At 69.4% G+C, this 230,686-nt stretch carries 195 protein-coding genes, 5 tRNA genes, 1 pseudogene and 1 riboswitch (1 of these 202 only partly in view); of the genes and pseudogenes, 81 read left to right on the top strand and 120 right to left on the bottom strand.

From position 1 onward, the window contains the following. Positions 1-435 carry the beginning of a rhomboid family intramembrane serine protease gene (locus ITJ61_RS16965; protein ID WP_104306347.1) on the bottom strand. 2,334 nt of this gene lie to the left of the window's left edge, so the window shows 435 of its 2,769 coding nt (coding positions 1-435); its start codon is at positions 433-435; the stop codon falls past the left edge of the window. 118 nt (positions 436-553) lie between these two features. Between ITJ61_RS16965 and ITJ61_RS16960 the strand changes: the two genes are divergently transcribed. The 7 genes from ITJ61_RS16960 to ITJ61_RS16930 all read left to right on the top strand — a co-directional run bounded on the left by ITJ61_RS16960 (position 554) and on the right by ITJ61_RS16930 (position 14,549). Next, positions 554-790 (top strand): hypothetical protein, encoded by a 237-nt coding sequence (locus tag ITJ61_RS16960; protein WP_104240838.1) that lies wholly within the window; start codon positions 554-556, stop codon positions 788-790. Positions 791-895: 105 nt separating this feature from the next. Beyond that, positions 896-11,329: a non-ribosomal peptide synthetase gene (locus ITJ61_RS16955; RefSeq protein WP_194686923.1), complete on the top strand. Its 10,434-nt coding sequence runs from the start codon at positions 896-898 to the stop codon at positions 11,327-11,329. 80 nt (positions 11,330-11,409) lie between these two features. Next, positions 11,410-11,619, top strand: coding sequence for an MbtH family protein (locus ITJ61_RS16950; protein WP_104298996.1), 210 nt, complete (start codon positions 11,410-11,412; stop codon positions 11,617-11,619). After that, complete coding sequence (locus ITJ61_RS16945; protein ID WP_194686922.1) at positions 11,616-12,599, top strand: ATP-binding cassette domain-containing protein; 984 nt, start codon at positions 11,616-11,618, stop codon at positions 12,597-12,599. The genes ITJ61_RS16950 and ITJ61_RS16945 overlap by 4 nt, the downstream gene beginning before the upstream one ends. Then, on the top strand, positions 12,596-13,396 hold the full coding sequence (locus tag ITJ61_RS16940; protein ID WP_194686921.1) for an ABC transporter permease: 801 nt from the start codon (positions 12,596-12,598) through the stop codon (positions 13,394-13,396). The genes ITJ61_RS16945 and ITJ61_RS16940 overlap by 4 nt, the downstream gene beginning before the upstream one ends. After that, positions 13,393-14,157, top strand: a complete 765-nt coding sequence (locus ITJ61_RS16935; RefSeq protein ID WP_194686920.1) for a 4'-phosphopantetheinyl transferase family protein — start codon at positions 13,393-13,395, stop codon at positions 14,155-14,157. The genes ITJ61_RS16940 and ITJ61_RS16935 overlap by 4 nt, the downstream gene beginning before the upstream one ends. A 122-nt stretch (positions 14,158-14,279) precedes the next feature. After that, positions 14,280-14,549, top strand: coding sequence for an acylphosphatase (locus ITJ61_RS16930; protein ID WP_160070539.1), 270 nt, complete (start codon positions 14,280-14,282; stop codon positions 14,547-14,549). 36 nt (positions 14,550-14,585) lie between these two features. Here the strand turns inward: ITJ61_RS16930 and ITJ61_RS16925 are convergent, their stop codons facing one another. The 16 genes from ITJ61_RS16925 to ileS all read right to left on the bottom strand — a co-directional run bounded on the left by ITJ61_RS16925 (position 14,586) and on the right by ileS (position 31,134). Beyond that, entirely contained in the window at positions 14,586-15,338 is a 753-nt protein-coding gene (locus ITJ61_RS16925; protein ID WP_181059687.1) for a DUF1345 domain-containing protein, read from the bottom strand. Positions 15,339-15,423: 85 nt separating this feature from the next. After that, positions 15,424-15,499, bottom strand: a tRNA-Ala gene (locus ITJ61_RS16920). Between the two features lie 76 nt (positions 15,500-15,575). Beyond that, complete coding sequence (locus ITJ61_RS16915) at positions 15,576-16,361, bottom strand: sulfite exporter TauE/SafE family protein (RefSeq protein ID WP_258067544.1); 786 nt, start codon at positions 16,359-16,361, stop codon at positions 15,576-15,578. A gap of 5 nt (positions 16,362-16,366) precedes the next feature. After that, positions 16,367-16,771, bottom strand: a complete 405-nt coding sequence (gene rsfS, locus ITJ61_RS16910; protein WP_104298995.1) for a ribosome silencing factor — start codon at positions 16,769-16,771, stop codon at positions 16,367-16,369. A gap of 70 nt (positions 16,772-16,841) precedes the next feature. Next, positions 16,842-17,672, bottom strand: a complete 831-nt coding sequence (locus ITJ61_RS16905) for a hypothetical protein (RefSeq protein ID WP_194686919.1) — start codon at positions 17,670-17,672, stop codon at positions 16,842-16,844. Next, entirely contained in the window at positions 17,669-18,298 is a 630-nt protein-coding gene (gene nadD / locus ITJ61_RS16900) for a nicotinate-nucleotide adenylyltransferase (RefSeq protein WP_104240830.1), read from the bottom strand. Before nadD ends, ITJ61_RS16905 begins: the two co-directional genes overlap by 4 nt. A gap of 20 nt (positions 18,299-18,318) precedes the next feature. After that, on the bottom strand, positions 18,319-18,588 hold the full coding sequence (locus ITJ61_RS16895) for a hypothetical protein (RefSeq protein ID WP_104240829.1): 270 nt from the start codon (positions 18,586-18,588) through the stop codon (positions 18,319-18,321). Positions 18,589-18,616: 28 nt separating this feature from the next. Then, positions 18,617-20,125 (bottom strand): GTPase ObgE, encoded by a 1,509-nt coding sequence (gene obgE / locus ITJ61_RS16890; protein ID WP_104240828.1) that lies wholly within the window; start codon positions 20,123-20,125, stop codon positions 18,617-18,619. Positions 20,126-20,230: 105 nt separating this feature from the next. Then, the gene (gene rpmA / locus ITJ61_RS16885; protein ID WP_068481308.1) at positions 20,231-20,485 is read right to left on the bottom strand and encodes a 50S ribosomal protein L27; all 255 of its coding nucleotides are present in this window, start codon (positions 20,483-20,485) and stop codon (positions 20,231-20,233) included. Positions 20,486-20,503: 18 nt separating this feature from the next. Next, the gene (rplU, locus tag ITJ61_RS16880; RefSeq protein ID WP_068481311.1) at positions 20,504-20,812 is read right to left on the bottom strand and encodes a 50S ribosomal protein L21; all 309 of its coding nucleotides are present in this window, start codon (positions 20,810-20,812) and stop codon (positions 20,504-20,506) included. A 222-nt stretch (positions 20,813-21,034) separates the two neighbouring features. Further along, positions 21,035-23,689, bottom strand: coding sequence for an Rne/Rng family ribonuclease (locus ITJ61_RS19980; RefSeq protein WP_323744400.1), 2,655 nt, complete (start codon positions 23,687-23,689; stop codon positions 21,035-21,037). A gap of 290 nt (positions 23,690-23,979) precedes the next feature. Then, the gene (locus ITJ61_RS16870) at positions 23,980-25,242 is read right to left on the bottom strand and encodes a M20 metallopeptidase family protein (protein WP_194686918.1); all 1,263 of its coding nucleotides are present in this window, start codon (positions 25,240-25,242) and stop codon (positions 23,980-23,982) included. A gap of 105 nt (positions 25,243-25,347) precedes the next feature. Continuing rightward, positions 25,348-25,770 carry a nucleoside-diphosphate kinase gene (ndk, locus tag ITJ61_RS16865; protein WP_104240826.1) on the bottom strand — a complete coding sequence of 141 codons (423 nt, stop codon included), beginning with the start codon at positions 25,768-25,770 and terminating at the stop codon, positions 25,348-25,350. Positions 25,771-25,844: 74 nt separating this feature from the next. Beyond that, positions 25,845-26,297, bottom strand: coding sequence for a DUF4233 domain-containing protein (locus tag ITJ61_RS16860; protein ID WP_258063084.1), 453 nt, complete (start codon positions 26,295-26,297; stop codon positions 25,845-25,847). Then, the gene (locus tag ITJ61_RS16855; protein WP_323744399.1) at positions 26,294-27,847 is read right to left on the bottom strand and encodes a folylpolyglutamate synthase/dihydrofolate synthase family protein; all 1,554 of its coding nucleotides are present in this window, start codon (positions 27,845-27,847) and stop codon (positions 26,294-26,296) included. Before ITJ61_RS16855 ends, ITJ61_RS16860 begins: the two co-directional genes overlap by 4 nt. Beyond that, positions 27,844-31,134: an isoleucine--tRNA ligase gene (gene ileS, locus ITJ61_RS16850; protein WP_194686917.1), complete on the bottom strand. Its 3,291-nt coding sequence runs from the start codon at positions 31,132-31,134 to the stop codon at positions 27,844-27,846. Before ileS ends, ITJ61_RS16855 begins: the two co-directional genes overlap by 4 nt. Positions 31,135-31,495: 361 nt before the next feature. Here ileS and ITJ61_RS16845 point away from each other — a divergent pair, with 361 nt between their 5' ends. Next, a complete protein-coding gene (locus ITJ61_RS16845; protein WP_104240823.1) occupies positions 31,496-31,981 on the top strand; it encodes a hypothetical protein in 486 nt (161 codons plus the stop codon). Positions 31,982-32,059: 78 nt separating this feature from the next. Here ITJ61_RS16845 and ITJ61_RS16840 read toward each other — a convergent pair whose 3' ends face one another. Both ITJ61_RS16840 and ITJ61_RS16835 read right to left on the bottom strand, forming a co-directional pair. Further along, positions 32,060-33,553, bottom strand: a complete 1,494-nt coding sequence (locus ITJ61_RS16840; protein WP_194686916.1) for an HNH endonuclease signature motif containing protein — start codon at positions 33,551-33,553, stop codon at positions 32,060-32,062. Positions 33,554-33,727: 174 nt separating this feature from the next. Continuing rightward, on the bottom strand, positions 33,728-34,363 hold the full coding sequence (locus ITJ61_RS16835) for a TetR/AcrR family transcriptional regulator (RefSeq protein ID WP_104342498.1): 636 nt from the start codon (positions 34,361-34,363) through the stop codon (positions 33,728-33,730). Between the two features lie 49 nt (positions 34,364-34,412). Between ITJ61_RS16835 and ITJ61_RS16830 the strand changes: the two genes are divergently transcribed. Genes ITJ61_RS16830 through nikE form a run of 4 tightly spaced genes read left to right on the top strand, consistent with a single transcriptional unit; the run spans position 34,413 to position 39,589 of the window. Beyond that, positions 34,413-36,062, top strand: coding sequence for an ABC transporter substrate-binding protein (locus tag ITJ61_RS16830; RefSeq protein WP_104342497.1), 1,650 nt, complete (start codon positions 34,413-34,415; stop codon positions 36,060-36,062). Positions 36,063-36,102: 40 nt separating this feature from the next. Next, the gene (locus ITJ61_RS16825) at positions 36,103-37,086 is read left to right on the top strand and encodes an ABC transporter permease (RefSeq protein ID WP_104342496.1); all 984 of its coding nucleotides are present in this window, start codon (positions 36,103-36,105) and stop codon (positions 37,084-37,086) included. Continuing rightward, positions 37,083-37,973, top strand: a complete 891-nt coding sequence (locus ITJ61_RS16820; RefSeq protein ID WP_194686915.1) for an ABC transporter permease — start codon at positions 37,083-37,085, stop codon at positions 37,971-37,973. The genes ITJ61_RS16825 and ITJ61_RS16820 overlap by 4 nt, the downstream gene beginning before the upstream one ends. Further along, positions 37,970-39,589 (top strand): nickel ABC transporter ATP-binding protein NikE, encoded by a 1,620-nt coding sequence (gene nikE, locus ITJ61_RS16815; RefSeq protein WP_194686914.1) that lies wholly within the window; start codon positions 37,970-37,972, stop codon positions 39,587-39,589. The genes ITJ61_RS16820 and nikE overlap by 4 nt, the downstream gene beginning before the upstream one ends. Positions 39,590-39,619: 30 nt before the next feature. On the opposite strand, the gene ITJ61_RS16810 is transcribed toward nikE, so the two are convergent. The 3 genes from ITJ61_RS16810 to ITJ61_RS16800 are packed head-to-tail and all read right to left on the bottom strand — an operon-like array spanning position 39,620 to position 42,404. Beyond that, a complete protein-coding gene (locus tag ITJ61_RS16810) occupies positions 39,620-40,462 on the bottom strand; it encodes a hypothetical protein (RefSeq protein ID WP_194686913.1) in 843 nt (280 codons plus the stop codon). After that, the gene (locus tag ITJ61_RS16805) at positions 40,459-41,187 is read right to left on the bottom strand and encodes a LuxR C-terminal-related transcriptional regulator (protein ID WP_194686912.1); all 729 of its coding nucleotides are present in this window, start codon (positions 41,185-41,187) and stop codon (positions 40,459-40,461) included. The genes ITJ61_RS16810 and ITJ61_RS16805 overlap by 4 nt, the downstream gene beginning before the upstream one ends. Next, a complete protein-coding gene (locus ITJ61_RS16800) occupies positions 41,175-42,404 on the bottom strand; it encodes a sensor histidine kinase (protein ID WP_194686911.1) in 1,230 nt (409 codons plus the stop codon). Before ITJ61_RS16800 ends, ITJ61_RS16805 begins: the two co-directional genes overlap by 13 nt. Positions 42,405-42,533: 129 nt before the next feature. On the opposite strand from ITJ61_RS16800, the gene ITJ61_RS16795 reads away from it, so the two are divergent. Next, complete coding sequence (locus ITJ61_RS16795) at positions 42,534-43,070, top strand: metallophosphoesterase family protein (RefSeq protein WP_194686910.1); 537 nt, start codon at positions 42,534-42,536, stop codon at positions 43,068-43,070. Positions 43,071-43,103: 33 nt separating this feature from the next. On the opposite strand, the gene ITJ61_RS16790 is transcribed toward ITJ61_RS16795, so the two are convergent. Beyond that, positions 43,104-44,555: a helix-turn-helix transcriptional regulator gene (locus ITJ61_RS16790; protein ID WP_258063083.1), complete on the bottom strand. Its 1,452-nt coding sequence runs from the start codon at positions 44,553-44,555 to the stop codon at positions 43,104-43,106. Between the two features lie 231 nt (positions 44,556-44,786). Here ITJ61_RS16790 and ITJ61_RS16785 point away from each other — a divergent pair, with 231 nt between their 5' ends. The 12 genes from ITJ61_RS16785 (at position 44,787) to ITJ61_RS16730 (ending at position 56,947) form a co-directional block, all read left to right on the top strand. After that, complete coding sequence (locus tag ITJ61_RS16785; protein WP_194686909.1) at positions 44,787-46,661, top strand: phosphoenolpyruvate carboxykinase (GTP); 1,875 nt, start codon at positions 44,787-44,789, stop codon at positions 46,659-46,661. 264 nt (positions 46,662-46,925) lie between these two features. Continuing rightward, positions 46,926-49,553 carry a valine--tRNA ligase gene (valS, locus tag ITJ61_RS16780; protein WP_194686908.1) on the top strand — a complete coding sequence of 876 codons (2,628 nt, stop codon included), beginning with the start codon at positions 46,926-46,928 and terminating at the stop codon, positions 49,551-49,553. 67 nt (positions 49,554-49,620) lie between these two features. Continuing rightward, complete coding sequence (locus ITJ61_RS16775) at positions 49,621-50,148, top strand: hypothetical protein (protein WP_146080224.1); 528 nt, start codon at positions 49,621-49,623, stop codon at positions 50,146-50,148. A 2-nt stretch (positions 50,149-50,150) separates the two neighbouring features. Continuing rightward, positions 50,151-50,495, top strand: a complete 345-nt coding sequence (locus ITJ61_RS16770; RefSeq protein WP_194686907.1) for a hypothetical protein — start codon at positions 50,151-50,153, stop codon at positions 50,493-50,495. Between the two features lie 277 nt (positions 50,496-50,772). Next, positions 50,773-52,863, top strand: coding sequence for a M3 family metallopeptidase (locus tag ITJ61_RS16765; RefSeq protein WP_194686906.1), 2,091 nt, complete (start codon positions 50,773-50,775; stop codon positions 52,861-52,863). A 178-nt stretch (positions 52,864-53,041) separates the two neighbouring features. Further along, positions 53,042-53,365, top strand: a complete 324-nt coding sequence (locus tag ITJ61_RS16760) for a hypothetical protein (RefSeq protein WP_194686905.1) — start codon at positions 53,042-53,044, stop codon at positions 53,363-53,365. A gap of 112 nt (positions 53,366-53,477) precedes the next feature. Then, the gene (locus ITJ61_RS16755; protein WP_194686904.1) at positions 53,478-53,804 is read left to right on the top strand and encodes a hypothetical protein; all 327 of its coding nucleotides are present in this window, start codon (positions 53,478-53,480) and stop codon (positions 53,802-53,804) included. Further along, positions 53,801-54,898, top strand: a complete 1,098-nt coding sequence (locus tag ITJ61_RS16750) for a hypothetical protein (RefSeq protein WP_194686903.1) — start codon at positions 53,801-53,803, stop codon at positions 54,896-54,898. Before ITJ61_RS16755 ends, ITJ61_RS16750 begins: the two co-directional genes overlap by 4 nt. A gap of 113 nt (positions 54,899-55,011) precedes the next feature. Further along, a complete protein-coding gene (locus ITJ61_RS16745; RefSeq protein ID WP_194686902.1) occupies positions 55,012-55,530 on the top strand; it encodes a GNAT family N-acetyltransferase in 519 nt (172 codons plus the stop codon). Between the two features lie 191 nt (positions 55,531-55,721). Beyond that, positions 55,722-56,069 carry a hypothetical protein gene (locus ITJ61_RS16740; protein WP_194686901.1) on the top strand — a complete coding sequence of 116 codons (348 nt, stop codon included), beginning with the start codon at positions 55,722-55,724 and terminating at the stop codon, positions 56,067-56,069. Between the two features lie 39 nt (positions 56,070-56,108). Further along, entirely contained in the window at positions 56,109-56,516 is a 408-nt protein-coding gene (locus ITJ61_RS16735) for a hypothetical protein (protein ID WP_194686900.1), read from the top strand. Next, on the top strand, positions 56,513-56,947 hold the full coding sequence (locus tag ITJ61_RS16730; protein WP_104240801.1) for a hypothetical protein: 435 nt from the start codon (positions 56,513-56,515) through the stop codon (positions 56,945-56,947). The genes ITJ61_RS16735 and ITJ61_RS16730 overlap by 4 nt, the downstream gene beginning before the upstream one ends. A gap of 6 nt (positions 56,948-56,953) precedes the next feature. Here ITJ61_RS16730 and ITJ61_RS16725 read toward each other — a convergent pair whose 3' ends face one another. Continuing rightward, positions 56,954-57,361, bottom strand: coding sequence for a VOC family protein (locus ITJ61_RS16725; protein ID WP_194686899.1), 408 nt, complete (start codon positions 57,359-57,361; stop codon positions 56,954-56,956). Further along, positions 57,362-57,868: a hypothetical protein gene (locus ITJ61_RS16720; protein WP_146081319.1), complete on the bottom strand. Its 507-nt coding sequence runs from the start codon at positions 57,866-57,868 to the stop codon at positions 57,362-57,364. Positions 57,869-57,984: 116 nt separating this feature from the next. Here ITJ61_RS16720 and ITJ61_RS16715 point away from each other — a divergent pair, with 116 nt between their 5' ends. From ITJ61_RS16715 to ITJ61_RS16705, 3 genes are all read left to right on the top strand, one after another. Next, the gene (locus tag ITJ61_RS16715) at positions 57,985-58,269 is read left to right on the top strand and encodes a hypothetical protein (RefSeq protein WP_194686898.1); all 285 of its coding nucleotides are present in this window, start codon (positions 57,985-57,987) and stop codon (positions 58,267-58,269) included. Positions 58,270-58,461: 192 nt separating this feature from the next. Continuing rightward, on the top strand, positions 58,462-59,397 hold the full coding sequence (locus ITJ61_RS16710) for a patatin-like phospholipase family protein (protein ID WP_194686897.1): 936 nt from the start codon (positions 58,462-58,464) through the stop codon (positions 59,395-59,397). Positions 59,398-59,514: 117 nt separating this feature from the next. After that, complete coding sequence (locus tag ITJ61_RS16705; RefSeq protein WP_194686896.1) at positions 59,515-60,162, top strand: heme oxygenase (biliverdin-producing); 648 nt, start codon at positions 59,515-59,517, stop codon at positions 60,160-60,162. 1,151 nt (positions 60,163-61,313) lie between these two features. Here the strand turns inward: ITJ61_RS16705 and ITJ61_RS16700 are convergent. The 7 genes from ITJ61_RS16700 to ITJ61_RS16670 all read right to left on the bottom strand — a co-directional run bounded on the left by ITJ61_RS16700 (position 61,314) and on the right by ITJ61_RS16670 (position 71,680). After that, positions 61,314-64,064, bottom strand: a complete 2,751-nt coding sequence (locus ITJ61_RS16700; RefSeq protein ID WP_194686895.1) for a fibronectin type III domain-containing protein — start codon at positions 64,062-64,064, stop codon at positions 61,314-61,316. Beyond that, positions 64,061-65,296, bottom strand: coding sequence for a hypothetical protein (locus tag ITJ61_RS16695; protein ID WP_194686894.1), 1,236 nt, complete (start codon positions 65,294-65,296; stop codon positions 64,061-64,063). Before ITJ61_RS16695 ends, ITJ61_RS16700 begins: the two co-directional genes overlap by 4 nt. Then, complete coding sequence (locus ITJ61_RS16690; protein WP_194686893.1) at positions 65,293-66,168, bottom strand: heme ABC transporter ATP-binding protein; 876 nt, start codon at positions 66,166-66,168, stop codon at positions 65,293-65,295. The genes ITJ61_RS16695 and ITJ61_RS16690 overlap by 4 nt, the downstream gene beginning before the upstream one ends. Further along, positions 66,165-67,181, bottom strand: coding sequence for a FecCD family ABC transporter permease (locus tag ITJ61_RS16685; RefSeq protein WP_228497166.1), 1,017 nt, complete (start codon positions 67,179-67,181; stop codon positions 66,165-66,167). Before ITJ61_RS16685 ends, ITJ61_RS16690 begins: the two co-directional genes overlap by 4 nt. Positions 67,182-67,357: 176 nt before the next feature. Continuing rightward, a complete protein-coding gene (locus tag ITJ61_RS16680) occupies positions 67,358-68,587 on the bottom strand; it encodes a heme/hemin ABC transporter substrate-binding protein (RefSeq protein WP_194686891.1) in 1,230 nt (409 codons plus the stop codon). Between the two features lie 58 nt (positions 68,588-68,645). Further along, positions 68,646-70,124, bottom strand: a complete 1,479-nt coding sequence (locus tag ITJ61_RS16675; RefSeq protein WP_194686890.1) for a hypothetical protein — start codon at positions 70,122-70,124, stop codon at positions 68,646-68,648. A 146-nt stretch (positions 70,125-70,270) separates the two neighbouring features. Then, positions 70,271-71,680: an HtaA domain-containing protein gene (locus ITJ61_RS16670; protein WP_194686889.1), complete on the bottom strand. Its 1,410-nt coding sequence runs from the start codon at positions 71,678-71,680 to the stop codon at positions 70,271-70,273. Between the two features lie 253 nt (positions 71,681-71,933). Between ITJ61_RS16670 and ITJ61_RS16665 the strand changes: the two genes are divergently transcribed. Further along, on the top strand, positions 71,934-75,872 hold the full coding sequence (locus tag ITJ61_RS16665) for a Pls/PosA family non-ribosomal peptide synthetase (RefSeq protein ID WP_194686888.1): 3,939 nt from the start codon (positions 71,934-71,936) through the stop codon (positions 75,870-75,872). Next, positions 75,869-77,221 (top strand): M1 family metallopeptidase, encoded by a 1,353-nt coding sequence (locus ITJ61_RS16660; protein WP_194686887.1) that lies wholly within the window; start codon positions 75,869-75,871, stop codon positions 77,219-77,221. The genes ITJ61_RS16665 and ITJ61_RS16660 overlap by 4 nt, the downstream gene beginning before the upstream one ends. On the opposite strand, the gene ITJ61_RS16655 is transcribed toward ITJ61_RS16660, so the two are convergent. The 8 genes and pseudogenes from ITJ61_RS16655 to ITJ61_RS16620 form a co-directional block, all read right to left on the bottom strand. After that, positions 77,208-77,813 carry a 4'-phosphopantetheinyl transferase family protein gene (locus tag ITJ61_RS16655; protein WP_194686886.1) on the bottom strand — a complete coding sequence of 202 codons (606 nt, stop codon included), beginning with the start codon at positions 77,811-77,813 and terminating at the stop codon, positions 77,208-77,210. The two genes, ITJ61_RS16660 and ITJ61_RS16655, sit on opposite strands and share 14 nt — an antisense overlap. 131 nt (positions 77,814-77,944) lie before the next feature. After that, complete coding sequence (gene clpX, locus ITJ61_RS16650; protein WP_104240772.1) at positions 77,945-79,222, bottom strand: ATP-dependent Clp protease ATP-binding subunit ClpX; 1,278 nt, start codon at positions 79,220-79,222, stop codon at positions 77,945-77,947. Positions 79,223-79,347: 125 nt separating this feature from the next. Continuing rightward, entirely contained in the window at positions 79,348-80,019 is a 672-nt protein-coding gene (locus tag ITJ61_RS16645; protein ID WP_104240771.1) for an ATP-dependent Clp protease proteolytic subunit, read from the bottom strand. Between the two features lie 15 nt (positions 80,020-80,034). Next, positions 80,035-80,649, bottom strand: coding sequence for an ATP-dependent Clp protease proteolytic subunit (locus tag ITJ61_RS16640; protein ID WP_104240770.1), 615 nt, complete (start codon positions 80,647-80,649; stop codon positions 80,035-80,037). A gap of 34 nt (positions 80,650-80,683) precedes the next feature. Further along, positions 80,684-82,191, bottom strand: a pseudogene (gene tig, locus ITJ61_RS16635) (trigger factor). 322 nt (positions 82,192-82,513) lie between these two features. Continuing rightward, entirely contained in the window at positions 82,514-84,082 is a 1,569-nt protein-coding gene (locus tag ITJ61_RS16630; protein ID WP_104240768.1) for a tripartite tricarboxylate transporter permease, read from the bottom strand. Next, entirely contained in the window at positions 84,070-84,750 is a 681-nt protein-coding gene (locus tag ITJ61_RS16625) for a tripartite tricarboxylate transporter TctB family protein (protein WP_104341487.1), read from the bottom strand. The genes ITJ61_RS16630 and ITJ61_RS16625 overlap by 13 nt, the downstream gene beginning before the upstream one ends. Further along, complete coding sequence (locus ITJ61_RS16620; RefSeq protein ID WP_181062680.1) at positions 84,747-85,742, bottom strand: Bug family tripartite tricarboxylate transporter substrate binding protein; 996 nt, start codon at positions 85,740-85,742, stop codon at positions 84,747-84,749. The genes ITJ61_RS16625 and ITJ61_RS16620 overlap by 4 nt, the downstream gene beginning before the upstream one ends. Positions 85,743-85,900: 158 nt before the next feature. Here ITJ61_RS16620 and ITJ61_RS16615 point away from each other — a divergent pair, with 158 nt between their 5' ends. Both ITJ61_RS16615 and ITJ61_RS16610 read left to right on the top strand, forming a co-directional pair. After that, positions 85,901-87,250: an ATP-binding protein gene (locus tag ITJ61_RS16615; protein ID WP_194686885.1), complete on the top strand. Its 1,350-nt coding sequence runs from the start codon at positions 85,901-85,903 to the stop codon at positions 87,248-87,250. Further along, a complete protein-coding gene (locus ITJ61_RS16610) occupies positions 87,247-87,990 on the top strand; it encodes a response regulator (protein WP_104298892.1) in 744 nt (247 codons plus the stop codon). The genes ITJ61_RS16615 and ITJ61_RS16610 overlap by 4 nt, the downstream gene beginning before the upstream one ends. A 10-nt stretch (positions 87,991-88,000) precedes the next feature. Here the strand turns inward: ITJ61_RS16610 and ITJ61_RS16605 are convergent, their stop codons facing one another. Then, positions 88,001-89,446, bottom strand: a complete 1,446-nt coding sequence (locus tag ITJ61_RS16605) for a hypothetical protein (RefSeq protein WP_194686884.1) — start codon at positions 89,444-89,446, stop codon at positions 88,001-88,003. Positions 89,447-89,561: 115 nt separating this feature from the next. Here ITJ61_RS16605 and ITJ61_RS16600 point away from each other — a divergent pair, with 115 nt between their 5' ends. From ITJ61_RS16600 to ITJ61_RS16590, 3 genes are all read left to right on the top strand, one after another. Next, a complete protein-coding gene (locus ITJ61_RS16600; protein WP_194686883.1) occupies positions 89,562-90,752 on the top strand; it encodes a M24 family metallopeptidase in 1,191 nt (396 codons plus the stop codon). Next, positions 90,749-91,993, top strand: coding sequence for a M20 family metallopeptidase (locus ITJ61_RS16595; protein WP_194686882.1), 1,245 nt, complete (start codon positions 90,749-90,751; stop codon positions 91,991-91,993). Before ITJ61_RS16600 ends, ITJ61_RS16595 begins: the two co-directional genes overlap by 4 nt. 64 nt (positions 91,994-92,057) lie before the next feature. Next, positions 92,058-93,497, top strand: a complete 1,440-nt coding sequence (locus ITJ61_RS16590; RefSeq protein WP_104306295.1) for an MFS transporter — start codon at positions 92,058-92,060, stop codon at positions 93,495-93,497. A gap of 82 nt (positions 93,498-93,579) precedes the next feature. On the opposite strand, the gene ITJ61_RS16585 is transcribed toward ITJ61_RS16590, so the two are convergent. Further along, entirely contained in the window at positions 93,580-94,065 is a 486-nt protein-coding gene (locus tag ITJ61_RS16585; RefSeq protein ID WP_104298988.1) for an SRPBCC family protein, read from the bottom strand. 17 nt (positions 94,066-94,082) lie between these two features. Next, a complete protein-coding gene (locus ITJ61_RS16580) occupies positions 94,083-94,460 on the bottom strand; it encodes an ArsR/SmtB family transcription factor (protein WP_194686881.1) in 378 nt (125 codons plus the stop codon). Between the two features lie 71 nt (positions 94,461-94,531). On the opposite strand from ITJ61_RS16580, the gene ITJ61_RS16575 reads away from it, so the two are divergent. Then, a complete protein-coding gene (locus ITJ61_RS16575; RefSeq protein ID WP_194686880.1) occupies positions 94,532-97,597 on the top strand; it encodes a DEAD/DEAH box helicase in 3,066 nt (1,021 codons plus the stop codon). Between the two features lie 61 nt (positions 97,598-97,658). Here ITJ61_RS16575 and ITJ61_RS16570 read toward each other — a convergent pair. Next, positions 97,659-97,732, bottom strand: a tRNA-Gly gene (locus ITJ61_RS16570). 142 nt (positions 97,733-97,874) lie between these two features. On the opposite strand from ITJ61_RS16570, the gene ITJ61_RS16565 reads away from it, so the two are divergent. Together ITJ61_RS16565 and ITJ61_RS16560 are read left to right on the top strand one after the other, a co-directional pair. Further along, a tRNA-Pro gene (locus ITJ61_RS16565) sits at positions 97,875-97,951 on the top strand. 235 nt (positions 97,952-98,186) lie between these two features. Continuing rightward, positions 98,187-99,815, top strand: a complete 1,629-nt coding sequence (locus ITJ61_RS16560) for a Mur ligase family protein (RefSeq protein WP_194686879.1) — start codon at positions 98,187-98,189, stop codon at positions 99,813-99,815. A 45-nt stretch (positions 99,816-99,860) separates the two neighbouring features. Here the strand turns inward: ITJ61_RS16560 and ITJ61_RS16555 are convergent, their stop codons facing one another. Both ITJ61_RS16555 and ITJ61_RS16550 read right to left on the bottom strand, forming a co-directional pair. Beyond that, a complete protein-coding gene (locus ITJ61_RS16555; RefSeq protein WP_194686878.1) occupies positions 99,861-101,285 on the bottom strand; it encodes a DUF2252 domain-containing protein in 1,425 nt (474 codons plus the stop codon). A gap of 104 nt (positions 101,286-101,389) precedes the next feature. Beyond that, on the bottom strand, positions 101,390-101,839 hold the full coding sequence (locus ITJ61_RS16550) for a GNAT family N-acetyltransferase (protein ID WP_194686877.1): 450 nt from the start codon (positions 101,837-101,839) through the stop codon (positions 101,390-101,392). Between the two features lie 111 nt (positions 101,840-101,950). Between ITJ61_RS16550 and ITJ61_RS16545 the strand changes: the two genes are divergently transcribed. Both ITJ61_RS16545 and ITJ61_RS16540 read left to right on the top strand, forming a co-directional pair. Beyond that, complete coding sequence (locus tag ITJ61_RS16545) at positions 101,951-102,613, top strand: DUF6891 domain-containing protein (protein WP_104240755.1); 663 nt, start codon at positions 101,951-101,953, stop codon at positions 102,611-102,613. Positions 102,614-102,761: 148 nt separating this feature from the next. After that, the gene (locus tag ITJ61_RS16540) at positions 102,762-108,269 is read left to right on the top strand and encodes an SCO7613 C-terminal domain-containing membrane protein (RefSeq protein ID WP_194686876.1); all 5,508 of its coding nucleotides are present in this window, start codon (positions 102,762-102,764) and stop codon (positions 108,267-108,269) included. Between the two features lie 29 nt (positions 108,270-108,298). Here the strand turns inward: ITJ61_RS16540 and ITJ61_RS16535 are convergent, their stop codons facing one another. Genes ITJ61_RS16535 through ITJ61_RS16525 form a run of 3 tightly spaced genes read right to left on the bottom strand, consistent with a single transcriptional unit; the run spans position 108,299 to position 110,407 of the window. Continuing rightward, complete coding sequence (locus tag ITJ61_RS16535; RefSeq protein ID WP_194686875.1) at positions 108,299-109,261, bottom strand: Fpg/Nei family DNA glycosylase; 963 nt, start codon at positions 109,259-109,261, stop codon at positions 108,299-108,301. Next, positions 109,254-109,799, bottom strand: coding sequence for a ribose-5-phosphate isomerase (locus ITJ61_RS16530; protein ID WP_104240752.1), 546 nt, complete (start codon positions 109,797-109,799; stop codon positions 109,254-109,256). Before ITJ61_RS16530 ends, ITJ61_RS16535 begins: the two co-directional genes overlap by 8 nt. Beyond that, complete coding sequence (locus tag ITJ61_RS16525) at positions 109,799-110,407, bottom strand: DsbA family protein (protein WP_104240751.1); 609 nt, start codon at positions 110,405-110,407, stop codon at positions 109,799-109,801. Before ITJ61_RS16525 ends, ITJ61_RS16530 begins: the two co-directional genes overlap by 1 nt. Before the next feature lie 83 nt (positions 110,408-110,490). Between ITJ61_RS16525 and pepN the strand changes: the two genes are divergently transcribed. Next, entirely contained in the window at positions 110,491-113,046 is a 2,556-nt protein-coding gene (pepN, locus tag ITJ61_RS16520) for an aminopeptidase N (protein WP_194686874.1), read from the top strand. Between the two features lie 81 nt (positions 113,047-113,127). Here pepN and ITJ61_RS16515 read toward each other — a convergent pair whose 3' ends face one another. Further along, positions 113,128-113,607, bottom strand: a complete 480-nt coding sequence (locus ITJ61_RS16515; protein ID WP_374953225.1) for a glutathione peroxidase — start codon at positions 113,605-113,607, stop codon at positions 113,128-113,130. 108 nt (positions 113,608-113,715) lie between these two features. On the opposite strand from ITJ61_RS16515, the gene ITJ61_RS16510 reads away from it, so the two are divergent. Both ITJ61_RS16510 and ITJ61_RS16505 read left to right on the top strand, forming a co-directional pair. Continuing rightward, complete coding sequence (locus ITJ61_RS16510) at positions 113,716-114,642, top strand: mechanosensitive ion channel family protein (protein WP_194686873.1); 927 nt, start codon at positions 113,716-113,718, stop codon at positions 114,640-114,642. Further along, positions 114,642-115,094 carry a globin gene (locus ITJ61_RS16505; RefSeq protein WP_323744398.1) on the top strand — a complete coding sequence of 151 codons (453 nt, stop codon included), beginning with the start codon at positions 114,642-114,644 and terminating at the stop codon, positions 115,092-115,094. The genes ITJ61_RS16510 and ITJ61_RS16505 overlap by 1 nt, the downstream gene beginning before the upstream one ends. Positions 115,095-115,134: 40 nt before the next feature. On the opposite strand, the gene gdhA is transcribed toward ITJ61_RS16505, so the two are convergent. Both gdhA and ITJ61_RS16495 read right to left on the bottom strand, forming a co-directional pair. Then, the gene (gene gdhA, locus ITJ61_RS16500; protein ID WP_104240746.1) at positions 115,135-116,481 is read right to left on the bottom strand and encodes an NADP-specific glutamate dehydrogenase; all 1,347 of its coding nucleotides are present in this window, start codon (positions 116,479-116,481) and stop codon (positions 115,135-115,137) included. A gap of 77 nt (positions 116,482-116,558) precedes the next feature. Next, entirely contained in the window at positions 116,559-117,275 is a 717-nt protein-coding gene (locus ITJ61_RS16495; protein WP_104306285.1) for a hypothetical protein, read from the bottom strand. Between the two features lie 53 nt (positions 117,276-117,328). Between ITJ61_RS16495 and ITJ61_RS16490 the strand changes: the two genes are divergently transcribed. After that, positions 117,329-118,303 (top strand): acyl-CoA thioesterase, encoded by a 975-nt coding sequence (locus tag ITJ61_RS16490; protein ID WP_104298875.1) that lies wholly within the window; start codon positions 117,329-117,331, stop codon positions 118,301-118,303. A 54-nt stretch (positions 118,304-118,357) separates the two neighbouring features. Here ITJ61_RS16490 and ITJ61_RS16485 read toward each other — a convergent pair whose 3' ends face one another. From ITJ61_RS16485 to msrA, 5 genes are all read right to left on the bottom strand, one after another. Continuing rightward, complete coding sequence (locus tag ITJ61_RS16485) at positions 118,358-118,855, bottom strand: acyl-CoA thioesterase (protein ID WP_104240743.1); 498 nt, start codon at positions 118,853-118,855, stop codon at positions 118,358-118,360. Positions 118,856-118,970: 115 nt separating this feature from the next. Next, positions 118,971-120,653, bottom strand: coding sequence for an energy-dependent translational throttle protein EttA (gene ettA, locus ITJ61_RS16480; RefSeq protein ID WP_104240742.1), 1,683 nt, complete (start codon positions 120,651-120,653; stop codon positions 118,971-118,973). A gap of 46 nt (positions 120,654-120,699) precedes the next feature. Further along, complete coding sequence (locus ITJ61_RS16475) at positions 120,700-121,155, bottom strand: DUF6993 domain-containing protein (RefSeq protein ID WP_104341500.1); 456 nt, start codon at positions 121,153-121,155, stop codon at positions 120,700-120,702. Positions 121,156-121,204: 49 nt separating this feature from the next. Beyond that, a complete protein-coding gene (locus tag ITJ61_RS16470; protein ID WP_104298872.1) occupies positions 121,205-121,756 on the bottom strand; it encodes a single-stranded DNA-binding protein in 552 nt (183 codons plus the stop codon). Positions 121,757-121,928: 172 nt separating this feature from the next. Beyond that, positions 121,929-122,450 (bottom strand): peptide-methionine (S)-S-oxide reductase MsrA, encoded by a 522-nt coding sequence (gene msrA, locus ITJ61_RS16465; RefSeq protein ID WP_104240739.1) that lies wholly within the window; start codon positions 122,448-122,450, stop codon positions 121,929-121,931. Positions 122,451-122,546: 96 nt separating this feature from the next. On the opposite strand from msrA, the gene ITJ61_RS16460 reads away from it, so the two are divergent. Next, entirely contained in the window at positions 122,547-122,831 is a 285-nt protein-coding gene (locus ITJ61_RS16460) for a hypothetical protein (protein WP_104298871.1), read from the top strand. Between the two features lie 44 nt (positions 122,832-122,875). On the opposite strand, the gene nadE is transcribed toward ITJ61_RS16460, so the two are convergent. The 7 genes from nadE to ITJ61_RS16425 form a co-directional block, all read right to left on the bottom strand. Further along, positions 122,876-123,697: an ammonia-dependent NAD(+) synthetase gene (gene nadE, locus ITJ61_RS16455; RefSeq protein WP_104298870.1), complete on the bottom strand. Its 822-nt coding sequence runs from the start codon at positions 123,695-123,697 to the stop codon at positions 122,876-122,878. Between the two features lie 96 nt (positions 123,698-123,793). Continuing rightward, the gene (locus ITJ61_RS16450) at positions 123,794-124,108 is read right to left on the bottom strand and encodes a metal-sensitive transcriptional regulator (RefSeq protein WP_104240736.1); all 315 of its coding nucleotides are present in this window, start codon (positions 124,106-124,108) and stop codon (positions 123,794-123,796) included. Beyond that, positions 124,105-126,384, bottom strand: a complete 2,280-nt coding sequence (locus ITJ61_RS16445) for a heavy metal translocating P-type ATPase (RefSeq protein ID WP_194686872.1) — start codon at positions 126,382-126,384, stop codon at positions 124,105-124,107. Before ITJ61_RS16445 ends, ITJ61_RS16450 begins: the two co-directional genes overlap by 4 nt. Beyond that, positions 126,381-126,560 carry a hypothetical protein gene (locus tag ITJ61_RS16440; RefSeq protein ID WP_104240734.1) on the bottom strand — a complete coding sequence of 60 codons (180 nt, stop codon included), beginning with the start codon at positions 126,558-126,560 and terminating at the stop codon, positions 126,381-126,383. The genes ITJ61_RS16445 and ITJ61_RS16440 overlap by 4 nt, the downstream gene beginning before the upstream one ends. Position 126,561: 1 nt before the next feature. After that, positions 126,562-126,771: a heavy-metal-associated domain-containing protein gene (locus ITJ61_RS16435; RefSeq protein WP_104240733.1), complete on the bottom strand. Its 210-nt coding sequence runs from the start codon at positions 126,769-126,771 to the stop codon at positions 126,562-126,564. Positions 126,772-126,907: 136 nt separating this feature from the next. Next, on the bottom strand, positions 126,908-129,568 hold the full coding sequence (locus ITJ61_RS16430) for an aminotransferase class I/II-fold pyridoxal phosphate-dependent enzyme (protein ID WP_228497161.1): 2,661 nt from the start codon (positions 129,566-129,568) through the stop codon (positions 126,908-126,910). A gap of 164 nt (positions 129,569-129,732) precedes the next feature. Further along, on the bottom strand, positions 129,733-130,317 hold the full coding sequence (locus ITJ61_RS16425; protein ID WP_194686871.1) for a TetR/AcrR family transcriptional regulator: 585 nt from the start codon (positions 130,315-130,317) through the stop codon (positions 129,733-129,735). A gap of 67 nt (positions 130,318-130,384) precedes the next feature. Here ITJ61_RS16425 and ITJ61_RS16420 point away from each other — a divergent pair, with 67 nt between their 5' ends. Continuing rightward, the gene (locus ITJ61_RS16420; protein WP_194686870.1) at positions 130,385-131,107 is read left to right on the top strand and encodes a CPBP family intramembrane glutamic endopeptidase; all 723 of its coding nucleotides are present in this window, start codon (positions 130,385-130,387) and stop codon (positions 131,105-131,107) included. 24 nt (positions 131,108-131,131) lie between these two features. On the opposite strand, the gene ITJ61_RS16415 is transcribed toward ITJ61_RS16420, so the two are convergent. Together ITJ61_RS16415 and ITJ61_RS16410 are read right to left on the bottom strand one after the other, a co-directional pair. After that, positions 131,132-132,298, bottom strand: a complete 1,167-nt coding sequence (locus tag ITJ61_RS16415; protein ID WP_194686869.1) for a hypothetical protein — start codon at positions 132,296-132,298, stop codon at positions 131,132-131,134. Between the two features lie 43 nt (positions 132,299-132,341). Continuing rightward, positions 132,342-133,499, bottom strand: a complete 1,158-nt coding sequence (locus ITJ61_RS16410; protein WP_194686868.1) for a GDSL-type esterase/lipase family protein — start codon at positions 133,497-133,499, stop codon at positions 132,342-132,344. Positions 133,500-133,951: 452 nt separating this feature from the next. Here ITJ61_RS16410 and ITJ61_RS16405 point away from each other — a divergent pair, with 452 nt between their 5' ends. Continuing rightward, positions 133,952-134,221, top strand: coding sequence for a hypothetical protein (locus ITJ61_RS16405; RefSeq protein ID WP_194686867.1), 270 nt, complete (start codon positions 133,952-133,954; stop codon positions 134,219-134,221). 180 nt (positions 134,222-134,401) lie between these two features. On the opposite strand, the gene ITJ61_RS16400 is transcribed toward ITJ61_RS16405, so the two are convergent. Next, positions 134,402-134,474 (bottom strand) — tRNA-Arg (locus tag ITJ61_RS16400). 79 nt (positions 134,475-134,553) lie between these two features. Between ITJ61_RS16400 and orn the strand changes: the two genes are divergently transcribed. Continuing rightward, the gene (orn, locus tag ITJ61_RS16395) at positions 134,554-135,174 is read left to right on the top strand and encodes an oligoribonuclease (RefSeq protein ID WP_194686866.1); all 621 of its coding nucleotides are present in this window, start codon (positions 134,554-134,556) and stop codon (positions 135,172-135,174) included. A gap of 49 nt (positions 135,175-135,223) precedes the next feature. After that, positions 135,224-135,299 (top strand) — tRNA-His (locus ITJ61_RS16390). A 149-nt stretch (positions 135,300-135,448) separates the two neighbouring features. Here the strand turns inward: ITJ61_RS16390 and ITJ61_RS16385 are convergent. Next, complete coding sequence (locus ITJ61_RS16385; RefSeq protein WP_194686865.1) at positions 135,449-136,444, bottom strand: EamA family transporter; 996 nt, start codon at positions 136,442-136,444, stop codon at positions 135,449-135,451. Between the two features lie 72 nt (positions 136,445-136,516). On the opposite strand from ITJ61_RS16385, the gene ITJ61_RS16380 reads away from it, so the two are divergent. Further along, positions 136,517-137,443, top strand: coding sequence for a LysR family transcriptional regulator (locus ITJ61_RS16380; protein ID WP_194686864.1), 927 nt, complete (start codon positions 136,517-136,519; stop codon positions 137,441-137,443). Between the two features lie 97 nt (positions 137,444-137,540). Here ITJ61_RS16380 and ITJ61_RS16375 read toward each other — a convergent pair whose 3' ends face one another. The 3 genes from ITJ61_RS16375 to ITJ61_RS16365 form a co-directional block, all read right to left on the bottom strand. Then, the gene (locus tag ITJ61_RS16375; protein ID WP_194686863.1) at positions 137,541-138,146 is read right to left on the bottom strand and encodes a phosphoribosylanthranilate isomerase; all 606 of its coding nucleotides are present in this window, start codon (positions 138,144-138,146) and stop codon (positions 137,541-137,543) included. A 55-nt stretch (positions 138,147-138,201) separates the two neighbouring features. Next, positions 138,202-138,564, bottom strand: a complete 363-nt coding sequence (locus tag ITJ61_RS16370) for a hypothetical protein (RefSeq protein ID WP_194686862.1) — start codon at positions 138,562-138,564, stop codon at positions 138,202-138,204. Between the two features lie 65 nt (positions 138,565-138,629). Further along, entirely contained in the window at positions 138,630-139,397 is a 768-nt protein-coding gene (locus ITJ61_RS16365) for a class I SAM-dependent methyltransferase (RefSeq protein WP_323744397.1), read from the bottom strand. Between the two features lie 72 nt (positions 139,398-139,469). On the opposite strand from ITJ61_RS16365, the gene ITJ61_RS16360 reads away from it, so the two are divergent. After that, positions 139,470-139,910, top strand: a complete 441-nt coding sequence (locus tag ITJ61_RS16360; protein WP_194686861.1) for a cytidine deaminase family protein — start codon at positions 139,470-139,472, stop codon at positions 139,908-139,910. Between the two features lie 45 nt (positions 139,911-139,955). Here ITJ61_RS16360 and ITJ61_RS16355 read toward each other — a convergent pair whose 3' ends face one another. Then, a complete protein-coding gene (locus tag ITJ61_RS16355; RefSeq protein ID WP_194686860.1) occupies positions 139,956-140,327 on the bottom strand; it encodes a GntR family transcriptional regulator in 372 nt (123 codons plus the stop codon). Continuing rightward, the gene (locus ITJ61_RS16350; RefSeq protein WP_194686859.1) at positions 140,324-141,364 is read right to left on the bottom strand and encodes a hypothetical protein; all 1,041 of its coding nucleotides are present in this window, start codon (positions 141,362-141,364) and stop codon (positions 140,324-140,326) included. The genes ITJ61_RS16355 and ITJ61_RS16350 overlap by 4 nt, the downstream gene beginning before the upstream one ends. Before the next feature lie 138 nt (positions 141,365-141,502). On the opposite strand from ITJ61_RS16350, the gene ITJ61_RS16345 reads away from it, so the two are divergent. Both ITJ61_RS16345 and ITJ61_RS16340 read left to right on the top strand, forming a co-directional pair. Next, on the top strand, positions 141,503-141,850 hold the full coding sequence (locus tag ITJ61_RS16345; RefSeq protein WP_104240722.1) for a metallopeptidase family protein: 348 nt from the start codon (positions 141,503-141,505) through the stop codon (positions 141,848-141,850). A gap of 37 nt (positions 141,851-141,887) precedes the next feature. Beyond that, positions 141,888-142,499 (top strand): hypothetical protein, encoded by a 612-nt coding sequence (locus ITJ61_RS16340; protein ID WP_194686858.1) that lies wholly within the window; start codon positions 141,888-141,890, stop codon positions 142,497-142,499. A 28-nt stretch (positions 142,500-142,527) separates the two neighbouring features. Here the strand turns inward: ITJ61_RS16340 and ITJ61_RS16335 are convergent, their stop codons facing one another. The 5 genes from ITJ61_RS16335 to ITJ61_RS16315 all read right to left on the bottom strand — a co-directional run bounded on the left by ITJ61_RS16335 (position 142,528) and on the right by ITJ61_RS16315 (position 146,669). After that, positions 142,528-143,100: a cobalt ABC transporter gene (locus ITJ61_RS16335; RefSeq protein ID WP_194686857.1), complete on the bottom strand. Its 573-nt coding sequence runs from the start codon at positions 143,098-143,100 to the stop codon at positions 142,528-142,530. Continuing rightward, positions 143,097-143,969, bottom strand: coding sequence for an energy-coupling factor transporter transmembrane component T family protein (locus ITJ61_RS16330; protein WP_194686856.1), 873 nt, complete (start codon positions 143,967-143,969; stop codon positions 143,097-143,099). The genes ITJ61_RS16335 and ITJ61_RS16330 overlap by 4 nt, the downstream gene beginning before the upstream one ends. Next, positions 143,966-145,492, bottom strand: a complete 1,527-nt coding sequence (locus tag ITJ61_RS16325; RefSeq protein WP_323744396.1) for an ABC transporter ATP-binding protein — start codon at positions 145,490-145,492, stop codon at positions 143,966-143,968. Before ITJ61_RS16325 ends, ITJ61_RS16330 begins: the two co-directional genes overlap by 4 nt. A gap of 5 nt (positions 145,493-145,497) precedes the next feature. Beyond that, a complete protein-coding gene (locus ITJ61_RS16320; RefSeq protein WP_104240718.1) occupies positions 145,498-146,151 on the bottom strand; it encodes an ECF transporter S component in 654 nt (217 codons plus the stop codon). Between the two features lie 51 nt (positions 146,152-146,202). Next, a riboswitch (TPP riboswitch) is annotated at positions 146,203-146,312 on the bottom strand. 24 nt (positions 146,313-146,336) lie between these two features. Continuing rightward, positions 146,337-146,669, bottom strand: coding sequence for a hypothetical protein (locus tag ITJ61_RS16315; protein ID WP_104298986.1), 333 nt, complete (start codon positions 146,667-146,669; stop codon positions 146,337-146,339). Between the two features lie 139 nt (positions 146,670-146,808). Between ITJ61_RS16315 and glgX (ITJ61_RS16310) the strand changes: the two genes are divergently transcribed. The 4 genes from glgX (ITJ61_RS16310) (at position 146,809) to ITJ61_RS16295 (ending at position 153,623) form a co-directional block, all read left to right on the top strand. Beyond that, positions 146,809-149,004, top strand: coding sequence for a glycogen debranching protein GlgX (gene glgX, locus ITJ61_RS16310; RefSeq protein ID WP_104240717.1), 2,196 nt, complete (start codon positions 146,809-146,811; stop codon positions 149,002-149,004). Positions 149,005-149,050: 46 nt separating this feature from the next. Continuing rightward, positions 149,051-151,375, top strand: a complete 2,325-nt coding sequence (gene treY, locus ITJ61_RS16305) for a malto-oligosyltrehalose synthase (RefSeq protein WP_194686855.1) — start codon at positions 149,051-149,053, stop codon at positions 151,373-151,375. Positions 151,376-151,424: 49 nt separating this feature from the next. Next, positions 151,425-153,215, top strand: a complete 1,791-nt coding sequence (gene treZ, locus ITJ61_RS16300; protein WP_194686854.1) for a malto-oligosyltrehalose trehalohydrolase — start codon at positions 151,425-151,427, stop codon at positions 153,213-153,215. 120 nt (positions 153,216-153,335) lie between these two features. Then, positions 153,336-153,623 (top strand): DUF2277 domain-containing protein, encoded by a 288-nt coding sequence (locus ITJ61_RS16295; RefSeq protein ID WP_194686853.1) that lies wholly within the window; start codon positions 153,336-153,338, stop codon positions 153,621-153,623. Between the two features lie 42 nt (positions 153,624-153,665). Here ITJ61_RS16295 and dinB read toward each other — a convergent pair whose 3' ends face one another. After that, positions 153,666-154,961 (bottom strand): DNA polymerase IV, encoded by a 1,296-nt coding sequence (dinB, locus tag ITJ61_RS16290; protein WP_194686852.1) that lies wholly within the window; start codon positions 154,959-154,961, stop codon positions 153,666-153,668. A 62-nt stretch (positions 154,962-155,023) separates the two neighbouring features. Here dinB and ITJ61_RS16285 point away from each other — a divergent pair, with 62 nt between their 5' ends. Further along, a complete protein-coding gene (locus ITJ61_RS16285; protein ID WP_194686851.1) occupies positions 155,024-156,802 on the top strand; it encodes a long-chain-fatty-acid--CoA ligase in 1,779 nt (592 codons plus the stop codon). Positions 156,803-156,853: 51 nt separating this feature from the next. On the opposite strand, the gene ITJ61_RS16280 is transcribed toward ITJ61_RS16285, so the two are convergent. The 10 genes from ITJ61_RS16280 to ITJ61_RS16235 all read right to left on the bottom strand — a co-directional run bounded on the left by ITJ61_RS16280 (position 156,854) and on the right by ITJ61_RS16235 (position 170,709). Beyond that, positions 156,854-158,386 (bottom strand): hypothetical protein, encoded by a 1,533-nt coding sequence (locus ITJ61_RS16280; RefSeq protein WP_194686850.1) that lies wholly within the window; start codon positions 158,384-158,386, stop codon positions 156,854-156,856. 86 nt (positions 158,387-158,472) lie between these two features. Beyond that, complete coding sequence (gene gatB, locus ITJ61_RS16275) at positions 158,473-159,987, bottom strand: Asp-tRNA(Asn)/Glu-tRNA(Gln) amidotransferase subunit GatB (protein ID WP_194686849.1); 1,515 nt, start codon at positions 159,985-159,987, stop codon at positions 158,473-158,475. After that, positions 159,987-161,513 carry an Asp-tRNA(Asn)/Glu-tRNA(Gln) amidotransferase subunit GatA gene (gatA, locus tag ITJ61_RS16270; RefSeq protein WP_104240710.1) on the bottom strand — a complete coding sequence of 509 codons (1,527 nt, stop codon included), beginning with the start codon at positions 161,511-161,513 and terminating at the stop codon, positions 159,987-159,989. The genes gatB and gatA overlap by 1 nt, the downstream gene beginning before the upstream one ends. Continuing rightward, a complete protein-coding gene (gatC, locus tag ITJ61_RS16265; RefSeq protein WP_104240709.1) occupies positions 161,510-161,809 on the bottom strand; it encodes an Asp-tRNA(Asn)/Glu-tRNA(Gln) amidotransferase subunit GatC in 300 nt (99 codons plus the stop codon). Before gatC ends, gatA begins: the two co-directional genes overlap by 4 nt. Positions 161,810-161,884: 75 nt before the next feature. Next, positions 161,885-164,251, bottom strand: coding sequence for a DUF6882 domain-containing protein (locus ITJ61_RS16260; protein WP_194686848.1), 2,367 nt, complete (start codon positions 164,249-164,251; stop codon positions 161,885-161,887). A 118-nt stretch (positions 164,252-164,369) separates the two neighbouring features. Then, entirely contained in the window at positions 164,370-166,748 is a 2,379-nt protein-coding gene (gene ligA / locus ITJ61_RS16255) for an NAD-dependent DNA ligase LigA (protein ID WP_194686847.1), read from the bottom strand. Further along, positions 166,745-167,221, bottom strand: coding sequence for a hypothetical protein (locus ITJ61_RS16250; protein ID WP_194686846.1), 477 nt, complete (start codon positions 167,219-167,221; stop codon positions 166,745-166,747). Before ITJ61_RS16250 ends, ligA begins: the two co-directional genes overlap by 4 nt. Beyond that, complete coding sequence (gene mnmA, locus ITJ61_RS16245) at positions 167,218-168,390, bottom strand: tRNA 2-thiouridine(34) synthase MnmA (RefSeq protein WP_104341528.1); 1,173 nt, start codon at positions 168,388-168,390, stop codon at positions 167,218-167,220. The genes ITJ61_RS16250 and mnmA overlap by 4 nt, the downstream gene beginning before the upstream one ends. A gap of 73 nt (positions 168,391-168,463) precedes the next feature. Further along, entirely contained in the window at positions 168,464-170,098 is a 1,635-nt protein-coding gene (locus ITJ61_RS16240; RefSeq protein ID WP_194686845.1) for an MDR family MFS transporter, read from the bottom strand. Then, entirely contained in the window at positions 170,095-170,709 is a 615-nt protein-coding gene (locus ITJ61_RS16235) for a TetR/AcrR family transcriptional regulator (protein ID WP_160072457.1), read from the bottom strand. The genes ITJ61_RS16240 and ITJ61_RS16235 overlap by 4 nt, the downstream gene beginning before the upstream one ends. Before the next feature lie 76 nt (positions 170,710-170,785). Here ITJ61_RS16235 and ITJ61_RS16230 point away from each other — a divergent pair, with 76 nt between their 5' ends. Continuing rightward, positions 170,786-172,054, top strand: coding sequence for a CynX/NimT family MFS transporter (locus tag ITJ61_RS16230; RefSeq protein WP_181064945.1), 1,269 nt, complete (start codon positions 170,786-170,788; stop codon positions 172,052-172,054). Between the two features lies 1 nt (position 172,055). On the opposite strand, the gene ITJ61_RS16225 is transcribed toward ITJ61_RS16230, so the two are convergent. Both ITJ61_RS16225 and ITJ61_RS16220 read right to left on the bottom strand, forming a co-directional pair. Further along, positions 172,056-173,933 (bottom strand): ABC transporter ATP-binding protein, encoded by a 1,878-nt coding sequence (locus ITJ61_RS16225; protein ID WP_194686844.1) that lies wholly within the window; start codon positions 173,931-173,933, stop codon positions 172,056-172,058. A gap of 71 nt (positions 173,934-174,004) precedes the next feature. Beyond that, complete coding sequence (locus ITJ61_RS16220; RefSeq protein WP_104240700.1) at positions 174,005-175,216, bottom strand: cysteine desulfurase family protein; 1,212 nt, start codon at positions 175,214-175,216, stop codon at positions 174,005-174,007. Positions 175,217-175,336: 120 nt separating this feature from the next. Here ITJ61_RS16220 and glgX (ITJ61_RS16215) point away from each other — a divergent pair, with 120 nt between their 5' ends. The 3 genes from glgX (ITJ61_RS16215) to glgB all read left to right on the top strand — a co-directional run bounded on the left by glgX (ITJ61_RS16215) (position 175,337) and on the right by glgB (position 182,064). Beyond that, on the top strand, positions 175,337-177,469 hold the full coding sequence (gene glgX, locus ITJ61_RS16215; RefSeq protein WP_194686843.1) for a glycogen debranching protein GlgX: 2,133 nt from the start codon (positions 175,337-175,339) through the stop codon (positions 177,467-177,469). Between the two features lie 266 nt (positions 177,470-177,735). Beyond that, a complete protein-coding gene (locus ITJ61_RS16210; RefSeq protein WP_104240784.1) occupies positions 177,736-179,802 on the top strand; it encodes an alpha-1,4-glucan--maltose-1-phosphate maltosyltransferase in 2,067 nt (688 codons plus the stop codon). Between the two features lie 57 nt (positions 179,803-179,859). Then, entirely contained in the window at positions 179,860-182,064 is a 2,205-nt protein-coding gene (glgB, locus tag ITJ61_RS16205) for a 1,4-alpha-glucan branching protein GlgB (RefSeq protein WP_104240698.1), read from the top strand. Positions 182,065-182,142: 78 nt separating this feature from the next. Here the strand turns inward: glgB and ITJ61_RS16200 are convergent, their stop codons facing one another. After that, positions 182,143-183,126 carry a tetratricopeptide repeat protein gene (locus ITJ61_RS16200; protein ID WP_104240697.1) on the bottom strand — a complete coding sequence of 328 codons (984 nt, stop codon included), beginning with the start codon at positions 183,124-183,126 and terminating at the stop codon, positions 182,143-182,145. After that, positions 183,119-185,470 carry a hypothetical protein gene (locus tag ITJ61_RS16195; RefSeq protein ID WP_194686842.1) on the bottom strand — a complete coding sequence of 784 codons (2,352 nt, stop codon included), beginning with the start codon at positions 185,468-185,470 and terminating at the stop codon, positions 183,119-183,121. The genes ITJ61_RS16200 and ITJ61_RS16195 overlap by 8 nt, the downstream gene beginning before the upstream one ends. Positions 185,471-185,803: 333 nt before the next feature. Here ITJ61_RS16195 and ITJ61_RS16190 point away from each other — a divergent pair, with 333 nt between their 5' ends. The 3 genes from ITJ61_RS16190 to ITJ61_RS16180 all read left to right on the top strand — a co-directional run bounded on the left by ITJ61_RS16190 (position 185,804) and on the right by ITJ61_RS16180 (position 189,515). Beyond that, positions 185,804-187,300, top strand: coding sequence for a DivIVA domain-containing protein (locus ITJ61_RS16190; RefSeq protein WP_181059445.1), 1,497 nt, complete (start codon positions 185,804-185,806; stop codon positions 187,298-187,300). Positions 187,301-187,384: 84 nt separating this feature from the next. Beyond that, complete coding sequence (locus ITJ61_RS16185; RefSeq protein WP_104240694.1) at positions 187,385-188,431, top strand: AI-2E family transporter; 1,047 nt, start codon at positions 187,385-187,387, stop codon at positions 188,429-188,431. A 58-nt stretch (positions 188,432-188,489) separates the two neighbouring features. After that, positions 188,490-189,515 (top strand): zinc-binding metallopeptidase family protein, encoded by a 1,026-nt coding sequence (locus tag ITJ61_RS16180; RefSeq protein WP_258063793.1) that lies wholly within the window; start codon positions 188,490-188,492, stop codon positions 189,513-189,515. Here ITJ61_RS16180 and ITJ61_RS16175 read toward each other — a convergent pair. The 11 genes from ITJ61_RS16175 to rpsB all read right to left on the bottom strand — a co-directional run bounded on the left by ITJ61_RS16175 (position 189,487) and on the right by rpsB (position 198,142). Continuing rightward, on the bottom strand, positions 189,487-190,245 hold the full coding sequence (locus tag ITJ61_RS16175; RefSeq protein ID WP_194686841.1) for an alpha/beta hydrolase: 759 nt from the start codon (positions 190,243-190,245) through the stop codon (positions 189,487-189,489). The two genes, ITJ61_RS16180 and ITJ61_RS16175, sit on opposite strands and share 29 nt — an antisense overlap. Beyond that, positions 190,242-190,598 carry a hypothetical protein gene (locus ITJ61_RS16170; protein WP_104240783.1) on the bottom strand — a complete coding sequence of 119 codons (357 nt, stop codon included), beginning with the start codon at positions 190,596-190,598 and terminating at the stop codon, positions 190,242-190,244. Before ITJ61_RS16170 ends, ITJ61_RS16175 begins: the two co-directional genes overlap by 4 nt. Before the next feature lie 110 nt (positions 190,599-190,708). Then, entirely contained in the window at positions 190,709-191,455 is a 747-nt protein-coding gene (locus ITJ61_RS19975; RefSeq protein WP_219820185.1) for a transglycosylase SLT domain-containing protein, read from the bottom strand. A gap of 130 nt (positions 191,456-191,585) precedes the next feature. Beyond that, positions 191,586-192,236, bottom strand: coding sequence for a transglycosylase family protein (locus tag ITJ61_RS20155; protein ID WP_267238108.1), 651 nt, complete (start codon positions 192,234-192,236; stop codon positions 191,586-191,588). A gap of 79 nt (positions 192,237-192,315) precedes the next feature. Continuing rightward, positions 192,316-192,924, bottom strand: coding sequence for a hypothetical protein (locus ITJ61_RS20400; protein ID WP_104240691.1), 609 nt, complete (start codon positions 192,922-192,924; stop codon positions 192,316-192,318). A 94-nt stretch (positions 192,925-193,018) separates the two neighbouring features. Next, complete coding sequence (locus ITJ61_RS16150) at positions 193,019-193,579, bottom strand: DivIVA domain-containing protein (protein WP_374953083.1); 561 nt, start codon at positions 193,577-193,579, stop codon at positions 193,019-193,021. Between the two features lie 56 nt (positions 193,580-193,635). After that, positions 193,636-194,817, bottom strand: coding sequence for a phosphatidate cytidylyltransferase (locus tag ITJ61_RS16145; protein WP_258067516.1), 1,182 nt, complete (start codon positions 194,815-194,817; stop codon positions 193,636-193,638). Positions 194,818-194,823: 6 nt separating this feature from the next. Further along, complete coding sequence (gene frr, locus ITJ61_RS16140) at positions 194,824-195,378, bottom strand: ribosome recycling factor (RefSeq protein WP_104240689.1); 555 nt, start codon at positions 195,376-195,378, stop codon at positions 194,824-194,826. 124 nt (positions 195,379-195,502) lie between these two features. Continuing rightward, positions 195,503-196,228, bottom strand: a complete 726-nt coding sequence (gene pyrH / locus ITJ61_RS16135; RefSeq protein WP_104240688.1) for a UMP kinase — start codon at positions 196,226-196,228, stop codon at positions 195,503-195,505. Positions 196,229-196,378: 150 nt separating this feature from the next. After that, positions 196,379-197,209, bottom strand: coding sequence for a translation elongation factor Ts (gene tsf, locus ITJ61_RS16130; RefSeq protein WP_104240687.1), 831 nt, complete (start codon positions 197,207-197,209; stop codon positions 196,379-196,381). A 27-nt stretch (positions 197,210-197,236) separates the two neighbouring features. Further along, the gene (gene rpsB / locus ITJ61_RS16125) at positions 197,237-198,142 is read right to left on the bottom strand and encodes a 30S ribosomal protein S2 (protein WP_104298832.1); all 906 of its coding nucleotides are present in this window, start codon (positions 198,140-198,142) and stop codon (positions 197,237-197,239) included. A gap of 305 nt (positions 198,143-198,447) precedes the next feature. Between rpsB and ITJ61_RS16120 the strand changes: the two genes are divergently transcribed. Both ITJ61_RS16120 and ITJ61_RS16115 read left to right on the top strand, forming a co-directional pair. Further along, the gene (locus tag ITJ61_RS16120; RefSeq protein ID WP_194686840.1) at positions 198,448-198,990 is read left to right on the top strand and encodes a murein hydrolase activator EnvC family protein; all 543 of its coding nucleotides are present in this window, start codon (positions 198,448-198,450) and stop codon (positions 198,988-198,990) included. A 41-nt stretch (positions 198,991-199,031) separates the two neighbouring features. Next, positions 199,032-200,609, top strand: coding sequence for a hypothetical protein (locus tag ITJ61_RS16115; protein WP_194686839.1), 1,578 nt, complete (start codon positions 199,032-199,034; stop codon positions 200,607-200,609). Between the two features lie 172 nt (positions 200,610-200,781). On the opposite strand, the gene ITJ61_RS16110 is transcribed toward ITJ61_RS16115, so the two are convergent. Together ITJ61_RS16110 and ITJ61_RS16105 are read right to left on the bottom strand one after the other, a co-directional pair. Beyond that, positions 200,782-201,687 carry a tyrosine recombinase XerC gene (locus ITJ61_RS16110; RefSeq protein WP_104240683.1) on the bottom strand — a complete coding sequence of 302 codons (906 nt, stop codon included), beginning with the start codon at positions 201,685-201,687 and terminating at the stop codon, positions 200,782-200,784. 55 nt (positions 201,688-201,742) lie between these two features. Next, a complete protein-coding gene (locus tag ITJ61_RS16105; RefSeq protein WP_194686838.1) occupies positions 201,743-203,869 on the bottom strand; it encodes an MMPL family transporter in 2,127 nt (708 codons plus the stop codon). A gap of 65 nt (positions 203,870-203,934) precedes the next feature. On the opposite strand from ITJ61_RS16105, the gene ITJ61_RS16100 reads away from it, so the two are divergent. Continuing rightward, positions 203,935-204,405: a MarR family winged helix-turn-helix transcriptional regulator gene (locus tag ITJ61_RS16100; RefSeq protein ID WP_104240681.1), complete on the top strand. Its 471-nt coding sequence runs from the start codon at positions 203,935-203,937 to the stop codon at positions 204,403-204,405. A 38-nt stretch (positions 204,406-204,443) separates the two neighbouring features. Here the strand turns inward: ITJ61_RS16100 and dprA are convergent, their stop codons facing one another. From dprA to ITJ61_RS16060, 9 genes are all read right to left on the bottom strand, one after another. Beyond that, positions 204,444-205,787 (bottom strand): DNA-processing protein DprA, encoded by a 1,344-nt coding sequence (gene dprA, locus ITJ61_RS16095; protein ID WP_194686837.1) that lies wholly within the window; start codon positions 205,785-205,787, stop codon positions 204,444-204,446. 6 nt (positions 205,788-205,793) lie between these two features. Next, positions 205,794-207,425 (bottom strand): YifB family Mg chelatase-like AAA ATPase, encoded by a 1,632-nt coding sequence (locus tag ITJ61_RS16090; protein WP_194686836.1) that lies wholly within the window; start codon positions 207,423-207,425, stop codon positions 205,794-205,796. After that, entirely contained in the window at positions 207,422-207,781 is a 360-nt protein-coding gene (locus tag ITJ61_RS16085) for a YraN family protein (protein WP_194686835.1), read from the bottom strand. Before ITJ61_RS16085 ends, ITJ61_RS16090 begins: the two co-directional genes overlap by 4 nt. Positions 207,782-207,952: 171 nt before the next feature. Continuing rightward, entirely contained in the window at positions 207,953-210,040 is a 2,088-nt protein-coding gene (locus ITJ61_RS16080; RefSeq protein WP_194686954.1) for a RecQ family ATP-dependent DNA helicase, read from the bottom strand. A gap of 73 nt (positions 210,041-210,113) precedes the next feature. Beyond that, the gene (locus tag ITJ61_RS16075; protein WP_068484088.1) at positions 210,114-210,437 is read right to left on the bottom strand and encodes a DUF2469 family protein; all 324 of its coding nucleotides are present in this window, start codon (positions 210,435-210,437) and stop codon (positions 210,114-210,116) included. A gap of 12 nt (positions 210,438-210,449) precedes the next feature. Then, the gene (locus ITJ61_RS19960) at positions 210,450-211,103 is read right to left on the bottom strand and encodes a ribonuclease HII (protein ID WP_323744395.1); all 654 of its coding nucleotides are present in this window, start codon (positions 211,101-211,103) and stop codon (positions 210,450-210,452) included. Next, a complete protein-coding gene (gene lepB, locus ITJ61_RS19955) occupies positions 211,100-211,978 on the bottom strand; it encodes a signal peptidase I (RefSeq protein ID WP_228497132.1) in 879 nt (292 codons plus the stop codon). Before lepB ends, ITJ61_RS19960 begins: the two co-directional genes overlap by 4 nt. A 101-nt stretch (positions 211,979-212,079) precedes the next feature. Beyond that, complete coding sequence (gene rplS, locus ITJ61_RS16065; RefSeq protein ID WP_068484112.1) at positions 212,080-212,430, bottom strand: 50S ribosomal protein L19; 351 nt, start codon at positions 212,428-212,430, stop codon at positions 212,080-212,082. Between the two features lie 169 nt (positions 212,431-212,599). Beyond that, positions 212,600-213,163, bottom strand: a complete 564-nt coding sequence (locus tag ITJ61_RS16060) for a hypothetical protein (protein WP_104298825.1) — start codon at positions 213,161-213,163, stop codon at positions 212,600-212,602. A gap of 75 nt (positions 213,164-213,238) precedes the next feature. Here ITJ61_RS16060 and map point away from each other — a divergent pair, with 75 nt between their 5' ends. Continuing rightward, a complete protein-coding gene (map, locus tag ITJ61_RS16055) occupies positions 213,239-214,006 on the top strand; it encodes a type I methionyl aminopeptidase (RefSeq protein WP_194686833.1) in 768 nt (255 codons plus the stop codon). 12 nt (positions 214,007-214,018) lie between these two features. Here the strand turns inward: map and trmD are convergent, their stop codons facing one another. From trmD to ITJ61_RS16030, 5 genes are all read right to left on the bottom strand, one after another. Continuing rightward, the gene (gene trmD, locus ITJ61_RS16050; RefSeq protein ID WP_194686832.1) at positions 214,019-214,792 is read right to left on the bottom strand and encodes a tRNA (guanosine(37)-N1)-methyltransferase TrmD; all 774 of its coding nucleotides are present in this window, start codon (positions 214,790-214,792) and stop codon (positions 214,019-214,021) included. A 73-nt stretch (positions 214,793-214,865) separates the two neighbouring features. Next, entirely contained in the window at positions 214,866-215,519 is a 654-nt protein-coding gene (gene rimM / locus ITJ61_RS16045) for a ribosome maturation factor RimM (protein ID WP_258063072.1), read from the bottom strand. Position 215,520: 1 nt separating this feature from the next. Beyond that, positions 215,521-215,751, bottom strand: a complete 231-nt coding sequence (locus tag ITJ61_RS16040; RefSeq protein ID WP_068484100.1) for an RNA-binding protein — start codon at positions 215,749-215,751, stop codon at positions 215,521-215,523. Positions 215,752-215,753: 2 nt separating this feature from the next. Further along, positions 215,754-216,167 carry a 30S ribosomal protein S16 gene (gene rpsP, locus ITJ61_RS16035; protein WP_104240673.1) on the bottom strand — a complete coding sequence of 138 codons (414 nt, stop codon included), beginning with the start codon at positions 216,165-216,167 and terminating at the stop codon, positions 215,754-215,756. A gap of 144 nt (positions 216,168-216,311) precedes the next feature. Further along, the gene (locus tag ITJ61_RS16030; RefSeq protein ID WP_104298822.1) at positions 216,312-216,521 is read right to left on the bottom strand and encodes an LPXTG cell wall anchor domain-containing protein; all 210 of its coding nucleotides are present in this window, start codon (positions 216,519-216,521) and stop codon (positions 216,312-216,314) included. Between the two features lie 120 nt (positions 216,522-216,641). Here ITJ61_RS16030 and ITJ61_RS16025 point away from each other — a divergent pair, with 120 nt between their 5' ends. From ITJ61_RS16025 to ITJ61_RS15970, 12 genes are all read left to right on the top strand, one after another. Next, a complete protein-coding gene (locus ITJ61_RS16025) occupies positions 216,642-217,745 on the top strand; it encodes a glutamate--cysteine ligase (RefSeq protein ID WP_267238107.1) in 1,104 nt (367 codons plus the stop codon). Between the two features lie 118 nt (positions 217,746-217,863). Further along, entirely contained in the window at positions 217,864-218,832 is a 969-nt protein-coding gene (iolC, locus tag ITJ61_RS16020) for a 5-dehydro-2-deoxygluconokinase (RefSeq protein WP_194686830.1), read from the top strand. Further along, the gene (locus ITJ61_RS16015) at positions 218,825-219,733 is read left to right on the top strand and encodes a deoxyribose-phosphate aldolase (protein WP_104240669.1); all 909 of its coding nucleotides are present in this window, start codon (positions 218,825-218,827) and stop codon (positions 219,731-219,733) included. The genes iolC and ITJ61_RS16015 overlap by 8 nt, the downstream gene beginning before the upstream one ends. Before the next feature lie 88 nt (positions 219,734-219,821). Continuing rightward, positions 219,822-221,345, top strand: a complete 1,524-nt coding sequence (locus ITJ61_RS16010; protein ID WP_194686829.1) for a CoA-acylating methylmalonate-semialdehyde dehydrogenase — start codon at positions 219,822-219,824, stop codon at positions 221,343-221,345. Between the two features lie 58 nt (positions 221,346-221,403). Further along, on the top strand, positions 221,404-222,333 hold the full coding sequence (iolB, locus tag ITJ61_RS16005) for a 5-deoxy-glucuronate isomerase (protein ID WP_194686828.1): 930 nt from the start codon (positions 221,404-221,406) through the stop codon (positions 222,331-222,333). A gap of 50 nt (positions 222,334-222,383) precedes the next feature. After that, on the top strand, positions 222,384-224,282 hold the full coding sequence (gene iolD, locus ITJ61_RS16000) for a 3D-(3,5/4)-trihydroxycyclohexane-1,2-dione acylhydrolase (decyclizing) (RefSeq protein WP_416366859.1): 1,899 nt from the start codon (positions 222,384-222,386) through the stop codon (positions 224,280-224,282). Positions 224,283-224,345: 63 nt separating this feature from the next. Then, entirely contained in the window at positions 224,346-225,257 is a 912-nt protein-coding gene (locus ITJ61_RS15995; protein ID WP_194686826.1) for a sugar phosphate isomerase/epimerase family protein, read from the top strand. A gap of 25 nt (positions 225,258-225,282) precedes the next feature. Then, positions 225,283-226,305: a Gfo/Idh/MocA family protein gene (locus tag ITJ61_RS15990; protein WP_194686825.1), complete on the top strand. Its 1,023-nt coding sequence runs from the start codon at positions 225,283-225,285 to the stop codon at positions 226,303-226,305. Between the two features lie 9 nt (positions 226,306-226,314). Continuing rightward, a complete protein-coding gene (locus ITJ61_RS15985; protein ID WP_194686824.1) occupies positions 226,315-227,187 on the top strand; it encodes a sugar phosphate isomerase/epimerase family protein in 873 nt (290 codons plus the stop codon). Between the two features lie 161 nt (positions 227,188-227,348). Beyond that, the gene (locus ITJ61_RS15980) at positions 227,349-228,821 is read left to right on the top strand and encodes a sugar porter family MFS transporter (protein ID WP_194686953.1); all 1,473 of its coding nucleotides are present in this window, start codon (positions 227,349-227,351) and stop codon (positions 228,819-228,821) included. 105 nt (positions 228,822-228,926) lie between these two features. Then, positions 228,927-229,922, top strand: coding sequence for a DMT family transporter (locus tag ITJ61_RS15975; protein WP_194686823.1), 996 nt, complete (start codon positions 228,927-228,929; stop codon positions 229,920-229,922). Then, positions 229,919-230,602, top strand: a complete 684-nt coding sequence (locus ITJ61_RS15970; protein WP_194686822.1) for a GntR family transcriptional regulator — start codon at positions 229,919-229,921, stop codon at positions 230,600-230,602. The genes ITJ61_RS15975 and ITJ61_RS15970 overlap by 4 nt, the downstream gene beginning before the upstream one ends. Positions 230,603-230,686 lie beyond the last annotated feature (84 nt).

The raw sequence follows: 230,686 nt of genomic DNA, 5'->3' as shown, positions 1-230,686 counted from the left end.
GAGCGCGTTCGCGAGCAGGAAGCGCCCGTACGGCATGGCCATGGCACCGGCGAGCGGGCCGGCGAAGACTCGGAGGAGCGCGATGAAGCGTCCGAAGAAGACCGCGTACGCACCCCACTTCTGCATGAGACCGACCGCCGCGTTGATGCGCGCGACGCCGAAGTACTTCGGGTACCGCTGCGAGAGGTAGCGCAGCAGGCGTGCGCCCCAGCGCTTGCCGATGTAGTAGCCGATCGAGTCGCCGACGATGGCGCCGACGGCCGCGGCGGCGGCGAGCAGCCAGGGGTCGACACCCGTGCCCGCGACGCTCATGAGCACGGCTGCGATGAGCACGCTCTCGCCCGGGAGGGGCAGGCCGAGGCTCTCGAGCGTGACGATGACCGCCACGAGGAGGACGACAAGAAGTGGGGGGAGCGCTATGAGCCAGTCGAACACGGGTTCAGGCTAGCTGTGAAATGCCCGAGAGACGCGGGATTGTTGCCAAACCGCCGCCAGATGCGCTCCGAACGACCCCCGTGACCAACCCCGGACACAGCGAATTGAGGAGCAACACATGAAGAAGACGACGACTCGGACCATCGCCAGCCTCTCCACGGCCGCAGCCCTCTCCCTCGGCGCCGTCGCCCTGACGGCCGCTCCCGCGAGCGCCGCCGAGCTCGCACCCGCGTCGGCTTCGAGCTCCGTGTCGACGCTGGCCGGCGGTGCCCTCATCAACGGCCCCCTGATCGACGGCCCGCTCATCGACCTCGGCGGTCTCCTCAACTCTCTCCAGATCGGCCAGTTCCAGTAGCGGGTCCGCCTCCGTCCGAAGGAGGCAGCCCAGCGGCCAGCGCCGCACGCCGAGCAGGACATCAGGTGCCGAGGGAGACCTCGGCACCTCTATGAGGAGCGCACAGTGACCGAGACCAGCCGCCGCATCGAGACGAACCAGCAGACCACCGCGGGTTCCCCAGATCGCCTTCCCCTCACGGCAGCGCAGCTGGGCATCTGGTATGCCCAGCAGCTCGACCCCGAGAACCCCAGCTACCAGATCGGGCAGTACCTCGATCTCCGTGGCCAGGTCGATGAGGGGCTGCTGCGGATCGCGTTCACGAAGACGGTTGCCGACCTCGACGCGATGAGCCTCGTCCTGGCCGAGGACGGCGACGGGCCGTACGCCGTGCTCGAGCGCCCCTCCCCGACGGCCGACCTCCTCACGGCGTCCGATCTCCGTCGCCTCGGCGAGGAGGAGGCGGTCCGGGTCGCCCGCGAGCGCATGGACCTCGAGCTGGAGACGCCCCGGTCGATGACCGGCGGCGACCTGCTCGGCACGACGCTGTACCGCGTCGCCGAGGAGCGCTGGCTCCTGTTCCAGCGCGTCCACCACGTGCTCCTCGACGGCTACTCGGCCGTCGTCGGCCTGCGCTACCTCGCCGGCGCGTACACCCGGCTCGAGAAGAGCGCCCCTCGCGGCGTGCTCGGCACGCTCCTGTCCGGGCCCATCGCGCACCTCGCCGCGAGGAGCGCGTCTCCCTTGCCCGGCCTGCACGAGCTCCACGAGCATCTCGACGAGTACGCGTCGTCGGAGAAGCACGAGGCGGATGCCGACTACTGGCGCGCCCAGCTCGCCGACGACAGCGTCGTCACGGGCCTCGAGGGCACGACCGGACGCGCCGCCAAGCGCGTCGTGCGCGTCTCGACGAGCATCCCGGAGGCCGACGCGGCTCGTCTGCGAGCGCTGGGCCGCGACCTGCCGAAGACGGCCGTGGGCCTCGTGGCCCTGTACCTGTCGAAGATGACCGGACAGGCGCGGGTCTCCCTCGGCCTCCCGGTCACAGCGCGGCGCGGCAAGGTCGCGAAGACGACCCCCTCGATGCTCTCGAGCATCCTCCCCCTGCGCGTCGACGTCTCCGCGGGGCTCAGCCTCTCCGAGGTCATCGCCAATGCCGGTGACGCGGTCCGCGGCGCCGTCGCCCACCAGCAGTTCCGAGTCGAGGAGGTGGCCCAGACGCACGCGCTCGCGGGCCCTTCCGTCAATCTCCTCCCGGTCATCGACGAGCTGGTCTTCGGCCGCGCTCGCGGCACCGTGAACATCCTGTCGACGGGACCGGTGCATGACCTGTCCGTCGTCATCTCGGGGCTCACGAGCGAGGCCGCCGCGCCGACGCTCCAGCTCGAGGGCGACGCGGAGCTGTACACGAGCGACGTCCTGCGCGAGCACGCCTGGCGGATGCTCGAGCTGCTCTCGCAGGTCCTCGACGAGCCGGCGACCACCACCGTCACCGACGCCAACGTCGTGCGCGCCGACGAGATCGCGGGGCTCCTCGAGCAGGGCTCAGGCGACGATGTCCCGATCGGCCAGGAGTCCGTGCTGCGTGCCTTCTCGAAGGTCGCAGCGGTCCGAGACGCGGAGACGGCGGTCGTCGCCGCAGACGGCACGCTCACCTTCGCTGAACTGGACGCACTCTCGACGAGGCTCGCCCACCACCTCGTTGGCGAGGGCGTCGGTGCGGGGCGCACGGTCGCCGTGCGCATCGAGCGCAGCCGACACCTCCCCGTACTGGTGCTCGCGGTGCTCAAGGCCGGCGGCGTGTACGTCCCCCTCGACCCCGAGTACCCCATCGACCGAGTCGGCAACATGATCGAAGACGCACAGCCAGCGCTCCTGCTCACGAGCAAGGCGCAGGAGCAGCGCGACCTGGCGGCGGGAGCGCAGTGGCGGGTCGCGACCCTCCCGATCGACGCCGACACGTCGGTCGCCTGGCGTCGGAAGACGGCGGACCTCAGCGGCCTTCCGACGGTGGCTCCCTCCGAGCTGGCCTACGTCGTGTTCACCTCGGGCAGCACCGGCCGCCCCAAGGGCGTCGGCGTCGACCGCCTCGCCCTCCGGAACCTCTTCGAGCACCACCGGGCAGAGATCTTCGACCCGGCAGCCGAGCGCCTCGGTAGGCCGGCGCGGGTCGCGCACACGGCTGGCCTCTCGTTCGACGCCGCCTGGGACCCGCTGCTCTGGCTCTTCGCCGGCCACGAGCTGCACATGATCGACGACGACGTCCGCCGTGACCCCCAGCGGCTCGCCGCGTACTTCGCCGAGCACGGGATCGACGCGATCGAGACGACCCCGTCGTTCGCCGAGGCGCTGATCGCCGGCGGGCTGTTCGACCAGGACCGCTACCCGACCGAGATCGCGCTCGGCGGGGAAGCCGTCGGACCCGCGCTCTGGGATGTCCTGGCGGCCCAGCCGGACGTCCGCGCCCTCAACCTCTACGGGCCGACGGAGACGACCGTCGACAGCCTCATCGCGCCGATCGAGAGCGGCTCCGAGCCGCACATCGGCACCTCCGTGCGCAACACGCGCCACTACCTCCTGGATGCATCGCTCACGCCCGTTCCCGACGGCGCGATCGGCGAGCTGTACCTTGCCGGCGCGAACGTCGCCTCCGGCTACGTCGGGCAGCCAGGCCTCAGCGCCGAGCGCTTCCTCGCCGACCCCTTCGCCGGCGACGGGACGCGCATGTACCGCACCGGAGACGTCGTGCGTCGCCGCCGCAGCGGCTCGCTCCGCTTCCTGGGCCGCATCGACGAGCAGATCAAGATCCGCGGCTACCGAGTCGAGCTCGCCGAGGTGGAGGCCGCGCTGCGTCGGCAGCCCGGCGTCTCGGCCGCCGCCGCGATCGTGGTCGGCGAAGGCGCATCCGCCCGCCTCGTCGGCTACGTGACCGGTGACAGCGAGATCACGGACCTGGCCGCCCGCACCAGGGCCTCCCTCGCGACCGAGCTGCCGGGCTACATGGTTCCGAGCAGCGTGCTCGCGCTCAGCGAGCTGCCGATGACGCCGAACGGGAAGCTCGACCGGCGCGCACTTCCCGCACCGGACCAGGCGCCGAGCGACCCCGTGCAGCAGCCCCGCACCCGCGCGGAGCGCGTCACGGCCGAGGCCTTCGCCGACGTGCTCGGCATCACCTCGATCGGCGTCGACGAGGACTTCTTCGCCGCGGGAGGGCACTCGCTGCTCGCCACGAAGCTCGCCTCGAAGCTCTCCGAGCGCCTCGAACGCCAGGTCACCGTGCGCGACGTGTTCGAGCGGCCCACGGTCGCAGGCCTCGCCTCGCTCGATGCCGAGGATGCCGACGCCGCTCGGACGCTCCCGCTCGTTCCGACACCCCACACGGACGAGCTCCCCGTCTCACTCGCCCAGCGTCGCCTGTGGTTCCTGAACAGCCTCGAGCCAGGCTCGAGCGCCTACAACATCCCCGTCGTTCTGCACCTGGACGGCGAGCTCGACGTTGCCGCCCTCCGCTGGGCGTTCCGGGACGTCGCGGAGCGCCACGAGCCGCTGCGCACCGTCTTCCCGTACATCGATGGGGAGCCGCGCCAGCGCATCCTCCCGATCGACGAGGGCGCCCCCTCCTTCACGGCCGTCGAGGTCCCCGCGGACCGCGTCGACGAGATCGTCAGGCAGGAATCGCTGCGCCCCTTCGACGTGACCGTCGAGGTTCCCCTGCGCGCTGTGCTCCTGCGCCGCTCCGCGACCTCGCACGTGCTCGTCGCGACCATGCACCACATCGCCTCGGATGGCTGGTCGCTCGCGCCCTTCGCCGCCGACCTCTCCGCCGCCTACACGGCGCGCACGGCTCCCGAGTCCGCCGGCTCGAGCGCCGCCCCGTCCCCCGCGCTGCCCGTCTCCTACGCCGACTACACCCTGTGGCAGCGGGAGTCGCTCGGCTCGGAGGAGGACTCCACGAGCGCCATGAGCACTCAGCTCGACTTCTGGCGCCGGGCGCTCGCGGGCGCACCGGACGAGATCGACCTGCCGCGAGACCGCGAGCGCGGGAGCCGGCCGAGCGACATCGGGCACCTCGCCTTCGAGCTCGACGCCGAACGCCACCTCGCGCTGCGCCGCGTCGCCTCGGAGCACCGCACGAGCCTCTTCATCGTCCTCCACGCCGCGGTCGCAGCCGCGCTCGGGCAGCACGGCGCTGGCACCGACATCGTCCTCGGCACACCTGTCGCGGGCCGCGTCGACCCCAAGCTCGAGCGGCTCGTGGGCTTCTTCGTCAACACGGTCGCACTGCGCACCTCGCTCGTCGGCAACCCGACCCTGGAGGAGCTCATCGAGCGGGTCCGGGCGGGGAACACCGACGCCTACGCGCACCAGGGCGTGCCCTTCGATGCTGTCGTCGACGCCGTCCGCCCCGCTCGCGTCGCCGATCGCCACCCCGTCTTCCAGGTGCTCCTGACGCTGCAGAACACAGAACCAGCGCGGCTCGACCTCGGCGACGTCGAGGTCACCGTCCCTGGCCAAGTGACGACGGCGGGCGTGAAGACCGACCTCATGCTCGACTTCTCGACGCCCGCTGGCGACGAGGGGCCGCTCGAGGCCGCGCTCGCCTACGACCTCGCCCTCTTCGACGAATCGACGATCGAGCGCATGCGCGACACGGTCGACCGGATGCTCGCCGCCATGGTCGAGTCGGTCGAGCGCCCCCTCTCGGAGATCCCCGCCGTCGACGCCGCGACGCGGCACCGCATCGACACGCAGGCCCGTGGCCGCTCGCTGACCGTCGAAGGGACCGTCCTCGACGTGCTCGCGGCCAGCATCCGCCGCGCACCCCAGGCCTCTGCGCTCGAGGACGAGCACGAACACCTCTCGTTCGCCGAGCTCGGAGCCCGCGTCGACGCCGCGGCCCTGGGGCTCGTCGCCTCCGGCGTGCGTCCCGGCGATCGCGTCGCCGTCGCGCTTCCGCGATCGGTCGACGCGGTGACGCTCGTGCTCGCCGCGCTCCGCAGCGGAGCGATCGCCGTTCCCATCGACATCGACTACCCGGACGCGCGCATCGCGCAGATCCTCGAGGCGAGCACGCCCGCGCTGCTCGTCGCGAGCGATGCGGACCGCCTCGCCGCCCTCGCCGCTGACTCCGGCACTCCGGCAGCCTCCCCCGCCGCGCTCGTCGCGCTCGGGGAGAGCGCCGAGGACACGAGCCTGCCAGAGCTCCCCCGCCCCGAGCAGCCCGCCTACCTCGTGTTCACCTCGGGCACGACCGGCACTCCCAAGGGCGTGCAGGTCCCGCACTCCGCGCTCGCCAACGTCCAGGCGCAGCACGAGGACGCCATGATCGCCCCGCTGCGCTCGCGCCTGGACGGGCGAGCCCCGCGTGTCCTCCACGTCGCCGGCCTCGGCTTCGACGCCGCCTGGGACCCGATCCTCTGGCTCGCCGCCGGGTCAACGCTCGTGATGGCCACGGACGGCACGCGACGAAGCGCCGACGAGCTCGTGCAGCGCGTCGACGACGCCGCGATCGACGTGCTCGAGACCACGCCCTCCTACGTCCGACAGCTCATCAGCACGGGACTCCTCGACCGGGCCGCGCACCGGGAGACGCCCCTGCTCATCGCGCTCGGCGGCGAGGCCGTCTCGCGAGAGCTCTGGGATTCCCTCCTCGCCGCGGTCGGCGTCGAGGCGTGGAACCTCTACGGCCCGAGCGAGTTCGCCGTCGACTCCGTCGTCACCCGCATCAGCGAACCAGGACACGTGCGGATCGGCCGCCCCGTCGCGAACGTGACCGCGCGAGTGCTCGACGCATTCCTCAGGGATGTGCCGGACGGAGTGCCGGGAGAGCTGCACCTCGCCGGCGCCTCGGAGGCGCACGGCTACCGCGGGCGAGCCGCCGAGACCGCGACCGCCTTCATCGCCGACCCTTCCGGCAACGGCACCCGCCTCTACCGCACCGGCGACATCGTCCGCCGCCACGGATCGGGCGAGCTCGAGTTCCTCCGCCGCGACGACGACCAGATCAAGCTGCGCGGCTACCGCATCGAGCTCGGGGATGTCGAACGCAGCCTCGAGCGCACGGCTGGCGTGGATGCCGCAGTCGCGACCATCCACGCGCCTGCCGGACAGGACAGCGCGCGGCTGGTCGCCTGGGTCGCCGGGACCGCCGATGCCCGGACCGTCACCGCCCACGCCCGTGCCGCACTGCCCGACTACATGGTGCCATCGAGCGTCACCGTGCTCGAGCGTCTGCCCCTGACTCCGAACGGGAAGGTCGACCTCGCAGCGCTGCCCGCGCCCGAGTCCGCCGCGGGTTCGCGGCGCCCGCAGACCGAGGACGAGCGCGCCATCTGCGCGGCGTTCGCCGCCGTCATCGGCCTCGACGAGGTCGGACTGGACGACGACTTCTTCCGCCTCGGCGGGCACTCCCTGCTCGCCGTCGCGCTTGCCGGGGAGCTGCGCACCCGCTTCGGCACCGCACCGGCGCTCCGCGCGATCTTCGACGCCCCCACGCCTGCTGGCCTGCTGGCGCTGCTCGGCCGCACCGGCGAGCGCACCGAGGACGCCCACATGGTGGTCTCCAGCACGCGCCCGCCGCTTCGAGAGTGGACGGCAGCGAACCCCCGCGTGGCCGGACAGCCGCTCCCGCTCTCCCCCGGTCAGGCCCGCCTCTGGTTCCTCAACCGACTCGCGCCGAGCTCCGGCGACTACAACGTCGTCCTCAGCGCTCGGCTCGACGGCGAACTGGACCGGGAGGCGCTCGTCGGCGCGCTCGACGACCTCGTCGCCCGCCACGAGGTGCTGCGCACGAGCTACCCGGAGGCCGACGGGGCACCCGTGCAGCGCATCCACGCCCCGGTCTCCGGCCTGCTCCAGAGCGAGCCGGTCGACGCCTCCGCCGGCTTCGACCTCACTCGCGACCTGCCCTTCCGCGCGGGACTCTCCGAGCAGGGCGACGGATCCTGGCTGCTCCAGCTCGTGATCCACCACATCGCGACCGACGGAGCCTCGCTGGCCCCCCTCGCCCACGATCTCGCAACCGCGTACACGGCGCGAAGGAGCGGCTCCGCAGCACTCCGGCGCCCGCTGCCTGCCCAGTTCGCCGACTTCGCGCGCCTGCTCACGGCGCACGAGGACGAGGCACGCGAAGCACGCGAGCTCACCGCCTGGACCGACTTCCTCGACGGTGCGCCGTCGGTGCTGGAGCTCAGCGCAGACGGCGCCCGCGAAGCCGGGAGCGCCCAGCCGGCGCGCCAGCTGGCCTTCACGGTCCCCGCGAACGTCGCCACCGGTCTCGGCTCCGTCGCCGCCGGCACGTCCGCGAGCGGCTTCCACGGCTGGGTCGGCGCGCTCGCCGGCTTCCTCATGCGCACGGGCTCGGGCACGGACCTCGTGATCGGGGCCCCGTCGGCGGGGCGCCAGGATGCTGACCTGAGTGACCTGATCGGGTTCTTCGTCAACACGCTGCCCCTCAGGATCCAGCTCGGAGACGACACCACCCTGGCAGGCGCCGTCGAGGCCGCACGAGCGTCAGCGCTCTTCGGCATCGACCACGAGCAGGTGCCGTTCGAGCGCATCGTCGAGGCCGTCGCGCCGGAACGCGTGCTCGGACGCCACCCCCTGTTCCAGACGATGCTGGCCGTGGAAGAGCAGAGCGATCTGCCGCTTGCGCTCCCCGGCGTCGACGTCTCGCCCGTGGCCCCGGAGAGCACGGGAGGCGCGAAGTTCGACCTGTCCTTCACGCTGCGCCCGGCCGAGGCCGGCTCCGACGTGCCAGGAGTGCTCGAGTACAACTCCGCGCTGTTCAGCGAGGCAGCGGCCAACGGCCTCGTCGAGCGACTCCTCGCCTTCCTCACGGTCGCGACCGAGACCCCGGATGCACCGCTCGCGTCGATCACCATCCCTGGCACCCCGGAACGGCTGCCTGCCTGGCGGCCCGACGGCGACGCGGCTGCGGACGCGGACCTCCGCTCCGTGCTCGAGGCCTTCGACGCCGCGGCAGAGCGCACCCCGGACGCACCGGCCGTCGTCGCCCCGGACGGTGCGGTCGATTTCCGGACCCTCGCCGAGCGGACCGAGCAGGTCTCCCTTGCGCTGCGTCGCAGCGGCGTGAAACGGGGCGGCGTCGTCGCCTACCGCCTGCCACGGTCGATCGACACCGTCGCCGCTCTCCTCGGAATCTGGCGGGCCGGTGCCGTCGCGATGCCCATCGACCCCGAGTACCCGAACGAGCGCGTCGACGCGATGCTCGATGCGGCCCGTCCCGCGCTGGTCATCGACGGAGGACTCGACGAGATCCTCGCCGAAGGCGCCGGCGCCGGCGGCGAGGCGGGCAAGACCGGCGGCTCCGAGGTGCGCACCGCGCAGCTCGACGCCCCCGCCTACCTCATCTTCACCTCGGGAACGACCGGGGTCCCCAAGGGAGTCCAGGTGCCCCACCGCGCTCTCGCGAGCCTCCTGCGCAGCCACCGCTCGACCCTGCTGCCGGACGCCGCCGAGCGCCGCATCCGCGTCGCGCACACCACCGGCGTCGGCTTCGACGCGGCCATGGACCCCATCCTGTGGCTCGCGAGCGGCCACGAGCTGCACGTCATCGCAGACGACGTGCGCCGCGACCCGGAGGCGCTCGTCCAGCTGTTCGCCGACCGGCAGATCAGGGCATGGGAGACGACGCCGAGCTACGTCGAGGCGCTCACCGCGCAGACGGGCCTCGAGCACTGGCTCGACTCCCTCTCAGCCGCGGACAGCTTCACGCTCCTCCTCGGCGGCGAAGCGATCAGCGGCGAGCTCTGGACCTGGCTGCGTCGCCGGACCAGCACCCGTGCCTGGAACCTGTACGGCCCGACCGAGGTCGGCGTCGACTCGATGCTCGCCAGCATCGAGGACACGAAGGAGCCCACGCTCGGATCCACGACTCGGGACGTCGTCGGCCACGTGCTCGATGCCCGCCTCCGACCGGCACCAGCTGGCAGCATCGGCGAGCTCTGGCTCTCCGGGCGCCAGCTCGCCGACGGCTACACGGGCCGCTCAGCAGCCACCGCCGAGCGCTTCGTCGCCGACCCCTTCGCCCGCGACGGCAGCCGCATGTACCGCACCGGCGACCTCGTGGTCGTGCGGGACGCGATGCCTGACGAGCCCAGCCGCGTCGTCTCGCTCGGCCGCACCGATGCGCAGCTCAAGATCCGCGGACACCGCGTGGAACCCGAGGAGCTGACCCGCGTCATCTCCGAGCAGCCCGGCGTCGCCAGTGCCGTGGTCCTTCCCGTCGAGTCGGCCGGACAGACCGTGCTCGGCGCCTGGATCGTGCCGAGCGAGCTGCCCGCCGAGTCGGACGACACGGCGCGGGAACAGCTGGCCGATCAGGTGCTCGCGGCCGTTCGCGGACGGGTGCCCGACTACATGCATCCGGTCGGCATCAGGGTCATCGCGCGCATCCCGCTCACCCCGAACGGCAAGCTCGACCGAGACGCCCTCCCGGAACAGCAGGCGAGCGGAGGCACCGGGCGCGCCCCGAGCACACGCGCTGAGCTGGCCGTGGCAGCGGCCTTCGCCGAGACGCTCGGCGTCGACGACGTCCGCGCCGACGACTCGTTCTTCGCGCTCGGAGGCCACTCGTTCGTCGCGCAGCCGACCATCCGGGCCATCAACGACGCGCTCGGCACCGAGCTGCCCGTGCAAGCCATCTTCCAGGCGCCGTCGGTCGAGGGCCTCGCCGCCCTCGCAAGCGACGGTGGCGGCGACATCGCGGAGAGCCTCCGGATGATCCTGCCGCTGCGCCAAGCGCGCGACGCGGACGGCTCCACCGCCGGCCAGGAGCCGCTCTTCGCGGTCCACCCAGCGAGCGGAATCTCCTGGAAGTTCGCGGGGCTTCTCGCGCACCTCGAGGGCAGCCGGCCGCTCTACGGACTGCAGCTGCCCGGCATCGCGCCCGATGTCGATCACGAATTCGAGCACAGCTCGCTCGAGGAGCTGCTCGACGCGTACGTGAAGGCCATGAGGAGCGTGCAGCCCGAGGGCCCGTATCGGATCGTCGGGTGGTCCTTCGGCGGACGCCTGGCGCACCACCTCGCCGCCCACCTCCAGCGAGGCGGCGACGAGGTCGAGCTCCTCGCCATCATCGACGCCTACCCGACGGAGCATTCTTCCGTCGCCGGAGTCGACGGCGGCGACCGCATGTGGCGCGCGTTCCTCGACGCCAACGAGGTGGCGGCCCCGGCAGGCGAGCTCGACGCCGAAGCGGTGCGCGCAGTCCTGGCAGAGGCGGGCAACCCCCTCGCGGACATCCCTGCACGGAGCATCGACCGCATGGTGCGCGGCTTCCTCCGCGTCGGGGCGCTCCTCGACACGACCCCGATCCCCACCTTCGAGGGCGGGCTGCACGTGTTCGAGGCGCGCGTCGACGTGCCGGCAGACCGGCCAGCCCCACAGGCCTGGGCGGCGCACGCCACGGGTCGGGTCACCTCGAGCGGAGTCCAGGCTCGCCACTCGGCGCTGCTCGACGACGCCTCCCTCCGCGTGATCGCCCCAGTGCTCGACACGCTCATGTCCGATTCACATGCACAGCTTGCCAACCGATAGCGAGCCTGCTCCGAAGCACCTGGAGAACCATTCGCGCCACCTCACTCACGAACCCCCGCGTGAACAGAGAAGGGAACATCATGACCAATCCGTTCGATGACATCTCCGCAGAGTTCCGAGTCCTCGTCAACGAGCTGCAGCAGCACTCCCTCTGGCCCGACTTCGCCGACGTGCCCGCAGGCTGGGTCGTCGTCTACGGCCCAGCCCCCAAGCAGGCCTGCCTCGACTACGTGACCGAGAACTGGCGAGACATCACGCCCGTCCGCGAGCGCGACCTGGCGGTCTCGTGATCTCGATCCGCGGGCTCAGGAAGCGCTTCGGCGACTTCACCGCGCTCGACGGCGTCGACCTCGAGATCCCAGCAGGCTCCGTCCACGCACTCCTCGGCCCGAACGGGGCGGGCAAGACCACCACCGTCCGAGTCGTCACGACCCTCCTCGACCCGGATGCCGGCGACGTGCAGGTCGCCGGCCACTCCGTCCGGCGCGAGGCTCAGGACGTGCGCCGCAGCATCGGCGTCTCCGGCCAGTACGCGGCCGTCGACGAGAAGCTCACCGGAGTCGAGAACCTGACGATGGTCGGCCAGCTCTACGGCATGCGGCGCCGAGACGCGAAGGCACGCGCGAACGAGCTGCTCCGCGACTTCCGCCTCGACGACCTGCACCCCAAGAAGCGCGCGGGCGACTACTCGGGCGGCATGCGCCGCCGCCTCGACCTTGCCGGCGCCATCGTCGCCAGGCCGCCCGTCGTGATCCTCGACGAGCCGACGACGGGACTCGACCCGCGCGGGCGTCGCGATACCTGGGATGCGATCCAGACGCTCGCGACGGCAGGCACGACGGTGCTCCTGACAACCCAGTACCTGGAGGAGGCCGACCAGCTGGCCGATGCCATCTCGGTCATCGACTCGGGCCGGATCGTGGCAGAGGGCACCGCGTCGGCCCTCAAGGCGCGGGCAGGAGGAGCCGCGATCGATCTTGTGCTCGAGCGGGCGGAGGACGGCCACAGGGCCCTCCAGATCGTCGCCGCGATCGGACGCGAGGCGTCCCTCGACGACCGCGCCGTGCGCATCACCGCCAAGGCACCGAACGGCAGCCGTGATATCGCGGCCGTGCTCGCCGGCCTCTCGGAGGCCGGGATCGGCACGATCGAGGCGGCGCTGCGGCAGCCGACCCTCGACGAGGTCTTCCTCCAGATCACGGGGCAGCGACCCGACGACGCGTCCGCCGAGCTGCACACCAACGACGAGCGAGAGGCGGTCACCGCATGAGCGCAATCACCGCGGCCTTCCGCGACGGCAGCATCGTCGCCCGCAGGAACGTGCTCAACGTGCAGCGCACGCCTGGCGCCCTCGTGACCGGCATCGCGCAGCCCATCATCTTCGTCCTCATCCTCGCCTTCGTCTTCGGCGGCGCGTTGGGCGGCGCCGACTACCGGCAGTTCCTGATCGGCGGCATTCTCGCCCAGACCCTGACCTTCAACTCATCGTTCACCGCCGTCTACCTCGCGAAGGACCTGCAGTCCGGCCTCATCGATCGGCTCCGCACGCTCCCCATGTCGCGCGTCGGCGTCATCCTCGGACGGACGAGCTCCGATCTCGTCACGAGCATCATCTCCATCGCCGTGATCCTGACGTGCGGACTCGCGATCGGCTGGCGCGTCGAATCCGGCCCGCTCGAAGTGCTCGCCGCCTTCGCGCTGCTGCTGCTCTTCGCCTTCTCGACCTCCTGGATCGGCGCGACCATCGCGCTCACCGCGAAGAGCGTCGAGGTCGCGCAGAGCCTCGGCCTCCTGTGGCTGTTCCCCGTCTGCTTCATCTCCGGTGCCTTCGTCTCAGCGGACATGCTCCCCGGCCCCCTTCGCGCGTTCGCGGAGTGGAACCCGGTCACGGCGGTCGCAAGCGCCGTCAGGGAGCTCTTCGGCAACGCGGCCCCGAGCGGCTTCACGGCTGCCGGAGGATGGCCCGCCGAGAACGCCGTCCTGTACGCGTTCCTGTGCAGCGTCGCGATCATCGCGATCTTCGCGCCGATCGCCGTGTGGCAGTACCGCCGCATCAGCCGCCGATGATCGCCGTGCTCGCCGCTGGCATCGACGAGGTCCTCGACGCCGCGTCGCAGTGCGCGAGCACCGACGACCTCGCCGCCGCCGGCGCTCGGAGCACCGAGGAGCTGCGCCGCCGCACGCTGGCGGGGCGCGCCGCCCTCCGGCTGCTGGCGGCCTGGGGCCGCGGGGTCCCGCTCGAGCTGGCCGGCGAGCTCGACATCGCCCGCCGCTGCGCAGACTGCGGCGGGCGCCACGGGCAGCCGACGAGCAGCGACCTCTCGCTCAGCTCCTCGACGACGAACGGCCGGGTGCTCGTCGCGATCGCCGACCCGGCGGACGCGATCGGCGTGGACATCGAGACCGTGCCGACACAGCTGTGGTCCGAGTTCGACGCGTACGCCCTGCACCCAGCAGAGCGGCTCCGGATGCCCGCGTCGACGCAGCGGGTGGGCGTCGCCGCTCGCATCGCCCTCTGGACGGCGAAGGAGGCCGCGCTGAAGGTCTCCGGCCGTGGCCTCCGAGACGAGCCGTCCTCGCTGCGCGTCGAGGAGCATCCGCTCGATGGGCACCCCTCCTGGCGCATCGTCCACGGTGCGCCGAGTCCCGCATCTGGTCCGTCTTCCGTGAGTGTGCGCCAACTCGCGATCGGCGGCAGCGCGGAGGCATCGATCGCCACCACCCGCCCCCAGGAGGTACGGCTCTGGAGCATGCCCGAGCTGCTGACCGAGCTCGGCTGCCTCCCGGACACCGGCTACGACGTGGGCGAGCTCTCGCACCTGACCTGACCGCGGAAGCTCCCCGAGCCCACCAGATGGGCCGAGCCCACCAGATGGGAAAAGGCTGTGCTTCTCACCCCACACGGGCCGGCATCTTCCCGGATTCCAGGCGTGGAAAGCACAATGTGGCTATGCGGAGAGTCAACGTCATCGTGGCCGGTACTGTCCAGGGTGTCGGCTACCGCTTCACCACGGCGCAGGAGGCGCAGCGGCTGGGTGTGAGCGGCTGGGTCCGCAACCTCCACGACGGCCGGGTCGAAGCCGAGCTCGAAGGAGAGGAGCACCAGGTGGATGCGCTCCTCGCGTGGATGAGCAAAGGGCCCCCGTATGCCGAAGTCACCGCATCTCGCGTCTCCGAGCGGACCCCAAAGGGAACCGAGGGCTTCCGCGTCGTGCGCTGAGCCTCCCGCGTTGGCCTCCCCACGTTGACCTCCCCGCTAGGTCGTGAGCCCGCCGAAGAGCACCGAGACCATCATGGCGACGATGACCGAGTTGAACGCGAACGCCAGCACCACGTTGGTCCGAGCGATGCGCCAGCCGCGGCGCGACGTGATCTCAGCCGACGCCGTCGCCGCCATCGTCGACATCAGGACCGCGAGCGTCAGGTAGTCGCCGAAGCGAGGCTCCTCCTCGAACGGGAACACGATCTGCGACCGGCGCGCGGCATCCCGCTCGCGCTCGTCCGCTCCCCCATGTCCCGCCTCAGCATCAGGGACCGCGTCGAGGCGGAGGTACTCCAACGCGAACGCGTAGACCATGAGCGCCCACGAGGCCGCGACCGTGGCGAGCCCGAGCACCACGAAGATGGTCTGGTCGCGGAAGGCGGGTTCCTGCGCGATAGCGACCGTGAGGGCGACCGCGACCATGGCGCCCGCCATCGTCCAGTCCGTCGCTCCCCCGTAACCGACGAGCCGATGCCACCAGCGGCGCTTCGTGATGCGCTCTCGCCTCGAGGCGACCCGCAGCTGCACCGCGTCCGCGTTGCGATAGGCGAGGTGCGTCCAGACCAGGTACACCGTTCCGAACAGCGGCCAGAACACGATGAAGATGCTCACGAGGTAGCGAACCGTGTCGCCGATCTCGACGCCGAGGCGTCTCGCCACGAACAGGTAGAAGGCCGCTGCGAACGGCACCGCGATGAGCGCGCTCCAGTTGGCCCGTGCAGTGTCGCCCATGATGCGTCTCGCCATGCGGACATCCTCCCGCATCGCGCGGGGAACCGAGCGGCAGCTCAGACGAAAAAGCCCCGGTCAGCTTCAGCTGACCGGGGCTTCGTGGTGGATCTGAGGGGATTCGAACCCCTGACCCCCTGCATGCCATGCAGGTGCGCTACCAGCTGCGCCACAGACCCGCACCCGTTTCCGGGAACTCGAAAATAATAGCTCAGAAGCTGGGACGCACCAAATCGAGGCGGCCAGCGCGTGTCGCTACCGAGCGGTGCGACGGGGCCAGGCATCCACACCCATGCGCACGGCGATCACGACGAGGAAGGCCGCGAAGAGCAGATTCGCGAGCGACGGCGAGATGGCGGCGGCGCTCAAGCCCCCGAGGCTCGTCGTGAGGCAGGCGGCGCCACCGACCGCGAGGCCGGCACCCACATCCACGTTCTTGCGTCGCAGGTTGCTGATCGTGCCGGACAGCGCCGTCGGAATCATCATGAGCAGGGAGCTGCCCTTCGCGAGCAGGTCGCTCGAGCCGAAGAGCACGACCAGCATCGGCACGACCACGACTCCCCCGCCGATGCCGAGCAGGCCGGACAGCACGCCCGTGCAGAGGCCCAGGAACACCAGCAGCGCGCCGCCGAGCAGATCGATGTGCACTGCGGCGTCCCTCGACGGCACGACGAGGAAGAGCGAGACGATGACGACGCCGATGAACGCGATGAACGCCCACTGCAGCGTGCGCTTCGAGATCTTCTCCAGCAGCCATGACCCGAGCGGGGCACCCGCGATCGCGCCGATGGCCAGGAGCCCCGCCAGGAGCAGGTCGACGTTGCCGCCGACCGCGTACGTCACCACCCCGACGATCGCCGACGGCAGGATGGCGAGCAGCGAGGTGCCAGCGGCCAAGCGGGTGTCGAGCCGCACCAGATAGACGAGTGCGGGCACGATGAGGATGCCCCCGCCGACCCCGAAGAGCCCAGAGAGGAAGCCCGCGAGCAAGCCGGTGAGGATGAGCCAGACCCATCCGCCCTTCGACCTGCGGGGCGTCACGCCGCTCAGCTCTGCTCGGCCTGGTTCGGCTGCTCGGCGGCTGCGTCGCCCTCGCCGAGATCGAGCTTCACGACGGGTGCGTCGTTCCACAGGCGCTCGAGCCCGTAGAACGTGCGCTCCTCCTCGTGGAAGACATGCACGACGATGTCGTTGAAGTCGAGGAGCACCCAGCGACCCTCGCGACGGCCCTCTCGGCGCAGCGTGCGCTGCCCGATGTCGCGCATCGCGTCTTCGATCTCATCGGCGATGGAGAGCACCATGCGCTCGTTGCGACCGGAGACGAGAAGGAAGATGTCCGTGAGCGGCATGTTGTTCGAGACATCCAGGGCGACGATGTCGAAGCCGAGTCTCTTGTCGGCAGCCTTCGCTGCGATGTCTGCCAGTTCGATTGCTCGCGTACTCGCGGTCATTCGGTCCCTTTCATTGAGAGCCCAGATGAGCTCAACGTGGTGTCCGAGAGGCGATGCGCTCGCCAGCTGATCAGAACCAACCCTGAACAATACCCAGGATCACTGCGACAACGCCAGCCACAGCGACGGCGAGGCCACTCACGACCGCCCAGATCGACAGCCGCACGCCGTGCCCACGGCGGGGTGCGAGCGGCATTCCAGGCTCGCGCACCGCGCGGCTGGCCGCGACCGGACTGTGCTCCTCGACGGCCCTCGAGTGCAGCTGCTCGTCGCCCTCGTCAGCGTGGTCGATCTCCGGCGAGTCGAGCCCCGTCGTCAGCGTGCCGAAGTTGGAGAGCTCGCGGGAGACCTGCATCTTGCCCGTGATCATGAGATCACCCGCGCCGCTGAGGGCGCCGGTGATATCGGGCGAGCTCATCTCCGGCATGACGATCATGCCCGTCGGCGTCTCGTCCGTGGAGTGGCTGGCCATGACGAGGCGTCGGAAGTAGTCGCCGCTCGTGCCGTCCTCCTGAGCCTCCTGCTCGACGGCCGCCGGGCTCCGATTGAACGAGTCGCCGGGCAACTCGGGGGCCTCAGCGACCTCCTCGACCTCAGCGACGTCCGGGGTCTCAGAAGCCTCAGTGGACTCGAGCGTCGCCGGCACGTCGATCGGCGTCGGTGAGAGGCCGTCGATCTGGAGCGGAGCCTCGAGCGCGACGCCGGATGCGAGCTGCGCCGGCTGCGCCGTTTCAGCACGAGGGGCCGGAGCGGCTGGAACGACAGGAGCGGCTTCTTCGGATCCCGCCTCAGCCTCCACGGAGACCGTCGGCGCCATCGTCGGGAGCTCGGGCTGCTCGCCCTTCTCGCGGCGACGTTCGAGCTCGCGAAGCTCGCGGCGAGTCAGTGGGGCGTCACTCATATGGCATCAATCTCTTCTGCCGTGTACAGCCTGTGCTTGGCCATGTACTGCACGACACCGTCTGGCACCAGGTACCAGACCGGCTTCTCCTCGTAGGCCCTCGCCCTGATGTCCGTCGAGGAGATCGCCAGGGCTGGGATCTTGAGCGCCGTCACCTTGTCGGCGGGGATGCCGTCGGTGCGCATCTCGTGCCCCGGTCGCGAGACCGCGACGAACTGGGCGAGTTCGAACAGCTCGAGCGAGTTCTTCCACCCAAGGATCTGCGCGATGGCATCCGCACCCGTGATGAAGTACAGGTCTGCATCCGGGCGGAGTCGCTGGACGTCGCGCAGGGTGTCGATCGTGTACGTGGGGCCGTCGCGGTCGACGTCGACACGACTCACCTTGAACCGGGGGTTCGAGGCCGTCGCGATGACCGTCATCAGGTAGCGGTGCTCGACCGGGGTGACGTGCGACTTGTGCGACGGCTTTCCTGTCGGCACGAAGAGCACCTCATCGAGATCGAAGTGCGCCGCCGCCTCGCTCGCCGCCACGAGGTGCCCGTGGTGGATCGGGTCGAAGGTTCCACCCATGACGCCGACTCTGCGGCGCTCGGGAACGGGGGAAGGCTCGACGGTGTGAGGCATAAGGCGGGCGCGTCTCCGCGCTAGTGCTTCGAGTGCTCCGAGCCGGCCTCGATGACGCCAGCGTGGTTGAACGGCTCGTAGGGAACGACCTTGGAGTCGACCGGGTTGCTGTGCCACGTGTTGCGGAACGCGTACGTGACGACGATGAGGGCAACGAAGGCGACGAGCGTGACGACACCGAACATGATCGGGGGCATCACCAGCTCGTTGACGATGTGGTGCCCTTCTTCGGCCAGCACGGATTGGGCCAGCACGGCATCAGCAAGCGCAGCGGGAATCAGCTCGATCATGCGTCCCACCCTACCAATGTTCGCGGGGTCACTCGTCGACCTTCCACACGCCGCCCTCGCGCTCGCGCTCGAGTTCGGCACGCGCCGCGGCCTTGCCGTCCATGCGCTCGTAGTAGCCCTCGCGCCGCTCACGCGTGGTGGTGCGGCTGTTCTCCTCGAGGCGACTGTCCGTGCCACGCGGCGAGACCGTGAGCTCTGCCGCGCTCGTGAGCGTCGGCTCCCAGTCGAAGACGATGCCCTGCGCGCCAGGCCCGATGATGACGGCGGAACCGGCGACTGCACCGGCCTTGAAGAGGGCTTCCTCGACACCGATCTTGTTGAGGCGGTCCGCGAGGTAGCCGATGGCCTCGTCGTTCGCGAAGTCCGTCTGCGCAACCCAACGCTGCGGCTTCTCACCGAGGATCCGGTAGGTGTTTCCGTGCGTTCCGCCTTCGACGCGGATCTCGAACGGCTTCTCGTCGACGGGGCGCGGACGCAGCACGATGCGCGGCTTGATGGCCAGCTCGGCGAGCTTGGCCTCCCTGTCACGGTCGATGAGCTCGCCGAGCGCGAAGGAGAGCTCCTTGAGGCCCTCGTGGCTCACCGTCGAGATCTCGAAGACACGGTAGCCGCGCTCCTCCAGCTCGGGGCGCACGAATTCGGCGAGCTCACGCCCATCGTGCAGGTCGATCTTGTTGAGCGCGACGAACTGCGGACGCTCCAGGAGCGGCGTCTGCCCCTCCGGCACCGGGTAGTTGCCGAGCTCCTCGAGGATGACATCGAGGTCGCTGATCGGGTCGCGGCCCGGGTCGAGCGTTCCGCAGTCGAGCACGTGCAGCAGCGCGGAGCACCGCTCGACGTGCCGCAGGAAGTCGAGGCCGAGGCCCTTGCCCTCGCTCGCGCCCTCGATGAGGCCGGGAACGTCGGCGACCGTGTAGCGGTACTGGGCCGCCTGCACGACGCCGAGGTTCGGGTGGAGCGTGGTGAAGGGGTAGTCGGCGATCTTCGGCTTGGCCGCGGACATCGCCGCGATGAGGCTCGACTTGCCAGCAGACGGGTAGCCGACGAAGGCCACATCCGCGACGATCTTGAGCTCGAGCTGCACCTGCAGCTCCTCGCCTGGCGTGCCGAGCAGAGCGAAGCCAGGCGCCTTGCGCTTCGTGTTGGCGAGCGACGCGTTGCCGAGACCGCCCTGTCCGCCTTCGGCAGCGACGTAGCGCATGCCGGGCTCGGAGAGGTCAGCGAGTTCGACGCCGTCCGCGTCGCGGACGACCGTTCCGATGGGAACCGGCAGATCGAGCGGCTGACCGGTGTACCCGTTGCGCCAATCGCCCATCCCGAAGCCGCCCTTGTCGCTCGAGCGATGCGGCTTGTGGTGGTACGACAGCAGCGTCGTCTCCTGCGGGTCGGCGTAGAACGTGATGCTGCCGCCGTTGCCGCCATCACCGCCGTCGGGGCCGGCGAGTGGCTTGAACTTCTCGCGCTTGACAGAGACGCAGCCGTTGCCACCCTCTCCAGCGCGCAGATACAGCGTCACCTGGTCGACGAAGGTGGCCATGAAGAGCTCCTGTAGAACGATAAGTCGTGAAAATACGGATGAGGGGCGGACCGTGGCCCGCCCCTCATCCTGACACCGCCCTGGATTCAGGGACTGTGCTTGCTGCTATTCGCCAGCGACGATGTTGACCACCTTGCGGCGGCCCTTCGCACCGAACTCGACGATGCCTGCCGAGAGGGCGAACAGCGTGTCGTCGCCACCGCGGCCCACGAGGGCGCCGGGGTGGAAGTGCGTGCCGCGCTGACGGACGAGGATCTCGCCCGCGCTGACGGTCTGGCCCGCGAAACGCTTCACGCCGAGGCGCTGAGCGTTCGAGTCACGGCCGTTGCGAGTCGAGCTCGCTCCCTTTTTGTGTGCCATTGAAGTCTGCTCCTCGACTTACTTGATGTCGGTGATCTTGATGCGCGTGAGCTCCTGACGGTGGCCCTGACGCTTCTTGTAACCGGTCTTGTTCTTGTACTTCTGGATGACGATCTTCGGGCCGCGGAGGTCGTTGAGGACCTCTGCAGTCACCGTGACCTTAGCGAGCTTCTCTGCGTCACTCGTGATGGTCTCACCGTCGACGAGCAGCACAGCCGGAAGCGTGACGTTGCCCTTCTTGTCGGCAACAACACGGTTCGTGGTGAGCACAGTGCCCACCTCTACCTTCTCCTGCCGTCCACCGGCGCGCACAACTGCGAATACCACTTCAGTACCTTTTCTCCGAGCCCGACAAGGTCGGACGCTGTGTCTTCAAACTCTGGAAGCCCTGCTCGCTGCGGCGAGCTGACTCTGCCCTGCAACCGGGCGAGGGAATGCCAGCACGAATGCAAACGTGCAACAGCGAACCACTTTACCCGGCAGGGTCGGTGCGCGCAAGCGCACCCACCCACTCGACGCTTTCGCGTCCGGTCGCCCTACTCTGTCATCTTACTCGGCAGAGAGCGGCGGCGTCGTGATGCGGCGGCGGCGCGGACGCCCCGAAGCACCCTTGGGCGGCTCAACCGTCGCCGGTTGCGCTGCCTTCGGCGCAGACGCCGTCGGCGCTTCCTGAACCTTCTCAGGGGCGGCGGCGGGCGTCGTCACCTCGACCGCGGCGGGGGCCTCGGTCGTTTCGCCCGCTGCCGGCTGCTGCTCACCCTCTGGGGTGACCAGCGCATCCAGCAGCGAGTCGAGTTCACGAAGCGCTGCCGGGTCGGCCTCGCGCTTGGTCTGTGCCGGCTCGGCGCTCTGGGCCGAGTCGAAGTCGAAGAGGTTCTCGCTGGCGCGCGCCTTCCGGTCATCGCCATCCGACTGCTGCACCGCATTACGGTCGAGCGTCACCGGCTCGCTCGGCGCCTGCTCCGGAGCCTCCGACGTCGCCGGAGCCTGAGCATCCGTCTTGGCGCGCCTGCGGCCGCGACGCGAACGACGCGACTCACCCTGCTGCCCGGACTGCTCGTCGCCGCCACGCTCGTCGGCGACCGGCGCCTGGGCGCTCGCCTGCACGACGGGCTGCTGCTCTTCCGAAGGCTCGCCCTGCTTCTGCCCGGTGAGCGTCGACGCCGCGATCTTCGAGAGAGCGCCCCGCGCCTCCTCGGTGATGCCGTGCGTCGACGTCGCGGCCGGAGCTGCGACGGCACGAGGAGCCTGCTGCTCACGCTGCTGACCACCGCGGCCCTTGCGACTGCTCTTCGCGTTCGCGCTGCTGTCAGGCGCTCCCCCACGGTGCTTGAGCACCGGGTCGTGGAAGACGATGACACCACGGCCAGCGCAGGACTCGCACGGCTCGCTGAACGTCTCGAGCAGGCCGAGACCGAGCTTCTTGCGGGTCATCTGCACGAGCCCGAGGCTCGTCACCTCTGCGACCTGGTGCTTCGTGCGGTCACGGCTCAGGCATTCGATGAGGCGACGCATGACGAGGTCGCGGTTCGATTCGAGCACCATGTCGATGAAGTCGACGACGATGATGCCGCCGATGTCGCGAAGACGCAGCTGGCGGACGACCTCTTCGGCCGCCTCCAGGTTGTTCTTGGTGACCGTCTCCTCGAGGTTGCCGCCGGAGCCGACGAACTTCCCCGTGTTGACGTCGACGACCGTCATGGCCTCCGTGCGGTCGATCACCAGCGAGCCGCCGGACGGCAGCCAGACCTTCCGGTCCAGAGCCTTCTCGATGTGCTCGGTCGCGCGGTACTCGGCGAAGACGTCGCCGCCCTGGAACGCCTCGACGCGGTCGACGAGGTCAGGGGCGACCTGGTGCAGGTAGTTCGTGATGGTCTCGAGCTCTTCGCTGCCCTGGATCACGATCTTGTGGAAGTCCTCGTTGAAGACGTCGCGGATGATCTTGACGAGGAGGTCGGGCTCGGAGTGCAGGAGCGCCGGAGCGGGTCCCGCCTCGATGCGCGAGGAGATGTCGGCCCACTGCGCGGTGAGTCGGTTGACGTCGAGCTCGAGCTGATCCTGGGTCGCGCCCTCGGCAGCCGTGCGCACGATGACGCCGACGCCTGCCGGCAGCGTCTCTTTGAGGATCTTCTTGAGGCGTGCGCGCTCCGTGTCCGGGAGCTTGCGGGAGATGCCGTTCATGGAGTTCCCCGGCACGTAGACCAGGTAGCGACCAGGCAGCGACACCTGGCTCGTGAGGCGGGCGCCCTTGTGGCCGATCGGGTCCTTCGTGACCTGGACGAGCACGCGGTCGCCCGGCTTGAGGGCGTTCTCGATGCGACGCGACTTGCCGCCGACCTCCGCAGCAGCCCAGTCGACCTCACCGGAGTAGAGCACGGCGTTGCGGCCGCGCCCGATGTCGATGAAGGCGGCCTCCATGCTCGGGAGCACGTTCTGCACGCGACCGAGGTACACGTTGCCGATGAGCGACGACTCCTGCGAACGCGCGACGTAGTGCTCGACGAGCACCTTGTCCTCGAGCACGCCGATCTGGACGCGGTCGTCCTTGGCGCGGACGAGCATCACGCGGTCGACCGCCTCGCGACGAGCGAGGAACTCGGACTCGGTGATGACCTGGCGGCGACGCCCGCTCTCGCGGCCCTCGCGGCGGCGCTGACGCTTCGCCTCGAGACGCGTGGACCCCTTGATCTTCTGCGGCTCCGTGATGAGCACGGGCTCTTCGACCGGCTGCTCCTCGCGGGACTGACGACGACGCGTCGTCGACTGCTGGCGCTCTGCCGGGGCCTGTCGGCGGTCGTCGCGCGACGACTCCCTCGAACGGTCGCCGCGGTCAGCGCGGTCGTTGCGGTCAGCGCGGTCACGCTCGCCACGGTCCGAACGCTCGCCACGCTCGGAGCGGTCGTTGCGATCCTGCCTTTCGTAGCGATCGTTCCGGTCGCCGCGCTCCTGGCGCTCGTACGGCTCGTCGTCCTGACGGCGACCGCGGCCGCGGTCTTCGCGTGGGCTGCGATCCAGCACCGGGGGCAGATCCGGCTGCAGGAAGAAGAGCGTCGTGGAGGAGATGACGGACGGGACCGACGACGCGGACTCCTCGGTCGACTCGTGCTCCACTGCGCCTACCCCTGCCGCAGTCGCGGACTCCTGGCCCGCCTCTGCGTCGAACTGCTCATCGGTGGTGTTCTGGTCTGATTCGTTTGTGGTCACCATTTCTGGTGTGCTCCTACTCCGGCGTGGCGCAAAGCGTGCGCCCACCCCTCCGGGCGATGAAGATGCCATGCATCCTCATCGAAAATGGTCTCCGCCCGTTCGGCGGAAAGGTTGTACGTGGTGTGCCGCGGTTGCGGCGATCCTGCCTGCGGCCCGTGCGACGGAGCGTTGCTCTGCTCGTGGCTCGTGCCTGAAAAACTTCGGGTGCCGTGGGACTCTGCCCGGTCGACCTTTCCAGTATCGCACGGCCACCGCATCCAGACCCGATTTCGGCTGTGCGCCCACCGTCAGGGCAGGACCCGCCTGTGGTGTGCGATGCCGAGGATGCGCTCGGCGGCCGCGCAGTACCCGGCGAGGAACGCGCTCGCCACGAGCCCGACCGCATCCTCCGTCGGAAGGAAGCGCGGGTGGTGGAGTGTCGGGGCGTATGCGCCGCCGGGCCCAGGCAGACCTGCCGTCTCGACGCCCGCGAAGCACATGATCGAGGGGACCTCGTCGCAGTAGTACGAGAAGTCGTCGCCGCCGAGCGAGCGCATGGGCTCCGCCCCGTCGACGCCGAGGCGCGCGAGCCAGTCGTCGGCATCGGACGCGAGGTGGGTGTCGTTGATGAGGACGGGCATGTTCTGGTGCATGTGCACGATCGCCTCTGTGCCGTACGCCTCAGCAGTGCGCACCGCGAGGTGCTGCACGGCCGCGAACAGGAGCTCGCGGTCTTTCGGCGCCGTCGTGCGCATCGACGCGAGCAGCCGGGCGCTCGAGGGCAGCACGTTCGCCGCGCCCTCGCCTGCAGAGAGCGTCCCGACGCTGATCACCGCCGGGTTCATGGGCGAGATCGTGCGACGGACGACCTCGGGGAGCCCGAGCGCGATCTGGGCGACGGCAGCGACAGGGTCGGCCGCCTGGTGCGGGTACGCGCCGTGGCCGCCTCGTCCCTGCAGCGAGATCTCGATCTCATCGGCAGCCGCGTTGATGTAGCCGCCGCCGATCGCGATCGCCCCTCGAGGGACGCCCGGGTGGACGTGCGCGCCGATGACGTGCTCGACCTGGAAGCGCTCGAGGCCGCCCTCCTGCACGATCTGATGCGCGCCCGAGGGGTAGGTCTCCTCCCGTGGCTGCAGGATCGGCACGAGTCCGACGGGGAGGTCGAGGTGGTCCGCGGCCCGGATGAAGGCGACGAGCGCCGCTTGGTGGACGTCGTGCCCGCAGGCGTGCATCGCGCCGTTCGACGAGGCGAACGGCACCCCGGTGAGCTCGGTCAGCGGCAGCGCATCTAGCTCGGCACGCACCCCGACGGCACCCCCGGTTGCGGGGCCGAGGCGCCCGATGCGCCCGGAGTCGGCGATGCGGTGCATCGTGACCCGGTCGCCGAGCTCGGCCTCGAGGCGGGCAGCGGTGTCGTTCTCCTCACCGGAGAGCCGGGGGTCGGCGTGGAGCTCCTGACGCAGCCGGACGGCCGCCGGCAGCTCCTCGCGCAGCGCAGCCCGCCATGCCGAGGCCAGCTCGTCGAGCCGCTCGCTGTGCTCCGTCGACGACGATCTCCCAGCCTTCATCTCGCAACTCGCCCCCGAATCAATGTTCTCGCACCTGACGGCCCGCCTACCGCGAAGCCTACGACTCGGCCGAAGCCCGACCGAGTCGTCCACCTCTCGAGTCGGTCAGGCCGCGAACCAGATGCCGAGCTCGCGCTCGGCGGACTCGACGGAGTCGGAGCCGTGCACGATGTTGAGGAGCACGCCGGCATCCCAGTCACGACCGAGGTCGCCTCGGATCGTGCCGGGCGCGGCAGTCGTGGGGTCGGTCGTGCCGGCGAGCGATCGGAAGCCCTCGATGACGCGGTGGCCCGCGACGCGGATCGCGACGGTCGGCCCCGACTGCATGAACTCGAGGAGGCCCTCGTAGAACGGCTTGCCCTCGTGCTCCGCGTAGTGCTCCGAGAGGAGCGCACGGTCTGCGTGGACGAGGCGGAGGTCGACGAGCGAGTAGCCCTTCGTCTCGATGCGGCGAAGCACTTCGCCCGTGAGGCCGCGCTGAACGCCGTCCGGCTTGACGAGGACGAGCGTCTCTTCGATGGTTGCCATGATTCCTCCATTGGTCGTGGTGGTCGGCCCTGCGAGGGGCCAGGTCGTTCGGTGAATGCGTGCAGATCAGCTGGTCAGCTGCTCGGTGGGTCGTTCTGCTCCGTGATGGGCATCCCGTCGACGCCGATCTCACCCGCCGCGAGGCGACGGTTGTACTCGGCGATGATCGGAGCGCGCTGCCGGTCGATCTGGCCGCCCTTCCACATGAAGTACGTCCAGGATGCGAGGAACAGCGCCCCGACCACGAACATACCGGGGTGGAGGAAACCGGCGGCGACGAGCAGGATCTGCACGGCCCACCCGAGCCAGATGCCCCACTCGTACCTGAGCAGCCCGATCGTCACGACGATGAGCACGGCGAAGGTGAGGCCGAGCGCAAACGCCGGAACGGGCTCGAGCACGCGCATCCCGAACACGAGCAGCGTGCCGAGGAAGACGACGAAGAGCTCGAAGCCCAGGAAGATGGAGCCGATGACCTCGCGGATGCTGCGCTGACGGGGCAGCCGGCCGCTGTTGCGCCGACTCACGACTCCTGCGCCCAGCCTTCGTCGCGCGAGAGGGTGAGCGCGGTGCCGATGAGCGTGACGGAGCCCGTGATGAGCACGGCGGCGTTCCTGCCATCATCTGCGCCCTCGGCGAGGAGATCGAGGGCGATCTCGCGGGCGCGCTCGATGGCATCCTCCGCTCGCTCGAGCACCTCGGGCTCGCCGCCGGTGACCTCGCGCACGATGTCGCCGAGCTCCTCGGCGTCGATGGCGCGCACCGAGTCGGATTGGGTGACGACGAAGCGCTCCGCGATGGGCTGCAGGGCGCGGACGATGCCGGCCGCGTCCTTGTCCGCCAGGACTCCGAGCACCACGACGACGCGCGAGAAGTCGAACGACTCGGTCACGGCCCTCGCGAGCGCCTCGGCGCCGTGCGGGTTGTGGGCGGCGTCGATGAGCATGGGCGGGGTGATGCCGATGCGCTCGAGGCGACCCGGCGACTTCACCTCGCCGAACGCCGCCTCGACGAGCTCATCGCGCAGGCTCCGGTTCGCGCCGAAGAACGCCTCGACGGCAGCGAGCGCGACGGCACCGTTGTGCGCCTGGTACTCGCCGTCCAGCGGCAGGAGGAGGTCCTCGTACGTGCCAGCGACGCCGCGAACCGTCACGAGGCGTCCGCCGACGGCCAGCTGGTTGCTGACGACGGAGAAGTCCTTTGGCTCGGCGTACATGTGCGCCTCGGACATCTCTGCGGCACGTGTGATCTCCGCGAGGACCTCGGGCTGCTGCTCTGCGGTGACGACGCGCGCGGCGGGCTTGATGATGCCGGCCTTGGTGCGCGCGATCTCCGAGAGCGTCCTGCCGAGTCGCTGCGTGTGGTCGAGCGCGATGGGCGTGAAGACGGCGACCTCGCCATCGGCGACGTTCGTGGAGTCCCACTCGCCTCCCATGCCCACCTCGACCACAGCGACATCCACGGGAGCGTCGGCGAAGCACGCGTAGGCGAGCACCGTGAGGGCCTCGAAGAACGTGAGGCGCGGCTCTCCCGCCGCCTCGAGCTCCGCATCGACGATCGAGAGGAAGGGCGTGATGTCCTCCCAGTTCGCGACGAGTCGTTCGTCGCTGATGGGACTTCCGTCGACGGCGATGCGCTCGTTGATGCGCTCGAGGTGCGGACTCGTGAGGAGGCCCGTGCGCAGGCCGTGGGCGCGCAGCACGGTCTCGATGATGCGCGCGGTCGAGCTCTTGCCGTTGGTGCCCGTGATGTGGATGACCGGGTACGCCGTGTGCACGTCTCCGAGGAGCTCGACGGCGCGCCTCGTCGCGTGGAGTCGCGGCTCGGGGGCCGCCTCCCCCACGCGCTCCATGAGCTCGTCGAAGACACGCTCGCCTTCGCTGACCCAGTCGGTGCCCTCGAGGAGCGTTCGCTCGTCTTCCTCGCGCTCCGTCAGGACCTCGTCCTCGTCGTCGGAGAGCGCCGGCGTGAACGTCTCGGCGATGTCCCTCGGCTCGAGCTCGAAGTCGCCGGATACGTCCGATTCGCCGGACTGCTCTTCCCAGTCGCCGGAATCCTGCTGGTCGCGTTCGCTCACGCCACTACCTCCACGTCGATCTCAAGGGCACCATACGTGTCCGCGCTCACCTCGTCGTCAGCCGGCGACGCGAGTCCGCCGGTGACCTGGAACTCCACCGCGAGGGTCTCCCCCGAGATGAGCTCCCGATGCGCCTCGATGGCGGCGACCGACGCGTCGTCGGCGCGCAGGGCGAGGCGGATGCGGTCGGAGACCTCGAGTCCTGCCTCCTTGCGCGCGTCCTGGACCGCACGCACGACATCGCGAGCGAGGCCCTCCGCGGCGAGCTCCGGACTCACGTTCGTGTCGAGCACGAGGATGCCGCCGCTCGGCAGCAGGGTGATGGCTCGGTCGTCGCTCTCGCCTGCGGTGACGAGCTTGACCTCGTATTCACCCGCCTCGAGCTGCAGTCCGCCAGCCGTGACGACGCCGTCGACCTCGCTCCAGTCTCCGGACTTCGAGGCCTTGATCGCCAGCTGCACCTGCTTGCCGAGGCGCGGGCCAGCCGCGCGCGCGTTGACCTGCAGGACGCGGTCGATGCCGTACTTGGCCTCGGACTCGGCGACGAAGCGCTCGAACTCCACGGACTTCACGTTGAGCTCGTCACGCAGGATGCTCGCGAAGGGCTCGAGCGCGTCCGTGTTCGGCGCGACGACGGTGAGGCTCGCGAGCGGGAGGCGCACGCGGCGCCCGGCCTGCTTGCGCAGGGACAGCGCCGAGCTCGTGACGCGGCGGACCGCATCCATCGAGTCGACGAGCGCCTGATCGCTGGGGAACGCCGACGCGTCCGGCCAGTCGGTGAGGTGCACGCTGCGGCCGCCCGTGAGCCCGCGCCACACCGTCTCGGAGATGAGCGGCGTGAGTGGCGCGGCGACGCGCGTGAGCGTCTCGAGCACGGTGTAGAGCGTGTCGAACGCCTCGGTGCTCGTGGCGTCGTCGGTCACTCCTCGCCAGAAGCGGTCGCGCGAGCGACGCACGTACCAGTTGGTGAGCACGTCCCCGAAGTCGCGGAGGCGCGATGCGGCGGTCGTCGAGTCGAGTGCCTCGAGGTCTGCCTGCACCTCGGTGACGAGCACGCCCAGCTTGGCGAGGATGTACTGATCGAGCACATCGCTCGAGTCGGTGCGGAACGTCGCCTCGTACGCCTGGGTCGAGCCGACCGCGGTGTTCGCGTAGGTCGTGAAGAAGTAATACGTCGACCACAGCGGCAGGAGGAACTGGCGGACGCCCTCGCGGATCGTCTCCTCGGTCACGATGAGGTTCCCGCCGCGCAGCACGGGGCTCGCCATGAGGAACCAGCGCATGGCATCCGACCCGTCTCGGTCGAACACCTCCTGCACGTCCGGGTAGTTGCGGAGGCTCTTCGACATCTTGCGACCGTCGTTGCCGAGCACGATGCCGTGGCTCACGACCCGCTTGAACGCGGGGCGGTGGAAGAGCGCCGTCGAGAGCACGTGCATGACGTAGAACCAGCCGCGCGTCTGCCCGATGTACTCGACGATGAAGTCGGCGGGCGAGTGCGAGTCGAACCACTCGCGGTTCTCGAACGGGTAGTGCACCTGCGCGTACGGCATGGAGCCGGAATCGAACCACACGTCGAGGACATCGGGGATGCGCCGCATCGTGGATGCACCGCTCGGGTCGTCCGGGTTCGGGCGCGTGAGCTCGTCGATGAACGGGCGGTGGAGGTCGGTCGGGCGCACCCCGAAGTCGCGCTCGATGTCGTCGAGCGAGCCGTATACGTCGATGCGCGGGTAGTCGGGGTTGTCGCTCTTCCACACGGGGATGGGGCTGCCCCAGTACCGGTTGCGGCTGATCGACCAGTCGCGGGCCCCTTCGAGCCAGTTGCCGAACTGGCCGTCCTTGACGTTGTCCGGCACCCAGTCGATCTGCTGGTTGAGTTCGACGAGCTCGTCGCGGAACTGCGTGACGCGCACGAACCAGCTCGAGACGGCCTTGTAGATGAGGGGCTTGCGGCAGCGCCAGCAGTGCGGGTAGGAGTGCTCGTAGCTGGCCTGCTTGAACAGCCGGCCGTCGGCCCGCAGGAGCTGGGTGAGCGGCTTGTTGGCGTCGAAGACCTGCAGGCCGGCGACGGGCTCGACGGCGGAGAGGAACTTGCCGCCCTCGTCGACGGAGAGGATCGTTGGGATGCCGGCGGCGTCGCTGAGCACCTTGTCGTCCTCACCGTAGGCGGGCGCCTGGTGCACGATGCCGGTGCCGTCGCTCGTGGTGACGTAGTCGCCGAGCAGGAACTGCCACGCGTTCTGCGTGCCGTAGGTCTCGGTGTCGGCGTAGAAGTCCCACAGGCGCTGGTAGCGGACGCCGGCCAGCTCGGCGCCCGTGAGGCTGCGGCTGGTCGCGTCGACCGCGTCCTCCGCGCTCTCGTAGCCGAGCTCCTTGGCATGGGCCGCGACGCGTGCGCTGGCGAGCAGGAAGGAGCCAGCGCCCGTCGCCGTGCCGTCTGCCGCGCCGAGCGGGCCAGCTGGCACGACGGCGTAGTCGATGTCCGGGCCGACCGCGAGCGCCAGGTTGGTCGGGAGCGTCCACGGGGTCGTCGTCCAGGCGAGCGCCTTCACGCCGGCGAGGCCGAGCGCATCCGCTCGCTCCCCCTCGAGCGGGAAGGTGACGGTGACGGTCTGGTCCTGACGCATCTGGTAGACGTCGTCGTCCATGCGCAGTTCGTGGTTGGAGAGGGGCGTCTCGTCGTTCCAGCAGTACGGGAGCACGCGGAAGCCCTCGTAGGCGAGCCCGTCGTCGTAGAGCTTCTTGAAGGCCCAGAGCACCGACTCCATGTACGAGATGTCGAGCGTCTTGTAGTCGTTCTCGAAGTCGACCCAGCGGGCCTGGCGGGTGACGTACTCCTGCCACTCGCGCGTGTACTTGAGCACCGACTCGCGGGCGGCGTCGTTGAACGTGTCGATGCCCATGGCCTCGATCTCGGCCTTCGACTGGATGCCGAGCTGGCGCATGGCCTCGAGCTCGGCGGGCAGGCCGTGCGTGTCCCAGCCGAAGCGGCGGTGCACCTGGCGGCCGCGCATCGTGAAGTAGCGGGGGAAGACGTCCTTCGCGTACCCGGTGAGGAGGTGCCCGTAGTGCGGGAGCCCGTTCGCGAAGGGAGGGCCGTCGTAGAAGACCCACTCCTCGGCGCCCTCGCGCTGGTCGATGGAGGCCTGGAAGGTGCCGTCTTCGCGCCAGAAGTCGAGCACGCGCTCTTCGAGGCGCGGGAACGACGGCGAGGCGGCGACGCTGTCTCTTGTCGAGCTGGCGGGATCGGCGGCTGGTCCGAACGAGGCCTTCGGGTAGCTCATGCGGTGGAACTCCTGGCAGTAAGTGGATGTGCTTGGTCTGCTTCAGGGACGCCTTCCGGCGCGGTACCACCCCGATTGCGCGCTCCCCCGGATCTGCCTTCCGTTGAAGGAAGGACGTCCGGCGGCGCTCGCCACTCGTTCCGGGCTGTGACGGGCCCTCCCGACCGGTTCTACTTGGCCTGCGTTCCTCGAGAGGCTCGCTCACCGTTCTTCCGGGGACTCCCCGCTGATGGGCGGATCACAGTCATGCTGCCAACATCGTACGCGCCCGGGCAAGCTGCGCGAAACGGACAGGCCAGGCTCAGGGGAAGGCTGTGTACGCTCGCTTCTTCTGGATTCATCGACGGACGGCACTCAGCGCATGCTCACCTCTCACCTCTCGAAGCTCGCAGCGACCGGCATCTTCGCGACCATCGCGCTCACCGGATGCTCAGCGCTCGGCGGAGGGGAGACTGCGGCTCCGTCTCCCTCGGCTGCGACGACGACCGAGGCCACGACGGCCGAGGGCGGCGGAACCTGCGCGGACGTCCAGGCCGAGATCGATTCGATCAACACGAGCGTCCAGGGCATCCCCGACCAGGTGCCCGGTGACATCCCCGGAGCTGTCGCGACGCTCGAGACCGTAGGCGCCAGCCTCACGACGCTGCAGCAGAGCGTCACGGACCCCGACCTCAAGACGCACGTCGACACGCTCGTCACCGAGGTGACGGAGCTGCAGACCACAGCTGGGGAGCTCACGAACGGCGAGGGTGGCTTCGCGGCCGCCGCGAGCATCCTGACGCAGCTCGGCGAGGTCGAGTCGGCCCTCTCGTCGCTGACGGCTTACTGCGAGCTGCAGACGAGCTAGAGGAACCGGAAGGCCCTCGAGCAGCGCTGTCCGGAACCTTGCGAGAACTGCGGTCCCGCGCGACGGTCTCACCTGCAGTCAGCTTCCGTGAAGCGGCTCCTGCAGTGCTGAGCCGCGCAGAGTTCTGCGCCGGAAGAGTCGATACTCCCAGCCCGGTCGGAGGGCTCGCCACCTGCCCGTCCGGTCGCGCACGATTTCGAGCTGGTTCTTGTGGGCCAGGTGATGATGGAAGCTGCAGAGGAGCACTCCCTCGTCGACGTTCGTGACGCCGCCTTCAACCCACGGCGTGGTGTGGTGCGCTTCGCACATGCCAGGCGGCTTCCAGCAGCCCGGCGTGATGCAGCCCCCGTCGCGGGAGGCGAGCGCTCTGCGTTGCGCGCGACTGTACAACCGCTGACGGCGGCCGAGTCTCAACGGTTCTCCGTTGGAACCCAGGAGCGCCACCTGCACGAACCCGTCGCAGAGGGTCTTCGCGACCAGGCTCGGCGGCACTGGCGTTCCGGTGCGCTCGAGGTGCGGCACGTCGAGCGGGCGCTGGGCCTCTCCCTTCAGGCCAGCGTCCGTCGTGGTGATGACCACGGTAGGCGCCTCTCCGCCCGCGCGGGGAGCGTCCGGGGCTTCCGCGAATCGCGCGAAGACCGACTCCACGGCGTCCATGCGCTGCTGGGCTGGCGTGCGTCGGTCGGGGATTTGCTCATCCGGATGCGAGACGTCCACGTCCGCCGCGTCGATTCCCTCGGCACCGCGTCCGTCAGCGCCAGCGCTCCCGATGGGCGGGGCATCTTCGAAGGCAACCTTGCGGCGGGGCGAGGTGACCGTCTCGCACACCTTCCGGAGCAGCTCCCCCTGCTCCGGAGTCGCAACGAATCGCCCCGTGACCGTGCCATCCGAACGCTCCCGCATCCAGAATCCCCGCTTGCGCGCAACGCGCTCCGCGAGCGGTTCCGTGCCGTCGGGGTCGAGGAACGCCACCCACTGCGCGGCCTGGACCCGAAGCAGTTCCGGAGTTGCCGGGGCAAGATCTTCTGGGTTCACGCCCCGCGCCGAGTCGACAAGCTCTGCCTCAGCCGCGTCGAGATGCGCTCGCTCGGCACGGCCGTTCACGGGCTTCAATCCCTGCACGATCGCGGACGCCTGCGCGAGCGAGATCTGCGCGGCTGCAAGCGCCGTCGCAACGGCCGGATGTGCCGGCCCGAGATGCTCGCCCGTCAGACTCATCGGGGCACGGGTGGTCTCCGCAACGCGAACCAGCGACCCGGCCTCGGCGCAGGGGACCCCCAGAAGCTGCTGGAGCATCTCCGCGAGGTTGGCGAAGCCCATGCTCCGGACGAGCTCGTCGCGCGCCGAGCCCTCCTCGTCACGTCGAAGCACCTCCCCCGCAATCTCGACCAACGCCGCGTCCAGCGCGCGCCGACGGCTCGCGAGCTCCGCGATCACCACGGGAATCTCCATCGCCAGCAAAACCAGGGCGTTGCCGGGGGCCGCGATGAGCGCGTCGACCGTCGCGGTCTCGGGCGAGGACCGCCTGGAGGCCACCTCGTTGCGCCCCGTGCCAGCCTGCCCAAGAACCATGATGACCTCCCCCCGGGATCACCTCGAGCCTAGCACTCAGAGCTTCACTTGGGGCCTGTTGACCAGGAATTTATCGATGTTCTTCGAAGACAGAATCGAACCACCAAGCTCCAGATCAGAGGACACCAGACTGCAGCGGGCGTCTCGAGGCCGAACGCCTTCAGCACCGCAGGCTTACGCGGCCGAGTACGCCAGGAAGATCGGGGCGCTCGCCTCGTCCACGACGCTCGAGAAGCTGCCTCGGGTCGGCCCCTCCTCGATCCAGAACACGGTCGCGGCGATGGTCGCCGAGATGATCGAGCCTGCGCAGACGGTTCGCCGCAACCGGCCCAGCCCAGGCTCTGCTCGGGCGAGGAAGTCCGTGAGCGCCGACTGCTGGGCGAGCGCGCGCTTCGTGCCCGTCGCGGCGAGGTCTGCACTCGTGCCTGCCACACTGCGCAGCGAGCCCGCCCAGCGGACGGTCTCGGGCTGCACCGTGTCGGCGATCTCGAGGAGCACCTTCCGGAGCGTCTCGAGACCGTCTCCCCTCTTCGGAACGCCGCGCGCGACGAGCTCGGTCGCCGCGGCCTCGAGCCGGAGAGGAACCTCGGCGAGGAGCGGGTCGAGACCGACCCACAGCACGTCGGCTTTGGCAGCGAAGTAGTTGAAGAACGAGCTTCTCGCGACGCCGGCACGGCGGGCGATGTCGCTCGCGCTCGTCTGCTCGTAGCCCTGCTCGAGGAACAGCTCGAGGGCGGCCTCTTCGAGCGTCTCGCGACTCGACGCGGAGGGTCGGCCTCGACGCGCGACCCGTTCCTCGTGCTCCGTCATCATCTTCTCATTTCTGCATGGTGTTCAAATAAGCAGTTACACTCTCCGAGTGCCAGCATCAGCCACCCGCCGCGCGGCGAAGCCCATCGCGCTCCTCGCCCTCGCCGCAGCCCTCATCGTGCCACTTGCCGCATGCTCCAGCGAGGCGACCTCGTCGGACCAGCCGCAAACCCTCAGGTACGCCTCAGGAGACGCTGAGCCCACGTGCCTCGACCCGCACGTCGGCGGCAACTGGCCCCAGGCGATCCTCGCGAACCAGTTCCTGGAGTCGCTCTTCTCGAAGAACGACGCAGGGGAGATCATCCCATGGCTGGCAACAGGAGCCGAAGCGTCTGACGACCAGCTGAGCTGGACGATCACCCTCAAAGAAGGCGTGAGCTTCACCGACGGCACCCCGTTCGACGCGGACGCCGTCGTGGCGAACGTCGAACACATCAAGAACCCCGAGACCGCCTCCTCGACGGCCATCCTCGCCCTCGGGAAGGTCTCCGAAGCGGTCGCAGTCGACGCGCGCACCGTGCGCTTCGACCTCAGCGAGCCGGACAGCGCGCTCCTGGAGTCGCTCGCACAGACCTGGCTGGCCATCGAGTCCCCAGCCGGGCTCGAGCGCGGGACCGAGGAGAACTGCCTCGCCCCGATCGGCACCGGCGCCTTCCAGGTCGCGTCGTGGGAGAAGCAGTCCCAGGTCGTGCTGACTCGCAACGAGAACCACACGTCAGCGCCGGAGGACGGCGTGACGAGCGAGGGCCAGCCCGGAGCGACGGTCGGCACCATCGAGTGGAAGTTCATCCCGGACGCCGCCACCCGCCTCGCCGCACTCCAGTCCGACCAGGTCGACATCATCGACTCCGTGCAACCGGATGCGCTCTCGCAGTTCCAGGCGAACGGCACGGAGGAAACGCTCATCGGCGCCCGCCCCGGTGTGACGGCCCGCATCGAGCTCAACACCACGCGTGCACCCTTCGACGACCCCAAGGTGCGCGAGGCGTTCGCCGCCTCCGCCGACATCGACGCTGCGGTCGAGTCGCTCTACTTCGGAACCCTCGACCGGTCGACCTCCGTGCTCTCGAGCGCAACACCCTTCGCGACCTCGCACCCCGACTCCTTCGGGTTCGACGCGGCACGCGCATCCACGCTGCTCGACGAGGCCGGCTGGACCGAGCGCGACGCCGACGGCGTCCGCACGAAGAACGGCGAGCGCCTCGAGGTCGCATTCCCGGTCTCCACGAACCAGTCGATCCCGGCCGAGATCTCCGTACTCGAGCAGATCGGAGCGACGAGCTCCGAGGTGGGCTTCGATGTGCAGCTCGAACTGCTCGACCTCTCGACCTGGTACGAGCGCAGCGGCACGTGGGAGTTCGATGCCATCGTCGCGCCGTACTCGAAGAACTCCGCCGACGTGCTCCGCATCGTCTACTCGACCGACAGCATCACCCCCGCCCCGAGCGGCTACCACGCCAACAACACCGGCCTCTCGCTGCCCGCTCTCGACGAGGCGCTCGACGCGGCCGTGAAGACCAGTGACGACGCCGAGCGCGAGCGGCTCTACGGCGAGGCCCAGCAGCTCATCATCGACAGCGGCACCGTCATCCCGCTCTACGACCAGACGGTGCAGTTCGCCTACGGCGCCAACGTGCACGGCTTCCGCCTCCAGCCGAACGTCAACGTGCCCTCGCTCGTGAACGTCACCATCGAGTAGCTGGGCCACGACTGAGTACGGCGCACGAGACAATCGAGCGATGACGAAGGATGCGCGATCTCGCGCGGCACACCTGCTGCCGCTGATTCCGCGCATCCTCCTGCGTCTCGGCGGCGCGGTGTTCGTGCTGTGGGCCGTCGTCACCGTCACCTTCTTCGCGGTGCGCGCCGTGCCTGGCGACCCCGTGCTCGCGATCCTCGGCGGGCCGGGCTCCAACGCGAGCGCCGAGGCCGTCGCGCAGGCCCGCGCCGAGAACGGGCTCGACCAGCCGCTCTTCCTCCAGTACCTCGCGCAGCTGTGGCGCACGGCGACCGGAGACCTCGGCTTCAGCTACGCCCAGCGCGAGAGCGTCGCATCGCTCATCGGCGAGCAGCTGCCCGGCACGCTCGCCCTCGCCGGCCTCTCCCTCCTCCTCGCCTGGGCGATCGCGCTCACCGTGGCCTGGTGGTCGACCGGGAGGAGCCGAATCGCGTGGGGCATCGCATCGACGCTCGAGGTCGTCGCGGCGGCGGTGCCGCACTTCTGGCTGGCCTCCGTGCTCGTGCTGATCTTCGCCGGAATGCTCGGGCTCCCCGTCGCCGTCTCGGGTCCGGGACTCTCCGGGCTCATCCTGCCGAGCGTCACCCTCGCGCTCCCCCTCGCCGGGTACCTGGGGCAGGTCATGCGCGAGCAGATGCTCGACGCCCTCGAGTCGCCGTTCGTGCTGGCCGCGCGAGCGCGCGGCGAAGGGCCGAGCGGCATCTTCTGGCGGCACGTGCTGCGCCACGCGGCGATCCCCGCAGTCGGCCTCAGCGGCTGGGCTCTCGGCTCCCTCGTGTCCGGCGCAGTGGTCGTCGAGACGATCTTCGCGAGGCCAGGACTCGGCCGCTCTCTGCTCGCCGCGGTCGGTGCGAGGGACGTGCCCTACGTGATCGGCGTCCTCGTCGTCGTCGCGGCCGCCTACATGCTCGTGACCGTCCTCACCGACCTGATCGAGCCGGTCATCGATCCGCGCTCCCGCGACCGAGCGGGCGTGACCGCATGAGTCTCGACGCGGCCGCGGTTCGGGATGCTCGTGCGGGCACGACGGGACAGCGCGACGGCCGCACCCGCACCGGCTCCCGCTCGCGGCGCGGGCTCTGGCTCGGCGTCTGGCTCGCCGTGGCGGCGATCTACCTGCTCGCCGCGGTCTTCCCGCAGCTCCTCGCCCCCGGCGACCCGCTCGCCGTGAACCCCGCCGATGCGTTCTCGCCTCCCGTCCCCGCGCATCCGCTCGGCACGGACGAGTCCGGCAGGGGTGTCTACACCCGCATCGTGCACGGCGCCTCGTCGTCGCTCACGATCGGCGCCCTCGCAACCGTGATCGGGCTCCTCCTCGGCGCCGTGCTCGGCCTCGCCGCGGGCCTCGGACCCCGATGGCTCGACTTCGGCACGACGAGGATCGTCGAGGTCTTCTTCGCCTTCCCAGGCATCCTCCTCGCGCTCCTGCTCATCACGCTCGCGGGCCCTGGCCTCGTCACGACGACCATCGCGGTCGGCCTCTCCACTGCCCCTGGCTACGCGCGCCTCATCCGCTCTCAGGTGCTGCGCGTGCGGGCGAGCGCCTACATGGAGGCGGACCTCGTGCTCGGCAGGTCGCGCTGGCACAGCTTCACGAGGACGCTGCTGCCGAACGTCGCCTGGCCCCTCTTCTCGCTCGCCACGCTCGGCCTCGGCCAGGCCATCGTGTGGGCGGCTGCGCTCAGCTACCTGGGCCTCGGCGAACCGCCACCCAGCCCGGAATGGGGATCGATGCTCTCCGCAGGCCGCCTCTACCTGCCGACCGGCAGCTGGTGGCTCACCATCTTCCCTGGCACCGCGATCGTGGGCGCGGCCGTCACGGCGACGATGCTCGGTCGCATCATGCAGCAGCGCACGAGGCAGGCAGGATGAGCGACGCGTCGCGCCCGGTACCCCAGCGGGAAGCGCTGACCGTGCGGGCAGAAGAGCTGCGTATCTCCTTCGGCGACTTCGAGGCGGTGCGCGGAGTCTCCTTCGACGTGCGACGCGGCGAGTGCCTCGCGCTCGTCGGCGAGTCGGGCTCCGGCAAGTCGGTGACCGCCAGGGCGCTGCTCGGGCTGAGCGGCGACGGCGCCCGAGTGGAGGCCAGCACGCTCAGCCTCGGCGGCGTCGACCTGCCACTGGCGAGCGGCGACGGCGACTGGAGGTCGATCCGCGGCGGTCGCGTCGGGCTCGTGCACCAGGATGCGCTGGTCGCGCTCGACCCGCTCCGCCCCGTCTGGCGCGAGGTCGACGACGCGCTGCGGCTGCACACCGACCTCGGGCGCCAGGCGCGCCGCAGCCGCGTCCTCGAACTGCTCGGGCGGGCCGGACTCGAGGATCCCGAGTCGATCGCGCGCCGCCGCAGCGGTCAGCTCTCCGGCGGCCAGCGACAGCGTGTGCTCATCGCCGCCGCCCTGGCGGGGGAACCCGAGCTGCTCATCGCCGACGAGCCGACGAGCTCCGTCGACCAGGCCGTGCAGGCGCAGCTGATCGAGCTGTTCGACGCGCTCAAGGCCGACGGTATGACGATGCTCTTCATCACCCACGACCTGGGCGTCGTCCAGCGCCTCGCCGACCGGGTCGCCGTCATGAGCGAAGGACTCATCGTCGAGACAGCGCCGACGGCGCGGCTCTTCACCGCTCCCGAGCACAGGGTCACTCGCCAGCTGCTCGCCGCGCAGCCGAAGGCGGCTCTCGACTCGCTCAGGGCCACGCCCGAGGTGGATGCGCCTGGGCCGCTCCTGGAGGTGCGCGGCGTCTCGAAGGCCTTCCGGGGAGCGGGGAGCGCGCCCATCCAGGCCGTGCGGGAGGCGTCCTTCACACTCTCGCGCGGCGAGACGCTCGGGATCGTCGGCAGCTCGGGCTCCGGCAAGTCGACGCTGGCCCGCATCGCGCTCGGCTTGGAGCGGCCGGACGCGGGCACCGTGTCGTTCCTCGGCGTCGCCTGGAGCCCCGCCCCCGAGCGCCTGCGCCGCTCCCGCCGGGCCAAGCTCGGCTCCGTACCCCAGGATGCGCTCTCCAGCTTCGACCCTCGGCGCACGGTCGGCGAGATCCTCGCCGACGCGCTCACCGCTGGGCGCTCGACGTCCGTCCGGACGCGGCGAGACGCCATCGACGCGGCGCTCGAGCGAGTCGGGCTCGACGGCTCGATCGCCGGTCTCCGCCCGCTCCACCTGAGCGGTGGCCAGCGCCAGCGCCTCGCCATCGCCCGCGCGCTCGCCCCCGAACCCGAGGTGCTGCTGTGCGACGAGCCCGTCTCAGCCCTCGACGTGACCGTGCAGGCGCAGGTGCTCGCGCTCCTCGAACGACTCGTCGACGAGCTGGGCCTGGCCTGCGTGTTCATCTCGCACGACCTCGCCGTCGTCGCGCAGCTCGCCGACCGGGTCGCCGTCATGAGCGACGGCGAGATCGTCGAGACGGCATCCGTGTCCGAGCTGTTCTCCACGCCGAAGCACCCGGCCAGCCGCGCGCTCCTCGACGCCCACAAGAGCCTCGAGGTGCGCTGAGCCGACCGGGCGCATCGCCGCCGGTACCGCCTACTCGACCGTCAGGAACCCCGAGCCGACGGACACGGAGAGCGTGTTCTTGGCGGAGTCCGACTGCCGGACATTGACGTTCGCCATCCCCGACTCGTTCAAGCCCGTCTCGAGCTTGTAGGTGCCGTCCGGCAGCGAGACGCTTCCGAAGCCCGACTCGATGGAGATGTCGGTGCTCTTCGGGGCCGCTCCCCCGAAGATGGCATTGAGGGCCCCCGAGCTGGCGGCGAGCGTCACATCCCCCGGCACCTCGGCGTCGATGTTGGAAGCGCCAGACCCCGTCGTGAGGCTCAGGTTGGCAGCCGACCCCTCGAAGTCGCTCGCACCCGAGTTCGTCTCGATGACCAGGTCCCCGAAGTCGCCGTCGATGGTCGCGGCCCCCGAGGTGACGTTGACCTGCGCGTCCAGCTTCCCGTCCTCCAGGCTCTCCGGGAGGGTCAGCGAGAGCTCCTCCTCGCCGAACCCGCCGCCGTTCCTGCTGCCGCCCACCCGCTCGACGACGAGCTCGCCGCCCTCGGTCACGAGCTGCCACGCGTCGGCCTTCGTGAACCCCTTCGACTGCACACGCAGCTCGGCCTGCGAGACGTCGCCGAACTCGATCTCCATGCCGACCGAGTCGATGTCGACGCGCAGCGAGGTGACGCCGGCGATCGACTGGCTGATCGTGGTCTCGTCGCGCAGGACGTCGCGGAGGTTGGCGAAGAATCCGCTGGTCACGGTTCCGGCGACGACCATGCCGCCGATGATCGCGACCGTGATGGTGATCCACCCGAATCGCTTCGGGCTGATGCCGTCGACGTCCGCGTCTGGGCGGGTGTCGGGCTCGAGAGTTGGTGTGGTCATCGGAGTTCTCCGTTCGTGGCGCGGGCCGTGAGGCCCTGTCCATCGAGGTGTGCCTGTGGCTGCGGGCGGGGCGCATGCCCCTGCCCGTCGAGGTGGGCGAGCACGGCGAGCACCCTGCGGTTGCCGCCGTCGCCCTGGTCGAGCTCGAGCTTCTGGAAGACCGCCGAGATGTGCTTCTCGACGCTCCCCGAGCTGACGTGGAGCGCCTCGGCGATCGCGTGGTTGGAGCGACCTTCGGCCATGAGCCCGAGCACCTCGGACTCGCGGGGCGTGAGGCGCTCGAAACGCGCATCCCTGGTCTTCCTGGCGAGCAGCTGGGCGACGACCTCTGGGTCGAGCACCGTGCCGCCGGCCGCGACGCTGTCGACGCCGGCAAGGAACTGCTCGACGTCGGCGACCCGGTCCTTGAGGAGGTAGCCGAGCCCGCCCCTCGAACTCGAGATGAGCTCCGACGCGTACCGCTCCTCCACGTACTGCGAGAGGACCAGCACGGCGAGGCTCGGGTCGGTGGCCCGGAGCCGGAGCGCGGCCCGGATGCCCTCGTCGGTGAACCCTGGCGGCAGGCGGACGTCGAGGATGACGAGCTCCGGGTCGGTCTCGGCGACGAGCCGGTCGAGCCTGCCGTCGTCGGCGAGGATGCCCACCATGGTGTGGCCGGCGTCCTCGAGCAGGCGGGCGATGCCCTCCCGCAGGAGCGCGGAGTCTTCGCAGATCAGGATGCGCATGGCACGCTCACCTCGATCGTCGTCGGGCCTTCCGGCGGGCTCGAGATCATGATCGCGCCGCCTGCCGCTTCGATGCGGTCGGTCACCCCGTCGAGTCCGCCGCCAGGGACGAGACGTGCCCCTCCATGTCCGTCGTCCTGGATGCGGGCCCAGAGCATCGAGCCGCGCATGCGGACCTGCACCGAGATCTCCGACGCACCGGAGTGCTTCGCCGCGTTGCCGAGCGACTCGGCGACCGCGAAGTAGACGGCGGCCTCCGCATCCTTCGAGCAGCGTCCGGGGAGCTGCGCGTCGAGTACGACGGGGATGTGCGAGCGGGCAGCGAGCCCCGAGAGCGCGGCATCGAGGCCACGGTCGGTGAGCACGGCGGGCTGGAACCCACGGGCCAGCTGCCGCAGCTCGGTGACGGCGTCCTTCGTCGAGGCGTGCGCCTCGTCGATGAGTTCGGCAGCCCTGGCGGGATCCGAGTTCAGCTTCTGCTTGGCCATGCCGAGCGTCATGCCGATCGAGACGAGCCTCGGCTGCACGCTGTCGTGCAGGTCACGCTCGATGCGGTCGCGCTCCGTCGCGGCGCCTCGAACAGCGACGGTGCGGCGACGCCCCGCGTCGCGCACCTCCTCCTCGAGCTGCTGCTCCCGGTCGCGGGAGAGGAGGCTGATGGACGCCGCGCGCTGCACGTAGGCGAACGCGACGATGAGGGCGATGGCGATCAGCAGCATGCCGATGCCGATGAGCAGGCCGATGAACGGGGTGACGGCGAAGTCCATGCCCCAGACGGTCAGGGTCTCCCGGTTCTGCAGCGGCGAGAAGAGCGCGAAGACGCCGGAGACGCCGAGCTGCAGGGCGCCGAGGGAGAGCGTTCCGAGCACCGCGACGATCACGAGGTGCAGCATCGCCTTCCAGTTCGCCCCGTCGGCGAACTGCACGAGGGGCGTGAGCACGAACCGCCAGCCGTCGCGGCGACGCGAGCGGCGCATCCCGGCGTCGTCGAGCGGCCGGTTGTAGAGGGCCGCCACCCGGCGCCGCTCGAAGGCGGAGACGCCGCGGAACGAGAACGCGAGGCCAGCGAGGACGACGACGCCGACGCCCAGCACGAAGAGCAGTCCGACGCCGAGTCCGAGGAGACCGAACATGAGCGAGAGGAGGAGCGGCGCGATGACGCCGCCGGCGGCGAGGTGCAGCGAGGTCAGACTCAGCTGCTTGACGTTGTTCTTCATGTCCACAACGCTATGGTCGCGCGCCTCGCCGCGACACGGAGCATCCCTCACACCTCAGCGGGGGTTTTCCCCCAGATGTCCCTCCGCCCGCACAGGGAGGAATCCGGGCGCAGCTGCGAGCATGGACGCATGACTCTGGACGTCGTGATCATCGCCGACACCCACCTCCCGAAGCGCGCTCAGGCACTCCCGGAGGTGCTCTGGCGGGCGATCGAACGCGCGGACGTGGTCTTCCATGCCGGTGACTGGGTCGACAGCGACACGCTCGATGCGCTGCAGGCTCGGGCGCGCAGGATGGTCGGCGTGTGGGGCAACAACGATGGCCCGGAACTGCGAGAGCGCCTGCCGGAGGTCGCCCGCGTCGAACTCGATGGCGTCCGCTTCGCGATGACCCACGAGACCGGGCAGAAGGCGGGTCGGGAGCGCCGCATGGATACGCTCTTCCCCGACACCGACGTGCTCGTCTTCGGGCACAGCCACATCCCGTGGGACACGACCACCCCCGCCGGGCTGCGCCTCCTCAATCCCGGCTCCCCCACCGACCGTCGCCGACAGCCGCGGGTCACCTACCTGACCGTGCGGGTGGACGCCGGGCAGCTCACGCGGGCGGAGCTGCGGGACGCGCGCACGGGTGATCTGGTTCCAGACGCCGACGGCGCTGACTGAGCACCGGGTCCCGACTCCCAGCCCGGCTCCCGGCTACGCGTCGGCGGTCGCCGTGTCTGCGTCGATGTCGTGGCGCTCGAGGAACTCGAACACCTCGCGCTGGTCGACGCCGGGGAAGTCGCCCGTCGGGAGGGGCGAGAACACGTGCGCGTGCACTCGGGCACTCGGCCAGGCCTTCGCCGACCAGCGCTCGCTGAGCTCAGCCCCCGGCGTGCGGCAGCACGCACCGTCCGGGCAGGTCGACGATGCACGCTGCTTCGTGTCGCGCCCGCGGAACCAGCGGGCCTCGTCGAACGGCACGCCGATCGTGATGGAGAACTCGCCGGCGTCGGCGTGCCCGGTCTGGGTGGAGCACCAGAACGTGCCGGCAGGGGTGTCGGTGTACTGGTAGGTCTCCGTGGTCCGGTTCGTCCGGGCGAGGGCGCTCACGGCCGAGAACTTCCGGCACACGAACTGGCCCTCGACGGAGCCGGTGACGTCCTGCGGGAGCGGGAGGGAGTCGTTCTCGTAGGCCTTCGAGATGGAACCCTTGTCGTCGACGCGCAGGAAGTGCAGCTTGATGTCGAGGTGCGAGGTGAGCAGGTTCGTCATGCGCAGGGCGGCGGCTTCGTGGGTCACGCCGAACGCGTCCCGGAAGTCCTCGACGGCCATGTCGCGGCGCTCCTTCGCGTCGCGGAGGAACGCGACCGAGCGCGCCTCCGGCATGAGGCAGGCCGCCGCGAAGTAATTGATCTCGAGGCGCTGGCGCAGGAAGTCGGCGTAGTCCTCGGGGCGGCGGTGGCCGAGCACCCGGTGCGCCATCGCCTGCAGCGCCATCGCGCGCAGCCCGTGCCCGCCGGGGATGGAGGCTGGCGGCAGGTAGATGCGACCGTTCTCCAGGTCGGTGATGGAGCGCGTGGACCTGGGCAGGTCGTTGACGTAGATGAGCTGGAACCCGAGGTGGTCGGCCATCTTGCCGACCGAGTGGTGCATGAGGGCGCCGCGCGTGTGGTCCACCCTGCTGAGCAGCTCGTCGGCGAGCTTGTCGAGGTCGGGCATGTAGTTGTCGTGGGCGCGCATCGCGAGCCGCAGCTCGGTGTTGGCGCGGCGCGCCTCCTCGGGCGTCGCGCTCGCCTCGGTCCGGCGGCGCACGATCTCGCTGTGCATGCCGGTGAGGGCGCGCAGCACCTCGTCGGAGAGCGACTTCGTCGAGGGGATGCGCGGGAGCCCGAGCTCCTGGTAGACGGTCGAGGTCTGCGCGCGCTCGAGCTCGATCTCGAGGCGGGAGCGATCATCCGGCGGCGTGTTGGCGAGCATCTCGCTCAGGTCGACGTCGAACACCTCGGCGAGCTGCTGCAGCACGGAGAGCTTCGGCTCGCGCTTGCCGTTCTCGATGAGCGAGAGCTGGCTGGCGAGCAGCCCGGTCTTCTCGCCGAGCGCTTCGAGCGTGAGCGAGCGCTCCTTGCGGTAGTAGCGGATGCGCCGCCCGAGCAGGAGGGAATCCACTGCGCCGCCTTTCCCTGTGGTTGCTGTCGATTTTTGCGCAGCGGGGAAAGGACCGAGTCCGCTCATGGGTGCCTCCGGGCATCTGAATTGCTGATGTGTGAAATTTTGCCATTTTTCTCGGCCAATCTCCATCCCGGGGCGTCCGGCGCAGGTCAACACTGGGTGTACGACGCCATGCACGTATGCGAGACGGAGACAGCTCGCATGCAGAACCGTGAAAGCAGCATCGAAATGACTGAACAGGCACATGACCACCTCGACGTCCCGCAGCGGGCAGCGAACCCGGAAGTCAACGACTGGGTCCGCGAGATCGCCGCACTGACGAAGCCGAGCCGCATCGTCTGGTGCGACGGCTCCCAGTCCGAGATCGACGCCCTCACCGCCGAGATGGTCGAAGCAGGCACGCTCATCAAGCTCAACGAAGAGCTCCGCCCCGGCTCTTACCTCGCCCGCTCCGACGCCGGCGATGTCGCCCGCGTCGAGAGCCGCACCTACATCTGCTCGGAGAACGAGGAAGACGCGGGCCCCACGAACAACTGGCGTGCGCCGGCCGAGATGAAGGCAGAGCTGAGCGGCCTCTTCGACGGCTCCATGCGCGGCCGCCCCATGTACGTCGTTCCCTTCGCGATGGGCCCGCTCGGCGGGGCGATCACGCAGTACGGCGTCGAGATCACGGACTCCCCGTACGTCGTGCTGTCGATGGCTCTCATGACCCGCTCCGGCGACGGCGCCCTCGAGCACCTCACGCCGGGACGCGACTGGGTGAAGGCCCTGCACACCGTCGGCTTCCCGCTCGAGTTCGAGGACGGCTCGAGCCGCCCCGACGTCGCCTGGCCGCACAACGAGTCGAAGTACATCACCCACTTCCCCGAGACGCGGGAGATCATCTCCTACGGCTCCGGGTACGGCGGCAACGCGCTCCTCGGCAAGAAGTGCTTCGCGCTGCGCATCGCGTCGGCCATGGGGCACGACGAGGGCTGGATGGCCGAGCACATGCTCCTCATCCAGGTCACGAGCCCTGAGGGCAAGACCTACACGCTCACGGGTGCATTCCCCTCCGCGACCGGCAAGACGAACTTCGCGATGATGAAGCCCAAGCTCGATGGCTGGAAGGTCGAGACGCTCGGCGACGACATCGTGTGGATGCGCAAGGCGGCCGACGGGCGACTCAACGCCATCAACCCGGAGTTCGGGTTCTTCGGCGTCGCACCCGGCACGGGCTACGACACCAACCCCGTCGCGATGGAGACCATCACGACGAACACGATCTTCACGAACGTCGCGCTGACCGACGACGGCGACGTCTGGTGGGAGGGCATGACCGACGAGGCGCCAGCGCACCTCATCGACTGGCAGGGCAACGACTGGACTCCCGAGTCCGGAACGAAGGCCGCGCATCCGAACGCCCGCTTCACGGTGCGCGCCTCGCAGTGCCCGACCCTCTCCCCCGCCTGGGAGGCTCCCGACGGCGTGCCCGTCGACGCGATCCTCTTCGGCGGCCGCCGTGCGAGCAACGTCCCGCTGGTCTTCGAGTCGAAGGACTGGCAGCACGGCTGCTTCCTCGGCGCGACGCTCGCCAGCGAGCAGACCGCGGCCGCAGAGGGCCCAGTCGGCATCCTGCGCCGCGACCCCTTCGCCATGCAGCCCTTCGCCGGCTACCACATGGCCGACTACTGGGGACACTGGCTGAACATCGGCGCCGACCTCGGCGACAGGGCACCCCGCATCTTCCAGGTCAACTGGTTCCGCAAGGACCAGGACGGCAAGTTCCTGTGGCCCGGCTTCGGCGAGAACGTGCGCGCCGTGAAGTGGATCGTCGACCGACTCGAGAACCGTGCCGATTCGCTGGAGAGCCCTATCGGCCAGCTGCCCGTGACGAGCGACATCGACATCTCGGGCCTCGAGGGCTTCGAGCCCGCCGCACTCGAGGAGATCTTCACGGTCGACCCCGAGTCGTGGCTCGTGGAGGTCGGCGTGACCCGCGAGTACTTCGACAGCATCGGCGAGAAGGTCCCCGCGGCGCTCTACACCGAGCTCGACGCCGTGCACGGTGCGCTGGACGCGGCTGCCGCATCCACCCAGACCAAGGCCCCCATCGGGGCCTGACAGACGGCGGCGAGCGGGACTCCGACCACTCGCCGCAAGCTGTGCCCCTCCGCGCGCGCGTGGCGCGGAGGGGCGCACAACTCCTGGCAGCTCGAACCCCTGTGTTCGCAGCTGAGCCCCTCAAGGATGCGCCCCTGAGGGGCTTTTCCTTGCCCTCGCACGCGACCCGCCCGGCAACCCGCGACACCCCTGGAGCCGCTACCCTAGACGGGTTCACAACAGGCACCCCAGACTCGGTGCCGCCAACATCGACACGGAGTGTGCATGTCCAGCTCGCCCTCAGTTCCTTCTTCTTCCTCAACTCAGGGCATTCCTGACAAGCCCGTCCTCGAGGGCCTCGAAGTCAAGTGGGGTGAGCGCTGGGAGGACTCCGGCACCTACCGCTTCAACCGCGAAGGCGCGACTCGAGGCGACATCTACTCGATCGACACGCCTCCCCCCACGGCGTCTGGCTCGCTCCACGTCGGCCACGTCTTCTCGTACACGCACACCGACGTCGTCGCGCGCTTCCAGCGCATGAGCGGCAAGCGCGTCTTCTACCCGATGGGCTGGGACGACAACGGCCTCCCCACCGAGCGACGCGTGCAGAACTACTACGGCGTGCGCTGCGACCCGTCGCTCCCCTACGAGGCCGACTTCACGCCGCCGCACGAGGGTGGCGACGGCAAGAGCATCAAGGCCGCCGACCAGCAGCCCATCTCGCGCCGCAACTTCATCGAACTGTGCGAGCAGCTCACCATCGAGGACGAGAAGGCCTTCGAGGAGCTCTGGCGCCAGCTCGGCCTCTCGGTCGACTGGACGCAGAGCTACCGCACGATCGACGACTCCTCGCGCCGCAAGAGCCAGCTCGGGTTCCTCCGCAACCTCGAGCGCGGCGAGGCCTACCAGGACCAGGCGCCGACGCTGTGGGACATCACCTTCCGCACGGCCGTCGCGCAGGCCGAACTCGAAGACCGGGAGCAGCCGGGCGCCTACCACCGCATCGGCTTCGCCCGCGAGGGCGGCGAGCCGATCTTCATCGAGACGACGCGCCCCGAGCTCCTCCCGGCGTGTGTGGCCCTGGTCGCGCACCCCGACGACGAGCGCTACCAGCCGTTCTTCGGCACGACCGTCACGACGCCCCTGTTCGGTGTCGAGGTGCCCGTGCTCGCGCATCCGCTCGCCCAGAAGGACAAGGGCAGCGGAATCGCCATGATCTGCACGTTCGGCGACGTCACCGACGTCGTGTGGTGGCGTGAGCTGAAGCTCCCGAACCGCACCGTGCTCGGCAAGGACGGCCGCCTCATCGCGGACGCCCCAGAGGCCATCACGAGCGAGGCGGGCAAGGCCGCGTACGCCGAGCTGGCCGGCAAGACCGTGTTCAGCGCCAAGAAGGCCGTCGTCGAGCTTCTCCAGGCGTCCGGCGACCTGGTCGGCGACCCCAAGCCCATCCAGCACCCCGTGAAGTTCTTCGAGAAGGGCGACCGCCCGCTCGAGATCGTCTCCACCCGCCAGTGGTACGTGAAGAACGGCGCGACCGACGTCGACCTCAAGGCCCACCTCATCGAGCTCGGCCGCGAGATCTCCTTCTGGCCCGACTTCATGCGCGTGCGCTACGAGAACTGGGTCGAGGGCCTCTCCGGCGACTGGCTGATCTCGCGCCAGCGCTTCTTCGGCGTGCCCATCCCCGTCTGGTACCCCATCGACGCCGACGGCGAGGTGCAGTACGAGTCGCCCATCACCCCGGATGCGTCACAGCTGCCCGTCGACCCGTCCTCCGACGTCCCGAACGGCTACACCGAGGCGCAGCGGGGCGAAGCTGGCGGCTTCCTCGGCGAGGTCGACGTCATGGACACCTGGATGACCTCCTCCCTCACCCCGCAGCTCGCTGGCGGATGGGAGTCCGACGAGGAGCTCTTCGGTCTCGTCTTCCCCTACGACCTGCGCCCGCAGGGCCAGGACATCATCCGCACGTGGCTCTTCTCGACCGTGCTGCGCGCGCAGCTCGAGCACGGCGTCGCCCCCTGGTCGAACGCCACGATCTCCGGCTTCATCGTCGACCCCGACCGCAAGAAGATGTCGAAGTCGAAGGGCAACGTCGTCACGCCCGCCGACATGCTCCAGGCGCACGGCTCCGACGCCGTCCGCTACTGGGCGGCCTCCAGCCGCCTCGGCACCGACGCGGCGTTCGACCCGAAGAACCCGACGCAGATCAAGATCGGCCGCCGCCTCGCGATCAAGGTGCTCAACGCGTCGAAGCTCGTGCTGGGCTACGGCGACCACGTCGGCGAGGTCACGGAGCCGCTCGACCGCTCGATGCTCGCCGAGCTGAACCGCGTCGTCGGCGAGGCGACGAAGGCGTTCTCCGACTACAACCACGCTCGCGCGCTCGAAGTCACCGAGACGTTCTTCTGGACGTTCTGCGACGACTACCTCGAGCTCGTGAAGGAGCGCGCGTACGGCGCCGGCGAGGACGCCGCGGCTCAGGCCTCGGCCGTCACCGCCATGCGCTCGGCAATCGACGTGCTCCAGCGCCTCTTCGCCCCGTTCATCCCCTTCGCGACCGCCGAGTCGTGGTCGTGGTGGCACGACTCCGAGCTGCACACGGCGGCCTGGCCGACGTCGGCGGACCTCGCGGCGGCCGGCGACCAGGACGGCGCGCTCCTCGCACTGACGAGCACGGCCCTCACGAGCATCCGCGGCGCGAAGACCGCGGCGAAGGCTTCCCAGAAGACGCCAGTGGCGAGTGCGGTCATCGCGGCACCCGAGGAGTCGGTGGCGCTGCTTCGCCTCGCTTCCGCGGATCTCCGCCACGTCGGTCGCATCGAGCAACTCGACTTCGAGGTCGCCGAGGCGCTCGAGGTCCGGGATATCGAGCTGCTCGTCGTCCCGCAGACCGAGGCGTCGTCGTAGGCTGGGGGTTCCCCCCAAGTCTGAGTGCAGCAGCGACGTCAGTGACAGAAGAGGAGTCAGGGCCGGCATGACAGTTCCTGAAAAGGCCAAGCCCCGCAAGCGAACGCGGGACCGCGCCGCGGCGCGTCCCAGCATCGAGGTCAGGGCCATGGGCCCGACCGACTACTTCGTCTGGCAGCCGCTGTTCGCGCAGCACGTGGATGCGCTGGGCGAGAGCTCGAACGACGGGCGCGCGCTCGGCGTGTGGCGCCACGTCGCCAGCAAGACGGGCAACCTCGAGGGCATGATCGCGTTCGTCGAGGGCGAGCCCCGCGGCTACGTGCTGTTCCGTGAGCGCCTCGACATCCGCGGTGCGCGCACGGTGCTGAACATCGAGGCGAAGTACTCGGGCGCCGACTCGAACCGGGCGGCCGTCAACGAGGAGCTCCTCGGCGCGGTGTTCGCCGCGGCCGCGAAGCGCGGCTTCGACGCCATCTCGTGGCTGGTCGACGCCGAGGACGAGGTCGGCCTGCAGCAGTCCGCGCGCATGGGCAGCCGCAGCGACGAGGTCCGCTTCGAGATCTCCGTCGACTCCCGCCAGCAGAACGAGGGCTAGACGTGCTCATCGGCGAACGGTGGCGGGCGGGCAGCCACCCGCCCCGCTCGCTCGAGAAGTACCCGGAGTTCGTCGAGGCCTGCTCCGCGCAGGAGCACTTCCTCTCCCCGACCGTCGACGATGTCTCGAAGCTGTGGTGGACGCTCACCTGGCTCGAGGGGCGGCCCATCGCCGAGCTCGAACAGGGGCCGCGGGTCGCGCTCCGCGCTGACGGCTCGGTGCAGGTGAGCGGCGCCGAGGAACCGGTCGGAGCTGGTGTCGGCGTCGCCGACTCCCCCGAGCACGACGTGTTCGACGAAGACGAAGATGACGACGACCTCTTCCCGGAGCCAGCGCCCCGCGCCTGAACGACGTCTCCCCCTGCCCCGCCCGGCCCTGCTGCCCGCTCGACCTCTCCGCCCCGCCGGGCCCTGCCTGCCTGCCTGCCCCGATCCCCTCTCGTCCCCGGTCCGCTCCCCGTCCCGGTCCCCGGTCCCCAAAGCTGAGTTGTGGTCGTCTCGATCGCGTGAGAACGACCACAACTCAGCTCTGCGTTTCGCGGACGGGGTCACGACCGGATGCGTCCGCTGAGCGCGGACAGCGGATGCGCGTGCCGTGTCGGTGGTCGCGCCTAGGGTTGGAAGCATGACCCAGACCGTGCAGCTCGACGCCGAGAACCCGTTCGCCAACCCCAGCTCGCTTCCCTTCCAGTTGCCGCCTTTCGGAGAGGTGCGCGAAGAGCACTTCCTCCCGGCGTTCGAAGCTGGCATGGCGCAGCAGCTCGCGGAGGTCCAGGCGATCACGGCGAACCCCGAGCCTGCGACGTTCGCGAACACGGTCGAGGCCCTCGAGCGATCCGGCCAGCTCCTCGAGCGCACGGCCGCCGTCTTCTTCACGCTCAGCTCCGGCGACGCGACCCCGGGCATCGACAAGATCGAGGCGGAGATCGGGCCTCGGCTGACGGCGCACGAAGACTCCATCACGCTGAACCGGGCACTGTTCGCGCGCATCCAGTCGGTGTACGACACCCGCGAGCAGGCAGGGCTCACCGACGAGCAGACGTTCCTGGTCGAGAAGCTGCACCGCAACTCGAGCCTCGCGGGTGCCGGCCTCGACGATGCGTCTTCGGCTCGTCTGCGTGAGCTCAACGGCCGCCTGTCGGAGCTCGAGGTGCAGTTCGACCAGAAGCTGCAGGCCGACAGCAACGCGCTCGCCCTGGTCGTCGACTCCGCGGAAGAGCTCGCGGGGCTCGACGAGAGTGCCATCTCGGCCGCATCCGCTGCCGCGGAGGCTCGCGGGCTCACCGGCAAGTACTTGATCTCGCTGGTGCTCTTCACGGGCCACCCGCTGCTCTCGACGCTGACGAACCGCGAGACGCGACGCAAGCTGTTCGAGGCGTCGTCCGCGCGCGGCAGCCGCGGTGGCGACCACGACACGAGGGCCACGGCGCTCGAGATGGTGCGCGTGCGCGCCGAGCGGGCACGTCTGCTCGGCTTCGAGAACCACGCTGAGGCCGCCGCGGCGAAGTCGACCGCAGGGAGCGCATCCGCGATCCGAGCGCGCCTCGAGCAGCTCTCGGCTCCCGCCGCCGCCAACGCGTGCCGTGAGCAGGACGTGCTGCAGGCCACCATCGACGCCGAACAGGCCGCGGCCGGTGAGCCGAGCTTCGCGCTCGAGCCGTGGGACTGGGCGTTCTACACCGAGAAGGTGCGCGCCCGCGACTACGCCGTCGACACGTCGCAGATGCGCCCGTTCTTCGAGGCGAAGGCGGTGCTCGAGAACGGCGTCTTCTACGCCGCGAACCGCCTCTTCGGAGTCACGTTCACCGAGCGGCCCGAGCTGCGCGGTCACCACGCGGACGCGGTCGTGTACGAGGTGGGCAACGAGGACGGCACCGAGGTCGGGCTGTTCTCGCTCGACCTCTACACGCGCGATTCGAAGCGGGGTGGCGCGTGGATGAACTCGGTCATTCAGCAGAACCGCCTGCTCGGTGAGCCGACGGTCGTGCTCAACACGTTGAACGTGCCGAAGCCCGCTGAGGGGTCGCCGACGCTGCTCACGTTCGACGAGGTGGAGACGCTCTTCCACGAGTTCGGGCACGCTCTGCACGGCCTGTTCGCGCTGGTCGGCTACCCGAGCCTCGGTGGCACGAATGTGCCCCGCGACTTCGTCGAATTCCCGAGCCAGGTGAACGAGATGTGGATGCTGTGGCCCGAGGTGCTGCGCAACTACGCGAAGCATCACGAGACGGGTGAGCAGCTGTCGGAGGAGCTCGTCGAGCGCCTGCTCGACTCGGCGTCGTTCAACGAGGGCTTCGGCACCAGCGAGTACCTGGCTGCGTCGGTCATCGACCTCGAATGGCACTCGCTGTCGCCCGAGGAAGCGGCCGAGGTGACCGACGTCGAGGCATTCGAGCAAGCCGTTCTGCGCCGCTACGGGCTCGATCTTCCCGCCGTGCCGCCGCGGTACACGCTCCCCTACTTCCAGCACATCTTCGCCGGCGGCTACAGCGCCGGCTACTACGGCTACATCTGGAGCGAGGTGCTCGACGCGGCGACGGTCGACTGGTTCGCGGAGCAGGCGGAGCTCGACGGCGGCCTGCGAGCTGCGGGCGAGCGCTTCCGTCGCAGCATCCTCGAGCCTGGTGGCTCCCGCGAGGCGATGTCGCTGGTCAGCGACCTCCTCGGCGGCCCGGCCCCCATCGAGCCGCTGCTCAAGCGCCGCGGACTGCAGTAGCTGCGATGGAGGGGCTTCGGCCCCTCCATCTTGCGGCCACTTCGGCACGCTTTGGAGGCCTTGGGACGCAGTCGTCAGGAATGACGAGGTGTTCCTCGGCACGACTGATGTCCGGGTACCGTCTCCCGCTCGGACTGCGCTGAGCCGACGTCCAGAACGGCATGTTCGGCTGGACGGCATGGAGCTCTTCTGGGGTATCGCGTTGATCGTGGTCGGCGGCACGGCAGCGGTCGTCGACAACTGGCGCCACGCGGTCGTGAACCCTGAGCACCGGATCCCGTGGATCGGCCGCCCGCCGGTGCTCCCCCGAGCCTGGTACGTGGCGCGCGTGATCATGGGGTTCGCCACCGTCTACGGCGTCCTGACCGTCATGAGGGCCACCAAGCTGCCGATGTTCATGGCTGCGGTGCTCGCAGCCGTCGCTGTCCTGCCCGGGTTCTTCGTGGCGGTGGCCCACAACCGGCGGGTCAATCGTCAGCAACTCGAAACTGCCCCGCAGTAGGAATAGACCTGCGCGAGCCCGAGTCGCACTCCCGAAGAGACACATTCAGGATTACTGCACCAGCAACGCTATAACCGGTGGGGCTTCATTCCTCGACCGATACGGTGGATGCATGAGTTCGTCGGTCGTTGTCGTTCCGCGAGGCCACTGGATCATTGCCTGGTTCCTCCTTCTCTTCGCGGTTCCCGTCGTCCGCGTCGACGACGTCGACCACCCGGCCCGTTGGGGACAGCCGACCGAGGTCACCGTTGAGCCTGGCTCGCACAGAGTCGGCGTCGGTGCGAGGTACCACGGAACCAGAAGCGCGGTCGGCATCGGGGGCGCGGAATCCAGCTTCGTGGTCGCTGAGCAACAGCGACTCCTCTTGGACGCCAGGAACGGCTTCTTCAACCACGACCCCTTCCGAGTGACCGAGCGATCGATCGGAGCACTTCGGTGACCGGTCCGGATGTCCCGGCCATGGGATGCTCGGGAGCCGCGCGCGATGTCGCCGCCCGTCTGCTCCTCGGCCCCCGCGGGCGCAGGCTGTGCCTCGAGTACGCCGTGCACTCCAGCCCAGCGGTCGGCTCAGCCCTGTTCCCACTCGCGCGCCACGTTGACGTCAACCCGGGGGTTCGCTACAGCCTGACCGGACATGCGCCCATGCCCACGGACGATCCGATCCCCACTGCTGAGGAGTTGGCCGCGTGCCTCAGCGGCGTCGACCTGGCAACGGTCGATCCCGAGGGCGTGACGGAAGCCCTGCGCGCGTCACTCAACTCGGCCCGCTACTGGCAGGAACCAGACGGCAACGACGAGGTTGCGGCGTTGCCCGAAGTCCGGGCCGCACTCCACCCGATCGCTGAACTCGTCGCCGCAGCGCTTCCGGGCCTCGCCTCCCCACGGGGAAAGAAGCAGTGGGCGGTGGACTGGAACTCGGCTGCGAACGCCGCACCGCTCCCCACCGACCCGGCAGCCGCCCTCCGGACGTGGACGCGGGAGCTGGCCGACGAGGAGCAACGGGCAGCGCGAGACCGCCCATTGGATCCGCACGCGCGCTGGTCGGGAACCTGGTGGTCGGTGCCACAGACAATCCTCGAAACCCGAGGAACCGTGGAGGCGGCGCTCGAGCTCATGGAGGACTCCTTCGGCTGGACGGCGGCGACCTTCATTCCGGTCAGCGGCGTTGGGTCCGTGCTGGAGATCGAGTCGGCTGACGACTGGGCGAGGCTCTGCCGCGACTACCCGGCCGAGGTGACGGCGTCGCGGCGCCACGACTGGTTCCGGACGACTGGGCGGAACGGTCGCTGGGTCATTCCGCACTGGGAGCGCGTCGCGCAGGACTGGGACGCCGTGCACCTCACGGCCCTTGGCTACTACTCCTCGGCAACGCAGCTCGTGCGCGTCGATACGGAGTTCGCATCCGTGATCGCAGGGTGGGCGCCCGACTCGACGCTGTGGCTGCGCGACGTCGCTCGCGAAGCTACCGCGGCACGCGAGGAGCGGTCCCGGCCGACTGAACAGGATGAATGGGCACGCAACACCGCCGCGTAGTCACAACGCCTGACCTTCAACCTGTGGGCCGAGCCGGAGTGATGCTCGCTCGTGCGGGACAAGCCGAGCATCTTTCCAGGGCTCTCACGAACAGCGCCGTACGTTGGTGAATCATGATCGAAGACCACGTTCGCGTCGAAGCGGCGTCCGAGCTTGACGTCGCCGCGGTAGCGAATCTCATCGCCCAAGCGCGTGCCTGGTTGGCGTCTCGTGGCATCGACCAGTGGCAGGACGAGGTGCCGATGTCGCTCCTGGAATCCGATGCGGCGCACGGGCGCCTGTTCGTCGTGAGGGACGGGGACCTCACCGTGGCGACGGTCACCCTCTCCGACTCCGACACCGCGATCTGGGGCACCACCGCGCGCACGGCTCTCTACGTGCACCGTTTGGCGGTCGCGCAGACGCACCGGGGCGTCGGTCTCGGCGAGAGCGTCCTCGATTGGGCGCGGTCGCAGGCGACGGCTGGCAGCATTCCGCTCCTTCGACTCGACTGCGCGACCGAGAACCGCGTGCTGCGGTCGTACTACGAACAGCGAGGGTTTCGGCACGTCCGGAATGCCACCGTCATCTCATCCGACGGTGCACGCGAGCTGGCGTGCAGCCTCTATGAGGCAGAGCTCCCTCGCCTCTGAGAGGTGCTCGTGCCGATCTTCGCCACGAGCGCCAGGACGATGACGCCTGCGGCGACGAAGAGCATCGCTGTGAGGAAGATCATGACCGACACAACAAGACCCTAGACGCATCGCCTCCATGGGCGACCAGGTCCTCGAGTCCCACCGCCGCGGTGAGGCGTCACCCAGAACAACGTGTTCGTGTGGGCCATATGGAACTCTTCTGGGGCATCGTGCTGCTGGCCATCGGATCGGCGGCGTGCGCCGTCGACGTCGTCCGACTGTCCAGGAGCAACCCGGGGCAGAGGATCCCGCTGTTCGGCCGGCCGCCGAAGCTGCCGCGCCTGTGGTTCCTCCCCCGCCTGGTCATGGTCTTCGCCGTCATTGGTGGACTACAGCTGCTCGGGCGAGCCGCAGACCTGACATTCCTCCTGACCGCCGTCTTGCTGGGAGTGATCCTGCTCGTGCCAGCTCTCGGGGTCGCAGCGCTGCACAACCGCCGGATCGGCATGCGCGACGCGAGGCGATCCGCTCAGCAGGGCCGCGAATCGCTGCCCTGAGCCACAGCGTCCCGGGCAGACGAGATCTAAGCTCGTGCCATGTCAACGGTGGAATCCGAGCCGGGAAGCGCAGCGGCAAGCGCACGCGCGCCGCACGGGGAAGCCAGGACCATTGCCCTCGCCGTATCGGGGGTGTTCGTTCTCGGGTTCTTGGCGCTCGCACTCGGCCAAGGGATCGCGGAGATGCTCGTCTACGGTGCCGCGATGGAGACTGATCGGGATCCGCGCTCGTCCGCCGCGCTGAACTACGGCGAGGCGAAGTCCATGACCGACCTCGCGATCCTCGCCCTCGGCATCGCCTGGATCGCATACCTCGGGGCCGCCGTCAGTTTCGCCAGCATCGGTCCGCGCGCCTTCGGCCGCACGTTCGGGATGCTCGTCCTGCTCTCGGTCATCGTCATCGTGGTTCCCGTCGGCTGGCCTCTACTCGACCTCGCGGTGCGATGAGCGACGACGTGCCCACCTGGCACACGGCCGAGCATCGCCCAGTTCGCCCCTCGGCCTGGCGCCCGATCCTCGGGTGGAGCATCGCAACCGTCATCATCCTGTTCGCGGCGGCGGCGACGCTCGTCATCGGCGTCTTCCTCGCGCTCAGCGTCGGCGAGGTCCTCCACTACGGCCCCGAAGCCAACGCGAGCGACACCTGGACCACACCCAAGGGACACTACGAGGAGGCCATCCTCACGACGTGGATAGCCGGTGTCGCTCACTTCCTGGTCTGGTTCTTCAGCCTTTCGGCGGCCGCCATCACCGCCGCCTGCACCCACAAGTCAGTGTGGTGGTCGCTCGGCATCATCACGGTCCTCGTCGCGCTCGAGATCAGCGCCGCTGTCGTCATCCAGCACGTCAGGTACGAGGCGGGCGAATACCTGGGGTGAGCGTCCCTATACGCGGGAGACGCCTCCATCAGCGACCACCTCGACCTTGAACCCTGACGAGTTCTCCAGCCAGCCGGCGTAGTGGTCCACCCCACCAGCGTGCGGGTAGCGCTCGGCGTAGAGCGGCAGCCACCCGTTGTCCGGGGCGCTCCGCACCAAGGCGTCAACTACCGACGCTGACCCGCCCCGAAACGCGAGGTGATTGACGCCTGGTCTACGTCGGTCATGTCCAGCGTTGCTCATGTTCGGCGAGGTCGTGAGCGTCAGATAGGCGGAACCGGCGCTCCACGACTGTCCATCGGGCCATTCAGCTGTCGGCGTCCATCCCACCTGAGTCAGGAGCCAGGCCCATTCAGCGCGTACCGCGTCAAGGTCGGCGATCCACACCTCAACGTGGTGAAATCCCGGCGCCATCTAGATCTGCGCGGCCGCTGCGAGGTCAACGACGCGCATGACCTCGCGCTTGGGTGAGAGCTGCACCACCGTGATCGCGGCCGCGAAGGCTGCGCTGTTCTTCTCCCGCGCAACCTGGATGCGACGCCGGAACGTCCCCAATTGCACGTCGAGCTTCTCGGCAGCGTCGGCGACCGACATGCCAGGCAGCTCCCCGCGAGGTGTGGCGCCGATCGCCTCGGATGCGATCTTGTTTCGCTGCGCCGCACGCTCGCGCGACTGCCGCGCCCTGGCCTCGCGTTCCTCCGGGGTGCCGCCGAATCTCGTGGTCGCGGTCGCCCCCGTGACGCCGAGCGCCGCTCCGATCTGCGCCCACGTCGAACCGGCGGCGCGAGCGCGCTCGACAGCATCCACGAGGCCGACTTCCTCGAGCCATCTGGCCGCGTCGCGCGTCGCCGTGACGCGCGCAAGCGGATCGCCGTTGCCCGGCGCCAGTCGTTCGAGGGCAGCTTCAAGTGGTTCACGCATGGCATCCATCTGATCGAGCGTACGTCGAGCAACGGCAACCCGTCCGCCGGCCACCTCGAACCGCTCCGACGGCACTCCCTGGCCGCCTCGCGCCTCGGCCCGGTATCCTCGGCGGCATGCTCAGCGACGGCAACCAAGTGCCTGCAGAGTCGGTCCCGGACTGGGAGTTCCGGTTCAGCACAGGCGAGCGTGAGCAGGCGTCGCTGACCGGGGATCAGCGCATCCGTCTGACTCACCTGCAGTCACTTCTCCCGGCGACGGGTCACGCCCTGCCCGCGCAGCGCCGCGAGGAGCTGACGGTGGGGTTGCGAGCGCTCGTCGAGGAAGGGGTCAGCGTCGACCTGCTGGCAGTCGAGCTCCGCCTTCCCCGTGCCTTCGTGGCCAGCATCAACGAGGCCTGAGCCAGGCTCTCGGCTCTCGGTTGATTCGCGATCCGCCCCGCCAGGCGTAGGGTGTTCTCCATCGTGATTCGAAGCCAGGAGGTGACACCCATGAACGCAGGACCAACAGTGGGTGCTCCCCGCAGCTCACGAACTCGCGACTAAGCAGGTCGCGCTGGGAGCGCCCGTCACGCACCGTGAAAGGCAACTCCCATGGACCTCCCTTCCTCCTCCGCTCCCCTGCTCGTGCCGTCTGACGCACGCAGCCCCCGCCGCGCACTTGTGCTCGGCGGAGGCGGCTCAACCGGCAACGCCTGGCTCATCGGGGTGCTCGCGGGCCTCGACGCGGCGGGCCTCGACGTCGCGTCCGCCGACCTCGTCGTGGGCACCTCGGCGGGGGCAACCGCCGGTGCTCAGCTCGCCGGGGCGACACCGTCCGACCTGTTCGAGGCGATTCTCGCCGCGCCCGCGCGACCCCTCCCGTCCGGGCCCCGGCACCCGCCCACACCGGGGGCAGTATCCGAACAGGTCGCAGCCCAGCTCGAACAGATGCAGCGGCTCATCGCCGGATCCGCGGACGCGACGGACATGCGCCGACGACTCGGCGCATCCGCGCTCGAGCGGCTGTCGGCTGCCGACGGATCGTGGCAGGACCGCTGGCGCAGCATCGTCGCCTCCCGCCTCCCAGTGCTGGACTGGCCTGCGAGGCAGCTGCTGCTCACCGCCGTCGACGCCGCGACCGGCGACCCGGTGACGTTCGACCAGCACAGCGGTGCGGACCTCGTCGACGTCGTCGCAGCGAGCACATCGAGCGGCCTCCCGTACAGCGTCGGCGATCGGTGGCTCATCGACGGCGGCTTCCGCCGAAACGAGAACGCCGACCTCGCAATGGGCTTCGACCGTGTCCTGGTGCTTGCCCCGTTCTCGGGGAAGAGCCTCACACCGCGCGAGTGGGGCCTGCAGCTGGATGCGCAGCTCGAGGAGCTGCGCACGACCGGCAGCACCGTCGAGACCATCTTCCCGGGTGCTGAGCTCGACCACCTGTTCGGGGCCAACGCCATGGACCTCTCGCTGCGACCATCCGCCGCTCGCGCCGGATTAGCGCGTGGGCAGCGCTGTGCGGAGGAGGTGGCTGCGAGCTGGGTGTAACGATGGGGTGAAATCTTCGCCCAGAGGATTCCCAGAAGAAGTAAGGGTCACCTAAGCTGAGGGAATTCAGTCTTCGGTGCGATCCCCTCGCACCGATCCCGCCCGAAGGGATCCCTCATGACCATCGTCACCGACACCGCGACGACCATCAGCGCGCGCCTGCGCGAGCGCACCTCGCAGGCCCACGAAAGCGCCGAACGCTCGCGCTTCCTCGAGCGCCTCCTGGGCGGCCAGCTCGGCATCGACGCCTGGGCTGCGCTGCTGCAGCAGTACGGCTTCATGTACGAAGCACTCGAGAGCGCGGCGGTCCCCGTGCGCGAGAGCGGCAAGCTCGGCGCCATCCCGGCCGTTGAGCTGAACCGTGCCGCTTCGATCGCAGCCGACCTGGACGCGCTCGCTCCGCGGCTCACGCAGCCGCTCCCCGGTGAGCTCCCTGCCACCCGCGAGTACGCGGAACGCATCACCGCATCCGCCGACGACCCGGCCCGCTACCTCGCACACCACTACACGCGCTACCTCGGCGACCTCTCCGGTGGCCAGGCAATGCGCGTCATGCTCGACCGCACCTACGGGCTCCCCGCGGATGAGGCGACGTTCTTTGAATTCACCGAGATCCCCGCGATCGTGCCGTTCAAGCGCGCCTACCGCACCCAGCTCGACGACCTCGCCTTCGACGAAGCGGCCATCGTGCGCCTCCTCGACGAAGCCAACGCGAGCTTCACCTGCAACGAGCGCATCTTCGAAGCGCTCGACGCGCGCTTCTAGCGACAACCGCGCGCAGACGCAGACGCGCAGGTGCGCAGACGCGCAGACGCGCAGGTGCGAACGGCCTGCGTCCACTCGGATGCGGGCCGTTCTCGCGTGCCCGCAGGCCTCCGCACCGACTCGAGCACCTCGCGGGAGCGGCTCCTAACCCGGCCAGTGCGCGCAGAGTTGTGGCGAAACGCGGTCGGGGCAAGCGGCAACAGCACCGGGCCACAACCCTGCGCCGCCGCCTGAGCCTGGACCTGCACCTGTTACCCGCACCCACCACGCGCCACGCGCGCCCGCAGCTGTCCCTGCATCTGCGCCCGCATCCGCACTTGCGCCCGCACCCGTACCTGCGCCCACATCCGCATCCGCACTTGCGCCCGCACCTGCCCCCGTGCTTGCACCCGCACCCGGACCTGGACCCGTGTTTGCGCCTCTCCCCGCATCTTCTCCCGCGGCGCGCCTGCAATCTGACCTGCGCGCCTGCATCTGCACTCGACGGCGCCGCCCACGAGCGACACGAGCGCAAAGTTGTGGCCAGGTGAGGTCGGGAAGCGGAGCAACAGCATCCCGCCACAACTATGTCGAGGTAGCAAGGCAGCGAGTAGAGCAGCGCGCAGAGCTACAAACGACACGGGCGAACCCCGCAAACGTGGCGCGCGTCCCAGCACAAGGCCGAGAGCTGAGTTGTGGTCGCTACGAGCGCACTTTGACGACCACAACTCCACTTTGGGCGAGCGGACCACAGCTCGGACCCCTCCGGACATCTCGACTCCCCGCAACCGTGGCGAGCATCCCAGCACAAGGCCGAGAGCTGAGTTGTGGTCGCTACGAGCGCGCTTTGACGCCCACAACTCCACTTTGGGCGAGCGGACGACGGCTCCGACGGGTCGGAAGCCACGACTCCCCGCAACCGTGGCGCGCATCCCAGCACAAGGTCGGGAGCTGAGTTGCGGTCGCCACGAGCGCACTTTGACGACCACAACTCCACTTTGGGCGAGCGGACCACAGGTCCGCCCCCTCGGGACATCTCGACTCCCCGCAAACGTGGCGAGCATCTCAGCACAAGGCCGAGAGCTGAGTTGTGGTCGCTACGAGCACGTTTTGACGACCACAACTCCGCTTTGGGCGAGCGGATGACGGCTCCGACGGGTCGGAAGCCGCACCTACCCGAAGAGGTTCGGGTCGAGGCCGAGCCTTCGTCGGACGAGGAGCGAGATCGACCAGTTCAGACCGGCGATGGCGAGCATGCCTGCTCCCCCGCCGAGCACCATAGGCGCAGTGATCTCCCCGATCTGCAGGCCCGAGGCCTCACTCGCGGTAGCGACCGGGCCAGCCTCCGACTGCGCGGCTCCCCCGCCGGCGGTCGCGACACCGGCCGCAGGCGCCGTCGTGGTGGGGGCGGGTGCGGCCGCGTTCGGAGCCCGCGTCCCGCCCGAGGCGTTGTTCTGCGTGAGCGTCGGCGCGGCCGGCGGGCTGTACGCGCCCACGGTGGGCGTGTGGTCGCCGGCGAGGCTCACCGTGAGCGGGATCGTCGGCTTGTAGGCGTCGCGAGCGCCGTTCGAGGTGAACCAGTACGAGAACTGGCCGGTCTCCTTCTGGAAGTCGACGAAGTCCGACGGGAACGCGCCCCAGTAGCTGGAGTTCAGCGCCGTGCGTGCCGCCTGTGCTGTCGCGGTCGAGTCGCCCCCGCCGACCACTCCCTGCGACTGGCCCGTGCCGGTGTACGAGACGCCCACGTAGTCGGGGGTGGTCGTGATGACATCGCCACTGGTGTCGACGCCGGTCAGGTTGGCGAGGGTGATGGTGCGCTCGGCCAGCGGCATCCACTTCGAGGCATCCGTCATCGACGCCCCGTAGCCGGACGCGGTCGAGGTGATGGTGCCCTTGCCGTTCCCGTCCACCTTGAGCACGGGGTCGGTTGCCGTCCAGTAGGTGAGCCCGCCGTAGAAGGCGACGGTGAAGCTGCCGCGCCACTGCACGGTGAGCTCCGACCCGGAGCGGGTCGCCTCGCCGCCCGTGATGCGCACCTGGGATTCCGTGTGCGAGCCGAGCCGTGCCGTCGAGACGGCGGTGCCGGTGCGGTCGATGCACTTCGTCGCCCAGCTCGCCTGCTCGAAGCCGTTGCCGTTGGGCTTGATGATGGTCACGTTGCCGTCGGCGGAGCGGTACTCGCTCGCGTTCCAGGCCCGCGATGAGCCCGTGTCTCCGGCCTCGCCTGCCGCGAGGAAGTTGCATCCTCCGGCGTAGGCGCCGCTTGTTGCCTCCTTGTTGAGGCCCCAGTAGAACGTCGCGCCGTCGGCGGATGCGCCGTCGCCGTCGGTGGGTGTGGTCGGCTCGGTGCTCGGGGGCGTCGTGGGCGTGGTTGTCTGCTCGGGCGGCACGGTGGGTTCGGGGCGCGATCCGGTGCTGAGCTGCTGCGTCGCGGATGCACCAGCCTGGGTCGCGAGGTACGGGGTCACGGTGATCGCGTACTCAGTGTCGGCGGTGAGCCCGGGGACGATCGTCGTTCCCCGGCCTGTCCCATCCGCTGGAACCTGCAGGATCGCGCCGACGGCGGTGCCGCCCTGCGTGAGCTGCACCTGGTACCCCGTCGGGGGGCCTCCGCCGTCGGCAGGCCAGGTGATGGTGGTCGTGAATGAGCTGGCCTGGATGTCGCTGACCGTCACTCCTGGCTGCGTCGTCGTCCCGAGCGGCGGTACGACGGTGATGCGGAGCTGGTGGCCGGCGCCGAGGTAGATCGGGGCCTCTGCTGCACCGTTGCGCACGGCGAGGGTGAACACGTGCGCACCCTCGGGCAGTTCCGCGACGTCCCACGTGCCAAGACCGGCACCGGCCGTGATCTGCGCGGTCGTGCCCGGCAGCAGCTGCAGCTCGCTCCCGTCCGCGGCGCGGAGCACGGGCTCCCCGGAGATGTCCTCGCCGAGGTTGGCGAATCGCACCTTGGTGCCCTCGGCGTAGCCGAGCGGCACCCGCTCGTAGGCGGGAGTGGCCGTCGGGGAGGTGTCGAAGCGCAGCTCGAGCGGCGCGGCGACCTTCTTCGGGTCGGCGATGCCGCCCGAGGAGTACCAGTAGCTCGACTGCCCGCTCGCTTCGTGGAACGCCACGAAGTCCTTCGGCCAGGAGCCCCAGTCGTCGCCCGTGCGGGCCTGCGGTGTGCTGACGGCGCCCGCATCCACGCCCCGGTAGTCGGGGGTGATGGTGGCACCGGATGCCGTGAGCTGGGCCGGCGTGGCGTCGATCGTGGCGAGCGTGACGCGCTGCGGGTCGAGTCTCTGCCACTTCGTCGGGTCGTTCATATCGGCGCCGTAGCCGCCAGCGGTGCCCGTGAGCGTGCCCCTGCCGTCGGTGAGGTCGAGCCTGAGGTCGTCGACCGACCAGTACGTCATGCCTCCGTAGAAGACCACGGTGAAGGCACCGTCCCAGGAGATGCTGGCCGTGCCGGCTTCGAGGTCGACGGTGCCGGTGCCGTCGGCGAGGTTGACCTGGTTGGCGCTTGTCGATCCGGCTCCCGTGCCGACTCTGCTCCCGCCTGCGTCGAGGCACCTGGAGTCCCACGTGGCGGGCACCTGGTTGCCTGCGGCGTCGGGCTTCGTGATCGTGACGCTGCCGTCGCTCGCCGAGTAGAGGCGGTCGTCGGCCCAGACCGCGGAGCTGCCGTTGTCGCCGGATGCTCCGGCGGAGAGGAAGTTGCACCCGCCGAAGTAGGCGCCACCGCCGGCTTCGTCGTTCATGGCCCACGAGAGGCCGACTCCCGTGACCGGTGTCGATGCCGCCTCGGCGGAGTCCGCGGCCAGGAGCCCGACTCCCGCGAGGAGTCCCATGATGCCGATGCCGGCGAGGATGCGCGTGCCGATCCCCGGGGCCGGCAGGCGGCGCCCGCGCGGGGTGCCCAGGTGCTGCGTCGCTGAGGTCACCGTGCGTCCTCCCGCCGTCCGGCTGCGCTCGAGAGGATGAGGGTGGGCGCATCCCGCTCGTCTCCGCTCGCATCGGCGCGGGCATCGTCGAGCGGACTCGGGTGGCGCGGTGAGGGAGCGTCCATGGCGAAGAAGTCGACGAGCTTGTCGTTCTCGAGCGGCGCGGAGCCGGCGGGGACCTGCGAGAGCGCTTGCTGGGCACCGACCGCGCCCAGCCTGCGCCGGGCGCGAGCCTCGCGCTGCTCCTGGGAGAGCCTGACAGCCGCCGTCTTCCTGCGCTGCTTCTCTCGTTCCTGCAGCGCCTTGCGCTCCCGCTGCCCGCGCACCTTCTCGAGTGCGGCCGGGTTGACGCCGAGGAGGAGGCTCTTCGCGGCGAGGTATGCGCCGATGCCGACGGCGAGCGCGACGACCGTGAGGCCGACGAGCAGCAGCACGGGCGCGAGCACCACGAGCCAGGCGAGCGCGTCGCCGACGGAGCCGAGGCCCTGCGACGCGGCTGTGCTCTGCGTTGTCGTCCCGACGGGGGCGGAGGTCGCGACGGGTGCCGCGTCGCCAGGCTGCTCGGCGGGAGCAGCGGGGGCCGCCGCCTGCGGCTGCTGGGCGCTGGCCTCGGCTTGAGGGGCGACGGCTGCCGCACCGCCGGCGAAGGTGAGCGGCGTGAACGACTCGTTGTTCGTGTTCTTCACGCCGTGCGCGCCGATCGTGATGATGCCGCACTGCACGGTGGTGCAGTCGACCGAGGTCGCGTTCTGGTCGCGGTCGTACGTCTGGAAGACGGCGCCCGGGATGCGCAGCGTCCCCGACCACGTGCCGTCGGCCGCGACCTCACCGCCGTTCGCGGCGTAGGAGGTCGACCCGCCCGGGAAGGCGGCGAACAGCTGGTAGCCGACGGGGTTCGTCTCGTCGTCGTAGACGTACCGGTAATCCTCCCCCGTGACGCCGCCGGCGCTCGGCTTCCACGAGCCGCCGTTCGGGTCGTCGACCCAGCCGAACAGCACGTAGATGCCGCCGAACCCGCCCTGCACCGACTGGAAGCCGGAACCCGACACCTGGATCTCGCTCTGCGCATCCGCCGCGGGCTGTCCGGAGATGGTCACCTGGCCCGCGGCGTGTGCGGGCGACGCGGTGACGCCGGCGAGTAGGGCACCGAGGGCGAGGGCGAGGGCCGCGACGATCGAGGCGGCCAAGCGCGCCCGAGAGAAGCGGCTGGCCGTTGGGGTGATGTCGGTCATGCGTTCTGCCCTTCTGCGGCGGGGGTCGAGGGGGCGGGTCGGGAGGGGGTGCGTCTGGGGACGACGATCGGCGACCCGGTGAAGGGGTCTTCGAGGATGTGCACGGGATGCTCGTACACCTGCGAGATGAGCTCAGCCGTGAGCACGTCGGCGGGCGGCCCGTCGGCGACGATGCGGCCGCGACTGAGGAGCGCGATGCGGTCGGCGTAGGCGGCGGCGAGGTCGAGGTTGTGCACGATGATGACGACGGCGCATCCGGTGCTCGCGTAGCTGCGCACGAGGTCGAGCACCATCTCCTGATGCTTGATGTCCATGGCGGCGGTCGGCTCGTCGAGGAGCATGACCGAGGCGGTCTGGGCGAGCACTCGCGCGAGCGCGGCCCTCGCCCGTTCGCCGCCGGACAGTGACGGGTAGTGGCGATCGGCGAAGCGGTCGATGTCGGTGCGCCGCATCGCGCCCGCCGTGATGAGGTCGTCGCGGTCGCGCTCGCTGACCTGCTGCCAGGGCGCGCGGCCCATGTCGACGACCTCCTCGACCGAGAACGGGAAGGCGATGTCGACCTGTTGCAGGAGCACCGCGCGGCGCATGGCGAGCTCGGTGTTGGTCCAGGCGTAGCTGGGGAGGCCGTCGATCTCGACGGTGCCGCTGCGCGCATCCACGTCGGCCGTGATGACGTTGATGAGCGTCGACTTGCCGGCACCGTTCGGGCCGACGAGGGCGAGCACCTCCCCGGCGCGGATGTCGAGGTCGAGCCCCTCGAGCACGGTGCGCTCGCCGAAGTCGACGCTCACGTCGCGCACGGAGAGCACCACATCACCTGGCGCTGTGGCGCGCGGCTTGCGGATGGGGTTCCTGAGGATGGATCCGATCACGACCACGCACCGCCCTTGGCCCGGCTGCGCCGGATGAGGTAGAAGAAGAACGGCCCGCCGATGAGCGAGGTGAGCATGCCGATGGGGAGGTCCGCGTATTCGACGAGGGTCCTCGCGCCGAGGTCGGCGATCGTGAGCAGCAGCGCGCCGCCGAGCACTGAGCAGAGCAGCAGCGCCCGGTGGGACGGGCCGATGATCATGCGGATGATGTGCGGCACGACGAGCCCGACGAAGGCGATGATGCCGGCGAAGGCGACGGCGGCCGAGACGAGGAGGGCGACGTAGATCATGACCAGCAGCCGCACGCGCTCGACGTTGACGCCGACGTGGCGGGCCGCTTTCTCGCCAAGCGACAGCAGGTCGAGCTGGCGGCCGATGCCGATGGCGAGGATGCACCCGACGATGATGAGCGGCGCGACGAGCCAGACCTGCTCCCAGCGCGAGCCGTTCATGCTGCCCATCTGCCAGAACACGATCTGCTCGCGCGCCTGCGTGGGAGCGCTGAAGGTGATGAACGCGATGAGGGCACCGCAGACGGCGTTGACGGCGACTCCCGTGAGGATGAGCGTGATGACGTCGGTGCGCCGGCCTGAGCGGGACAGCGAGTAGACGACGAACGTGGTGATGAGGCCGGCGACGAACGCGAACGTCGGCGTCGTGAATGGCCCGAGGAACGTGAGGCTGAAGAGGATCGAGAAGCTCGCACCGACTGCGGCACCGGCCGAGACCCCGACCGAGCCTGGCTCGGCGAGCGGGTTGCCGAAGATGCCCTGCATGAGCGCGCCGGCGACGGCGAGCGCAGCGCCGACGAGCACGGTGAGCACGAGTCGCGGGAAGCGCACCTCCGCGAGCGCTGCAGCCCCGAACTCGTGGCTCGGGCCCGGCAGGGCGTCGATGCCGACCTGGTTGAGGAGGAAGCCGAGCACCTCGAGCGGAGGGATGTAGAGCTGGCCGATCATCGCCGACACGAGGCAGCCCGCGATGAGGAGGATCGTGAGCACGGCTGCGAGCAGCGACGCTCGCGCCTTCTTGGTCCGGGGCGGCGCATCCTTCGGCTCGGCGACCGGCTCGGCGCGTCGCCGTGGCCGCTCCTGTGCCCCTTCGAGGAGGCGGCGGCGCTGGGGCTGCTGGGGTGCGGCCGGTGGGCTGGTGTCTGGCGGTGTTGCCGTTCTCACGTGTGCATCTCTCATCATTCGCCCGTTCCGGTGCTGGCGGCGGGGTCCGCTTCTGGCACGTAGGCGAGGTCGGGCGCGTAGATCGCGGTGCCGAGTGCCGCGAGGACGGAGGCGGTGCGGGGGCCGAAGCTCATGACCTCGTAGTCGCTCATGTCGACGATGCGCTTGTTGGCTCCTGCTGGGGTCTGCCCGATGCCGGGCAGCTGGACGGCCTCGTCGATGCCGCCGACGGAGGCGAGGCCGAGGGTCATGACGATGATCACGTCGGGGGCGGCACGCACGAGCGCTTCCGCGTTGGTCGGCGACATTCCGGCGAAGCCGACCTCGGTCGCGACGTCGCGCGCCCCGATGCTCTGGATGATCGAGTCGGCGCCCGACCCTGCGCCGAACCAGTAGTAGACGCTGCCGCGCAGGTAGAGGAACACCACTCGTGGCTTCTTGTCCGGGTCGGTGGGCGCCATCGTGCCGAGCTGCTGGATGGTCGTGCCGATCTCGGCCTGGGTGCGCTCGGAGAGCTTCTCCCCCAGCGCCGGCACGCCGAGGGCATCCGCCACGAACTGGATCTGCGGGGCGACGCCGTCGACGCCGTCTTCGTAGGCGATGGGCACCATGACGACGGGGATGCCCGCCTGCCGCAGCTGCAGTTGCACGTCGTACGGCCCGATGGAGGCGTCGGTCACGACCACGGTCGGGGCGAGCTGCAGGATCGACTCGGCGTTGAGCTCGTGCCCGTTCTGCGTGACGAGCGGCAGCTGCTCGTTGCCGGGCATGAGCTTCGTGATGTCGGTGGCGGTGTCGCGCCCGATGAGGTTGCAGCCGAAGCCGAGGCCGATGACGGCTGCGGCGAGGCCGCCGTTCTGGTTGATGGCGAGGATGCGCGTCGTGTCGGTCACGGTCGTCGTGGCGCCGTCGGAGCTCGTGAACGTCGTCGGCAGCTGCTGCACGGCGGTGGCCGCGTCGGTGACGGGGTTGATCGCCGCGGTCTGCGTGTACGCGGTGGTCGGGCCGGCGATGCTGCGCGGCTCCGGCAGCTCCGCGGAGGTGACCTGCGGGAGCACGGGGGCCACGGGGTCGGCCTGCACGGGCTGCGAGACGCACTGCTCGTTGCCTGCGCCGTTTACGGTGCCGATGTTGTGGAACCCGTTGACCCAGAGCACCGAGACGACGACCACGGCGAGCGCTGCCCAGCCGGCGCGACGGATCGTCGAGCGGCGGAAGCGGCGGAGCGTGCGTGGCAGTGGCATGGGTTCCTCGGTCGTGTGGTCAGGTCGTGGATGCGCGTGGATGCTCGGGCGGGTCGGCTCAGCCGGCGCGCCCCCTGCGGCGGAGCAGCAGGATGATGCCAGCGGTCAGCGCGAGGGCGCCGACGCCGAGGGCGATCGCGAGCGTCTCTGTGCCGGTGCTGGCGAGTCCCGCGCCTCCGCCCGCCGCCCCGGTTCCCGGCCCGATCCCGGTGCTCGCTCCTGGGCTGAGCGCCGGCGCGATGCTCTGACCGGTGCTCGGAACGGTCGTCGGCGCTGCGGTGCTCGTCGGTGCGCTCGTCGGCGTGCCGGTCGGTGTGCTCGTCGGGGTGGGCGCGACCGTCGGCGCCGGGATGGTCACCTCGACGATGCCCGACGGGGCGGTGGGGGCCGGCTCCGCGACGGCGGGCGTCGGGCTCCAGAGGCCGGTGGCCAGGGTGAGGGCGATCCCGGCGATGACCGCGAGCGCCGCGCCTCCCGCTGGGCCCCCAGCCCGGGGAGGGGTGAGCCGCTCGGCCGGCGCCGCCTCGGAGTCGTAGCCGGCCATGAGGAGATCGAGCCGACGGCGACGCCAGAACCAGAAGACGATGCCAGCCGCGGCGACCAGCAGCAGGACGACGAGGATGACGAGCGACCAGGGCAGAGCGAACGCCGAGAGGTCGGCCGTGACGGCGACGGGCACGTCCGTGAAGGCTCCGACGGGCTGCAGGTACACGGTGAGAGCACCGGTGAGCGGACCGATGGCGCCCGTCGTGATCTCGCGCGTGATCGTGACCGCCGATCCGGGGAGCAGCTCGGGGATCTCGCCGCCGGTCATCGCGACTCCGGCGGCCCCGCCGATACCGCTCAGGCGCACATCCTCGAGCGACGAGAGCCGCACGTTGCCGGTGTTCACGAGCTCGTAGCTGACGGTGGTGGTGCCGCCGCCGAAGGGGTTGACGCCAGCGGCACCCCAGTCGGTCGCGAGGCTGCGGATCTCGGCGGTGGGCGCGAGCTCTCCGCTCACGCGCATGTCGATGCGCAGCCCGAGGCGCCGCTCGACCTTGACCTGGTCGGTGGAGTCGCCGGGAAGGAGTGAGGCGACGATCGCGGCGGAGTGGTCGCCGGGCGTCGCATCCGCCGGCACCGTGAGGGTGAACGGCACGTCGATGCTCGCCCCCGGTTCGAGGGAGACCGAGCCTGTGCCGGGGGCGACCCAGGTGCCCGCATCCACCGACGGCTCGCCGTTCTCGAGGATGTCGACGGCGCCCGTCGCGGTCGTGAACGCGTCGGCCGCGTAGATCGTGAGCTCGAGCGCGCCCGTCCCGGTGTTGGTCACGGTCATGGAGTCGGCGATGACGTCGCCCGGGTTGACGTCGTAGGTGAAGTTGGGTCGCCCAGAGCCCCGGTCGCCGTCGACCGTGTCGATGCTCCACGCGGGCGGCTGCGTCGTGTCAGCCTGCGCCGCGGTCGGCGCGACGAACGACAGCAGCGCCAGCAGCGAGGTCGCGAGAACGACGGATGCTGTGGCGCGAGTGCGGAGACGGATGGGGAGAGCCATGTGGTCCCTTACGTGGGGCGCTCGCGGCGGGGCCGCGGCGGAGCGAGCGAGCGATGCGGAGGAGCGGGGTGCTGCGAGGGCGGATGCTCGTGCAGCTGGGTGCGAGTGCGCGGGAGCCTGGTGGGCTCCCGCGCACTCCTCGGCCCCTAGGAGATGGCCGAGATGGTGAGCGTGGCGGAGTACGCGCCCTGCTGCGTTGTGGTGGGGACCGTCAGCGTGAGGTCCGCACCGAGCGTTGCGCTCGCGGCGGCGTTCGACGTCGCGAGGAGCTGCGCCGTGTTGAGGCCCGTCGCCGCCGAGCCAGCGGTCACGTTCGCGGCGTTGCCCGCGATGAGCTCAGGAGCCCAGCCGAGGTTCGCAGCCGAGATCGAGTCGGTGCCGTTGCTGAAGTCCGTGGACTGGCCGGAGACTGTCCAGCCGTAGGCCGCGGTGCCGCCGGCACGCGTGTCCGTGACCGCGACGTCGCTGATCGAGCCGTTGGCGACGAAGGTGTCACCGGTCTGGACCGCGGTGCCGAGGTCGGCGCCGTTCTGGTCAGCCCAGGCCCACGAGAAGGAACCCGTCTCGGGGTCGACCGGCGTCACTGCGGCTTCGGGGATGACAACCTCCACGTTGCCGTCCGGCGTGCCGGGAACCTCAGGTGCTGCGATCTCCGCGTAGCTCGCGGAGAAGCCCTTCGCGACCTTCTTCGGGTCAGCCGCGCCACCAGAGGAATACCAGTACGACGACTGGCCCGTCTTGGCGTTGAAGTCGACGAGCGACTGCGGGAAGGAGCCCCACGTCGCGGCCGTGGTGTTCTGCGGCGATCCGGCCGTGGTGACCTCGACGCCCAGGTAGTCGGGCGTCGAGACCTCGATGCCCGTCGCGGTGACGTCGACGCCGTCGAACGTGGCGAGGTCGATCGTCTCTGGTGCGATCGGGACCCACTGCGACATGTCCTCCATCGACGTGCCGTATCCGGAGGCGGTGCCCGTGAGCGTTCCGACTCCGTTCACGACGTCGAGCACTGGGTCGGAGACCGTCCAGTACGTCAGGCCGCCGTAGAAGACGATCGTGAAGTCGCCGTCCCACGAGATGGTGCCGGTGTCGGTTGCGGGGTTGACGGTTCCAGCGCCCGCCGCGAAGTTGACCCGGTTGTTGGTCGTCGAAGCGGGTGATGGGGAGACGGCCGCGCCTGCCGCGTTCTGGCACTTGGTGCCCCAGGTGGGGGCGATCTGCTCGCCGGCTGCATTCGGCTTCGTGATGGTCACGTTGCCCTCCGCAGCCTTGTAGAAGCCGTCGGCTTCGGTCCAGAGACGGGAGGATCCCGTGTCGCCTGCCGTACCGGCGACGAGGAAGTTGCAGCCGCCGAAGTAGGCGCCGCCGCCGGTCTCGTCGTTGAGCTGCCACGAGAACGAGACGTTCTCGACGGTTGCGTCGCCTTCCGCGGCTGACGCTGGTGCCGCGCCGAGGCCGAGGCCGAGGCCCGCCGCGATGAGGCCTGCCGCGGCGAGTGTCGCGCCACCGCGAGCCAGCACAGACGACCGACCAGCCGTCCGTTCTTGCACTGCTGTCATGAGTTCTCCTGAGTAGAAGTCACGGCCCCCCGACACGCGCGCAGATGCGCGGCGAGTGCCGTGTACCGAAAGCCCTACGCTTGGGCGCCACCCGGTGGAACCGGTTAGGTAACGCTAAGTAAGGCAAGGGTTACCTTACGGGAGATTTTCAGGTTCGACAATGGAGCACGACGATCCGGGCACGAATCCACCCCTGAATCACACGCGCCCCGTCGGCAACCATCGCGTTACCTTGGCCCGGTAGCGTTGCTCCGTGCAATCCCCCCTGGACCGATCCGCGGCAGCGCCCACGCCCCGCACGCTCATCGACGTGCTCACGGCCACCGTCACCGCGCATCCCGACGCCATCGCGATCGACGATGGCGACGCCCCGCTCAGCTACCAGGACCTGAGCGCCTACGTCGCGCAGACCGCGAAGCGGCTGCAGGATGCGGGAGTGCGGCGAGGAGACAAGGTCGGTGTGCGCCTCGTCTCGGGCACCAGAGAGCTGTACATCGCGATCCTGTCCGTCATCGCAGCCGGTGCCGCGTACGTGCCCGTCGACGTCGACGACCCCGACGAGCGCGCCGTGCTCGTGTTCGGCGAGGCCAAGGTGCGAGGCACCATCCAGGGCGACGGCGAGTTCGTGCTGGCCGCCGACGGCGAACCGAGCGCCCACGCGGCCGTTCCCCTCTTCGACGAAGGCGCACCGCATCCGGAGAGCACGAGTCTCGCCGACCTCGAGGGCCCCCACCTCGACGACGACACCTGGGTCATCTTCACCTCGGGCTCGACCGGTGTGCCCAAGGGCGTCGCGGTCTCCCACCGCTCGGCTGCCGCGTTCGTCGATGCCGAGGCGAAGCTGTTCCTGCAGCACGACCCCATCGGGCCGGGCGACCGCGTACTCGCCGGCCTCTCCGTCGCCTTCGACGCCTCCTGCGAGGAGATGTGGCTCGCCTGGCGCTACGGCGCCTGCCTCGTGCCAGCCCCGCGATCACTCGTGCGATCCGGCGAGGACCTCGGCCCCTGGCTCCTCAGGCACCAGATCTCGGTCGTCTCCACCGTGCCGACCCTCGCGGCGCTCTGGCCCAGCGAGACGATCGAACAGGTCAGACTGCTCATCTTCGGCGGCGAAGCCTGCCCGCTGGAGCTCACGCAGCGCCTCGTCGGCGAAGGCCGGGAGGTCTGGAACACCTACGGACCGACCGAGGCCACCGTCGTCGCCTGCGCCGCCCTCCTCGACGGCAGCGCCCCCATCCGCATCGGCCTGCCACTCGACGGCTGGGAGCTCGCCGTCGTCGACGCGGACGGCAAGCGCGTCGCGGAAGGCGAATCCGGCGAGCTGATCATCGGCGGCGTCGGGCTCGCCCGCTACCTCGACCCCGCCAAGGACGCCGAGAAGTACGCCCCGATGGAGAGCCTCGGCTGGGATCGCGCCTACCGCTCGGGGGACCTCGTCACATTCGAGGAAGCCGGCCTCGTGTTCCTCGGGCGTGCCGACGACCAGGTCAAGATCGGCGGACGACGCATCGAGCTCGGCGAGGTGGAGGCAGCCCTCCAGTCCGTCACCGGAGTCACCGGCTCGGCCGTCGCCGTCCGCACGACCTCCGCAGGCGTTTCGATCCTCGTCGGCTACATCGTCACCGGCGCGGGCTACGAACGGCAGCTCGCGCGCGCAGAACTCAGCGAGCGGCTCCCGAAGGCCCTCGTCCCGCTCCTCGCGGAGCTCGACTCCCTCCCGACCCGCACCTCAGGGAAGGTCGACAAGAACGCCCTGCCCTGGCCGCTGCCGGGCGCCGATGATGTCTCCGGCGACCTCGACGGGCACGTCGCCTGGCTCGCCGAGCAATGGCAGGCCGTGCTCGGACTGCCCGTCGGCAGCGAGGACGCCGACTTCTTCGACCTCGGCGGCGGATCCCTCTCGGCCGCCCAGCTCGTCACCCGAGTGCGCTCGCGTGTGCCCGAGTTCACGGTCGCCGACGTCTACGACCACCCCCGCCTCGGCGCCATGACCGAGTCCATCAGCGAAGCGCTCGACGACGAGGACGACGTCATCGCCTCGTTCAGCACGCCCGGCCCCACGCCGCTCTCGGCGCGCATCCTGCAGATCGTCGCCGGCCTGCCCCTGCACATCCTGGCCGGCGCGCGCTGGGTCACCTACCTGCTCGCGGCGAGCGCGCTCCTGCAGCTGCTCCCCGGCTTCGAGGTGCTGCCGGATGCGCCGCTCTGGCTCATCGTCGTCCTGCTGATCGTCTTCGTGACCCCGTTCGGGAAGATGGCGATCTCGGTCGCCGCCGCGCGCATCCTCCTCTTCCGGCTCAGACCCGGCGACTACCGACGCGGCGGCGCGACGCACATGCGCCTGTGGCTCGCCGAGCAGGTGGCCACACAGATCGACGCCGTCGGCCTCGCCGGCGCACCGTGGGTCGTCTATTACGCTCGCGCCCTCGGCGCCAAGGTCGGCAACAACGTCGACCTGCACTCGCTGCCGCCCGTCACCGGCATGCTGCAGCTCGGAGACGGCGCGGCCATCGAGCCGGAGGTCGACCTCACCGGCTACTGGATCGACGGCAACCTCGTGCGCATCGGCGGCATCCGCATCGGCGCAGGGGCGACCGTCGGCGCCCGAAGCACCCTCGCCCCCGGCACCAAGATCGGGCAGGGCGCCGAAGTCGCCCCGGGGTCGGCGGTCTTCGGCAGGGTCCGCTCGGGCAAGAGCTGGGCAGGCTCCCCCGCCGTGCGCGTCGGCAAGGTGCGCGCGAGCGACTGGCCGGCGGACCGTCCACCGCAGCCCGCCGGCTGGGCAGTCGTCTACGCCATCGCCTCGGCCGCCCTCGCGCTGCTCCCCCTGTTCGCGTTCGCCGTCGGCGGCGTCGTCATAGCCGCCGGGATGCGCGGGGCCGGGACGCTCGGCGAGGCGACCCTCTCCGCGTTCGCCTGGCTGGCCCCCGCCGTCATCGCGGCCGGCATCACCTTCGCCGGCTTCGTCGTGCTCTTCGTCCGCCTCCTCTCGATCGGCCTGAGGGAAGGCACCCACCCGGTGCGCTCGAGGATCGCCTGGCAGGCCTGGTGCATCGAGCGCCTCCTCGACGCGGCCCGCACCACCCTCTTCCCGTTCTACGCGAGCCTCTTCACCCCCGTCTGGCTGCGGATGCTCGGCGCGAAGGTCGGGCGCGACGTCGAGGCCTCGACCGTGCTCCTGCTCCCCTCCATGACGCAGATCGACGACGGCGCGTTCCTCGCCGACGACACCATGGTCGCCTCCTACGAGCTGCACAACGGATGGATGCGCATCGAACGCGCGCGCATCGGCGCGCGCGCCTTCCTCGGCAACTCCGGGATGGCCGCCGCCGGGCACTCCGTCCCCCGCGACGGCCTCGTCGCCGTCCTCTCCGCAGCACCGGCGAAGGCCAAGCCCGGCTCATCCTGGCTCGGGTCCCCGCCCGTCCGCCTCCGCCGTGTCGCGGTCGCCGGAGACGAGACGCGCACGTACAACCCGCCAAGGGCGCTGCGTGTCGCGCGTGCCCTCTGGGAGCTGTGCCGCATCGTGCCCGTCATCGTCACCTGCGGGCTGGGCCTCGGCGTCCTCCTTGGGCTCGCAGCCATCGAGACCGCCGTCGGCGTCGCCTGGAGCATCGTGCTCTCCGGATTCGTCCTCCTGGGTGCGGCCGCAGCATCCGCCCTCATCTCGACCATCGCCAAGTGGGTCATCGTCGGGCGCATCCGCGTCTCCGAGCAGCCCCTCTGGTCGAGCTTCGTGTGGCGCACCGAGGTCGCCGACACCTTCGTCGAGATGGTCGCGGCGCCCTGGTTCGCGCGCGGAGCTGCAGGAACGCCGGCACTCGCGATGTGGCTGCGCTCGCTCGGAGCGAAGATCGGCAAGGGCGTCTGGTGCGACTCGTACTGGCTGCCGGAGGCCGATCTCGTCACACTCGGGGACGGAGCCACCGTCAATCGGGGATGCGTCGTCCAGACGCACCTGTTCCATGATCGAATAATGAGCATGGACACCGTCACCCTCGAAGCAGGCGCAACGCTGGGACCACACAGCGTGATCCTCCCCGCCGCCACCATCGGCGCTCACGCCACCGTCGGGCCCGCATCGCTCGTCATGCGAGGCGAGTCGGTGCCCGTCGGCAGCCGCTGGAGCGGCAACCCGATCGGCCCCTGGCGGGCCCTGAAGCTGCGCGCCTACCAGTCGAAGGCTTCATGATCCTCGCGACGAGCGCAGAGCCGCTGCCAGGCAACCCGTACACGCCGCAGAGCGGCGACGTCAGCATTCGCGTCGAGCACTACGACCTGGCGCTCAAGTACCGGATGCAGAACAACCGCCTCTCGGGAACGGCAACGCTCAGCATCCGCACGGCGGTGCCCCTGACCGCGTTCTCCCTCGACCTCGTGGGGCTCCGCGCGAGCAAGGTCAACGTGCGCGGCGACAAGCAGGCCCGCTTCAAGCAGAGCGACCGCAAGCTGAAGGTCACGCTCTCGAAGCGGGTCGAGGCCGGCGACGCCATCACGGTCGAGATCATCTACGAGGGCGCGCCCCGGCCGCGCCGCTCCCGCTGGGGAGTCATCGGCTGGGAGGAGCTGGAGGACGGCATCATCGTCGCCTCGCAGCCCACGGGAGCCCCGACCTGGTTCCCCTGCAACGACCACCCGGCCGACAAGGCCAGCTACCGCATCCAGGTCGCCGTCGACAGCAACTACGACGTCGTCGCCACCGGGACCCTGAGCTCGAGACGCGCCTCAGGCGGGCTCACGACCTGGGTGTACGAGGAAGCGGCCCCCACTGCCAGCTACCTCGTGACCCTCCAGATCGGCCGCTACCAGCGCGAGGACGTGCAGCTCGCGGGAGTGGCGGGCCACCTCCACTACCCCCCTTCGCTCGCACGACGCGTCGGCACCGACTTCGCCGACCTCGCGAAGATGATGGCGACCTTCGAGCTGACGTTCGGTCCCTACCCGTTCGACACGTACGCCGTCATCGTCACGGCCGACGACCTCGAGATCCCCCTCGAAGCACAGGGCATGGCCATCTTCGGCGCCAACCAGATCGACGGCGCACGCGGCCAGGAGCGCCTCGTCGCGCACGAGCTCGCGCACCAGTGGTTCGGCAACAGCGTCGGCGTCGCGGGCTGGCAGCACATCTGGCTCAACGAGGGCTTCGCCTGCTACGCCGAGTGGATCTGGTCAGAGGCGAGCGGCGGACCGAGCGCCGACAGTCTGGCTCGGGGCGCCCGGGCATCCCTGGCGAGGCTTCCCCAGGACCTGCTGCTCGGAGATCCGGGCGCCGAGGACATGTTCGACGACCGCGTGTACAAGCGCGGCGCGCTCACCATGCACGCCCTGCGGCTCACGGTCGGCGATTCTGCGTTCTTCGAGATCCTCACGAGCTGGACTCAGGTGAAGCGCTTCTCGGTCGCCTCGACGGCGGAGTTCCTCGAGCATGCGGCGTCGCTGGCGCCGGATGCTCCGCTCCAGGAGCTGTTCGACGCCTGGCTCTATCAGCTCACGCTCCCCGACCTTCCTCCGCCTCCTGCGGCGAAGGTCACTCGCCGGTAGCGGTAGCGGTAGCCGTAGCGACGGCAACCACGAATCGACCGTCGACGAGCGTCCGGCGGATGCGGTAGCGCGCATCCTCGCCCCTGATGCGCGCCAGGCCGTTCTCGTCGAGCTTCACCTCGCTCGGGTCGACCCGGAGCCCACGGCCGTCGGCCTTGAGGACCGCTTCGATGGCCGTCCAGCGTTCGAGTTCTGCCACGGCGCCGGCACCCGTCTCGAGGCAGACCTCCTCGACGTCGAGACCGAGGGCCGAGACACGGTCGCTGTCGGCGAGTGCGACGAAGACGGCACTGCCGGTGTAGGAGATGCTCACGAGGATCGGCTGCTCGCGCAGGCGCGGCTTGCCGTGCTCGGCGGAGCCGCAGTGCCCACACGATGCCTCGAGGCGGGGTGCGGGGTCGTCGAGGGCCGCGCTGACGAGCAGCCGCCCGGTGAGGAAGGCATCCGCGCGGGCATCGTTCAGGTGAGCGAGGCGCTTCCGGTCATCCGCGGAGAGCACCCCGAGCGCCTGCCGGCGCTGGCGAGCGCTCAGGCTCGTCGTGTCCGCGCTGAGGAGCCGCGCGCTCCCGAGTCGCAGCTCAGCGAAGTCCACGTGACTCATCAGATGGAGGGCGACACGGGAGCACGGTTCCCTGCGAACAGCGGAAGCCCCGCGTGCGCGTGCACGCGGGGCTTCCGCTGTGAGGACACAAGGAGCATCCGTCCTCGATCGACCGGGGGCGGTTACGCCGACTTCTCGGCGCGCAGCTCCGGCCGCGGGATGATCGTCGGCGCCGCGTTCTTGAGCACGACGTCGCGAGTGATCTCGACGCGACTGGCGTCGTCGAGGGACGGAACGTCGAACATGACCGGCCCGAGCGTCTCCTCGAGGATGGCGCGGAGGCCACGAGCGCCCGTCTGCCGTAGCACGGCGAGGTCGGCGATCTCCTCGAGCGCACCCTCGTCGAAGACGAGCTCGACGCCGTCGAGCTCGAACATCTTCTGGTACTGCTTCACGAGCGCGTTGCGCGGCTGCGTGAGGATGTCGATGAGTGCTCCACGGTCGAGCGGCGACACCGTCGTGATGACGGGAAGACGACCGATGAACTCCGGGATGAGCCCGAACTTGTGGAGGTCTTCCGGCAGCACCTCGCTGTAGAGGTCGCGGTCGTCGTTCTTCGAGTGCAAGGGGGCGCCGAAGCCGATGCCCTTCTTGCCAGCACGCTGCGAGACGATCTCCTCGAGCCCAGCGAACGCCCCGGCAACGATGAACAGCACGTTGGTGGTGTCGATCTGGATGAACTCCTGCTGCGGGTGCTTGCGGCCACCCTGCGGCGGAACCGAGGCGACCGTGCCCTCGAGGATCTTCAGCAGCGCCTGCTGCACGCCCTCGCCGGAGACGTCGCGCGTGATGGACGGGTTCTCCGCCTTGCGCGCGATCTTGTCGATCTCGTCGATGTAGATGATGCCCGTCTCGGCGCGCTTCACATCGAAGTCGGCTGCCTGGAGGAGCTTCAGGAGGATGTTCTCGACGTCTTCGCCGACGTAGCCGGCCTCGGTGAGCGCCGTGGCGTCAGCGACCGCGAACGGCACGTTGAGGCGCTTCGCGAGCGACTGCGCCAGGTAGGTCTTCCCGCACCCGGTCGGGCCGATGAGCATGATGTTGCTCTTCGAGATCTCCACCTCGTCGACGCGGTCTTCGGCCGAGGTGATCTGGCCGAGCGCACGGACGCGCTTGTAGTGGTTGTAGACCGCGACGGCAAGTGCCTTCTTCGCGGGCTCCTGACCGATGACGTACTCCTCGAGGAACGCGAAGATCTCGCGCGGCTTCGGGAGCTCGAAGTCCTTGACCTCGCTGGTCTCGGAATCGGCCATGCGCTCTTCGATGATCTCGTTGCACAGCTCGACGCATTCGTCGCAGATGTACACACCAGGACCAGCGATGAGCTGCTTGACCTGCTTCTGGCTCTTGGCGCAGAACGAGCATTTCAGCAGCTCGCTGCTTTCACCGATACGTGCCATGAGGACCTCCTTCGCGGTCTGCCAAGACTAACCCGAACCACCGACATTGCCCGGATGGCCGCGCCAGGGGCACTCCCCCGGCGCGGCCATGGACATTGCAGCGTGTTCGAGTCGGTCGGATCGAACTAGTCGATGATGACCGGCTCGGCGCCCTTGCGGCTCGTGAGCACCTGGTCGATGAGGCCGTACTCGAGCGCCTCGGCGGCCGACAGGATCTTGTCGCGCTCGATGTCGCGGTTGACCTTGTCGAGCGACGTGCCGGAGTGACGCGCCAGCGCCTCTTCGAGCCACGTGCGCATCCGCAGCACTTCCTGCGCCTGGATCTCGATGTCCGATGCCTGCCCCTGGCCGGCACCGCCGGTGGAGGGCTGGTGGATGAGCACGCGAGCGTTCGGCAGAGCCAGGCGCTTGCCTGGCTGTCCGGCCGCGAGCAGCACGGCAGCCGCCGACGCCGCCTGGCCGAGGCACACGGTGGAGACCTCGGGGCGGATGTACTGCATGGTGTCGTAGATCGCCGTCATGGCCGTGAACGAGCCACCGGGCGAGTTGATGTACAGCGTGATGTCGCGGTCCGGGTCCTGGCTCTCGAGCACGAGGAGCTGGGCCATGATGTCGTCCGCCGACGCGTCATCGACCTGCACGCCGAGGAAGATGATGCGGTCCTCGAAGAGCTTCGCGTACGGGTCCTGGCGCTTGTAGCCGTAGGCCGTGCGCTCCTCGAACGTCGGCAGGATGTACCGCGACGACGGGGTCTGGACGCCTGCCGGCGAGCCGCCGGTCAGAAATGGGGTGTTCATATGCTCTGGCTTTCCTTACTCTGCCGACTCGGACGTGGACTCGGCGTCGCGCTTGGTGCCGCCGCCGCCCGTGACCTCGGTTGCCGAGGAACGGATGTGGTCGACGAACCCGTAGGCCAGCGCCTCGTCGGCGTTGAACCAGCGGTCGCGGTCGCCGTCCTCGTTGATCTGCTCGAGGCTCTTGCCCGTGCGCTGCGCCGTGATCGACGCGAGGCGAGCCTTCATGTCGAGGATCAGCTGTGCCTGGGTCTGGATGTCGCTCGCCGTGCCGCCGAATCCGCCGTGCGGCTGGTGCAGCAGCACCCGCGCGTTCGGCGTGATGTAGCGCTTGCCCGGCGCACCTGCGGTCAGCAGGAGCTGGCCCATCGAGGCCGCCATGCCGATTCCCACGGTCACGATGTCGTTCGGCACGAACTCCATCGTGTCGAAGATCGCCATACCGGCGGTGATCGATCCACCCGGCGAGTTGATGTAGAGGTAGATGTCTCGCTCAGGATCCTCTGCAGCAAGCAGCAGGATCTTGGCGCAGATCTCGTTCGCGTTCTCGTCGCGCACCTCGGACCCGAGCCAGATGATGCGGTCTTTCAAAAGCCTGTCGAAGACGCTGTTCGGCAGTTGAATATCAGCCACGGTCGCTCCATTTCCCTAACGGTCGTCACCGAATCTAGTGGAGCCACGAGGCCAGCGCTGGCCTGTTCGCCCACGGCACACGGTGCCTGGCAAAGGGCAGGGGATGCACGAAGCGCCGCCGGCGTGATGCCGGCGGCGCTTCGCGAAGTGGGCGGGAGGCTACTTGGCCTCGTCGTCCTTCGCTTCGTCGGCGGCGACCTCGTCGGACTCGACGGCGTCAGCCGATTCCTCGGCCTCCGCTGCTGCTGCCTTGTCCTTGGCGCGCTGCACGGCGACCGTGAACTCGGAGATGTCGACGGCTTCGCCGTTGGTGTCAACGACCTCGGCCTTGTCGAGGACGAAGAGGATCGCCTTCGAGCGTGCGACCTCGCCGATCATGCCGGGGAGCTGGTTGTTCTCCTGCAGCACGCCGATGAACTCCTGCGGAGCCATGCCGTACTGGGCTGCGGACTGGATGAGGAACTGCGTGAGCTCGTCCTGCTCGACCTCGACGCCTTCAGCCTTGATGACCTCGTCGAGGAGCACCTGCTGGCGGAACGACTTCTCGGCGTTTGCGCGGACCTCGACGCCGTGCTCGTCGTCGGGCTGGAGGCCCTCCTGCTCGAGGTGGCGCGTGACCTCGTCGTTGATGAGCGTCTCGGGGAGCGGGATCTCGACGAGCTCGAGGAGCTGCTCGACGATCTTCTCGCGGGCCGCGTCGACCTGAGCGAACGTCTTCTTGCTCTTGGCCTGCGTCTCGAGGTCTGCGCGGAGCTCGTCGATGGTGTCGAACTCGCTCGCGATCTGCGCGAACTCGTCGTCGATCTCGGGCAGCTCGCGGTCCTTGACGGACTGCACCGTGACGGTGATCTCCGCTTCCTTGCCCTCGTGCTCGCCGCCGAGCAGCGTGGAGCGGAAGGTGGTCTCTTCGCCTGCGGTGAGCGTGAGGAGCGCCTCGTCGGTCCCCTCGAGGAGCTGGCCGGAGCCGAGCTCGTAGGAGATTCCCTCGGCTTCGTCGACCTTGTCGCCGTCGACCGTGGCGATGAGGTCGAGCGTCACGAAGTCGCCGTCCTCGATCGGGCGGTCTGCCGTGACGAGCGTGCCGAAGCGCTTGCGGAGCTCTTCGAGCTCCTCATCGACGTCAGCCGCGTCGACGACTGCAGCCTCGACCTCGACCTTGATGCCGTCGTACGACGGGAGCTCGATGGACGGACGCGAGTCGACCTCGACCTCGACGACGAGGTCGCCGGAGAAGTCGGCGACGTTCGGCGTCTCGATGACGTCGGCCTTCGGGCGTCCGAGCGGCTGCACGTCCGACTCCGAGACGGCCTGGTTGAAGAAGACGTCGAGTCCGTCGGAGATCGCCTGGTCGAGGACCGCGGCGCGACCGACGCGCTGGTCGATGATCGGCGTCGGAACCTTGCCGCGGCGGAAGCCGGGGACCTGGATCTGCTCTGCGATGGTGCGGTAGGCCGAGTCGACGTATGGCTTGAGTTCAGCCGGTTCTACGTTGATCGTCAGCTTGACGCGGGTCGGGTTGATCTGTTCGACCGAGGTCTTCACGTGGGGCATCTCCTGAGATACGTGGGGTGACTGCGCGGATTCGCGCGTGGAGCGGGGTGCGACTGCACGCCGCGCACCACCCAGATGGGCGTATCGCCGCACTGATGCGGCTGCGGACAGCCTACGGCACCCACAAACGACAGCACTCTACCGGCAATCAGGATCGTCGTGGGCGAGCAGGCACAATGCGCGCCCTCGTCCGCGCGCGAGAAGTCAGCAAGAAGCAGGCTGGCAAACGCGGGACGGGGGCAGCGCGACGGGCGGGTGGCGCGCTTTCGCGCATCCACCCGCCCGTCGCGGCGTGTCCTCCGAGGAAGCGCGCCTACTTCGCGTCCTCGCGCTCTGCGGCCTGCACGGCGACGGCTTCCGTCTTCGCCTTCAGGATCAGCTTCTCGCGGGTGCGGGTGCGCAGGTGCTGGACGGCGCTGATGACGATCGCCCCGACCATGAGCACGTAGATGGCGATCGTGATGGGCGAGTCGACCAGGATGCCGAGGTCGCCCTCGCTGACGGCGAGCGCTCGCCGCAGCTCGGTCTCCGCGAGGGGTCCCAGGATGGCCGCGATGAGCACCGGCGCGAGCGGGATCGCGTACCGGCGCATCACGAACCCGAAGACGCCGATGGCGATCGCGAGCCACAGGTCGACCGCCGAAGAGGCGATCGCGTACACGCCCAGCATCGCGAAGCCCGTGATCCCCGCGTACAGGTAGTGGCGCGGGATGAGCAGCAGCTTCGCCCACACCGCCGCGAACGGCAGGTTGATGATGAGCAGGATGAGGAGGCCCACGAAGAGGCTCGCGAGCAGGGGCCAGACGAGGTCGCCGCTGCGCTCGAAGAGCAGTGGTCCCGGCTGCATCCCGTACTGCTGGAATGCGGCGAGCATCATGGCCGCCGTGGCCGAGGTCGGGAGCCCGAGCGCGAGGAGCGCGCCCATCGCGGTGCCCGCCGTCGCGTTGCCGGCGGCTTCCGGCGCCGCGACACCCTGGATGGAGCCGCGTGTGCCGAAGTCGGGGTCGTTGCGGCGCTTCGCGAGCCGCTTCTCCGTGCCGTAGGCGAGGAACGTCGGAACCTCGGACCCGCCGACGGGGATCGCACCGAACGGCACACCGTAGGCGGTGCCGCGCAGCCACGCGGGCAACGCCTGCTTGAACTCGCGCAGGTTGAGGTAGGGCGAACCGGACGCGGGGATCTTCGTGAGCCCGCCCTCGCGGTGGATGCGGCTGGCGACGTGCAGGACCTCGCCGATCGCGAGCAGTCCGACGGTCACGACGATGATCGAGATGCCGTCGAAGAACTGCGGCAGATCCATCGTGAAGCGGGCCGCACCAGACGGGCCGTCGACGCCGACCAGGGCGATCGCGAGGCCGATGCCGAGCGCGATGAGGCCGCGGATCACGGAGTCCGCGACGACCGAGGAGATCGCGACGAACGCGAACGCCGCGAGCGCGAAGTACTCGGCGGGGCCGAACTGGGTGGCGAGCTGGACGAGGAACGGCGAGAAGAACACGACGAGCGCCGTCGCGATGGTGCCGCCGATGAACGCGCCGATCGCCGACGTGCCGAGCGCCTTGGCAGCCCGGCCGTCCTTCGCCATCCTGTGCCCCTCGAACGTCGTGGCGATGGCCGAGGAGTTGCCAGGGGTGTTGAGGAGGATGCCGGACGTCGAGTCGCCGAAGAGCCCACCGAAGTAGATGCTCGCGAACATGATGAACGCGCCGGTCGGGTCGAGGCTGAACGTGACGGGCAGGAGGAGGGCGACGGCCATCGCGGAGCCGAGGCCGGGCAGGACGCCGACGGCGGTGCCGAGCACGGCGCCGATGAGCAGCCACAGCAGGTTGATGGGGGTGAGGGCGACCGTGAAGCCCTCGAGGAGGTGGGTCAGCTGATCCATGGGAGGACTCCGCTCAGGATTCCGGACGGCAGCGTGAGGCCGAGGCCCGCCGAGAACGACAGCTGCACAAGTGACGAGAAGAGGAACGCGACTCCAATGTCGAAGAGGTGGCGCTTGCTGCCGAGGGCGTACGCGACGACCCAGAACAGCACGGCGGCGGTGATGATCCAGCCGAGCGGTTCGAGCAGCAGCGCTGTTCCCGCGAGGGCGGCGAAGACGATGCCGAGCGTCTTCCAGTCGGTGCCCGTGCGCTTCTTGCGCTCTTCGCCCGCCGCGGCCGTGACCACTCGGATCTCGGACGTCGTGTCGATCTGCCCGATGTCCTCGAGCAGCTCTGGCGACATCTCCAGCATCTGCCCGGCCTCGTCCTCGTCGTCACGGGCCGGCTTGCGGATGACCGTGATCGCGAGCGCGATGGAGACGATGAACAGGAGGATGACGACGATGGTCGGGAAGAACTGCGGGCCGGGGACTCCTGCCGTCTCCGGCACGTCCATGGTGGCCGTGCCGATGGCGAAGACGCAGGCCAGGACGAAGACGAACGCGGCGACGCCGAGCTCGCTGCGACCGTGCCACCACGAGCGGCCCTGAGTGGAGATGCTGCCCGTTCCGGGCCCGTCCGTCTCACGCGGGCTCTGCGCCTCGCGTCGATTCTGCAGCGTGCTCATAGTCCGAGCTCCTTCACGAGTGCGGTGACCTGATCTGTCTCACCGACGAGGAAGTCCTCGAAATCGGTGCCGGGCTGGAAGCTGTCCGTCCAGTTGTTCCGGTCGAGCGCTTCCGCCCATTCGGGGCTGTTCTCGAGCTCGGTCACGATGTCGATGAGCTCGTCGCGCGTCGCGTCGTCGATGCCGGGAGGGGCGACCACTCCGCGCCAGTTGACCATCGCGACGTCGACGCCCTCCTGCTTGAAGGTGGGGATGTCGATGCCGTCGACGGGCTCCGGGGCCGAGATGGCGAGCGCCTTGAGGGTGCCCGCTTCGATCTGGTCCCTGAACTCGTTGTAGCCGGACAGGCCCGCCGCGGTGGTGCTGGAGAGGAGCGAGGAGAGCACCTCGCCGCCGCCCGAGTAGGCGACGTAGTTGACGTCCTTGGGGTCGACGCCGATGGACTTGCCCAGCATTCCGCTGAGCAGGTGGTCGATGCCGCCGAGCGAGCCGCCGGCGATCGAGTGCTTGCCCGGGTCCGCCTTCATGCCCTCGACGAACTCCTCGAGGGTGGTGTACGGCGACGAGGCCGGCACGACGAGCGCGTTGTAGTCGTCGGCGAGGCGCGCGATGGGCACGGTGTCCGCGAGGGACTCCCCGGTGTTCGAGAGGACCGTCGCGCCGACCATGACGCCGCCCGTCACCATGAGCAGGTCGTCTCGGCCCTGCATCTGCAGGAGCTGGCTGAGGCCGATCGTTCCACCAGCGCCTGGCACGTTCACGACCTGGGCGTTGTTGACGATGCCGTTCGCCCGCATCGCCTGCTGCGCCTCGCGTGCGAAGGCATCCCAGCCGCCGCCCGGGGCGGCCGGTGCCATGATCGTGAGCTTGCTCCTGGCCGAGGCTCCGGCACCCGCGCTGCTCGCATCCACGACCGCGAAGCCGAGGACGGCAACCGTGATGATGGCGAAGAGGGAGGTGAGCAGCTTGTTCGGGAGTCTTGTTCTACTCAATGGAGTATTCCTTCCGTTGGCAACGACTCTGTCGCCGCGCTGGTCTGCGCTTCTGTCTACGATTGCACCGGCGGTGACCGTCGGCGGGTTCTGGCCTTTGTGGTCTTTGTGGACACGCGGGCCCGTCGCTGAGAGTCGGGACACGAGGGGGTGCGGGGATGGACAGAGCGCGGATCGGCGGTCTGACGGCACTGCGCGGCCCGCGCGTGATCACGCTCGTCGCCGTGCAGTTCTCCATCGTGGCGATCTGCATGCTCACGACCCTGCTCGTCGCCCTCCAGGTGCAGCACACCTCGATCCGCGAGGAGACCGGAGAGCGCGCGCTCGACGTCGCCATGAGCCTCGCCGAGCTGCCCGCCGTCGTCGAGGCCGTCGGGTCCCCGGATGCCGGTGCGACGCTGCAGCCGCTGGCGGACCTCGTCTCCGAGTCGGCAGGCGTCGACTACGTGGTCATCACCGACGATGCGGGCATCCGCATCACGCACCCCGTGCCGGAGCGGCGGGGTGAGCTCGTCTCCACCGACCCCAGCATCGCGCTGGGCGGGGAGACCTTCGTCGGCACCGAGGTCGGCACGGTCGGCCCCACCCTGCGCGCGAAGGTACCGGTCTGGCGCGATGGCGTCGTCGTCGGCACCGCCTCGGTCGGCATCCTCGAATCCTCCATCTCGGCGCAGCTCGAGGAACGCATCTGGCAGGTCGTCCCCTGGGTTGTCGGCGCGGGCCTGTTCGGTCTCGCCTGCGCCGCGGGAGTCTCCCTCCTCCTCGGCCGCCGGTTCGACCAGCTCACCGTCGCGGCGCAGGAGTTCGAGACGCAGCGCCGTCTGGCGTCCGCGCTGCGCGAGCAGACGCACGAGTTCTCCAACCGCCTGCATGTGCTGTTCGGCCTCATCGAGGTCGACGAGCGCGAGGAGGCGCTCGACTACATCCGCACGCTCACGCCCGTCGATTCGCTCGCCGCGGCGCCCGCTCTCGAGGAGACGCTCGCGGACGCCCCGGTGCGTGTCCGCGCCATCCTCGCCGCCGCGAGCGCGCGTCTCTGCGAGCACGGCGGGCAGCTGCAAGCCGACGTCGAGATCGAGGACCGCGCGGGAACGGAACTCTCCTTCGGCGACGACGCCGCCACCGCGCTCAGCAACCTCGTCCGCAACGCCGTCGACGCCGTCGAGGCGCAGGGCGAGCAGGGAGTCGTCCGTGTCGCCGTCGAAGAGGAGGCTGGCGGGCTCCGGATCCAGGTCGACGACAGCGGGCCGGGCATCGCTCCAGAGCTGCGCGACCGGATCATGGAGGCTGGCTTCTCGACGAAGACCACCGAGACGAGGGACGGCCTCGAGATCCCTCGCGGCGTCGGCCTCGGGCTCGTGCGCCGCCTCGCCGAGGCGCACGGCGGTGCGCTCGTCATCTCGGACAGCGAGCTCGGCGGGGCCCGCTTCGTCGCGACGCTTCCGAACTCGAGCACGCGGGCTGACGCGGATTCGGAAGCGGCGAGCACTGGGAGGATGGACCAGTGACCACGATCCGCACCCTCATCGTCGACGACGAGACCGCCGTCAGGCGCCTGCACGAGCGGATGCTCGCGGGCGTCGACGGCTTCGAGGTCGTGGCGGTCGCGGGAACCGGAGAGGAAGCCCTCGAGGTCGCCGCGAGCACGGACATCGACCTCGTGCTGCTCGATGTGCACCTGCCCGACTTCAGCGGCGTCGAGGTACTGCGTCGCCTGCGCCACCTCCTCGGGGACTCCTTCGACGCCATCATCATCTCCTCGGCCAACGACCGGCTCTCGGTCGCTCAGCTGGCGACGGCGAGCATCTCTGACTACCTCGTGAAGCCCTTCTCGAAGGCGAACTTCGAGGCGCGCCTCGCCAACTACCGCGACACCCGCACCGTCGCTCCGCCCCTGGCGTCCTCGCCGGCCCAGACCCTGCCGCTGCGGCAGCAGGACATCGACGGGATGCTCGCTCGCCGGGCGGGCGCACAGGCAACTGGCGGCGACCGGCAGGGTGCGCAGGCGCAGCCGCCTGGCCGCAGCCGCCCGCTCCCGAAGGGGCTGTCGGAGCCGACCATCAAGCTCGTCGCGTCGCAGCTGCACCCCGAGTGGCAGTCGGCGCTCGAGGTCGCCGAGCGCTGCGGCCTCTCCCGGGTCACGGCTCGTCGCTACCTCGACCACCTCTGCGCGCGGGGACTCGCCCAGGTCGAGCCGGTCTACGGCAAGCGCGGGCGCCCCGAGCTGCGGTATCGCCGGCAGGACTGAGCGCCGCGAGTCAGGGTGCCGGCGTGGGCGACGGCGACGGCGCTGCACCGTCGAAGCTGATGCTCCAGGTGGTCTCCTCCTCGTACGGCTCGATGCGGATGATCGTCGGGCCGGCCTCGAACGGCCGCGTGAGCGACGTCACCTCGCTGATGTTCTCGTACCAGCCGTCTGCGCCGAACGTGTCGATCGTGACGCTCTGGTCGGGCTCGAACGTGAAGGTCGCGTCACCCCCGACGCCGTCGTACAGGAGCACTTCCTGGCCTGTCCCCGAGTACTCGGCGTCGAACGAGGGGAGCGTGTCGACCGAGACGAGCGTCACGGTCCACTCCCCCTCCGCTTCGATGTCGATGGCCCGGAACTCGTCGTCCATCCATTCGTTGATGACGGCGAGGCCCGAGTAGTCGGAGTAGGCGCTGATCGAGGAGCTGCCCATCTGCTCGCCCTCCGCGTCGACGTCGTAGATGCGCAGCTGCTCGCCCTCGAACTCGACCTGCAGCAGGCCGATGTCGTCGGCGCCGTCCGGCAGGACGACGTCGAACCTCGCGTTGCCGGTGCCGGAGACGCTTGCCGTCCCGTTGAGGTCGAGGGTGCCGGTGCCGCCGGACAGCTCGGTCACGGCGCCACGGATCGAGCCGCCGGTCGACCCGATCAGCTGGATCACGAGCGCGATGACGGTCAGGAGGAGGGTGATGACCCCGACGGCCCGCCGCCCGCCACCCGCGCGCAGGAGGCCGATGCTCGAGATGAGCGAGACCACGACGAGCACCCAGGCGATGAACGTGATCCCCGAGATCGCGAACGTGAGGGCCAGGATCGCGGCGATGAGCCCGAACCAGGCGCCCCCGCCCTTCTTCTTCGCGGTGCCCGTCGCCCCGCCTCCGGCCGTCGAGGCGGATGCCGCGGCCGGGGCTCCCGGGATCTGACTCGGTGGTGCGGATGCGAGGTCTCCGAGACGCTTGGCGATACTCCCCGACCCGCCAGCCGACGCCGCCCGCTGCACGTCGCGAGCTCGGTTCCCGAGGAGCGCGCTGCTGTCGGTGGCGACACGCTGCAGCAGCTCCTGCCGGTCCAGCTGCCCGTCGGCCGACTGCGTGAACTCCTCGCCAGACGCGCCGCCCTGCACGACGAATCCCGGCGTCTGGGAGGCGGCATCGCGTTTGATGGCCTCATCGAGCTCTTCGAGCGTGCGCGGCGGGTCGGGCAGCCCAGGCGGGGTGTCGAAGCTCTGCGTGTGCTCCTGCGGAGCGGCGTAGGGATCCTCGGCCGCCTCCTCGGCGTCGCGCTCCGCCTCGCGTCGCTCGTCCTCCAGCCGCTGCTCGTCGCCCCTGCTGTCCTGCGCCGCCCACTTCGAGACGAAGTCGGGTGCGCGGTAGCCGGATGGGGCCTGGTAGTCGCGCTGCGAGTAGTCGACCTCGCCGTCCTTCTCAGGATCTTCTGGTGTCGAGTTGTCTGGCACGTGAGCTCCTCGGGGCGACGGACGGGGCAGTGATCGCGCATCCATTGAACTACATGCACTCGACCGGCTCCGCGAGCGAGTAGATTCTCGGGACCGCCGCAAGAGAGGGAGCGAGATGTCGCAGCCAGCAGACTTCAGCCGCGAGGAGTTCGACGTCAGGCTCGCGAACACTCGGGTCCGCATGAGCGACGCCGGCCTCGACGCGCTGCTCGTCACCGACCCGGCGAACCTCTACTACCTGACCGGCTACAACGCCTGGTCGTTCTACATGCCGCAGTTCCTCTACGTGCCGGCCGAGGGTGAGCTCCTCCTCGTCATGCGGGCGATGGATGCGCATGGCGCGCACCACACGACCTGGCTGCCGAGCGAGCAGGTCGCCGGCTACCCCGAGAGCCTCGTGCACCGGGCGGAGGTGCACCCCATGGACTGGGCGGCGACCGAGCTGCGGGAGCGGGGCCAGGCAGATCGGCGGATGCGCGTCGGCTACGAGTCGGAGGCGCACTTCTTCTCGGTCCGCTCGTTCCTGACGTTGCAGCGCCGCCTCCCCGAGTGGGACCTCGTCGACAGCGGGGAGCTGGTCAACTGGGTGCGTCTCGTGAAGTCGGAGACGGAGATCTCGCTCATGCGGACCGCGGCAGCCGTGAGCTCGAACGCGATGGCGGTCGGCATCAACGCGCTGCGCGGCGGCAGACGGCAGAGCGACGTCGCCGCGGAGATCCAGGCGGCGCAGGCCGCGGGCGTCGGGGCGTCTGAGGGCGACTACCCGTCGATCGTGCCGATGATGCTGGCCGGGGAAGGGGCGGATACGCCGCACCTCACGTGGTCGAGCGCCGAGATCGTCGCCGGGGAGGCGGTCTCCCTCGAGCTCGCTGGCGCGCACCGCCGCTATCACGCTCCGCTCGCGCGAACCGTGAGCCTCGGGACCCCGAGCGCGGAGCTGCAGCGGGTCGCGGCGACGACCCTCGACGGGTTCGAGGCGGCCCTCGAGCTGCTCCGCCCCGGCCAGACCCCTGATGCCGCCGTCGCGGCCTGGGACGCCCAGCTCGCGAAGCAGGGGCTCACCAAGGCATCCCGACTCGGCTACTCGATCGGCATCGGCTACCCGCCAGACTGGGGCGAGCACACGGTGAGCATCCGCTCCGGCGAGGAGACCGTGCTCAAGCCCAACATGACGTTCCACCTCATCGCCGGCATGTGGATGACAGGCTTCGGCTTCGAGGTCTCCGAGTCGATCCGCATCACCGAGACGGGCGTCGAGGTGCTCACCCGCGCTCCCCGCGAGCTCATCGTGAAGGGCGATGCATGAGCGGCGTGAGCCAGACGGAGGCGTCGGCGCTCTCCCGGCTCGACCTGGAGAGCATCGTCGCCGACACGGCGGAGCTGATCAGGGCACGCGGCGAGAACCCTGGCGAGACGGAAGCGGCGACCGTCGAGGTCCTCACGTCGCTGTGCGAGCGGGCGGGCGCTCAGGTCACGCTCACCGAGGTCGCCCCGGGGCGGCACAATCTGCTCGCCGAGCTGGGAAGTGGCGACGGACCAGCGCTCCTCTTCCTCGGGCACAGCGACGTCGTCCCAGCGGGCGTGGGCTGGCTCGGCGACCCCTTCGAGCCGCGTCTCATCGATGGCATGCTCATCGGCCGCGGCGCCGTCGACATGAAGGGCGGCCTGGCGGCCGTCGTCGCGGCGATGTCGGCGGTGCACGCCGAGCGACCCGAGGTCCGCCTCGCGCTCCTCTGCACGGTCGATGAGGAGGACACGGCGACCGGTGCTCTCCGCTACATCGCCGACGCTCCGACCACCCTCGCCGTGAACGACGACGAGGAGATCGCGCCATATTCGGCGTGCATCGTCGCCGAGCCCACGGGCCTCGACACCGTCGTCGCCTGCCGAGGCGCCACGAACTTCATCATCACGCTGCGCGGCGCGGCGGCGCACGCCGGCAACCCTGCCGACGGGGCTAGTGCCATCGCCGCGGCCGCCATCGCCGTGCAGGCCATCGAGGACGACGCCAGGCGCATCGCGCAGCAGAGCGCCGCCGTCCCAGGTCTCATCGGAACCGGCAGCTGGAACGTCGGCATGATCGCCGGCGGGCACGGCACGTCGATCGTCGCCGAGGAGTGCACGCTCTACGTCGACCGACGCGTGCTCCCCGACGAGGAACCGGAGCGCATCCTCGAGGACGTGCTCACGCGCATCCGCGCAGCCATCGCAGGGAGCGGGATGCTCAACTCCGAGCGCATCACCGTCGCGGGCCACCTCGACATGGCCATGCCGGGGTTCCTGACACCACCCGACTCCGTGGTGCCGGCCGCGGCGGTGCAGGCTGTCGCCGACGCCGGCGGCTCCTCGAGCATCGGCGGGTGGAGCGCGGCCTGCGAGGGCGGCTTCATCGCCCGTCACCACGAGATCCCCGTCATCATCCTCGGGCCGGGCGACGTGAAGTCGCAGGCGCACCAGCCTGAGGAGCGGGTCCGCACCGACGAGCTGCTCGTCGCCGCGCGCGCATACGCGTTGATAGCGCTACGTCTCGCGGAGGCGTCCCGGTAACACCCAGGTACGCGCGCTGTGCTTGGACATCACCCGTGTGGAAAATTCAGCAAGGAGCACCCCCATGTCCTCTGATCAGTCCAGCAGAGGTGGCCCCGGTGCCACCCTTGCACCCCTGACCCGCGAGATCGACCTCACACCAATCCAACGCAAGACGGCACGGAGATCGGTCGCCGGTTCCGCGATCGGCAACGCCATCGAGTGGTTCGACTACGGCATCTACGGCTACCTCGCAATCTACGTGTCGCAGCTGTTCTTCACGTTCAGCGACGACCAGGGTGGCGCGCTCGCCCTCATCCTGACCTTCGCGACCTTCGCCGTCTCGTTCCTCGTGCGCCCCCTCGGCGGCATCGTGCTCGGTCCGCTCGGCGACCGCATCGGCCGCCAGAAGGTGCTCGTCTTCACGATCATCATGATCAGCCTCTCGACGGCGGCGATCGGCCTCCTCCCGTCGTTCGACTCGATCGGCTTCGCAGCGCCCATCCTGCTCATCCTGCTCCGCATGTTGCAGGGCTTCTCCGCGGGCGGCGAGTACGCCGGCGCGGCGATCTTCATGTCGGAGCACGCGCCTGACGACAAGCGCGGCTTCTTCGGCTCGTTCCTCGAGTTCGGCACCCTCGCCGGTGCAAGCGCCGCCGCCATCCTGTGCACCACGCTCGCCTTCATCGTCGGCGACGACGGGATGCTCGAGGGCTGGTGGCGCCTGCCGTTCCTGCTCACGCTCCCCCTCGGCCTCGTGGCCCTGTGGATGCGCCGCCACCTGAGCGAGTCCGAGACGTTCGTCGACGACGCCCAGGAGCCCGGCGAGAAGCAGACCGCCATCGGCGCCCTCGTGTCGCTGCTGAAGAACTACCCGATGCAGGTGCTGAAGCTCTTCGGCTTCGTGATCCTCATCAACGTCGCCTTCTACCTCGTGCTGACCTACATGCCGACGTACCTGTCGACGACCCTCGACCAGAGCACCGCCGAATCGACGTTCTCGCTCGTGGTCATCCAGCTGCTCATGATGGCCGTGATCGTGCCGTTCGGCGCGCTGTCCGACCGCATCGGCCGAAAGCCGCAGCTCATCGCCGCGAGCATCGGCTTCACCGTCTTCTCCGTGCCGGCGGTCATGCTCATCCAGACCGGATCGCTCATCGCGCAGATCGCGGGCCTCGGCATCCTCGGCCTGTTCCTCGTCATGATCATCTCGACCATCTCGTCGACGCTGCCCGCGCTGTTCCCGACCGCGGTGCGCTACTCGGGCTTCGCGATCGGCTACAACATCTCGACGGCGATCTTCGGCGGAACCGCGGCCTCGGCCAACACGTGGCTCATCGATCAGACCGGCAACGTCCTCATCCCGGGGTTCTACCTCGCGGGTGCCGGACTCATCGGTCTGATCTCGGTGCTGACCTTCAAGGAGACCGCCGGGCGCTCGCTGCGCGGCAACGTCATCCCCGGCAGTGACGACGCGGAACGCGTCGCCGCCGGCGAGCACCTCGTCGGCAAGGTCAACAAGTAGGCAGAGACCGATCCGACACCCACGCGGCGCTCGTCGCGGCCTTCCGCCGCGACGAGCGCCGCTGTGCTGAGCACGCCGACTCTCAGCCGGCGAGGACGGCGTCGATCTGGCCCATGGCCTCCGTCATGCCCTCCGCCATGCCCATCTCGATGACGCTGTCGAAGTCGGCCGGAGACGCGAAGACGGAGACGGTGGTCATGCGAGTGAGGTCGCCGGCAGCCTCGATCGTGACGGTGCAGCGCATGACGGGCAGCTCGAGGTTGCGTGAGCCGTCGTCGTGCGCGAACCCGTTGTCGAACGACAGCGTGTGGTGCGGTTCGATGCTGACGAACTCCCACCACTCCCCCGCCGTCGTGCCGTCCGGTCCCGTCATGTGCGACAGGACCCTGCCACCAGGCGAGAACTCGAACGAGTCGACCGTGGACGGCCAGGTCGGCGGGCCCCACCAGCGCTCGAGCTGGCGGGGGTCCTCCCACAGCCGCCAGACGCGCTCCGGGGTCGCGGCGTGCTCGGTGACGACGGTCAGCGTGCGCTGATCCGGATCCTTCTGCGTTGAGATGACGGGCATGATGCTCTCTCCTTCGTTCACCGCTCGCCTGCGTCGGCGCGCGGGGGTGGTGGTGCGCCCTCGTCGTCGTCGGCGAGGAGCGCGTCGATGCGGGATGCTCGGTCGCGCCAGAGCCGCTCGTAGGACTCGAGGAGCCGCGTCGCCTGGGCGATCGTCGCCCGGTCGGCATGGACCAGCTGCTCCCTTCCCCGCCGCCGTTTCGCCGTGAGGCCTGCCCTCGTGAGCACGGCGACGTGCTTCTGCACGGCCGCGAAGCTCATGGCGTAGGCCTCGGCGAGGGTGGTCACGGACTGCTCCTCGCGGAGCACGCGCGTGAGGATGTCGCGCCTCGTCGTATCCGCCAGGGCCTGGAAGATGCGGCTGACGTCGTCCTGGCCGAGCTGTTGTGTAACCATTTGGTTGTACGTTACGCCGCACGAAGCGCCGAAGCAAGACCGGTGGGGGTGGTGGTTCGTAGACTGCACCGGTGAGCAATCCGAGCGAGAGTCCCACGCAGGCGTCCTGGCGCAGCGCACTCGGGCGACTCCTCGAGCAGCCTGCCGCCCCGGTGGAGGGCAACGCCTCCGAGCGAGTCGTGCCGCTTGCCCTGCAGTTCGAAGTTCGTGAACTCATCCCGCGCACCATGTACCGCTGGAACGGCCCCACGTCCCGCCGCGCGTTCACGGGCGACGACGGCGCGGCCACGGCGCTCGACGAGCTCCGGCTCGGGGCACGACCCGTGATGCAGGGGGTTCGCGGCAAGTGGGTGAAAGGAGATCTCACCTGGGCGAAGCTGCAGCACCTGCGCGGGCGTCGAGACCTCGACCCGCGGCACCAGGCGTGGTTCGCGCAGTTCTTCGCGGTGCACCGAGCCGCGCGCCCGCCAGAACCGGGCCAGGACAGCGAATGGCTCTTCCTCGACGAGGCGCAGAGCCCCGTGATGTGGACGATGCTCCAGGAGGCCATCAGCCTGGACATCGCCTTCGTCGGCACGGGCAAGCGCGCCAGCATCACGCTCGAAGCCGGCTCGAGCCTCACACTCGACGCCAAACGGACCCCGGGCGGATTGACCGTGGCGCCACTCCTCACCATCGGGGATGCGCCCGCCGACTTCGAGACGGCCCGACCGGTCGGCGACCACGGCTTCTACGCCTTCGACGCCGACGAGCCCGACCGCATCCGCCTCGCCAAGAGCGACACGAGGCTCTCCCACCAGCAGCTGGCCCTCCTCGATCCCGGACGCGCCCGCAGGACCGAGTTCACGGTACCGAGCGACGACGCCGACGAATTCGAGCGCTCGCACCTGCCAGAGCTCGCGGCGCACCTGCGGCTGGGCAGCGCAGACTCGTCGGTCCGCATCCCTGAGCCGACACCTCCCGAGCTCATCCTCACCACGACGTTCGGCCCCCGGCACAGCATCGAGCTGCGCTGGCGATGGGCCAATCCTCGGTCCCTCGCCGCACCGCCCGCACTCTCGAGCGTGCTCGAGGAGGGCATGCTCCCGCGCGACTGGATGCCGGAGGACGTCGACTCCCCCGGAGCCCTGCCCGCTCGGGTCACCCTCTCGCAGATCGAGGCGGCGCGCTTCGCGGCCGAGACCCTGCCGCTGCTGGAACGGCTCTCGGGCATCCGCGTCGAGACCGTCGGCACGCCACCCGCCTACCGGGAGCTCCGCGGGGCCCCGAACCTGACCGTCACGACCGTGCCCACCGAGCGGCACGACTGGTTCGACCTCGGGGTCACCGTCACCGTCGACGGCAAGGTGATCCCCTTCACGAAGCTCTTCAAGGCCCTCGCGCTCGGGAAGCCCAGACTGCTGCTCATCGACGGCAGCTACCTCTCCCTCAAGCACCCGGCGTTCGAGCCGCTGCGCGAGCTCATCAGCGAAGCGCAGGGCCTGAACGAGTGGGAGCCGAACCGACTGCAGATCAGCCGAAGGCACGCCAGCCTCTGGTCCGACTTCGAGGACCTCGCCGACGAAGCCGAGCCAGCCGTCGAATGGCGCGAGCTGCTTCGCGAGCTGCGGGAGGACACCCCCTCGCCCATCGAACCTCCCCGGGGGCTGCACGCGTCACTGCGCCCGTACCAGCAGGAGGGCCTCAACTGGCTCGCGTTCCTCTGGCGGAACAAGCTCGGCGGCATCCTCGCCGACGACATGGGCCTCGGGAAGACCGTGCAGACCCTCGCCCTGGTGCAGCACGCACGCGAGCAGGCTGCTGATGGGCGCGAGCCGGCGCCGCTGCTGGTGGTCGCACCGACATCGGTCGTGTCGAACTGGGTGTCGGAGGCCGCCAGGTTCACCCCCGAGCTCACGACCCGGATCATCGACGCGACCCAGGCCAGCTCAGGGCGCCGCGTCGCGGACGTCGCCGACGGGGCGAGCATCGTCGTCACGAGCTACGCCCTCTTCCGACTCGACTTCGAGGCCTACCGCGGCGTCGCCGAAGACACCGGATGGTCGGGGCTCGTCCTCGACGAGGCCCAGTTCGTGAAGAACGCGAGCTCGCTCGTGAGCGAATGCGCGAGGAATCTCGAGGTGCCGTTCAAGCTCGCCATCACGGGCACGCCCCTCGAGAACTCGCTGACCGAGCTGCACGCGCTCCTCGCGATCACCGCCCCTGGCTTGTTCCCCTCGGCGAGGCGGTTCGGGGAAGAGTACGTGCGCACGATCGAAGGCAAGCGGCACGGCGTGAGCGATGGCGTCGGTGCCGGGCTGAGCGAGCCCGCGAGCGCCGAGGTGCGAGCCAAGCGCCTCGCGAGACTGCGAGCGCGCATCCGCCCCTTCCTGCTCCGACGCACGAAGGAGCGTGTCGCCCCCGAGCTGCCGGAGAAGCAGGAGCAGACGCTCTTCATCGAGCTCAGCGAGGAGCACCGCGAGCTCTACGACCTCTACCTCCAACGCGAACGCCAGAAGCTCTTCGGGCTGCTCGAGGACCTCGACAAGAACCGATTCATCGTGTTCCGCTCGCTCACGCTGCTCCGCCTCCTTGCGCTCGACCCCGCGCTCATCCAGGCGAGCCTCGACGGCATGCCGCCGGGTACAGTGCCCTCGAGCAAGCTGGACGCGCTGCTGGAGCACCTCACGGACGTCGCCGCCGAGGGGCACCGGGCGCTGGTCTTCAGCCAGTTCACCTCGTACCTCAAACTCGTCGCCAAGCGCCTCGACGCGGAGGGAATCCCCTACGTGTACCTGGACGGCGCGACGACGAAGCGGGCAGAGGTCATCGCCTCCTTCAAGGAGGGCACGGCCCCCGTGTTCCTCATCAGCCTCAAGGCGGGCGGGTTCGGCCTCAACCTGACGGAGGCCGATTACGTGTTCCTGCTCGACCCGTGGTGGAACCCGGCGAGCGAGGAGCAGGCCATCGACCGCACGCACCGCATCGGGCAGGAGCGTCGCGTCATGGTCTACCGGATGATCGCGGAGGGCACGATCGAGGAGAAGGTCATGGCGCTCAAAGATCGCAAGTCGAAGCTCTTCAACGCCGTCATCGACGACGACGAGCTGTTCAGCACCGAACTCTCGGCTGAGGACATCAGGGAGCTGCTGCGGTAGCCGAGGGGCGTGGAAGCACGAAGCCCGGCCGAGCCATCTCTGGCTTGACCGGGCTTTTCTCTGGAGGGGCTGACGAGAATCGAACTCGCATCATCTGTTTGGAAGACAGAGGCTTTACCACTAAGCTACAGCCCCGAATCGGGACGAAGAGAATGCTACCCCATCTCGGCGAGGTCCGTGAACTCCACCGTCCATCAGCGAGTCGCGGCCGTGGATGTGGTCTGCGTAGCCCCGGGAGTCCGGTAACATTACCTCCGGTTCGCCGCGCGATCGGCACCGGGGTGTAGCTCAGCTTGGTAGAGCGCCCGCTTTGGGAGCGGGAAGTCGCAGGTTCGAATCCTGTCACCCCGACCAGCATCCTCCTGCAGCTTCGAGCCAGGCAAGACCCCCTCTCGAGGGGGTCTTTTTCGTCGACTCATGCGCCGCGCATAGACGACTCACACGTTCGTCATGTGGCCCGCATATGCGTCGTCGTTATCTTCTTGTTATCTGCACGCTGGCGTGACTGAGGTCCCTCGCACCGGCGTCGGCCGAGGCGTTGCAGTGAAGGCCACCCGCGGCGCCCCAGCGCCCTCCGAGAGGAACACCATTGCAGTCAGATCTCGCACGCCCCAACAGCCCACACGCTGTTCCCCTCGCCACGATCGCGGCTGCGACCGGCGGGATCGTGTCCCCCGCGAGCGACGCCGTCACGGTGACCGGGGTCTCGAGCGATTCCCGGCGCATCCGCCCGGGTGACCTCTACGTCGCGATTCCCGGGGCACGGATGCACGGCGCAGACTTCCTGCCAGCGGTCGTCCGGGCCGGCGCGGTTGCCGTGCTCTCCGACGAGGCCGGCGCAGCAAAGGCCGCCGAGTTCGACCTGCCCGCCATCGTCGTCGAGAACCCGCGCGAGGTCATGAGCGTCGCCGCCTCGACTGTCTTCGGCACCGAGATCGCCTCGCCCCAGCTCTTCGCGGTGACCGGCACCAACGGCAAGACGACCACGAGCTACCTCCTGCACGCACTCTTCCTCTCGCTCGGCATCAAGGCCGGGCTCTCGGGAACCGTCGAGCGCATCGTGGGCGACGCGCGGCTCGAGACCCGCCTCTCCGGTCGGCTCACGACGCCCGAGTCCGACTACCTGCACGGCCTCGTCGCTCGCATGACCGAGGACGACGTGCAGGCGGCCGCGATCGAGGTCTCCTCCCACGGCCTCGACGGTGGGCGGGTCGACGGCCTGCCCTTCGAGAGCGCCATCTTCACGAACCTCTCGCAGGACCACCTCGATGTCTACGGCACGCTGGAGAACTACTTCGCGTCGAAGCTGGTGCTCTTCACGCCGAGGCACGCGAAGCGCGGCGTCATCGCGATCGAAGACGAGTGGGGGCGCCGCGCGGCGGCCGAGTCGCTGATCCCCGTCGTGACGGTCGCACGCGACACCGCGGAGGGCGCAGCCGACGCCGACTGGGTGCTGCACATCGACGCCGAGGGCCTCGAACGCACCGACTTCACCCTGCGGGGCCCGAACGGCGAGGAGCTCACCTCCAGCATCGGCCTCCCCGGCACCTTCACGGCGCTCGACCTCGCGCTCGCGATCGTTTCCGTCATCGGCACCGGACTCGCGTCGCTCGAGCAGATTCGGGAGGCGCTGAGCGCCACGGACGGGCTCCACCCCGTTGTCCCGGGTCGCCTCGACCTCGTCTCCGGCGAGTCGGAGCTGCGCGTCTACGTCGACTACGGGCATACGGCAGCGTCCTTCCGCGCGGTGCTGCACGCCCTCCGTCCCTTCACCCCCGGCCGGCTCTTCATGATCTTCGGTGCCGACGGCGACCGAGACAAGGGAAAGCGCCCGGAGATGGCGCGCGCCGCGAGCGAGGAGTCGGACGTCGTCATCGTCACCGACTACAACCCGCGAACGGAAGACCCAGACAGCATCCGCCGCACCCTTGTCGAGACGATCCGCGCCGAGTTCCCCGAGCGGGAGCTCTACGAGATCGCCGACTCGGCGACCGGTATCGACCACGCCGTCGCACTGGCCGAGCCCGGAGACCTGATCTTCGTCGGCGGGCACGGGCACCGGGCCGACGTCGAGGTCGACGGCCGCATCGTGCCGTACTCGGCGCGAGAGGCCGCCGTGGCCGCGCTGCGCGAGCACGGCTGGCTCGCGCCGGAACCGCCGAGCGCCTTCGGGTCGGCGGATGCGGTCACCGACGCACAGCAGCGCCGCGCCTCCTAGGCTCCCGGGCGGCCAAGGAAGCGAGGCGATGCCGCACACAAGACCTCAGCGGTCGGAGACCGCCTCGAACTCTCCGCGGTCTCTCGCCGCGAGCAGCTCGGCGTAGTCGAGCGCGGACTGCTCGGCGTAGCCGATCGCCCACTCGGCCATCGCGCCGTCGAACGAGCCGCTCTTGCCGAGGTACCCGGCGATCATCGGCGCGATGGGGCTCTGCGCGTGGGCGCGTGCGAGGAGCGTGCCGCACGCCTCCCCGTACTTCGAGAACTCCGACGGCGTGAGCTGGTCGAGGTCGACCGAGCCCTTCATGTCCCTGAACTGCCGCACGTAGAAGTCCCTTGGGACGCCGTCCTCATCCTCGAAGCGCAGGTAGCCGAGGAACGGATCGGAAACGGCCTGCAGGATGCGCTGGCAGCTCACCACCCGGTACCCCTCTCCGAGTTCGTCGTACTCGCGGCGAGATCGTGCCTGGAGGAGCCTCCTCGGGTCGACGTGGCCGTAGGCCTCGAGCACCGACGGCGGCGCCTCCTTCACCTGCAGCACGAGCGCCTCCCCGCCTGGCCCCGTCAGGATCAGGATGAAGCACCGGGTACCGACGCTGCCGACCCCGACAGCACGCCGCGCGACGTCCGTGAGCGTGAAGTTGCCGAGCAGGAACGCCACGTCGGTGCCGACCGTCGCACGGTACCGCTCGAAGAGCTCCTCGACGCGCGCCTCTGCCTCGGGTGAGATGTGCGTCATAACGGGCGGGTTCTCGACGATGAGCCTGGTGCCGTCGGCCGCCCGCTCCGTGAGCTTGTCGACGAACTTCTGCGACGTGCGCTTCCTGGCGCTCTTCGTCGCCTTCGCGAGCACGTCCTGTGCCTCCGTCCTGAACGAGGGATGCGCCACGTCGGTGTCGAGCCGCAGGTAGTAGCGGTCGAGGGCCGAGTGGCCCACCATCTCGCGCATCCCCTCCCGGTAGGCGGCCGCGGCCTTCCTCGCCGCCTTCCTCGTCTGCTCCTCGGTGAGTCCGAGGTCTCGGGCGCCGACGACCACGCTCGCCACGAGCCGCTTCAGATCCCACTCCCACGGCGCAGACGCGGCTTCATCGAAGTCGTTGAGGTCGAACACGAGCGTGCGCTGCGGCGAGGCGAACAGCCCGAAGTTGCTGAGGTGCGCATCGCCGCACGCCACCACCTGGATGCCGGTGCTCGTCCCCTGGGACAGGTCGTGCGCCATGATCGCGGCGGTGCCGCGATAGAACGTGAACGGACTGTCGAGCATGCGCCCCATGCGCAGCGCCACGAGCTCTGGCAGTCTCGCCTCGTTCTGCTCGGCGAGGATCGCCCGGGGGTCGCGCTCGCCAGGGACGAAGATGGCGTGCTCGACGTGCGGCTGCGTCTTGCGGAGCGCCTTGCCCGCCGCGTAGAGCTCGTCGCGAGTCGGCCGGGGCGCGCGATCGCGCTGCAGACGGCTGAGGTGTGTCGGCATGAGGGGCCTTCCTCGTCGAAGTGTCGAGCTCCGGCTCGATGAGGCTCAGTCTCTCGCGATTCGGTGAACGCCGAGAGACGCCGTAGCGACCGAGCGTCGCGGGGTCACGACACGATGTCGTAGGTCACCCACGCCGTCTGCTTCGCGACCGAGTCGTAGAGGCGCCGAGCCGTCGAGTTGTCCGCAGCCGTGATCCAGCGCACGACGCTGAGGCCAGCATCCTCGGCGTACTCGCCGAGGTGCAGCAGGAGGGCCCGGCCCGCGCCGCCGCCGCGGACCGCCGGGGAGGTGAACAGGTCGTCGAGATACAGCCCCGTAGTGGCGGAGAGCGGTCGAGCGAAGCGACGCACATGCGCGATGCCACCCAGCTGCCCCTCCGCGTCGACCGCGACGAAGCCGTGCGACTCGTGGGCCTCGTCGCTCAGCCACGACCAGACGGTGTCGATCTTGGCCTCGTCGGCGGGAACCCCGTAGAACGCTCGGTAGCCGCGATAGAGCTCCCGCCATTCCTGCTCGTCCGACGCAGTGACAGGGCGCACATTCCATTCAGTCATGCGCCAAGTCTCGCCCCAGCCCGCCGGAAAGCTCCAGCAGACTCGGCGGGAAGGCGACCCTGAACAGCTCACGGTTGGACGTTCCACCCGTGGAGACGTAGAGTCTCCGCCGTGGATCTGTTCAAGTACCTCCGCCCAGCCTCGAGCACCCCCCAGGCCGAGCACCAGCCGCACGGCGTTCACAACGCGCGGGAAACCCTCCGCGCTCGGACCGTCGAACTCATCCGACCCGGCTTCGTCTCCCTCGACGAGGCCCTCGAGACCGCTGGCTCGTTCGCCGAGGACGAGGCGCTGCCCGTCCGTCCCGATGAGATCGAGCGGATCGTCACCGCCACCTGGGACGACCTCGCCGACTGCCAGCGCGACTGGGCCAGCGAAGGCGACTACGAGAAGCTCCGAGCCGCGTTCGCCGACCTCGAGCAGGCCGGCGTCGTCGCGCGCATGAACTTCGCCTGCTGCCAGAATTGCGGGCACGCCGAGATCGAGGCCGAGAGGACCATCGGCAAGCACGTCGGCTACGTCTTCTTCCACCAGCAGGACGCGGAGCGCCTCGCCGGTGACGACGCGGAGCTGCTCCTCGCGTTCGGCACGTTCGCGGCCAGCCCCTCGCAGACGGCGGAAGAGCGCGCGGAGGCGGAGCAGCAGCTCGGACGTCTCGTGGCCACGACCATGCGCAGCAACGGCCTCGCGGTCGAGTGGGACGGGCAGACGTCGTCTCGCATCGCCGTCTCCATCAGCCACTGGCGCAAGCGCCTCCCGTTCGTCGGCGCCTGAGCGCGTCTCGGGCCCGACTGCCCGGCTGATCTGGCCGGGCAGTCCTCCCCTGCTCCCGCTTTCGCCTCCCCATTCTTGTCCGGAGAACGGCATCCTCGCGGCTCGCTCGCTAGGCTGACGCCCAGACAACCCCGGGGGTAGACGCAGAGTGACTGACGCAGGAATGGGCAGACAAGCCCAGAGGCCACGGTTCCCGAAGACGCTCGGCGATCTCACCGACCCGAGCAAATGCCCTTCGTGCTTCGAGACCTATGGCGCTCCAGGGCCGTCCTGCCCCGCCTGCGGCTTCACCCGCGACTCGGCGGTCATCAGCCATCTTCTCGACCTCGGCGCGCAGGCGCGCGGCCCCCTCCTGGCCCGCGGTGAGTTCATCGTCGCGGCGAACGAGCAGGCCAAGGCGAAGGCCCGCGCGGCGCGACAGGACCAGCTGGCTCGAGCCGAGGAGACACGACTCCGGGAGGAGGAGCGGGGCAGGAGCCAGGCAAGCGACGCGCTGCTCGCGGCCGACCACGCGAGGCTCCTCGGAGGAGCCGCAGGGCACCTCGGGGCGGATGCCGCTCCGGCTCCGCGGCAGGGACAGGGGCAGGGGCAGAACACGCAGCAGCGCGGCCAGCACGTGCCCGCGCCGGCGCAACAGACGACGCAGCACCCGGCGCCGCAGCCGGCGGAGACCTGGGCCACGCAGCGCGCCCCCTCCGGGTATCAGGCACCACCGGCCCAGCACCTGCCGCCCACCCCGCCAGCTCAGCCGCCCCGACCCCGTCGCTCGAGCGTCCAGCTGCTGCTCCTCGTGCTCGGCATCGGGCTCCTCAGCATCGCAGCGGTCGTCTTCCTCACCTTCGCCTGGGTCGTCTTCGGCGTCGAGGTCAAGGCGGCCATCACCGCCGGCGTGACGCTCGCGGTCATCGCGACCGCCAGCATCCTGAAGCGCCGGAGGCTCTCGGCCACGGCGGAGGGGATCGGCGCGCTCGGTGTCGTGCTGGTCGTCCTCGACGTGTGGGCCGTCCAGGCCACGGGTCTCCTCGGTGCCGGCGACGTGCCGGGAACGCTCTACTGGGGCATCGGCCTCCTCGTCGCGACGGCGGCCTTCGAGGCCTGGCATCGCCTCTCGCACCTGCGCGCCCCCGGCATTGCCGCGAGTCTCACCGTGCTGCCCGCCCTCGCCCTCACCGCGGCCGGAGCCACCGCCACGTTCCTGTCCCCCGTGCAGCGCCTGGTCCTCGCCCTCGTCTTGGCCGGTGCAGCCTCCGCGCTGCACGTTCTGCTGCGCGTCAGGCCGTCCGTCTCGGCCGCGACGCAGGGCCCACCCGCCGCCGACTCGTTCAGCGGTGCAACTCCGCGCTCGCTCGAGCGCTGGATCCTCTCCGTCACAGGCGTCGTCGCCCTGGCCGGCGGCGTGCTCTGCGGCGCGGCGGCGGCAACTGGCAACGACCCCTGGCTCGGGTACGCCTTCCTCTTCCTCATCGCGGCTGCCTCGGCGGCCCTGCTGGCCTGGCTCGTCAGCCAGGAACGCGGAGCACTCGCCGCACGCAGCCTCCTCATCGCCTTCGGCATCCTGACGGCGCTCTCGCTCGGGGCAGTCCCCCTGAGCTTCACCGGGGCCGTGCGCCTCGCGCTCTCGCTTGCGCTCATCCCGATCCTGCTGGCCGCAGCCCAGGTGCTCAGATCCCGACTCGCCGCGACAGCACGCCCGCAGTCCGCCGCGTTGCAGCTCGCGGTGACTTCGCTGAGCTTCACGACGCTCGCAGCGGCTGCGGTCCCGGTGATCTCGCTCGGCCTCTCGGTCGTATCAGCCGACTCCGTGCTGTCCTTCGCCGCCGCTGACCAGGCCGGAATGGCAAGGGCGCTCTCGGGCGCCGAGCTCCGCACCTGGTGGGCCATCGCGGGTGGTGCGCTCGGGCTCGCCGTGGCAGCAGGCCTGCTGCAGCTCGTGCCCGGCCGGATCCGGCAGCTGACCCCCGCCTTCACGGCGGCGGGATCGTTCCTCGCGCTGTGCGCCGCCGCGAGCGCTCCTGGGGCGCCCGCCGTCACCATCGCGAACCTGCTGATCGCCGCGGCCTCCGTCGCGGGAGCGATCGTGCTCGCCCGCGAGCGGCTGGTCCCACCTGCCGCCGCAGTCCCGACCACTGCCCTCAGGATCGTGCTCCAGTGCGTCGCCGGCGTCGCGATCCTCGCGCTGCTGGCGGCGGGGCTCGCGGTGCGACCCGTCGAGATCGGCGCGCTTGTCGTCGGCGCTGCGCTCACCTTCGGCCTCCGGTTCTCGGCCGGGCGCACCTCGCCGCTCCGGCCCGTCCTCACCGCACTCACGGCCGCGCAGCTGCTCGCCGTCCCCCTGCTCGTCGCGTTCGTGCGGGACGCCTGGAGGACCCCGGAGCCATCGGGGACGAACCTCGCCATCACGTGCTCCTACCTCGGCATCGCACTCCTGCTCGCCGCCTCGCTGCTGCTCCCACGACCGTGGCTCTCCGCCGCCGAGCGCATCCTGCTCGCCTCCGCGGCAGCCCTCCCCGCCTTCGTCGCCTCCTTCGTGCTGCTCGCGCTCCTCAGGTCGAGCGCGGCGCGAAGCGACGACGGCGCCCTCCTGACGGACGCCGGTTGGCCGCTCGGAGCCCTCTGGGTGAGCTGCGCCGCGCTCGGCGCGCTGCTGTGCGCCGCGTTCGTGCTCGTCGCCCTGCGCCGCCGGCAGGACGAGGATGCACCCGCCGTGGTGCCGCTCCTCGCCGTCCTGCCCCCAGCCCTCTGGGCAACGCTCGGGGCGCTCGTCACGGCGTTCGTGACGGCGCAGTTCCTTCCGCCGGTCGTGGCCTCCCTCGGCGTCGCCGCCGCCGCGCTGGCTGCCGGTGGCACCCTCGCGGCCCGACTTCGCGGCGCTCAGGGAAGCAGGGTCCTCTCCGCCGAGCTCGCAGCCACCGCCGTCGCGCTCGTCTCCCTCGTGAGCACGCCGTTCTTCACCGGCGCCTTCGGGTCGTCCGCCGGGGCGCAGTACCTCGCGGCGACGATCGCGACCTCGGCCGCCGTGCCGGTGCTGCTCGCGATCTCCCCCGCAGGGCTGTTCCGCGCGCGAGGACGAGCCTCGATCGCCTGGATCGGCGTGGGCCTCCTCACCGCCGCCTGGTACGTCGTCGCCACCGGCACCCCCGGCATCACGAGCTCCGAGGGCGTCCATCTCCCCGCCGGAGTCCCGCTTGTCGTCTCCGCACTCCTGCTCTGGTGGTTCGGCCGGGCGCGGAGCGCTGGCGAGCCGGCACGAGCGGCCGCCTTCGTCCTCGCCGGCGGGCTCGTGCTCTCGACGGTCGTCCCCGCGATCAACTCAGCCGAGACGACCACGGGCACTCTGCTGTACTTCCTCGTCGGCATCGTGGTCGCCCTGGGGGTCGCCCTTGCAGCGAGCATCCTCAGCGTCCCGGCCCACGCGCGTCCGCTGCTCGTCTCGCTGAGCGCCTCGGCCGCCGGCGTGGCCGTGCTCACGGCGCTCGCCCACGTCCAAGCGAACCTGACCGGCGACCTCAACCCGCGCGGCGTGCTCACCGGCCTGATCACGAGCGTCGAGGCACTCGTGTGGCTCACGGCCTGTGTCCTGCTCGTCGGCACCGTGTCGTGGCTCCTGCTGCGCCGCGTCTGGGCTGCGGATGAAGCCAGCGCCCGCCGCAAGCTGCTCATCGCTCTCCTCGCAGCGACCGGCGGCGCCGTCGTCATCGCGCTCCTGCTCACCACCCGGTTCGAGAGCGCCATCCTGCTGCTCGGCCTGGCGCTGCTCGCGGGCCTCCTCGCAGCCGTCCTGCCCGATCGCCTCGTCACCGCCGCCGGCCGCGCCGGACTCGCCCTCGTCGGCTTCCTAGCGCTCGCATCCCACGGTGTCGCCGTGGCGGTCGGCACACCCAGCGGGCCGAGCAGCCCATGGATTCAGCAGCAGACCGGCATCACCGTGCTCCTCGTCGGCCTCGTCGCGGCAGCCATCGTCGTGGTCGCCCGAGTGCTCTCCGCCCCGAACCTGCTCGTGAGACTCGCCAGCTACGCCACCACGGTCCTCGCGACCTGGCTGCTCGTCGACCACGTGCAGGCCATCGGAGTCGAAAGCCTCTCCCCCGTGCAGATCGCCGCAGCAGCCGGAGTCATCGGAGCGCTCACCGCCCTGGCCGGTGTGCTCCTGGCTCCCGAGGGAACGCGCCGAGGAGACGGGATCGCGCTGCGCGCGCTCGGCCTCCTGACGGCGCTGGCCGGCGTCCCCCTGGCGGCGGGAGCCTCACGCGCCCGAGTCGAAGGGTTCGCCGATTGGAGCGCGCTTCCGACCGCAGTCGCCCTGCTCGCGGCCGCCGCCATCGTCGCGAGCCTCCACGTCGGGGCGCGCTCGCCGTACGCGATCCTCCGCTACCTCGGCGTGCCGGTGCTCGCGCTCGCGTGGGTCTGGGAGGTGCTCGGGAACTGGGACGGCTCTTCCTTGTTCGTGGCTTTCGGCGGAGCGTTCCTCGTGTTCTTCGCAGCCGGCACCGCGACTGCCGCGAGCGGCCGTCTCGGCGACGAGCCCCGTCCGCCAAGCGTCGAGAGCCTCCTGTGGCTGGCAGCGGCACCCGGCATCTGGCTCAGTGCGGGCGCGATCGCCGCGGTCGCGCAGCCCCTCGACGAACCCGGCGCCCGCATCCTGTCGCTCTCGGTGCCGGAGCTCGCACTCGCCATCCTGACCCTCGCGCTGGTCGTCGTCTGCACGGTCGCGCCCGTTGCACCCCGGATGCGCGCCTCGGCCAACGCGCTCGGCGTCGGCTCGTCGATCTCGGCCGCCGTACTCGGCCCCGCCCTGGTCATCGCAGCGCAGGGCCCCCTGACCCCGGTCACCCTGCCGCTCTGGGGTGTACTGCCTGCCTGCTTCGTGCTGCTCTTCGCGAGCGCGCTGTGGCGGCGCCAGCACCAGCTCGAGAACCCGCGCCTCGCCGCGCTCGCCTCGACGGTGCTCGTGCCCCTCGCCGTCACGGCGCTGGTGCTCTCCGCCCTCCCGAGCGTCCTGCGACGCGAGGTCGAGAACGGCCAGCAGGTCGCACTCACCTGGGTCCTGGTGCTCTGCGCCGTCACGCTGGCGAGCCTGGTCCGCCCGGAGCTGCTCCCCGCTCTGGCGCCGGCGCAATCCGCCCCCGGCGCTCGGCCCTCGCTGCGCGTCCCCGTCCTCGCGTTCTCCGCAGCCACCCTCGTCGCCATCATCGGCGTCGTGGCCACGGAGGCCCCGGCCCCCTGGCTCGAGCTCGCGACGGCACCCCTCGGCGCCACGCTGCTGGCGGGAGGCCTGTTCTTCCTCGACAAGCGCCCCGCGCTGCGCAGCTGGGCCGCGCTCACCCCGGGCCTGGCCCTGCTGCTGGTCCCGAGCTACCTGGCGCAGTTCGCCGACCCGGCGCCCTGGCGTCTCATCGCCCTCGGCCTCGGCGCGGTCGGCGTCACCGTCTGGGGAGCCACGCGTCGCCTCCAGGCGCCGCTCGTCTTCGGCGCGATCATCACCGCGCTCCACGCGGTCACCGCGTTCCGGCAGCAGCTCGCCGTCGTCGCCGGCGTCGTCCCCTGGTGGGCGTGGCTCGCACTCGCGGGCACGGTGCTCGTCGTCATCGCGACCACGTACGAGGCGCGACTGCGCGACGCGAAACGCGCCGCCGCGTCCATCCGCTCGCTCAGGTGAGCGCGCCGGCTGTCAGCTCACGAAGAACGTCAGAGCTGGCAGCCGGGGCACCAGTAGAGCTTGCGGGCCTGCATCTCCTCGAGGGCGATGGGAGTTCCGCAGACACGGCACGGCTCCCCGGCACGGCCGTAGACCCAGTGCCGGTCCTCGCGGTTCTCGAGTGCCGCCGCCCTCGCCTTCCCGCGAAGCCCGTCGATCGTCATCATCTGGCCAACCTCGACGCCGATCTTGAGCAGCTTCGTCCAATCGCGCCACAGCTCCCCGAGCTGCTCGTCGGTGAGCTGCGAGGTCGGCGTGTGCGGGTTGATGCCCGCCCGGTAGAGCATCTCGGCCCGGTACACGTTGCCGATGCCGCTCACGATCTGCTGATCCATGAGCACGATGCCGATGGGCGTGCGCTTGCCCCGCGCACGCTCGAGGAAGCGCGCCTCCGCCTTCGCACCGCGGTCGACGAGCGGGTCCGGCCCCAGCTTCTCGATGCGCGCAGCGACCTCGTCGCCCGTCATCAGCTCGCACGCGGTCGGACCACGGAGGTCGGCACACGTCTCCGCGGTGAGGAGCCGCAGCCGCACGGCCCCGACGGGCTCCGGCGGCCACTGCGAGAGTTCCTGCTCGCGCTCAGCCTCGGCCATCTTCAGTCGCGCGCGCCTCGGGGCCCCGATGCTCGAGAGCGAGGTCTCACCCCGCGAGTCCTCGATCGTCACGCCGGGACGCTTGCGCGAGTACTCGCCGGTCTGCCCGAGCGTCGTCGAGACCTGACCCGAGAAATCCCAGGCACCGTAGATGCCGAGGTGCACGCGCAACCAGACGCCGCCCTCGAACCGCGAGAACATGTGCTTGCCGACCGCGAAGGTCTCGACCATCTCGCGGCCGTCGATCTCGGCAGCACCCTCGACGAAGCGCCCCTGCGGCGAGGACGCCGAGACGACACGCCCCGCATAGTTCGCAGTGAACTGGCGGGCTATTCGGTGGACGGAGTGACCCTCAGGCATTCCCCGCCGGCGTCTCAGACTCCACCATCGGCGGCACGACGGTGCCGACGGCGCCGAGCACCGACTTCCCGGCGATCTTGCCGGTCTGCTCGTACTCGGCGAGCTGCGAGATACGGCGCAGGTGGCGCTCTTCTCCCGGGAACGGCTCGGCGATGAAGATGTCGATGAACCGCAGCACATCCACGATCTCGTGCTGCCTCGCGCCGATGGAGATCACGTTCGCGTTGTTGTGCTCGCGCGCCAGCTGCGCCGTGGCGTCGCTCCACGCCAGCGCCGCACGCACACCCGTGACCTTGTTGGCCGCGATCTGCTCGCCGTTGCCGGAACCGCCGAAGACGACGCCGAGCGACTTCGAGCCGTTGGCCCAGTCGTTGGCGACAGCCTGCGCGGCGTTGATGCAGAACGACGGGTAGTCGTCGAGGGCGTCGTACTCGGACGGGCCGTGGTCGACGACCTCGTGACCCTGATCGCGCAGGTGCTCCTGCAGCTGCTGCGAGAACTCCAGTCCAGCGTGATCCGTCGCCACGTGGATGCGCATCAGTCGAACACCGGTCCGCGGGTGCGGCTGCGCTTGAGCTCGAAGAAGCCATCGACCGACGCGGCCATCACGACGCCGTCGAAGAGGCGAAGCGCCTCCTCGCCCTTCGGTGCAGGAGACACGACGGGGCCGAAGAAGGCGACGCCGTCGATGGCGATGATCGGCGTTCCGACCTCGTCACCGACACGCTCCATGCCGGAGAGGTGGCTCGCGCGGTAGCGCTCGTCGAACTCGCCGGCGTCGGCGCGCTCGACGATCGACTCGGGGATCTCCAGCTCGGTGATCGCCTCCTGCAGCACCTCGTCGCGGTCCTTGCGCCCACCCGGGTGGATGCGCGTGCCGAGCGCGTCGTAGAGCGCCTTGACCTTCTCGTTGCCGAGGTCCTGCTCGACGCCGGCGACGACGCGGCCGAGGCGAGAGGTTCCCTGCAGCATGTCGCGGTACGACTGCGGGATGTCCTTCTCCTCGTTGAGGAGCTCGAGGCTCATGATGTGCCAGGTGATGTCGAGGTCACGATGGCGAGCGACCTCGTCGATCCATCGCGAGGTCATCCAGGCGAATGGGCAGATCGGGTCGAACCAGAAATCTACTTTGATCGGTGCGGGCATACGCATAAGCCTACTCGGCAGGACTAGGCTGGCCGCGCCGCAAGCCCGGAACCTCCGGGCTCCCTCACACCAAAGGAGCTGGAATGCCCGGAGAGAACCTGACTCGCGCTGAGTCGGTCGAGCGTCGAGGAGTTGTGCTCGGCGTCGAGCACTACGACGTCGCACTCGACCTCACGACGGGTCCTGAGACGTTCCGCTCGATCACGACGGTCACGTTCTCGGCGGTTCCCGGCTCGTCCACCTTCATCGACGCCATCACACGCCAGGTGCACAGCGTCGTGCTCAACGGCGAGGCGCTCGACGTCGCCGCCGTGAACGACGGGGTGCGCATCCAGCTGCCGAACCTCGCCGAGCACAACACGCTCACGGTCGACGCGGACGCGATCTACATGAACACGGGCGAGGGCCTGCACCGCTTCGTCGACCCCGCTGACGGCGAGGTGTACCTCTACTCGCAGTTCGAGGTGCCCGACTCCCGCCGCATGTTCACGGTGTTCGAGCAGCCGGACCTGAAGGCGAACTTCACGTTCCATGTCACGGCCCCCGCGGCGTGGCAGGTCATCTCCAACGAGCCGTCGCAGGCGCCTCAGCCCATCGACGGCGAGCGTGCCGTCTGGCACTTTGCGACGACGCCGCGCATCTCGAGCTACATCACGGCGCTCGTGGCCGGCCCGTACACGGTCGTGCGCGATGAGCTCACCTCCATCGACGGACGCACGATCCCGCTCGCCGTGTACTGCCGCACGTCGCTCGCGCCGAACCTCGACGCCGACAACATCTTCCGCACCACGAAGCAGGGCTTCGAGTACTACGAGAAGGCCTTCGGGGTTCCGTACCCGTTCACGAAGTACGACCAGCTCTTCGTGCCCGAGTTCAACGCGGGCGCCATGGAGAACGCCGGGTGCGTCACGTTCACGGAGACCTACGTGTTCCGGTCGAAGGTCGCGGATGCGGTGCGCGAGCGCCGCGTCGTCACGATCCTCCACGAGCTCGCCCACATGTGGTTCGGCGACCTCGTCACCATGAAGTGGTGGAACGACCTCTGGCTCAACGAGTCGTTCGCGGAGTTCATCTCGACGCTCGCGACCGCTGAGGCCACCGAGTGGACCGAGAACTGGGTCACCTTCAACGCCAGCGAGAAGTCGTGGGCGTACCGGCAGGACCAGCTGCCCTCCACGCACCCGATCGTCGCGGAGATCCGCGACCTCGACGATGTGCAGGTCAACTTCGACGGCATCACCTACGCCAAGGGCGGATCGGTCCTCAAGCAGCTCTTCGCCTGGGTCGGCCGCGACGCGTTCTTCGCCGGCATCAACGCGTACTTCCAGAAGCACGCGTGGGGCAACACGGAGCTGCGCGACCTGCTCGTGGAGCTCGAGACCACAAGTGGCCGCGACCTCACCGAGTGGAGCGCCAAGTGGCTCGAGACGGCCGGAGTCAACACGCTCCGCCCCGTCTACGAGCTGGACGAGCAGGGGAACTTCGCGTCGTTCGCCATCGAGCAGACGGCGACCGCCGAGCACCCCACCATCCGTCCGCACCGCCTCGCGATCGGCCTCTACAACGTGCAGGGCGACGAGCTCGTGCGCATCCACCGCTTCGAGCTCGACGTCGACGGGGCGCGGACCGAGGTGCCGAGCTTCGTCGGCGGTGCGCTCCCAGACCTCATCATCGTGAACGACGACGACCTCGCCTACGCGAAGATCCGTCTCGACGAGCACTCGGTCGCCACGGTGCAGCAGCATCTCCCGAAGCTGCGTGCCCCCCTGTCCCGCTCCCTCGTCGTCAGCTCGCTCTGGGACGCAACCCGGGATGCGGAGCTGCGCGCACGCGACTTCATCCGCACCGTCCTCGGCGTCATCGGCACCGAGACCGAGTCGACGACTCGCCGCACGGTGCTCGGCCAGCTCATCTCCGCAGCCAAGTTCTACACGGCGCCGGAAGACCGCGCCGAGATCGTCGAGGTCGTCACCGACGAGCTCTTCGAGCTGGCGAAGCAGGCCGAGGCGGGATCGGACGCCCAGTTCAGCTTCGTGAAGTCGTTCGCCTCCCTCGCGGAGACCCCCGCGCAGCTCGACGCCGTCGCCGCGCTCTTCGACGGCACCTTCAAGCTCGAGGGCCTCGACATCGACACCGACCTCGGCTGGGAGCTCCTCTACGCGCTCGTCGCGGGCGGCCGCGCCGGCGAGTCCGAGATCGCGGCGAGGCTCGAATCCGACCGCACGGCGGACGGCGAGCGCAGCGCGGCACATGCCCGCGCAGCGATCCCGACGGCCGAGGGCAAGGAAGCGGCCTGGGCATCCGTCATGGATCGCTCGGACGCGACCAACGCCATCGTGCGCGCCACCGTCGCCGGCTTCGACCGAGTCGCCGACGAGGCGCTCCTCGAACCGTTCGTCGACCGCTACTTCGGTCACATCTCGACGATCTGGGCGGACCGGAGCTTCCAGATCGCGGAGACCCTCATCGAGGGCTTCTTCCCCGCTGGCCTCGCGACGGCAGGCGTCCGGGACGCCGCCGACGAATGGCTCGCGAACAACGAGGGGGCGGCGCCCGCGTTCCGCCGCATGATCATCGAAGGCCGCGCCGGAGTGGTGCGCGCCCTCGCGGCTCAGGAGCGCGACGCGCAGCCAGAGTAAGCACGGCAACGCGACGAGGTCGCCTCCCCTGGGAGGCGACCTCGTCGCGTCGCAGCCGGCGGTGTGCTGCGGGCCGAAACGCTACTCGGCGAGTGCCGCCTCGATCGCCGCGACGACCTCCGGAGCGTCCGGCTCCGTCGTCGGGCGGAAGCGGGTGACCTTGCCGTCGCGTCCGATGAGGAACTTCTCGAAGTTCCAGCTCACACGGCCTGCCTTGCCGTTCGCATCCGGAGTCTTCGTCAGCTCCGCGTAGAGCGGGTGCTGCGACCGGCCGTTGACCTTGACCTTCTCGAACATGGGGAAGCTGACGCCCCACGTGAGCGAGCAGTACTCCTTGATCTTGTCGGTGTCGGAGTACTCCTGCAGGAACTGGTTGCTGGGGAATCCGAGCACCGTGAAGCCCTGCGCGCCGTACTGGCGCTGCAGCTCCTCGAGCTTCTCGTACTGCCCCGAGAGGCCGCACTTCGAGGCGACGTTCACCACGAGCTTCACCGGCTCGTAGGTGGCGAGCTTCTTGGCCTCGCCGTCGATGGTGGTGACTTCGATGTCGTTCACGTTCAGGCTCATACGTGTGGCAACCGGAGCAGGCGCCCGCCTATTCCGTATCGACGCAGCTCGGACGTGCCTCACACGAGACGGATAGGCGCATCCGCCTACACTCGAGGCGCTATGGCAGAATTCTGGACTTCCCTCACGACCGCGCTCGCCCCCTTCGACATCCCCATCACGATCGTCTTCTACATCCTCGGGGCGTTCGTGTTCCGGTGGATCCTGCTGCGGCTCATCGACCGCTCGGTGAAGCAGATCGTGAGCGGCGTCAAGAAGAAGCGCGGGGTGACGGACACGCAGGCCATCTCGGTCCGCTCGCCGCTCGCAGCGGTGAGGACGGTGCAGCGCACGCGCACGATCGGGTCGGTGCTGACGAACATCGTCAACGTCCTCATCGTGGTCATCCTCATCGTCATGATCATCGCGAAGATCGATCCGGGCATCCTCGCGTCCCTCTCCCTACTGAGCGCGGCCGTCGGTGCCGGTCTCGGTTTCGGCGCGCAGCGCATCGTCGGCGATGTCCTCAACGGCCTCTTCATGGTCATGGAGGATCAGCTCGGCGTCGGCGATGTCATCGACATGGGCGAGGCGACGGGTGTCGTCGAGAAGGTCGGCGTGCGCATCACGCAGATCCGCGACGTCGAGGGCACGCTGTGGTTCGTCCGCAACGGCGAGATCCAGCGCGTCGGCAGCTTCTCGCAGGGCTGGAACCGCATCGTGTTCGACCTCGCGGTTCCCTACGAGACGTCCCGCGCGCACGTCGAGCGGGTCATGCTCCATGCGGCGAAGGAGCTCACCGAAGACCCGGACTGGATGGACTACTTCATCGGCACTCCCGAGATGTGGGGCATGGAGTCCATCTCCTCAGACGCTGTTGTCCTGCGCCTCACCATCCGCGTCCGCCCTGGCACGCGCTGGGAAGTGGAGCGAGAGCTGCGGGCCCGCACTCAGGACGCGCTAAAGTCGGCCGATATCAACCTGCCGTCCCTGAAGGCGATCGTGCTCGATGGGGCTGACGGCCAGCCGACGGCCGGAGGAACCGCCTGATGACGAACAACCCCATCCACCTCCGGGCCTCAGAGGGCGGGGGCTCTGCCCTGCCGACGCTCTACGACGAGATCGGCGGCATGCCCGCCTTCGACAAGCTGGCCCACGCGTTCTACGAGGGGGTGCGCGACGACGAGCTCATGTGGCGCATGTACCCGCAGGACGACCTCGAGGGAGCGACCTGGCGACTCGGCCACTTCCTCGCCCAGTACTTCGGCGGGCCGAGCGAGTACAGCGCAGAACGCGGACATCCGCGGCTCCGGATGCGCCACAACGCGTTCCACATCAACCCGGAGGCGAGAGAGCACTGGCTTCGGCACATGCACGGGGCCATGGACCAGCTCGACCTCTCCCCCATCCACCGCCAGCAGATGGCCGACTACTTCGACCGCGCGGCGACCGCGATGGTGAACACCTTCGAGCCGAGCCCCGGAGCCGAGTCCGCCTCCTGAGCCCGGCCCCAACGGCCGTGGTCGCCCGACGCGGCCGCGGCTAGACGACGCCCTGCGCGAGCATCGCGTCGACGACCCGTGAGAAGCCGGCGATGTTCGCGCCGATCACGTAGTCGCCCGGCTTCCCGTACTCCTCCGCCGTCTCGCTGCAGCGCGTGTGGATGTCGCGCATGATCTCCGCGAGACGCGCCTCGGTGTACTCGAACGTCCACGAGTCGCGCTGCGCGTTCTGCTGCATCTCGAGCGCACTCGTCGCGACACCGCCGGCGTTGGCGGCCTTGCCCGGGCCGAAGAGGACACCCTCCTCCGCCCGGAACCGGTCAGCAGCCTCCTTCGTGCACGGCATGTTCGCCCCCTCGGCGACGACCCGCACGCCGTTCTTGACCAGCGCCGCGGCAGCATCCCCGTCGAGCTCGTTCTGCGTCGCGCACGGGAGCGCGATGTCGACGGGAACGTGCCACATCGCGGCGGCGCTCGACAGCGCCTCCGCTCGCCCGCCCACCCGGTCGACGTACGCCCCGACACGCTTCCGCTCGACGAGCTTCAGCTGCTTGAGCACCTCGACATCGATGCCGTCAGGGTCGTACACCGCACCGGAGGAGTCGCTGGCCGAGACCACCTTCGCTCCGAGGGCCACGGCCTTCTCCATCGCGAAGATCGCGACGTTGCCGGAACCGGAGACCGCGACCTCCTTGCCGTCGAGGTCGTCGCCCTTGGTCTTGAGCATCTCCTGCGCGAACAGCACCGTCCCATAGCCAGTCGCCTCGGGTCGGACCAGCGACCCGCCCCACGTCATGCCCTTGCCCGTCAGCACGCCGGCCTCGAAGCGGTTGGTGAGGCGCTTGTACTGACCGAACAGGTAGCCGATCTCGCGCCCGCCCACGCCGATGTCGCCGGCAGGCACATCCGTGTGCTCACCGATGTGCCGGTACAGCTCGGACATGAACGACTGGCAGAAGGCCATGATCTCGCGGTCGCTGCGCCCGCGCGGGTCGAAGTCGGCGCCGCCCTTCCCGCCGCCGATCGGCATGCCTGTGAGCGCGTTCTTGAAGATCTGCTCGAAGCCGAGGAACTTGATGATCCCGAGGTTCACCGACGGGTGGAAGCGCAGGCCGCCCTTGTAGGGGCCGAGCGCCGAGCTGAACTCGACGCGATAGCCGCGGTTCACCTGCACGTGCCCGTTGTCGTCGACCCACGGCACACGGAAGATGATCTGCCGCTCCGGCTCGCTCAGCCGGCGGATGACCGCGAGCTCGAAGTACTCGGGGTGGCGCTCGAGCACTGGACCGAGCGTGTCGAGCACCTCGGTCACTGCCTGATGGAACTCCGGTTCCCCCGCGTTGCTCGCGAAGATGTCCTTCTTGAGCCGTTCGATGCTGCGGTCCATGGGTTTCCTCCGGGGGTGCGGCGCACAGGGTGCGCCGGTGCTGAGCGATCGACTCGCTCAGTGGGCGACGGCAGCGTTCAGCGTGCCGAGCTGGATCGCAGGAGCACGTTGCCCTGCGTGGTCTCGAGTCGGAGCCAGGCTCCGGCGGTGAGGATGCGGGTCTCTTCACCCGAGCGCAGGAAGCCGAGGCTGAGGGCGGCGAAGGCGGCTCCGCTCGTGAGGCCGCTCTGCTCGTCGATCACGCGCGTCCAGACCTCCGTGCGCACGCGCTCGACCAGCGCGGTGCCCAGGTTGCCCGGCACGGCATCGGCGACTTCGGCGATGCCCTGGTCTGCGGCGGCGATGAGCGTGGCCGCCGACAGCGCCCCGGCCTGGGTCCAGCCTCCGGTCGGTGCCGCGATGCCCGCCCACGATTCGCGGAGGCGCTCCGGCGGGACGGCGAGGTCGAACCCGACGGCCGCATCCGCCTCCCCTGACGGGGCGTCACCGCCGGCCGTCCGACGGCGAGCAAGGCGATCGAGGAGGCCCCGCAGGGGGACGGTCACATCGAACGCTCCCGCGTGGACGTCGTCGTCAGCCGCCCCCTCGAGTTCGGCTCGCAGCGCGCGGACGCCGAGCACGAGCGGCGAAGTGTCGAGGAGTCCCTGCGGTCGCAGCATGGGAACCCAGAACGCCGCAACCGTGCCGGCCTGCACGATGCGCACGGCCCCGTCCTCGATGCGACCGGCTCGACCGAGGAACGATTCGAGGTCGCGTGCGGCGTGCAGATCGGGGATGCGGAGAACGGGAGACATTGCCCTCTAACCTACTCAGTTCTCCGGGGGCAGCGGGTCCCTAGACTGCTGAGATGGCAGATCTGGTTCCCGAGTCGCCCTCGCACTCACCCGCGCCGCAGCAGCCGGCGCCGCTCTCGTTCGACGCCCTGGAGGCGCTGTCGCCGCTCGAAGCGTTCCTGCACACGCTGGACCTCACCGACACGGGTGCCCGCACTCGTGACGACATCTTCACGGGTCCGAGCCAATGGATGCCCCACGGCCGCGTGTTCGGCGGCCAGGTGGCGGCCCAGTCGCTGGTGGCGGCCGCCAGGACCGTGTCGGGCGAGCGCCCCGTGCATTCCATGCACGGCTACTTCCTGCGTCCCGGCGACGTGAAGCTGCCGATCACGTTCGCCGTCGACCGCATCCACGACGGAAACTCGTTCACGACGCGCGCCGTGAGCGCGTTCCAGAGCGGGCAGCCGATCTGGTCGATGATCGCGTCGTTCCAGGACGTGGACGATGGGTTCGAGCACGAGGTGTCTATGCCGGAGGGCATCCCCGATCCGGATGACCTCCCGAGTGAGGCCGATCTCCTCGAGACGGTGAAGGCGACGCTCGGCGCTGAGGCGCCGGAGTCCCTCGCCGCGTACTGGCTGATGAAGCGGCCGTTCACGATGCGGCACGTCAACGGGCCCGTGTACCTCGAGCCCGCCGCCGATCAGACGCCGGCGCAGGCGGTGTGGATCAAGGCGGTGGAGCGCATGCCGGACGACCCGCTGCTGCACCGCGCGGCGATCGCGTACGCAAGCGACTACTCGATCCTCGAGCCCATCATGCGTGGGCACGGCCTGACCTGGTCGACGCCGGGGCTGCGAGCTGCGAGTCTCGACCACGGCGTGTGGTGGCATCGGGATGCGCGGGCTGACGAGTGGCTGCTCTATGTGCAGGACTCCCCGGTCGCGCGCGGCGGGCGTGGCCTCTCGCGAGGCCAGCTGTTCTCGCGTGACGGCGCGCTCGTCGCGACGGTGGCCCAGGAGGGCATGGTTCGCCGCAAGCGCCGCTGAACCGCAGCGCTGGGGGCCAGGGCGCCAGGAAGGCCAATAGCGCCCCGCGCCCGGTCAGGCGTTGCTGCGGCCGCCGCGGAACGTGAGGGGCTCGTCGAGGTAGGCGGTCCAGGCGTCGCGTTCGCGGTCGTTGATGCGCCGCGGCCGCTGGGTCGCCGCGTCGATGAACACGAGCGTCGAGGACGCGATGACGTACTTCGTGCGTTCGCCGCCCTCTGGCTGTGCGTCTTCGGGGCTCCAGATCTCGTAGTCGACCTCCGCGCTGGCGGCGCCCATCTTGGAGATCCACAGCTGCACGTCGAGGGGCTTCGTGGAGTACGGGATCGGGGCGAGGTACTCGATCTCGTTGCGGGCGATGAGGGTGAGCGTGTCGCCACCCTCCGCGGCCGCGTCGATGATCGCGAGGGGGCGCTCGTCGTCGTTGGATGCGCCGATGTTCCAGAACGCGCGGACTCGGGCCTCCTCGAGGAGGGTGAGCACACGCGAGTTGTTGACGTGGTTGTAGGCGTCGAGGTCGCTCCAGCGGAGGAGCGTGGGAACGTGGAAGCGCATCGGAGTCGGTGGTCCTTCGTGTCTGCTTGGCGCCGGCGCGAGCCGACGTCGTCTGGCGGGGTGGGACGAGGAAACCCCGGGGTCGCACTGTGCGACCCCGGGGTTCTTGGTGGGACTAGTCCCTCGTGAGCTTGCGGTAGGTCATCCGCGACGGCTTCGCCGCGTCTGGGCCGAGGCGCTCGATCTTGTTCTCCTCGTAGCCCTCGAAGTTGCCCTCGAACCAGTGCCAGTGGCTCGGGTCTTCCTCGGTGCCCTCGTAGGCGAGGATGTGCGTGGCGATGCGGTCGAGGAACCACCGGTCGTGCGTGATGACCACGGCGCAGCCGGGGTACTCGAGCAGCGCGTTCTCAAGGCTCGAGAGCGTTTCGACGTCGAGGTCGTTCGTGGGCTCGTCGAGCAGCAGCAGGTTGCCGCCCTGCTTGAGGGTGAGCGCCAGGTTGAGGCGGTTGCGCTCACCACCGGAGAGCACGCCTGCCTTCTTCTGCTGGTCTGGTCCCTTGAACCCGAAGGTGGAGACGTAGGCCCGTGACGGGATCTCGACGTTCCCGACCTGCATGTAGTCGAAGCCGTCGGAGACGACCTCCCACACGTTCTTCTCGGGGTCGATGCCGCCGCGGGACTGGTCGACGTAGGAGAGCTTGACGGTCTCGCCGATCTTGAGCTCGCCACCGTCGAGCTCTTCGAAGCCGACGATCGACTTGAAGAGGGTCGTCTTGCCGACACCGTTCGGTCCGATGATGCCGACGATGCCGTTGCGGGGCAGCGAGAAGCTGAGCCCGTCGATGAGAACTCGCTCGCCGAAGCCCTTCTTCAGCTTGTTCGCCTCGAGGACGATGCTGCCGAGGCGGGGGCCTGCGGGGATCTGGATCTCCTCGAAGTCGAGCTTCCTGGTGCGCTCGGCCTCGGAAGCCATCTCCTCGTAGCGGGCGAGGCGCGCCTTCGACTTCGCCTGGCGGCCCTTGGCGTTGGTGCGCACCCAGGCGAGCTCCTCTTCGAGGCGCTTCGCGAGCTTCTGGTCCTTCTTGCCCTGGACCTTGAGACGCTCCTGCTTCTTCTCGAGGTAGCTCGAGTAGTTGCCCTCGTAGCCGTGGAGGCGGCCGCGGTCGATCTCGGCGATCCACTGGGCGACGTGGTCGAGGAAGTACCGGTCGTGCGTGATGGCGATGACTGCGCCTGGATACTTCTGGAGGTGCTGCTCGAGCCAGAGCACGCTCTCGGCGTCGAGGTGGTTCGTGGGCTCGTCGAGGAGCAGCAGGTCGGGCTTCTCGAGCAGGAGCTTGCAGAGCGCGACGCGGCGCTTCTCACCACCCGACAGGACGCTGACGTCGGCGTCTCCCGGTGGGAGGCGGAGGGCGTCCATCGCCTGCTCGAGCTGCGAGTCGAGGTCCCAGGCATCGACGTGGTCGATGTACTCCTGGAGGGTGCCCATCTCTTCCATGAGCGCATCGAAGTCGGCGTCGGGTTCCGCCATGAGCGCGGAGATCTCGTTGAAGCGGTCGAGCTTCGCCTTCGTCTCGGCGACGCCGAGTTCGACGTTCTCGCGAACCGTCTTCGACTCGTCGAGCTCCGGCTCCTGCATGAGGATGCCGACCGTGAAGCCCGGGCTGAGGGTCGCGTCGCCGTTCGACGGGGTGTCGAGGCCAGCCATGATCTTGAGGATCGTGGACTTACCGGCCCCATTGGGGCCGACCATGCCGATCTTGGCACCTGGGAGGAACGACATCGTCACGTCGTCGAGAATGAGCTTGTCTCCGACCGCCTTGCGGGCGCGGATCATCTGATAAATGTACTCGGCCATGGGTTCCAGTCTAGGAGTTGGTTGGCACTCGGCGCGCGGCGCTCCGCTACCAGGTGATGGGCTGTGTGAGTCCGATGAGGCATTTGCCCGTGCTGACGGGGGCGACGATGTCCGAGGTGTAGCCGCGTGGGCCGCGCTGGCCGACGAGGCACTCCTCGCCGATCTTCACGGAGACGATGATGTAGTCGGCTTCGAGATCTACGTTCGTGCGGTCGAACGTGACCTCCATGGCGGCCTTGTCGAAGCCGGTCGCGGTGAGCCCGTCGACGAGTTCGACGGAGCTCGCTGAGCCATTGCTCGCGATCGTCTGCAGGTTCGTCTCGTCGAAGATCGGCTTGTTGTCGCTCGCCGTTCCGCCGGGAACGAAGGCCGCGGGTGGCGCTTGCGTCGCCTCGGCGGCCGCGGTCGTCTCGGCCGGGGGCTGCGCCTCCTGCGACGAGCATCCCGCCAGCGCCAGCGCCGCCACCAGAGCCACTGGGGCGATGAGAGCGAAACGGCGCATTCGTGACCTTTCTCGGACGGGGCGGTCACCAGTGTAGGTGGCCAGGCGCTCAGAAGGGCGGCTGGTACTCGCTCTCGTCGGAGACGGGCGGCTTGTGCCACTCCACCTCGTCGGGTGCTGGCGCCGGTTCATCTGCTTCCGGCGGGGCCTCACCCTGCATTCCGCCGTGCCCCTGCATTCCTCCCTGCCCCTGCGCCCCGCCGACTCGCTGCCGCTGGTCAGCGCCGCCCTCATCCTGGCGCACGCGCAGACGCTTCGCGAACGTCGAGGAGCCCGCCGTGAGGTCGTGACCGAGCGCATCCGCCACCACCTCGTGCTTCGTGCGAGGCCCGTTCTGCGAGTCGAACCTGCGCATCCGGAGCTTGCCGACGACGATCACCCGCTGTCCCTTCTCGAGCGACTTCTCCGCGTGCGTCGCGAGGTCTCCCCAGGCGGCCACGTCGTACCAGTTGGGGTCGACATCCTCCCAGCTGTTCGTCGCCCGGTTCAGGCGACGAGAGTTGGTGGCGATGCGGAAGTTCACGACGAGCTGCCCGCTCGGCGTCGTCGTGAGCTCCGGCTTGCTGCCGAGGTTACCGATGAGCGTGATGTGGTCGTGCATGTCTCCCCCTTGGATCTGGCTGCGATGCGATCCGGCGCGGCGCTCGTGCCGGGAGCTCCGCGCCGGATCGTGGCACCAGTGTCGAGCTGGGAGGAGACGATCGTGCCCATGGGAAAGGCGCCTGTGCACGGCATCGCGTGCACAGGCGCCCTGTCGGCAGAGTGCCGGGAGATCAGAGCATGTACTGCGTGAACTTCGACCGCACCTTGTTGACCTTGGGCACGGCGACGAAGTTGCAGTAGCCCTGGCCGGGGTTCTTCGCGAAGAAGTCCTGGTGGTAGTCCTCGGCATCGAAGTACTGGCCGAGCGGCGAGATCTCGGTGACGATGCCGCCACCCCAGAGCTCGTCGGCACGGTCGCGCGCGGCTTCGAAGAGCTCCCGCTGGGCGTCGTCGGCGTAGTACATCGCGGAGCGGTACTGGGTGCCGACGTCGTTCCCCTGTCGGTTGAGCTGGCGGGGGTCGTGGAGTGTGAAGAAGATGTCGAGGATGACATCAGCCGGCACCACGTCCTCGTCGAAGACGACGCGCACCGCCTCGGCGTGCCCGGTCGTGCCGGTGCACACCAGCTCGTAGTCGGGCTTCGGGTGCTCACCACCTGTGTAGCCGGAGATCACATCGCTGACGCCTTTGACGTTCCTGTACACGGCATCGAGACACCAGAAGCAGCCACCTGCAAGCACGAATTCGGTCATGCGGCCAGGCTACGCCGGTGCGCGAGAACTTGGCTGAGCCCTGCGCGAACACGGCACCGGACGAAGAATGTCGGTGGTCGCTCCTAGCCTGACCTCATGTTCACGACGCAGCTGACCCAGCCCACGCAAACTCCCGTTCTGGCGCCCCGCACCGGACCATTCACCCAGCGTTTCGCCGAGCTGACCGCCACTCAGGTCCACGCCGCGCGGTGGCGCATCACGGGGTCCAACGGAGCAGTGCGCGGCTACGTCGAGGAGCACCCGCGCGGCTCGGGCGTGGTGTATGCCGCGACCCGCATGAGCCGCACGACCACCACGTTCCTCACGCTCGACGAGTTCTCCGACTTCCCCGAGGCGGTGAAGGCGTTCCGCTACCTCTGAGCAGCGCCGCCCTCACCCCGAGAAGGCTTCGTGGCCGGGAATCCTCAGGCTCGCCACCAGGTATCGGTGGGCAGCACCGGCAGCTGCCGCTTGTGCTCGGTCTTCCGGTAGAGGGCCTCGATGCGGGCTGCTGTCTCAGCATCGACCTCCCCACCCGTGAGGTAGGTGTCGATCTGGGTGTAGCTGAGACCGAGGTTCGCCTCGTCGGTCTGACCGGGGGTCTCATCGAGCAGGTCGGCGGTGGGCGCCTTCACGTACAGCCGCTCCGGAGCACCGAGCTCTTCGAGCAGCTGGCGACCCTGGCCCTTCGTGAGCCCCGCGAGCGGATTGAGGTCGGTGCCGCCGTCGCCGTACTTCGTGAAGAACCCCGTGACGGCTTCGGCCGCGTGGTCGGTGCCCAGCACGAGGAAGCCGCGCTCACCCGCGATGGCGTACTGCGCGACCATGCGCTGGCGGGCCTTGGAGTTGCCCTTGTTGAAATCGGTGATGGCACGGCCCATGGCCTGCAGGAAGGCATGCTGGAGACCGTCGGTCGCTGGCTTGATGTCGAAGCTGATGCGCTCGTCCGGCTCAATGAAGTCCAGCGCAAGCTGCGCGTCGTCTTCGTCGGCCTGGATGCCGTGCGGCAAGCGGACCGCGACGAACGTCGCCTCGCCACCCTCCGCGCGGACCTGCTCGACGGCGAGCTGGGCGAGCTTGCCGAGCAGAGACGAGTCCTGGCCGCCGCTGATGCCGAGCACGAGCCCCTTGGAGCCGCTTGCGAGCAGGTAGTCGCGCATGAAGGCGATTCGATCCCGGATCTCCGCCGCTGGATCGATGACCGGCTTCACGCCGAGGGCCGTGATGATTTCCTGTTGTGCGCTCATGGTGCGACCGATCCTAGCGAGCGCCTGTTTCGGTGGGGAGTCATTTTCAGGGGCAAGCACCCAGAGTGTCGCCGCCGCGACCCGGAGCGAGACCGCTCAGCTGCGCACGAGACGGGCGATGGCATCGGATGCTTCCTTGAGCTTCTGCTCGCCTTCGGCTCCCCCGAGCCGCACGGCGTCGGCGACGCAGTGCTTCAGGTGGTCGTCCATGAGGCCGAGCGCGACGTTCTCGAGGGCGGAGGTGATCGCGGAGATCTGGGTGAGGATGTCGATGCAGTACTGCTCCTCGTCGACCATCCGGTGGATGCCCCTCGCCTGCCCCTCGATGCGCTTGAGTCGAGTGAGGTACCTGCTCTTGTCCTCGATGTAGCCGTGATGGGCGTGGCCGCCCGCTTCGGTGATCTCGCTCATGATGCTGCCTTTCGTGGTGTGTGCTCTGGGGTGGCGGTCGGAGCTTCGAGGCCTCGGAAGGCCCGAAGCCGAAGGCTGTTGCCGACGACGAACACGCTCGAGAATGCCATGGCCGCGCCTGCGAGCATGGGGTTGAGCATGCCGAGCGCCGCGAGCGGGATTGCCGCGACGTTGTAGGCGAACGCCCAGAAGAGGTTGCCCTTGATGGTGCCGAGCGTGCGACGGGAGAGGCGGACCGCATCCACCGCGGCGAGGAGGTCGTCGCGCACGAGCGTGACGTCGGCAGCCTCGATGGCGATGTCCGATCCCGTTCCCATGGCGAGACCGAGGTCGGCTTGGGCGAGTGCCGCTGCGTCGTTGACGCCGTCTCCGACCATCGCGACGACGCGCCCCTCACCCTGCAGGCGGCGGATCACCTCGACCTTCTCCTGCGGCAGCACCTCGGCGATGACCTCATCGATGCCGACTGCGGCCGCAACCTGCTTCGCGACGGTGGAGTTGTCGCCGGTCAGCAGCACTGGGGCGAGCCCGAGGCGGCGCAGCTCGGCGATGGCACGCTCGCTCGTCGGCTTGATGGTGTCGGCCACGGAGAGCACTCCCCGCGCCTCGCCGTCCCAGGCGACGATGACGGTCGTCTGCCCGAGGGCCTCGGCCTCGCGCTTGCGAGTCGCCAGCTCCTCGCCCAGCTCTATGGCCCAGTCGGCAAGCAGCTGCTCGCGTCCGATGACGACGAGGTGGCCATCGACGATGCCCTGCACTCCGGTGCCCTCGTGGTTCTGGAAGGCGTCGACGGCGGGCAGTGGGCCGACCTCTGCTGCGGCCCCGATCGCGAGCGCGCGAGCGATGGGATGCTCCGACGCGGATTCGAGCGCCCCCGCGAGCCTGAGGAGGTCACCTCTCGAGACGCCATCCGCGCTCCATGCCCCGACGAGGGCCATCTTGCCGCTCGTGACCGTGCCGGTCTTGTCGAGCACGATCGTGTCGACTCGGCGCGTGGACTCGAGGACCTCTGGACCCTTGATGAGGATGCCGAGCTGCGCGCCGCGTCCGGTGCCGACGAGCAGCGCCGTGGGGGTCGCGAGGCCGAGCGCGCACGGGCAGGCGATGATGAGCACGGCGACGGCCGCGGTGAAGGCAGCCGCGGCGGGGAAGCCGGCGCCGAGCCAGGCGCCGAGCGTCGCGACGGAGATGACGATGACGATGGGGACGAAGACGCCGGAGATGCGGTCAGCGAGTCGCTGGACCTCGGCCTTGCCGGTCTGGGCGTCTTCGACGAGCTTCGCCATCTGCGCGAGCTGGGTATCGCCGCCGACCTTCGTCGCGCGAACCACGAGGCGCCCACCCGCGTTGATCGTCGCACCGACGACCCGGTCGCCTTCGATGACCTCGACGGGGACGGACTCTCCGGTGAGCATCGAGGCGTCGACGGCGGAGCGGCCACCCGTGACGACTCCGTCTGTGGCGATCTTCTCGCCGGGGCGCACGACGAACTCGTCGCCGACGCGCAGCTCGCTGATCGCGATGCGGGTCTCCGCTCCCCCACGCAGGACGGCGACGTCTTTCGCGCCGAGCTCGAGGAGAGCACGGAGGGCCGCACTGGCCTGTCGCTTGGATCGCTTCTCGAAGTAGCGACCGGCGAGCACGAACATCGTGACGCCGGCTGCGACCTCGAGGTAGATGTTGGCCGCGCCGTCGGAGGGGGCGATGGTGAACTCGAACGGGTGCGTCATGCCCGCCTCGCCCGCTGTGCCGAGGAAGAGCGCGTAGAGCGACCACGCGAAGGCGGCGAGCGTGCCGACCGAGATGAGCGTATCCATCGTCGCGCTGCCGTGGCGGAGGTTCATCCAGGCCGCCCTGTGGAAGGGCCAGGCTCCCCAGACGATGACCGGCGCCGCGAGCGCGAGCGAGGCCCACTGCCAGTACGTGAACTGGAAGGCGGGGACCATGGCGAGCAGGATCACGGGGACGGAGAGGACGATGCTGCCGATGAGTCGCTGGCGCAGGCTCGCGAGCTCGGGATCAGCATCCGCAGACCCCTGGCTCGGTTCTGCCGCTTCCGGAGTCGGCAGCGCGGCGGTGTAGCCCGTCTTCTCGACTTCGTCGATGAGGGATTGCGGGTCGAGCCCATCCGGTGCGCTGACGCGGGCCTTCTCGGTCGCGTAGTTAACGGATGCGGTGACGCCGTCCAGCTTGTTGAGCTTCTTCTCGATGCGCATCGCGCAGGAGGCGCAGGTCATACCGCCGATCTCGAGCTCGATGTCGGTCGTCGTGTTCATCGTTCTCCCTCTCCGTGCTCGGGGGCTTCGGACTGCTCGTCTGGGGTCTGATGGATCTGTGGGCGCCAGTCGTCAGCCGGGCCCGCGTCGACGGCGAGCTGCGCCGTGAAGAAGGCCGCGCCGAAGACCGCCGCGAGGAGCGCGGCGTAGAGGCTGAGCTTGACCGGCACGTTCACGTCAGGCCCTGGTCGCTGCGTAGCCGGCCTCATCGACGGCGGCGATCACGGCCGCATCGTCGAGGGGCTCTGCGCTCTCGACGACGAGGCGCCCGGTCTCGGCCGAGACGTCGACGCTCGCGACGCCCGCGAGGTCGCTGACCTCCTGAGTGACGGCGCGCTCGCAGTGGGCGCAGGTCATGCCCGTGACCTGGTATGTGGTGGTGGTCATCCTGGATCTCCTTGCCGGGGCAGTGCCCCCTGGGGGTATGTACGGTGTGTGTAACCGTATACCCCTGGCAGGTATTCCCAGGCTCAGATCCAGAATCCTGCGACGGCTGAGAGTCGCCGACCGAGGTGCGCGCAGATCAGTCTTCGCGCAGGATCCGGTAGCCGCGCAGCGGGTCGTAGCCGTGGATCTCGCGCGTATCGAGGACGGCCATGAAGTCGAGCACCTCGTCGGTGACGAGCTGCCCTGGCACGAGCACGGGGAACCCTGGCGGGTAGGGCGTGACGAAGCCCGCGGAGATCGGCGCGGCGCCGCCCTTGACCCGTTCGGCGAGCTGGGCGTGGCTGAGGTGCTCGATGTTCGCCCGGCGCTGACCCCGGAAGAACGCGGTCCGCAGGTCGCCGTCCGGGAGCCCGTCGGCTGAGGCGTACTCCGGCGCGAATGCGCTGAAGTCGGGCAGCGGCGGCATCGGCGCGGGCGCGGGGCGCTCGCCGTCGATCTCCCGCGCCTGGGACTCCTCCTCGAAGCGCTCCGCGAGCTTCACGAGCACCTCGATGAGGTAGCCGACGGAACTGCGGGAGGTGCCGATGTTCGTCATGAACAGCACGGTGTTGCGGCTCGTCTTGTTGACCTGGATGCCGTAGCGATCCATGAGGTGCTCGTGCTTGAACGTGTCACCATCGACACCCGTGCGCGAGATCTCCACCGTGATCCGGCTCGGGTCGACGACGAACTCGTCTTCCTCCCACGCTTGCCACATCGTCGAGAACCCGTCTCGGTGGGGCATGGGTCTCGTGCTGGCGCGATTCTCGGCCGGGATCAGATCGTGGCCGGACAGCACACGGAAGGTGCGGCGCAGCAGCGGGTGACGCGCGATGGCCTGCGCGATGCTCGTCGCCAGATCCAGCTGACGCTGGACGAGCTCGAACCCCTCCAGCTCCACCTGGCGTCGCCCGAGATCGAGCGAGGCAAGGATCTGATAGTTCGGCGACGTCGAGGTGTGCGTCATGTACGCCTCGTGGAACGGCTCCTCCGCCTCTCGGTACCAGTCCTTGTCGTAGACGTGGATCATCGAGCCCTGACGCAGCGCGGTGAGGGTCTTGTGGGTCGACTGCGTGGCGTAGACCCGGATCCGTGCATCCGGGGAAGGCAGGAGCCGCTCGGCGAGCCACACCTCGTCGGCAGCAGGCTCGCCCGTCTCAGGGTCGAAGAGGCGAGCGCGCTGCTCCTGGTAGGCGGTCGCGTGCGCGGTGGTGGCCAGGCGATCCTCGAGGTGCTTCGCGGCCGCCATGGCCGTGCGGCGGCGGGTGATGGGGTGGAACGCGGCGAACGCGAACCAGGCTTCGTCCCAGAGGAACACGAGGTCAGGCTTGATGGCGAGGCACTCCGCCATGACCCGCTCCGGGTCGTAGACGATGCCGTCGAAAGTGCAGTTCGTGAGCGTCACGAGGCGCACCTCGTCGAGGCGCCCCGCCGCGCGGTAGTCGAGGAGGAGCTGCTTTATGCGGTCGAGGGGCACCGCCCCGTAGAAGGCGAACTCGTTGAGCGGATAGGCCTCGAGGTAGGCCGTGCGGGCCCCGGTGAGCATGAGCGCGTGGTGGTGCGACTTGTGGCAGTTGCGGTCGACGAGCACGATGTCGCCGGGAGAGACGAGCGCCTGGTGGACGATCTTGTTGGCCGTGGAGGTGCCGTTCGTGACGAAGAACGTGTGCTTCGCCCCGAAGGCCCGGGCCGCGAGCTCCTGCGACTTCTTGATCGCTCCGACCGGGGCGAGCAGCGAGTCGAGGCCGCCCGAGGTGGCGCTCGTCTCGGCGAGCAGGAGGTTGAGGCCGTAGAAGTCGACGAGGTCCGTGATCCACTTCGAGGTGACCACCGACCCGCCGCGCGAGATCGGCAGGGCGTGGAACACACCGGCTGGGCGCCTGGCGTGTTCCTGGATCGCCGTGAAGAACGGGGTGTCGTAGAGGTGGGAAACCCGCCGCAGCAACGACAGGTGCAGCTCGAGCTGATCCTCGCGCAGGAACACGCGGCGGAAGCGTCGCGTGAGGACGCCGGCGAGGTCTTCGATGTGCGCGCCCGCGACGAGGTACAGGTCGAGCTCGGGACGGAGGGTGTTGAGCGTGTCGGCGAGCCCGAGCACGCGCTGCACCGAGGCGAGGCTCGAGCGCGACGTCGCCGTGGTCCCCGCCGAGTCGACGTGGGCCAGGTCGATGGTCTCGCGCATGTCGCGGCTGAGGCGCTGCTGGCTGCGGTCGCTGAAGCCGGGGCGGATGATGACGGCGAGGATGTTCGGGTTCGTGAGCACGGCCGCGACGGCGTCGTCCGCGGACGGCACGATCACGTAGTCGTACACGAACGCATCCGCGGCGCTGCGGAGCTTGAGGATGTCGGCGCGCAGCGCGTCCCGGTCGGCGGTGGTCGTCTCGTCGACGAGCAGCACCTCGAAGCGAGGACGCGGGTCGGCGTCGTCCTGCAGCTCTGCACGCTCCGCCTCGTCGAGGCGGTCCTCGCGGTGGTCGGCGGGGATGCTCGTGCCCCGCAGCCGACTCACGACCCGGCCGATGCGCTCGAGGGCCGTCGAGTACTCGCCCTTGTCGAGCGACTCGCGGATCTCGGCGACGTAGCGCTGCCCGAAGCCCGCCCAGTACAGCTCGAGCGTCTCGAGGGCGCGGAGGTTTCGCGAGATCTCGCCGTCTGCATCCAGAATGCTCGACGTCTCGTGCCCCGACTCGAGCCGCTTGATCGCGAAGCGAAGGTACTCCCATGCGTCGCTACGCAGGCGCCAGGTGCTGGTCGGCATGCCCGGATCTCGCTCCAGGCTGTGACCGGAGGCGCGACGATCAGCGTCGATCGCGGTGTTGGCGGAATCGTGGAGACCTGCGGCATCGAAGCTCGTCACGCTCGCCATTCTTCCAGAGCACCGGACGCTTCTCGGCCACGCGACGAATTGCGACCGAACCGTGCCTAGGGCGCCAGGTAGCGGCGGATCAGGTCATGCAGCTCGTCAGCTGCGCCCGATGCGTCGAAGGTCGTGTCCTCGACGCTGCGCGTCAGGACTCCGTCGGCGATCACCCCGACCCACAGGGCGAGCCGGTCACCCGTGATATCGGAGCGCCACAGCCGCTCACGTTGCCCGGCCGTGATGATCGCCTCGAGCGCACCCTGCTGCCCCGACGCGACTTCCTCGAGCAGCTGCTCGACGCGCTCGTCGCTCGGTGCTGCACTCAGGCCGGCGACGAAGCCGGCGAGGTGCGGATCGCTCGCCTCCTCGAGCAGCAGGTCGAGCCAGGCGAGCAGCGCACCTCGCGGATCGTCCGGGGCGCGTTCCGCGAGCGCTGCGAACCGGGTGCGCGACTGCGCTGCATCCGCCTCGAGGATGCCGACCAGAAGGTGCAGCTTCGTCGGGAAGTGATGGAAGAAGGTCCCGGACGAGACACCGGAGCGTGCGCAGATCCGTGCCGTCGTCGCCCCCGCGTAGCCGAGCTCGGCGATGAGCTGAGAGCCGGCCTCGATCATCGCCGTGCGCGTTCCTCCGGTGCGTGCCGCCATCCGCTGCCTCCCGCCACCTTCTCGAAACCGATGTAGAGCGTTCACTCTAGAGTGTTTACTCTAGAGCATGAGCGAAACGACGGAGGAGCGAATCGACAGGCACGCCGCGCGCGGCGGCATCGGCACGCCGACGTTCGAGCCGCGGACGCGTGACGGCTGGATCTTCCTCGCGGGGCTCCTGCTGTTCTGGGTCGTCTACAACGGCCCGCCGGTTCCGGAACTGGCAGGCATCGACCTCCGACTGGGTATGGCGGGACCCGCGTCGAGCAACGCCTGGAAATGGCTCGGGGCGCTCCTCCTGATCGCACTCGTGCTCTGGGGCGAGCGTCGGGGGCTTGCCTCGCTGCTCATCACGAAGCCCACCAGCAAGGACATCGAGTGGGCCTTCTCCGCCTTCGGGGGCGTCATGGCGTGGTCCTGGATCGCCAGCCTCGTGGCCCCGCAGGAGGAGAACAGCGGTGTCGCCACGATCACGAGCATGAGCATCGCCGGGGTCCTGCTGCTCATCGTCACCGCCGCCGTCACGGAGGAGGTGGCCTTCCGCGGCTACCTGCAGGAGCGCCTCGGATCGCTCCTGCACTCGCGGTGGATCGGCGCGGCGGTGAGCCTCGTGATCTTCATCGCGCCCCACGTGGTGTTCTTCGGGCCGAGCTGGCTGTTCCATCAGCTCGTCGGCACCCTGGCGCTCGTCGCGTTCACCCTCATCCGTCGCAACCTCGTCGCGACGATGCTCCTCCACTTCCTGATCAACGCGCCGATCCTCATCCCAACCGTGCTGGCGAAGCTCTGAGACCCCAGCCGACGGCACGGCGAGCTAGCCGTGCTGGCGGAGCCCCGCCAGCCACGTGTGATTGACGATGGCCCGACTCACCGCCTCGCGATAGGCGGCACCCTCCGGACCTCGCCGGAGATCACGGGAGAAGTAGGGCGAGGTCTCACGGTGGGGCGACCCGTTGTGGATTCGCTCTGCGAGCTCACTGAGGTACGTGCGGCCCGCGAGGCGGTACTGCTCGAGCTCGTCCTCATCGAGGCAGATCAGGGCGGAGTCGTCGACCATGTTCGTCACCACGTACCTCGCGTCGAGGTACAGCCGCTCGCCTTGCGCGACGAGGAACCAGCGCCCGGGCTCGTGGTCGACGTAGCGCATGGCGTCTCGTTCTTCCGCGATGCGTGCCGCGTCGCCCCACTGCTCGACCGGCGGGATCGCGCCGAGCCGGTGCCGCCGCGCCTGGTCGAACGCGAGGTGGCTGACGACCGGGGTGCCGCCACGAACGAGCGTGACGCAGAGGATGCGGCGGCACGTGAGGCAGGTCAGCTGACTCTCGACCCGCTCCATGAGGCCGGAGGCGTGGAGGGGGCGAAGATCCGACAGGCGCACCCAGCTGGCGCTCTCCTGGAGGAGGCCGGCCGCGAGCGCCTCCGCGATCGCGTCGATGGTGCGCTCGAGGTCACAGGCGCCGGCCCGGTCGCGCACGACGAGGCCGCTGCAGCTGGGGCAGAGATCGTCTTCAGGGCGGACGACGAGGCCCGGCTGCTCGAGTGTGAAGACGAGCGCAACGAGGTTGCCTGGGTCATTCCAGCCGCGGCGGTCGCGGAATTCCGCCCGCGCGTATCCGTCGTCGAGCTCGAAGTAGGGGGTGCCGAGCCCGGCGAAGCGGCGGCGTCCGGCGATGACCTTCTTGAGGTCGTCGAGCGTCGCCGCGTTGTGGGCGCCCTCGAGCCACTCGGACAGGTCGATCGCCGATGGCGAGTGGGCGGTGGGCACCGTGTGCAGGATCACGGCGACGAGCGCGTCGTCCTGCAGGATCAGCTCCCCACCAGAGGCAAACCGCAGCCGCCGTGACCGCACGGCCGGCTCCCCCACCAGCACCTCGGACACCCAGGCAGGGGCGCCGCCGAACGCCTCGACCAGCGACCGGACCGGCGCATCGCGTTCGGAGAGCGTGAGCGCGTCCAAGATCATCCGCAGTCGAGAGGGCATGCTTCATCGTGCCAGGCGCGGCCCGGAGACGCGTCTGCTGCGCTCAGGACGACGGCCGGAACGGTCCTCCGGGCGAGAACGCGTACGCCGCGAAGCGCTCGCCCATGAGCTGGTGAGCTTCGGGACCAGGGTGCAGGTCGTCGGGAAGCGGCAGCAGCTCCGCATCCGCTTCGCCGTAGAGCTCGGTGCCCTCGAGGAAGTACAGCTTCGGGTCGGCAGCACGGCGTTCGGCGAGCGAGGCGAGCTCGCGCCTGATCACGCTGAGGGTGAGGCGCCCCTGCGACTCATCCCCCGGGGTGCCCGTCGCCAGGAACTTCACGCGTCCGGCCCCGAGCGATTCCGGGTCGAGCGCGCCAGGGCCTGGCGTGTGCTCGTGGATGCCGCAGAAGACCGGCGAGATGAGCACGATCGGGGTGTCTGGATGCCCGTCCCGGATCGTGTCGAGGAAGCCGTGGACGGCGGGCACGAACGCCCGGATGCGCATCGCGTCGACGTTCACGACGTTGATGCCGAGTTTCACACTGATGAAGTCCGCGGGCGTGTCCCGCAGGACGCGGGCCAGGAACGGGTCGACCATCGCGCTGCCGCCGAGCCCGAGGTTCAGGAGCTCGACGCCAGCTCGGCGGGCCGCGACGGCCGGCCAGATGTCGCTCGGGGCGGACGCATTCGAACCGTGGCTGATGGAGCTGCCGTGGTGCAGCCACAACGGGCCCGCCGACGTGACCGGCTCAAGCGGTGCGTCCGAGCGCAGCTCGACCAGCTCGACCGACTCGTTGTGCGGAAGCCAGAACTCGACTCGCTTCACCTCGCCCGTCGCGAGCCCCGAGATCGTCGTCGTGTGCGTCGCGCCCGTGTGGAACGACGTCGCCCCGGTCTGCAGGTCGACCTCGACGGCGTCGCCGCCCGTCAGCTCGTCGCTGACGAGCCGCGTGCCGTCGACGAAGACATCGACGCGCCCGCGAGGACGTTCGATGCCGGCGTAGGCGGATCTCGTGGGGTGCAGCTCGAGCGCGACGCTCGCGGCTGCCGTATCGAAGACCACGCGAACACCAGAGGGCTGAGCCTCCACCAGGAGGAGCTGCGGATCCGGGAACTGCGACCGGACGGCCTCGGGCAGCCGGTGGGGCCGAACGCCCCGGTCGGTCTGCTCGAGTTCCGCGGCGCCGCGCACGAGCTGGGGAGAGAGCTGGGTGACGTTCACGAGAGTGCCTCCGGAATCGAGGTCGGCCGGGCCGAGGAGCTGCGGAGAAGGGTGCCTGGTATTCGAACCTGCGACCGACAGGTTATGTCGGCTGCCCTTCCAAGGAGCTGTCGGCCGGAAGAGACGCGCCCATTCTCACACTTGCACCGCTTCTGCGGGTCGCCACAGGCATCGTGCGAACGGCAGATTTTTGTCAGACTCGGCTTGATCGCGCAAGGAGACAAACGCGAGCGAGGGCCTCCCCAGCGTCGAGAATCCAAAGAAACGCCATCGACGTCCAGCGGCGGATGAGCTTGCAATGGACACCTTCGACAACGCCGCCCTGCCATACTTGCGAAATGACCGAAGAAGCGGTTTCGATGCCAGGCCCAAGTTCCAGCCGTCGCGAGGACTCGAGCGCGCAAGCCCGGAATCCGATCGGACGCGCGGCCCTCGTGGTGGCAGTAGCGCTTGTGGTCGCTCAAACAATCGCTGCGGGTCTCACACCCTTCGTCCCCGATGCTGCCTACCAGCTGCCCTTCAACGTCGCAGAGATCTTCACGCTGCTGCGGATGCCTGTCATCGTGCTCGCCATAGTTGCAACTGTCCTCGGAGTCATTGGTTTCCTCCGGCCTGGACAGCCCCGACTGGCGGCGGCAACGGCGGCGGCACTCGGTATCGCCGCACTCCTCCCCATGCTCGCCGGTGGTGTGGGCGGAGTGCTCGTCAACTCCCTCTTCTGAGAGTCCGAGCGACAACCGCACGGCCCTGCGTGGAGACACCACGGCGTCCCCGGGGTCGACGGCGAGGATCACCGCCACGAGCTCTTCGGGGCGGATGCGCCTGAGGAGGAAGCCCACGGCTCCGGCTACGAGCGCACCGAACTCGATCTCCTCGAGACCGGTGAGACAGGCAACAATGAGTGCCCCAGGCAGGATTCGAACCTGCGACCGACGGATTAGAAGGCCGTTGCTCTATCCACTGAGCTACTGGGGCGCGATCCCAGCCAGCATAGCGGGCCACGAAAGGGTGCACTGGCCGCCACGAAACCCGGGGAATCACTACGATGTCCCTCATGCCTATTGCTCAGGAACGTCTCGTCTGGATCGACTGCGAGATGACAGGCCTCGACCCGTCCATCGACGAGCTGGTCGAGGTCGCCGCTTTTGTCACCGACAGCAACCTGAACATCCTCGACGAGGGCTTCGAGATCGTGATCTCGGCGAGCGACGCAGCCATGGCCAACATGGGCGAGTTCGTGACGCAGATGCACACCACGTCCGGGCTCATCGAGGAGATCCCCAACGGCGCAAGCCTCGAGACCGCGACGGCGCAGCTGCTCGCGTACCTGAAGAAGCACGTCCCCGTGCCCAACACGGCGCCGCTCGCGGGCAACACCATCGGCACCGATCGCATGTTCCTCGCGAAGTACATGCCGGAGGTCGACCAGCACCTCCACTACCGCAACGTCGACGTCTCCACCCTGAAGGAGCTGTCGCGCCGCTGGTTCCCCCGCGTGTACTTCCACTCCCCCGACAAGGACGGCGGCCACCGCGCGAAGGCCGACATCCTCGAGTCGATCCGCGAGCTCAAGTACTACCGCAAGGCGGTGCTCGTACCCGAGCCCGGACCGACCAGCGAGGAGCTTCGAGAGGTCGCAGCAGAAGTGGTGAACGACTTCGCCCAAAATCTGTAATAGACTCTCGTAGTCGCAGGCGAGCGAGAGCACGCGTGCGACAGACATGGTGGGTATAGCTCAGCTGGTAGAGCGCCTGGTTGTGGTCTAGGAGGCCGCGGGTTCAAGCCCCGTTACTCACCCCATGTTGGAAGGCCCCGAGTTCCCTGCACTTTCAAGTGCGGGGAACTCGGGGCCTTCGTCGTTGGGCCGGGTCTGTGCGAAGACAGTCCGGCCGCATCCACGCGAGAGGCGCAGGTTCCCAGTGCCGGGAATCTGCGCCTCCCGCGTGCTTCTAGCGAGGCGCGGGGGCCTCGAGTTTCGGTGAGTCGGGGATAGGCGACTCGGGACGAGGCAGCTCAAGGGGAGGCGATTCGGCGACGGGTGGCTCCGGGATGCCCGGCTCCGGGGCCGGCACGAGCGCTGCGGCTGGCATGCGGCTCGCCCAGAGGACCCCGAAGAGCACGATCGCACCGCCGACGAGCTCGAGCGGGCCGGGCCGCTCCCCCAGCACGAGCCACGCTGTCGAGATGCCGACCACGGGGACGAGCATCGAGAACGGTGCGACAACACCCGCCGGGTGGCGCTTCATGAGCCACACCCAGATGCCGGAGCCGAGGACCGTGCCGAGCACGATCGTGTAGACGAGCCCAATCCACGCGGGAACCGCCGCGGCGGTCCACGCCGTCGCGAGCGACGCCCAGATCTGTTCCGGCCCCTCCACGAGCAGCGAGACGGCGAGCATGGGGAGGGGAGGCACCACGGCCATCCACATCGTCAGGTGCAGGGGCTTCGGCGGTTCGGCGAGTCGGCTCGAGATGTTGCCGATGGCCCAGCCGAACGCGCCGATCACCACGAGCACAAACGGCCACCAGCTTCCGGCGCCTCCCCGGGCGACGCCGACCAGCAGCAGGCCGGCGACCGCGACCGCGATGCCGATGACACGCCGCGTCGTGAGCTTCTCGCGGAGGAAGATCGCGCCGAGCAGCACGGTGAACGGCGCCGACATCTGCAGCACGAGCGACGCGAGCCCCGTGGGGAAGCCCGCGGCCATACCGAGGTAGAGCCCGACGAACTGCAGGGTGCCGAAGCCGAGCCCGTACCCGACGAGCCACCGCAGCTTCACGTTGGGGCGCGGGATGAACAGGATCGTCGGGATCGCGAGCAGCCCGAAGCGCAGGGCGATGAGGAAGAACGGCGGGAACTGCTCGAGCGAGGCGTGGATGGCGAGGAAGTTCACGCCCCAGAGGACTGCGACGAGGCAGGCGAGGGCGACATGGCGAGGAGGCACGGGATCAGTGTGCGGCGCGCTCACCCTGAAGCACCAGTGATGATCCGTGACCGATAACTGTAGGCTCCCTACATGGAATTCCGCCACCTCGAGCTGCTCCGCGAGTTGTCGCTGCGGGGCACGCTCGCCGCGGTGGCCGAGGCCACGCACCGCACCCCCTCCGCCCTGTCGCAGCAGCTGAGGACCGCAGAGCGGGAGCTCGGCGCGAGCCTCGTCGAGCCGTTCTCCCGAGGGCTGCGCCTCACCGCGGCCGGGAGGATCCTCGCGGACGGCGCCGACGACGTGGGACGGGCGCTCGCCGAGGTGCAGGCGAAGCTCGAGGCGAGCCTCGGCGAGCCGAGCGGCACCGTCTCGATCGGCGCGCTCCCGAGCGCCAGCGAGGCGCTTGTCCCCGGCCTGCTCCGCCGCACGGCCGGGTCGGCGATCCACCTCGACCTCGACGACTTCGACCTCGCCGAGTCCGAGTACGCAGCGCGAACCCTCGACGCCGACATCGTCATCGGGCACAGCCTCACGGGAGACGTCCCGCGCGGGGCAGAGCACCTGCACACGCGAGTCCTCGCCCGGGAGCCGATCGACGTCGCCCTGCCGTCCGAGCATCCGCTGGCGCACCTCGACCACCTCGTCCCTGGCGATCTGCTCGGCACCACCTGGGTGGGTGTGCCCGTCGGCTACCCGTTCGACAGCATCCTGATCGCCGTCGAGAACGCCACGAGCACCAACCTGGATCGAGTGCAGCGGCTCCGCGACAACCGACTCGTGGAAGCGCTCGTCGCAACCGGCACGGGGCTCGCGCTGCTGCCGCGCTTCACGACTCGCCCGCGCACGGGGGTGGTGCTGCGCCCGCTCGACGGCGTGCGGTCCGTGCGCAGCATCGTCGCCATCGCCCGTCCAGACCGTCAGGCGCGCTTCGCCGTTCGCACGGTGCTCGACCACCTCACCGCCGCGGGCGCCGACCTGGAGGCGGAGTTCGCGGAGGTCGACCCACCGCGTCCCTGACCAGCTTCAGAGCTCAGACGACGCAGGCACGCCGGATTCGGCGATGGGTTCCCGTTCGTCGCACATTTCGCACAGCTGCCCGAGGGGCCACGAGCGGTCAGCCGGCGCGCTTCGCGGCCTCCACGAAGGCGCGGATCCGGGCGTGGTCCTTGACGCCCGGGCTCGACTCGACCCCGCTCGACACGTCGACGCCCCGGGGCCCTGCCTGGCGGATCGCCTCTGCCACATTCCCCGGGTGCAGGCCGCCTGCCAGCAGCCAGTGCCCCTCGGGGCGACGACGGACGAGCTCCGAGAGGTCCCAGCGCTCGCCAGACCCAGGTCTCGGCGCATCCAGCAGCAGGAGTTCCTCACCGAACGCCCCGACGCGCAGCTCAGGGTCGTCGGCGAGCGAGGTGGCTCGCCAGATCCGCGGGAAGATCGCGCCGGCAGCTCGAACCTCATCGCCCGAGTAGGAGCCGTGCAGCTGCAGCACGTTCGCGCCGACCGCTCCCGCGATCTCGGCGGCATCCGTGGCCGACATGTCGTGCACGACCAGCACCCGATCGACGCCCGCCGCAACGGAACCGAAGATCTTCGCGGCCTCCTCCGCAGGACGCCTGCGCGGGCTCGTGCGGCTCATCACGATGCCGACCGCGTCGGCTCCGCTCTCGACGGCAACCGCCGCCGACTCGACAGAATCCAGGCCACACACTTTGACGTACACGCGAGCATCCTAGGACGTGGATGCAGGAGAGGTCGCCTCGCTCCCCCGTGAGGTGTCAGCGCTGCGGAGCGCCCGCGGGAGCCGCAACCAGGTCGCGCCGCCGCTTGGGCGCGATGAACTCGAGCAGGGAGAAGACCGCGAGCGCGACGAGGGCACCGGCGCCGGCTGCCCCCAGGGCGACGAGCAGGAAGCTCGACACCACTGAGAGGACGACGGAGGCTGACAGGTTCACGATGCTCAGAGCGACGAGGAGCAGGAGAATGGCGGCGGCCAGCACTCCCCAGCGCGTGCGGTTGAGCAGGTGCGGCCGCACCGATCGGACGATGCGCAGCGCGATTCCGACGCCGAGGACCATGCCCCAGAAGGCGAACTGCGCGACCGTCTCATGGGTCAGGGCCTCCCCGAAGACGTCGATCATGGCCCCATTCTCGCGGGCCGCGTCGCACCACGCCAGCGAGCGGACGCTCTGGCGCGTCGAGCAGCTCAGTCGCGCACTGCGGCCAGTCGGAACCGCCGCTGCGTGACGATGATCGGCCGCGCTGCGTCGAGGCGACGCAGCGTGCTGATGTTGGCGTCGACCTCGAAGCCTGGGACATCCCACGGCACCAGGGCCATGTACTCGACCAGCGCACGAGCATCCGCGAACGTCATCCGCCCAGTCCACTCGTCGGCGAGCTCGATGCGGAGCCCGGCGGCTGCCACCTCGCTGCTCGCGTTCGCCAGCGTCACGTCGTCGTGCAGCGGGTCCCCGCCGAACCACTCTCGGAGCTCGTGCGCTTCCCGTCCGTCGACCTGCTGGGTCAGGAACCGGCCGCCCGGCGCGAGCACACGGGCGACTTCCCCGGCGTCGAAGGACTCGTGGCGGCACACGACGAGGTCCAGCGACGCATCTTCGAACGGCAGGGAGTCACCCGCCTCGGAGTCGTAGCGGTGCACGTCCACACCGAACGGCGCCAGGTTCCGCCTCGCGATCTCGATATTCGGCTCCCACCCCTCGGTTGCCGCGATGGCCAGGGACTCGGCGACGGCACCGAGGTCGCCGATGAGCTCGATGAGCCGCTCGCCACCTCCCGTGCCGAGGTCGGCGATGCGCGTGGCAGTCGCCATCGCGGCACGGCACTCGGCAGTGAAGTCCCAGTGGGGATCGTCGGCGGTCATGCGCCCGTCCAGGGCGGAGAAGTCCCAGCCGACCATGGCGGCGGCGTGTGCAGCTCGCCACTCCTGCGGGCGGGCGAATTCGGCATCAGTCACTGGGGCACCCTAGCGAGGAGCGCGCGTATCGAGCCAGGAGACCCTCTCGAGGACACCTCGTAGGCTCGCGTCATGACCGCTTTCGAACTCGCATCCGCCCGGCCCGTCTCGGAAGGCGAGCTCGAGCTCGTCGAAGCCGCCCGGTCGACGATCGATGCGACGACGGATGCTGGGCCGGATGAGGACGGCATCCACACGGTAGGGGCTGCCGTGCGCGCGGCGGACGGCCGGGTGCACGTCGGCGTGAACCTGCACCATTTCACGGGCGGGCCCTGCGCCGAGCTGGTGGCGCTCGGCTCGGCCCGCGCTGCTGGTGCCCTCGAGCTGACGCACATCGTCGCCGTCGCGAACCACGGCCGCGGGGTGATGAGCCCCTGCGGGCGTGACCGCCAGGTGCTCGCCGACCACTACCCCGACATTCGGGTGATCCTGCCCGGGCCTGACGGCCTGATCAGCGTGGTCGCAAGCGAGCTCCTCCCCCTCGCCTACGACCATGCCTCGGCGCAGGTCTAGAGACGCGTGAACTCACCTGGGGGTCGAGGTGAGTAGCCCGCGGTATCACTCGGGTTCGCGCGAACCGTCGTGGCTGCCTGGATCCTGAGCGGCGACTGTCCTGAGAATCGCAACGACGTCATCGAGCGGCACCCGGGCTTCACGGCTCGCATCCAGCAGCGAACGGATGTGCTCGATCACCGCCTGAGGCGCGCGGGATGCCCCGGGAGCCACACGCGTCCCCGCCGCAGTGCGAGTGACAACGAGCCCTTCCCGCTCCAGCGAGCGATACGCCTTTGCCGCCGTTGCCTGCGCCACCTCGAAGTCGCGTGCGGTCTGCCGCACCGTGGGAAGCCTCTCGCCGTCACCGAGAACGCCAGATCGAATAGCACCCCGAAACAGCTCCGCGAGATCCTCGGCAGACTTTGACGCGGTCAACGCGCGGCCGCCGAGACCGATGCCCCCGCTGCGGCTGCGGCCGGCCGCGCCGCGGCAGCACGCACGGTGTCCACCGCGAGCCTGAGCGCGAGCGCGACCCCAACCCCCTGGAGCAGATACCCGGTCACGTTCATCGGGTACGACAGCGCGCTGAAGCCCCCCTCGATGTAGAGCTGCGGGTAGGAGACCTCCGCTGACACCCAGCGCTCGTCAAGACCGACCGTCATCGTGCTCGTGGAGCCGACGTGCATCCAGACAGCACCCAACGTGGTGACCAGTCCCGCGAGGACGATGAGCGTCAGCACGCGCGCGGTCGCATCGCGATGGGTCTTGAGCGTGGCTGCGGGAAGGGCTTCGGGGCGGTTCGCGTCTGCTTTCAGCACCCAGACCAAGACACCCGCCGCGGCAAGAAGCGTGGCAAGCGTGGCCAGGTGGTTGGGCCAGCCGGCACCCGCTAGGTATCCGAAGCTGCCGTTGAAGTGCGAGTAGATGGGAAGCGTGGTGTAGCGAGCCACGTCGCCGAAGAACGGGCCCTCTGGCGGTGCCGAGACGGCGATCAGGATCTGCCAGAGCGCAGTGACGGCGATCAGCACGGCTGAGAATCGCACCACCCAGAGCCACAGACCGGGAGCGAAGGCGTTCCAGCGTCTCCGAGGCGCGAGGGCCCTCGAGCCGGGAGCTGTCAGCGGGACCGAACGCAGAGCCAGACCGGCCACTGCGACCACCACGATCGCGGCGACGAGTGGAGCGGGCCGACGCCACCATCCATCGAATCCGGAGACGTCAGATCCTCCTCCAGCGGTAGCGAGGGCGCTCGTGAGCGTCGCCACGGCCACGATGAGGAGGCAGCCACCGACCCCGCACCAGAGCAGCACCGTCCGCCTGAAACCCGAATCAGGGAGCGCGACGATTCGGCGCGGCCTCACCCACGAGACGGCGAACAGGACCAAGCCGAAGGTGATGGCCACCTCCAGCGGCAGGAACTCCCGCACCCCGGAAGAGAGGCTGCGGATGAAGTTGAGAATTGGGTCGATCACTCATGCCTCCGAAGGTGCCGCTCGCGCGGTGCGGACAAAATATTGTGATGCGAAGTTAGCACAACTTGTACTGCGCTCGCAGTGCAAGTTCGGTTCGCCGCCGGTCCCTGTCCAGCCACCCTGCGACACAATGAGCGGATGGAGATGTCGCGGGAGAACTTCGAGGCCCTGGTCGTCGACGAGCTCGATGAGCTGCCGGACGAGATGGTCGACGGCCTCGACAACGTGATTTTCGTCGTCGAGGACCGGCCAGAGGACGGCTCGCTCGACCTGCTCGGCGTCTACGAGGGGTTCGCGCTCACGGATCGCGGCCAGTACGGCTTCGGCGAGCTGCCCGACCGCATCGTGCTGTTCCGCGAACCGCTCCTGTCGATCTGCGACGACGAGGAGACCCTCCGCGACGAGGTGCACACGACGCTCGTGCACGAGATCGCGCACTTCTACGGCATCGACGACGCGCAGCTCCACGAGCTCGGCTGGGCGTAGAGCCTCCCGATTCGCGCGTCCCCGGTACGCTTCCCGGATGCAGCAGACGCCACCAGCCCGCGGGCCCCTCCGGCCAGGACGCCTCCTCTGGGGAATCGTCCTCGTCCTGGCGGCACCAGCCTTCGCACTGTGGATGGCCGTGACCGGTCTGCTCTCGGCGCTTGCTGCCGCGAGCATCACGGTCGACGCCGTCGGGCCCATCCCACCGCTCGTCGAGACCGGGCAGACGCTGCTCTCCGCGTTCGCGTTCTGGGCGATGTTCGTCTCGGCAGGTGCCGGCCTCGTCGTGCTGATCCTGCTCGGGGCGCGGAGCATCCAGGCCGCTCGTCGCACAGCGGGCGCGGCCGGTCCGACGTTCGGCTCCGTGCTCTGGGGGTGGGCATTCGCGATCCCCCTCGCGACGGGAGTCGGCGCGCTCGCCGGTCTCCTGCTGCGGCCGGTCGCCGACAGCATCGGCACCGGCCTCTCCCTCGACGCCGGTCCCGGCACCAGCATCGACTACGACGACGCCGTCTACGGCCTCATCGTCGGTGGCACCTGGCTGCTCGCGGCGCTGGTGGGGCTGGTCATCGCCGTGATCTTCACCGTGCGCTACGTGCGCGCTCGCCGCCGGCAGAGCTCAGACCAGACGGGCACCGGCCCGCGCTGACAGCGCCTCGCGACGCCGCGAAACCCCGTCATGCGCCGGGCGCGGCCTCGATGATGACGTCGGCGAGCAGGAACGGCGCATTGCGTCGCCAGTGCTCGCGCTCTTGAGCCGCCCACATCTCCCAGAACTCCTCGAAGACGCCGACGTCTGCAGGACGCGAGAGCGCCCGCGGCTTCCGGTGGGCCTCGTCGAGTTCTATCCACACGCTCGTCGTCGCGAGGGGCGCGCTCTCGTGCGACAGCGAACCGCAGCCCTCGACGATGAGCGGCGCGGAGCCGTCGAGCTCGCGCCACGGACCGGGCGCGTCCGCCGCCCAGTCCCAGCTCTCATAGCCGGGGCGGTGCGGGAGCCCCGGCTGCTCGGGACGGAGCATGTCGCGATGCACCGCCTGCGAGGCCGCAGCGAGGCCACCCCAGCCCGGGTAGGCGTCGTCGAGGGACACCAGCTGCGCGCTCTCGAAGCCGCGCGCCCGGAACTCCGCCAGCAGCTCCCCCGCGAGCGTCGTCTTGCCCGAGCCCGACCCGCCGTCGATGATCACGACCGGGCGCGAGCCGCGGGCATCCGCGAGCACGCGGTCCAGCAGCGCCGCGACCCCGCTCACGCGCTGCCCACGAGCCGGTACGACCCCGCCGCGACGGCCACTCCGATAGCCGCGCCGGCGATGACCACTGCCGCAAGCACGAGAACGAGGTCCCGCCAGTCGAGACGTGAGGGGCGAGCCCACGTCCGCGTGATGTCCTCGGCGCCGAAGCCGCGAGCCTCCATGACGGTCGCCAGTGTCCCAGCCCGTCGCAGCGCGAGAGCGAGCAGCGCGAACGCCATCGTCATGAACCGTCGGATGGCACCCGAGTCGCCGAGACCGCGAGCGCGGCGCGCCTGGCTCATCGCCGTCCAGTCGTCGCGGAACACGGCGAAGAGGCGGATGCCCGCGAGCGCCGACACCACGAACCTCGCCGGGAGGTGCGCGACCTGCGCGAGGCCGTCGGCGAGGCGGGTCGGGTCGATGCGGCTCAACGCGACGAGCGTCGGCACGCCGATCGCGAGCACGCGCACGCCGACGGCGATCGCGAGCTGGATGGAGTTGTCGGTGATGTTCGCGTAGAGGAACTGCCCGTAGCTCGCCCCGCCGGGCTTGGCGTACAGCAGCATGCTCGTGGCGGAGACGGGGGCGGCGATGAGGAGGATCCAGCTCGATCGCAGGACCTCCATGGGGCGCACTCCGGCGACGCCGAAGGCGAGGAGCGAGAGCGTCAGCGCGACGGCCGCCGAGACGACATCGAGCGTCGTCAGCAGGGGAATCGAGTACAGCACCGCCGCCAGGAACGGCGTGACCGGGTTCACGCGGTCGAGGAACCGTCCGCCGACGGGGAGCACTTCGAGCGGCACGCCGCCGGCGTCGACCTGGGGCGACCGGGCCGACCAGGCCGGGCGGGAACCCGCCGAGGCGACGCCCGCGCCGCTGCCGATCATGCTGGCACCTTCTCGTTCTTGCGGTCGTGGGCTTCGATGCGGATGCGCTGGTCGCCGAGCACGCGCACGAGCTGCTCGTCGTGAGTCACGGAGACCAGCGAGTGCCCCTCGGAGACGAGGCGAGACATGATCGTGACGAGCTCCGTCCAGGTCCTGCGGTCCTGCCCGAAGGTGGGCTCGTCGAAGATGAGCACCCGAGGCGCCGTCGCGAGCACCGTCGCGACGGACAGGCGACGCTGCTCACCGCCGGAGAGCGTGAAGGGGTGCGCTTCCGCGAGGTGCGAGAGGCGCAGCGCCGCGAGCAGCTCGTCGACGCGTTCGCTCGTCTCGCGTCTGCCGCGCCCCACCGCATCCGGTCCCACCTCGAGCTCGCGCCGCACCGTGCCCGCGACGAACTGGTGCTCGGGCTGCTGGAAGACCGTGCCGATCCTCGTCAGCAGCTGACGGGAACGCCAGGCAGACGGATGCGGGCCGACCGGGCCCGCCGCGCGGAACCTGCCGAGCGCCCAGCCACCCCGTCGACTGTCAGCGTCTTCGCCAGCTTCACGCAGGGCACTGCTCGCACGCACGTCGCCCGCGACCGGCTTGAGCAGGCCAGCGAGCGTCAGCGCCAGCGTCGTCTTGCCCGCGCCGTTGGGACCGAGCACCACCGTCGACTCCCCCGCCCGCAGCGTCGCCCCGAACTGCGTGTGCAGCGGATGGTCGGCACGCCCGAACCCGAGGCCGTCGGCGACGAGCAGGTCCTCCCCCGGGGCGCGCTCGCCCCGGGGAACCGAGGGTTCGTGGCCGCCTATCCACACACCCGCCGCGAGGAGCGACTCCCGCTGCTCCTCCAGGATCACGTCAGGAGCACCGTCTGCGAGCAGGTGCTGCTCGGTGCCGAGCACGACGACCCGGTCGACGCTCGAACGCCACACATCCACCCGATGCTCGATGATGATGAGCGTCGCGCCGGTGACCTCGGCGGCACGCACAACCGCCTCGCGAACCTCCTCGACACCAGCCGGGTCGAGGTTCGCGGTCGGCTCGTCGAGCAGGATGAGGTTCGGCCGCATCGCGAGCACGCCCGCGATCGCGAGGCGCTGGCGCTCACCGCCGGACAGCTGCGCGGTCGAGCGGTCGAGCGGCATCCGCAGCCCGACGGCGTCGAGCGCCTCGCGCACCCGAACCCAGGTCTCGGCGCGCGGCACACCGAGGTTCTCGCAGCCGAACGCGACGTCGTCGCCGATTCGGGCGAGCACCGTGTTCGCCTGCGGATCCTGCAGGACCAGCCCCACCGCGCCGCGCGCATCCGTCGGATGCCTGCCGTCGACCAGCAGCGAGCCGAGCTCCTGGCCATCGTCCTCGTGGTCGCCGAGCACCCCGGCAAGAGCCGCCAGGAGCGTGGACTTGCCCGCCCCCGACGGCCCGAGCAGCAGCACGGCCTCTCCGGGCTCGATCGTCAGGTCGAGCTGGCTGACCGCCAGCTTCGCCCGATCGGCGTGGCGCCAGCCCCACCCCCTCGCCTCGACTCTCGCGCCCACGACCGCTAGCCGATTCGCTTCGCGCTTCTGCCCGCCGCGAAGCGGTTCAGCGCGCCGGTCGCGGCGAGTGCTCGCGTGAGCAGCCAGCCGACGACTCCCGCCAGCACCGCACCCGAGACCACGACAGCGACCAGGTAGATCGTCAGGAATTCAGGGCCCTTCTCGATGTTCGCGCTGAGGAACAGCTCGAGCACCCACGCGGCGACGGCAGCACCAGCGCCCGCGAGCATCGCGACGCTCAGACCGAAGCGCTTGTAGAGGAAGAGCGCGAAGATGAGCTCAGCACCGAGGCCCTGCGCGATACCCGAGTAGACGGTCTCGATCGACCACTGGCTGCCGAGCAGCATGGACACGCACGCCGCGAGCACCTCGACGAAGAGCGCAGCCCCCGGCTTGCGGATGATGAGCCCGCCCAGCACGCCACCGAGCAGCCAGATGCCGACCGCGATGCCACCGAAGCCCGGCGTCAACGCGTCCATCGTCGTGAACCACAGGTAGCCGACGCTGTTCCAGAAGATGAAGATGAGGCCCGTCGCGACACCGAGAACGGCCGCCGTGACGATGTCGATGACACGCCAGCGGAAGCGGCTCTTCGGCGCCTTCGCCTGAGCCGGGACCTGCGCTGCCGCAGTCGGAGATGGAGTCGGGGAAGTTGTCATGCTGTGTGCCCTTTCGAGTGAAAGTGCACGGGCGCAGAGCCGTGGGCGACCCTGCTCGGAGATGTGCCTCCCTGCGCTGGCATTACCCAGATCAGGTTTGACGGTCGAAGGCTTGAGCCTTCCTCTCAGCCCGGACTACCGGACTCCCGTGAACACCCCCGAGTATAGGCCGTACCGCGCCTGAGCTACTTCTTGAGCGCCTTGATGAGACGCGGGAGCGCGTGCCCGACCGTCCACACCAGCGGAATCGACACGACGAGCAGCGTGATGATGTTCGGCCGGAAGCTCGTGCCGAACTCGTCATCCACGTACGCGCCGACCGGCACGGCCATCCCGCCGCCACCGCCGCCTGACGAGTTCTCCTGACCCTCCTCAGTGCTCTCACCACCGCCGTAGCCGTACGAGACGAGAGCGACCGGAAGGATCGTGGACTTGCCGAGTTCCACCTTCTCGCCGTAGGCGAGGGTGACGCCGAGCTTCTTGACCGAGTCCGTGAGGTTCTGTGTGAGGTTCGTCATGCGGCCAGCGTAGGTCGTCGACATGCCTGCCAACCAGGAGAAGTCCTGTGTGCTTGCGGGCGAGAGCGCTCCCACCCTTTGGTAGCTTTAGTGCCTGCATCCACACGCGATGTTCTTCGATGAAGCAATAGGAGCGTGCATGAAAACGTGGCCCGGAAATGCCTACCCCCTCGGAGCGACGTTCGATGGAAGTGGCACCAACTTCGCGATCTTCAGCGAGGCCGCCCACAAGGTCGAGCTGTGCCTCTTCGATGACGACGGCAACGAGGAGCGGGTGAGGCTCTACGAGCAGGATGCGCACGTCTGGCATGCCTACCTCCCTCACGTGCAGCCCGGCCAGCAGTACGGCTACCGGATGCACGGCGACTACGACCCCGTCAACGGAAGCCGCTGCAACCCGGCGAAGCTCCTCCTCGACCCGTACGCGAAGGCGACGACGGGCGAGATCGACTGGGACCAGTCGCTCTTCAGCTACAACTTCGGCGATCCCGACTCGTTCAACGACCTCGACTCAGCGCCCCACATGATGAAGGGCGTTGTCATCAACCCCTACTTCGACTGGGCTGGCGACCGGAAGCCGGGCATCCCCTACAACGAGTCCCTCATCTACGAGGCGCACGTCAAGGGGCTCACCGAGCTGCACCCGGACGTGCCAGAGGAGATCCGCGGCACGTACGCCGGCATTGCGCACCCCGCGATCGTGGAGCACCTCAAGCGGCTCGGCGTCACCGCCATCGAGCTCATGCCCGTGCACCAGTTCGTGCAGGACAGCACCCTCATCGAGAAGGGCCTCCGCAACTACTGGGGGTACAACACCATCTCGTTCCTCGCCCCGCACGCCGACTACGCCTCCCAGGGCACGGCAGGCCAGCAGGTGCAGGAGTTCAAGTCGATGGTGCGCACGCTGCACGCCAACAACATCGAGGTCATCCTCGACGTCGTCTACAACCACACGGCAGAAGGCAACCACCTCGGCCCGACCCTCAGCTTCCGCGGCATCGACAACGCCGCCTACTACCGGCTCGAGGACGACGACAAGCGGTACTACACCGACTACACGGGCACCGGCAACTCGCTCAACATGCGCCACCCGCACTCGCTGCAGCTCATCATGGACTCGCTGCGCTACTGGGTCACCGAGATGCACGTCGACGGCTTCCGCTTCGACCTCGCCTCCACCCTCGCCCGCGAGCTCCACGACGTCGACAAGCTGTCCACCTTCTTCGACCTCGTGCAGCAGGACCCGGTGGTCTCGCAGGTGAAGCTCATCGCCGAGCCGTGGGACGTCGGCCCCGGCGGCTACCAGGTCGGCAACTTCCCACCGCAGTGGACAGAGTGGAACGGCAAGTACCGCGACACCGTGCGCGACTTCTGGCGAGGCGAGCCGTCAACGCTTGGCGAGTTCGCGAGCCGCATCACCGGATCCGCCGACCTGTACGAGCACTCCGGACGCCGCCCCTTCGCCTCCATCAACTTCGTCACGGCCCACGACGGCTTCACGCTGAGAGACCTCGTCTCCTACAACGAGAAGCACAACGACGCCAACGGCGAGAACGGGAACGACGGCGAGAGCCACAACCGCTCCTACAACCTCGGCGTCGAAGGCCCGACCGATGACCCCGAGATCAACGCCATGCGCGCCCGGCAGCAGCGGAACATCATCGCGACGATGCTGCTCAGCCAGGGCGTGCCCATGCTCCTCCACGGCGACGAGCTGGGGCGCACGCAGAACGGCAACAACAACACGTACGCGCAGGACAGCGAGATCAGCTGGGTGCACTGGGAGAACGCCGACGAGCCGCTCGTCGAGTTCACGCGGGCCGTCGCGCAGCTGCGCGCCGACCACCCGACGTTCCGTCGACGCCGCTTCTTCAACGGCCGCGTCGAGGAGCGCGCCGAGGGATCCGCGCTGCCCGACATCGTGTGGCTCTCGACCGACGGCACGCAGATGGCATCCGAAGACTGGAACGCCGAGTTCGTGAAGTCGATGGGCATGTTCCTCAACGGCAACGCCATCGCCGGACGCGACGAGCGGGGCGAGGAGATCACCGATGTGAGCTTCATGGTCTACTTCAACGCCAGCGAGACGGTCGTCGAGGCGACCATCCCCAGCGTCGAGATCACCTCCCACTGGGACATCGTCATCGACACCTCCGGCATGCACACCGACCTCGAGGCCGTCGAGCCGGGAGCAACCATCCCACTCGAGCCGCGCTCGCTCGTCGTGCTGCGCGAAGCCGAGCTCAAGGAGAAGCCAGACCATTCGGTCGCCGCCTCCGTCGCCGCGATGACCACCCCCATCCCCATCATCACGCGGCCGCCCCTCGGCAGCTGACCCCGCCAGAGCCACCTCAGAAGCACCTCGCGCCACGGAGACCATGATGCGCATCCCATCCAGCACGTACCGATTCCAACTGACGTCGGAGTTCGACCTCGACGCCGCGACCGAGCAGCTGCCCTACCTGGAGCGGCTCGGCGTGGGATGGGTGTACCTCTCGCCCATCCTCCAGGCGACCCCAGGCAGCACGCACGGCTACGACGTCGTCGACCCCTCGAAGGTTGACGACGAACGTGGCGGGCGCGAGGGGCTCGAGCGGTTCTCCGCGAAGGCCCGCGAGCTGGGCCTCGGCGTGCTCGTCGACATCGTCCCGAACCACATGGGAGTCGGAACACCACGCGACAACCCGTGGTGGTGGGATGTGCTCGAGCACGGCCAGCAGGCCGCGCACGCCGAGTCCTTCGACATCGACTGGGAGGCGGGCGGCGGCAAGCTCCTCATCCCCACGGTGGGCGACGACGACATGCCCAGGGAGCGGGGCGACGCGATCGCCAACGTGACCGTCGACACCGAGGCCGGCGTGCTGCGCTACCACTCCACCGAGTACCCGCTCGCGGAAGGCTCGGCGCCCGAGGGCGCATCGGTGCGGGAAGTGCTCGACAACCAGCACTACCAGCTCATCCACTGGCGCCAAGGCGACAGCCGCCTCAACTACCGCCGCTTCTTCACCATCACCTCGCTCGCGGGCATCCGCGTCGAAGACGAGCACGTGTTCGAGGAAGCTCACGCGGAGATCCTCGACTGGATGCGTCACCGCCTCGTCGACGGGCTCCGGATCGACCACCCGGACGGACTCCGCGACCCGGGCGGCTACCTGCGCCACCTCGCCGACCGAACGCGCGGAGCGTATGTGCTCGTCGAGAAGATCCTCGAGGGCGACGAGGCGCTGCCCGCCGACTGGCGCACGGCAGGGACGACCGGCTACGACGCGCTCGGCCAGATCGACCGGGTGCTCGTGGACGCCGACGCCGAGGAGCCGCTCGACGAGCTCGCGGCGGGAGCAGACGGCGACCCGGTCGACTGGGAGCAGCTCATCCACGAGGCGAAGCGCGCAGTGGCCGACGTGTCACTGAACGCCGAGATCCGCCGCATCGCGCGAGAACTGCGCGCGACGGGCCTCGAGGACGACCTCATCGAGGACTCCGTCGCCGAGATCGCCGCCCACTTCAGCGTGTACCGCAGCTACCTTCCGACGGGCGCGAACCACCTCGCCGATGCGGCCAAGGCCGCCACCGAGCAGCGGCCGGATCTCGCGGCGTCGATCGCCCGCGTCCTGCCGTTCCTCGAGGCGCCAGAAGCCGAGGCCGCGCTGCGTCTGCAGCAGACCACCGGCATGATCATGGCGAAGGCCGTCGAAGACCGCTCGTTCTACCGCTACGCACGCCTCACCTCCCTCAACGAGGTCGGCGGCGACCCGAACGTCTTCTCCATCACCCCGGAGCGGTTCCACGAGCTCCAGACGGCACGCGCCCGTGACTGGCCAGACGCCATGACCACGCTGTCGACCCACGACACGAAGCGCGGCGAGGACACTCGCGCACGCATCACCGCCCTCAGCGAGGTCCCCGAGTTCTGGGCGGAGAGCGTCGCCGAGCTCCAGAACGTGGCCCCCATCGACGACAACGCGTTCGCGCAGCTCACCTGGCAGGCGATCGTCGGCGCGTGGCCCGCATCCCGCGAGCGCCTCACCGACTACCTCGAGAAGGCCGCGCGCGAGGCCGACCTGCACACGAGCTGGACCAACCCGGACGAGACGTTCGAGGGGCAGCTGCACGCGGCCGTCGACGCCGTCTTCGACAACCCCGTCGCGTCGAACGTCGTCCAGAACGTCGTCGCCGAGACGCAGGAGGCGGGCTGGTCGAACTCGCTGACCGCGAAGATCGTGCAGCTCACGATGCCGGGCATCCCCGACGTCTACCAGGGCACGGAGCTGTGGACGCGCACCCTCGTCGACCCAGACAACCGGCAGAGTGTCGACTACTCGTCGCGCACTGCGGCGCTCGACGCGATCCTGCACGGGGCGGTCCCCGCGATCGACGACTCCGGTGCCGCGAAGCTGCTCGTGACCGCGGCCTGCCTGCGCCTGCGCCGCAGCCGACCGGAGCTCTTCACCGAGTACGAGGGCATCACCGCCGACGGGCCGGCGGCAGAGCATGCACTCGCGTTCTCGCGGGGCGGTGCCATCACGATCGGCACGCGCCTCCCCATCGGCCTCGAGCAGGGCGGCGGATGGATCGGCACGACCATCCCCCTCCCCGAGGGCGAGTGGATCGACCAGCTCACCGCCGCCGTCTTCACTGGCGGCAAGGACGTCCCGCTCGCCGCGCTCCTGCAGCAGTACCCCGTGGCGCTGCTCGCCAGGTCCTAGCCGGCACCCGCATCCACACCATCTCGCTTCCCACCAAGGAGTTTTCCCCGTGCGCGATTCCCGCTTCGATGTCTGGGCACCACACGCCGAGACGCTGACCCTGCACCTCGACGGCACCGAGCTGCCGATGCGGCGCACCGACGGCGACTGGTGGGTACCGGACGCGGCGCTCGAGCTCGACGAGGACACGCACGACTACGGCTACCTCGTCGATGGCGACATGACCCCCATCCCTGACCCCCGCTCGCGGTGGCAGCCGGACGGCGTGCACGGCCTCTCGCGCACCTTCGACGCCGACCGGCACCCGTGGGTGGACGCCGACTGGACCGGCCGCCCGCTCGCGGGGTCCGTCATCATCGAGGTGCACATCGGCACCTTCACACCCGAGGGCACGCTCGACTCGGCGATCGACCGCCTGGACCACCTGCAGCAGCTCGGGGTCGATTTCGTCGAGGTCATGCCCGTCAACGCGTTCAGCGGCACCCACGGCTGGGGCTACGACGGCGTCGACTGGTTCGCCGTCCATGAGGGCTACGGCGGACCGGCCGCCTACCAGCGCTTCGTCGAGGCCTGCCACGAGCGCGGCATCGGCGTCATCCAGGACGTCGTCTACAACCACCTCGGCCCCTCCGGCAACTACCTGGGCAAGTTCGGGCCCTACCTCTCCGATCACCACGCCACGGCGTGGGGCGACACCGTCAACCTCGACGGGGAGAACTCCGACGAGGTTCGCGCGTTCATCCGCGCCAACGTGGCCATGTGGTTGCGCGACTTCCACGTCGACGGGCTCCGGCTCGACGCGGTCCACGCCCTCATCGACGACCGCGCCGTGCACATCCTCGAGGAGCTGGCCCGGGACGTCGCCGAGCTCGAAGCGCACGTCGGTCGCCCGCTGACCCTCATCGCCGAGTCCGACCTCAACAACCCACGCCTCATCACGTCGGACGAGGCAGGCGGCTACGGACTCGACGCCCAGTGGTCGGACGACTTCCACCACGCCGTGCACGTCAACCTGACCGGGGAGACCAGCGGCTACTACGCCGACTTCGAGGGTCTCGATGCCCTCGCGAAGGTGCTCGAGAAGGGGTTCTTCCACGACGGCACGCTGTCGACCTTCCGAGGTCGCCATCACGGTCGCCCCCTGCCGGCTCACACGCGCGCCTGGCGGCTCGTCGTCTCGTCGCAGAATCACGACCAGATCGGCAACCGAGCCATCGGCGACCGCCTCACGGCGACGCTCTCCCCAGGCCAGCTGGCCATCGCGGCCACGCTCGAGCTGACCTCGCCCTTCACGCCCATGCTCTTCATGGGCGAGGAGTGGGGAGCCACGGCCCCATTCCAGTTCTTCTCCTCCCACCCGGAGCCGGAGCTGGCGAAGGCGACAACCGAGGGGCGCATCGGCGAGTTCGCCCGCATGGGCTGGGACGCCGCCGTCGTTCCGAACCCCCAGGACGTCGCGACGTTCGAGCGGTCGAAGCTCGACTGGAGCGAGCTCGAGAAGCCGGAGCACGCCCAGCTCCTCGAGACCTACCGCGAGCTCATCGCACTCCGCAGGCGGGAGGCGGACATCACGACGCCCTGGATCGATGCGAGCAGCGTCGAGGCGTCGCAGGAAGACGGCACGCTGGTCATCACGCGAGGCGGTCTCGTCATCGCCGTGAACTTCTCGGCAGACGAGCGGGAGCTTCGAGTCGACCGAGCCACCGAGGTGCTCTTCTCCACCGATGCACGTGCAACGCTCGGCCAGACCACCGGCACCGTCACGGGCGCACCGGTGGGCGCGTCCGCCGTCCCGCTCCGCCTTCCGGCTGAGAGCGCCGCGGTCCTTCGCGCCAGCTAGCTTCTGACCGGCGTCGCGGAGGGTCCGGCGGGAACGCCGCTCCGCGGCCCAGCGCGGAACCGGGGTGAGGCGGGCGATGTTCTCCTAGTCATCGCAGCGCCTCGGCGTACCCTGTCGCGCATGTGCAGGAACATCACAGAGCTGCGCGGGCTCGAACCAGCCGCGAACGACAACGAGATCGAAGCCGCCGCCCGCCAGTACGTGCGCAAGGTCTCCGGCATCACGCACCCGACCGTGCGCACTCGCGAGGCCTTCGAGAAGGCGGTCCGCGAGATCGCGCACATCACCGAGCACCTCCTTGAGGACCTCCCGGAACGGCGCCAACCGCCGAAGACCGTGCCACCGTTGCGTCGCCCTGAGGTGCAGGCGCGCATCGCGGCGCGCGAAGCAGCGAAGACCGCCTCCTGACGCGAAGAAGCGCTGCCCCTGCCCGGTGCTCGGATACCCGATTCAGTGCCGGTCGGGTGTCTCGTCCTGCTTCCGGTTGGCCCGCTCGCTGAGTCCGACCGTTCCGTCGCTCCGCTCGCCGCGACCAAGCAGCGAGGCGGGGCGCAACGCGAACTTCCCGAAGCGCGCCACCGCCTGGTCGACCGTCCGCTCCGCGGCCTCCCAGTCGTCGTCCTCCTCGGCGCCGAAGAGAGAGAGCTGGCCAACGCTGCCTGCCTCCACGAGCTGTTCCGCCCGCACCCCGATGAGGCGCACAGGTCTCGGCGGCACGAGGGCCGTGCGCAGCATCTCCCGCGCCTCGAGGTAGAGCGAATGTCCGACGTCGCTCGGTTCGGCGAGCGTGTGCGAGCGTGTGATGGTCGAGAAGTCTGACCATCGGAGCTTGATGCCGACCTGCCGGGCCTGCAGACCGGCACGGCGCAGGCGGGTGGCAACCGCATCCGACTGGGCCCGCACCTCGCGTTCGAGGAAGGCGACGTCGCTCACGTCGTCGAAGAAGGTCTGCTCGTGGCTGATCGACTTCTCGCGGTGCGCCAACTCGATGCCGCGCTCGTCACGGCCCCACGCCAGTGCACTGAGCTTGGCGGCTCCCGCCTTGCCGACCGCTCGCTCGAGGACGGGGACGGGCGTGTGCGCGAGATCGAAGACCGTGTGGATGCCGATGCCGCGCAGCTTCGCCTCGCTCTTCTCTCCCACGCCCCAGAGCGCGCCGACGGGCAGGTGATGCAGGAACGGAATCGTCTCCTCGTGTGGGATCACGAGCATGCCGTTCGGCTTGCACTTTCCCGACGCGAGCTTCGCCACGAACTTGGTGGATGCGGCACCCACGGAGCAGGTCAGCCCCGTCTGCGCCTTCACCCGCGCGCGAAGGCTCGCCGCGATCTCACCCGGCGAGCCGAACAGCAGACTCGCGCCGGACACGTCGAGGAACGCCTCGTCGATGGAGAGCGGCTCGACGAGCGGCGTGAACTCGCGGAAGATCTCCATGACCTGCTGCGAGGCGTCACGGTACTTGCCCATGTTGCCCTGCAGCACCACCGCCTCCGGGCAGCGGGCGATCGCCTGATGCATCGGCATGGCGCTGCGGACACCCCTGGCCCGCGCCTCGTAGCTGGCGCTCGACACCACGCCCCGCTCCCGGGTACCGCCGACGATCACCGGCTTGCCGACGAGATCGGGCCGCTCGAGCAGCTCGACGGCCACGAAGAACGCGTCCATGTCGACGTGGAGGATGCTCGCGGATGCGTCGCGGTCGGACGCCACCCCCGTCTGCCGCGCCCCCATGTCTTTCCTGGTCATGCATCCATTGTGCGTCGCCCCACCGACATCTGCTGGACGCTCTGCGCGAATAGACTCTGCGCATGCAGCTGAACGAGTCTCGCGCCTGGACCGCCTTCTACGCACCCGGAACCCCGAAGGACATCGAAGTCCCAACAGGATCACTCCCAGACATGCTCGCGGAGATCGCCGAGCGCTTCCCGGACAAGCCCGCGATCGAGTTCTTCGGCGCCCAGACGACCTTCTCGGAGCTGCAGGACCAGGTGCTGCGGTTCGCGCAGGGCCTCCGCCGCATCGGGGTGAAGCGAGGTGACAGGGTGGCGCTCATCATGCCGAACGCGCCGCAGCACGTCGTCGCCTTCTACGCGGTACTGCGCCTCGGCGCCGTCGTCGTGGAGCACAACCCGCTGTACACGCGCGACGAGCTCCGGACTCAGTTCGAAGACCACGGCGCCGAGATCGTCATCGCCTGGGACAAGGCCGCTCCGACCGTGCAGTCCCTCCCCCACAGCCTCGGCATCCGCCACGTCATCGCCGTCGATGTGACGAAGGGCATGCCACTCAAGACGCAGCTGCTCCTGCGCCTGCCGATCGCCAAGGCACGCGCGTCGCGCGCCAAGCTCAGCGCCAAGGCTCCGGGGACGGTGCCGTTCGAGAAGCTCGCGAAGCAGCAGCTCCTCGACGCGAGCATCCCGACGCCCGGACCGGAGGATCTCGCGAGCCTGCAGTACACGAGCGGGACGACCGGCAACCCCAAGGGCGCCATGCTCACGCACCGCAACCTGTGGTCCAACGCCCGTCAGGGCGCGGCGTGGATGCCGGAGTTCACGGCAGGCAACGAGACCATCTACGGCGTCCTCCCGATGTTCCACGCGTTCGGCGTGCTGCTGTCGGTCATCTACTCCGTGAGCGTCGGCGCGAAGGCCGTGCTCTTCCCGACGTTCGACCCCGAGCTCGTCATCGAGGCGTCAAAGAAGTCGCCGGCGACGTTCATCCCGGCCGTCCCGCCCATGTACGACCGGCTCGCTCGCGTCGCGAAGGACGGCAAGCTCGACCTCTCCGGCGTCATCTACGCGATCTCCGGCGCGATGACGCTGAACGACGGCATCGTGCACCGGTGGGAGGCTGTCGCAGGCGGGCAGCTCGTCGAGGGCTACGGCCTCACGGAGACCTCCCCCGTGGCGCTCGGGAACCCCTTCACCGACAAGCGCAAGACCGGCACCATCGGCATCCCCTTCCCGTCCACGCACATCAAGGTCACCGACCCCAGCGACCCGAGCACGGAGGTGGAGCTCGGCGAGGTCGGCGAGCTGCTCATCCGGGGGCCGCAGACCTTCCAGGGCTACTGGAACCGCCCCCAGGAGACCGCTGAGGTGCTCATCGAGGGCGGCTGGGTGCGCTCCGGTGATCTGGTCGTGCAGGACGAGGATGGATTCGTGACGGTCGTCGACCGCAAGAAGGAGCTCATCATCACGGGCGGCTTCAACGTCTCGCCCTCCGAGGTCGAGCGGGTCGTCACCGAGATCCCTGGTATCGCCGAGGTTGCCGTCGTCGGCATCAAGCGCGGCGGGGGTGCCGAGGTGGTCACCGCAGTGGTGGTGCTCGACGAGGGGGCGACGTTCGACGAGGGAGCGGCCCGCGCATTCGTTCGCGAGCGACTCTCGGAGCACAAGGTCCCTCGCTCCTACGTCGTGTGGGAGGAGCTCCCGAAGTCGCTCATCGGCAAGGTGCTGCGCAAGAAGGTGCGGGATGCGCTCCAGCAGAACCGCAACGCGACAGCTGCGCCAGCCGATGACAGCGTTGCTCCGGATGCGGATGGCGGAGCGGCGGCCGAGTCAGCCTCCGACACGACCGGAAAGTAGCGGGTGGCCCGCCCCTGCGACGCACGGGCGGGCCGCAGCCTCGGGAGGCGATCAGCCCCCTGCGACGTACCGTTCGCCGTCTTCGCTCAGGCGGGTCCCCGTGGGGCCTTCGAGCTCGACCAGACCCGCTCGAGCTGCCTGCCGGACCGACGCGGCGACGTTGACGGGGACACGCCACGTCATGCGCTCGAATGCGCTGGCGATCTCCGCGGCCGTGACCTCACCATCGGCGCTGAGGATGGCGGCGACCGCGATCGCGATGCGCTGCCCGTTGTTCGTCGGCTTGAGGTCGGACGCGAGGTCCTCGAGACTGCGCTTCGCCTGCGAGGCGGCACGAGATCGGCTCGACGCGGCGCCGCGCGCACCCGCCCTCGTGCGGGATGCGATGGGAGTGCTGGTGCTCCCACCGCGACTGTCTGAAGCTGAGTCGCCGGCTCGCCCCGCAGCGGACGCTCGCCCCTGACCAGCACGGACTCGAGTCGACGCGCGCACGGACGAGCCTGGGTTTCGCACCCGTCCTGGCCCTGCCGCTTCATCCTCGACTCGCCCCGGCGCACCGGTCACGGACGAGGGCGAGACGGCTTCCGGGTCCTTGGCGCTGTTGATCCCGGAGGGGCGGCGCGCGCGTCTGGCGCTGGCCTCCACCCCCGACCCGACGCTGGCGGCACCGGAGCCGCTCCGGCCGGACGACCTGGTGGGCCTCTCGTCCTTCGTCGGCGCATCGGGGGCCACCGTGCGGATGTCGATGGGAGAGAGATCCGCCGCGTCGACGCCGAACTCGACGACGGCGGTCACGTAGGTATCGAAGACTGCACGGTGCACGGAGGTGTCATGCTGCTCGACAAGCGCGACGATGCCGGGGATGGCGCGGATGAGACGCGCGAAGCCGTGCGCCTCGTCGCCTTCGTCGGAAAGCAGCGCCGCGTCGCGGACGGTGCGCTCACGCGCGCTCGGTTCGGCCTTGCCCGGCTTCTGCTTGCCAGCTGCGGGAGCGGGTCTGCCTGGCGTCTTCGCCTCCGGCTTCCTCGCTCCTGGCTGCGTTGGCGTGCTGAGCCCGTCGTCCGGAGCTGACGCGCGAGGCTTCTCGGCAGACGAGTCTTCCTCGAGGGAGCTCTTGCCGACCTGCTTGGCTTCGCGGCCGGGATTGCCGGTCTCGCTCTTCTTGTCAGACTTGGCCCTCTTGTCCGACTTGGCTTTCTTGCCCGACCTCGACTTTTCGTCTGACTTGGCCTTCTTGTCAGACTTGGCCTTCTCGTCTGACTTGGCCTTCTTGTCCGACTTAGCCTTCTCGTCTGACTTGGCCTTCTTGTCCGACTTGGCCTTCTTGGCCGACGTGGTCTTCGTGGCGGACTCGGCGTGCTGCTTCTTGCCCTTGGGCTCTGCCGCGGCGACGGGATCCGCAGCTGACGGCGCGGCCACGTCTCCGAGGGAAGCCGGCCGCAGCACCGTCTTTGGCGGCTGCACGCGCTCCTTCTTGACCTTCGCCCGAGGGCCGCCCTGGGTGGCGTCGGGTCGCTCGACCGGCGTGTTCTTGCCTGACTTCTTGTTCGACTTCTTGCCCATACGACTCACTGCTCCGTTCACCGAGGCTCTGTGGCTCTGACGCTAGCGCCAGAGCCACAGAGGCACCTCAGTCGTGCCCGACAATTCCTCGGTGTACGACGTGGGTCCTACGAGTTCTGCGCGCGCTCCAACACGAGCTCGCGAACGCGTGCCGCGTCCGCCTTGCCCCTCATCGCCTTCATGACGGCGCCGATGACCGCGCCTGCGGCCTGCACCTTGCCGTCGCGAATCTTGGCGAGCACGTCGGGCTGCTGCGCGAGGGCAGCGTCGATGGCCTCGATGAGCGGACCGTCATCGCTGACGACGGCGAGTCCGCGTGACTCGACGACCTCCGCGGGTGAGCCCTCGCCTGCGAGCACACCCTCGAGCACGTCTCGCGCGAGTCGATCGTTGACGGTGCCCGCCGTGATGAGCCCGTCGAGCTCCGCGATCTGCGCCGGCGTCGCGAGGTCGGTCGCCTGCACGCCACGGTCGTTGGCGATGCGCGAGAGCTCGCCCATCCACCACTTCTTCGCACCGGCAGCCGTGGCGCCGGCGGCGACGGTCGCGTCGACGACGTCGAGGAGGCCCGCGTTGGCGATGTCCTGGAACTCCTGGTCGGCGAAGCCCCACTCCGCCTTGAGGCGGCGGCGGCGAGCGACGGGTGCCTCCGGCAGCGTGGCGCGCAGCTCCTCGACCAGCTCGCGGCTCGGGCGCAGCGGCATCAGGTCGGGCTCCGGGAAGTACCGGTAGTCATCGGCATCCGACTTCGGACGACCGGACGAGGTGCGTCCCGTGTCCTCGTGCCAGTGGCGCGTCTCCTGCGTGATGCTGCCCCCTGCTGCGAGGAGCGCGGCCTGGCGCTGGATCTCGTAGCGGACGGCCCGCTCGATGGACCGGAAGGAGTTGACGTTCTTCGTCTCCGTGCGGGTGCCGAGCTTCTCCTCACCGCGCGGACGCAGCGAGACGTTCGCGTCACAGCGGAGGTTGCCACGTTCCATGCGGGCCTCGGAGACGCCGAGGGCGCGCACGATGTCGCGGATCGTCGAGACGTAGGCCGCTGCGAGATGCGGCGTCTGCGCTTCGCCGCCGAAGATGGGCCGCGTCACGATCTCGACGAGTGGGACGCCAGCGCGGTTGTAGTCGACCAGGGAGTACTCGGCGCCCTGGATTCGCCCGGTGGAGCCGCCCACGTGGGTCAGCTTCCCTGCATCCTCTTCCATGTGGGCGCGCTCGATGGGCACGTGGAACACGCTGCCGTCTTCCAGCTCCACCTCGACCTCGCCGTCGAACGCGATGGGGTCGTCGTACTGCGAGATCTGGTAGTTCTTCGGGTTGTCCGGGTAGAAGTAGTTCTTTCGAGCGAAGCCCGAGACCTCAGCGATCTCGCAGCCGAGGGCGAGCCCGAGTGCGATCGAGTAGCGGACCGCCTGCTCGTTGACGACGGGCAGGGTGCCCGGGAGGCCGAGGTCGACGGGCCCGATGTTGGTGTTGGGCTCTCCGCCGACCTCGTTGCCCGAGTGGTTCGGGGTGTCGGAGAACATCTTGGTCTTGGTGCCGAGTTCGACGTGCACCTCGAGACCGATGACGGGCTCGTAGAGTTCGAGAGCGCGGTCGTAGTCCATGAGCTCTGGCTTGGCCATCAGCGTGCACCTGCCTTCAGCTGGGGGGCCTGCGAGAGCAGGGGCCCACCCCAGCGGTCTTCGAGAGTCTGTTCGAGTGCCGCGGCCACCGTGTAGAGGCGCGCGTCGTCACGGGCGGCTGCCATGAACTGGATGCCGACGGGAAGGCCGTTCTCCGGTGCGAGGCCGCCCGGAACGGAGATGCCGGGGACGCCGGCGAGGTTCGCCGGGATCGTCGTGAGGTCGGCCAGGTACATGGCCGTCGGGTCTTCCGCCTTCTCGCCGAGCTTGTAGGCGGTCGTCGGCGAGGTGGGCGCTGCGAGCACGTCGACCTCGGCGAACGCTGCGGCGAAGTCCTGCTGCACGAGTGTGCGCACCTTCTGCGCCGAGCCGTAGAACGCGTCGTAGTAGCCGGCGGAGAGCGCGTACGTGCCGAGGAGGATGCGACGCTTGGCTTCGTCGCCGAAGCCCTTGCTGCGCGTCGCGGACATGACCCGCTCGACGGTGGTCCCCGAGGGGTCGGTGACCCGCAGGCCGAAGCGCACGGAGTCGTAACGCGCGAGGTTGCTGGAGGCCTCCGCTGGCATGATCAGGTAGTACGCGGCCACGGCGTACTCGAAGTGCGGGGTCTCGATCCAGGAGATGATCGCGCCGCGTTCCTCGAGGGCTGCGAGCGCCTCCTGGAATCGCTGCGTGACGCCGGCCTCGAAGCCGGCTCCGTCGGCGATCTGCTTGGGGACGCCGATGCGCAGGCCACGGACGGAGTCGTCCGCACGGCCCGCGAGGGCTGCCTGTGTGAACGACGGCCACTCGCCCGTGAGGGAGGTGGAGTCGCGTCGGTCGTGACCGGCGAGGACGTCGTGCAGTGCGGCGGTGTCGAGCACGCCGCGTGCTGCCGGCCCGATCTGGTCGAGCGACGAGCCGAGCGCAAGCGCGCCGTAGCGGCTCACGCCACCGTAGGTGGGCTTCATGCCGACGGTTCCGGTGACGGATGCGGGCTGACGGATGGACCCGCCCGTGTCGGTGCCGAGCGCGAGCGGCGCCTCGTAGGCGGCGACGGCAGCGGCGGAACCGCCGCCGGACCCGCCTGGGATGCGCTCGAGGTCCCACGGGTTGTGGGTCGGCCCGTAGGCGGAGTGCTCCGTGGAGGACCCCATCGCGAACTCGTCGAGGTTGGTCTTGCCGATGATGACGAGATCGTTGTCGCGGAGGCGCTCGACAACGGTCGCGTCGTACGGCGGCACCCACCCTTCGAGGATGCGCGAGCCGGCGGTCGTCGGGGTGCCCTTGGTCGCGATGTTGTCCTTGACCGCGACGGGGACACCGGCCAGCGGCGAGAGCTGCTCCCCCGCTTGGCGCTTCGCGTCGACGCGTCCGGCTGCGGCGAGTGCGGAGTCGGCGTCGACGTGGAGGAAGGCGTGGACGTCTCCGTCGACTGCCTCGATGCGCTCGAGGTGCGCGGTGGTGGCCTCGATGGAGCTGATGCTGCCGTCGGCGATCGCCGCGGCGAGGTCGGTCGCGCTCAGGCGCGTGATGTCGGTGCTCACTGCTCTTCCCCCAGGATCGCGGTCACGCGGAAGCGAGTTCCGTCGCTGTCCGGGGCACCCGCGAGTGCGGCGTCGCGGTCCAGCGGCTCGCCGACCTCGTCGGCTCGCGTCACGTTGTGCATGGCGATCGGGTGGGTCGTCACCTGGACGTCAGGCGTCGCAACCTCCTGCACTTTCTGGATGAGGTGCTGGATCTCGATGAGTTCGCCGGTGACGCGCTCGATCTCGCCTTCGGCGAGGTCGATGCGCGCGAGCTGAGCGAGGTGCTCAACGTCGGCGGCAGTGATGTCGGTCATTCGTCTCCGATAGTGAGTCGGCCAGGGCTGGACAAGTCTAGGCCGCGTGCTGACGCGGCCGTGCTCCATCCGTGGCTACTGGCGTGGTGGCTGCTGCTGGGGAGGCTGGGACGATGGCCCATTGCCCTGCCAGCGGGGGTCGTATCCGGGCTGCCCCGGCTGGGCGGGCTGCTGTCCCGGGTACTGCGGCTGCCCCCGGTAGGGCGGCTGCCCCGGCTGAGCGGGCTGCTGCCCCGGGTACTGCGGCTGCCCCTGGTAGGGCAGTTGCCCCGGCTGGGCGGGCTGTTGCCCCGGATATTGCGGCTGGCCCTGGTACGGCGGCTGGCCGTGCTGGGGCTGCGTGCGCGCAGGCTGGCCGTTCCATCCGCCGGGCTGCGGGTTCTGCTGCGCGCCGCGCGTCGGCGGGAACTGCTGCGGGGCGCCCTGCTGGCGGGGATCGAAGCCCCCGGCCGGGCCAGGGTAGGGAGTGCCCGGGTACGGCTGGCCCGGGTTGGGCTGGCCCTGATACTGCTGACCCTGGTTGTGCTGGCCCGGATACTGCGGCTGTCCCTGGCGTGGGTCACGCTGCTGCTGGGACGGCGCGCGACCGAAGTCGTTGCCGGCTGCCGGCTGCTGCCCCTGCCAGGAACCCCCTTGCTGCGGCGGCTGTCCCTGCTGGCCCTGCGGCCTTGGCTGCTGACCCTGTCCGGGGCGCGCTGCACCCCATGGAGCCTGAGGCCGATACCCGCCTGCCGGGCCAGGCTGCCCTTGGCCCTGACCCTGGGGGCCCGGATTTTGCTGCCCCGGCACCTGCTGACCCGGGAACTGCTGCCCTGGGAACTGCTGCCCCGGCGCCTGCTGGCCGGGGAACTGCCGTCCCGGCGCCTGCTGGCCCGGGAATGACTGCCCCGCCGGGTAGGCCTGTCCGGGATTCTGCTGCGGCTGAGGTTGCTGCCACGCTCCCTGGCCTTGGCCAGGCCCGGGCTGGGCGCCGGGCTGCGGCCAGCCCTGACGAGGAGGCTGGCCCTGGTTGCTCGGCTGCCCGAACTGCGTCGGCTGAGCGACCTGCGGTGGGTTGGCCAGGTGCGGCGGCAGGAACCCCTGGGCCGCGCCCTCACCAGGCGCAGGTGCTGGCACGGGCGGAGGTCCGCCGTTGGGAGGAGCGACGGCGGATGCTGGTGTGCGCTCCCATCGGGGCGAGGCGTCGAAGGGCTGCCAGGGCGCGCTCGGCGCCTGCTGCTGGGCAGTAGCCGAGGATGCTGCTGGCGCCTGCGACGCCGACGCCGCGCTCGGCTGATCCCGGCGCTGCGGGATCGGCACGTACGGAGCTGAAGCCGGCACGACGGGCGGAGGCGGAGTCGGGAGCCCCGCCGGCGGCACGACCGGGACGGGCGCGGGCTGCTGGGCCTCGAACGACGGCGCCTCTCGAGGATGCACCGACGGAGCGGCGGTCGAGGAGGCGGTGGGGCTGACGTGCAGCTCGGCCGGCGCTTGGCTCTCCGATGAAAGCTCGGCCTCTGGGCCCTGCTCGCCCTCGGTGCGCGAGTCGAGGGTGGCCGATGGGGCGGTCAGCGAAGAGGAGGCGGTGTCCGCGGCCGATTCGGGAGCCGGGTGGGGGTCCGCTGCGGTGGTGTGCTCGACACCGGGATGAGGAGCGGGCGCGGGATCCGAGAGAGGCGCGGGCTCCCGAGCGGGGTCGGGTTCCGTAGTGGGCTCAGGCTCCGAAATCGGCGCGGGCTCCGAGACGGGCGCAGGCTCGACTGCGGCCTCGGGAGCGCTGTCGTCTCCGGTCGGGACCGCGGCGGCGGGCGCCACGCGCACCACGAGCACCTGCTGGGCGTCGTCGAGTGTGATCTCGACCAGTCCGTCGCCGGTCGCCAGCTCGTAGCTGGCGGCTCCCGTGCGCTGGAGCTGCGAGTGCGTCCGCGCCGCGTAGGAGTGCAGGGCACGCACGTGGTCGCTCAGGACACCCGCGTCGACGGCGTCGAGGATGGCGCGGGTCGCACGTTCTGCGGTTGTGGCCGCGTCGGGCCCCGCCTGCACCATGAGATGCACCTGGACGCCGGGCGCCGCTTCGACGACGACGCTGTCGCGCGAGCGCGTCAGCGCCTTGGCCGCGAGGACGAGGTGCAGCGGAGACGCCTCGTCGGTCTTCACGACCGACGAGGAGAGCTGCTCTGGGCCACCATCGAGCACGAACGAGCGCACCCGGCCGGCAAGCTCGATGGCCTGCTCCGGGAAGCCGTTGACGTTGTTCCAGCCCCACATCCACGTGCCGGCGCTCTGCGCGACGCTGCCGATGAGCTGCACCGGAAGCACCGTCGCGGCCGGTTGGGTCTGATACGTGATCGACGGGGCGGTGAGGTCGACGTCCCATCCGGCGTCGCCGAGCTGCTCCGTGAGCTGCGCGTGCGCGTCGAAGTGGAGGATGGCGGCGTCGTCCGCCAGATCTTGCAAGCTCACGCTGAGCATGGTTCCCCGTTCCCCCGCGGCGAGCCATTGCCACGGCCTGCACACTGTAGCCGAGCGACCGGTCCGCCGCCTCGGAGTCCGCTTCCTGTCGTCGGTGCGCGCCGAGCTCTCATTCCGCGTCGGCTCGCAGGTGCTCGACCGCACTGGGTCCGCCTTCGAGGAGCAGGCGGAAGCCGTCTGCGTCGAGGATGGGGATGCCGAGCTCCTCGGCCTTCGTCAGCTTCGAGCCCGCTCCGGGCCCTGCCGCGACGAAGTCGGTCTTCTTCGACACGCTGCCAGCGGCCTTCCCGCCGGCGGCGATGATCGCCTCCTTGGCGCCGTCCCGCGTGAACCCCTCGAGGGTTCCCGTCGCCACGACGCTCAGGCCGGAGAGCGGCCCCTCGGTGCTGGTCCGCGCGCCGGGGCCCGGATGGTCCGGCGTGGCGAAGCGCACTCCGGCAGCCCGCCAGGCCTCGACGATGTCACGGTGCCAGTCTTCCGCGAGCCACTCGACGATCGCGTCCGCGATGGTCGGGCCGACGCCCTCGACCTGGGCGAGCTCCTCGGCCGGAGCCGCCTCGATCGCCTCGAGGGAACCGAACCAGTCCGCGAGTGCCCGCGCGGCAACGGGGCCGACGTGGCGGATGTTGAGCGAGACGAGCTGACGCCAGAGGTCTTTCGTCTTGGCGACCTCGAGCTGCTCAAGGAGGGTCGTCGCCTGCTTTGAAGGCTCGACGAGCCTGAAGTCCTTCTTGATGCCGGCCTTGCGCCGTTCGGCGGGCGTCATCTCCTCGGAGCCCGGCGGGTAGACGAGCGAGACCTTCTGGAACGGAGCCCTGCGGATGAGCTCGCCCGTCTCGTCGTCGGTCCTGGGCTCTCCCGTCTCGGAGTCGCGGACGACGACCTCGATGGGGACGATCTCCTCGAGGGTGAGCGCGAAGAGGCGAGCCTCGGTCTCGAGCGGAGGCAGCTCGGGCACCGTCGGCTGGGTCAGCGCTGCGGCGGTCACCTCGCCGAGCGCATCGATGTCGAGTCCCCCGCGCGAGCCGATGTGCTCGACTCGGCCTCGGACCTGGGCAGGACACGAGCGGGCGTTCGGGCAGCGCAGGTCGACGTCGCCCTCCTTCATGGGACGCAACGGGGTCCCGCACTCCGGGCAATCGCTCGGCATGACGAAGTCGCGCACGTCGTCTCCGCGCAGCTCGAGCACCGGTCCGAGCACCTCCGGGATGACGTCCCCGGCCTTGCGCAGCACGACCGTGTCGCCGATCTTGACGCCCTTGACCCGCACCACGTCCTGGTTGTGGAGGGTCGCCATCCGCACGACGCTGCCCGCCACCTTGACGGGCGCCATGATCGCGAAGGGCGTGACGCGCCCGGTGCGTCCCACGCTCGCTGCGATGTCGAGGAGCTTCGTGTGCACCTCTTCTGGCGGGTACTTGTAGGCGATGGCCCAGCGCGGCGCGCGGCTGGTCATGCCGAGCTCGTCGTGCAGCTCGAGCTCGTCGACCTTCACGACGATGCCGTCCAGCTCGTGCTCGACGGAGTGGCGTTCGGCCCCGTAGTGCTCGACGAAGTCGACGACGTCGTCGACCGCCTCGGCGACCTTGGCGTACGGGGTGACGGGCAGGCCCCATCCGGCGAGGAGCTCGTAGACCTGGCTCTGCGAATCGACCGGTGGTGAGGGCCACGCGCCGATCCCGTGGACGTACATCCGCAGCGAGTGGAGTCGGAGCTCGCCGGCCTCGCGTTCGAGGCCGCTCTTCTTCTCGAGCTGCTGCCGCAAGCCCCCGCTGGCCGCGTTGCGCGGGTTCGCGAAGTCGGGGAATCGCTTCGTGGCCCGCTCCAGCTCGGCCTGTTCGTCGAACTCACCGCGCGTCGCGGCGGGCCGGGCTTCCCACCTCGCCCGGTACTCGTCGACGGCTCGGGGGCGCAGCGACGCCTGGAACTCGTTGAGCTGCTTGAACGCGGCGACCGGGATGAAGACCTCGCCTCGAACCTCGACGATCGGCGGATGCCCCTCGCCCGAGAGCGCTTCGGGGATGCCGTCGATCTGCAGCGCGTTCTGCGTGACCTCCTCGCCCGTGCGACCGTCACCGCGGGTTGCCGCGGTGACGAGCCTGCCGTGCTCGTAGCGCAGGGAGATGGCGAGGCCGTCGATCTTCAGCTCCGTGAGCCAGGCGACTCGGCGGCCCGCGGCCGCCTCCGTCTTGGCGCACCACTCGCGCAGCTCGTCGATCGAGAAGACGTTGTCGAGGGAGAGCATGCGTTCCGCGTGCTCGATGGGCCGCAGGCCGTCAGCGACGCCGCCGCCGACCGTCTGCGTCGGGGAGTCCTGCGACTGCAGCTCGGGATGCTCGCGCTCCAGCTCGTCGAGCTCGCGGACGAGCGTGTCGTACTCGGCGTCCGAGACGAGCTGCGCGTCGCGCTCGTAGTACGCCGCCTGGTACTCGGCGACGAGCTCCCGCACCTCGGCGACGCGTTCCCGTGCATCCTCGAAGCTCGTCACGCTGTCGCTCCTGCACGGGAGCTCAGAGTCGCCATCGCTGCCTTGCGGCTCACGGAGAGCAGCCAGTCTTTCTTGCCCGCGAGGCGCTTGGCGGCGCGCCGCTCGCTGGTCGTCTCGAGGTAGCTCTGCACGATGCCGACGACGGCGATGAGCACCGCGAAGACGGCGAACACGATCTGCCAGGTGGGTTCGAGCTGCATGAGGAAGTTCGAGGCGAGGAACACCGTGCCGCCGATGAGGAACCAGAGCACGAAGGCGAGGATCCAGTCCTTCACTCCGAACGGGCGCGCCTCCAGGGTGCAGCGCTTCGCGAGCTGGAGGGCTGGCGCGTCGAAGTGCTCGTCGTAGTCACTGCGCCAGCGCTCCGAGTCGGAGAGGTTCTTGTACTTCGCCGCCCAGCGCTCCGCTCGGTCGGTGAGCATGTCCATCGCCTCGCCGTCTTTCAGGACCGAGCCCTCAGCCTGCTTGCTCATGCCGCCTCCTGCCCGTCTGCGCTGCCTGCAACGCCATCTTGCGCGGTGCTCTCCTGCACGGCGCTCACGGTTCGGTCGATCGTGAACTGGCCGAGCACGCTCGTGCCGACGTAGACCACGGCAGTCTGGCCTGGTGCGACCCCGACAAGCGGCTCGTCGACGACCACGCTCCATTCGACGCCCGGGATGGTGGCGTCGTCACGCGTGCTCGCGGCGCTCGCGCTCACACGCGCGGTGGCGGGGACCGGATCGGCGTGGGCGCGGATCTGGACGTCACAGCGGAACGCGCCGTCGGCCTCCGTCTTCGCGGCGCCCGTCCAGCTCATCCGCTGGCCGGCGATCTCCGCGATGTTGAGCGCCTCCTTCGGCCCCACGACGACCTCGTTGGTCTTCGGGCGGATCTCGAGCACGAACCGCGGCTTCCCGTCCGGGGCTGGAACGCCGAGCCGAAGCCCCTTGCGCTGGCCGACGGTGTACGCCGTCGCTCCGTCGTGCTCGCCGAGCTTCGCCCCGGCGCTGTCGACGACCTCGCCGGTGGCTGTGCCGATGCGGTCACCGAGCCATCCCCGAGTGTCGCCGTCTGGGATGAAGCAGATGTCGTGCGAGTCGGGCTTCTGCGCGACGCTGATTCCGCGCTCGGCGGCCTCCGCGCGGACGAGATCCTTGGAGGGCGTGTCTCCGAGCGGGAAGTAGCAGTGCTCGAGCTGCTGCTGGGTGAGCACGCCGAGCACGTACGACTGGTCTTTCGCCCAAGCACTCGCTCGGTGCAGTTCGACGAGTCCGTCCTCGCCCGTCGCGAGAGTGGCGTAGTGCCCCGTGCACACGGCATCGAACCCGAGGTCGATGGCCTTCTCGAGGAGCGCCGCGAACTTGATCTTCTCGTTGCAGCGCATGCAGGGGTTCGGCGTGCGGCCGGCGCTGTACTCCGCGATGAAGTCATCGACGACGTCGAGCTTGAACCGCTCGGAGAAGTCCCACACATAGAACGGGATGCCGAGGAGGTCGGCGGCACGACGGGCGTCCATCGAGTCCTCGATGGTGCAGCACCCTCGAGACCCCGTGCGAAGCGTGCCTGGCATTCGGGAGAGCGCGAGGTGCACGCCGATGACTTCGTGCCCGGCCTCGACGGCTCGGGCTGCTGCGACGGCGGAATCGACCCCGCCGCTCATGGCGGCTAGAACTTTCACCGGATAAGTGTACGTCGGGCCTCCGACACCGCCCCGTGTGCGGAACAGGTTGGGGTCAGCCGATGTGCGTCGCCGAGGTTGTCGTGGCCGGCTCAGCACCGGTCGCGAGCGGCTTCTCCTTCAGGAAGGACAGCGCGATGATGGAGATGACCGTCAGGGGCACAAGCGCGAGGAAGATCGGGATGAGCGCCTCGTTGTACGAGCCGACGATGATGGCCCTGAGCTGATCGGGCAGCTCAGCGATCGCCGCCGGCGTGAAGGAGCTCGCGCCGTCCTCGGCGGCTGCTCCGTCCGGAAGACGGTCGGCCACCATCTGCGTCAGCCGCGCTGCGAAGACCGAGCCCACAACCGCGGAGCCGAGCGTCGCGCCGACCTGGCGGAAGTAGTTGTTGGCCGCCGTCGCGGTGCCCACGATGCGAGCGGGGAACGAGTTCTGCACGATGAGCGTGAGCAGCTGCATGCTCCCGCCGAGTCCGATCCCCATGATGCCGAGGGCGACGCAGATCATCCACACCGGGCTGTCGACCGTGACGAACGAGAGCACCAGGAGCCCGGCACCGAGCACGGCGGACCCCGCGATGGGCACCCACTTGTAGCGCCCCGTGCGCGAGACGTACTGGCCGCTCAGGATCGATGTGATCAGCAGCGCACCCATCATGGGGGTCATCAGCAGGCCGGACACCGTTGGTCCGGACCCCGTCACCATCTGCAGGTAGGTCGGCATGTAGCCGAGCGTGCCGAACATGATGACGCCCGTGGAGAGGCTGGCGATCGTCGTCAGGATGAAGTTGCGGTCGCGGAACATGCCGAGCGGCATGATCGGATTGGCGGCACCGCGCTCGACGAAGACGAACGCCGTGGCCGAGACGACGGCAAGCGCTGCGAGCAGCAGGATCGTCGGCGATGTCCACGCGTACTGCGACCCGCCCCAGGTTCCGACGAGCACGAGCGCGGTCGTCGCGAGGGAGATGAGGGCCATGCCGCTGACATCGATCCGAGTGCGTTCCTGCGCGGGGCGCTTGGGGAGACGGAGGAGGAAGATCGTCGCCAGCAGCGCAAGAGCACCGAGCGGCAGGTTGATCCAGAACACCCAGCGCCATCCCGGCCCTTCCGTGAACCAGCCACCGAGCAGCGGGCCAGCCACGGAGGAGAAGGCGAAGACCGCGCCCATGACCCCCATGTACTTGCCACGCTCGCGCGCGGGGACGACGTCGGCGATGGCGGCCTGCGACAGGATCATGAGGCCACCGCCGCCGAGCCCCTGGACGATGCGCGCGCCGATGAGCAGCTCGATCGAGGGAGCCAGGCCGCCGAGCACCGAGCCGGCGATGAACAGCCCGATGGCGATGAGCAGCAGCGGCTTGCGTCCGAACAGGTCGGAGAGGTTGCCGTAGACCGGCATCATGACGGTCGACGCCAGGATGAACGACGTCACGACCCAGCTCATGTGCTCGACTCCGTGGAGCTCCCCCACGATGGTCGGCATGGCGCTGGAGAGGACCGTGTTGTTGAGCGATGCCATGAGCATCGTGACCATCAGGCCGAGGAAGAGCGGAACGATGCTCCGCTTGTGGGACGTGCCGGTGGTCGCGCCAGCCGCGGGCCTCGCTGCGCGCGCGCCGTCGCCCACGCCGGTTCCTGTGCCGGTCTCGGCGCGGGCCTGCGAATCGATGCTGGGGGGAGTCGTCATAGGGATTCTGAGATCGCTTTCCTGAATACGTCGATAGAGCGGTTGATGGCGGCTTCCCGGTCGACCAGGATGCCGTGGGGGTCGTTCCGGCTGGTGAAGCGCAGGATGGTGGCGGCGAGCGACAGGAGTGCCTTGGCGGACTCGATGCCGTCAGGCAGCGGCTCGGTCGAGCTGTCGCCGTCCTGCTCGGTCAGGATCGCGAGGACGATGTCCTCAGCCGCGCTGATGTGGCGCCTGAGGCGCTCCTCGAGCACTGGGTTCTGGTCGGCGAGCGTGCGCCGCCGCGGGAAGTCGTCGTGGTCGGGGATCGCCGAATCAAGGACGGCCAGCATGAGCCGCATCGTGCGGCCGAACGAGTCACCCGCGCTTGCGCGGAAGTCCTCGAGGGCGCCGTCGGGCAGGGTCGGTGCCTGCATGCCGAGCACCGCATCCTCTTTGCTCGGGAAGTAGTTGAAGAAGGTTCGGCGTGAGACGCCGGCGCGATCGCTGATCGCGTCGATCGTGGTCTCGTCGAGGCCCCGCTCGATCGTGAGGTCGGCAGCGGCATCGTGGATGGCGTGCCAGCAGTCGATGCGGTTGCGTTCGCGGAGGGAGAGGGCTGGGTTCGACACCACTCAAGAATATGCATGAGTGCAAAGTTTCACAAGTGCAACTTTCCTGTGCAGGTCCTGGGTACAGTGGCACCTCGTGTCGACTCTCCCCGCTCCGAACCCCTCAGGCAGCGCACGGTCCCCGTGGTTCTGGACGGCACTCGCCGTCCTCGCGCTGGTGCTCCTCGCACTGAACCTGAGGACCGCCGTCACCAACGCCTCGCCGATCTTCGATCTCATCTCCGTCGACCTCCCGCTCCAGGGCGCCACCACCGGGCTTCTCACGATGCTGCCTCCCGTCGCGTTCGCGATCGCCGGCCTCGTCACCCCGTGGCTGCTGCGTCGCGTGCGCCTCGAGCTGCTCATCGTCCTCGCCCTGGCCGCCATCATCGCCGGCCACCTGCTCCGAGGCGCGGCCCCCGACGTCCCCACCCTCCTCGGCGGCAGCGGCATCGCCCTCCTCGGCATGGGCATCGGCAACATCCTCCTGCCTCCGGTCGTCGTCACGTACTTCCGGTCGCGCATCCCCGTCATGACCTCCACCTACGCGATCGTCGTCGCGCTCGGCACGATGCTGCCTCCGCTGCTCGCGGCGCCCGTCGCCCTGGCCTCCGGCTGGCGCACCTCGCTCTCGATGTGGGGCATCGTGGCAGCCTCGGCAGCCGTGCCGTGGCTCATCCTCCTCGTTCGCGCGCAGGTGCGAGCGGCGCGCGGACACGTGCCCGAGACGACGGGCGCCGTGACGCTGCCGAACGGCAAGCCCGCACGGCCCGCACGCTCCATCTGGCGTTCCAAGCGGGCATGGGCGCTCGCCACGACCTTCGCGATCTCGTCGATGAACGCGTACTGCTGCTTCGGCTGGCTCCCCACGATCCTGCAGGAGCGGGCGGGGGCAGACACGGTCGCCGCGGCCGGCTACCTCTCGCTGTTCGCGGCCATGGGCATCCCGCTCTCGCTGGCAACCCCGCTTGTCATCAAGCACCTCGGCACCACGTGGCCGCTCATCTCCGCGGCGGCCGGCTTCGCGCTCGGCTACCTGGGCCTCATCCTGGCCCCGACGGCAGCCCCCGTCGTCTGGGTGCTGCTCATCGGCTTCGGGCAGCTGATCTTCCCCATCTGCCTCACGCTCATCGGCCTTCGCGCATCGGGCCAGCGCGGGTCGGCCATCCTGAGCGGCTTCGTCCAGCTCGTCGGCTACGCCCTCGCTGCCCTCGCGCCGTTCACGGTCGGCGTGCTGGCCACGGCGACGGGCAACTGGTCGATCCCGCTTGGCCTCCTCGCCGTGCTCACCCTCGGCGTCATCCCGCTCGCCCCCGCGCTTGCTGGCAAGTGGAAGATCGAAGACGAGATCCAGCTGGCCCGCTGAATCAGGATTCGAGCTCTGGCTCGACGTCGGTGCGCTGCTCCTCGTGGAGCGCGGCGTAGAGCCCGCCGCCGGCCATGAGCTCTGCGTGGCTGCCACGCTCGACGATGCGGCCCTCGTCGAGGACGCAGATCACGTCGGCGTCCTTCACCGTCGAGAGGCGGTGCGCGATGGCGAGCACCGTGCGCCCCCGCGATGCGGCGTCCAGCGCACGCTGCACGAATCGCTCCGACCGTGTGTCCAGAGCGCTGGTCGCCTCGTCGAGGACCAGGACGGCCGGGTCCTTGAGGAGAACTCGAGCGATGGCGACGCGCTGCTTCTCACCGCCGGAGAGCCGATACCCGCGCTCCCCCACCAGCGTCTCGTACCCGTCGGGGAACTTCGAGATGGTCTCGTGGATGTTGGCCTGCCGGCACGCATCCTCGATCTCCGCCTGCGTCGCCTCGGGCTTCGCGAAGCGCAGATTCTCTGCGATCGACGCATGGAACAGGTAGCTCTCCTGGCTCACGATGCCCGTGTTGGCCATGAGCGCGTCGTGGTCGAGGTCCCGCACGTCGGTGCCGGCGAACCTCACGGCTCCGGATGACGCCTCGTAGAGCCGCGGAACCAGGTAGCCGATGGTGGTCTTCCCGGCACCGCTCGGCCCGACGAACGCGACGAACTCACCGGGACAGACCGTGAACGAGACATCGTCGAGCGTGGGGGCCGCGTCGGTCTCCGCGTCCGGGTAGCTGAACGACACGTGATCGAACGTCACCTCGCCGAGCCTCGACTCGTCGAGGGGCGTCGGCGACGGTGACGGCGTGATGGCGGGAGCCAGGTCGAGGTACTCGAAGATGCGGGCGAAGAGCGCCTTCGACGTCTGCACCTCGAGCCCGATGCGCATGAGTCCGATGAGCGGCATCGTGAGTCTCGTCTGCACCGTCGTGAAGGCGACGATCGCCCCGGCCGTGAGATCGACGCCACCCGTGATGAGGTACGCGGCGACGATGTAGACGGCCGCGGGAACGAGCGAGAACACGATCGACACGAACGCGAAGAAGCTCTGGCCACTCATGGTCTGCTTGACCTGGAGGCCGATCTGCTTGAGGTTCTCAGCGCGATACCGCTGACCCTCGGCCTCCTCGCGGCCGAACGACTTCGCGAGCAGGATGCCGGAGACGCTCAGCGACTCCTGCGTGATGGCCGTCATCTCGGAGAGCGACTCCTGCGTCTTCGTCGCGATCCGGGCACGCACCTGGCCGACCCGACGCTGCGCCCAGACGAGCGCTGGCATGAGCACGAAGGCGATGATCGTGAGCTGCCACGAGAGCAGCGCCATCGCGACGACGGCTGCGAGGACGGTGACGATGTTCCCGACGACGCTCGTGATCATCGACTGCAGCGTGGATGCGACGCCGCCGACGTCGTTCTGCAGGCGGGACTGGATGACGCCGGTCTTCGTGCGCGTGAAGAACGCGAGCTCCATGCGCTGGAGGTGCTCGAAGAGGCGCACGCGGAGGTCGCCCATGACCGAGTTGCCGACGCTGGCCGTGAAGTACGTCTGCACGACCCCGAGCGCGCTCGAGGCGACCCACAGCAGCGCCATGAGCCCGACGATCTTCCACAGCTCGCCGATGTTCGGCCCAGCTCCATCGGGCGGGAAGAGGCCGACATCGAACGCCTGCTCGGTGAGCAGCGGAGGCAGCACCGAGATGGCGGCGGTGACGAGCACCAGTGCCAGCGCGATGGCGATCTTCCGCCGGTACGGCGAGAACAGTCGGATGACCCGCTGCCATAGGTCGTCGATCTGTGGGGCCTGCTCGTTCGCCGCGCGGAGCACGGACTCATCGCGCACGCGGCCTCCGGCAGGGGGCCCGCCTCCAGCGCCTCGCATCGTCATGGCGTCAGCGTAGGCGCATCCGCCGACACTGAGGCGAGAGCCGAGGCCTGCTCAGCGGAGACGACTCGAAACTAGACGGCGCGGTCCGAGAAACCGGCGGTGCGCGCCTGCTCCACGATCCGCGGCAGCACTGCGAGGAGGGCGTCGATGTCCGCAGCTGACGTCGAGGCGCCCAGCGTGAAGCGGAGCGCGCTGAGCGCCGCACGCTCGTCGAGGCCCATGCCGAGCAGCACGTGAGAGGGCTCCGCGATGCCGGCCTGGCAGGCCGAGCCCGTCGAGACGGAGAACCCTGCCATGTCGAGCAGGAACAGCAGCGAGTCGCCCTGGCAGCCGTCGAAGGTGACGTGGACGTTCCCGGGCACCCGCGCCCTGACCTCCACGCCGCGATCGACGAGCGCGCCGTCCAGCGGTGCCCCTCGAAGCTGCGCGCCCGGAATGCGGTCGAGGCCCTCCGAGAGCCGCAGCGCGAGGCCGTCGAGGCGCGCCCCCTCCGCAGCCATACGCGTCATCGCGGCATCGGTGGCCGCCGCGAAGGCGAGCGCCGCCGGTACGTCCTGCGTGCCCGAGCGCACACCCCGCTGCTGCCCTCCCCCGTGGATCAGCGCCTCGACCGTGTGGGCGCGCGCGAGGGCGAGGGCCCCCATCGCGACGGGTCCGCCGATCTTGTGCGCGGAGACGCTGAGCGCCGCGACGCCGAGATCGCGGAGGGAAACGGGAATGTGCCCGAACGCCGCGACGGCGTCGACGTGCACGGGAATCCCCTGCTCGTTCGCGAGCTCGGCGAGCGCACGCACGGGCTGCACGGATCCCACCTCGTTGTTCGCGAGGATGACCGTGACCAGGGCGATCTCGTCGGCGTGCTCGCGCATCCGTGCTGCCGCGACCTCGAGATCGACGAGGCCTGCTGCATCGACAGGCAGCCAGTCGATGACCGCTCCCTCGTGCGCGGCGAGCCATTCGAGCGCATCCACCGTCGCATGGTGCTCACCTCGAGGCGCCAGGATGCGCGTTCGGGTCGGCCGCTGCCGCAGCCGCGACCAGTAGAGGCCCTTGACGCCGAGGTTGATGGCCTCGGTGCCGCCAGAGGTGAACACGACCTCGATGGGGTCCGCGCCGAGCGCGGCTGCGACGCGCTCTCGCGCCCCCTCGAGCATCCGCTTCGCTGCCTGCCCGTGGCCGTGAATCGACGACGGATTCCCCGTCAGCTCGAGTCCCGCGAGCAGCGCAGCCCTCGCCTCCGGCACCATCGGCGTCGTCGCGGCGTGGTCGAGGTAAACGGCCATTTCGCTCCTCGCCTCACTCTCGACATAGACTTGCGCGATCTGTGCGCACCAGGACGCATGCATGTGACCAGGAAGCCGCCGGACGGCGCCCGGCCGCTCGATTCGAACAGTTTAGGCCTCATGCCCGATTCCCAGACCCGCTCAGACCTCGGCGTGACCCACCGCCAGGGAATCGCGCGCCTCCGCGTGTTCTCGATGCACGCGACCTCGATGACGCTGTGCCTCGTGGCCGCCGACGGCACGGTCACGCGGACCATCGAGATGGCCAGCATGCCAGGCGGCGTCTGGCAGGCAGAATGCGCCGAGCTCGTGAACGGGCAGCGGTACGCCGTGCGCGCCGACGGGCCGTCGAGCGGAACGAACGCCTTCGACAGGCATCGGCTGCTCGTCGAGCCGTACGCCAGGCAGGTCGCGAACGTCGGCAGCCCGGCCGTCCCGGTCTGGACCGCCCAGGTCGTCGAGTCCGAGCCCTTCGACTGGGGTCAGGTGCGAGCACCGCTCCTCCCCCTCCGCGACGTCGTCGTCTACGAAGCGCACGTCAAGGGATTCACGCAGCTCGCCCCGCACATGCCGGAAGACCTGCGTGGCAGCTACGCCGGCCTCGCGCACGAGGACACGATCGCCTACCTCCAATCGGTCGGCGTCACGGCGGTGGAGCTGCTTCCCGTGCACGCGTTCGCGTCCGAGTCGTTCCTGCGGCGCCAGGGCATGGCGAACTACTGGGGCTACAACACGCTCGGATTCTTCGCCCCGCATGCCGACTACGCCTCCCCCGCCGCCCGTGCGGCTGGCCCGCACGCGATCGCGCGCGAGTTCAAGGGCATGGTCAAGCACCTGCACGCAGCCGGCATCGAGGTGTACCTCGACGTCGTCTACAACCATACCTCCGAGGGTGGGCGCGGCGACGAGACGTCCATGTTCCGCGGCCTCGACAACGCCACGTACTACCGGCACGACATGCACGGCAACCCGGTCGACCAGACCGGCTGCGGCAACTCGCTCGACACGTCGGAGGCGATCGTCCGCGAGCTCATCCTCGACTCACTCAGGTACTGGGTGGAGGAGTTCCGCATCGACGGCTTCCGCTTCGACCTGGCGGCGACGCTCGGCCGGAATGCGCACCATGCCTTCGAGACGCATCACCCCCTGCTCGAGGCGATCGTCCGCGACGACCGCCTGGCCGACACGAAGCTCATCGCGGAGCCGTGGGACGTCGGCATGGGCGGCTGGCAGACGGGCAATTTCCCGGAGGACTGGTCGGAGTGGAACGACAGCTTCCGCGACCACGCACGTTCGTTCTGGGTCAGGGACATCGCCGAGGCGCGCAGCTCCGGCGTGCATCCCGAGGGTGCTGGCGCGTTCAGCACCTCGCTCGCCGGCTCGTCCGACATGTTCAGCGACGACCGCGGGCCCCTGGCCTCCGTCAACTTCGTGACGGCCCACGACGGCTTCACGCTTCGCGATCTCGTCTCCTACAACGTCAAGCACAACCTGCAGAACGCCGAGCTCGGCCGCGACGGGACCGGCGACAACCGCTCCTGGAACTTCGGCGTCGAGGGGCCAAGCGACCGCGACGACATCGAAGCGCTGCGCAGGCGCTCCATGCGCAACCTCCTCGGCACTCTGCTCCTGAGCGCAGGTGTGCCCATGCTGACGGCCGGCGATGAGGTCGCGCGCTCGCAGAAGGGCAACAACAATCCGTACAACCAGGATTCGCCCCTCACCTGGTTCTCCTGGGAGCTGAGCGAGGTCCAGCTCGCCCAGCTCGCGCACACGCGCAGGCTCATCGAGCTGCGTGCGCAGCACCAGGTGCTGCGTCCGAGCAGCTTCAACCACGGGCACGCGCTCAGCGAGCACGGCACCAGGCGCCGGTGGTTCGACGCGCTCGGCAACCCCATGGGCGACGGCTCCTGGCAGGGGCCGGGCGGGCGAACCCTGCAGGTGCTGCTGGACGCCTACATCCCGGAAGCCGATGCCGACTTCACGGGCGACGCCGAGCTCGTCGACGGGGTGCGGATGCTCACCGACCGGCTCCTGCTCGTCGTGCACGGCAGCGAGGACGACGCGGCGCTCCGCGCGCCAGCCGTCGACGAGATCACCGGGTACCGGCTCCTCTGGGACTCGACGCACGAGCACCCGGACGAGGCGCTCAGCGCCAGTCGCGTGCTCATCCCAGGTCAGCTCACCGGTCTCGAGGGACCCTCCGTGCAGGTCTACGCCGTGGACGTCGAGCCGGGACACCACCACATCTAGCGCACGGCGTGGGGGTCGTTCGCATTCCGTGACACGCGAACAGCCCCGATGCGGGTGGGTGTTGGTAGCGTTCGGATGTGGCAACGACACCAGCGTCAGACGACCAGATTCCACCGAGCCGCCCACGTCGGGCAGCCGCGAAGCGAGCGAGCACCTCGCCGAAGCCTGCCCCAGCGGCGCAGGACGCGCCAGTGAGCGCAGCGGCAGCACCCGAGCCCTCCTCGGCCAAGGCGCCAAGGGCGCGCAAGCCGAAGGCTCCAGCGGCGATGCCGGCCGCAGCCGCGGCCGTCGCGACGGCGCTCCCGCCGACCGGCGACGCCTTCCCGGGCTCCGGCTACGTCCCGGTGATCGGCCGCATCCCCATCCTCGACCTGCAGCCGCAGCTCGTCGACAACCTCTTCCCGACGAAGGGGTACGTGGGCGATGTCGTGCCCTTCTCGTGCGTCGCCTTCCGCGAGGGACACGACATCATCGGCGTCGAGCTCGTGCTCACCGAGCCCGGCGCGGAGGCCACGCGCATCCGCATGCAGCCTGGCCCGAAGGGCACCGACTCGTGGCTCGCCGAGGCGCAGGTCACCGCCGCCGGCACCCACGAGTGGTGGGTCGAAGCCTGGAACGACGACTTCGCGACCTGGCAGCACAACGCGGAGATCAAGATCCCCGCAGGCATCGATGTCGACGTCATGCTCGAGCTCGGCGCGATGGTCGTCGACCGTGCGGCCACCAATCCTGAGCTCACCGCGCATCAGAGTGCCGTGCTGCGGGACGCGGCGACCGCGTCGCGCTTCACCTCCCGGTCCGCTTCCTTCCGCCTCGCCTCGCTGCTCGCCGAAGACGTGCTCGAGGTCGTCGAGGCGCACCCCGTCCGCTCCCTCGTGACGCGCTCGGCCAAGCGCAGCATCCAGGTCGACCGCGCGCTGGCCGGAAACGCGGCCTGGTACGAGTTCTTCCCCCGCTCGGAGGGCGCCAGGCAGGCGGCGGACGGCAGCTGGACCTCCGGCACGTTCCGCACCGCTGCCGAGCGAGTGCCTGCGGTCGCAGCCATGAACTTCGACGTGCTCTACGTTCCGCCGATCCACCCGATCGGGCACACCAACCGCAAGGGGCCGAACAACTCCCTCACGACGGAGCCTGGAGACCCGGGCTCCCCGTGGGCGATCGGGTCCGCAGAAGGCGGCCACCGCGACATCCACCCCGACCTGGGCACCGTCGAGGACTTCCGGTACTTCGTCAGCGAGGTCGAGAAGAACGGCATGGAGCTCGCCCTCGACCTCGCCCTGCAGGCGACCCCCGACCACCCGTGGGTAGCTGAGCATCCTGATTGGTTCACGCAGCTGCCAGACGGCAGCATCGCCTACGCCGAGAACCCGCCGAAGAAGTACCAGGACATCTACCCGATCAACTTCGACGGCGACCGCAACGGCCTGTACGCGGAGGTCCTCGACACGGTCGAGTACTGGATCGACCTCGGCGTCAAGATCTTCCGCGTCGACAACCCGCACACGAAGCCCCTGCAGTTCTGGGAGTGGCTGATCCACGAGGTCAACGCCAAGCACCCCGAGGTCATCTTCCTCGCCGAGGCGTTCACCCGACCCGCCATCATGCACGCGCTCGCGAAGGCCGGCTTCCAGCAGTCGTATACCTACTTCACCTGGCGCAACACGAAGACGGAGCTCGAGGAGTACCTCACCGAGGTATCGAAGGAGTCCAGCGACTTCCTTCGCCCGAACTTCTTCGTCAACACGCCCGACATCCTCACCGAGTACCTCCAGAAGGGCGGGCGCAACGCCGCGAAGATCCGAGCGATCGTCGCCGCCACCTCCTCCCCGCTGTGGGGGGTCTATGCCGGATTCGAGCTCGCCGAGAACGTGGCCCGCCCCGGCTCGGAAGAGAACATCGACAACGAGAAGTACGAGTTCAAGCAGCGCGACTGGGCGGCCCAGGAAGCGAGCGGCTACTCCCTCGCTCCGCTGCTGACGAAGCTCAACGAGCTGCGCCGCGCCAACCCGGCGCTCCAGCAGCTGCGCAACTTCGAGGTGCAGTTCAGCGACAACGAGAACGTGCTCGTCTTCTCCAAGCACCTGCCCGCCGAGTACGCCGCCGACGGCGTCTCCAACACGGTGATCGTCGCGGTGAACCTCAACCACTCCGGTATCGAGGAGGCGACCGTCTACATCGACCAGACGAAGTTCGGGTTCGCGTCCGACACGGAGTTCGGGGTGGAAGACCTCCTCAGCGGGCACGAATGGGTCTGGGGCGGCGCGAACTACGTGCGCCTCGACCCATCCACCCTCCCCGCGCACATCCTGCGCGTCAGGCACTCGGCACTCTGACCCGTCGTCCGGTCGCGCCAGGCGGCGCGACCGGACGATCTCGAGAACGGAAACACCATGACCGACGAACTCAAGCCCGCCGCTCCCGCACCGATCGGCGTTCCCGAGGGTGAGCTGCGCTCGGTCGCCGAGGGCACGCACTCCGGCCCCCACGCGATCCTCGGGCAGCACCTGCAGGAAGACGGCCGCACGCTCATCCGAGCGCGTCGCCCCCTCGCGGAGCGCGTCACCGCGATCCTCGAGTCCAGCGGCGAGCGGGTCGAGCTGCAGCATCTCGCCCACGGTATCTGGCAGGGCGTGCACGAGCACGGCCTCGACGACTACCGCATCGAGACGGTCTACAGCGACGGCGTTCCGCACATCGTCGACGACCCCTACCGCTTCCTCCCAGTCGTGGGCGAGGTCGACCAGTTCCTCTTCGGCGAGGGGCGCCACGAGCGCCTCTGGCATGTCTTCGGCGCCCACCACCGCGAGCACTGGGGCACCCACTCCGCCGTCTGGGGCACCTCGTTCGTCGTCTGGGCACCCCACGCCCAGGCCGTGCGCGTCATCGGCTCGTTCAACGGCTGGGATGGCCGGGCGCACGCCCTGCGCCGCCTCGACGCACTCGGCATCTGGGAGCTCTTCGTGCCAGGCGTCACGCCGCACGAGACCTACAAGTTCCAGATCCGCACCGCCTCCGGCGACTGGGTCGAGAAGGCAGACCCCCTGGCGCTGCACGCGGAGCAGCCGCCGCAGACCGCGTCGGTCATCGCGAACCCCAGCACGTACGAGTGGGGCGACGGCGACTGGATGACGTCCCGGGCGCAGAAGGACCCGCACACGGGCCCCATGACCACCTACGAGCTCCACGCCATGTCCTGGCGTCCCGGACTCGGCTACCGCGAGCTGGCCGACCAGCTCGTCGAGTACCTCGACGGCCTCGAGTTCACCCACGTGGAGTTCATGCCGCTCTCGGAGCACCCCTTCGGCGGCTCGTGGGGCTACCAGGTCACCGGCTACTACGCGCCGACCTCCCGCCTCGGCTCGCCCGACGACCTGCGCTACCTCATCGACCGGCTCCACCAGGCCGGCTACGGCGTCATCATGGACTGGGTGCCCGGCCACTTCCCGAAGGACAGCTTCGGCCTCGCCGAGTTCGACGGCCAGGCGCTCTACGAGCACGCCGACCCTCGGCTCGGCGAGCAGCTCGACTGGGGCACGAAGGTCTTCAACTTCGGTGACTCCCAGGTGCGCAACTTCCTCGTCGCCAACGCGCTGTACTGGCTCGAGGAGTTCCACATCGACGGGCTGCGCGTCGACGCCGTCGCCTCCATCCTCTACCTCGACTACTCGCGCGAGGAGTGGGTGCCGAACATCCACGGCGGGCGCGAGAATCTCGAGGCCATCGCCTTCCTGCAGGAGGTCAACGCGACGGCCTACAAGCTCTACCCCGGTATCGCCATGATCGCCGAGGAGTCGACGAGCTGGGCTGGCGTCACGAAGCCGACCGAATGGGGCGGCCTCGGCTTCGGCCTCAAATGGAACATGGGCTGGATGAACGACAGCCTCAGGTACGTCGAGCGCGACCCCATCTACCGCTCCCACCACCAGGGAGACCTGACGTTCTCGTTCGTGTACGCGTGGAGCGAGCGGTTCCTGCTTCCCATCAGCCACGACGAGGTCGTCCACGGCAAGGGGTCTCTGTACTCGAAGATGCCAGGCGACGAGTGGCAGAAGCTCGCCGGCACGCGCCTCTTCCTGGCGTACCAGTGGGGCCACCCGGGCAAGCAGCTGCTCTTCATGGGGCAGGAGTTCGCGCAGCAGACCGAGTGGAGCGAGTCTCGCGGCCTCGACTGGTGGGAGCTCGACAACCCCGGCCACGCGGGCGTCCAGCGTCTCGTCGGAGACCTCAACCGTCTCGCGAAGCACGAGGGCGCGCTCTGGGAGCTCGACGACGACTCGTCCGGCATGGTGTGGCTCAGCGGCGACGACGCAGCGAACAGCGTCCTCGCATTCGCGCGCCGTGGTTTCGACGGCACTCCGGACGTCGCGATGATCTTCAACTTCTCGAACCAGGCCATCGGCGGCTACCGCCTCGGCCTGCCACACGCCGGACGCTGGTCGGAGGTGCTCAACACCGACGCGGAGACGTACGCGGGTTCGGGGGCCGGCAACTACGGTTCCGTCACGACCGAGGACGTCGCGTCCCACGGTTTCGCGCAGTCGGCGGCCATCACCCTCCCGCCGCTCGCGGCAGTCTGGCTCAAGTTCGAGGGCTAGGAGACCCGCAGGCTCAACGGAGCGAGGCCCGGATGCGATCTGATCGCATCCGGGCCTCGCTCTGCTCGCCAGCTCAGGTCAGAACAGCAGGTTCGTGAGCCGTGCCCGTGCAGCCCCCACGCGGGGGTCTGCCACGCCCACGACGAGGAACAGATCGAGGAGGCGTTCGCGCACCGTCGTCTTGCCCTCGGCGTCGAGCTTCGGGAACAGCGTCAGCAGGCGGTCGAACGCGTCATCGATATGCCCGCCCGACAGGTCGAGGTCCGCGACGTCGAGCTGCGCATCGAGGTCGTCCGCGTTGGCGGCGCCTCGCTGCCGGATCTCCTCGAGCGTCTTGCCCTGAAGCCGGACGAGGAGCTGCACCTGGGCGAGGCCGGCGCGAGCCTCGTCGTCGGCGGGGCGCTCGGCGAGGGCGCGCTCGTAGGCGTCGATGGCTGCGGGATAGTCTCCGCGCTCGAGCGCCTCGAAGGCTTCAGCGTGCAGCGGCGGGAGCGGCGGTGCGGCAGGCTCAGCCTGGGCCTCCGCCTCGGCCTCAGGTGCCGCATCCACCGCGACGTGGCCCGTGAGCCCCTGCTGGGCAGCGACCTGGAGGATCTCGCCGACGATCTGCGTGATCTGCTCCTGGGGCGGGTTGCCGGAGAAGAGCTGCAGCGGCCGACCGCCGATGATGGCGATGACCTGCGGCTGCTGCCCGAGCTGCGGATGCGCATCCAGGTCGACCCGCACGAGCACGATGCGTCCTTCAGCGCTGCGGACGATGTTCGCGAGCACGGGCGAGAGGGCCTGCGCATCGCTCGACCAGGCGGCGTGCATCTCGACGATGACGGGCAGGAACTGCGAGAGCTGCATGAACTGCTCGAGCGTCTGCTCGTCGGCATCGACCACGACGTCCGGCAGCGTCGCAACCGGCTCTCCGGCTGCTGGCTGCGTGGGCTGTCCTGGAGCGCCGGCTGCCGGAGCGCCGGGCTCCTGACCTGCCGGCGTGTTCGCGCGCTGGACGAGCGAGGAGAGATCGACGGCTCCGTAGAGACTCGCTGGGTTGAGTGGAGGGGTTTCAGCCATAGGTAACCTCGTTGGCGTTGAGCTGGCGTGCGCCGGTCATGGTGTTGGCGTAGCCGAGCAGTTGGACTGCGCCGCCTGTCGCTTCAGACGGCACGTAGAACATGAGCTGGTTGGTGTAGAGCGTCTCGAACCCGAGTGACGAGGAGCTGGCACCGGCAAGAGCGGCGGTGCGGCCCTGAACGCTCAGCGTCGCGAGCTGCGTGCGTGCGCTCAGCTTCTCGACCTCCTCGATGGAGACCGCGATGATCGCGCCCCCGTCGAGCGTCTGCACGCCGAAGGGCGGATCGTCGCTCGCCCGCGTCTGGAATTCGATCCGCGCCGCGTTCGCGTCGATCTCGCCCGAGACCGTCGCCCTGGCATCGGCGATCTGGGTGCGCAGGGAATCTCCCTCGGGAGAGAAGAGCGCGGCGAACTGCGAGCCGTCGCCGTTGCTGATGACGTCGGCGTAGGCCGCGGCGAGTTCCTCAGGAGCGATGACAAGCGGCTGTGCGAGGCCGTCGATACCGGGGGCTCCGATCTCGACGGGGGCCGCCTCGGGCAGGGTCACGTCGGGGGTGAGCTGCACGATGGATGCCACCTTGTAGGCGTCGCGGGCCGTCGACTGCGTGAGCATCATGCCGAACGGTGCCGTTGGCGTCTCTCCGCCGGCTTCCCGGACCACGAAGATCGACTTCGGCCAGGCCTCGGAGGCCTGCGGCACGGCGTAGACGATCTCGCCGGTCGGGAAGGCCACGGGGCCGGGCAGCGCGTTGTCGGCGGCTTTCGCCTTGTACTCGGCTGCGCGCTCCTGGTAGGCGGCCTGGGTGAATCGCGGCGCCAGCCCATCCGGCTTGTTGGCGGCATCCGCTTCCTGGGCGAGCTTGGCTGCGTCGTCGAGGATCTCCGTGAGCTGCTGCGCGTTCACGGCGGGCAGTGCCTCGCCCTCGGTGAGGAGCGCCTGGTCAATCGAGGAGGTCGGCGTCGGCGTCGTCGGCGCACTCGTCGACCCGCCGAACTGCTCTGGCCAGAAGTCGGCGGAGCATCCGGAGAGCGCAATCGATCCGACGAGCAGCACTGGGATGAGCCTGAAGAGTCGCTTCGGGGCCTGGCTCCGGTCGCGACCGCGGGGTCGACGCCACTGCTGAGGCTCAGCAGCGGGCACGTCGCCGGATGGTGCGGTCGCGTCAGGGCCGGGCGCTCCGCCAGCGGGAGGCTCCCCGCCACCGGTGGAGTCGTCGTCGTCCGACTTGCCTGAGTCCGCCTTGTCCGTGTCATCGTCCGCTGGAAGCGCTGCCGACTCGGACGGGGAGTCGCCGGCATCCGGAGACGATGCCTCCTCCTGGCCGCTCCAGCTGAACGGGTCGTCGACCGCCGGAGCAACGGGTGCGCCAGGTGCCTGGCTGACTGCTGCTGCCTCGGCGCTCGGGGCCCGGAAGGAAGGGAAGGCGGCAGCCTGGGGCTGCCGGTCCGCCGCGTCGACGGTGGCCGGTGGCGCCCAGCTGGGCTCCTCGACCGGCCTGAAGCTGTCGTGGTCTGCCTCGACGGATCGAGCGTCGCCTTCGGAGAGCCGGACCGATTCGGCCACGACGCTCTGCGACTGCTCGATCGGATCGACCTCGGACGAATCGAGCCCGTCGTCCGCGACCTGCGTTGAGCCTTCGAAGGAGAACGCCGGCGTCGCCGCGGTTCCGCCGTCAGCGGCGGGCACGACGACCGGGATCTCGGAGGCGAGCTCCTCGCGAGCCTGTCGCTGCGGCTTCGAGCGGCGGCGCATGCTCAGCAGCGCCCAGAGCAGCAGGCCGAGGGAGATCAGCAGCAGGACTCCGCCGCCGAGCAGGAGCGGACCGGCCATGGGCGCGCGTCCGTCGAGCGGCCAGGAGATGGAGATCTCGTTGGGCGCGGAGGCCTCCCCGTCCGACTGGACGAGCAGGGCGAAGCCGACGGGAAGCGTCTGCTGCATCTCGAGCTGCCCCTCCCCCTCGTACTCCTGGAACCAGAGGTCGCTGCCGAGGATGTTGGGGGCCGTCGTCTCATCCGCCGAAGCCTCGCCCGGCGTGAAGACGAGAGCTCCGCTCGTGTCGTCGAGGGTGACGATCTCGTGCTGCGTCGTTCCGACCCAGCCTGCGATGTCCGCCTGGCGCCCGATCGCGACGCGAATGGGGCCGTCGCCGCGGATCGTGATGGATTGCGTGCCAGCGTGCTCGATGAGCGTGTCGCTGGGGATGACCAGCAACGGCGACTCCTGGGTCAGCGTGCCCGTCGCGACGACCGTGTCGGCCGCCCGCGCTTCCGTGACCTGCAGCCAGCCGACGACAAGCAGCGCGACACTTCCGAGGAATGCGATCGCGGCTAGGATGAATCTCACTGAGTGACTCCTTCTCGAGTGATTGCGCCGTGCATCGTTTGTGCGCTCGACGTGCTCCTCTCGCGAGGGTGCCGTCGTCTTCCATGAGGTTCATGGAGACTCTCGACCCCTCAATCTAACGCACCGTGCCCGCACTTCCCCTGGAATACGCCGGTTTCGCCCCCGAATTCGGTGAATGCGCCCGCGGTCACGTCCCGAGAAGCTGCGATTTCCGGAGAGATGTCTCCGCCATTCCGAGCCTCATCAGGGCGCTGTTCGGAGCCGCCGTCTAGACTTCAGGACGTGCGCAGGCGGTCGGCGCGCACCTGCACCCTGACTCACGCGGAGGCGTCCTTGGCATTCGACGACATCAACTTCAACACGGCGATGCGCGGTTACAACCGCGAAGAAGTCGACGAGGTCATCAGGTCACTGCGCACGCAGCTCGCCCAGGCCGGCAACCAGGACTCCGGTGCGAGCCGCGAGATCGCGGCGATGAGGACCCGCATCAAGCAGCTCGAGTCCGAGCTCAACGAGGTCGGCAATCCCACCTACTCCGGCCTCGGCACGAAGCTCGCGGGCACGCTCGCGACGGCCGAGCAGCAGGCGCAGAAGCTCACTGCCGAGGCGCAGCGCGAGGCCGACAAGATCCTCAGCGAAGCGCACCGGAACGCGGCCCGCATCCACCAGGAAGCCAACGACTACGCGGAGCGGGTGACACGTGAGGCGGATGTTCGCGCCTCGCGCGTGCTGAGCGATTCCCGCTCGGAGGCCGACAGCCTCCTGGAGAACGCGAAGCAGGAAGCCGATCTCACGCGCACCAACCAGGAGCGCGAGATCGAGACGGTCAAGGACCAGGTCACGACCGAGCTGCGCGAGCTGCGCCACTCGACCGATCTCGAGATCAGCGCGCTGCGCGCGTCGGTCGACGAGGAGCTGGCCACGAAGCGTCAGGCCGTGGAGAACGAGATCGCCGAGTCCGCCGCTCGCCTCGCCGAGCGGCAGCGGGAGATGGAGAAGGCGCGCGCCGACTTCGAGCGCGAAGCCGCGGCTCGCCGCACGCAGATGGAGCACGAGCAGGAGGCGGAGCGCCAGGCAGCGAAGGGCGAGCTCGACGCGCTCCGCGAGGGTTCCGTCCGGGAGATGAACGCGAAGCGCACGGAGCTCGATGTCGAGCTCTCGAAGCGCCGCAACGCGTTCGAGCAGCAGCTCGTGGCCGCTGGCCGCAAGGCGGAGGCAGCAGCGAAGAAGCTCATCGACGACGCGACCGAGCAGCTCGCCGACCTCAACCAGCGCAGCGAGCAGGTTCGGCGCGAAGCGGGAAAGATCATGGCGGATGCGCGTCGCCGCGCGCAGGAGACGCAGGACCAGGCAGAGCGCAAGGCGGCCGACCTGCTCGAGACGAGCAACAAGCAGGCGCGCGAGCGCAACACGGAGGTCGAGCAGCACACGCAGAGCCTGCTCGACAACGCCGAGCAGCGCCTCTCGGAGCTCCGCGAGGAGCGCGACCAGGTGCAGAGCTACCTCGACCAGCTCAAGCGAGCCTTCTCGCGTACCGACTTCAGCCTTCCCGAGGCCGACGAGCAGATCACGAAGCGGCCCGCCGCTGACGACACCGAGGCGGCGGCTTCGGGCACCGACGCAGCCGAGGCGCACGCCTTCGCGCTCTCGAGCGGTGGCTCCCAGCAGGAGCAGGAGACTGCAGCCGACGACGTGAGTGCGACGTCCGAGACATCAAGCGAGCCCGCTGACGAGAGCACCTCGAAGGACGAGCCGGTCCCTGCTCAGGCCGCGGGCCAGGGCGGCGGACAGAACCCGAGCCAGAAGCGCGGAGGTCCGCGCCAGCGGTAGGCCCAGCGTGCGATCTCGACCCCTCCCGCGCGTCTAGACTCGGATCCCGGCCATCGGCCGGGATCCGATCAGGGGGAACACCGCATGCGCATCGAGAATCCGTTCAGGCTGGGCTTCGTCGCGACGGTCGGCGTGCTCGTAGCTCTTGTCCTCGGTGGCATGATCGCCTCGCTGAGCACGATCCTCACCTACATCGGTGCGGCACTGTTCCTGGCGCTCGGCTTCGAGCCGATCATCGCGTTCCTGGAGCGCCACCGCTGGCCCAGGTGGGCGGCGATCATCTCCTCGCTGGGAGGAGCCGCGCTCGCCCTCGGTCTTGTCGTGTGGGCGCTCATCCCGAGCATCTCGAGCCAGGTCGAGCAGCTCTCGGCGCGCTACACGTCGATCGTGAACGACCTCGCGGGCTCGAACGTCATCGAGTGGGTCGACGAGCGCTTCCCGGATCTCCAGGCCCAGGAGTTCGTGACCGACGCGCTCGAGTGGCTGCGCAACAACCTCGCCGCCATCGGCGGTGGCGTGCTCGAAGTCGGCTTCGGCATCGTGAACGCCTTCTTCGGGGTGCTCATCGTCTTCATCCTCATGCTCTACTTCGTCTCGAGCATGAACAGCATCAAGCGCGGCTTCTACCAGCTCCTGCCGGCCTCCCGCCGGGCCCGCACGGCCGAGCTGACCGAGCAGATCACGGCGTCCGTCGGGAAGTTCGTCCTCGGGCAGCTGGCGCTCGGCCTCGCAAACGGGATCCTGTCCTTCACGTTCCTCTCCATCATCGGCGCGTCGATGCCCGCCGTGTTCGCGATCATCGCCTTCCTCGGCTCGCTCATCCCCCTCGTGGGAACGCTGTCGGCGTCGGTCATCATCGTCGTGCTGCAGCTGGCGCTCATGCCCGTCGACAGCAGCGTGTGGTGGATGGCCGCCATCTACTACGTCGTCTACATGCAGGTCGAGGCCTACGTCATCAGCCCTCGCATCATGAGCTCGGCCGTGCAGGTCCCCGGCGCCATCGTCGTCATCGCCGCCCTCACGGGAGGCACGCTCCTCGGGCTCCTCGGCGCTCTCGTCGCGATCCCGATCGCGGCGGCCATCCTCCTCATCGTCAAGGAAGTCTGGATACCGGCGCAGAACGAGCGCTAGCCTCACGGCGGCGCAGGCCGAGCGTTGCACGGCCCGTTCTCCACCTATGATTCGAGGCGTGCAGAGCATCCAGTGCCCCCGTTGCGCGTCGCTCGTCATGCTCGAGTCGCTGTCGTGCGACGCCTGCGCGACGCCGATCGCCTTCCACGACGAGACGCAGGTCTTCGTCGACGTCAGCGGCGGAGCCGTCCTCGTCGAGGGCAGGCTGTGGCGGGAATGCGGGAACCGGAGCTGGCGGTGCAACTGGCTCGTGGAGGACGGCATCGCGACCTCGTCATGCCTCTCCTGCAGGCTCGTTCGCAAGCGCCCTGAGTCCGACGACACCCTCGCGCTCGAGAAGCTCGCAGAGGCGAACGCGGACAGGCGGCGCCTGCTCGCGCAGTGCCTGCACCTGCGCCTCCCCATCGAGAGCTACGCGGAACGTGACGGGGGTCTCGGGTTCGACCTGCTCTCGAGCCGGAGCTCAGGCCAGCGAGTGTCGATCGGCCACGCGAACGGCATCATCACGATCGACCTGGCCGAGACCCTGGATGCGCACCGCGAAGCGCTCAGAGTGCGTCTGGGCGAGCCGTACCGTACCCTCCTCGGTCATTTCAGGCACGAGATCGGCCACTACTACCAGTCGATCCTGCTCGACGACGAGACGCTCCTCGACGAGTGCCGAGAGCTGTTCGGGGACGAGCGCGCGAGCTACCGGGAGGCGCTCGAACGCCACTACCGCCTGGGCGCCCCCGAGGGCTGGTCGGCGTCGTACATCTCCGAGTACGCGACGATGCACCCCTGGGAGGACTTCGCCGAGACCTTCGCGCACTACCTGCACATCCTCGGATCGCTCTGGACGGCCGCCGCCTCGAACGTGGTGCTGCAGCCGGAGACGACCCCGCTCCTCGACTACACGGAGGAGCCCATCGAGCGGGTGCTCGCCGACTGGCACGAGGTCTCGCTGCTCCTGAACCGCTTGAGCAGAGCGATGGGCCAGAACGACCTCTATCCGTTCGTGCTGAACGCTCCAACCGAGGTGAAGCTCGGCTTCATGCACCGGATCGTGACGCGGATCACTCGCCGCTCGGCCACGACGAGCTGAGCGGAAGCGCCGCCGGGTTCGTGCGCTGCACGATCTCCGTCAGCACTCGCTTCGTCTGCTTCTCCCCCACCCACAGGTGCCGACCGTCGTCGACGGGCACGAGCTCGAGGTTCGGGAGGTGCGCGATACGCTGCGCCGCCTCGTCGGGCTTGAGGAAGTCGTCGTGCTCTGGCACGACCATGACGACCGGGATGCGCGCGTCCGCCCAGCGGTCGAGCTCGGCTTGGCTCGTGCGCCGCAGGGGCGGGGACAGCAGGATGAGGCCCTTGACGTCCGCGTGCTCGTGGCCGTGCTTGAGCGCGAGCTCGGTGCCGAACGACCAGCCGACCAGCCACGGGTTCGGCAGTCGGCGTTCGCGGACGAACGCCATGGCGGCTTCGACATCGGCGCGCTCGGTCTCTCCGTCACCGAACTCACCGTCGCTCGTGCCTCGCGGAGAGCTCGTGCCTCGCGTGTTGAAGCGAAGCACAGCCAGGTCCGCCTGCGCGGGCAGACGCAGCGATGCCTTGCGCAGCACGTGCGAGTCCATGAACCCGCCAGCGGTGGGCAGGGGGTGCAGGGTGACCAGTGTCGCGACCGGCTCACGGTGGAGGGGCAGCGCCAGCTCCCCGACGAGGGTCAGGCCGTCGCTCGTGTGCAGCTCGATCTCCTCGCGGCGAGCTGGCAGCTCCGTTCCGCTCCGGATCTCGATGGACTCGCCAGCTTCTCCGGCCGTCGATGCGTCGGTCATGCCATCCTCCAACAGTGGTTGTGCCAGTGGCGGCGGGCCGCCAAGGCGTGCTCGTCTCCGAGGATGCCCTCGGCCCGCCAGACGACGACGTGCGCGACTCCCGCCTCGACGGCATTGGGGCAGCCAGGACACACGTAGTCCTTGACCGCCCGGACCGCCGAGATCGGCTGCACGGTGTAGGAGACGCCGCGGCGCACCTCCGTGCGGCGCCAGCCCTCGCGGAGACGCTCCAGCTCGTCGGCCTGGTCGCCAGCGCGGTCGGCGGCGGCCTGCTGCCGCTTCGCCGCGCGACCGCCCTTCGTCCTCGGGGACGGATCACCGCTTGGACGGCGGGATCGGTTCGAGCGGGGCATGACCACCATTCTAGGAAGCTCGTGGGAACCGAGCTGACAGACGACGCCGCGTGACCCTGAGGTCACGCGGCGTCGTGTGGCTGAGCCCAGCGGGCTCGAGGAGAAGTGGATCAGTACCAGTTGTTGGCTTCCGAGTGCGCCCACGCGCCGCACGGAGTGCCGTAGCGGCCCTTGATGTAGTCGATGCCCCAGCGGATCTGCGTCTCGGGGTTCGTGCGCCAGTCAGAGCCGTGCGTGGCCATCTTGCTGCCGGGAAGCGACTGTGGGATGCCGTAGGCGCCGGACGAGGGGTTCTCGGCCGCCGCGTTCCAGCCGGACTCGCGCTGCCAGAGCTTCTCGAGGCAGGCGAACTCGCCGGTACCCCAGCCCATGGACGCGACGACATCGGCGGCAACCGCCTTCGACGTGCCCGGGTCGGGCGCGACGTAGTCGGGGCTGCTGTTCGACGACGACGAGGAGGAGGAGGAACTCGACTCCTTCTCGGTCGGTGTCGGAGTGGGGGTCGGCGTCGGGGTCGGCGTCGTCACGACGATGCCGGCCAGATCGTTGTCTCGCGGAGTCGCAGTCGGGGCGGCAGTGCCCTCATCTTCGACCGTTGCCTCGCCACTCGCCTCGACGGCGGAGACCAGGCTGACCTCGTATCCCTGGGCCCCCGCGGCAGTCAGGTCCGCGACGCTCGGCGCGATCGCAAGAGCTGGGGAGGCGCCGCCGGCGACACCCGCCTGCAGGATGGCCGTGAGCGCAAGGGCACCGACAGCGGTGCTCGCGGCGATGGGGACGATGATCTTCGCCCGTGAGCGTCGTGCGGCCGTCGGACGCGCTGCTCGCGTCGAGCCTGTGCGCTGCAACGTGGTCATTGATCTCCCGGGGTTGGAACTAGGGACTCCCCGAGGATAACGGAATGGTCACGGAATGGCAACGAAAACGGCATCAGTCGCCCGCCGACTGCCGCAGCCATTCGCCCCGGACGTCTGACCGGACTCCCGGTCAGTAGCAGCTCCACTGCCCCCAGCCGGCCTTCGCCTGCAGCATCTTGGCGCGCATTGTCTGCTCTTCCAGCGATGCGTCGGAGGGCAGGCCCGTCCCGCCGACGGACTGCCACGTGGGAAGCGAGAACTGGTACATGCCGTAGTAGCCGTTCCCAGTGTTGATCGAAGGGTTGCCACCGGACTCGCACTGCGCGATGCGGGCCAGCGTGGCGTCGATGCTCGGGTCCGAGGAGACGTCGGCCTCCTTGTACGAGGATCCCCCGGATGAGGAGTTCTTGCTCGAGTTCGAGGGGGCGGGCTCGGGCTCGGGCTCCGGCTCGGGCGTCGGCGTCGGCGTCGGCGTGACCACGACGATGCTGGCGATGTCACTCGTGCGGCTCGTGTCCGCCGGCACCGCATCCACTGCGGAGACGAGGCTCACGGCGTAGCCCTGCGCACCCGCGGCGGTCAACTCGTCCACGGACGCGACGGAGACGACTTCGCTCTCGCCCTGCCCCTGGACCCCCAGCTGGACGGTCGCAGTGACCGCGAGAGCAGCGATCGCCACTCCGGCCAGGGTCGGAACGATCACGCGGGCTCCCGCACGCCGGCGGAGGCCTGCGGGCCGTGAGGCCCGCGTCGAGCCGGTGCGGATGGCGGTGGTGGTCATGCGGGTACTCCCAGGTGGTTCGTGGTGGCGAGGTCTTCAGCCGAAGGTGACGCTGCGGTCGTGGGCAGCGGGTCCGAGGTCAATAGGAGCCGTTGTGCTGGTTCCAGGCGGCGCACGGGGTGCCCCACGCTCGGTCGATGTAGTCGATCCCCCACTTGATCTGCGTCAGCGGGTTCGTCTTCCAGTCGGCGCCCATCGTGGCGAGCTTCTCAGCGGGCCACGACTGCGGGATGCCGTACGCACCGGAATCGGCGTTCTCGGCCAGGTAGTTCCAGCCGGATTCCTTCATCCACAGCTTGTCGAGGCAGGACATCTGGTCGGCACCCCAGCCGTACTGGGTCTTGACCATCTCCTCGGTGATCTTCTTGAGCGAGGCAGGGTCGGTCGGCACCACGTCGATGCTGACGCTCGAGCCCCGGTCGTCGATGGTGGTCCCCTGCGAGCTCTCCCCCGAGACGGCGAGGACCGCGTACGCCTGCGCCTGCTCCTGCGACAGCTCCTGGATGCTCGGGCTCAGCGACGCGTCGGCCGAGGCTGTGGCCCCGGCACCCGTGAGGGTGGTCACTGCGATGGCCCCGGCTGCGACGACGCCGAGCGCCGATGAGCCGAAGATCGCGGCGCGGCGCTTGGCGCGAGTCTTGCGACGCTGGCGTGCACGCTCTCCGCGAGTTGCAGTGGTTTCCGGCATGGAGCTCCAACCGATGGGCCGAGGGGACCACGCAATCGTAACGGGGAGGTCACGATTTGACAACGCTCAGGCTCAGCTGAGGTGGCAGGTGTACCTAACGAATGGCGAGCATGACGTCGATGACGGCGTCGATGAGCAGGTCGACTTGCGTCTCCTTGTAGCCGTGGCGCTTCGGCGTGAACGCGACACCGCGGACCTCGCGGAGCGACATGGCGGTTCCACCGCGCAGGAAGTCAGCGAGCCTGCTGGAGAACTCGTCGACCTCCTTGACGTCGTATCCACGCTGCAGGACGGAGACGCGATCGAAGCGCTCGCCGTCTTCGCGACGGAGCCGAGCGAGGACCGCCCGGGCCGTCGTCTTCGTCTCGCGCAGGAAGACATCACGGCCGACCCGGTCGATGTGCTCGTCGCGTTCGCGGATGGCGACGGCGTCCTCGAGGCGCTCGAGCGCGGCATCGACGTGCGGGGCGGAGTACCCGCCCTTGCGCATCGTGAACGCCGTGTGGCGGATGCTGCTCGTCGAGAGGCGCTTGCCCTGCGTGCCGTTGTCGAAGTTGTCGTAACGCTGCCGGGCGACGCGGAATGCACGGTCGACCTCTTCGGCGTCGTAGCCGAGGGTGCCACGAGATGCCAGAGGGAATGAAGTGCTGCTCACGCGGTCCATTCTGCCGCATCACGAGCGAACATGTCGCACGGCTCCCCGGTGGGGCATCACCAGAGCGTCGAGTCTGCGCTCCAGAAGTACAGCGCGAAGGCCATCGCTCCCGACGGCAGGATCGAGTCGATGCGGTCGAAGAACCCACCGTGCCCGGGCAGCCAGGAGCTCATGTCCTTGATCTTGAGGTCGCGCTTGATCATCGACTCGGTCAGGTCGCCGGCCGTGGCGGTGATGAGCAGCAGGGGCCCCATGATCAGGCCGAACCACCAGTCCTGGTCGAGGAGGAAGATGCTGACGAGGATGCCCACGACGATCGACGTGAGGCCGGCTCCTGCGAACCCCTCCCAGGTCTTGCCCGGGCTGATCTTCGGCGCGAGCTTGTGCTTGCCGAAGTTGAGGCCGAAGACGTAGGCACCCACGTCCACGGCCACGACGATGATGAGGAAGCCGAGCACCCACCACTGGCCGTCCTCCTGCGAGGTGAGGAGCACCGTGAACGAGCCGAGGTACGAGACGTAGATGAGGATGAGCGCGGCGGCCAGGAAGTCGGCCCAGACCGCCTTCCGCGGTGGCCGATCGGTGGACACCGAGGCTTCCACGAGCCGCCACACGGTCACGACGAAGACGCCGATCAGCAGCGCGAGCCACTGCCCGACGACGTCGAAGTAGTAGGCAACAGGTTGGATGGCGACGGCTGCGACGACTAGCGGAATGCGTGGCACGTCGCGCCCGGCACCGCGCATTGCGCTCGCGAGCTCGATCGTCGCGAAGATGACCATCGCGACCGCGAACGGGATGAAGAGCTGCTTGATGAAGATGAGGCTCGAGATGAGGAGCGCCCCGAGCACGACGCCGAAGAAGATCGCGAAGGACAGGTTGCGCCCACTGCGGGCGTTGATCGCGTCGTTGCGTGCCCGCAGCTTGTCGCGCTGCTCCCGCACCTGGGTCCGCGCCTGCTGCGCGCGCGATTCCAGGTCGTGAAGGATGTTCGTGCCGGTGTCACCAAGCCGCGATGGGCGGAGCGGGGTCAGGGGCGGCGCAGGAGCGCCGTCGCCCATGACCGGGAGATCGTCAGCAGCCGCGGGGGCTCCGGCCGCTGGTGTGCCGTCGCCCTCGCTGGCGGCGGGACCGAAGGCGCTCGGCGTCTCGCGCGCTTCGGACTCCGCCTCTGTCTCCCGGACCTCGCGGTCCAGGCGCTCGCCGGGGTCTGCCCCGTCACTCCCAGTCGTGGACACGAGCGACTAGACCTCGAGGAGCTCGGCTTCCTTGTGCTTGGAAGCCTCGTCGATGCGATCGATGTGCGCCTTCGTGAAGGTCTCGAGTTCCTTCTCGCCGCGAGCGATGTCGTCCTCGCCCACTTCGTCCTTCAGCGCTTCGAGGTCGGTCTTCGCCTTGCGACGGATGTTGCGGACGGCGACGCGCGCCTCCTCCGCCTTCGTCTGCACGAGCTTGACGTACTCCTTGCGGCGGTCGGCCGTGAGCTCCGGCATGACCACGCGAATGAGGTTGCCGTCGTTGCTTGGCGTGACCCCGAGGTTCGGCCGCGACACGATGGCCTTCTCGATCTCCTTGAGGGCCGACTTGTCGTAGGGCGTGATCACGAGAACACGAGCTTCGGGGACGGCGATCGACGCGAGCTGCTCGAGCGGCGTCGCGGTGCCGTAGTAGTCGACGGGGATCTTCGTGAAGAGCTGGGGGTTCGCCCGCCCCGTTCGCACCGTCGAGAAGTCTTCCTTCGCGTGGTCGACGGCCTTCGCCATCTTGTCTTTGGTCTCGGTGAGCACGTCGTTGATCACGGGGTGTCCTTTCCAGGGCGTTCTGCATCATCCTACCGAGATGGTCGGATGCGCACGCCACGCTCGAGGGCGCGGCGCACTGACGAAAATTGTCGCGGGGTGGCGGTTTCGGTGGGGCCCTCGACTAGTCGAGGCTCGACGTGACGAGCGTCCCGATGTCCTCGCCGAGGATGGCGCGGGCGATGTTGCCCTCTGGGCTCATGCCGAACACGCGCATGTCCATGCCGTTGTCCATGCAGAGGCTGAAGGCGGTCGAGTCGACGACCTTGAGGCCACGCTGGAGCGCGTCCTGGTAGGTGACCGAGTGCAGCAGCTCGGCGCTGGGGTCTTGGCGCGGGTCGGCGGTGTAGACGCCGTCGACACCGTTCTTCGCGACGAGCACCACGTCTGCTCCGACTTCGAGCGCACGCTGTGCGGCGACCGTGTCGGTCGAGAAGTACGGGAGGCCGGCGCCGGCGCCGAAGATGACGACGCGGCCCTTCTCCATGTGGCGCTTGGAGCGGAGCGGAATGTACGGCTCGGCGACCTGGCGCATCTCGATGGCGGACTGCACACGGGCGGGGGTGCCCGCCTGCTCGATGAAGTCCTGCAGCGCGAGGGCGTTCATGACGGTGCCGAGCATGCCCATGTAGTCGGCTCGCGCGCGGTCCATGCCGGCGTTCGCGAGCTGAGCGCCGCGGAAGAAGTTCCCTCCGCCGACGACGATGGCGACTTCCACGTCGCGTGCAGCAGCGGCGATCTCCTTGGAGATGCTCGTGAGCACCTCGGGATCGACACCCATCTTGCCTGCACCGAACGCTTCGCCAGAGAGTTTGAGGAGAACGCGTCTGCGCGGGGCCTGTGGTGACATTTGTGCTCCTTGTGGGATCGCTGATCGTCCACGAGCCTACCTTGCGCGGAGCGCGCACGAGTCTCAGCGGACCTCCTCGAGCGGGCTCCGGGGACACGAAACGGGGCCGGATGCTTGCGCATCCGGCCCCGAATTCGTGTGCGTCTGGCGTTAGGCGCCGACGCGGATGCGACCGAAGTCGACGACGTTGACGCCTGCGGCGTCAGCGATCTTCTTCACGGTCTGCTTGTTGTCGCGAGCGTAGTCCTGCTCGAGGAGCACGATCTGCTTGAAGAAGCCGGTCAGGCGTCCCTCGATGATCTTCGGAAGGGCTGCCTCTGGCTTGCCCTCGCTCCGAGAGATCTCCTCGACGATGACCCGCTCCTTGTCGATTGCCTCGGCAGGAACGTCCTCACGGGTGAGGTACTGCGGGTCGAACATCGCGATGTGCTGAGCGATGCCGCGAGCCGTAGCCGCGTCGTCGCCCTCGTACGCCACGACGACGCCGACCTGCGGTGGCAGGTCCTGCGAGGTGCGGTGCAGGTAGATCTCGAAGTTGGCGCCCTTGAGGAGGCTCACCTTGCGGAGTTCCATCTTCTCGCCCAGGATCGCGGCGACGCCATCGATGGTCTCCTTGACGGTCGTGCCGTCGACGGGGGCGGCAAGCGCCTCGTCGACGTTCGACGCGCCAGCGGCGGCCACAGCATCGAGCACCTTCTCGGAGAGTGCGATGAACTTGTCGCCCTTGGCAACGAAGTCGGTCTCGGTTGCGAGCTCGATGAGCGTCGCGGTGCCGTTTCCGTTGTCCTTCGCGGCGACGAGGCCTTCGCTGGTGGAACGGTCAGCGCGCTTCGCGTTGCCCTTCGCACCCTTGAGGCGGAGGATCTCGACGGCCTTTTCCTTGTCGCCGTCGGCCTCTTCGAGCGCCTTCTTCGTGTCGACCATGCCAGTACCGAGCTGCTCACGCAGCTCCTTGACATCAGCGAGGGTGAAGTTAGCCATGTGTGGGGTTCTCCCTAGTGCTTGAAGTTACTTGGACTCTTCGACGGCTTCGACAGCCTCGGCTGCTTCAGCAGGCTCGGCGGCCTCGGCAGGCTCAGCTGCCTCGACAGCCTCGGCCTCGGCAGGAGCCTCGGTCTCAGCAGGAGCCTCGACGACGGCCTCAGCGGCAGGAGCGTCGCCCTGCAGCAGGTCGTTCTCCCACTCAGCCAGCGGCTCGACCTCGGCCTGGCCTTCGGTCGGCTTCTGGTGGCGCTGGATCAGGCCCTCAGCTGCTGCGTCGGCGATGATGCGCGTCAGCAGCGCAACGGAGCGGATGGCGTCGTCGTTGCCCGGGATCGGGTAGTTGACGTCGTCCGGGTCGCAGTTCGTGTCGAGGATCGCGATGACCGGGATGCCGAGCTTCTTGGCCTCGTCGATCGCGAGGTGCTCCTTCTTGGTGTCGACAACCCAGAGCGCCGAAGGCGTCTTCGAGAGGTTGCGGATACCACCGAGCGACTTCTCGAGCTTGTCACGCTCGCGACGCTGGATGAGGAGTTCCTTCTTCGTGAAGCCGCGCGTCGTGTCGTCGAAGTCGACGAGGTCGAGCTCCTTGAGACGGTTGAGGCGCTTCTGGACGGTGCCGAAGTTCGTGAGGAGGCCACCGAGCCAGCGCTGGTTCACGTAGGGCTGGCCCACGCGGGTCGCCTGCTCGGAGATGGACTCCTGAGCCTGCTTCTTGGTGCCGACGAAGAGGATGGTGCCGCCGTGTGCGACGGTCTCCTTGACGAAGTCGAAAGCAGCATCGATGTAGCCCAGCGACTGCTGGAGGTCGATGATGTAGATGCCGGACCGCTCGGTGAAGATGAATCGCTTCATCTTCGGGTTCCAGCGACGGGTCTGGTGCCCGAAGTGCACGCCGCTGTCGAGCAGCTGGCGGATGGTGACGACTGCCATGGTCGTTCTCCCTATTCGAATGCGCATTCCTGCGCGCGGTTGTTCTCTGCGACCGGCGGCCGCACAGCCTGGTGCCCAGCGCGCATCCGCTCTCGCACCGAAGTGCTGGAGACCGATGGATGCACGCCTCGATGGGCACGCGAAGTCAGCCCGCATGGCGGGCTGCTGGCGTCAGTCTACACAGGAGCGGTGGCGCAGGGAACCGGTGCATGGACTCAGGTGCAGCCGAGCCTGTGGACAGGCGTCCTCCACACCTCGTGGTCGTCTGCCGCAGGGGCCCGCTCACCGGGCACCACGATGACACCATGCACCGCACCCCGGAGTCCCCAGCGTCCCTCGTCCGCCCCCGGCGCGGTCTCGCGACGCTCATTCTCCTCCTGCTCATGGCCAGCGCGACTCTGGGCGGCGCTCCGCACGCGGCCGGGGCTTCGAGCACGTGGAGCTGGCCCGTGGAAGCGCCTCCGAACGTCGCTCGTGGATTCGACCTCGCCGCCCGGTACGGGGCCGGCCACCGCGGCGTCGACATCTCCGCGGCACCGGGCGACGACGTCCGCTCCCCCGCCCCGGGAACCGTCACGTTCGCGGGCTTCGTCGTCGACCGACCGGTGCTCTCGATCCAGCATGCCGACGGCCTGCTCGCCAGCTACGAGCCGGTCGTCACACAGCTGAGACCGGGAGACGTCGTCTCCACCGGCCAGCGCATCGGAGAGCTGAGCATCGGGCATCGCCACACGCCCGAAGGGAACCTGCACCTCGGGGTTCGACGCGACAGCGCCTACCTCGACCCCGCCCCGCTGTTCGAGGTGCTGCGACCCCCCGCGGCCGTCCTGCTTCCCCTGTACCGATGAGCAACCGACGCTCGCCACGACCCACACCAGAAAGGCACCACATGTCTCCTCTCCACCAGCAGCGACCGCCCTCGCCCGCCGGGGCTGCCCATCGCACCGCGCACTCGCCATCGCGCTGGACCACTCGACTTCCTCGCGCCGCAGCTGGCCTCGTCATGCTCGCCATGACCGCGTCGTTCCTGCTCTTCTCCGGAGCGCAGACCGCGAGCGCAGCCGGCTACGGCCCCGGCTTCGACGACGCCCAGAACGGCGGACAGGGACGGATCGGGGCCTACAGCTTCGAGGGACGCAACGTCTACTGCCTGCAGCCCTGGCTGCCCCGCCCGCTCGATGAGACGACGAAGGGAAGCGTCGTCGATGGCGAGCAGTTCCAGATGAGCGACGACGACACAGCCCGCGTGAACTGGGCCATCTCGACCCACGGGCAGTCCGCGGACCCGACGGTGACCAGCGCCGTCGCCATGTTCGTCTGGTCGCTCGCGGCCCCCGAAAGCTACTCGGGCCATGCGGTGAGCGGAGACGAGCACTACCTCGGACGTGTGCCCGAGGAGAAGCGGGCAGACGTCGGCAGCACCCTCGCGGCCATTCGCGCGGATGCGGCGAAGGTCGGCGCCAGCGCGCCGGTCGACCTCAAGGGCAGCCTTGCGTTCACGACCGACGGGGCAGATGCGAGAACGGGCACCGTCACCCTGGCAACGGAGGTACCCGGAGCCACGGGAACAGTGGTGCTGAGCGGCGCCACCTTCGTCGCCACCGGCGCCGAGACCTCGACGATTCGAGGCGGAGAATCGGCTCCGATCGTGGTCAGCCCCGCGGCCCTCGACCGCGGGCCCGTCACGGTGAGCGGCAGCGCGAGCGTCACCTCTCCGTCTGTGCCCTGGGCCGCGAAGATCCTCGTCCTGCACACGCCAGGCGCTCAGCTGCTCGGCGGAAGCGGCGGCACCTTGCCCGGGGAGTTCACGGCCGTCGGCCAGGACCGAGCGCCTCGGGTGCCCGTCGCGACGCCGACCCCAACACCCACACCAGCCCCGACGGCCACGCCGACGCCGACCTCAACACCCAAGCCCACGCCGACGGCAACGGCAACGCACACCCCAACGACTCCGCCCACACCAATGGCAACCCGCACACCAACGGCCACGCCCACAGCCACACCGGTACCGAGCGTGACCCCGAGCGCTCCTCCCATCCCTGCGAGCTCTGCCCCGACGAGCCCGCCCGTCAGCGCCGCGCCGCCCACGGCTCCCGCGATGACGACGCCTCCGGGGAACACGAACCCACCTGAGAACTCGAACCCTCCGGAGAGCTCGAACCCTCCGGAGATCTCCAGGCCGAGCACGCCGCCCACGGCAACGCAGAGTGCCACCGCGTCGCCGCCGGCGTCCACGACGCCGGCACCCAGCGCGAAGGCGGGCACTCCAGCGCCGAGCACGGCGCCCGCGTCACCGCCGGCCGCCAGCTCGGCAGCCGCAGAATCATCGCCGTCGAGCTCGCCAGACGCCCTTGCCCAGACCGGGGCCGCAGGTATCGGCTGGCCCCTGCTCCTGGGCGCCGGAGCGCTTGTCATCGGCATCGGCGCGCTCGCCTGGGGACTGCTGAGTCGCCGACGCCAGGCCTGACCCGCCTCCACGCAGCGGAGCCAGATCCGCGAGGACGCAGGCACGCCTCGGCGGCCAGACCCGGCCGTCGAGGCGTGTCGGCCTGCCGGTGTGCTGGCCTGCCGGCCTGCATCGTCCAGCGTCCAGCGTCCAGCGTCCGGCCGTCCGGGGTCCAGCCAGATCGACCCCGGCTTCAGGCTCGGGGATGCGCCTGCAGGTACGACGCCTTCAGGCGCTCCGCGGAGACGTGGGTGTAGATCTGCGTCGTCCCCAGGTCGGAGTGGCCCAGGATCTCCTGGACGGCGCGGAGGTCCGCTCCCCCATCCAGCAGGTGCGTCGCCGCAGTATGGCGGAACGTGTGCGGCCCCGAAGGGCCACCGCCGGGCGCAGCTCCCAGAACCTCACGGGAGAGCGCGTACACGGTGCGGGCATCCAACCGCCCGCCGCGAGCACCGAGGAACAGCGCCTGCCCAGAACGCGGCTGCTCGAGGACCGGCCTGCCGACCTCGAGCCACCGCTCGACCGCCTTCGCAGCGTGCGCCCCGAACGGCACCACTCGCTCCTTGTCGCCCTTGCCGACGACCCTCACCACGCGCCGCCCCAGATCGACTGCCCCGACATCGAGCGAACAGCACTCCGAGACACGAATGCCCGACGCATACAGCAGCTCGATGATCGCGACATCGCGCTGCTCCACCGGATCGCCCGAGGACGCTCGCTCGGCGAGCGCGTCCAGGATCCCCCGCATTCCGTCAGCCGACACCACCCGCGGCAACGTCGACCCCGCCTTCGGGCTCTTCAGGCGCCGCGCCGAATCCGGGCCGCGGCCGGTCTCCTCGAGCCACGACGTGAACCCGCGAAACGAAGCCGCCATGCGGGCGATGCTCGACGCGGCCTTGCCCGCCTGCGTCTGCTGCCACAGCAGATCCCTGAAGACCTCCAAGCTGAGCGCACCCGGCCCATCGATCCCAGCGCGCTCGCAGGAGTCGAGCAGGATGCCGAGATCGCCCGCATAGGCCTGCGCAGTCCGCGGCGACAGCCCACGCTCGGAGCGCAGCGAGCGCAGGTAGGCGTCGACCGCGACCGAGAGCTCCTGCATGCCCACCATCGTAGGTCGCAACCCAGACACCACGGCCGCGGCGTGAACCAGCAGCCTACGACTTGGCGTGGGCCGGCTTCGCGTGGTGCGAGCCCCCGCCCACCTGGCCTGGATGAGCCGACTCGGCGTGCGCTGGCCTCGGGTCTTCCAGGATGCCCTTGCTCGGCCACCAGAAGCGGCCACCGGTGAGGAAGGCGAGCGCCGGCACGATCACCGTTCGCACCAGGAGGGTGTCGAGGAGCACGCCGACGCACACGATGATGCCGATCTGCGTGAGCGTGATGAGCGGAAGGACACCGAGCGCCGCGAACACGGCGGCGAGCAGGATCCCAGCGCTCGTGATCACGCCTCCCGTCGCCGAGAGCGAGCGGATCATCCCGTCCTTCGTTCCGTGCTTCACCGCCTCCTCGCGAGCCCTCGTGACGAGGAAGATGTTGTAGTCGACGCCGAGCGCGACGAGGAAGAGGAAGCTGAACAGCAGCACCGAGGTGTCCAGAGCTGGGAAGCCGAACACGTTCTCGAACAGCAGCCAGCTGGCACCCACCGACGCGAAGAACGAGCCGACGACGGTGAGGAGCAGCAGGATCGGGGCGACCAGCGACCTCAGGAGGAGCAGGAGCACGACGAACACGACCGCGAGGATGAGGGGGAACAGCAGCAGCTGGTCCTGGTCCTGGGCGGCCTGCTCGTCGAGGGCCTGAGCGTCCAGGCCGCCGACGATCGCGTCGGCGCCGTCGACCTGGGACAGTTCCGCGCGGAGGCGCTCGACGGTGGCGAGTGCCTCCTCCGTCTCCGCAGGAGAGGAGAGCCCGACATCGATGCGCGTGATCTCGCCGCTGGAGTCGCCCACCGATGCGGACGCGACACCCTCGATCTCGGCGGCACGATCGGCCACCGCCTGCGCTGCACCGGAATTCGCGATGACGACCGCCGGTGCGCCTGCCAGGTCCGGGAAATGCTCGTTGAGCAGCTCCTGCCCGACGACCGCCTCCGGCGTGGACGTGAACCGCTCCGTCTGAGCGAGCCCCACCTTGATGCTGGGCGCGACGGCGGCGAGCGCGATGAGCACGACGATGCCGGCGCCCGCGACGATGGCTGGACGCTTCGAGACGCCGGTTCCGAGCTTGAACCAGAAGCCCTTGCCGTGCTGATCGTCGCCGACGCGTGGCACGACCGGCCAGAAGATACCGCGAGGGAAGAGCACGAGGGTGGCCGGCAGGAGCACGAGCGCGAACACCATGGCGATGACGACGCCGATCGCGCAGGCGAGGCCGAGGACGACGTTTCCGCCGAGCGAGGCGAACAGCAGCGTCGCGAGGCTCAGGGCCACGGTCCCACCGCTCGCGATGATGGCGGGGCCCGCGCCGCGCAGGGCGGTTGCCATGGCCTCGCGCCTGTCGGCCGAGACACGGAGTTCGTCTCGATACCTGGCGATGAGGAGCAGCGCGTAGTTCGTGCCCGCGCCGAATACCAGGACGGAGAGGATGCCCTTGATCGACGCATCCATCGTCAAGCCGAACGCGCCGACGATCCGGGTGGCGACGATGCCGGCGACGCCGTCGGCGAGCCCGACGACGGAGAGCGGGATGAGCCAGAGGACGGGGCTGCGGTAGGTGACGATGAGGAGGAAGGCGACGACGAGGACGGTGACCGTGAGCAGCGTGAAGTTGGCGCCCTCGAAGACTGCGGCGATGTCGACCGCGAAGCCCTCGGGGCCCGTCATGACCGGGATGAGCCCGTCTGGCAGCCCGTCGGCCGCGGCGGCTCGCATGGCTTCGGCGCGCGCGGACTGTGCATCGACGTCGGTGGTCGCGTCGAGCGGCACCGTGAGGATCATGGCCTCGCCGTCTTCGGCTGGGAAGGCCGGCGGCAACGCGTCGACGCCCGCGGCGTCGGCGATGCCCGAGCTGGCCGCGGACACGGCCGCCAGATCGTCGGGCGTGAGCACTTCGCCGTCGCGGTGGAACACGAAGAGCGCGGCGCTGCTGTCCTCGGTCTCGAAGGTGGCGAGCGCTTCCTCGACCTTGGCGGACTCAGCGGAGGCGGGGAGGTCGCCAGCTGGCGCGACGTCGCCGCCCTCACCCGAGCCCCAGAAGAACGCGAGCCCGCTCAAGACGACGAAGACGGCGATGACGATCGCGCCGCTCGCCTTGCCGGTGATGAATCGGATGATGCCACGCATGGACGAACCACCTAAATGCACTAGTAATCAATTTGCTTAGCTAACCTAGCGCTAGGATGTGTTCCATGCAATCCGGGGATGAACGGGGTCGCGCGTTTCCGCGCGTGCATGAGTCGACCGCGCTGCTGCGCGAGATCCTCACGATCTCCGACGAGTACGAGGTCGTCGTGGCGAAGGAGCTCGAGGTCAATCACACCGATCTCGTGGCGATGCAGCACCTGATCTCCTCGGGTCACCTCACCCCGTCCGATATCGCGCGCCGCCTCGGCATAACGACGGCGGCGGTGACGGTCGTGGTGGATCGGCTCGTGAAGGCGGGGCACGTGCGTCGTGAGCCGAACCCGAGCGATCGCCGCGGTGTGCTCGTCTTCCCGGAAGAGGATTCGACGGCGAAGGCCCGCGGCCTGCTGGCGCCGATGATCATGGACATCGACTCGGTCGCCCAGGACTTCGACGAGGCTGAACGCGCGGTCATCGTGCGCTACCTGGAGGGGGTCGTCGCGAGCTACCGGGAGCACCTTCAGCCTCCGAGCTGACCCGGACGATGCGCACCACCCGCGCCTTCCCCCGTTCCTCAGCGTCTCGCCTGGGTGGTCTTGGTCCACCCTGCGGCGCCCTCTCGGGCAAGGCCGTTGAGTTCGAGCTCCGCCAGACCCGCCGCCGTCTCGGCGACCGTGAGCCCCGCCGCCGACGCGATCTCCGCGCTGCGCTGAGGCCGGCCGACTCGGAGGGCGTCCCTCGCTCGCACCGCGTTGGATGAGGGTCGATCCCCATCAGCTCGCTCGCGGCCCCGCTCGCCGGGCCACGCGGCTCCGTCCGGCAGTTCGAGCTCGCCTCCCCGGTGATCGCCGAGGAGCTCGACGATGTCGTCGACGGAGGTGATGAGCGACGCATCGGACTCTCGCAGCAGCCGGTGGCAGCCGACCGAGGCCGCACTCGTGACGGGGCCGGGCACGGCACCCAGTGGCCGACCGAGCGTCAGCGCGTGGGCAGCGGTGTTCGCGGCTCCGGACCTGCGCCCTGCCTCGACGACGACGGTCGCCGAGGCAAGGGCGCTGATGATGCGGTTGCGCTGCAGGAACCTCCATCGCGTGGGCGCTTGCCCGATCGGGAGCTCGCTGACAAGTGCGCCGTGCGCGATGATCCGTTCCAGGAGGGAGCGGTTGCCCTGCGGGTAGAGCCGATCAGGACCGCCGGCGAGCACCGCCACCGTTGGCGCTCCCTCGGCGAGGGCCACCCGGTGCGCGACGGCGTCGATGCCGTATGCGCCCCCGGAGACGAGTCCGAAGCCGCGGCTGGCGAGTCCGCTCGCGAGGCGCACCGTGACCTCCTCGCCGTAGCTGGTGGATGCCCGGGCGCCCACGAGCGCGACGGACCGCGTGAGCTGGCGGAGCGTGTCGAGGGAGCCGCGAACCCAGAGCGCGCACGGCGCATGTGGGCCGAGGTCGGCGAGCTGCGTCGGCCATTCGCGGTCTCCGGGGAGAACGGCGCGCACTCCGAGTCGCGCCGAGCTGCGCAGGATGGCCGCGGTGCGCTCGAGGTCGAGGCGGTGGTGCCACCGTTCGACTGCCGTCGCGAGCTCGTCGAACGGAATTCCCGCGCCCGAACCGCGCTCCCTGGCCCGCCGGAGCAGAGCCCCGGAGACGACCGCTTCCAGGGCCTCGACGGGGCCGAGCGCCCCGATCAGCAGCCCAGCTGTGGCGTCGCCCGGCTCGACCGTACAGGACCAGGCCAGCTGCGCGATCCGGGCCTGCACGGCTGCGTCGCCGAGATCGTCGACCTTCCCGCCGCTCACCCCGGCCAGCGCGTCTCGCAATGCGGCCGGGTCGGGCCACGACTCGCGTGCCTGGCCGTCTGCTCGACGGACGTGATCGGTACCGCGATCGTGCGCGCCGCTCTGCGGTTCCTGTGCTGACATCTCCACCTACCCCAGTCTGATTCGATAGGACAGCGCTTCGTGCACGTGGTGGACTTCCGGGCGCGATGCTCCGTCGAGGTCGGCGATGGTCCAGGCGACCCGGAGGACACGATCGTGTCCGCGCATCGTGACCTGCCCGCGTTCGAGCGCGATTGCGAGGGGTGCGTAGGCGTCGCGCCTCGGGCGGTGCTCTGGGGCGCGCAGCCACCGCGAGACGATTCGGGCGTTGATCGTCCACGGCGTCGACTCGAGTCGCCTCCTGGCGCGTCCGCGAGCTTCTTCGACCAGCCCGCGCGCCGTGGCTGTGCTGATGCTCGGATGCGCGGCTTCCTGCCCGGCGTGGCCCAGCTGCGCCTCGTGGTCCACGAGTCGGACCCGGGCGGCCGAGACGCGTTCGACCCGCAGCTGGAGGTCGATTCGGTCGAGCAGCGGACCGGAGAGGCGAGCGAGATAGCGTCGTGGGGCTGAGGCATCGCAGCGGCACTCCGCGTCGGGGTCGCCGTGGTTTCCGCAGGGGCAGGGGTTCGCGGCGAGCACGAGCTGCATCTCAGCGGGGTAGGCCGCCCGACCCTGGGCGCGATGGATCTCGATGACGCCGTTCTCGAGCGGCTGGCGCATCGAGTCAAGCGTGTGGCGCGCGAACTCGGGCGCCTCGTCGAGGAAGAGCACCCCGCCCGTCGCGAGCGAGATGGCACCTGGCCTGATCAGGCCGCTTCCACCGCCAAGCAGCGCGACGGCCGAAGCGGTGTGGTGGGGCGCTTCGAATGGCGGCCTGCGGTCGAGGCGCGCGGCGAGCGGCATCCCTCTGAGCGAGCGCACCGCGGCCAGGGTCACGGCGGCCTCCGGCTCGAGGTCGGGGAGGATGCCGGGCAGTCGCTCCGCGAGCATGGTCTTGCCCGCGCCCGGCGGTCCCAGCATGAGCAGATGGTGGCCGCCTGCGGCAGCGATGATGAGGGTCCGGACGGCGGCGTCGCTGCCGACCACGTCGGACAGATCCAGCGCCGACCCCGCGCTGAGCGCCCCGGTCGGGTCCCCGCTGCGCTCGCGCTCCCGCACCGCGACGGACCGCCCTGCCGAGCTCGAGGGGTACTCGAGTTCCTCGGTGAGCTCGTCCGCATCGGCCCCGTAGTGCAGTGCCACGGCCCGCAGCGAGGTGACGGCGACGACTCGGATGTCCTCCACGAGCTCCGCCTCCGCCTTCGAGTCCGCTGGCACGACGACGGTATCGAAGCCCGCGGCTCGCGCGGCGGCCACGGCAGGCAGGACGCCGACGACGGCCCGTACCTGACCGGTGAGGGAGAGCTCGCCGATGTGCACCGCGCGCGTCGGCGACTCGGCCGAGATGATCCCGGCAGCGGCGAGGAACGACACCGCGATCGCGAGGTCGAAGCCGGCCCCGTGCTTGCGCAGCGAGGCGGGATACATGTTCGTGACGACGCGGCTCGCCGGCAGCGGGCATCCCGAGCTCTGCAGCGCCGCCCTGACCCGCTCGCGCGCCTCCCCCAGCGAGGTGTCCGGCAGCCCGACGAGCTTGAAGAACGGCAGGCCCGGGCTGATCTGCGTCTCCACCTCGACGAGCTCCCCGCCGAGCCCCTCGAGCGCGATCGCCACGGAGTGGCCGACCGTGCCCTGCGTCACGCGCCCACCCCCACGACGTGCTGCACCGTCGGCGTGCGATCGCTCGGAGCGATCACCGCGATCACGTCGAGCCGCATCGCACCGCGCTCGTCCGGGTGCGCGAGCATCCAGAGCCCCGCCAGCCGCCGCATACGGGCCAGCTTCGTCGGCGTGATCGCCTCGAGCGGATGCCCCGACGCCGTCGACCGCCGCGCCTTCACCTCCGTGAACACGATGAACCCGCCCCGACGCGAGACGACATCGATCTCCCCCTCACGGCACCGCCAGTTCCGCTCGAGCACATCGTGGCCGCGCTCCTCGAGATACGCGGTCGCGAGATTCTCCCCGAGCCGCCCCAGCTGATCCTTGGCACGCATCCGCACCACCTCCCTTGCCGGGAGTCTGGACCGCCACGCACCGCTCGCCCACGTGGAGACCAGCCGCTGTGGAGTGCCGGGCGTCCACAGGACGAGCGTCAGCAGAGTCGCCGACCGACGCCGGAAGGAATGCGGCCCGGAACGCGGGTCCCCGGCGGTCGTCCGGCCCGGTCAGCCGCGCTGCGCGAGGGCCAGCGGCAGCACGGCGCTCGCACCCGCACGGCGGAGCTCACGCGAGCAGACCGTCATGGTCCAACCGCTGTCGACGAAGTCGTCGATGAGGAGCACTGGCCCCGCCGGGATATCGAGCGACCCCGCCGAGAAACGTCCCTCGACACTGGAGAGCCGGAACGCACTGTTGCCACCCGGCTGGCCCGCCGGCCCGCCGCGAACCAGATCAAGCGACCCCAGCAGCGGCAGACGCCCCGCACCGGCGATGCCCTCGGCAAGCGAGGCGCTCAGGCGGGGCCTCGAGCGCGAGGGAACGAACACGACTCCCTGCGGCCGGGCCGCCCACTTCCACTCGGACAGGATGCGGATGCACGCCTGCAGCAACGGCCCTGTCACGGTCGTCTCCGGCCCGGCCGAGTCGAACAGCTCACGCAGCGGACCTCCCCAGCCGAGGTCGCTGAGGCGCGCGAGCACCCGGCCCTCTGACGCCTGCTCCTCCTTGGGGATGCGCCCCTTCAGGTCGACACCCAGGCTCGCCATGCCGCTGGGCCATTGGCGCCTCGGCGCGATGTCGGCGCCGACACGATCAAGCGCGGCCCCCGCTCTCGCCTGCACCGCCGCATCCGTCGTCGAGTCGAACCAGATGCCCGCGCAGTTGTCGCAGCGCCCGCACGGCGCCGCGGTCGAGTCGTCGAGCTGACGTTGCAGGAACTCCATGCGACAGCCGTCGGTGCGCTCGTAGTCGATCATCGACTGCGCCTCCGCCGAGCGGGCCGAGGCGATACGGGCGTACCGCTCGCCGTCGTAGCTCCACGGCTGGCCGGTCGAGACCCAGCCGCCCTGCTCGCGCCGCACAGCGCCGTCGACGTCCAGCACCTTGAGCAGCAGCTCGAGGCGAGAGCGTCGGAGGTCGACCGCCGATTCGAGCGCGACCGTCGACCGCGGTGAGCCGCCAAGAGCCCCGAGCACAGCCTGCGCGCGCTCCTCGTCCGGCATCGAGACCGTCGCGAAGTACTCCCAGATGGCGCGGTCCTCCTCGCCCGGCAGCAGCAGCACGTCGGCCGACGCGCTCGAACGACCGGCTCGACCGACCTGCTGGTAGTACGCAACGGGCGACGACGGCGCCCCGAGGTGCACGACGAACCCGAGGTCGGGCTTGTCGAACCCCATGCCGAGGGCGCTTGTGGCGACCAGGGCCTTGACCTCGTTGCGCTTCAGCGCGCCCTCGAGGCGCTCGCGCTCGTCTGGGTCGGTCTTGCCCGTGTACGCGGGCGCGTGGATTCCGGCCTCCCGGAGGGCCGCAGACGTGTCTTCGGCCCCCGCGACCGTGAGGGTGTAGATGATGCCGGATCCCGGTAGCTCCTCGAGGTGCTGCAGGAGCCACGCCAGCCGCTCACGAGCGTTGCCGAGTCGGAGCACGCCGAGTCGGAGGCTGGCTCGCGCGAGCGGGCCGCGGATCGTGAGGATGCCGCTGCGGCCGAGCTGCTCCTCGATGTCGTGCACGACGCGCTCGTTCGCGGTCGCCGTCGTCGCGAGGACGGGAATGTCGGTGCCGAGCCCGGAGATGAGGGACGCGATGCGACGGTAGTCGGGCCGGAAGTCGTGACCCCAGTCGGAGATGCAGTGCGCCTCGTCGACCACGACAAGGCCCGTGCGATTGAGGAGCTCCGGCAGCTGCGTGTCGCGGAACTCCGGGTTGTTGAGGCGCTCGGGTGAGACGAGCAGGACATCGATCTCGTCGGCGGCGAGCTGCTCTCGGATGCTCGCCCACTCGTGCGCGTTCGCCGACGACATGGACACCGCCCGCACGCCCGCGCGACTCGCGGCCTCGACCTGGTCGCGCATGAGGGCGAGCAGCGGCGAGATGAGGATCGTCGGCCCGGCGCCACGGGCGCGCAGCATGAGGCTCGAGATGAAGTACACGGCCGACTTGCCCCAGCCGGTGCGCTGCACGACGAGGACTCGTCGGCGCTCGTCGACGATCGCCGAGATCGCCTCGAGCTGTCCGTCGTGGAAGACCGCGTCGTCTCTGCCGACAAGCGCCCTCAGGATCTGAGTGGCTGCGGATGCGGTGGCGTCGGGAATCATCGTCTCTGTCACTCCACGAGGCTCCCACGGACCACCGACATCAGCGTCCACTCGGCGCGTCGCCGCGCGCCCGCTATTCGTCGAGTGCGAGTTCCTTGGGAAGCTCGAACTCCTTCGAGCCCGTCTCCTCGACGTTGACGTCCTTGAACGTCAGCACGCGAACCTGCTTGACGAAGCGGTCGGAACGGTAGATGTCCCACACCCACACGTCTTTCATCGTGAGCTCGAAGTAGAAATCGTGCTCGGTGTCGCGCCGCACCAGGTCCACGCTGTTCGCAAGGTAGAAGCGGCGCTCGGTCTCGATCACGTATTTGAACTGCCCCGCGACGTCGCGGTACTCGCGAAACAGGGAAAGCTCCTGCTCGCGCTCGTAATCGTCGAAATTCTCGTCGTCCATGATCCGCCCAGTCTACGGGGTCGCGGCGCGAAGCCAGGTGTGCCGGTGGAGCTCGCTCGGGCCCGCCGCGGCGATCGCCGCGAGGTGGGCCGCGCTGCCGTATCCCTTGTTCGCTTCCCAGAGGTATTCGGGATGCGCCTCGCCCGCCGAGACCATGAGGGCATCTCGTTCCAGCTTCGCGATCACGGACGCTGCAGCGACCGAGGTGCAGTCCCGGTCGGCCTTCGGGCGCACCACGACACGGAGCGGCGTCGAGAGGCACGGCGAGAGCCAGTCGTGCGAGCCGTCGAGCAGCACGACGGCGTCCGCGACCGGGACCCCGCTCGCGTGGAGTTCGGCGAGCGCCCGCTTGGCGGCGGCCCCGAGGCAGGCGGTGATGCCGCGCTCGTCGATCTCGATGGCACTCGCGTACCCGACGCCGACGCTCATCGCCCACGCCTCGATGCCCGCGCGTGCTTCGAGCCGGCGCTTCGCGCTCAGCAGCTTCGAGTCGCGGACGCCCGCCGGGGCCCCGAGCTCGATCCTGGCGGCGTCGATCGCGCAGGCTCCGACAGCGACGGGCCCGGCGATGGCTCCGCGCCCGACCTCGTCGACGCCGATGACGACGGGGGCGGTGAGCAGCAGCTCTCGCTCGACGTCGAGCGTGGGGTCGACGGGTGGTGTCACTCCTGGTCCGTCCGCTCCGGGACGCGGTCGAAGACCTCGGGGTAGTTGCCGAGGAAGGTGAAGCGATCGAGCGGCCAGTTCAGCAGGAACGCCTTGCCGACGACGTCGTCGACGGGCACGAAGCCGCCTCCCGGCTCGTCCTGGTGGTACCGGGAGTCCTCCGAGTTGTAGCGGTTGTCGCCCATGACCCAGAGGTGCCCCTCCGGGACGGTCACGTCGAACGGCAGCCCGGAGGCCGCCTGCCCGTCCTGGAGCAGCAGGTACGGCTCGCCGATCGGCAGCCCGTTGATGAGCACCTGGCCGTACTCGTTGCAGCACGAGACCGTATCGCCAGGCAGCCCGATGACCCGCTTGATGAGGTGGTTGCTCGTCTCTTCCGGCTTGAGGCCCACGAACTCGAGGGCGCCGTCGACCGCGGCCTGCGACGCGGTCTTCTCCGTCGGCGCGACGACCGGGAGCCATCCGCCCGGATCCTCGAACACGACGATGTCGCCGCGCTCGATGCCGATCATGTCCGGAACGAGGAGGTTGACGAGGACGCGGTCCTCGACGACGAGCGTGTCGTTCATCGACGCGGAGGGGATGTAGAAGGGCCGCAGCAGGAAGGTCTTGATGAGCATCGACATGACGATCGCGAGGACCGCGACGATGACGAGGTCGCGCGCGAACGAGAGCATCGCCTTGCCGAGACGGCCGGTGCGCTCCGGCGCGGGCTCATCAGCGGCGATGAGCCCCGTCGCGTGGATGGGCGCGTCGGCGATCTCGGACGCGCCCAGTCCCGCAGGGCGATCGGTGCGACCGAGGCGGTGCCTGCCCTCGTGCGGCGCTCGTCCGTGAAACGGAGCGCGGCGATCGCGCGCACTCGCGTCGACCATGGCGCCCCCTCAAGCTCGGTCCGCCGTGGCGGTTGTGATGTTTCGTCCGGATCGACACGAATGGCTCCCGCTATGGGGAGCCATTCGCCTACTGCTGAAGCCTAGTTGTCGCGCTTCTCGCGGATCTTCGCAGCCTTGCCACGACGACCACGGAGGTAGTAGAGCTTCGCGCGACGCACGGCGCCGCGGGAGACGATCTCGATCTTCTCGATGACCGGGGTGTGCACGGGGAACGTGCGCTCCACGCCCACCTGGAAGCTGACCTTGCGGACCGTGAAGGTCTCGCGGACGCCAGCGCCCTGACGAGCGATGACGACACCCTGGAAGACCTGGACGCGCGAGCGCGTGCCTTCGACGATGTTCACGTGCACCTTGACGGTGTCGCCCGGGCGGAAGTCTGGGACATCGCTGCGCAGCGATGCTGCGTCGATGACGTCGATAACGTTGGTCATGATTTCGCTCTCTGCAGTCGCCACAGGTCGGCTGCGAAGGTCAGTGAAGAGGTTGGCGTGCATCGCGAAGTGCTCTCGTCCCCTGTGGCAGAGTCGAGCCGCGGCACAAGGATCTAGTAAACCACGCCCGACAGACGCCCGCAATGCGAACGCCGAGCGGAACGCGCGCTCAGCTGCGCTCTTCCGGGTCGGGGTCGAGGGTGATGACCTTTCCGGCATCTGGTCCGGATGCTCCCCCACCTCCCGCGGGCGGCCCTCCCCGCCCCGACGCCCCGGGCATCCCAGGGGTCGGCATGCCGGGCATGCCGCCGAACAGGCCGAACGGATTCGCCTGCGGACCCGCGGTCTGCGCGGCGGCCAGCCGCTCCTGGACGACAGCCGTCAGTCGCCGGCGCGCCACGGAGCCCGCGACGACCATGGACAGGAACGCGGCGGCGAGCACCCACAGCCCTGGAGCGTCGGGAACCACGGCTCCGACCGCCCAGAGCAGCCAGGGCACGACGATGAGGGGGACATCGCGCAGCTGCAGGGCCTTGGACTCGCGGATGTCGGGCCTGAGCCAGAAGTTCGCGGAGAGGATGAGGAGCCCGGCGACGGCCGCGAGACCCGCGAATCCGAAGACGAACAATCGCCCGACCGGGGCGCCGATGATGAGCCACCCCACGAACTGCCAGGCGGCGAGGAAGAGCGCCGCGGGGAGGAGTGCGCGGTAGACGAGTCGGCCGATGCCCATGTGCCAACGCTACGGGAGGTTCCCGAGCGGAGGCAGATCGTTCGCTCACGGCACGAGCGCCGGTACGATTGTCGGATGATCGAGCTGCGCACCCAGAAGGAAATCGAAGAGATGCGACCCGCGGGGCGCTTCGTCGCCGAGGTGCTCAGCGAGCTGTCGCAGAGCGCCGCAGTCGGCACGAACCTCCTCGAGCTCGATGCTCGAGCGCACGAGCTGATCACCAAGCGCGGCGCGAAGAGCTGCTACATCGACTACCACCCCTCCTTCGGCAACTCGCCGTTCGGCAAGGTCATCTGCACGTCGGTCAACGACGCCGTCCTGCACGGCCTTCCCCACGACTACGCCCTCAAGGACGGCGACCTGCTGACGCTCGACTTCGCGGTCGCGGTCGACGGCTGGGTCAGCGACTCGGCCATCACCGTCGCGATCGGCACGCCCCGCGAGGCGGACCTGCGCCTCGTGGCGACGACGGAGGTGGCACTGGATGCGGCCATCGAGGCCGCGCGCCCCGGCAACAAGCTCGGCGACATCTCCCACGCCATCGGCCAGGTCGCGAAGAACGCCGGCTACCCCGTGAACGTCGAGTTCGGCGGCCACGGAGTCGGCCGCACCATGCACCAGGAGCCGAGCGTCCCGAACCGCGGGCGCGCCAACCGGGGCATGCCGCTCAAGCCGGGCCTCGTGCTGGCCATCGAGCCGTGGTTCCTCGAGACGACGGACAAGCTGGTCCAGGACGCGGACGGCTGGACGCTGCGCAGCGCAGACGGCTCGCGCGGCGCGCACAGCGAGCACACCGTCGTGATCACCGACGGCGACCCGATCGTCCTGACGGCGCGCAGCTAGCGCGCCGAGCTGCTAGCGGGCCTCGGGCGGCAGCAGCTCGGGGCGGACGCGTCGCGTGCGTTCGATCTGCTGCTCGTGGCGCCAGGTGGCGATCTTCGCGTGGTGCCCGCTCAGGAGCACCTCTGGCACCTCGCGGCCGCGCCACACGGCGGGCTTCGTGTAGCTCGGGTACTCGAGCAGGCCGTCCTCGTGCGACTCCTCGACGAGCGACTCCGGGTTGCCGACGACCCCGGGAACCAGGCGACCGAAGGCCTCGATCATGGCGGTGACGGCCACTTCTCCCCCGTTGAGCACGTAGTCACCGAGGCTCACGAGCTCGACTCTGACGCGCTGCGCGGTGTCGTCGAAGACACGCTGGTCGATGCCCTCGTACCGCCCGCAGCCGAACACGATGTGCTTCTCGAGCGCGTAGCGCCGAGCGGTCGCCTGCGTGAAGACCGTTCCGGCGGGTGATGGGAAGACGACGAGGGGTCTGGTGTCGCCATCGCCCGCCTCCTGGGCTGCCGCGTCGGCGTCCGCTGCCGCGTTGGTGCCAGCAGCCGTCTCGGCGTCGGCGGCCTCGTCGAGGATCCTGTCGATCGTCTGCCCCCAGGGCTCTGGCTTCATGACCATGCCGGCGCCACCGCCGTAGGGGGTGTCGTCCACCGTGCGGTGCCGGTCGGTCGTCGCGTCGCGCAGGTCGTGCACTCGGACGTCGATGATGCCGTCCTGCCTGGCCCTGCCGAGCAGGGAGACATCGAGCACCTGGAAGAACTCGGGAAAGATGGTGACGATGTCGACGCGCATGGGCTCCAGCTTAAGCGGATGCGCGCCCGCGGTTGATCGCGGGCGCGCAGACGTGAGGATGGTGGAGGCTCGGTTACTCGGCCTCGGTCTTGGTCTCGGCCTTGGCAGCGACGGGCTCGGCCTCGGCAGCGACGGGCTCGGCCTTGTCGGCAGCAGCCTCGGCCGGTGCCTCGGCGGGTGACTCCTCGATCTCCTCGAAGAGGCCACCTGGGGGCGTGACGCTGACGATGCCGGCCTCGAGGTCGACGTCGGCGACGATAGCCTTGACGAGCGGGACGAGCACTTCCGCGTCTGCGGTCTTCACGACGAGCAGGTCCTGTGCAGGGAAGTGCTCGACGCGGACGACCTGGCCGACGGAGACGCCCTCGCGCTGGACGTCGAGTCCGACGAGCTGGTGGTCATACCAGGCGTCGTCTTCGAGCTCCTCAGCGTCGTTGGAGTCGACCCAGAGGATCGCCTTGGCGAGGCTCTCGGCCGCTGTGCGGTCGGAGACCCCGACGAAGAATCCTACCGGGTGGCCGTTGTACCAGCGGAGCTCCTGGAGCTCCAGGCTCTTGCCGTGCCACTCGCTCTCGGCGGGCACCTGCAGGCTGAAGCTGGCGCCGGGCACGAAGCGCCGGGCTGGCTCGTCGGTGAAGAGCTCGAGCTTGACGGCACCCTTGAGGCCGTGGGCCTTGGTGAGCCGCCCCACTCGGAGCTCGGTGATGCCCTTCTTCTTGCCTGCCACCTCAGTCGTCAACTACGTCGACGCGGACTCGGCGGCCATCGGCAAGGGCGGTCACGACGGTACGCAGCGCCTTGGCGGTGCGGCCGGAGCGACCGATGACGCGGCCGAGGTCCTCGGAGTGCACACGCACTTCGAGGACCTCGCCGCGTGCAGCCGTGCTGCGGTCCACGCGGACATCGTCGGGGTGATCGACGATTCCCTTGACGAGATGTTCCAGCGCGGAAGCGAGCATGACTAGGCCTCGACCTCTTCGGTCGCTGCTTCTTCGGTGACCTCGGCGGCCGGAGCTGCCTTCGGCTCAGCCTTCGGGCGGAGGACCGGCTTCTTGCCGGCGTCTGCCACGAACGGAGCCTTGGCCTCGGGTGCCTTGACCTGGTTCTCGGTCGAGCCTTCGCCCGTGAACTTGCCCCAGTCGCCCGTGAGCTTGAGCAGGACGACGACGGCCTCGGAGGCCTGTGCGCCGACGCTCAGCCAGTACTGTGCACGCTCGGAGTCGACCTCGATGAACGAGGGGTTCTCGGTCGGGTGGTACTTGCCGATCTCCTCGATGACGCGACCGTCGCGCTTGGTGCGCGAGTCGGCGACGACGATGCGGTAGTAGGGTGCCCGGATCTTTCCAAGGCGCTTCAGACGAATTTTGACAGCCACGTGTCTCCTGATGGTGTGTGTATCGGCGAACGACAGCCGGAGGGCGTGGGGCACACTCGGCAGAGCTCAATGGTGAACCGTGGGCCGGATTAGAGGGTCGAGCCCACGAGGCTCAACTGCCTAGTTTGGCAGATTCTCGGCCAGTTAGCCAACCGCAGAATCGTCGCCGGACCCCGAACGACTCTGCGGGTCGATCGAAGCCTCATTCGCGCGCTCCGCTCGGCGCTGTCTGCGCTGCACGAAGAAGAGGATGATCCCACCCACGAGGACGAGGAGAACGGCGCCGACGACGTAGGGCACGAAGTCCTGGGCCCCGGTCGTGGCGAGCTCTGCGAGGGCATCCGAGTAGCGCATGGGGCCTCCGATCTCGGGCGGCGCGTGCCGTCGCCCGACTCCTCCCTCTATCTTGCGGCGGATGCGGATCGGGCCGCAATGCAGACACGCCGCATGCCCTCGTGCGTCTACGCTTCAACCATGCGTTTCGCCTCATCAGAGCGTTCGACACTCGGTGTCGAATGGGAGCTCGGTATCGTCGACGCTGAGTCGCGCGAGCTGACCGGCATCGGCCATGAACTGATCTCTCGTCTCGACGATGAGCGGTTCACGAAGGAGTTCCTCACGAACACCGTCGAACTCGTGACGGGCGTGCACCGCTCGGCGGGGTCGGCGGTCGGTGAGCTCCGGGGACTCAGGGACGAGCTGCTGGCCGCCGCGGACGCCGCGGGTGCCGGCGTGATCGGCTCTGGCACGCATCCGTTCTCCAAGTGGCGCGAGCAGCAGCGCTCGCCCGGCGAGCGCTACCGCATGGTCGCGGAGCGATCCGGCCGCTGGGGAGGCCAGCTGGCGATCTGGGGCGTGCACACGCACGTCGGGGTCGAGGACTGCCGGAAGGTCCCGGCGATCATGCGGGCCGCATTGGCGAACTACCCGCTCATGCTCGCGCTCTCGGCGTCGAGCCCGTACTGGCAGGGCGAGGACACGACGTTCAGCTCCCACCGCACGATGATCTTCCAGCAGCTCCCGACCGGCGGCCTCCCGCCGGAGATGGAGACATGGGAGGACTACGAGCGCGTCGCGCACGATGTGCTGCGCACGGGCATCGTCGACGAGGTGCAGGAGCTGCGCTGGGATGTGCGCCCGTCAGCACAGTGGGGCACGGTGGAGATCCGCATCTCGGATGGGGCGACCAACCTCCGCGAGCTCGGGGCCATGGTCGCGCTCAACCACGTGATCGTGGAGCACGCGTCTCGCCAGCTCGACGCGGGGCACGACACGGATCGGCTCCCCTCGTGGTTCGTCCGTGAGAACAAGTGGCGCGCCGCGCGCTACGGGCTCGACGCGATCATCATCGAGGATGCGGAGGGCAACGAGCGCCCCGTGACCGAGGTGCTCGCCGAGCGCATCCAGGGCGACTACCTGCGAGTCGCCGAGGATCTGGGCTGCGCTGACGAGCTCGCAGCGATCGCGGACATCATCGAGAGCGGCTCGTCGAGCGACCGCCAGCGCCGCGTCGCCGAGGAGCACGACGGCGCGCTTGTGCCCGTCGTCGACTCCCTCATCGCCGAGCTCAAGGCCTGACGCGGCCCTCGGCGGGTCTCGAAGTCTCTCCGCCAGACTTTGTTACTTTGTCAGGACATTAGGTGTATGCTGACTCTCGTCCTCGTTCACCATCGGACTGAAAGTTGTACAGAGCCGTATGACCACTACAACAGCTACGTCGCCCCTCGACCTCATCACGCTCGGTCGTGTCGGCGTCGACATCTACCCCCTCCAGACCGGAGTCGGGCTCGAGGACGTCTCGACCTTCGGGAAGTTCCTCGGCGGCAGCGCGACCAACGTCGCCGTCGCCGGAGCCAAGCACGGACTGAGCTCGGCGGTCATCACCCGCACGGGAGACGACCCCTTCGGTCGGTACATCGTCCGCGAGCTCGAGCGCCTCGGCGTCAGGAGCGACTTCGTCACCCGCGACGACTCGCTTGCGACCCCGGTCACGTTCTGCGAGATCTTCCCCCCTGACGACTTCCCCCTGTACTTCTACCGCCAGCCGAAGGCTCCTGACCTCAACATCGAGACCGAGACGCTCGATCTCGACGCGATCCGTGACGCCAAGATCTTCTGGGCGACCGTGACCGGCCTCTCCGAGGAGCCGAGCCGCGCGGCCCACCACGCGGCGTTCGCAGCTCGCGCTCGCCGTGACCACACCATCCTGGATCTGGACTACCGCGCCATGTTCTGGCCGGACGCGGCCACGGCGACGGCCGCCATCGAGCCCATCCTCGCGCAGTCGACCATCGCCATCGGCAACAAGGAGGAGTGCGAGGTCGCGGTCGGCGAGACCGAGCCGCAGCGCGCCGCTGATGCGCTCCTCGAGCGAGGCGTCGACATCGCGGTCGTCAAGCAGGGCCCCCGCGGCGTGCTGGCGAAGACCCGAGAGGGTTCCATCGAGGTACCGACGCACTTCGTCGACGTCATCAACGGCCTCGGAGCCGGCGACAGCTTCGGCGGGGCCTTCTGCAAGGGACTCATCGCCGGGTGGGACCTCGAGCACATCCTGCGCTTCGCGAACGTCGCGGGAGCCATCGTGGCGTCGCGACTCGAATGCTCGACCGCGATGCCCTCGACGGCGGAGGTCGACGAGATCCTGAAGGAGAACTCCCTTGCCTGAGCACTACCGGATCCTCGACGACGCGGCCTTCGAGCGGCTCCGTGACGCTCGAGCCGACGGCCCCTCCGCGCTGCGGGCGGCCCTCGCCAATCGCGTCCGGCGCTCGTCGCTGCTCCCCGAGGATCGCCGACTGTTCTTCGTCGCCGCCGACCATCCGGCACGTGGCGCCCTCGGCGTCCGTGACGACGCCATGGCGATGGCCGACCGCTACGACCTGCTCGACCGGCTCGCGCTCGCCCTGTCCCGCCCCGGCGTGGATGGCGTGCTCGGCACACCCGACATCATCGACGACCTCGCCCTGCTCGGCGTGCTCGACGACAAGCTCATCGTCGGCTCCATGAACCGTGGCGGACTCCGCGGCGCGAGCTTCGAGATGGACGACCGCTTCACGGGCTACGACGTCGACTCGATGGTTCGCGACGGCATCGACTTCGCGAAGACGCTCGTCCGGGTGAATCTCGCGGATGCGGGCACCGTCTCGACGCTCGAGGCCAACGCCCGCGCCGTCGACGATGCAGCGGCGGCATCCCTCCCGATCATGCTCGAGCCGTTCATGAGCGAGTGGAAGGACGGCCGGATCGTCAACGACCTCTCCCCCGATGCCGTCATCAACTCGATCGCCATCACCTCGGGCCTCGGCAACAGCTCGGGCTCGACCTGGATGAAGCTGCCCGTCGTGCCCGAGATGGAACGCGTCATGGCGGCGACGACACTCCCGACGCTGCTGCTCGGCGGAGAGCCGAACGGCGACCAGGAGGCGGTGTACGCCAAGTGGGCCGACGCCCTCGCCCTCCCCGGTGTCCGCGGGCTCGTCGTCGGCCGCACGCTCCTCTACCCCGCCGATGGCGACGTCGCTGCCGCCGTCGACACGGCCGCGAGCCTCGTGCACACCCCGAGCTGAGCTCGGACCCCCACCACCCTCTCGTCGCGGCAGCTGCCGCTTCCACCAGCGCCGCTCCTGGCCGGCGCACCACAGCGAAGGAAGATCAATGACTGACACTGCTCTGCCCACGATCCAGCACTGGATCAACGGCGCCCCCTCGACCTCGACGCCCGCGCGCACCTCGCCCGTCTTCAACCCCGCCCTCGGCACCGCGACGAGCAACGTCGCTCTCGCCGACGACGCGGAGATCAACGCAGCGATCGCCGCCGCGAAGGCCGCATTCCCCGGCTGGTCGAACACCTCGATCGCGAAGCGCCAGAACATCATCTTCAAGTTCCGTGAGCTGTTGAACGAGCGGAAGCTGGAACTCGCGCGCATCATCACCTCCGAGCACGGCAAGGTCGTCTCCGACGCCGCTGGCGAGATCCAGCGGGGCCTCGAGGTCGTGGAGCTCGCGACCGGGTTCCCCCACATCATGAAGGGCGACTTCACAGAGAACGCCTCGACCGGCGTCGACGTGTTCTCCATCAAGCAGGCCCTCGGCGTGGTCGGCATCATCAGCCCGTTCAACTTCCCCGCGATGGTCCCGATGTGGTTCTTCCCCATCGCGATCGCGGTCGGCAACACCGTCGTGCTCAAGCCGAGCGAGAAGGACCCCTCCGCCGCGATCTGGCTCGCGGAGCTCTGGAAGGAAGCGGGCCTGCCCGACGGTGTCTTCAACGTCCTGCACGGCGACAAGCAGGCCGTCGATGGCCTCCTCAACCACGACGACGTCGCCGCGATCAGCTTCGTGGGCTCGACCCCCATCGCGCAGTACATCTACGAGACCGCCTCCAAGAACGGCAAAAGAGTGCAGGCCCTCGGCGGCGCGAAGAACCACATGCTCGTGCTCCCCGACGCCGACCTCGACCTCGTCGCCGACCAGGCCATCAACGCCGGCTACGGGTCCGCGGGCGAGCGCTGCATGGCCATCAGCATCGTCCTCGCGATCGAACCCGTCGCGGACCAGCTCATCGAGAAGGTCAAGGAGCGCATCGCGAAGCTCCGCATCGGTGACGGCACCCCCACCGACACGCACGCAGAACCCGACATGGGCCCCATCGTGTCGGAAGTGCACCGCGACAAGATCGCCTCCTACATCCAGATCGCCCACGACGACGGCGCCGACGTGCTCGTCGACGGACGCGAGATCACGGCAGAAGGCGCCGAGGGCGGGTTCTGGCTCGGCCCGACCCTCATCGACAACCTCCCCACCACCAGCCGCGCCTACACGGAAGAGATCTTCGGCCCCGTCCTCGGCATCGTGCGCGTGAAGAGCTTCGAGGAAGGCGTGGAGCTCATCAACACCGGCCAGTTCGGCAACGGCACCGCGATCTTCACCAACGACGGCGGCGCCGCACGCCGCTTCCAGAACGAGATCCAGGTCGGCATGATCGGCATCAACGTCCCCATCCCCGTCCCCGTCGCCTACTACTCCTTCGGCGGCTGGAAAGACTCCGCGTTCGGCGACTCCAAGGCCTACGGCCTCCAGGGCTTCCACTTCTACACCCGCGAGAAAGCCGTCACCAGCCGCTGGCTCGACCCCGCCAAGCACGGCGGCATCAACCTCGGCTTCCCCGAAAACGACTAGCCGACACAGCACCACGAGCCGCCCCACCACGACCATTCACCAGAAAGACTCACGAGCAATGTCCTCACACACATCAGCACCCCCTCGGGACGCTGCGGAGAACACCTGGTTCAGGGCCCGCGGAGCCCTCTCGCGAGACGGCTGGGAGAGCGTTGTCGATGCGACGCTCCCCGGCTGGGAACACACGGGCATCCGAGTCGCAGACCTCTCCGATGGTGTGCGCCTCGAGCTGCCCGCAGGCGACATTGAGCGAATGGTCATCCCCCTCCGCGGAGACGCGTCCCTCGAGCTCGACGGGGCGGATGCGCCCGCGTCCGTCGAGCTCGAGGGCCGTGCCTCGGTCTTCGACGGGCCGGCGGACGTCGCCTACCTCCCCGTCGGCACCAGCGCCGTGGTCACGGGACACGGCAGGGTCGCCGTCGCAGAGGCGCCGACAACCCAGGTCTTCCCGTTCCAGGTGCTCCGCAAGAGCGACGTGCCGGTGGAGCTGCGCGGTGCCGGTCGTTCGAGCCGCCAGGTGCAGAACTTCGGCATCCCCGGCTCCCTGCAGGCTGCCAAGCTCATCGTGTGCGAGGTCATCACACCGGCCGAGAACTGGTCGTCGTACCCGCCCCACAAGCACGACGAGCACCACCCTGGCCACGAGAGCCGCCTCGAGGAGATCTACTACTTCGAGAGCGAGCCCACGAAGAACGCCACCGTGCCAGAGGGCGCTGACGCCTTCGGCATGTTCGCGACCTACACGTCGCCGGCCGGCGAGATCTCGATCAACGAGATCGTGCGCACCGGAGACATCGCCCTCGTCCCCTTCGGCTACCACGGCCCCGCCGTCGCGGCCCCCGGCTACGACCTGTACTACCTGAACGTCATGGCGGGCCCCGACGAGGCACGCGAATGGCTCATCAGCGACGACCCCGCCCACGGCTGGGTGCGCGAGCAGTGGGCCTCCCAGGAGTTCGACTCCCGCCTGCCGTACGGCACCGAGTAACCCGCCAGCCTTCTCCAAGCAACCAGCTCCACCAAAAGGAAATGACGCAGATGTCAACCAAGCGAATGACCGTCGGCCAGGCCCTCGTCGAGTTCCTCGGCAAGCAGTACACCGTCGACGGCGACGTGCGCGAGCGCACGATCCCGGGCATGTTCGGAATCTTCGGCCACGGCAATGTCGCCGGCATCGGCCAGGCGCTCAAGCAGGCCAACGTCGAGGACCCGAGCCTCATGCCGTACTTCCAGGCGCGCAACGAGCAGGCGATGGTGCACCAGTCGGTGGGCTACGCGCGCATGCGCCGGCGCCGCGCGACGTACGCGAGCGCCGCATCCGTCGGACCGGGCGCCGCCAACATGCTCACGGGCGCTGCACTCGCCACCGCGAACCGCCTGCCCGCGCTGCTCCTGCCGAGCGACACGTTCGCGACGCGCGTCGCCGACCCCGTCCTGCAGCAGCTCGAGTTCCCGCACGACACGGGCATCCAGGTGACGGATGCGTTCCGTCCCCTCTCCCGCTTCTTCGACCGCGTGCAGCGCCCAGAGCAGCTGTACTCGATCGCGCTCGCCGCCATGCGCGTCCTCACGGACCCCGCCGAGACCGGCGCCGTGACGATCGCGCTGCCCGAGGACGTGCAGGCCGAGCTCATCGACGTGCCACTCGCCTTCCTCGAGGAGCGCGAGTGGCATATCCGTCGCCCCCTCCCCGAGGCCGGCCCGCTCGCACGCGCCGTCGAGGCGATCAGGAACGCGAAGAACCCGATCATCGTCGCCGGCGGAGGCGTCATCTACTCGGGTGCCGAGAACGAACTGCGCGCCTTCGTCGAGGCCACCGGCATCCCCGTCGGCACGAGCCAGGCCGGCGGCGGTGCCCTCGACTGGGACCACCCGCAGTACCTGGGCGGCATCGGCGCGACCGGAACGACCGCCGCGAACCGCCTCGCCGCGCAGGCCGACGTCGTCATCGGCATCGGCACGCGCTACAGCGACTTCACGACGGCCAGCCGCACGGTCTTCCAGAACGACGGCGTGCGCTTCGTCAACATCAACGTCGCCGCGTTCGACGCCTACAAGCACGGCTCGCAGCTGCCCGTCGTCGCGGATGCGCGCGAGACGCTCGTGAAGCTCATCGGGGCACTCTCCGGCTTCCGCGTGAGCGATGACTACTCGCGGCAGATCGCGGCCCAGAAGACCGAGTGGGACGCGGCCGTCGACCTGGCGTTCGAGCCGAGCGGCCTCGAGCTGCCCGGCCAGTCCGAGATCATCGGCGCCGTCCAGGAGTCCAGCGACCCCCGCGATGTCATCGTCCAGGCGGCAGGATCGCTGCCGGGCGACCTCCACAAGCTGTGGCGCGTGCGCGACCCGCTCGGATACCACGTCGAATACGCGTTCTCCTGCATGGGCTACGAGATCGCAGGAGGCATGGGCGTGCGGCGCGCTGCCCCCGACCGCGACGTCATCGTCATGGTCGGCGACGGCTCGTACCTCATGCTCCACACGGAGCTCGTCACCGCAGTCGCCGAGGGCATCAAGATCATCGTCGTGCTCATCCAGAACCACGGCTACGCCTCCATCGGACACCTCTCCGAGACGGTCGGCTCCGAGCGCTTCGGCACCTGGTACCGCGCCTTCGACGAGGCGGGCTCCAACTTCCAGGGCGAGCAGATCCTCCCGGTCGACCTCGCGGCGAACGCCCGCAGCTACGGGATCGACACGATCGAGATCGAGCCGAGCACAGACGCCATCGGCGAGCTGCGCGAGGCGATGGCGAAGGCCAAGGCATCCGACACCTCCACGCTCATCCACATCAACAGCGACCCCCTCCTCTACGCCCCCGACGGCGAGGGATGGTGGGACGTGCCGGTCGCCGAGACCTCCACGCTCGACTCCACGAAGAGCGCGCGTGAGGACTACCTGGAGCAGAAGGCCGCACAGCGGCCGCTGCTCGGCTGACCGAACCGCCGCAAGCACTCCTCCAACCGCAGACGAACGACCCTCTACAGAAAGCAGACGACGATGTCGCAGAGCATCCGAATCGGTACCGCACCTGACTCCTGGGGCATCTGGCTCCCCGACCACCCCGGCCAGATCCCGTGGCAGACGTTCCTCGACGAGGCCGTCAAGGCCGGCTACACGTGGATCGAGCTCGGCCCCTACGGCTACCTCCCCACCGACCCCGACCAGCTCTCCGACGAGCTCGAGTCGCGCGGCCTCAAGCTCTCCGCGGGAACCGTGTTCACGGGCTTCCACAACGAGGACGAGAGCCAGTGGCAGCGTGCCTGGGATCAGGCCATCGCCGTCGCGGGCCTCGCGTCGAAGCTCGGCGCAGAGCACCTCGTGACGATCCCAGACATGTGGCGCGACGACATCACGGGCCAGGCCAAGGAAGCACGCACGCTCGACGCCGAGCAGTGGAAGCGCCTCGCAGCCGGGCACGACCGCCTCGGCAAGGCGCTCCTCGAGGAGTACGGCGTCAAGCAGCAGTTCCACTCGCACGCGGACAGCCACGTGGGCACGTACCGCGAGGTGGAGCGGCTCCTGACCGAGACCGACGCCAGGTACACGAACCTGTGCCTCGACACGGGCCACTTCTCCTACTACGGCGGCGACAGCCTCCGCCTCATGAACGCGTACCCCGAGCGCATCGGCTACCTGCACCTCAAGCAGGTCGACCCGGACAAGCTCTTCGACGTGCTCAAGAACGACGTGTCGTGGGCGGAAGCGGCCGCCGACATGATCATGGTCGAGCCCCCGAACGGCATCCCGGAGCTCGGACCCATCGTCGCCCGCGCCGCCGAGATCGACCCGAACATCTTCGGCATCGTCGAGCAGGACATGTTCGGCTGCTCGGCCGACCGCCCGTACCCGATCGCCGAGCGCACGCTCAAGCACATCTGCGGCTCCACGCCCGCGGCCCGCGCCAAGTAGAACCTGAAGAAGAGGAACCATCACCATGACTTCAACTGACCTCCGCGTCGGCGTCGTCGGCGCCGGCCTCATGGGCGCCGACCACATCGCCCGCATCACGAAGCGCATCAGCGGCGCGATCGTCTCCGCCGTCATCGAGCCCGACGAGGGACGCGGCACCGCAGCCCTCGAGAACGCCCCGGGGGCGCAGTGGTTCACGAGCATCGAGGACGCCATCGCGGCGAACGCCGTCGACGCCGTCGTCATCGCGACGCCGGGCAAGTTCCATGAGCCCGTCCTCCTGCCCGCCCTCGCGGCGAAGCTCCCCATCCTGTGCGAGAAGCCCCTGACCGCCGACTCCGCGTCCTCGCTCCGGGTCGTCGAGGCCGAGATGGCCGCATCCGAACGGCCCCTCATCCAGCTCGGCTTCATGCGCCGATTCGACGCGGAGTACGCCCGCCTGCGCGAGATCATCGCCTCTGGCGAGGCCGGCGAGCTCCTCGCCCTCCGCGCGGTGCACCGCAACCCCGACGTGCCCGAGTCGTACACGCAGGACATGCTCATCAACGACTCGGTGGTGCACGAGCTCGACGTCATCCCGTGGCTCGCCGGCAGCGAGATCCGCAGCATCGAGATCAAGTACATGCGCCGCAACCCGAACTCGCCGGAGCGACTGCGCGAGCCGATCCTCGTGCTCCTGGAGCTTGAGAACGGCATCCTCGTCGACGTCGAGATGAACGTGAGCATCAAGTTCGGCTACCAGGTCGCGACCGAGGCCGTCTTCTCGAACGGCCTCGCGCGAATCGGCCAGGCCAACGGCGTGCAGACCTGGTCGGACGGTGCGTTCGCGAAGGAGGAGCACCGCTCGTTCGTGACCCGCTTCGCTGCGGCCTACGACGTGCAGATCCAGCGCTGGGTGGACGCGGTCGCCCGCGGCACCATCGACGGCCCTGACGCGTTCCACGGCTACCGCGTGGCCCTGGCCTGCGAGGCGGGCGTCAAGGCGTTCGACGGGGGCATCGTCGAGGTCCAGCAGGTCGAGCGCCCCGCGTTCTACGACAAGGCATAAGGAGTCACCATGGTTCGCATCGCCCTGGACCCGACGCCGTTCCACCACGACGCCGGATTCCTCGACTTCCCGGATATCGCGGCCCGCCTGGGCTACGAGTACCTGCAGATCACGCCGCACCCCGACTTCTCGTGGTTCTTCCGCCACCCGTCGGCCGACGACGAGTACGCGCTGAAGTTCAAGAAGCGCGCAGCGGATGCCGGCGTCACGATCCCCGCCATCCTCCCGGTCCAGCGCATCTCGGGTCCAGAAGAGGCGGGTCGCCTCGCCGCCGTCCGCAACTTCACTCGCGTCATCGAGCTCGCCTCGATCCTGGAGATCCCCGTGATCAACACGGAGTTCAGCGGTGAGCCTGCACAGTTCACCGAGTCGGAGGACGCCTTCCATCGTTCGATGGAGACGCTCCTGCCGATCCTCGAGCGCGAGGGCATCCAGCTCAACATCGACCCGCACCCCAACGACTTCGTCGAGGACGGGCTCGAGGGGTGGCGCGTCATCCGCGGGCTCAACAGCAAGAACGTGGGCTTCGTGTACGTCGCCTCGCACACCTTCCACTACGGCGACCGCGCGACGACGCTGCTCCCCGAGCTGGGCGAGCGCCTGGGCGCCGTCTACACGGCGGACACGTTCGACCATCACCGCTCGCACGGGCTGCGCTACATCTCGAACCCTCCGGGCAACGAGGCGCGCATCCACCAGCACCTGCGCATCGGCGACGGCGATGTCGACTTCGCGGAGCTGTTCACGACGCTCAAGCAGATCGGCTACCTCGACCGTGAGGACGCGCTCATCGTCTCGAACGTCTTCGCGGAAGACGAACGGGCCGACGAGGTCTCGAAGTTCCAGCTCGAGAAGATCCGGGAGCTTGTCGCCTCCTCCTGACACCGTGTGGCCCCGCAGCTCTGAGCTGCGGGGCCACACGCTCTTCCGGATTATTTGTCAGGACATATTCACATCACGTCATTCTTCGGTTACCATCAAGACACGCGTTCGCAGAAAACGCACCCCGCAGCACCACGCACAACCCCGCTCCACCTCGCAGCATCCATGACAAGGACGTCCAAATGGCCTCATCGCACCCGGCGGGCCACACCGCCGAGAAATCACTTCCGCCCCTCACAGCTGGGCCGCACCGTTCGCGGCTCGGGCTGATCTCGATCGTCGCGTGCTTCGGCGGTCTCCTCTTCGGCTACGACACGGGTGTCATCAACGGCGCACTGAACCCGATGACCGAGGAGCTCGGCCTCACGCCGCTCACCGAAGGCGTCGTCACCAGCTCCCTGGTCTTCGCAGCCGCCATCGGCGCCATCTTCTGCGGCCGCCTCTCCGATGGCTGGGGCCGCCGCAAGACGATCATCATGCTCGCCGTGCTCTTCTTCCTCGGCACCGTCGTCGTCGTCTTCACCCCGAACTTCGAAGTGCTCGTCGTCGGCCGGATCCTCCTCGGCCTCGCCGTCGGTGGCGCCTCGACGGTCGTGCCGGTCTTCCTCGCCGAACTCGCCCCGTACGAGATCCGCGGGTCCATCTCGGGTCGCAACGAAGCCGCCATCGTCATCGGCCAGCTCTCCGCGTTCGTCATCAACGCCATCCTCGGCAACACCCTCGGGCACCTCGACGGCGTCTGGCGCATCATGTTCGCCATCTGTGCCATCCCGGCGATCTGCCTGTTCTTCGGCATGCTGCGTATGCCGGAGTCGCCGCGCTGGCTCGTCGAGAAGGGCCGCGACGCCGAGGCCCTCGAGGTCCTCAAGACCGTCCGCTCCCCCGAGCGCGCCGAGGCTGAGCTCGCTCAGGTCGAGAAGGTCGCCCTCGAAGAGGGTCAGGAGAAGCAGGTCGGATTCAAGGCCATCCTCGGCAACAAGTGGCTCCGCCGCATCCTGCTGGTCGGCATCGGGCTCGGTGTCGCGCAGCAGCTCACGGGCATCAACTCGATCATGTACTACGGCCAGATCGTGCTCATCGAGTCGGGCTTCGACTCGAGCGCGGCGCTCATCGCCAACATCGCCCCCGGCATCATCGCCGTCGTCGGTGCCTTCATCGCCCTCTCCTACATGGACAGGTTCGACCGCCGCAAGACGTTCATCATCGGCTTCTCGCTCACGACGGCCTGCCACCTGCTCATCGGCTTCTCGTCCATGATCCTCGAGCCGGGCAACCCGCTGCGCCCCTGGGTCATCCTGTTCCTCGTCGTCGCGTTCGTCGGCTCGATGCAGACGTTCCTCAACGTGGCCGTCTGGGTCTACCTCTCCGAGGTCTTCCCGCTGCACATGCGCGGCATCGGCATGGGCGTCTCGATCTTCGCCCTCTGGGTTGCGAACGGCTTCATCTCGCTGTACTTCCCCTCGGTGGTGGATGCGCTCGGCATCACGGGCACGTTCTTCGTGTTCGCGGGAGTCGGCGTGCTCGCACTCCTCTTCGTCGCGACGCAGATCCCCGAGACTCGTGGACGTACGCTCGAGGCACTGGATGAGGACGTCACGACCGGCGCGATCTTCCTCCCGACCGCCAAGAAGTAGCGTTCCCGCTGCACCAGCGAGCGATGGGCTCGGCCGATTCGGCCGAGCCCATCGCTTGTCTCGTCGCGGGTGACGCAGGGCCGCGGATTGTGTAACAATCAGCCCATGACATCGCTCCTGCTCGTCCTCTTCGCCGCGGTCTGCTTCGGCACGACCGGGACGGCGCAGGCACTCGGTGCACCCGAGGTGAGCGCATTCTCGCTGGGCTCCGCTCGCCTCGCGCTCGGCGGCACGCTCCTCGGCGCCTGGGCGCTGTTCGCCGCGCTGCGCCGCCATGGCGCCCGCGGAGGCCCCCCGCTGCCCACCCCCGACTACACCCGGATCCACCGCCCGAATCGTGCCCAGCTCGGCCTCGTCGCCCTTGGCGCGCTCGGCGTGCTCCTCTACCAACCGTTGTTCTTCGCTGGGACGGCGGGCGGCGGCGTCGCCGTCGGCACCGTCCTGGCACTCGGATCGGCCCCCGTCATCACCGGCCTCCTGCAGTGGGCGCTCGAGCGACGCTTCCCCGGCCGGAGCTGGGGCGTCGCGACGGCGATCGCCATCCTCGGCGTCGCCCTCATCGCGGTTGCCGGGGCAGGCGACGCCGGCGGCGCGAACCTCGGCGGCATCGCGGCGTCCGTCGGCGCCGGCGCGAGCTACAGCATCTACACCCTCTCGGCGAAGGCCCTCATGAACCGCAGCTGGAGTGCCGACGGCACCATGGGCATCGTCTTCGGCGCCGCTGGCGTGCTGAGCATCCCCCTGCTCCTCGCGAGCGGTGCCGAGTGGATGCTCACGCCGGCCGGCCTCGCGACCGCGGCGTGGCTGGGCGTCATCACCACCACCGTCGCCTACCTGTGCTTCGGCGCCGGGCTCGCGAAGCTGCAGGCCGCGACCGTCTCGACGCTGACGCTCGCGGAACCACTGACCGCGAGCATCCTCGGGCTGGTCGTGCTGCGAGAGCAGCTCGCTGGCCTCGAGGCCCTCGGCCTCATCGTGCTCGCGGCGGGGATCGTGGTCCTCGTGCTCGGCGCGACTCGTGCTCGCACACGCAGCGACAGGCCGCTCACCGCACGCGCAGCGGACGCGAGCCAGGCCCCGGCGGGCCGAGGCGCGCGATGATCCACCAGAAGCCCCGCACCGAACCCGCCGCGCTCACGCCCCGGCCGACCGCGTCGGCGAAGCTCGCGGCGACCCTCCGCGACCGGATCCTCGAGGGGAGCTACGTCCGCGGCCAGTCGCTGCGCGAGGAGTACCTCGCCGCCGAGTTCGGGCTCTCGCGGCACACGGTGCGGACGGCGCTGGCCACCCTCGCGTCCGAGCGCCTCGTCCACGCAGCGCCCTACAAGGGGGTCGAGGTCACGAACCTCGACGACGCCGAGATCCGCGCCATGCAGGATCTGCGCTGCGCGCTCGAATCCGAGGCCGTGCGCATCCTGAACTCCCGGCACCCGGACGGCTGGCCCGACGAGGTGCGGGCGCCGATCCTGGCCCAGATCGCCCGGCTGCGGGAGCTCGAGGTAACCGACGCACATTCGTGGCGGCAGCTTGAAGCAGCTCACGCGGCCGTTCACCAGGCGATCATCGATGCGGCCGGGAGCCCGCGGATCAGCGAGACTGCGCGCTCGCTCGAGAGCGAGGTGAGGCTCCTGCTCGCGGGAGCGCACGAGCACTACGGCGCCAAGGGGCTCGCCGAGGACCACGAGCGCTACCTCACCCTGCTCGAGCACGATGGCCCGACGGCGGTGCGCGCCCACCTCGACGCCCTCACGGCACACCTGCTTGCTGGCTCCCCCACCTGAGGCTCCCTCCAGCGCCGCATCCCCACGTGAAGGCGCACGGGATGCACACGGGGGACGCCCGCGAGAGACGCCGAACGGGCGGGC

Origin of the sequence: Pseudoclavibacter sp. VKM Ac-2888 (assembly GCF_015351285.1) — a bacterium.
Lineage (GTDB): Bacteria > Actinomycetota > Actinomycetes > Actinomycetales > Microbacteriaceae > Pseudoclavibacter.
Note: the sequence above shows the minus strand (reverse complement) of the source record. Positions and strands in the feature narration are given on the sequence as shown.

Bases quoted from the DNA above. Each gene is read 5' to 3' on its own strand.
- ITJ61_RS16960 (WP_104240838.1), top strand. From the start codon at position 554: ATGAAGAAGACGACGACTCGGACCATCGCCAGCCTCTCCACGGCCGCA.
- ITJ61_RS16950 (WP_104298996.1), top strand. From the start codon at position 11,410: ATGACCAATCCGTTCGATGACATCTCCGCAGAGTTCCGAGTCCTCGTC.
- ITJ61_RS16940 (WP_194686921.1), top strand. From the start codon at position 12,596: ATGAGCGCAATCACCGCGGCCTTCCGCGACGGCAGCATCGTCGCCCGC.
- ITJ61_RS16935 (WP_194686920.1), top strand. From the start codon at position 13,393: ATGATCGCCGTGCTCGCCGCTGGCATCGACGAGGTCCTCGACGCCGCG.
- ITJ61_RS16930 (WP_160070539.1), top strand. From the start codon at position 14,280: ATGCGGAGAGTCAACGTCATCGTGGCCGGTACTGTCCAGGGTGTCGGC.
- ITJ61_RS16925 (WP_181059687.1), bottom strand. From the start codon at position 15,338: ATGGCGAGACGCATCATGGGCGACACTGCACGGGCCAACTGGAGCGCG.
- rsfS (WP_104298995.1), bottom strand. From the start codon at position 16,771: ATGACCGCGAGTACGCGAGCAATCGAACTGGCAGACATCGCAGCGAAG.
- ITJ61_RS16905 (WP_194686919.1), bottom strand. From the start codon at position 17,672: ATGAGTGACGCCCCACTGACTCGCCGCGAGCTTCGCGAGCTCGAACGT.
- nadD (WP_104240830.1), bottom strand. From the start codon at position 18,298: ATGCCTCACACCGTCGAGCCTTCCCCCGTTCCCGAGCGCCGCAGAGTC.
- ITJ61_RS16895 (WP_104240829.1), bottom strand. From the start codon at position 18,588: ATGATCGAGCTGATTCCCGCTGCGCTTGCTGATGCCGTGCTGGCCCAA.
- obgE (WP_104240828.1), bottom strand. From the start codon at position 20,125: ATGGCCACCTTCGTCGACCAGGTGACGCTGTATCTGCGCGCTGGAGAG.
- rpmA (WP_068481308.1), bottom strand. From the start codon at position 20,485: ATGGCACACAAAAAGGGAGCGAGCTCGACTCGCAACGGCCGTGACTCG.
- ITJ61_RS16870 (WP_194686918.1), bottom strand. From the start codon at position 25,242: ATGAAGGCTGGGAGATCGTCGTCGACGGAGCACAGCGAGCGGCTCGAC.
- ndk (WP_104240826.1), bottom strand. From the start codon at position 25,770: ATGGCAACCATCGAAGAGACGCTCGTCCTCGTCAAGCCGGACGGCGTT.
- ileS (WP_194686917.1), bottom strand. From the start codon at position 31,134: ATGAGCTACCCGAAGGCCTCGTTCGGACCAGCCGCCGATCCCGCCAGC.
- ITJ61_RS16845 (WP_104240823.1), top strand. From the start codon at position 31,496: ATGCTCACCTCTCACCTCTCGAAGCTCGCAGCGACCGGCATCTTCGCG.
- ITJ61_RS16840 (WP_194686916.1), bottom strand. From the start codon at position 33,553: ATGGTTCTTGGGCAGGCTGGCACGGGGCGCAACGAGGTGGCCTCCAGG.
- ITJ61_RS16835 (WP_104342498.1), bottom strand. From the start codon at position 34,363: ATGACGGAGCACGAGGAACGGGTCGCGCGTCGAGGCCGACCCTCCGCG.
- ITJ61_RS16825 (WP_104342496.1), top strand. From the start codon at position 36,103: ATGACGAAGGATGCGCGATCTCGCGCGGCACACCTGCTGCCGCTGATT.
- ITJ61_RS16820 (WP_194686915.1), top strand. From the start codon at position 37,083: ATGAGTCTCGACGCGGCCGCGGTTCGGGATGCTCGTGCGGGCACGACG.
- nikE (WP_194686914.1), top strand. From the start codon at position 37,970: ATGAGCGACGCGTCGCGCCCGGTACCCCAGCGGGAAGCGCTGACCGTG.
- ITJ61_RS16810 (WP_194686913.1), bottom strand. From the start codon at position 40,462: ATGACCACACCAACTCTCGAGCCCGACACCCGCCCAGACGCGGACGTC.
- ITJ61_RS16805 (WP_194686912.1), bottom strand. From the start codon at position 41,187: ATGCGCATCCTGATCTGCGAAGACTCCGCGCTCCTGCGGGAGGGCATC.
- ITJ61_RS16800 (WP_194686911.1), bottom strand. From the start codon at position 42,404: ATGAAGAACAACGTCAAGCAGCTGAGTCTGACCTCGCTGCACCTCGCC.
- ITJ61_RS16795 (WP_194686910.1), top strand. From the start codon at position 42,534: ATGACTCTGGACGTCGTGATCATCGCCGACACCCACCTCCCGAAGCGC.
- ITJ61_RS16785 (WP_194686909.1), top strand. From the start codon at position 44,787: ATGACTGAACAGGCACATGACCACCTCGACGTCCCGCAGCGGGCAGCG.
- valS (WP_194686908.1), top strand. From the start codon at position 46,926: ATGTCCAGCTCGCCCTCAGTTCCTTCTTCTTCCTCAACTCAGGGCATT.
- ITJ61_RS16775 (WP_146080224.1), top strand. From the start codon at position 49,621: ATGACAGTTCCTGAAAAGGCCAAGCCCCGCAAGCGAACGCGGGACCGC.
- ITJ61_RS16765 (WP_194686906.1), top strand. From the start codon at position 50,773: ATGACCCAGACCGTGCAGCTCGACGCCGAGAACCCGTTCGCCAACCCC.
- ITJ61_RS16760 (WP_194686905.1), top strand. From the start codon at position 53,042: ATGGAGCTCTTCTGGGGTATCGCGTTGATCGTGGTCGGCGGCACGGCA.
- ITJ61_RS16755 (WP_194686904.1), top strand. From the start codon at position 53,478: ATGAGTTCGTCGGTCGTTGTCGTTCCGCGAGGCCACTGGATCATTGCC.
- ITJ61_RS16745 (WP_194686902.1), top strand. From the start codon at position 55,012: ATGATCGAAGACCACGTTCGCGTCGAAGCGGCGTCCGAGCTTGACGTC.
- ITJ61_RS16740 (WP_194686901.1), top strand. From the start codon at position 55,722: ATGGAACTCTTCTGGGGCATCGTGCTGCTGGCCATCGGATCGGCGGCG.
- ITJ61_RS16735 (WP_194686900.1), top strand. From the start codon at position 56,109: ATGTCAACGGTGGAATCCGAGCCGGGAAGCGCAGCGGCAAGCGCACGC.
- ITJ61_RS16730 (WP_104240801.1), top strand. From the start codon at position 56,513: ATGAGCGACGACGTGCCCACCTGGCACACGGCCGAGCATCGCCCAGTT.
- ITJ61_RS16725 (WP_194686899.1), bottom strand. From the start codon at position 57,361: ATGGCGCCGGGATTTCACCACGTTGAGGTGTGGATCGCCGACCTTGAC.
- ITJ61_RS16720 (WP_146081319.1), bottom strand. From the start codon at position 57,868: ATGCGTGAACCACTTGAAGCTGCCCTCGAACGACTGGCGCCGGGCAAC.
- ITJ61_RS16715 (WP_194686898.1), top strand. From the start codon at position 57,985: ATGCTCAGCGACGGCAACCAAGTGCCTGCAGAGTCGGTCCCGGACTGG.
- ITJ61_RS16710 (WP_194686897.1), top strand. From the start codon at position 58,462: ATGGACCTCCCTTCCTCCTCCGCTCCCCTGCTCGTGCCGTCTGACGCA.
- ITJ61_RS16705 (WP_194686896.1), top strand. From the start codon at position 59,515: ATGACCATCGTCACCGACACCGCGACGACCATCAGCGCGCGCCTGCGC.
- ITJ61_RS16695 (WP_194686894.1), bottom strand. From the start codon at position 65,296: ATGACCGACATCACCCCAACGGCCAGCCGCTTCTCTCGGGCGCGCTTG.
- ITJ61_RS16680 (WP_194686891.1), bottom strand. From the start codon at position 68,587: ATGCCACTGCCACGCACGCTCCGCCGCTTCCGCCGCTCGACGATCCGT.
- ITJ61_RS16675 (WP_194686890.1), bottom strand. From the start codon at position 70,124: ATGGCTCTCCCCATCCGTCTCCGCACTCGCGCCACAGCATCCGTCGTT.
- ITJ61_RS16670 (WP_194686889.1), bottom strand. From the start codon at position 71,680: ATGACAGCAGTGCAAGAACGGACGGCTGGTCGGTCGTCTGTGCTGGCT.
- ITJ61_RS16660 (WP_194686887.1), top strand. From the start codon at position 75,869: ATGATCCTCGCGACGAGCGCAGAGCCGCTGCCAGGCAACCCGTACACG.
- clpX (WP_104240772.1), bottom strand. From the start codon at position 79,222: ATGGCACGTATCGGTGAAAGCAGCGAGCTGCTGAAATGCTCGTTCTGC.
- ITJ61_RS16645 (WP_104240771.1), bottom strand. From the start codon at position 80,019: ATGAACACCCCATTTCTGACCGGCGGCTCGCCGGCAGGCGTCCAGACC.
- ITJ61_RS16630 (WP_104240768.1), bottom strand. From the start codon at position 84,082: ATGGATCAGCTGACCCACCTCCTCGAGGGCTTCACGGTCGCCCTCACC.
- ITJ61_RS16625 (WP_104341487.1), bottom strand. From the start codon at position 84,750: ATGAGCACGCTGCAGAATCGACGCGAGGCGCAGAGCCCGCGTGAGACG.
- ITJ61_RS16615 (WP_194686885.1), top strand. From the start codon at position 85,901: ATGGACAGAGCGCGGATCGGCGGTCTGACGGCACTGCGCGGCCCGCGC.
- ITJ61_RS16600 (WP_194686883.1), top strand. From the start codon at position 89,562: ATGTCGCAGCCAGCAGACTTCAGCCGCGAGGAGTTCGACGTCAGGCTC.
- ITJ61_RS16595 (WP_194686882.1), top strand. From the start codon at position 90,749: ATGAGCGGCGTGAGCCAGACGGAGGCGTCGGCGCTCTCCCGGCTCGAC.
- ITJ61_RS16590 (WP_104306295.1), top strand. From the start codon at position 92,058: ATGTCCTCTGATCAGTCCAGCAGAGGTGGCCCCGGTGCCACCCTTGCA.
- ITJ61_RS16585 (WP_104298988.1), bottom strand. From the start codon at position 94,065: ATGCCCGTCATCTCAACGCAGAAGGATCCGGATCAGCGCACGCTGACC.
- ITJ61_RS16580 (WP_194686881.1), bottom strand. From the start codon at position 94,460: ATGGTTACACAACAGCTCGGCCAGGACGACGTCAGCCGCATCTTCCAG.
- ITJ61_RS16555 (WP_194686878.1), bottom strand. From the start codon at position 101,285: ATGCCGACACACCTCAGCCGTCTGCAGCGCGATCGCGCGCCCCGGCCG.
- ITJ61_RS16550 (WP_194686877.1), bottom strand. From the start codon at position 101,839: ATGACTGAATGGAATGTGCGCCCTGTCACTGCGTCGGACGAGCAGGAA.
- ITJ61_RS16535 (WP_194686875.1), bottom strand. From the start codon at position 109,261: ATGCCTGAGGGTCACTCCGTCCACCGAATAGCCCGCCAGTTCACTGCG.
- ITJ61_RS16530 (WP_104240752.1), bottom strand. From the start codon at position 109,799: ATGCGCATCCACGTGGCGACGGATCACGCTGGACTGGAGTTCTCGCAG.
- ITJ61_RS16525 (WP_104240751.1), bottom strand. From the start codon at position 110,407: ATGCCCGCACCGATCAAAGTAGATTTCTGGTTCGACCCGATCTGCCCA.
- pepN (WP_194686874.1), top strand. From the start codon at position 110,491: ATGCCCGGAGAGAACCTGACTCGCGCTGAGTCGGTCGAGCGTCGAGGA.
- ITJ61_RS16510 (WP_194686873.1), top strand. From the start codon at position 113,716: ATGGCAGAATTCTGGACTTCCCTCACGACCGCGCTCGCCCCCTTCGAC.
- ITJ61_RS16505 (WP_323744398.1), top strand. From the start codon at position 114,642: ATGACGAACAACCCCATCCACCTCCGGGCCTCAGAGGGCGGGGGCTCT.
- gdhA (WP_104240746.1), bottom strand. From the start codon at position 116,481: ATGGACCGCAGCATCGAACGGCTCAAGAAGGACATCTTCGCGAGCAAC.
- ITJ61_RS16495 (WP_104306285.1), bottom strand. From the start codon at position 117,275: ATGTCTCCCGTTCTCCGCATCCCCGATCTGCACGCCGCACGCGACCTC.
- ITJ61_RS16490 (WP_104298875.1), top strand. From the start codon at position 117,329: ATGGCAGATCTGGTTCCCGAGTCGCCCTCGCACTCACCCGCGCCGCAG.
- ITJ61_RS16485 (WP_104240743.1), bottom strand. From the start codon at position 118,855: ATGCGCTTCCACGTTCCCACGCTCCTCCGCTGGAGCGACCTCGACGCC.
- ettA (WP_104240742.1), bottom strand. From the start codon at position 120,653: ATGGCCGAGTACATTTATCAGATGATCCGCGCCCGCAAGGCGGTCGGA.
- ITJ61_RS16475 (WP_104341500.1), bottom strand. From the start codon at position 121,155: ATGCGCCGTTTCGCTCTCATCGCCCCAGTGGCTCTGGTGGCGGCGCTG.
- ITJ61_RS16470 (WP_104298872.1), bottom strand. From the start codon at position 121,756: ATGCACGACCACATCACGCTCATCGGTAACCTCGGCAGCAAGCCGGAG.
- msrA (WP_104240739.1), bottom strand. From the start codon at position 122,450: ATGACCGAATTCGTGCTTGCAGGTGGCTGCTTCTGGTGTCTCGATGCC.
- ITJ61_RS16460 (WP_104298871.1), top strand. From the start codon at position 122,547: ATGTTCACGACGCAGCTGACCCAGCCCACGCAAACTCCCGTTCTGGCG.
- nadE (WP_104298870.1), bottom strand. From the start codon at position 123,697: ATGAGCGCACAACAGGAAATCATCACGGCCCTCGGCGTGAAGCCGGTC.
- ITJ61_RS16450 (WP_104240736.1), bottom strand. From the start codon at position 124,108: ATGAGCGAGATCACCGAAGCGGGCGGCCACGCCCATCACGGCTACATC.
- ITJ61_RS16445 (WP_194686872.1), bottom strand. From the start codon at position 126,384: ATGAACACGACGACCGACATCGAGCTCGAGATCGGCGGTATGACCTGC.
- ITJ61_RS16435 (WP_104240733.1), bottom strand. From the start codon at position 126,771: ATGACCACCACCACATACCAGGTCACGGGCATGACCTGCGCCCACTGC.
- ITJ61_RS16430 (WP_228497161.1), bottom strand. From the start codon at position 129,568: ATGCCGACCAGCACCTGGCGCCTGCGTAGCGACGCATGGGAGTACCTT.
- ITJ61_RS16425 (WP_194686871.1), bottom strand. From the start codon at position 130,317: ATGGCGGCACGCACCGGAGGAACGCGCACGGCGATGATCGAGGCCGGC.
- ITJ61_RS16420 (WP_194686870.1), top strand. From the start codon at position 130,385: ATGAGCGAAACGACGGAGGAGCGAATCGACAGGCACGCCGCGCGCGGC.
- ITJ61_RS16415 (WP_194686869.1), bottom strand. From the start codon at position 132,298: ATGCCCTCTCGACTGCGGATGATCTTGGACGCGCTCACGCTCTCCGAA.
- orn (WP_194686866.1), top strand. From the start codon at position 134,554: ATGCCTATTGCTCAGGAACGTCTCGTCTGGATCGACTGCGAGATGACA.
- ITJ61_RS16380 (WP_194686864.1), top strand. From the start codon at position 136,517: ATGGAATTCCGCCACCTCGAGCTGCTCCGCGAGTTGTCGCTGCGGGGC.
- ITJ61_RS16370 (WP_194686862.1), bottom strand. From the start codon at position 138,564: ATGATCGACGTCTTCGGGGAGGCCCTGACCCATGAGACGGTCGCGCAG.
- ITJ61_RS16360 (WP_194686861.1), top strand. From the start codon at position 139,470: ATGACCGCTTTCGAACTCGCATCCGCCCGGCCCGTCTCGGAAGGCGAG.
- ITJ61_RS16345 (WP_104240722.1), top strand. From the start codon at position 141,503: ATGGAGATGTCGCGGGAGAACTTCGAGGCCCTGGTCGTCGACGAGCTC.
- ITJ61_RS16340 (WP_194686858.1), top strand. From the start codon at position 141,888: ATGCAGCAGACGCCACCAGCCCGCGGGCCCCTCCGGCCAGGACGCCTC.
- ITJ61_RS16330 (WP_194686856.1), bottom strand. From the start codon at position 143,969: ATGATCGGCAGCGGCGCGGGCGTCGCCTCGGCGGGTTCCCGCCCGGCC.
- ITJ61_RS16320 (WP_104240718.1), bottom strand. From the start codon at position 146,151: ATGACAACTTCCCCGACTCCATCTCCGACTGCGGCAGCGCAGGTCCCG.
- ITJ61_RS16315 (WP_104298986.1), bottom strand. From the start codon at position 146,669: ATGACGAACCTCACACAGAACCTCACGGACTCGGTCAAGAAGCTCGGC.
- glgX (WP_104240717.1), top strand. From the start codon at position 146,809: ATGAAAACGTGGCCCGGAAATGCCTACCCCCTCGGAGCGACGTTCGAT.
- treY (WP_194686855.1), top strand. From the start codon at position 149,051: ATGCGCATCCCATCCAGCACGTACCGATTCCAACTGACGTCGGAGTTC.
- ITJ61_RS16295 (WP_194686853.1), top strand. From the start codon at position 153,336: ATGTGCAGGAACATCACAGAGCTGCGCGGGCTCGAACCAGCCGCGAAC.
- dinB (WP_194686852.1), bottom strand. From the start codon at position 154,961: ATGACCAGGAAAGACATGGGGGCGCGGCAGACGGGGGTGGCGTCCGAC.
- ITJ61_RS16285 (WP_194686851.1), top strand. From the start codon at position 155,024: ATGCAGCTGAACGAGTCTCGCGCCTGGACCGCCTTCTACGCACCCGGA.
- gatB (WP_194686849.1), bottom strand. From the start codon at position 159,987: ATGGCCAAGCCAGAGCTCATGGACTACGACCGCGCTCTCGAACTCTAC.
- gatC (WP_104240709.1), bottom strand. From the start codon at position 161,809: ATGACCGACATCACTGCCGCCGACGTTGAGCACCTCGCTCAGCTCGCG.
- ITJ61_RS16250 (WP_194686846.1), bottom strand. From the start codon at position 167,221: ATGAGCAAGCAGGCTGAGGGCTCGGTCCTGAAAGACGGCGAGGCGATG.
- mnmA (WP_104341528.1), bottom strand. From the start codon at position 168,390: ATGAGCGGCGGGGTCGATTCCGCCGTCGCAGCAGCCCGAGCCGTCGAG.
- ITJ61_RS16240 (WP_194686845.1), bottom strand. From the start codon at position 170,098: ATGACGACTCCCCCCAGCATCGATTCGCAGGCCCGCGCCGAGACCGGC.
- ITJ61_RS16225 (WP_194686844.1), bottom strand. From the start codon at position 173,933: ATGACGATGCGAGGCGCTGGAGGCGGGCCCCCTGCCGGAGGCCGCGTG.
- ITJ61_RS16220 (WP_104240700.1), bottom strand. From the start codon at position 175,216: ATGGCCGTTTACCTCGACCACGCCGCGACGACGCCGATGGTGCCGGAG.
- glgX (WP_194686843.1), top strand. From the start codon at position 175,337: ATGCCCGATTCCCAGACCCGCTCAGACCTCGGCGTGACCCACCGCCAG.
- ITJ61_RS16210 (WP_104240784.1), top strand. From the start codon at position 177,736: ATGCCGGCCGCAGCCGCGGCCGTCGCGACGGCGCTCCCGCCGACCGGC.
- glgB (WP_104240698.1), top strand. From the start codon at position 179,860: ATGACCGACGAACTCAAGCCCGCCGCTCCCGCACCGATCGGCGTTCCC.
- ITJ61_RS16200 (WP_104240697.1), bottom strand. From the start codon at position 183,126: ATGGCTGAAACCCCTCCACTCAACCCAGCGAGTCTCTACGGAGCCGTC.
- ITJ61_RS16185 (WP_104240694.1), top strand. From the start codon at position 187,385: ATGCGCATCGAGAATCCGTTCAGGCTGGGCTTCGTCGCGACGGTCGGC.
- ITJ61_RS16175 (WP_194686841.1), bottom strand. From the start codon at position 190,245: ATGACCGACGCATCGACGGCCGGAGAAGCTGGCGAGTCCATCGAGATC.
- ITJ61_RS16170 (WP_104240783.1), bottom strand. From the start codon at position 190,598: ATGCCCCGCTCGAACCGATCCCGCCGTCCAAGCGGTGATCCGTCCCCG.
- ITJ61_RS19975 (WP_219820185.1), bottom strand. From the start codon at position 191,455: ATGACCACGTTGCAGCGCACAGGCTCGACGCGAGCAGCGCGTCCGACG.
- ITJ61_RS20155 (WP_267238108.1), bottom strand. From the start codon at position 192,236: ATGACCACCACCGCCATCCGCACCGGCTCGACGCGGGCCTCACGGCCC.
- ITJ61_RS20400 (WP_104240691.1), bottom strand. From the start codon at position 192,924: ATGCCGGAAACCACTGCAACTCGCGGAGAGCGTGCACGCCAGCGTCGC.
- pyrH (WP_104240688.1), bottom strand. From the start codon at position 196,228: ATGTCACCACAGGCCCCGCGCAGACGCGTTCTCCTCAAACTCTCTGGC.
- tsf (WP_104240687.1), bottom strand. From the start codon at position 197,209: ATGGCTAACTTCACCCTCGCTGATGTCAAGGAGCTGCGTGAGCAGCTC.
- rpsB (WP_104298832.1), bottom strand. From the start codon at position 198,142: ATGGCAGTCGTCACCATCCGCCAGCTGCTCGACAGCGGCGTGCACTTC.
- ITJ61_RS16120 (WP_194686840.1), top strand. From the start codon at position 198,448: ATGCACCGCACCCCGGAGTCCCCAGCGTCCCTCGTCCGCCCCCGGCGC.
- ITJ61_RS16115 (WP_194686839.1), top strand. From the start codon at position 199,032: ATGTCTCCTCTCCACCAGCAGCGACCGCCCTCGCCCGCCGGGGCTGCC.
- ITJ61_RS16110 (WP_104240683.1), bottom strand. From the start codon at position 201,687: ATGCAGGAGCTCTCGGTCGCGGTCGACGCCTACCTGCGCTCGCTGCGC.
- ITJ61_RS16105 (WP_194686838.1), bottom strand. From the start codon at position 203,869: ATGCGTGGCATCATCCGATTCATCACCGGCAAGGCGAGCGGCGCGATC.
- ITJ61_RS16100 (WP_104240681.1), top strand. From the start codon at position 203,935: ATGCAATCCGGGGATGAACGGGGTCGCGCGTTTCCGCGCGTGCATGAG.
- dprA (WP_194686837.1), bottom strand. From the start codon at position 205,787: ATGTCAGCACAGGAACCGCAGAGCGGCGCGCACGATCGCGGTACCGAT.
- ITJ61_RS16085 (WP_194686835.1), bottom strand. From the start codon at position 207,781: ATGCGTGCCAAGGATCAGCTGGGGCGGCTCGGGGAGAATCTCGCGACC.
- ITJ61_RS16080 (WP_194686954.1), bottom strand. From the start codon at position 210,040: ATGATTCCCGACGCCACCGCATCCGCAGCCACTCAGATCCTGAGGGCG.
- ITJ61_RS16075 (WP_068484088.1), bottom strand. From the start codon at position 210,437: ATGGACGACGAGAATTTCGACGATTACGAGCGCGAGCAGGAGCTTTCC.
- lepB (WP_228497132.1), bottom strand. From the start codon at position 211,978: ATGGTCGACGCGAGTGCGCGCGATCGCCGCGCTCCGTTTCACGGACGA.
- rplS (WP_068484112.1), bottom strand. From the start codon at position 212,430: ATGACCAACGTTATCGACGTCATCGACGCAGCATCGCTGCGCAGCGAT.
- ITJ61_RS16060 (WP_104298825.1), bottom strand. From the start codon at position 213,163: ATGGGCATCGGCCGACTCGTCTACCGCGCACTCCTCCCCGCGGCGCTC.
- map (WP_194686833.1), top strand. From the start codon at position 213,239: ATGATCGAGCTGCGCACCCAGAAGGAAATCGAAGAGATGCGACCCGCG.
- trmD (WP_194686832.1), bottom strand. From the start codon at position 214,792: ATGCGCGTCGACATCGTCACCATCTTTCCCGAGTTCTTCCAGGTGCTC.
- ITJ61_RS16040 (WP_068484100.1), bottom strand. From the start codon at position 215,751: ATGCTCGCTTCCGCGCTGGAACATCTCGTCAAGGGAATCGTCGATCAC.
- ITJ61_RS16030 (WP_104298822.1), bottom strand. From the start codon at position 216,521: ATGCGCTACTCGGATGCCCTCGCAGAGCTCGCCACGACCGGGGCCCAG.
- ITJ61_RS16025 (WP_267238107.1), top strand. From the start codon at position 216,642: ATGCGTTTCGCCTCATCAGAGCGTTCGACACTCGGTGTCGAATGGGAG.
- iolC (WP_194686830.1), top strand. From the start codon at position 217,864: ATGACCACTACAACAGCTACGTCGCCCCTCGACCTCATCACGCTCGGT.
- ITJ61_RS16010 (WP_194686829.1), top strand. From the start codon at position 219,822: ATGACTGACACTGCTCTGCCCACGATCCAGCACTGGATCAACGGCGCC.
- iolB (WP_194686828.1), top strand. From the start codon at position 221,404: ATGTCCTCACACACATCAGCACCCCCTCGGGACGCTGCGGAGAACACC.
- iolD (WP_416366859.1), top strand. From the start codon at position 222,384: ATGTCAACCAAGCGAATGACCGTCGGCCAGGCCCTCGTCGAGTTCCTC.
- ITJ61_RS15995 (WP_194686826.1), top strand. From the start codon at position 224,346: ATGTCGCAGAGCATCCGAATCGGTACCGCACCTGACTCCTGGGGCATC.
- ITJ61_RS15990 (WP_194686825.1), top strand. From the start codon at position 225,283: ATGACTTCAACTGACCTCCGCGTCGGCGTCGTCGGCGCCGGCCTCATG.
- ITJ61_RS15985 (WP_194686824.1), top strand. From the start codon at position 226,315: ATGGTTCGCATCGCCCTGGACCCGACGCCGTTCCACCACGACGCCGGA.
- ITJ61_RS15975 (WP_194686823.1), top strand. From the start codon at position 228,927: ATGACATCGCTCCTGCTCGTCCTCTTCGCCGCGGTCTGCTTCGGCACG.
- ITJ61_RS15970 (WP_194686822.1), top strand. From the start codon at position 229,919: ATGATCCACCAGAAGCCCCGCACCGAACCCGCCGCGCTCACGCCCCGG.